Genomic DNA, 230,686 nt, shown 5'->3' with positions numbered 1-230,686 from the left:
AACAACTACGCTCCGGCGATGTAACTACCGCCACAGATTCGATCACCTGCTATGGAAGGTACTGCGAATTGCTTTCCGCAGGAAATTTTGATGAGGCGGCAACCGTGCTCAAGGAGATCGAAGACTACAACCATTACGACTGCAGGTCCACTCGTGAATTACGTAACTGGCTGCTGCTGCAAGCTTATGAAGCCGGTGTCGTACCGGTTGGTGCCCAACCAGTTCCCGAAGGAAACACTGTCAAGGACGATGACGAGCTTTCGGCAATTTTGTCAGCCTTGTCGGGTTTCACTGGCGATGTAGCCGTCGGCGACCGTACACCCGAGCAAACCGCGATCGCCTTGGTGGCTGCGGCACGCGGCTACCATCGACGCGAAGACAAGCCGTTCTGGTGGGGGCACTTCGACCGACTGAACTTCCCTGTTGGCGAATGGGCAGACAACACAGACGTCTTCGTTGCCGACGACGCATCGATCATCATCGACTGGCACACGCCTCCTCGCGCTCGCAAGCCACAACGTCGGGTGCGGCTGCGCGGCAGATTGGCACGTGGCAACCTCGGCTCGGCGGTCTTTGCACTCTATGACCCTCCCGCCCCGCTAGCTATGGACGTCCATCCCGGGCGGCGAGCCGCCGGCCGGGCCGAGGTTGTCGAGGCCGACGACCTGTCGATACCGACTGAGGTGGTCATTGTCGAACGAGTAGGAAATGACGGCAACACATTCCACCAGTTGCCGTTCGCGCTGACTCCAGGACCACCAATAGCAACAACGGCCCTGCGAGATTCGATTGAGTCAACTGCCACTACACTGGCCGCCAGTTTGCCGCAACTACCCCGCACCGCGCTGATTGACATTCTTTTGCGCCGCATTCCCCGAACCCACAGTGGCGCTACGCTACCGCGCGGCACCGATACGGTCGCTGACATTACAGCTGCGGTGCTGGACCTGGATTCGTCGTACCTGGCCGTGCACGGACCACCCGGGACCGGCAAGACGCACACTGCAGCACACGTCATCACGCAATTGGTCAGCAACCACTCCTGGCGCATTGGCGTTGTCGCGCAATCGCACGCCGCGGTTGAGAACCTCTTAGACGGCGTGATAACAGCCGGCCTCGATGCGCGACAAGTCGCAAAGAAACGGCATGATCGCAGCGCTCCGCCCTGGCAGGAGATCGACGGGAACGATTACCCCACTTTCATCGCCGACCCCATGGGATGCGTGATCGGTGGTACGGCATGGGATTTCGCCAATCGCAATCGGGTTCCTCCGGGTAGTCTCGATTTGCTGGTCATCGACGAAGCCGGCCAGTTCTGCTTGGCCAACACCATAGCCGTGGCGCCCGCGGCGGCGAATCTCATGTTGCTCGGAGACCCGCAACAGCTACCACAGGTCAGTCAAGGAACTCATCCCGAACCGGTCAATACGTCCGCGTTGGATTGGCTAGTTGAGGGTCAGCGAACCCTGCCCAATGAACGCGGCTACTTTCTGGACCGCTCCTACCGGATGCATCCGGCGATCTGTGCCGCAGTCTCGACACTGTCCTACGAAGGTAAACTGCATGCCCACACCGAGTACACGGCAGCACGGCGCCTCAACGAGTATCAACCCGGCGTGCACGTTCTGGCCGTTCACCACCAAGGCAACTCGACAGAGAGCCCCGAAGAGGCCGGTGCAATCACCGCCGAGATCGAGCGGCTGCTCGGCACGCCGTGGACCGACGAACACGGCACCCGACCGTTGGACGTCTCGGACATATTGGTGCTGGCACCATATAACGCCCAGGTGGCACTGGTTCGTCAACAATTGATGTCGGCCGGGTTCAGTGGGGTCCGGGTAGGAACAGTGGACAAATTCCAGGGCGGGCAAGCCCCAGTAGTCTTCATCTCGATGACATCCTCATCTGTTGAAGTGGTGCCACGCGGAATTTCATTCTTGCTCAACAGGAATCGGCTCAACGTTGCCGTCAGTCGGGCACAATATGCGGCAGTGATCGTGCGCTCAGAGACATTGACAGAGTATCTGCCCGCTACGCCTGTTGGCCTGATTGACTTGGGCGCGTTTTTGACGCTGACGACATTCAATGGGACCGGCCGACTGGAATCTAGACTAGATAAGCCCTAGATTTGGCGGTGTCTCATCTTCCGCGAGTCAATCAAGACGGTAACCGACCGTCCACGAAATCACTTCGGCGATACGGTGAAATTGCTGCTCGCCGTTGAGGTGAGTACCTTTGTGGACCAAGATAATCGGTTCAGTTGACGTCGGTACCGAGTCGGAATCGGCGAGCAAGCTATGCCACGATTACACGGAACGTTGTGCCATCCTTCGGGCGGTGCCCAGCTGCAGGCGTCGGAACCGCACTATTGTAGATTCAATATCACATACCGATTCAGGCTCGACATCCGGCCTCGCGTCGATGTCCGGCGCGCGATGAAAGATTAACTCGACATAGTCATCATTGTCATAACCACCGTCGCCGTTGGGGAAGGGGCCGAGTCCCCCGCCGGCTACACGGCTCATCACCGAAACCGTGCCGTCGACCATGAATAGTGCGGCAATAATTCCGAACAAAGCGATGCACGCGGGCAGCAACATAGACTCCGACATTGCAGCCGAGAACGAGTAGCGCAGCCACTCGAGCAACGTTAAAGCGTTGGAGCAGCCGAACGCGTTCCCGCCGCCCGGGATCGATTGCGCTGGGCGGCAACATCAACCGACAGATTAGCGTACCCGGGTCCATCTCAAACGAAAGCCACGTCAGCGCGATCGCCAGCATCGAAAAGCCGAAACCAAAGACAGACCGCGGCTGGTACCGGTCGACGATAATGCCGGCAACTGGCGCCAGTACACCATTGGTGATCGCCGGCAGCGCGATCAGCAGCGCCACGTGGGTCGACACTGCCCGCACACCGCCTGCGCATAGAACATCAGCTGCAGCAGCGCTATCGTCGCGAACGCCATAATCGCCACCCCGACGTTGTGCAGGCTGAAGTCCCTGTAGCCGAAAATATCTAGTGGAATCAGCGACTCGCGGGTGTTGTACTGCCTGCCAGTTGACGAATGTAGCCAGAAACCCGACGCCTGCAACGAGCGGTCGCCCAGACCCACGGCACCCAATCAACAACTTGCCCCTGCTATAGTCGAAAGACGATCAAAAACGTACCCGACTCGGATAGCCCGACGCTGATCAAGTCGAACCGGTGCCCCTGGGTGGACAGCACCAGCCCCAAACCAAACCGCCATGGCCGAGCCGATAGATACCGACGGACATTAATGAAAAAATCCACTGCCAGCCCAGCACGTCGACCAGCCAACAGTCCCAACAGACTGGCGGCGCCGATAGTCGCCGCTGCACACACGTTCCTCGCGGCACCGCGACGCTACGTTGGAAAGATCCGGGTCATCGTCGACCAAGTTTGCGGGGTAAGCCTCCCCAGCACCAACATCTTGCACGATCCGTGCAGCAACCAGCATGGCAGTGCTGCCCTGCTACCAGCAACAACACCACATATCCCAACCAATAGGCACTGGTCACCCAAACCACAGCGTCATACTCGACATGCAAGTCGGCCATGATAGGCAAATCGCGCGATAGCGACGATGTTCGAGTCGAGCACGATCATGAAGAAATCGGTCACCACCGTCCACAGCGAATACCACGGGTTTGTGGAGTCGATCCGGGCCGAGGTCATCTACCCACCTCGTTCACCTCCTGATGCCGCGACACGCAGCCATGGCATGCGTCCAGGCATGGGTGGTTGTTTAGCCCCGGTACCGGGGATGCAGCTGACCGGCATCGGCAACGTCAAGTTGGCAGATCATCAATAATCCCTCATTGTTCCGGAATATCCCTCCCCGTCTGGTCGACGACCCGCATCGTCACCAACCTAAGCAATATTAATACCCAGCCCGCATTATTGCGGCTGGGCAACCCAACAAGACGCCAGCGAACTTCGAACTTGGTGCCACGTGCGCGGCCCGGCATTATTTCGGCTCTACACGGCTACGAACCAAACTAGCGTTAGCATAAAGGCACGCCATTCACAGGAGAGGCAACATGTGCACCCGACGGAACGGCCCTCAGAATAGGTTTTGGAGTAAGTCCGAGCCGGACCAAATTCCAGCCACTACAGGCGGCCAGCCCAAAGCGTCTACCCGGGCATTGGCGCAGGTTATCGAGCGTAGTGTGTGGATACAGGGCCCGGCGGCGGAAGCTTACGTGGCCCGGCTGCGACGCACACACCCAAGTGCCAGCCCAACCGAGATCGTTGCCAAGCTGGAAAAGCACTACCTGGCCGCGTTGACCGCGAGCGGTGCGGTAGTGGGCTCGGTAGCCACGTTGCCCGGGATCGGAACGTTGGCTGCAGTGTCGGCAAACGCAGGCGAAACGGTGTTCTTCCTGGAGGCGACCGCGGTCTTCGTACTGACGATCGCATCGGTGTACGGCATCCCCGCCAACCATCGGGAACGACGCCGCGCGCTGGTGTTGGCCGTGCTAGCCGGAGACGACACCAGGCTTACCATAGGTGAACTGATCGGTCCGGGCCGCACCAACGGGGGTTGGCTGTTAGAGGGCATGGCCTCACTGCCGCTGTCGACGTGGTCCCAGTTACACACACGGATGCTCAGATATGCCGCCAAACGGTGCACAGTGCGTCGCGGAGCGCTGATGTTCGGCAAAATACTCCCGATCGGTATCGGCGCCGCGGTAGGCGGCGCTGGCAACCGCGTAGTGGGCAAGAAGATTATAAGCAATACCCGCAACGCTTTCGGCACCGCGCCGTCACGCTGGCCAGCCACTCTGATCCTGCTACCGACGGTTCATAACGCTGGTTAGACGTCAACTAGGCACGAGGCCCCCTCTGTCTGGCTAATCGCAGCCGAAACGATAGCCTCTATGTGGGGACTGAGACCGTTCAAGACCGCGACGGGTGTGACGGGGTACCCCGCCAACCAAGGTGCAGAAAGTTGCAAGTGTCGCGCAATGCGCTTGCAGGACAGAAGAATTGAGGCGAACAGCGGCCGTGGCCAACATAAGTTCACCATTCGGGCAAAACGAATGGTTGGTCGAAGAGATGTACCGCAAGTTCCGCGACGACCCCTCCTCGGTCGATCCGAGCTGGCACGAATTCCTGGTTGACTACAATCCCGAATCAACCGCCGAACCGGTACTTACGGACCCTACCTCCACTGATAAACAACCCTCAGCCACGCCACAAGCAAAGCCAGCTGCGGCAGCTGACCCGGTAGCGAGCAGGGCCAAGCCCGCGACCACCCCAACAGTAGCGAACGGCACGGCAGCCGGCTCTGCCGCAGCTCCAGCCAAAACCACCACTACCCCGCCTATCGAAGGTGACGAGTTGCAGGTGCTGCGCGGTGCCGCCGCAGTGGTCGTCAAAAATATGTCCGCGTCGCTGGACGTGCCGACGGCGACCAGTGTGCGAGCCGTTCCAGCCAAGCTGATGATCGACAACCGGACCGTCATCAACAACCAGCTCAAGCGCAACCGCGGCGGGAAGATCTCCTTCACGCATTTGCTGGGCTACGCGTTAGTGCAGGCGGTCAAGAAGTTCCCGAACATCAACCGGCACTACGCGGAGATCGACGGCAAACCCATCGCAGTGACACCGGCCCACACCAATCTCGGCCTAGCGATCGACCTGCAAGGTAAAGACGGCAAGCGGTCCTTGGTGGTGGCCGGTATCAAGCGCTGCGAAGAATTGCGATTCGCACAGTTCGTCACCGCCTACGAAGATATCGTCCGCCGGGCGCGCGACGGTAAGCTGACCGCCGAAGACTTTGCCGGCGTCACGATTTCACTTACCAACCCCGGCACTATCGGCACCGTGCATTCGGTGCCGCGGCTGATGACTGGCCAGGGCGCCATCATCGGCGTGGGCGCCATGGAATACCCCGCCGAGTTTCAAGGCGCCAGCGCGGAGCGCATCGCCGAATTGGGTATCGGCAAACTGATCACCCTAACTTCAACCTACGACCACCGCATCATCCAGGGTGCGGAATCAGGTGACTTCCTGCGCACGATCCACGAAATGGTGCTCTCGGACAGCTTCTGGGACGAAATCTTTCGCGAGCTGAGCATCCCGTATCTGCCGGTGCGCTGGCGCACCGACAACCCGGACTCGATCGTCGACAAGAACGCTCGCGTCATGGAGTTGATCGCGGCCTACCGTAACCGCGGCCATCTAATGGCCGATATCGACCCGCTGCGGTTGGACAACACCCGCTTCCGCAGTCACCCTGACCTCGATTTGCTAACCCACGGCCTGACGCTGTGGGATCTGGATCGGGTATTCAAAGTCAACGGCTTTGGCGGGTGGAAATACAAGAAACTGCGTGACGTGCTGGGCTTGCTTCGCGACGCCTACTGCCGCCACATCGGCGTGGAATACACCCACATCCTCGACCCCGAACAACAGGAATGGCTGCAACAGCGGGTCGAGACCAAGAACGTCAAACCGACTGTGGCCGAACAGAAATACATCCTGAGCAAGCTCAACGCTGCCGAAGCCTTCGAAACGTTCCTGCATACTAAGTACGTCGGGCAGAAACGTTTCTCGCTAGAAGGCGCCGAAAGCGTTATCCCGATGATGGATGCGGCGATCGACCAGTGCGCCAAGCATGGCCTGGACGAAGTGGTCATCGGGATGCCACACCGCGGCCGGCTCAACGTATTGGCCAACATCGTCGGCAAGCCGTACTCACAGATCTTCACCGAATTCGAGGGCAATCTAAACCCAACACTAGCGCACAGCTCTGGTGACGTCAAATACCACCTCGGTGCTACCGGTTTGTATCTGCAGATGTTCGGCGACAACGACATTCAAGTATCGCTGACCGCCAACCCTTCACACTTGGAAGCCGTGGACCCCGTGCTCGAAGGTCTCGTCCGGGCCAAGCAGGATCTACTCAACAAGGATACCAATGGCAACCAAGATGAAGCGTTTTCGGTGGTGCCAATGATGCTGCACGGGGACGCTGCCTTCGCCGGCCAAGGAGTCGTTGCCGAAACGCTAAACTTGGCGAACCTGCCTGGTTACCGGGTCGGCGGCACCATCCACATCATCGTCAACAACCAGATCGGCTTCACTACCGCGCCGGAGTACTCCAGATCCAGCGAGTACTGCACGGATGTCGCCAAGATGATCGGCGCGCCGATCTTCCACGTCAACGGTGATGACCCGGAAGCCTGCGTGTGGGTAGCCAAGCTGGCGGTCGACTTTCGGCAGCGTTTTAAAAAGGACGTCGTTATCGACATGCTGTGCTACCGCCGGCGCGGGCACAATGAGGGCGACGATCCGTCGATGACGAACCCGTACATGTACGACGTTGTCGACACCAAGCGCGGCGCCCGTAAGAGTTACACCGAAGCCTTGATCGGCCGTGGCGACATTTCCTTGAAGGAAGCCGAGGACGCGCTGCGCGACTACCAAGGCCAGCTGGAGCGGGTGTTCAACGAGGTACGCGACCTGGAAAAGCACGGCGTGCAGCCCAGCGAGTCAGTGGAGTCTGACCAGATGATCCCTGCGGGTTTGTCCACCGCGGTGGACAAAGCACTGCTGGCCCGCATCGGCGACGCCTTCCTGGCGGTACCAGAAGGTTTCACCGTGCACCCGCGGGTGCAGCCGGTGCTCGAGAAACGCCGGGAGATGGCTTATGAAGGCAAGATCGACTGGGCTTTCGCCGAGTTGCTAGCCTTAGGGTCGCTGGTGGCGGAAGGCAAATTGGTGCGGCTGTCCGGCCAAGACACCAAGCGTGGCACCTTCTCGCAGCGGCATTCGGTGATCATCGACCGCCACACCGGCGAGGAATTCACTCCGTTACAGCTGCTGGCCAATAACCCCGACGGCAGTCCCACCGGCGGCAAGTTTCTGGTCTACAACTCGCCACTGTCGGAGTATGCCGCTGTCGGTTTCGAGTACGGCTATACGGTAGGCAACCCGGATGCCGTGGTGCTGTGGGAGGCGCAGTTCGGCGACTTCGTCAACGGCGCACAGTCAATCATCGACGAATTCATCAACTCCGGTGAGGCCAAGTGGGGACAGTTGTCGACAGTGGTGCTGCTATTGCCGCACGGGCACGAAGGGCAGGGCCCTGACCACACCTCTGGCCGCATCGAACGCTTCCTGCAGCTGTGGGCGGAGGGCTCAATGACCTTTGCGGTGCCGTCGACTCCATCTAACTACTTCCACTTGCTGCGCCGGCACGCTCTCGACGGCATTAAACGTCCACTGATCGTGTTCACGCCCAAGTCGATGTTGCGCAACAAGGCCGCAGTCAGTGATATCAAGGACTTCACCGAGATCAAGTTCCGTTCGGTGCTGGAGGAACCCACCTACGAGGACAGCATCGACGACCGCAGCAAGGTCACCAGGGTCCTGTTGACCTGCGGCAAGCTCTACTACGAGCTGGCCGCCCGCAAGATCAAGGACAACCGCGACGACGTCGCGATCGTGCGGATCGAACAGCTGGCCCCGCTGCCGCGGCGCCGGCTCGGCGAAACGCTGGACCGCTACGAGAACGCCAAAGAGTTCTTCTGGGTGCAAGAGGAGCCAGCCAATCAAGGTGCCTGGCCGCGGTTCGGCCTGGAGCTGCCCGAGCTGCTGCCCCGACTCACCGGGATCAAGAGGATTTCGCGGCGGGCCATGTCGGCGCCGTCGTCGGGTTCGTCGAAGGTGCATGCCGTCGAGCAACAGGAGATCCTCGACACCGCGTTCGGCTAAGCTCAAACGCCAGCACCAGTGTTAACCTCGAGACAAGCAAGCCGACACGAGAGAGGCTGCTAGTGGAGGGTTTCGCCGGCAAGGTTGCCGTGGTCACCGGCGCTGGTTCGGGTATCGGACAAGCCTTGGCTATCGAACTAGCCCGTTCGGGTGCCAAGCTGGCGATTAGCGATGTCGACGGCGAAGGGCTAGCACAGACCGAGGGACAGCTGAAGGCGATCGGCGCGTCGGCCAGGACCGACCGACTCGACGTGACCGAACGCGAAGCCTTCCTGACCTATGCCGACGTGGTCCACGAGAACTTCGGTAAGGTGAACCAGATCTACAACAACGCCGGCATCGCGTTCACCGGCGACGTCGAGGTCAGCCACTTCAAGGACATAGAGCGAGTGATGGACGTCGATTATTGGGGTGTTGTAAACGGCACTAAGGCGTTCCTTCCGTACTTGATCTCCTCTGGAGATGGCCATGTCATCAACATCTCGAGTGTGTTCGGCTTGTTTTCGGTACCGGGGCAGGCAGCGTACAACTCGGCTAAATTCGCCGTACGCGGCTTCACCGAGGCGCTGCGAGAAGAGATGGCGCTGGCTGGCCGGCCGGTCAATGTGACGACCGTCTACCCAGGCGGCATCAAAACCGCAATCGCGCGCAACGCCACCGCCGCCGAGGGACTCGACGTAAGCAAGATAGCCAGTCGGTTCGACACGTGGGTGGCCCATACCAGCCCGCAGCACGCCGCCCGAATCATCCTCAAAGCAGTGCGCAAAAAGAAGGCGCGGGTACTGGTCGGCCCGGACGCCAAAGTCGCGAACGTGGTGGTGCGTTTTTCGGGGGGAGCTGGCTATCAGCGGCTATTCGCGCAAGTGGCGAGCCGGCTGATCCTCAATCAACGCTAAAACTCATGTTGCCACCGGTACCACCGATGCCGAACACCATCCCGCCGATCCGGTTACGGGTTAGCTAGCGAAACCGGCCTGGATCGCCAATTTCGGGACCCTATAATCACTGCACACAACAGCCCGACACCGTAAACTGGGTGTGGCGCCTGGCGGCCGATTTGGCCGATAAGCGAATCTAGCTAATTTTGTTCTCAGCGATGGTGCAAGCCGGCACCGGGGGGCCTCCGGCGGACCGAGAGCGGGGCAGCTTCCGGTGCAGCCGGCTAACCCGACGTTAAGTGTGGACCCTAGGACCGAGTGCCCGTACCTTATCTCCTCCAGCGATGGTCAAGTCATCAGCATTTCCAAGCGTGTTCAGATTGTTTTTCGTGTTCCGGGCAGGCTACCTACACTTACAACGCGGCGAAGTTCGTGGTGCGCAGGTTCACCGAGGCGCTTCGGCAAAAGATGATTCTGACCCGGCCATCCAGGCAATGCTCGCAAAGGCTCGCAGTTGTACAGCACACGGCGTGTCGTTGTACAGACACGCGCCCTCGCGACAACTAACGGCCCATCGGGTGTTCTGCCAACCATCCGTCGGCGATCGCCTGCGAGTCCGCGCCGCGTATTACCTGGCGGCGCATCTCGATCAGGGCCGCGGTGTCCAGCACACCAGCCACTTCGTTTATGGCCAGCATTTGCCTATCCGTCAGCACGTTGCGCCGATAAAGCGGCACCACATTCTCGGCCTGGATCAGCGTGGCTTTACCGTCGGTGAGCACAATCAGGTCGGCGGGGAGGTCGGGGTTGGCGGTGGTGGTCCAGCCCGCGGTCAGCTGGCCAGCCCTCAACGCGGCGAACATAGTTGGATAATCAGGAAATTCACGCGCGGCGGGCAGCCGGCACGAGCCCACCGCCGATGGGGTGTGGGTGCCGGCAACGATCCCGACGACCAGCTCGTTACAGTGACTGAGCACCAGGCTCAAGTCACTACCACTCCAGGCCTTCGCGGTGTCCGGAGTCACGACCAGCGTGGGCTTATCTTCGGCGGCAGTGGTGTAGTCGCCGGCGGCGATGCCCTCGGGCAGTGCAGAGACCATCGCGCGGTAGACCCGAGCAGCGGAAAGCACCGCTGCTCGGGGCTGCAAGATTTGCAACACCTTGCCGGTGAATCCAGGGACGACAGTGAATCCACCCGAATCCAGCATCGCCATTGGGTCAGCACCAGTTTCACCTCGCGCCCCAAAACCGTACGACCGCAAAGCCGCGACATAGATGGCGGCTAGCAGCGTGGACTCCGAATCAGGCTTGGACCCAACGACCAACTCCGGATGACGATCACCCCTGTCAGTCGCGCAACCGCCCGCGACAAACACTCCGACTCCGGCGAGCAGCAACGCCGCCAGCCTGCCGACCCTCATCCCGCGACGTCTGACGCTTCTGTTGCCAAGGCGCCCGCTTCGCCAACGCGGAAGTTCAATAGGCTCGGAACAATCCGGTCGAGAGTGAAGTCGTCGCTGGCAACACAGAAAATCGCCTCGACAGCGGCCACCATCATCTTTTCGGTGATCCGACTCGTTTCGGCGTCCAGCGCTCCGCAAAAGACACCAGGAAACACAAGCACGCTGTTGATCTGGCTGCAGAAGTCACTACGCCCGATAGCCACCACTGCCACGTATTTGGCAGCAACGCCGGGATGTATTTCCGGGTCCGGATCGGACAGCACGAACACGATCCCGTCAGGTGCCATCATGACAAGCAATTCTTCGAGGGACCAAGACCGCCTACACCCCAAAGAACACAGCAACGCCAGCGAGCACCTCGGCCATGTCGCCGGTGAGACCGCCGGAGTTGGTACATCGCGCCAAATCAAACTAACTTCACGCAGTTCATGTCGTCGCACCCGGTATGCAGAATGCCAAGCGAATCGCGCACAGTAGTGTCTGAAACACCGATGGTAAGAAAAAGATTCGTGGAAGTAGCCCCTGCGGTACCGGCGCCGGACACCTACCACATTCAGCGAAGACATGCCGCGGCCGAGTAATATGATAGCAACCATCGGTGCAACAAGCACGACGATCGCCGTACCATTCTGGTCGTCATACATAACCGGGCAATCCAGCATCCCGACAACCCACCGTTCGATCTCGAAGCAGCGCAGTGCGAAGAATGTCCTCGAGGTTGACGGTGTCGAACGTCGAGCACAGCCTCACCAGGGGTTTTTACGACCTCGCCGAGATCCCTGGTATCCAGCACGATCGAGATCGCGTTACGCCCGCGACATATCTTGAACAGCACGCACTTGCCCTCCATCATCAGCAACAACGCCGCGGGTCCGATATCACTCGAACCCGATTACAGCGCTTCCATCGCTTACGACGGAACCGGTTCACCCACGTATAACAGACAGCCAGGGCGCGATTCGCGGCGATCGCATGACTTACCTGCGCCACGCCTGGAGTGTAGGGGACCGAGAACGCGCGTTGAGCATCCAACGGAGTCTTCAGCGCAACGGAAAACTTCTCACCTACGTGAGCCCGAAAGATATCGTCGTCGATGACAATCTGTAGCGGCTGGTCGATTTTTAGCACAGGGTCGAGAGTACTGCAAGTCTAGGCAGACGAAACGCCGAATGTCCTGTCGAGCACAGACGATACCCTTTGGACCTGCCCTATTGTTCGATTTAGCCGGCTGAGAGGTTCGCCATGGTGTATCTGATTGCGGCACAAGACTTGTTGACGGCGGTAGCAACGGGTTTGGAGACTATCGGCACAACACTGGTCGTGAACAATGGGGCAGCCGGTGACCCCGCCCACGAAGCTGTTGGCCGCGGACGCTGATGAGGTGTTGGCGGCGATCACGTCGCTGTTTTCTTCGAACGCCCAGGCCCATCAAGTATTTAGCACACAGGCGGCAGCGTTTCAGCAGCAGTTTATGCGGAGGTTGAGCTCCGCCGGAGTGTCGTATGCTGCTACAGCAGACGCTGGACCTGGTCAATGCACCCACCCAGCTGCTGGGATTCCTGCTGATCGCCAACGGTGCCAATGGCCGTCCGGGGTAAAACGGCGGAGACGGCGTCGATGGCAGCGATGATTTATGGCAACGGCGGCGTCGATGGCAACACAGGAACTGCTTGGCATTAGCGGAAATGGTAAACACCAGCGGGGCAGGCGCTGCCTGGCCTGACGCCGGCGGTGTCAATCTAAAACCCGATTCCACCAGCCAGGCCGGCCATCAGCACCGTCGGTGCATGCAATCCCGCGGTAGCGGGGGCAATGGCGGCACCGACAGTAACGACTGTCTCACCCCGGGTGACACCGGGGAACCTGGCGGCTTCGGCTTTGCAGGTAACGGCGGCGCGGGCTGCCTTAGCGGACTCGGCTCCTTGTTTATCGGCAACGACGGCCTGAGAGACGGAACCGGGGAACGCCGAGAACCTCCGGTAGTCTCGGCCACGACGGGTGACAGACGTCTAGCGCGGAACCGCCCCTAAATCAGACCGAGCTGCTTGACCGCCATACGCTCGTCGGCCAGCTCTGCGGTCGACTTGTCGATCCGCCCGCGGGAGAAGTCATCGATCCCCAAGCCCCTGACGATCGTCCAGTCTCCATCCGTGGTGGTTACAGGGAACGAAGAGATCAGGCCCTCCGGCACACCGTACGAACCATCGGATACCACCGCCATCGAAACCCAGTTGCCCTCAGGGGTGCCCAGCAGCCAGTCCCGGGCGGCATCAATGGTCGCCGATGCTGCCGAAGCGGCTGACGAAGCGCCGCGTGCATCGATGATCGCAGCACCGCGCTTGGCGACGGTCGGGATAAAGTAGTCCTCGATCCAAGCTTGGTCCCCCACGACCTCGGCCGCGTTCTTACCGCCGATCTCAGCGTGGAAAACGTCGGGGTATTGGGTGGCCGAGTGGTTGCCCCAGATCGTCATCTTCCTGATGTCGGTGACTGCGGAGCCGGTCTTCGTGGCTAGCTGCGCAATAGCCCGGTTGTGGTCCAGACGGGTAAGTGCCGAGAACCGCTCGCGGGGGATGTCGGGCGCGTTGGTCATCGCGATCAGCGCGTTGGTGTTGGCCGGATTGCCAGTCACACCGACACGGATGTCAGCGGCGGCGACGGCGTTGAGGGCCTTGCCCTGCGCAGTGAATATCGCGCCGTTAGCCTCCAATAAATCGCCACGTTCCATGCCCGGCCCGCGCGGCCGGGCACCGACAAGCAGGGCCAGGTTGACACCGTCGAAGACCTTGTTCGGATCCGCGCCTATCTCGACGCCCGCCAACAGCAGGAACGCGCAGTCATCAAGTTCCATCACGACACCCTCGAGCGCCTTGAGCGCGGGCTCAATCTCAAGCAGACGCAACTCAATCGGGCGGTCAAGCCCCAGCAGTGAGCCGCTCGCCAAGCGGAACAGCAGGCTATAACCGATCTGACCGGCAGCGCCGGTTACGGCGACCTTGAGGGGACGTGGGCTCACTTCGATTACTCCTTATCGGAGAGAGGTTCGGCTCGAGCTATCGGTACGAGTTTCAAGCTTGGATGGAAACTAGCGCATCCTTACCGACCCGAGATTTTCGGTCCAGCAGTTCTACTTCCCTCTGGGACCCATTCCAACACTCAATCAGTCCTCCACTGTTCTGGCCAAAACGCGTACCATAAAACACCACCTAATAACACCTGTGCCGCGATGGGGGTTGAGATGTTCCCGGGGTTTGACCCGTTACCTGAAGCGCTGAGGCCGGTCACGAAGCCCCGACTGTACACGCCTCACGTACATCCCATTTTCCCCCCGCTCACCGAGCCCTTGGTCGACTGCGGCGTCTATGTCGGAGGCCATCGGCTACCCGACAAATACACAACGTACACCGCCGCGCTGAGCAGGGTGCGCGAGATCGAACTGATGGGGAACGAGGGATTCGTCTGGATCGGGTTACACGAGCCTGAAGCAAGCCACATGCATAACGTCGCCGACGTTTTCGGGCTACACCCCTTGGCAGTCGAGGACGCCGTGCACGCCCATCAGCGGCCCAAGTTGGAACGCTACGACGACACGTTGTTTCTGGTCCTCAAGACCGTCAATTATGTACCGCACGAATCGGTGGTGCTGGCCCGCCAGATCGTCGAAACCGGCGAGGTGATGATCTTCGTCGGCAAGAATTTCGTGGTCACGGTCCGCCACGGCGAGCATGGTGAGCTGTCCGAGGTGCGTAAGCGAATGGATACCGACCCCGAGCATCTGCGGCTGGGCTCGTACGCTGTGATGCATGCCATCTCGGACTACGTGGTAGACCGCTATTTAGCGGTGACCAATCTGATGGAAGGCGATATCGACGCCATCGAGGAAGTGGCGTTTGCTCCCGGCCGCAAGCTCAACGTCGAGCCGATTTACCTACTCAAGCGCGAGGTCATCGAACTTCGCCGCTGTGTTGCCCCGCTCTCCGCCGCACTCCAGCGAATGCAAACGGATAACAAAGACTTAATCTCCAAAGAATTGCGCCGCTACCTGCGTGACGTAGCTGACCACCAGACCGAGGCCGCAGATCAAATAGCCAGCTATGACGACATGCTCAATTCACTAGTACAGGCCGCATTGGCTCGTGTCGGGATGCAGCAGAACAACGATATGCGCAAGATGGCGGCCTGGGCCGGCATCGTGGCGATGCCCACTATGGTCGCCGCCATCTACGGTATGAACTTCCGTTTCATGCCCGAGCTGAACTGGACGTGGAGTTACCCGCTGGTAATGGCCGGAATGACCATTGTCTGCCTGGTTCTTTACTGGCAATTCCGAAACAGGAACTGGCTGTAGCCTGGCAACAATGCGTGCCGCAGCTGCCCGCCGTCAGTGAAATTGTGCAATACGGCGATTCGGATCCAGCACGTCGTCTGCCATCCTGCCGCATAGCTTGAGCACCAAGAGTTTCCTTGAGCCACAACCAGGATTCCTCAGTCGCTGTGACAGGAGTCACCGATAGAAAAAGTACTAGACCCCGAAGAGGCTGCATCGGCAGCTCAGGAATACTACTGCGACCTAACAACACCACGATTAAACAGCAAACGCCCCGATGGTTTTGCCCACAGCAGCGATCTGAGGTTGATCAGAGCGTCCTCGACCAGCACCACACCGTCGACCGCCAGGTGCGTACCAGTCCGGTGATCGGCCCGAGATCACGCAGGGACAGAACAACTTCAACACGTGGGCTACGCAATTGGTCAGCTGGAATCTCGGTCGGATCATTCATCGAATAACGCGAGCACCCCAATCACACTTAGTATAGCAATCCGTCTGCTCCAGAACGTAATCGCAACATCTCGATAGATTCGGTACCCAGGAACGTCACGCTCACGGAATCGGACTCAATGAGTATATCTAGGGTACCTACCTCAGTGAACATGCTGCACAGGTATGCACGTACTTGTGCCAGAGTCCTGTGTCACTACGCATCAGTCGGTGCAGAAACAGTCAGATTCACCCCAGAGTCAGCGTCGAAAACAGCTATTTTTGCTGTGCCGAAAGCCAACTCAATCGACTCTCCTATGGCCATTTTTGATTCAGCGGAAACTCTTGCCACAAACTGATTTTCACGTACTTCCAACTCGGAAGCTAACTCGTCCAACTGGGCTGAATACACATCACAACCAGTCGTAGTAAAATAGATGTATTTGTCGGCCCCCAGTGATTCGACCAAGTCAACCTTCACCTTAAAAGTTAACACCGTGCCGTGTTGATGTGCGTCGATCAACTTAGCATCGGTCAGATGCTCGGGTCGCACCCCGACAATAACCCTGTCCGGCACCGGGTGCTGTCCGATCATCGCCTGGACGTCCCGCGACAAGTTCAGTTCCCCCAAGGGCAGGGTCAGTCCGTTCGGTGTCAACTTGGCAGGGAAGAAATTCATCACCGGCGAACCGATAAACCCCGCGACGAAGAGATTGACCGGACGTTCATAAAGCTCATCGGGCGTACCGATCTGCTGTACAACACCAGAGCGCATGACCACCACGCGATCCCCTAGCGTCATGGCTTCAGTTTGATCGTGGGTGACATAAACGGTGGTGGCACCCAACCTGCGCTGCAGCCGGGCGATTTCACCACGCGTCCGCACCCGTAGTTTAGCATCCAGGTTGGACAACGGCTCGTCCATCAAGAATGCCTTGGGGTGACGAACAATTGCCCGGCCCATCGCGACCCGTTGTCGTTGCCCGCCAGACAACTGCGAGGGCTTACGGTCCAAAAGATCGGTCAAATCAAGGATTTGAGCAGTCTCGGAAACCTTCTGCGCTATCTCCGCTTTCTTCACCTTGGCCAGCATCAGCGGGAACGCGATATTCTGTCGCACGGTCATATGCGGGTAAAGCGCGTAAGACTGGAACACCATCGCGATATCACGATCCTTGGGCGCCTTCTCGTTGACCCGATCGCCGTCGATTCTTAGCTCACCCGAAGAAATATCCTCAAGTCCAGCAATCATATTCAGAGTCGTGGTCTTGCCGCAGCCTGAAGGCCCTATCAGGATGAGGAATTCCCCGTCGGCGACGGTGATGGAAAGGTCATGCACCGCCGTCGCACCGTTCGGGTAATTCTTGTTGACGTGCTCCAGCACAATCTCGGCCATCGAGCTATCCCTTCACAGCACCAGAAGTTAACCCGGCAACAATTCGTCGCTGGAAAATCCAAACAAAGACGATGATCGGCGCTGTAATCACAATTGCCCCAGCCGCAATCGAGCCGGTCGGCTCCTCGAACTGTGAACTGCCAGTAAAGTTTGTGATTGCAACCGGGGCTGTTATCGCCGCCTTAGTGGAGGTCAACGACAATGCTAGCAGCAGATCATTCCAAGCGAAGATGAACACCAGAATCGCCGCGGTGACCAAGCCCGGTGCCGCCAGCGGGACAATCACCTTACGGAAAGCCTGACCCGACGTGGCGCCATCCATCTTGGCGGCTTTCTCTAAATCCCAAGGAATTTCGGCGAAGAATGCTGACAAGGTATAGATAGCAAGCGGCAACGCGAAAGTGATGTAGGGCAAAATCAGCCCAGCCCACGTATCGAACAGACCGACCCGGCGTTCGATGTTGAACAACGGCGTCACCAACGAAATCGCTGGGAACATAGTGACCAGCAGGGTGGTACCAACAAGTAACCGCTTGCCGGGGAAAGCCAGCCGGGCAATCGCGTAGGCTGCCATCGCACCGAACATCACCGCTATCACGGTGGTAGTCAATCCGATCCCGATGGAGTTGATCAGCGCCGAGCTGAAAAGATCGCTTCGAAAGATGCCGCGATAGTTGTCGAAAGTCACTAACGACGGAATCAGCTTGCCGTCCTTGACCGTTGACGCTGGTTTGAGTGACAGGCTGAGAATCCACAGCACTGGCAATAACGCATATCCCACCACGAAGGTGTCGATGATTACCCAAATCGTGGCGCGCCGCGCACCCACCCGAACCCCTGCCGTTACTTTTACTTTTTCAATACCCATTGCTGTCACCTCCGGGCGCCACGACACCGAACACCTTGATGAAAATCACCGCGATTAGAGCTACGCAGCCGAAGATCAGCACACTGATAGCCGAGCCAAGCCCCACGTTGAATCCTTTAAACAGGTTGTCGTAGCCCAGGATCGATACCGAATCGGTGTTGTTGACGCCTCGGGTCAACACATAGATGTTGTCGAAAATGCGGAACGCGTCCAACGTCCGGAATAACAACGCCACCATGACCGCCGGCTTAATGATCGGCAAGATGATCTTGGTCAGCCGCCGCCACGCACCAGCGCCATCCATCTGCGCAGCTTTAAGCAAATCCTCAGGAACCAGTGCCAACCCGACCAGTAACAACAACGACATGAACGGGGTAGTCTTCCAGACCTCCACGATGATAACTATGCTCAAAGACGGGATCTGTTCGGTCAACGGCACACTACCTTGGGGCAGCAGGCTCGCCAAATATCCGGTGCCCGGCGTCCAGGCATAATACCAACTGTATGACGCGACCACCGTGACGATGCTGTAAGGGATGAGCACCGCGATGCGCACCAGGCTCTTGCCGAGGAGGGTGCGGTGCATCACCAGCGCCAGCATCAGGCCCAGAATGAATTCGATCGACACTGAAACCACAGTGATCGCCAAAGTCACCGCAAGTGCCGTCCACCAATACGGGTCGGTCAAGATTGTTTGGTAGTTGCCTAAACCGATAAACACAGTCTCGTTCGGGGTCGCCAAGCTGTAACGTTGCAGACTCAGCCAGACCGCGTATCCGATAGGATAGGCCGTCACCACCAGCATCAACATCGCCGCGGGCGTAACCAGAAGAAACGCCAGTCGCTGTTCTGGCTGCACACTGCTGGCGCGCACGTGCCACGACTTGCCGACCACCGCTGTCATAGCCGCTGCTCTCCCCACAAGCAGACGGTCACGGCAACAAGCCCTTCCCGTCGATAGCCTTTTGCACCTGCGCAGCGAGCCGGTCGGCCATGGGCTCCGGGTCAATGTCGGTGATGGGATTCAGCGCGGCCGACAGCCGGATCGAAACCGCCTGATAAGCCGGCGTCACCGGCCGCACCGCGGCATCGGTCAGCTGTTGTCGAATGATGGTATACATCGGGTACTTGTCCTGAAAGGCTGGGTCGGAGTACAGCGAGGCCCGTACTGCCGGGAGACCCCCTTCGATCGAGAGGTACTGCTGGCTTTGCTCACTGCGCAGACACCTTACGGCTTCAAACGCTTCGGCCTTATGACGGCTGGTGCTAGCCACCGCCAGGTTCAGCCCGCCGATCGTCACCTTGGCCGGTTCGCTACGCGACACACTGGGATACGGCGCGAAACCAAACACATTCCGGGTAGCCTGATACGCAATGCGAAATTGTTCGTCGTTGGGCACGAATGTCCCGACGTTGTTGATGCTACCGGCCAACTCGGAGATCCGATCTAGCGGCAGGAAAGCCACCCCGCCCTTCACCGCGTTCTCTAGCATCGACGCCAGCACGAACGGCCAGTTGACCTCCAGCGCAGCCTTTCCTTGCTCGACCGCTAACCGCGCGGTAGCTTCATCGGTCCGGGTAATCGACGGGTCGGCTCCGGGTACGGTAGCCACCGCCTTGATGATCCGCAACGCGCGGACGGTGGCAGCCCGGTGCTCCGGCGTGTCAGTCAAGGTGACGTGACGACCATCCTCGGACAGCACCTGACCGCCCGCACTCGCTAACAGCGTGTTGAACCACACCACGAGTCCCTCACCCTGGTTGGCCTGCACGGCAATCCAGCTGGGCTCGCCGGCCGCATGCAACCGAGCCGCCTCAGCCACCATGCCATTCCAATCACCTGGCGGTTGATCCACCAAATCTGTTCGGTACCAGAGCAATTGGGTATTAGTAGTGACAGGCGCGGCATACAATTTGCGCTTCCAAGTGGCTGTCGCGAGTGGGCCCGGGAGAGTGTCAACGATCGCGTCGGGCTCAGCCAGCCCCGCCGGGTCTTCAGATAGCGGCAGCGTCCATCCCGCCTCAGCGAACTCCGCTGTCCACACCACATCCATCGCCATCACGTCCAAGCTGCGGTCTTTACCGGTCAGTCGCCGGGCCAATTGCAGTCGCTGCTCGTCTGGCGACCTCGGCAGACTCACATGCTGAATGGCGAACCGACCGTCGAATTGCTCAGTGCAGCGCCGGGCAACCTCGGTAAATGTCGCATCCTCGCTAGCAGGTGTGTAGAAGCTAATCACTAACTGGTCACCGCCGGCCCCACAGGCCAACACCACTGACGCAAGGGTCAAAGCTGCAAGTATGATTGTACCCGCTCGGTGGACGCGCCGACTCACCACCACCTCCTCCCCTCCCGTCAAGGTGCCAGATCGCCAGGCGCGTCAGCAGATCGCGCGCCTTCTCCGCATTGTCCGGATAGCAGAGTACGTTGTAGCGGTCGGCCACTAAAAATTGTAAAGTCAAACTGAAGTTGGTGTAAAGTGAAACTGAAATTCCTTGTACCACGGGTCATTGCGTAGGGAACTGCGGAAGTCATCAACCGAAAACACACTGGCGACCAAACTAGTGGTCAACGTCACACACGGATTAGGACTAAAAAAATAGAAGCCAAAAACCAACCCGATAAACAAACCAAGCCAGGGCCCGCTCAGTACGCCGTCACCCAAGTACTTTTGCCCATGTTAACTGACATGTAACCCATTCCATCTGCACATGCGGTCGACACCAACAATGGTCACCTGCTGAACCGAGAATTACTTTTCGGATAGTTGCTAGTGAATGACCTGCTTTTCTTCGGCATAGCTTCAGCTACGGCCCGACAGGCCAGCCTTTGGGCGAAGTCGGTAACCCGGGCCTGTCAAGGCGACCCGCGCCCGTCGTCGCAGGAACCTGTCCAGACGGAAAAGGCTAGTCATCGATGCTCACATTCTCCTCTGCCCTCTCATTCCTGGACCATCGTTTCATCTGAACACTTCCACACTCTCCAGAGAAACCTGCAGACAAGACAACCTTTACTTTAATCAAACATGACATCCCTCGCTTTCAGTGCCAGGCCCCACGGCACGCAGAGCACACCCGTAGTTGTGGATCCAGTGCTGACCCGACACCACGCCGTCTCACCAACCCGTCGAATCATCCGCTACCGCCTTCGATTTGCGACCGCAGCCACCGATAGCGCATAGGCTAATGTTTAACAGCATGACAGCTCCCGGCGACGCCTTCGGCGAGAGTGCCCACGAAGATGAGGCGAACCCGCCAGCCGTTACGAGGCCCCCAAGACAGCCGGTTTGGGGTGGCCCCTGGCATCCGACCGCACCACCGCACGCAGCCGATCACACGCACGCGACATATCCGCTACCTGATGTTCCTCCAGGCTATCCGTCGGACCTTCCGACCGACTATCCAGAACCCATAGCGCCCACCCCACCGGGATACGGACAACCGCTAAGCTATGGTGGGCCGCCCTACCCACCGCCGCAATTTGGCACACCTGCAACTGGCCATGGTCCTGGGTCACTTTGGCATCCGGGTGAATATCCAGGCAACTATCCGGGGGGCTACTATCCGCCGAATTACCTGGGGGGTTACGGAGCAACACAGCCAGGAATGAACGTGATGGCGATCGCCTCGCTAATATCCTCGTTCGCCGGGTTGGTGTGCTGCATAGGCTCGATCCTGGCCATCGTGCTCGGCGCCATCGCCCTCGAGCAGACCAAGCGGACTCGCCAAGAAGGCTACGGCCTAGCCGTTGCCGGCATAGTGATCGGGATCGCGACCCTGCTGGTGAGTTTGACCGTCGCAGTATTCGCGCTGCATTCGCACTAAGCCTGTGTGGTACTACCATACCGATCCGGGCAACTGCCTATCTGGGACGCGGCTGCTTGCGCTCTACCGGCATGGGATCGGTCAATAAGGTGCATATGGCGCTGCTCTCGCGGATGTTGGTATTGGGCCCACTTGACGAATCCTGCAGGCGAATCCGTGATGTCGTGATCAGCATAAGTATCGTACACCAGCAACCACGAATCCTGGGATTGGCCGCCAATTGGGCGACCAGCCGCAGCATTTTCATCCTGATTCTGCGGGTGGCAGCGATGATTCCGACCTTCCCCCACGCTGTCGTCAATGGTGTTCGTAGCCCAACCCGCCCACAGCCACACCTTACCGGGTGTCTACCTAGGCTACGTACACCTTTAACGGCTGCTCCGCAAAGCGGCAGCCAAGCTAGTCCGTGGAATTATCAACACTCAACTACCTACACCTACGCTGACACCGGAGACTTCCTTGGTCCCGGTGACCCGGTACCTGGCCGCCTGCGCCCTGTTACACGGGCCGGTGCTAGACAACCAAAATCACCTTTCGGTAGAGGTGAGCGTGGACCGACCTGTTCGACCATCTTCTGCCTTACGATTGGCGCGTGGATGTGCCAGAGCTCTCAGAGGACGGAATCCACCGGTGCACCAGGAGGGATCCTTATGCGGAAGTCCCCCCGCTACGATGCTTACCACACGAACATCGCGCAGGTTGCCACCGAGTTGGGCCGCCGAGACCGTCCGAGCACATCACCGAGTCAATCGCGCGTTTCTTTAGCACCGGCTGCTATCTGCTGCTGCACACAATCGTGGTGTTGTTGTGGGTCGCATTGAATCTGTTCGCACTCAAGTGGCGCTGGGATCCATACCCTATTAATCGTGCTCAACCTGGCTTTTCTCCACACAAGCCGCCTACGCGGCACCGCTCATTCGGCTAGCCCAGAATCGTTAAGAGAACCGAGACCGAGTTGCACTCGAAGAAGATCGTCGTAACGCTGCGCACACCAAGTTCGACACCGAGTATTTTACCCGCTAACTGGCTACTTTGTGGCCAGCTATCGGCAAGGTCAGGACGCGCGAATACCCACATCAAGCACTAAAAGACTCGTGTATCGAGCCGATCCAGACCGGTGACGGCATCGATCGGCGCACGAAGAAATCCAGGTGAGAACCACGCCCTCATTGCGCTACTCCGGTCACAAGAATTGTGTTATGTACGGTAAATTTGTTCATGAGACTAAGTAATAGGTTAGAAGATGTGGTTGCCCACAGCGCACTGAGGATAGTTTGCGTGCGCATAAGGGAACGCTGGGGTGCAAATCCGGCCGTCGCAGCAGTGCAGTAGCAGGCGCGTCGAACAACGCGGGTGCCTACGTCCGGAGCACGATACGCCTTCGACGTCAAAGGCCACGGCATCGGCCGGGCACAGCCGATCCACAAAATCTGTTCAGACTTCCACACTGGCCACTGCCCGGTACCTATGCAGCGACGGGACCAACCTGCGCCATCTACCGCAGGTTATTCGTCGGGGTCTTATGCTACAAGCACTCAACTCGGCGACATACGCACAGAACGTGCTGGGTTGGGTCGCGACCTATGCCACCGGCGTCACCTGGTGGATCTGCTGCCAATCACCGAGCCGGTGTCGCTACTTGGCGACGCACACCTCGAACGTCCGGATGGACTCGGCCCTAGACTGCCGTTGAACGTCAACGACACAGCCGATTAACGAGGATCCGATAGCCCAGCTGCCACTGATCGACTTCAAGCCCGTTAGGCAGCCGCCAATGTGTGTTCGTGGCTGGCACCCGGCACATCGCAACCAGTAGCGCCACTGCCTTGCTGCCACACTGATCTGCATCGACCCATCGAGCTCGGCGCCCGCTCCGGCCAACTGACTACTCGGCGGGCCGAGCGAACGTCGAGCCACCTACACTCGGCTGTGATGTCTAGAACTGATCGTAACGCTGCCGACCTGAAATCGGCGGTCAGCACAGCGCTGGCAAAAGTGATCGACCCCGAACTACAGCGCCCCATCACTGAACTCGGGATGGTCAAAAACATCGACATCGAGCCGGGTGGCAACGTACAGGTAGGGATTTACCTGACCATCGCTAGCTGCCCGAAAAAATCCGAAATCAGTAAACGCGTCACCAAGGCTATTGCTGACGTTCCCGGCACCGCGGCAGTGGAGGTCAGTCTGGACGTGATGAGCGACGAGCAGCGCACCAAGTTGCGCAAAAAGTTACGCGGTGATGCCCGTGAACCGATGATCCCGTTCGCTCAACCCAACTCGCTGACCCGAGTGTATACAGTGGCATCCGGCAAGGGAGGAGTCGGAAAGTCCACCGTCACCGTCAACCTAGCCACGGCGATTGCTGCCCGCGGCCTGGCGGTCGGGGTTCTCGACGCCGACATCCACGGCCACTCCATCCCCCGGATGATGGGTAGCAACCAGCGACCTATACAGCTTGAGTCAATGATTTTACCGCCTATCGTCCACGAGGTAAAAGTCATCTCGATAGGCCAGTTCACCGAGGGCAACACGCCGGTAATATGGCGCGGGCCAATGCTGCACCGGGCATTGCAGCAGTTTCTATCCGACGTGTATTGGGGCGATCTGGACGTGCTGATGCTCGATCTGCCGCCGGGCACCGGCGACATCGCCATCTCGGTAGCTCAGTTAATCCCGAACGCCGAGATTCTCGTGGTGACCACGCCACAGCTGGCCGCAGCCGAGGTAGCCGAACGAGCCGGCAGCATCGCCCTACAGACCCGCCAACGTATTGTCGGTGTCGTGGAGAACATGTCGGGACTTATGATGCCGGACGGCTCAAGACTACAAGTATTTGGCGAAGGCGGAGGCCAACAAGTCGCCGAGCGGCTCTCACGTGCAGTCGGCACCGACGTGCCGCTGCTGGGTCAGATCCCGCTGGACCCCGCGCTGGTGGCCGCCGGTGATTCGGGTATACCAATCGTGTTGAACGCGTCCGACTCGCCGGTAGGCAAGGAACTGCTCCGCATCGCCGACGGATTGTCATCGCGGCAGCGCAGACTGGCAGGGGTGTCACTGGGGCTCGACCCGTCGCGGCGCTAACGCTAAGGAGTCGCACTGGCAAGTTCGTCGGCGGTTCACATTCGTCGAAATGTAACTGTTGACTTGTACTTTGTGTGCATGTTCTGTTGTGGGGGTGGAGTAAAGGGTGGTGGGTCAGTGTATTGGCGGGTCGGTGCGTCAGGTCGCAAAGGTCGGTATCGATGCCGTGGTGATGCGGGTATGAGAGTCGTTTCGAGGTCTTGGTCTCACGCTGGGGTTGTACAGCGATTCTGTGGTAGGGCGTTGTCTTGTGGTTGATCATGGCCGCAGTGATCACATCAGTGCTGTGGTCCTTGGATAGGTGTAGCAGCTGCACGAATCCGCTACTTGTGTTCGGCCAGGGCGCCGATTTGGGGGTCTAATTTTTGCCGATGATTACATCATCCGCCCAATGCTATGAGGTTAGAGCACCACACGGTCGTGTAGTTTTCGCGGGACGTGCACTGGTGGTGGCCATACCTAGAGAATAATGGTGGTGCCCGGTTTTAGCGTGCTGTGCCCTCAGCGTGCGGAACATCCACCCAGTGCGCACATGTTGGTTGAGCTTGGACTCGATGTTGAAGTGTTTTATAGGACACCTGCATCTTTCGGGCCGGTCGGGATAGGTTTTGGGCCAACACCCCCACAATTTGTTCGGGACTGTACTTCTTGGCCAGCACACATGTCTATCTCCGTACGCAGCTGCCCACAACGCTCACCTTGCCGGCCTTTAAAGCCACTGGGCCCACTGCTCACTGCATAGCTAAGCAATACAAGCTCAGTAACCCGATTGAGCGTCTTAGCCAGCATAGTTGGTGTCGAATCAGTGCAACCCCCAAAGCAACCCGCAAACACGCGGGCCCCACCCTTGCTGGTGATCTCACGCACGATCCCCACCCCCACCCAACCCAAACGAACGGTTAACGATCGATCACATCAACTCACAACACTGCAACACACCGCCACCCTTTACTCCACCCCCACAACAGAACATGCACACAAAGTACAATTCAACAATCTTGCAGCAAGTGAAGCTAAAATCAGGTCGCATCAGTATCGAATGGCGTCTGGTGATGGTCGCGGTCCTGTTGTTTAGCCGCAGCAGGCCGGTCGAAGTTCCCCGTAAACAGGGAGTCATCGCCGTCGAGGAGGTGCTTGGTAAGCGCTGCACGGGGTGTCATACCCCGCAACTTCTGTAGCTCCCCGAATTGGCCACGCAGATCGTCGAACTCGGGGCCAATGTCCTCGCGCAGCTGGTTGGTCACACCGCTGAGGTAATCGCGCGTCTGCCGCAGTGCGCCCAACGTCCAGCGGATGGCTCCGGGAAACCGTTCCGGGCCAAGCACCACCAGCCCGACGACCACAAGGACGAGCATTTCCCCCCAACCAATGTTGGCGAACACTAGCTACTATCGGGGTCGGATTTCACCGTCAGCGTGACGTGCCGACCGTCGCGGACCACCTCTACTGAGGCGTCCTGTCCAATGGTCAGCTGCCGCACGGCAACGATGAACTCATCGGCGTCGGCGACTTTCCGGTTGCCGACCTTGACTATGACGTCGTTTTCCAGGATTCCGCCCTTTTGCGCGGGGCTTCCTGCCTTCACATTGGCCACCTGGGCGCCGGACGCGATAGCGTTGCTCACCGACCGGGTGCTGACCCCCAACGTCGGGTGCACGATCTTGCCGTCCTTGATCAGTGTTTGCACAACCGATTTCATCTCGTCGACCGGGATCGCAAAGCTCAGCCCACTGGCGCTGTCCGACAGTGACTTGCCGGCAGTATTGATGCCGATCACCTGGGAATCCATGTCGATCAGCGGCCCACCAGAGTTGCCATGGTTGATTGATGCGTCGGTCTGGATGGCATCGATGACGGTGTCCGTGTCAGATCCCTCTCCCGATAACGGGACAGGGCGGTGCAGTGCGCTAACGATGCCGTGGGTCACCGTGCTGCGCAGCCCAAGCGGCGCACCCGCTGCGATAACCTCATCACCAACCCGCACCTTGCCGGAATCACCAAGCCGCGCCACCGTCAGGTTGTCGACGTTATCGACCTTGAGTACGGCCAGGTCGGTCTTGGGGTCGCGGCCCACCAGATTGGCGGGCACGTCCTTGCCGTCGTTGAACACCACGGTCGTCTTGAACTGGCTGGGCTTGTTGGCCGCTTCGGAAATCACGTGGTTGTTAGTGACGATGTAGCCGCGGCCATCGATGATGACACCGGAGCCCTGCATTTCCTCCTGGTCACTCTTCGACTCAATCGTCACCACGGAGTCAGCTACCGCCGCCGCCACCTTGGCGAAACGACCGGCCGGCTCTTCAGTATTGTTAGTGGTTGCCAACGTCACTTTCGACGTGGTGAACGCGTCGACGATTTCAGCCGTCTTACGACCGATCACACCGCCGATAGCACCCAGCGCCAAAGCAATAAAGACCAAGATGACCAGGGCAAGGTAGGACACTCTGCCGCCAAATAGCACGTCGCGCACACCGAGTTTGCCGCATTGACCCAACTCAGTGTGCGGCACCGGTGAAGCCACTGCAGGACTCGCCAGAGTAGCCGCAGCCGCAGGGTCTCGCCACGGATCATCGGGTTCGTCCAGCTGAGTGGCATCTTTCTCAGCAGCCAGCGCACCCGCATCGATAGGATGGCGCTGCAGCGAATCGACGCTCCCGAATGGCCGGCTGAATGCCTCGGCAAGGACGGGGTCGGCTGGTTGATCATCAGGCCTGAATTCGCTGCGGTCTCGATATTTCTGTGGGCGCACATATTCAGCTACAAAGGATCCCGAAAACCCACAGGGGCGGCCGAACGCCTCACGGGACGCGGCGTCGACAGGAGGCCTGGCGACGGGGCGCGTCGCCAGGTGATGGCCGGGATTTTGGTCGTTGTTGGTGCCTTGGTCGGAGGTCACATTATCCTCTTCTGAGCGCTCGAGACAGGGCCTGTTACGGCGCCGATATCGGATTACCGCGTTGTCGGTGTCCACCCTAGTATTCACCGTCCCCGCTTGGTCGGCACGCAGTCACACGCCAGCAGCTATCACCTGAACTCGGTAACTTAGCTGTCAAGCTATCAGCGTTTACCCTGTTCACGGGCAACGCCATCAACGAAACGGTCGGATACTGATCCTTCCGAAAAGGGCTCAGAGACCGGCGATGTGTAGTCAGGCGAACAGCGCGGAATTGCAGTCAGTAATCCGAATAACGTGCTCGGGATGCGAATCGGGTGAGAGTCACGCAGCGCTGCACGCGTTCGGCTTTGATCATCGACTTCGGCCGCGCATTGAGCGCAGAGCGAAATGTGATGCGCAGCGCGCAAGTGCGCGTTCATTCGCAACTCACCATCGACAAACGCCGCGATCGCCTCGACGGACAGATGTTCGGTGGAGCCGAACCGCCGTGGCGCGCCTACTGGCGCATCGTTCTGGGACGCAAATTGAGCAGGGAGCCAAGAGAACACGCGCCGGAACACCTGCCCGCGGTCGGCCATCACCAGCCCCTTTCACTGCCGCCCATACCTAGAATGTAGCGCGGCGTAGTGCCCAATACTCGTATAACGCCGGCAAACCTCAGTATTATTTTGGCCCGGCCAGTTCCTCCTGGACACCACAGAACGATGTCTTTGGAGAATGGGGGATACTACGCCGACTTAACGTGCGTAGCGTCGGTGGTGGCACCGTCTCTGGGATGCGCGGTTAGGAGGTAGTCGCGTAGCGCCTGCCGGCCGCGGTGTATGCGGCTACGTACGGTGCCCAGCTTCACACCCAAGGTTGCACCGATCTCCTCGTAGGACAAACCTTCGATGTCACACAGCACGACAGCGGCACGAAATTCCGGCGGCAGTGAATCTAAGGCAGCCTGTAGATCAGGTCCCAGCCTCGAATCGTGATAGATCTGCTCGGGATTGGGCTCGTCGGCAGGTACCCGGTCGTAATCATCGGGCAAGGCGTCCATGCGGATACGGGCACGCCGACGGACCATATCAAGGAACAGATTCGTCGTGATGCGATGCAGCCATCCCTCAAAGGTTCCTGGCTGGTAGTTCTGGACCGATCGGAACACTCGAATGAAGGTCTCTTGCGTCAAGTCCTCAGCGTCGTGCTGGTTGCCTGAAAGGCGATAAGCTAGCCAATATACCCGAGCCGCGTGTTGACGCACCAATTCCTCCCACGACGGCATCGTTGCCTTGTCCCCAGTCGCGTCGAATACCGCGGTGCCCTGCAACGCGTCAAATGGTTCTACCCAGTCGTCGTCTCGGCTGGGTGGGGGATGAGACATTATGGTCGGGCTCAACAAGTTGGTGATAATCAGATCCTCCGGACTTGCTCTTCCGTCGAGGGTAGGCGATTCGTCACCCGGCACAACACGCAATGGGCACTGTGTATTCCCGGTCCAGCGCCCTTCACGTTCCATACCGATACCGTCACCCATCGGCGTATACGCGATATAGGAGCAAACTGCGGTTTACCTGAGAAACCATAGCTTGAACAGCGCTGCACAGCAGAATTCGCGGTGCACACCGCGAATGTGATGTTCGTCGCTTCGAGATTTATGGAGCGTGTCGCGATGGTCACCAGGCCACGACCGCAGGTCGCTGCGCCGAGGCTAATTACGTGGCCCCTTACTCGCACCGCTGGTACCAACCGCTCGCCGTCGCCACACTAAGCGCGCCTGCCTGACCACGCTGCGAATTCGACATACGCTGCGGGCATGTACGGTACCGGTAACAATGCGGTCACCCCCGACCAAGCGGCCGCCAGTCGAGCCGATTCACTCTTCGCACACGCAGAGGGGTCGATATCAGAAGACGCCATCCTGGCCAGCGCACGCGAGCGCTCCGAAGAGATCGGCGCCAGGGCGGTAACACCCGCGGTCGGGGCACTATTGAGCCTGCTGACCAAGCTCAGCGGCGGCAAAGCCGTCGCTGAGGTCGGTACCGGTGCCGGAGTCAGCGGACTATGGTTGTTGTCTGGCATGAGCTACGACGGTGTCTTGACCACAATCGATATCGAGCCCGAGTATCTGCGGCTGGCCAAGCAGGCATTCTCCGAGGCGGGTATTGGGCCGTCGCGTACCCGGCTAATCAGCGGCCGCGGCCAAGATGTACTGACCCGGCTCGCGGACGAATCCTATGACCTGGTGTTCATCGACGCCGACCCGATCGACCAGCCGGCTTACGTCGTCGAGGGCGTGCGACTGCTGCGATCTTGCGGGATCATCGTGGTGCACCGAGCGGCGTTAGGCGGGCGGGCCGGTGATCCCGCGGCACGCGATGCCGAGGTGACCGCGGTTCGCGAGGCAGCCCGACTCATCGCCGAAAACGAGCGACTCACCCCTGCGCTGGTGCCACTCGGCGATGGGCTGCTGGCCGCAGTCCGCGAATAACCAATTTTACGGATTCCTAACGCACCACATCATTGACCGAGAACTGAACGCACGTTTAGCATCCAACACACAATGTTCAGTCGATCTGACCGCTGCCGCTCGGATCCGCGATGCAGTCATCGAGTTGTTCGGCGAACACAACTTCGAAGCCAGTTTGCGCGCCATCGCCGAAGCAGGGGGATAGGCGCGTCGCTGGTCATCCACCACTTTCGGCTTCAAGGACGGCCGTCACAAAGCGTGCGATGCCTACCTCGTTAAAGAGGTCTGCAGCGGCAAGTCGGCCAGCGATGTAGTCCGCAACCCGGCGACATGGCTTGCGCAAGTAGCCGAGGTCAAGTCTTACACACCGCTGATAACCTACTGGGTGCACAAGTATGCAATCTGGCGATGAATGAGCAACTATATTGCTGCACAAAATAATGGATGACGACAAAGTGTACCTTGACGAGGAAGTACGCATCTGAAACGCGTAAGCCAAGTCGCGATCCCCAAACCAGGGCAAAGTATCTGGCGATAACGGGTAGCAGTAGCTACCTGCTGTATCTGCATATACACGAAAATTCAACGGAACTGCGTGAGTTACTACGCGACTATGCACGCGAAATCCTACTGCCCTCCACTGGAAATCTACGCCGACCGATTGACGGGAGAATCGAATACCAGCTCTCAGAACCTATCGAAATCGTAAGCTGACCAAGAGTTCCTGTTTAATTGTGTGCATTGGATGAACTTGACCTAACGGTGCACACAGGACAGATGCACGGCTTCCTCGGACCTAATAGCACCGAGAAGTGTACCACCATCCACATCCTACTGGTTTTGGCTAATACTGACAGCGAAAACACTACTACTACTACTCGGCGGCGACACTTGGACCGACCCCGTAGAATTTCACCGGAAGATCGCTTATGTGCCAGGAATTGTCACGCTGTGGTCTTCGCTAACCGAAACCGAAACTATCGATTTGCTGGACCGCATGCGTGGCGGCATCGACGAGAGTTAGCGCGACGAGCTACTAAAGCGCTTCGACCTTGACCCACATAAGAAAGCACGCACCTACTCGAAAAACAACTGGAAAAAGACTTCACGGATTTCTTTCCTTTTCCTCACGAGCCCGACTACCACTACTACTCTTAGACGAGCCGGGCACCGGCTTCGACTCGTTGATGGATAACATGTTTGAACATTTGCGTTGCCGAAGCGTGCAACCGCGGCGTGACGATGCTGTTGTCCAGCCACATCCTGACCGAACCAGAGGCACTGTGCCGACGAGTGACCATCATCCGAGCCAGTAAGATCGTCAAGAGCGGTTCTCTGACCTCTCTGCGGCACCTGAGCCGAACCTCGATCAAAGCCGAAATTATCTGCGATCCTGGAAAATATAAACTGGATCCAGGGTGTCTAGGACGAGAGCGTCGACGGCAACACGCTGAGCGCCCAGGTCAACAGTCAAATCCTCTAGGAACTAGATCCGGATATTCGGTTACGCCGGTGTACGCAGCCTGATCCGCCAGCCACCGATTCTTAAAAAACCCTTCTTGCGCCACTACAACATTTCAGACAATTGAAGACACCGACCAGCGCGAACATAGCGGTAAGAGAGGGTCGACGTTATGAGCACCGCAACCCTGGATCGATTGCACTATCTGGCGCACGCGGCGCCCGCTAGTCGGCTCAAACTTCTCTGGCCCGCTTGGGAGGCTACCGGCTGTATCTGCGGCGTGATCGAGTCGTGTTGCCGCTTGTGGGTGTTGCTGCTGTCTCCGCCACTGGCCAGCGTGTATGTGGGAAGCATCTCGATGATCTACCTAACTGAGGCCGCCCATGCCGAATTCGCGGATTCCATCAATCATGGCCAGCCCGACCCAGCACACCCCCTACGGGCAGATCTACAACAACAGCCTTAGAGCGGCAGACATCCGGAAAGCAGGAATGTTCCACTTGCTCATCGCGGTGGCGTTCACAATGATGGGCATGGTTGCTGACGCGTTCACCACCTCGCTTACCCTGCGACTGCACCAGAAAGAATCCAGTCAGCGTACCGAGATAGCGTGGCCAGTTCTTTTTTTCTGAACCCGTTGTCTAGCAAATTATTTAAGCGATAATTTGGTTGGATCCTCGGCAGCAAAGTTGGTCGCAGAGACTAGCGTCCGTTCTCGTCTACAGTGCCACAGCGGGTAACGTCGACGGCATGGTGGCCATAATGGCCGGCACCGCGACCGTGCAGCTGACCGCTATCTGGTTGTTGACCGCAGTAAAAGTCCAATTGCTGAATTTAGCAAGGCGGTTCACTCCTGTGCCATGGGTAGTGCTGATCGCATTCTTCGCGTTTTACTTGATCGGTTCATTGGCTGGATTCTCGCAGTGGGTGTTCGATCTGGAACCATTCACATTCACACACGTTCCTTGGGTTGGCGGCGGTGACTTCACCATCGTACCTTTGCTTTGGCTGTTGGCGATCGATGCCGTGCTAATAACATTGGTAACCAAGGCTTTCCAAAGATGCGATCTATGTAATTAGGTTGGCTCAGCAGAACGAAAAACAGGTAGGTGCAAAGCATCATCAAGACTCCACTTGGACTTGGCCCGATTGAACCTTGTTACGTTGGCGACGTATGTACACCGGCCCACAAGCGGAAGGCAAAGCCGTGTAAAAGATCGTCATCACCGATGTCGGTTATGGACCTGTTCGCGATGATGATTTTGAGCGCATTAGACCGATTGGTAGGTAGGTACCTGGGTGTCCTTGCAGGGTGATGCGTTGGTAGCAGCCAGGCTCGGTATCACGGTGTTGGTAGTCATCCAGAACGGCTATGCGGCAACCACCGTCACCGTGGAAGCTGGCCAGACGATGAGCGTTGGCGGTATATACAAGTTCATCCGGCACCCGATGTATGTCGGCAACGTGATTCATGGCAAGGGGGCGTACCGCTGGCGCTCGGGTCCTACTGGGGCTGCTGGTCATCCCCGGTGTGGCGGTGCCCGTCTTCCGCATCCGCGACGAGGAGAAGGTAGCTTTACCCAAGAATTGAGCGGATACCGCCAATACACACAGCAGGTGCGCTATCGGCTGGCGCCTTACGTATGGTGCGCGGTCAACTGCCGTAAATGCTGGCCAACCAGATATGCACGAGCGTGTCGATAACTTTCTTATCGGGGATCAACGGCTTTTCGTCGGAGAATGTCGCGGCCATCACGCGTTCGGTCATTAATTGCAGCGCCACAGCCAGATCCTCGGCGGGAATGGTGTCGGGGGCTACGCCGCACTTGCGCTCAGCCTGAATCGCAGCTGTGTTGTAGTCGATCCACTGCTGCATGACTGTGGACCACAGCCGGCGTACCTCAGGGCTAGTGGCTTTGGCCGCGGCACCAGCAACAGCCACCGCTCGGTGAGTCCCGCACACCTCGAAGAACGCCGTGATTGCGGACCGCCAGACCGCGGCGGGGTCCGCGGGCAGCTGTTCAGCGAGTGCTTCAACCGCCGAGCGTGACTTCATATTCAGATCATCAAGCAGCGACAACAACACCGCGTTCTTTGACGGGAAGTAGAAATAAAAGGTTGGGCGCGAGATTCCGGCGCCTTTGGCTAGTTCATCGACGGAAAAGTCACCCAGTGGCCGCTCCGCCAGGAGCCGTTCAGCAACGGCCAGGATTGCCTGTTCTCGGTCGTCGCCGGAGAGCTGCGACGACCGACGGCCTCGCGACGCAGGCACGTAATTGCTCTGCGTAAAATTACCAACCACGATCATAGCTTACCCAAGTGTCGATAGGCTTCGACAAACATGTCGACACAGCTCAACAACTGGCCTAGCTAGCACCGAGCTAAATCCACACACCCTTGCCGACCACGACTACTCCGCCAGCACTAATCGCAAAGTGTTCCCGATCTCTCTCGGGATCCACGCCAACCATCTCGCCAGGCCCGACGACGACGTTCTTATCCAAGATCGCGTGGCGTATCACTGCGCCGCGGCCAACCCGAGCACCCGGCATGATGACACTGCCCTCCACGATCGCGCCGTTGTCGACCACGACATTCGACGACAGCACCGAATTACGTACCGAAGCCGCCGAAATGATACTCCCTGCACCCACCACCGATTCCTGAACGGAACCACCGTTGACAAACTTCGCCGGCGCCAGATTTTCCGATTCGCCACGAATCGGCCAACGCTTGTTGTAAAGATTAAACACCGGACGCAACGACACCAGATCCATGTGGGCGTCATAAAAAGCGTCCAGCGTACCAACGTCGCGCCAATAAGCGCGGTCCCAGTCGGTAGCGCCAGGCACTTCGTTTTGGGAAAAGTCATACACCGCGGCCATCCCGCCGTCCACCAGCCGCGGAAGGATGTCGCCGCCCATGTCGTGATACGAGTGATCGTCATCGGCGTCAGCGCGAATCGCGTCGACGAGCACCTTGGTGGTGAAGATGTAGTTGCCCATCGAAACAAACGTCTTATCGGGATCGTCCGGTGTCCCGGGCGGTTTGAGCGGCTTCTCAGTGAAACGGCGAATACGGCCGGAGTCGTCAGCGTCAATGCAACCAAACGCTGTAGCGTCGCTGCGCGGAACGCGAATGCCAGCCACCGTGGCACCGGCCCCGCTGCCGATGTGGAACCGGAGCATCTGCTCGGGGTCCATCCGGTACACGTGGTCAGCTCCGAAAACCACTAGATAGTCAGGGTCTTCGTCATAAATGAGGTTGAGTGATTGATAGATCGCGTCCGCCGAGCCAGTGTACCAGTGTGGGCCGAACCGCTGCTGTGCTGGCACCGGGGTAATGTACTCACCGGCAAGGCCCGACAATCGCCAATTCTGCGAAATGTGGCGGTCTAGGGAATGCGACTTGTATTGTGTGAGAACACAAATCCTCAGGTAACGGGCGTTGACTAGATTAGAAAGTACGAAATCAACCAACCGATAGGCGCCCCCGAAGGGAACAGCGGGTTTGGCCCGGTCTGCGGTCAGCGGATATAACCGTTTGCCCTCACCACCGGCCAAAACAATGCCCAGCACTTGTGGCACTTCCCTCATGGCTCCAAACCTATCGGCCGCTGCCCACCGCTGCCAGGGGGGCATCCCTCGACGGCGCCGTCCTGACGTGCCTGTCCGTCAAGGTATTTGGCTCGGTTCGACGCACTGTTCAGGTTCTCCCCGGGCTCGACTTACGCACCACTCGCAAATTCGGAGTCACCGCATTACGGTGAGCCGGTATGCGGGTGGCCATGATGACTCGGGAGTACCCGCCAGAGTCCTACGGTGGGACCGGGGGTACACGTCACCGAACTGGTCGCACAACTGCGCCAACTATGCGCGGTCGATGCGCATTGCATGGACGCACCTCGCACCGGCACCCAGGACCATCAGCCTGACCGCCGGTTCCACGATGCCAACGCGGCACTGTCTACCTACCTTGTCGTCGGATCTGATGACGGCCAGTACCGCGTCAGCGGCCACCATCGTGTATTAATATACCTGTTACACCGGTCTGGCTGGGCATCTTGCCGCGTTGCTCTACGACATCCCCCATGCGCTGACCGCACACTCACTTGAGCCGCTGCGCCCAGGGAAAGCCGAACAATCCAACAGCGGCTACCGGGTGTCGACGTGGGTCGAGCACACCGCGGTGCTGGGTGCTCATGCGATCATCGCGGTTAGCTCCGGTATGCTGCGGATCTATCCCACGCTGGATCCGAGACTGGTGCACGTCATCTGGAACGCGATGTATAGCATCCGACCCGGGTCCGGTACTGTCCGAGCTCGGTATAGACTCAAGCTGGCCCACTGTGGCGTTCGTGGGACGGATGGATCACCCGACAGAAAGGGTGTCGCTCATCTGGCGACAGCCGCGCACCGGTTTAGCCCGGACGTATAGCTGGTGCTGTACGCCGGCACTCCCGATACCCTGGAGTTAAACAATAAAGTGCGGACCGCCGTCTCCTAACTAACCCGCAATCGCACCGAGGTATTTTGCATCCGAGAAATGCTTCCCATCGGGAAGATGCGCGAAATACTTTCGACAGCAACAGTCTTCGTGTGTCCTTCGGTGCACGAGCCGTTAGGAATCGTGAACCTGGAGGCAATGGCGTGCGCTACAGCAGTAGTGGCCCCCGACGTTGGCGGTGTACCTGAAGTAATCGCCGACGGGATCACCGGATCACTGGTGCATTACAACCCCGACGACCCGACTGGTTACCAGGGCAGGTTGGCCACGGCAGTCAATGATTTGGTCGCCAACCCAGGAAAAGCCGAAGGCTAATGGTCACGCCGGACCCCGGCGCTGCATCAAGGAACTCTCCTGGGCCCACGTCGCCGAACAAACGCTAGACATCTACCGGAAAGTTGTGCACAACCAAAACTACCTGCCAGACGGCCGGTTTAGCTGGTGACGCCCTTAAGTTCGTCACTCAGAGCGGCGGCTTCGTCCGGTGTCAACTCGACAACGAGTCGTCCGCCACCCTCTAATGGTACGCGCATCACGATACCTCGCCCCTCCTTCGTCGCTTCCAGAGGACCGTCTCCGGTCCGAGGCTTCATCGCCGCCATCGTGTGCTCCCTCCAAACTCGAGCTGGCCCGCCCTCGCGGACCCATTCGGCGCCGAGCATGCCCCCTCGGGGGATTTACAGTAATACCCAACATTGAACTGCCAAATCACCCCTCTATTCTTCCCTATTCAGGTCGGTGAATGCACAAAGACCCGGTTCTCGGGCTTAACCAGGATGCTGTGCCTAGTTGCCCGGCTCGCTCCATCGCTGCTGCGCGGCTGGGTGTGCCCCCCACAACAAGGCCTCGTCGGTGGCCCGTTCGGAAAGTTGGGGTCACCGTGTTGGAGGCACCCAGCAAGTACAGATGTGATCGTCAACCATCCCCGTAGCCTGCATAAGTGCATAGGCCGTAGTAGGCCCGACGAAGCGGAACCCGCGCCGTTTCAATTCACGCGCCATCGCCTTCGCTTCCGCACTGGTCGAAGGGATTTCGGATCCGTCAGCGGGCCTGGACCGCGGCTGTGGGGCGAATGACCACAGCAACTCAGACAAGTCTGCTGCAGACCCCAGCTCAGCGGCCGCACGCGCGTTGGCGATTGTCGCCTCGATCTTGACGCGGTTGCGCACAATTCCGTCATCGAACAACAACCGTTGCACATCGGCATGGGTATAACGGGCTACCTCTTCGATATCGAACCCGGAGAAGGCGCGCCGGAAATTTTCCCGTTTGCGCAGAATGAGCAGCCACGACAGACCACTCTGAAAGGCCTCCAGGCTCATCCGCTCGAACAAGGCCACTCCGCATCGTACTGGGCTGCCCCACTCTTGGTCGTGATAGTTGCGATACAGCTGCCAGTGGAGCCCGGATCGAACGTCCGCCCAGCCACAGCGAACCAGCCCATCGTCGCTCACGTCACATCCTGGCCGTCGTCCCCGCTGGGAACATTCGAGACATCGGCATCTGCTTCGGCGTCGGCGATAGCCGCGAGCTGACCACGTAACGCCTCGAGCTCGCGGCCGAGCCGGTCCAGCACCCAATCCACCTCACTGGGCTTGTACCCGCGCAACACCTGGGTGAACTTGACAGCGTCGACATCAGCGCCGGTGACTCCATGCGCAGGCAACACCGTCGCCGTCGTCCCGCGAGGCAAAGGCGGCAGCCGCTCACCGCGACCGAAAAGTAGGCTGGCTGCGCCAAACAGTACGATCGCGACGAGGACCAACACCACCAGGTACAACAAAACCAACGCCACAGGAACGATATTGCCTTAACGCGGCCGCAACCTGCTCATCGCTGGCCGATCGGCCAGCGACACCGACCAAGTATGCCGGATGTACCCGTCACCGTCGGACTCGTCGACGAAGAATTGGGTCAGCCCAACCCCAGAGTCGAGAATACCGCAACGCGACAGCAAAGTCGCAATCACCTGACGGCTCATGGCACCCAACTCAGCCAGCGGCCGGTTACGGTGCGCTCGAACGCCCAGGTTTACCTGCGCGATCGCGTCAAGACCCAGTCGATCAAAGGTGTCCACCAGCAGGCCGATCTCCACGCCATAGCCCGGTGCAAAGGGCAACGCTGTCAGCAATTCGCGGGTAGCTGCGTACTCGCCGCTCAGGGGCTGCAGCACGTATCCCAACTGCGGCCGCAACGACGCCAACAACGGCCGGGCCACCAACTCGGTGACCCGGCCGCCACCGGTGGCACGAGCACTGCCGCCCGCATCGTTGCTGTTTAGTGGCCGCCGGTAAAAACCTTTGACCAGGTGAATGCCGTCGCCGGTGAGCAGCGGACCGACCAGCCACGGCACAAACATAGGATGCGGATTGATCAGGTCAGAATCGACGAACACCACGATGTCGCCGCTGGTCACAGCAAGCGAGCGCCACAATGCCTCACCTTTGCCGGGCCGGGTTGGGACCTCAGGCATAGCCTGTTCACAACTGACCACTCGGGCGCCGGCAGCGATGGCCCGGATCTCAGTCTCGTCCGTTGAACCAGAGTCCAGAACGATCAGTTCGTCGACCAGCCCCGCACGATCGGAGACCAGCGGTGAGATGCTGTCGATCACCGATTCGATGGTTTGTTCCTCATTGAGAGCCGGTAGCACCACCGAGATTGCCCGCCCGGCCTTGGCTGCCACCAATTCGTCGATCGTCCAGGCTGGACGGCTCCAGCTGCGATCCGCGAGCCACGCATCTCCGGACCGGGCCGCTAGCGCGCTGGCGATCAACTCCGATGCCGTCATGCGAGTCCCCTCACCGTGCGCGTTGGGGGACGCGTCCCCTGGATCGAAGCCACCATCTCCAGAACCCGCCTGGTCGCTACGACCTCGTGCACCCGAAACATGCGGACGCCAGCTGCCGCCGCCAACGCAGTGGCCGCCAACGTACCCTCTAGCCGTTCCGTCAAACCCACGCCCAGAGTCTCCCCGACGAAGTCCTTATTGCTCAACGACATGAGCACGGGCCACCCGGTCTTAACAAGTTCGTCTACATGACGCAACAGCAGCAGCCCGTGGAAAGTGTTCTTGCCGAAATCGTGGGTCGGGTCGACCAACACCGAATCGCGGGTTACCCCGGCCGCGACCGCGCGCTCGGCAGCTGCAGTGACCTGGCGAATCACATCGTCCACCACACCGCGGGTCGTCGTACCGTAACTCACCCGAAAGGGACGCGTGCGGGGCAGCGCGCCACCGGTGTGCGAACACACCAGGCCCGCGCCAAGCTCAGCGGCGACCTCATGCATGGCCGGGTCGGCTCCACCCCAGCTGTCGTTGATCAGGTCTGCGCCCGCAGTGCAAGCCAGTCTTGCTACCTCTGCTCGCCAGGTGTCTACGCTGATCAGCAGGTCTGTATAGGCGCTGCGTAGCCATTCGATGAACGGAACCAACCGGGCGATCTCGGTGTCTACGTCAACGCCCTGACCAGGCCCTGCTTTAACGCCGCCGACATCGATGACATCGGCGCCCTCCGCAACGGCCCGGTGCGCTGCAGCACGAGCAGCCTCGTCACTGAAGGTCGCGCCCCGGTCATAGAACGAATCCGGGGTACGGTTGACGATCGCCATGATCAGTTGGCGATCCGCTGCGACCGGCCGGCCGCACAGCATTGACTGCACCAGTCAATATTGCCTGGTGACGACCAGCCGCATTGTTGCGGGACCATCCTTCACGCCGAGTGTGCGACCAGTCGCACACTCGGCGTGAGCGGGGACGTCAGCCTTGCAGTCGCTTACCTGACAGACGACACTTCGGCTGGTTAGCCTATCGTAGTATGTGTAGGGAAAATAGCCGTCGGCACGGCAGACCAACACGTTCAGCGGGCCCGCTACATTTAGGGTCATAAGCTTGCTTACGCATCTCCACCTTGCAACTCTTGCACGTGGTGGTGTGCATAATCGACTCGACCACCCCGCACGAACAGCGGCAGCTAGTAGGCATACAACTGGCCGTACACCGCGCGGGCCAGAAATCGGCCGTCGAATTCGGCGCCTTCGCCCCGCTTGATCGCAGCCATCCCGGCGCAGCCGGCGGTGCATGAAACCTCAATACCAAAAATCATGCACTCCTCGACGGACTTGTCGGACGTCAGCACCACTTCGACCTGTGTGGTGGCGACTTTATTACCCTTCCAGCGGAACGCGTCACCAAGCCGGTCGACAAACGCAGCCATGTCACATACCGTGCGGCCTCATCACGTCGCCTGAATTGAACGAGCAGTGACCAACCCGGAGAGCGTCGCGCAGCGGAGCACCAGTGTCAATAGTATACTCCACACCAGCCAGCGGCTCCGGCGAGAACCCGGTAGTTCCGTACACATTGAAGATATTGATATTGAAGCGGTATTGCCTTCGCTAGAGGCAACGATACTCAACACACACACCCGCGCAATGCCGAAACGTGTGGTGAACTCGTTCCAAATCTCCGGTAGTAGCCCCTTGCTGGCGATCAAGCGCACCCGGTGCTGGCCAGTCGGTCAGCTTGGCCGGCTGGATGTCGATTGAACGCCGTGGTCCGGCTGGCAATCGTCTATTCCTAGAACCGCAACGCCAAAAACAGCTCAACCAGGGCCAACGTCAAGGTCGAATCGACCACGGAAGCCGCCGTAACCGTCAGAGCGTTATTTGTGGTATGGTTGCAAAAGGATGTACCATGTGTTAAAGTTCTTCAAGCATAAGCCCAGCTTGTCGAATGCCACCAGCCCACGTAGCCGCCAGTAGTAAGTCATCACACTCAGTTTGGGTAATTCGATGATCCCTCAGGGGAAAATGTACGAAGGCGATGTCTTTCGCCAACACTGCAGAAGCCGTGGCAGGAGCTGTCGCGACGAATCGCTCTGGATCCTAGATGGTCAGCGGCTCGCTGCCACTCGAGCCACTGCATTCGGCGACAGCGCTGACCAAACCGGTCTCCGCGATCAACACCTTGGCGTCGAGCAAGCCCAGGCTGGGCGCCAATACCTCGTCACAACTGGTTATAGTTGCGCATTGCCCGCCGCATGGTACCCACACGTAACCACAGCCAGCACCGTATTAGACGAGTTGCGCAGCATCATCGCAACGACGTCGTGAGGGCCGACACCGCATGCAACCAGCCACTACTGCGTACTGGTTGGCGGTAACGTTGCCGTCGCGGTAGCTCACTAGCTGATCGGCGAATCTGAAGAAAATCCAGTCACCGGAGCGAGCTGCCCGCTGCTGGATAGACGATGCCGATCGACTTCTTCGAGCTCGGCCAAGCCGAAAGCCCGGTCAGCACTCCTCATATGATCAACAGCATATCGGCCAAAATGCCAGCGACCCCAGATACGATATCGATCAGGTTGACTCAATTGTGCGCGCAGCACCGTGGGTCAGACCTACACTCCAAATTTCCGTTGTCAAGCAAACTCAGACGGACATACAAGCCTCAAGCGCGGCATCCACCTGGTCAACCACCACCAGCCGCTCCATCGCTACCGGCGAAACATAGCCACTATCGATCAATCCGTGCAGCCAAGCCCAAAGGCCTTCGTAGTGCCCCCAGGGGTCCAGCATTACGATGGGTTTACGGTGCATACCCAAATAGCCCGCGGTCCATGCTTCGAATAGCTCATCGAGGGTCCCCAGACCACCCGGCAACACGATGAACGCATCAGCGTGATCGTCCAAGACCTGTTTACGTTCGGCCATCGTTTCGGTGACGATCAGCTCACCGACATAGGTGTCGGCAATCTCGCGGCGTTGCAACATTTCCGGGATCACGCCGACTATCCGACCGCCGCGTGTCCACGCCGCGGACGCCACCGCACCCATCGCTGAAACGCGGCCACCGCCCCAGACCAGGGTCCAGCCGCGCTCAGCAATCGCCTCACCAAGTTCGGCGGCCAGTTCGAGCAGCTCCGGGTGCATCGGTCCAGCCGCGCAAAAGACACAAATCGCCCACGCATTGGGTTTACCGCGATCCGAACGCATAGTCGTTCAAAGGTAGACCCGACGCCATTGGGACCATTACACCAGCCACACAACCAGCCGGCCCGCACACAACTAAAATCCGGCAGTACCGATTCGATGGAACATCCCTCAACAAGCGGCCGCCTTGGGGCAGCTGTATGTTTCCCCTCTGTGAGGTTGTCGTAGTCTGGGATCAAATCGCCCCGCTCCGCCATGTCAAGCTGGCACCCACCCGACATCGTCTCCGGGTGGGTGCCGTTGTACTTGGAGCCGATGGCGTCGGCAAGCCCATCTTGGCCCGCTTGGCCGCTGAACAATTCATCGGTCGCCACCCGAGCACCGTCATCCGCTAGGTTATCGGCACCCCAACCGAGTGCGGTCCCGTTCGGCGCCTTCAACCACCCGGCTGACATCACCCATATCGGGAAACCAGCTGCGTTATGGTGAGCAGCCCGAGCATCGTTGAGGCGAAAAACGAATCGACGGCGCGCGATCTGCTGCTTGTCATCGACGATGCCCACGACCTAGACGTCCTATCGACCACACTGGTGTAACAGTTAGCGCTGACCGTCACGGCCCCGGATGATTGTGACTACCCGCGCTGACGCCGCCCCTAGGACCAGTGCAGCGCTGTGGACCGAAGGTCTGCTGAAGCGGGACGCACTCAGCGACGTGACTAAAGTCCTCCCGAGCCAGCGGAGGTCGACGAATTAATCGCCAAGTTACCTATGCCGAGGCGGACGATACTGGATTACCTCGCCGTCGAGGAGCCGCTGACGCTCGCCGACCTCACCACCCTCGCCGGCGACGGCACAGTAAGGCAGACCGAAGAATGAGGCGCAACAGAAACCCGAATACGCAACTAACCCGCGGACAACCCGATGATTTACACAGCGCATCCGCTGTTCGGTGAGCGGGAGCGTGCCGCGCTTGACGCCGACGGTGCGCGATGGCGCCGCACCGATCTGGTCGTGCTGCATTTGCGGCATTCGTCGGACAATCTTAGTGACCAGCCGCGGCTGGCGTCCCTGGTGTTGGACAGCGATGCCCCGAAGCAGTTAGATGAAGTCGCCGCCGCGAAGCAAACGCTGCGACTCAGCGACCTTCACACTGGGCTAACGACTAACCCGCTCGACGCTGCAACGCTTCCCAGACCCCCAAGCCTGGATGCACAACTGTCGCTAACCAACGCCCTGGCAAGTCCGAGGCCGGAACGCCGGTGCGTTGCCAAACAACACCGACCCCGCAACACTGTCGCCACCGGATCTGATGGCCTGAACACTGCTGTAGGACACCAGTACAATTCCCTATGCTAGGGGAGCCGGGATAGACTACCGCATTTCTGCCAACCATCCGCAATCAGGTCAAGGATGCAGGCCTACGCGCCTAACGCTATCTTATGCCATGAACGCGGGCAATGTCGAAAAGCCGCCGAAATCACCGGCAATGTGGCTGAAAACTTACCGTCGACCAATGTGATCTGGCGGGTGGCCTAGGAGGCCAGCGCGGCCACACTGTGCGCGGAGCGGCAAGGCCGTTTCTACAATGTCGAGCCAATGGCACAACGCGCATTGGCCACACGTGATCCTGCTGCCCTGACGGCTGTGTCTGCGAAGCTGGCAGCTATCGGGATAATCTCAGTGGCTGCTGTCGCAGTAGCCGAACGGCTACCAGATGCCGATCACGGACGGCCAAAGATCAGCCGCCGAGGTATCGACGCAACATATCCACAGCAGCGGTGATCTGGACGACCGGCACGCGTTCGTCGTGCCGGTGCGCCAGGTTGGGGTCACCAGGGCCGTAGTTAACCGCCGGGACACCCAGCGCGGCGAATCGTGACACATCCGTCCAACCGTATTTCGCACGGACCTGCCCGTCAGCGGCCTCGACCAAGGCCTTGGCGGCCGGCTGCGACAGGCCAGGCAGCGCACCCACCGCCGCGTCGGTCTGCTCGATCTGTACGTCGAGCCCATCGAACACGTCGTGCACATGGCGCAACGCCGCGGCCACCGAACGGTCAGGAGCAAAGCGGTAATTGACTGTCACTGAGGCCGCATCGGGAATCACATTTCCGGCCACACCGCCGTCGACGCGCACAGCAGATAGACCCTCGCGGTAGACACATCCATCGATGTCGACGGTACGCGCCCGATATGCAGCCAACCGGTCCAGCACAGCACCCAGTTTATGGATTGCGTTGTCGCCCAACCAGGAACGTGCAGAATGCGCACGGGATCCAGCCGCATTAATCACAACGCGCAGCGTCCCCTGGCAGCCGGCCTCGATATAGCCGCCGGTGGGCTCACCCAGGATGGCCACGTCAGCGGCGAGCCACTCCGGCAGCTCCCGCTCGATGCGAACCAAACCATTTGCTGCAGAATCGATTTCTTCACAGTCGTAGAACATCAACGTCAAGTCATGCACCGGCTCGGTCACGGTGGCCGCCAAGTGTAGGAAAACCGCATCACCGGATTTCATATCCACGGTGCCGCAGCCGTGTAGCACGTCCTTCTCGCAGCGGCTAGGCAGGTTTCCGGCCACCGGAACGGTGTCTAGGTGCCCGGCTAGCAGCACCCGCGCCGGCCGGTGCAACGAGGTGCGCGCCAACACAGCGTTGCCGTTACGAACAATCTCGAAGCCGGCGGTCTGGGCCCGCAGCGCAGTCTCCACCGCATCAGCGATGCGTGCTTCAGCCCGTGACTCGCTGGGGATGTCGACGAGCGCCGCGGTCAGCTCAATCGGGTCCCCGCGCAAATCCAGCACGCAGACCAGGGTACTGATGACGTCTTCCAGGCCGAGCAAGTAACCTGACCGCCGTGACAGGAACTGCAGGTGGGGTTGGCATCGGGCTGGCGACGCTGGCCGCCGACGGATCGATCCTCGACACCTGGTTTCCCGCACCGAAACTGACCGAATCGGGCACCAGCGTCACCTCGCAACTGGCGATGTCCGACGTTCCCTACGAGCTGGCCGTACTTACCGGCCGCGATGACGACCGTGGCACTGAGACCATCGCGGTCCGCACGGTCATCGGCTCATTGGACGAAGTCGCCGCCGACGCTTACGACGCCTACCTACGGTTACATATGCTGTCACACCGGCTGGTGGCACCGCACGGGCTGAACGCCGACGGCTTGTTCGGAGTATTGACCAATGTGGTTTGGACTAGTAGGGGACCCTGCGCAATCGACGGTTTCGACACCGTCCGGGCACAGCTGCGTCGCCACGGACCGGTCACCATCTATGGCGTCGACAAATTCCCCAGGATGGTCGACTATGTCGTCCCCACCGGAGTGCGCATCGCCAACGCCGACCGAGTGCGGCTAGGCGCCCACTTAGCGCCTGGCACCACCGTGATGCACGAGGGCTTTGTCAACTACAATGCCGGTACCCTGGGCGCATCGATGGTGGAGGGCCGCATCTCAGCGGGGGTGGTGGTGGGCGAAGGCTCTCACGTCGGGGGTGGAGCGTCGATCATGGGTACCCTGTCCGGCGGTGGCACACAGGTCATTTCCATAGGCAAGCGGTGTCTGCTCGGAGCCAACTCAGGTCTGGGTATCTCATTGGGCGACGACTGCATCGTTGAGGCCGGCTTATATGTCACTACCGGCACCAAGGTCAATACGCCAGAAGGCAAATCGGTTAAGGCTCGTGCGCTCTCCGGCGGTAGCAACCTGTTGTTCCGACGCAATTCGGTAACAGGGGCGGTCGAGGTGGTAGCCCGCGACGGTAGGGGGAGCACGCTCAACGAAGCCTTGCACACTAACTAACCGCCGGACCCCACCGCTGACACCGACGAGATGCACAGCCAGCACTTATCCGAAGTAACGGTAGCGAGTGGCCAACCGTCGGGGATGAATTTAGCCTAAGTGGAGCGATCCGGCGGCTGGGGAACTGGGCATCGCGAAAGCGCGCGTCGGAGTCCGCAGCGCACTGCGGACCATCTGTCCGACCGGACTGACAGACCCTCGATCCCCCATCGGCTGGACAGGCCCGCTTTTGGCCGCGCCGGCCACATCAGCCGTCTGGCCCAGTAACTGCTCCAACGCTGCGGCCTCGTCACCGACTAGTACCAGCACCGTATCTTCGACAACCTCCTCAGCCGCGGGAAAGACATCCACCAACATCGAGCCCGAACCCAAGCCGAAATACATTTTCGCCGAATTAATCTCTGCGTAGTAACGCCCCGAAATCCATCTCGTTCTCCTCTGCACTTGTTCCTACCGGACAAGCCGACAGGCATTACCGCACAAATCCCCCTAAGTACAACTTGATCGGACTACAGGCCAGGTAGCGCTCTCGCAGCTGAGAAGTCCTGATCTTCAGTACTGCCGGAAAAGCCGCCCGGTGTCGACATTGACAGCGAGCGGCTCTTAGGTAGTTTTACGTTAGGACCAAGCGGAACTGACAGAGCGGTCAGTGTCAGCCATGGAGGAGCTGGCGCGTTGCACCTTTTGGCCGTGAGAGTTGGCCTGCTCGTAAATCATCTGGAAGTTACGACCCAGGTCGGCTATGAACATTTCATGGGCAGTCGAACCTTGTCCGCCCCAAAACTCAGCGGCGTCCCGCACAGTGGCTAGAATGGCCTGGTGGGTGGTCTCCAACGCAGCCGCTTGAGCGCGGATAGCCGCTCCATGTGCGTCGATCTCCCCAAACTGGTAGTTAATGTTTCCCATTACTTTGTCTCCTCCTGCACTGAAAGTATTGATTAGCAGCGATTTTCGCAACTAGCTGCCAGAAAGGATTTTCCTCGAGTTCTCTTCTTGGTGCTCGTAGCGATCGGCGGCGGTACCCAGCTGGTCACGCACGTCCTGCAGCAGGGTCACTATGTGGCGAAACGCCTGATTTATCTGCCCCATGGTGTCGTGGGAGGTCAACTGGGCGGTCCCACTCCAGCCCGCACCAGCGATGTCCATCGAGGACATGAACATCTTGTGGGACTCGTCTCGCACGTTCTGGGCGTGCATGTCAAATTTGCGCGCCATGTCCCGCATCGCCTGTGGGTCGGTCATAAAATGTGCAGCTGTCATCCTTTATAATTTCCTTCCATTGATTTCGTTGCGTTGTGGATGAAACGTCAACCTCGCAGCTTTTATCCCGCTGCGGGGTTGCGGGGCATCACGAAAGCTCTTGGTTGCAGGCGTAGTGCAGTGTTGACGCCGCCAGTACCGCTGCCTCCGCCAGGGACCATAGGTGCCATCGGTAGCCCGCCCCCCAGCAGCGGCGCCGATTCGCTTTCGTCGCCCCCACTGCCTCCAGCACACTAGCTTGATAGCTGGTCATTGCTGCCGCGTCTTGGATCCACATCTCGGTGTATTCGGCCTCCTTCTCCGCGATCGCGGTGGAGTTTTGCCCGAAAATGTTGCTCATAATCAGCAGGCATGCTTGCGCGCGGTTCACGAACACCATCAGGGGCGGCACCGTCATTGTAAAAGCTGTTTCGTAGGCGTTCGCTGCTACCGTGAGCTGGGTTGCGGTCAGCTCGGCGCTTGCGGCGTTCTGGGTAAGCCACTTCTCATACGGCGTGACCCGCTCTGCCAGCGCCGCTGCTGACTCACCTTCAAATGTTGTTAGTAATGCTTCGACCGCTGACTGCAACCCCTGCGCTGCAGCAGTCAGCTCCTTAGCCAGAACAACCCATGCTGCGGCAGCGGTCAATATCGGGCTGGAGCCCGGGCCGAGATACATCCGGGTGGAGTTGGTCTCGGGCGACAGCGCTGCGAAATCGAACATCTCGTCGCTCCCTTATTACTCATTGGTAGCCACTCGTGTGCAGCTAGCGACGTCCGCTATAAACTATCGTGATTGGCAGTCTCGGTACCCGCATATGCTGACGAGCTCGTCAACAAGCTCTGGATTAGATCCTGATGATTGGTCGCGCCCTGAGAGGCGTGCGCCTGGTACTGTCTCCCATGGCCACTGAAAAAATGTGCTAGCAAGATTGACACATCATCGGCAGCTGGGGGAGCAATTTCAGTGGTCAGCTGGGCCGCCGCGGCGTTGCTTGCCACTGTGGCAGCACTGAGGCCCTCCAAGGTGTTAGCTGCCGCGGTCAGGGCCTGTGGCTCTGCATTCAAGAAAAGGGGCATGCGGTTCCTCCTCGAAACTCAAACAATCCGACTACTGCACGGGGAAAGCTCAAGCGACCTGCTCACCTGCGCCTCCCTTCCGACTGCTTGGTGGTACGAACTGGCCTTAATGATCTCCGTTATGCAACGTTTACAACAGGTTAAGAGTTTATAACAGGTTAAAACCACCCGAGTTGCCGCAGTTTAAGGTGCAAAGTGCACCCCATCGACCCGGACGGTGGTACAATCTTCCCAATTTTGCCCATACGAAGGTGCAGAATGCACACTAGACCGGCAATCAGTCGGACTCACACTCCGCAGACAGAACCCAGAATTAGCCATCCGTCTAGCCCGTGTTCACCTAGTGGTACTTGGCTTAAACTCAACACAATTGCTGGTGTTCCGGACCACTTGCTCCCGCTATCCACCGTCGACATCGACGCCATTGATGGCACAAAGAATTTACGCCGGACACGACAGTTACGCTGCGACGGCTCAGGGGTGAAATGTTCCCATTTGGCTCGACCCAAGGTGTCAATCTGCATACATCGGCCCTACAGTGAGCCCATGGCTAGGCAACACCCGTCGCCACGAGTGCGTGAACTGATCCGTGAAGGGGCACGGATTGCGCTCAACCCTACCCAGGAGTGGATCGACCAACTTGATCGCGCTACCTTCGCAGCCAACCCCGCCATCGCCAATGACCCGGTCCTGGCCAAGGTCGTTCGGCGCGCCAGCCGTGCCCATCTGGTGCACTGGGCTACCGCCAATTTACGTGACCCTGGCGCCCCGGTACCGGCTCATCTCGGCCCTGAGCCCCTAACCATGGCGCGGGATCTGGTGCGGCGCGGGCGTGACGTTCTTGCGCTCGACATTTATAGAGTCGGGCAGTACACAGCCTGGCGACGGTGGATGGAGATCGCGTTCACACTCACCTCCGACCCCCAAGAACTGCGCGAAATACTTAACGTATCCGCGCAATCGATCAACGAGTACGTAGCGGCCACGCTAGAGGCCATCGCCACGCACATGCAACTGGAACGCGACGAACTGACCCGCAGCACACACGCCGAACGACTGGAAGTTGTCGATCTGATTCTCGAGGGCGCACCAGTCACCCAGGAGCGTGCCGAAGCGCGCTTGGGCTATCGTCTCGGCCTAACACATACCGCCGCCGTGATCTGGAGCGACGACCTTGATGGCGACCATGGCTACCTCGACCAGGCCGCTGAAGCATTTAGCCACGTCGTCGAGTCAACCCAGCAATTGATCGTGGTAGCAAGCGCCGCCACCCGCTGGGTATGGTTGGCCGACGCACTCGCCCTAGATGTCCCTGAGGTACAAAAGGCGCTGCTCAACCTATCTAAGGCGCGTGTTGCCATCGGGACTAGCTCAGCTGGAATCGAAGGTTTCCGGCGCAGCCACTTGGAAGCTCTCACCGCACAACGCACCTTAGCCCGGCTGAAATCTCACCAACAGGTCGCGTTCTTTGCTGATGTGCAACTGGTCTCGTTGATCACCCAAAATCCAGAAGATGCAAAAGAATTTATCACCAGTACGCTCGGAGATTTCGAATCAGCCAGTCCGGCATTGCAGCAAACGTTATTGACATTCATCAATGAACAGTGCAACGCCTCCCGTGCGGCGAAACGTTTGTTTACTCACCGCAACACCTTGCTACGCAGGATTGAGTCCGCTGAAAAACTCCTACCGCGACCCCTCGACCACACTAGCGTCCACATTGCCGTGGCTCTTGAAGCTCTACAGTGGCGCGGCGACCAAACCAACACATCCGGCCCCCGTGCCGGTCGCAACGATGGCGTGCCCGCATAATCACTACTCGTCGTAGCGCCAGTCAGCCCTCGAAGAGCAACTGCTTTTTGAGGACCTTTCCCATCGCGTTGCGCGGCAGCGCGTCCACGAAGCGGACTTCACGCGGCCGCTTATGTATCGAAAGCTGTTGGGCAACATAGTTAATCAACTCATCGGCATCTAATGCCTCTGCGCCTACGACGAATGCAACGATCCGTTGACCCAAATCCTCGTCAGGCAGCCCGACAACTGCCACCTCCCGCACATCCGGATGTCCTAGCAGCGCCATCTCGATTTCTCCTGCGCCGATCCGGTATCCGCCCAATTTGATTAGGTCAACCGACTCGCGACCCACGATGCGATGCATCCCGCCACTGTCCACGACCGCAACATCACCTGTACGGTACCAACCGTCCTCGTCGAACGCCTCGGCTGTCGCTTCCGGTCGATTTAGATAGCCGCCGAACATCGTCGGACTACGAACCTGAAGCCTCCCAACGGTTTCCCCGTCGTAGGGCACTGGACCTCCGGACTCATCGACCAGCCTGGTCTGCACGCCCGCCAGCGGCAATCCCACCCAGCCCGCACGGCGCTCACCGTCCGCCAACGTCGACAGGGTGATCAGTGATTCCGTGCTGCCATACCGTTCGATGGGCCGATGACCTGTGAGGTGCGCTAGCCGATCAAATACCGGAACCGGCAATGAGGCACTCCCAGACACTAGTAGCCGCGCGGGTCTTAACGCCCGGGCAACTGCCTCGTCTGCCACCAGCCGCGACCATACCGTGGGAACGCCGAAATACAGAGATCCCCCGGCTTCAGAGCAAGCCTGAGCATAGGCGGTCGGAGTGGGTTTTCCGGTGTGTACAAAGCGATTTCCAATCCGAAGCGATCCAAGCAAACCGAGTACAAGGCCGTGCACGTGAAACAGCGGCAATCCATGTACCAAAACGTCATCGGCCGTCCACTGCCAGGCCTGGGCAAGCGCGTCCAAATCAACGGCGATCGCTCGCCGGCTCAACAGTACCCCCTTAGGGGGCCCAGTAGTACCCGAGGTGTAGATCACCATCGCGGTGGCATCAGGTGACGGCTCAGGATAGCGGTTCCAGGAGCGAGCATCTAGTTGAACCGGGATATGCGGCAACCCGTCCGGCGCCGAGTCCGCACTGGGCCCCGGACCCAGCCAGGCCTGCGCCCCAGAATCGGTGAGCATATGCCGGCGTTCGACCACACCGATATCCGCGGGCACCGGGACCACCGGCACACCGGCAATCAGGCAACCAGTAATCGCTAGCACAGTCGATGCCGTCGGCGTGGCCAGCACCGCTACCAGGCGTGCACCTCCGACACGCTCAGCCACCGACGTTGCGGCACCAACCAAGCCGCTGCGGCTCAGCACGACGCCGTCAACACATACCGCGTCAGCGATATCGGTGGCGGTAACGACGGACGGATTCAGTGATGCCAACAACACGTGAGCAAGGTTACCCGGGGTAGTTGCAAGACCGAGTCACGCTCGCTAATAGCGGTCCTAAATCGCCATCAAGGTGCACAGAATTTCCTCGCCTCGGCCAAGCCAAGCAAGCTGACTTTCTCCCGGCAAGTGAAACTTGCTTGGCATCGGACAACCGAGAAACGACGTGCTCCCCATGGGAAAACGGAATGACGTGGTCGTGGTCACCGTTCCACCAGCGGAACAGAACTTTCACCTAATTCAACCCGAATCTCAATGGCGGGCAAACGCGATGACGTAAACGAACGACATGACTAACCGCTTGTAGCTCCCGGTCAGCAAATTGTAGAGAAACATCACCTTGAACTCAGGACGAGCCAGCATATGCCAATCTGCTTGCAGCTAGAGCAGAACATACGAGTCGAGCGTGGGAAAGTTACCGACCGAGCCGCCCGGACCAGCAAACTAGCGCACACCCGCAGCGAACTACCTTCCATTTTCAGCAGCGGCGCGACAAGCAAACCACATCGGCACTGATCCCGTTTGGGCCGGTCGTCGACGAACGCAACTATCGCTGGCTGGGTATTGATACGCGTGTCGACGCGCCAATCCCAAGCCGGTTAACATCGATCAGACGGATATTGTGACCTTCCGCGTAAACCCCGTGCCTCGGCTGGAAATCTGCCGACAAGCATCCGGAATGTCGTGCAACTAGAAGACCACGCCCCTGTGGAACACCGAACTCGGCAAAGCCTACCTGGCGATAGTCGCCGACGGCGATGTTTCCCTCAAGTATGAGGCGAACTGTAGCAAGGACCATGCCGAAAGCTTTGCATGTGACAGACTACTGTACTAAAATGATACTGTGGAGTGTGTGGGACTGCATGGCCCGTGCGGCATGTTGCACAGGCTCATTGATGACCAGTTTAGTGACACACGGCTTTAACTTTTATGCTAACCCGTGTCGACGCGGCCTGTGCGGTGCTGTCAGGCCCGGTAAGGGACCCAATCCACAACGGCCAACCGAGACCACGGAGTTGTCAGCTGTTGCGGTCTGAGTAGCCGTTAGTTGTCAGTGGTGTGTTGTAGGAACAGGGGTATGAATCTCGCAGCGCGGGCTTGATGCACAGCGGTGTTGCGCGGAACTGCGTATTGTTGGCTTCGAGCCAGGCTGTTGCCGGTACCAGCGCAGCGAGTGGGCCTGCTAATTCTTGTCGATGAGCCGACTGGCAAAGGTGGCGTGTGTGGTCGCTGGGTGTATGCGCGGGTGTCTTCAGCGGATCATAAAGCTGATCTGGGTCGGCAGGTCGCCCAGGTGACCGCGTAGACCACGGTCCGGCAGAGCCCGGTCGATAAGGTCGTTACCGAGTTCTGATCCACGCTGAACAGTCACCGGCGCAAGTTTCTTGCGCTGCTGCATGATCCGACGGTGGGCTGGATCGTGTGGAGCATCGGGACCGGTTCTGCCGGTTCAGATCGGACTACGTCCAAGCAGCGCTGGCAACGCAGGACCACTAGTCTTGTTGTGGTGGATTAGTCCGAAGTTGACGACGATCGGGCGCAGGACATGACCGAGATACTGAACCAGTATGTGTGTTCGGTTGTATGACAATCGAACTGTCCAGAACCACGCTAAGCGGGCCATCGCTGCGGCGGCTGACGCCGGAGAACGCAAGGTAACATGATGGCAGAGTTCGAGATTCCTGAGGACTGGACGGTGCTGCAAGCTTGGCGATTCACCCTGGACCCGACCGACGATCAATCGCTTATGCTGGCAAGACATTTCGGTGACCGGTGTAAGGCATACACCTGGACCGTCACGGCCCTAAAAGTCGACATCGAGGCGTGGCGCCACCACGGTAGAGACCGCGACATCGACACTTCGGATACTGCGGAAGCGTTGCAACACCTTCAAGAACGAGGTGCACGTCAACATCGATACCGGCACGGCATGGTGGAGCGAGTGTTCCGAAGAGATCTACACCGGACAGCATCGACGGCACGGTCGACGCGTACTGAAACTGGCAAAACTTCCGATCCGGCAAACGTGACAGCAAAATGATCGGGCTTCCCCCGGTTCAAGAAGACAGGGACGTAACCATGACCGCGTATCAGTCACGACTTAAGCGATGCGCGTCAAACCTGGGCACCGCCACCTCGCACTTCCAGTCATCAGAACCGTCCGTACGCACTAGAACACGCACCGAGTTAAACGGTTCACTACGAAAGACCGGGCTCAGGTGCTGGCGATCACGGTGCGCCGTAATGGCATCAGGGTGGACGCGAGTGTGCAGGTCCTCGCGCAGCGCCTGCAGCAACTGAAGATGGCGCACTCAGGTTAACGGGTTGACATTGATATGATATCGGGACGGCACCTAGCCACGGTAACCAACTAGGACGGCACAATACTCGAGCAAGTGCCGAATTCACCGCCACTCAATGAGCTGCGGTCCCCCAGTCGCGTCCGGATTCGTTGTCGAAAGCCTAGATGCGGCAAGAATGCCACGGTAGAAGGGATTGCCAGGACGCCCGCGCACGTAGACGAGGCCTATCGGAAGCAGCCTTAGGCACACCGCTACGGCCTCTCGTCTATAAGACGTGCTGGTTACAGGTCAGCACTGATAATCACCGACCGAAGGTTCCCGTCGTCGAAAACCTGCCATGGCTGCGGGCATGTGCAGGACATCAACTGGAACGAAAAATGGCAATGCGACGGCGGTTAAGTCACGCACCAACGCGATAACAACACCCCCGTGAACATCGCACGCTACGAGGAAACAGCTAGCTCTGTCCGCTCAGTTTGGACCGTAGTCAAGCGTGGAGCCGACCGGTAAGACCGGGCCTGATGCTGTGAGTGGCCAAGCAGCACGGAAGAGACGCAGCCGGCAAGGCTGCCGAACAACCCCGAGACGGAGTGCAAGTAGCTTTAGCACTAAAAATCACTCACTTGCAACGGGCTCGAACTCCTCGTTGTGCCCACCACCCGCACATAACATCGACACCAATAGCGCCCCTGCTAGCTACTGCACTGCAACGTCCAGGCGTCCGATTATCGGGCAGCCGCACGCACACCTTGGCCGCATCGGTGTCGGCTACTTGCTCGATTACCGGGCTCGCTGGGTGGTGACTACTGGCGGTTGTGTTGAGGTTAATGTTAGCGCGGACTCGTTGTGGGGGTGGAGTAAAGGGTGGTGGGTCAGTGTATTGGCGGGTCGGTGCGTCAGGTCGCAAAGGTCGGTATCGATGCCGTGGTGATGCGGGTATGAGAGTCGTTTCGAGGTCTTGGTCTCACGCTGGGGTTGTACAGCGATTCTGTGGTAGGGCGTTGTCTTGTGGTTGATCATGGCCGCAGTGATCACATCAGTGCTGTGGTCCTTGGATAGGTGTAGCAGCTGCACGAATCCGCTACTTGTGTTCGGCCAGGGCGCCGATTTGGGGGTCTAATTTTTGCCGATGATTACATCATCCGCCCAATGCTATGAGGTTAGAGCACCACACGGTCGTGTAGTTTTCGCGGGACGTGCACTGGTGGTGGCCATACCTAGAGAATAATGGTGGTGCCCGGTTTTAGCGTGCTGTGCCCTCAGCGTGCGGAACATCCACCCAGTGCGCACATGTTGGTTGAGCTTGGACTCGATGTTGAAGTGTTTTATAGGACACCTGCATCTTTCGGGCCGGTCGGGATAGGTTTTGGGCCAACACCCCCACAATTTGTTCGGGACTGTACTTCTTGGCCAGCACACATGTCTATCTCCGTACGCAGCTGCCCACAACGCTCACCTTGCCGGCCTTTAAAGCCACTGGGCCCACTGCTCACTGCATAGCTAAGCAATACAAGCTCAGTAACCCGATTGAGCGTCTTAGCCAGCATAGTTGGTGTCGAATCAGTGCAACCCCCAAAGCAACCCGCAAACACGCGGGCCCCACCCTTGCTGGTGATCTCACGCACGATCCCCACCCCCACCCAACCCAAACGAACGGTTAACGATCGATCACATCAACTCACAACACTGCAACACACCGCCACCCTTTACTCCACCCCCACAACAGAACATGCACACAAAGTACAATTCAACAATCTTGCAGATCCGTCGTGACTTCATTTCCTTTGTGGACAACGTTTTGTGGGCCGTTAGGCCGTGTGGCCGGGTAGACTAGGCACGTATCAGTTATGTAACCGGGTTACGTGCGATCTACCCCGATATTTATCTGCAGGATTGCACCTCGTCATCGCTGCGAACGTGTTCGGTTGGGGCGTGGTTGTGGTTCTGGTCGACGCGACGTCCTGGCCGGTCTTGCCGCGGCGGCGCTGCACGGTTCGGATTGTAATGACGACGATGAGTCCATCGAATTGATCTGGCGTAACCACATCCCCCGATCGGCGTGATCACCCGTAATCAGCGAGTCAAGTCGGACGAGATTACCCGTATCGTCGGTCTGCTGGTGACCACTTGCGCAAAAACGGCGTTTGACTTAGCCGTACAATTGCCCACCGGCAAGGCGGTTACGCGGCTCGACACACTGATGCAGGCAACGCCGTATTCGAGCTAGGACGTGCTGCTAGCCAAGCGATACCCGGGTGCGCGAGCGCCTGCGTAGGTTACACGCGACGGTGCCACTGACCGATCCGGGCGCCGCGTCGCCCAAGGAGATGTAGCTGCGCTTACTGCTGATCGACGCCTATCTGCCCATTCCCACCACGCAAATACCTGTGCAGCCAAACTGGCGACTGATTGTCGTTGTCGACATGGTCTTGTAGAAGTACAAGGTGGTTGTCAAGTATGACGGCTATCACCATCGCACCAACTCGCCGGTCAGTACATCAGCGATCAGGACCAGCGGCGCAAGCTCGAAAAACTCGGCTGTGATCATCATCCGTATGATCATTGAGGGTAAGCCCGAGGACGTAGCGCAACACATTCATGCGTCGGAGCTGCCGCTACACTTAAACGGTTGCACCCACCACGCCAGTAATCACCGCTACGGTTTAAATCTCACGACCCAAACGCTAAACTCTAATGGCTAATGGCTTCCAGTACACGCCGGTGGCATTCTCGTTCCCAGAACGACGCATGCAACCTACCGACGGTCAGCCATGGTTTCCATGACTCGGAACCGGTCCAGTACGAACCGCACCCGCTCGGCCATATCCGGGTTTCGAGTGGCCATCATCCCGAAGGTCTCGACACCGAGGTCAACCTGGCCGATCATCGTTCCCAGGTAAGTGATCTCCCAACCATTAACGGAAAGCACCTGGCGGAAATCATCCTCGGACAACGACCACGGCATGCAAAGCTGTTGACATCGTGCGTGCTCGCACTCGAGCCTGTTACAGGGTTAGGCTCGGCTTGGTTGCCAAGCCGTAGCGCTTGTACGTAGAACTTTTGCAATTCAGCCTCTGTGCTGAAGGTGTGGTAAAAGGCTCAGTCGACGACAGTGTCAAACTGGTCATCCAATCCGTCCAGCTTCGTCACGTCAGCCACCCGGAAATCCACCGACACTCCGGCTTTGCGCGCCTTGTCCAGGGCGCAGTCGATGGCACTTGCCGACCGGTCGACGGCCGGTGACTTGAGTACCCCTAGCGGCGTAGTAAATCACATAGCGATAGGCGCCAGTGCTTGGGTCGAGCACCTCACCTTTGATCGCCCCCCACCGAGACCCGCTGCTGGACTAGCAGTTGCGGACAGCCGACATCCCGCGGCGTGGCGGTGGGTAGGCCGTGCAACAACCGGGCGTCGCGCTACATCTCCCCGAAACGGGTGGGTCCCTCGAGTCGAACTGGGTCTTCATGGAAGCGAATTCACGAGTTGTTCGACCGGTACGCGGGGCCCGGTGAAGAACGGTGTCTCTGCGCGCGTATGCCGCCGTGCTTCGGTAGCACGCAATTCACGCATCAGGTCTACGATGCGGTCCAATCCAGGAGCCTCAAAAGCCAGGAGCCATTCGTAGTCGCCGAGCGCAAACGCCGGCACCGTGTTAGCGCGAACGTCTTTGTAGCCACAAGCGGCCATACCGTGCTCAGCAAGCATATGCCGGCGTTCCTGGTCGGGTAGTAAGTACCAGTCGTAGGACCGTACAAACGGATACACGCAAATATAGGCGCCGGGCTCCTCACCGGCCAGAAACGCTGGGATATGGCTCTTATTGAACTCGGCCGGTCGATGCAGTGCCACACTGCTCCATACCGGCGAACAAGCCCGCCCGAGCTTGGTAGTGCGCCGGAAATCGGCATAAGTCGCTTGCAGCGCCTCGACACGTTCGGCGTGCGTCCAGATCATGAAATCGGCATCCGCCCGAAGTCCGGCGATATCGTAGAGGCCGCGCACCACTACACCGCGTTTCTCCTGGTGCTTGAAAAAGGTGCGGACGTCGTGAATCACTGTGTCGCGCTGAGCACCGAGAACACCAGGCCGCACCGAGAACACCGAGAACATCAGGTAACGAATCGTCGAGTTCAGGGTATTGTAGTCAAGTTTGGCCATGAAACTTATCGTGCCACTTCCGCTTGGAGGGCCTCGATCGCGCGCCCGGCAGCGCTGATACACGCAGGCACACCAATACCGTCCATATGGCTGCCAGCCACGACCAGCGTCGGCGGCAAGCCGGCGCGCACCTCGGCGACCAGATCGGCGTGACCGGGGCCATACTGCGGCATTGCGTCGATCCACCGCTGCACGCATACATCGACGGGGTCGACGGTCACATCGAATACCGCGGCCAGGTCGGACACCGCCCAAGCCAGCAGCTCATCGTCCGAGGCAGTCGAGGCCACCTGATCACCAAACTTCCCGAACGAAAGCCGCACCAACTGTGTGTCCCCTTGAAGCCCCCACTTTCGTGAGGACAACGTGACCGCTTTAGCTCGCAGCCGCTCGCCGCTAGCCACCAACACACCGGAATTCTGCGGGAATGTGGTGTCCCGGGGCACCGACAGTGCCACCACCGCCGACGAGGCACTCACGATCCGGCTTGCGGCGGCGACTGTTCGGGGGGCGATCTGCTGCAACAGGCGCACGAGCCGTGGGGCGGGAACGGCCAGGATAACCCCGTCGGCGGACCAGCAAGCACCGGTGTCGTCCACTAGCGTCCAACCGCAAGTCCCACGATCGAGCCCTACCACGGTGGCAGCTACCCACTGCAGTCGGCTGCGGCGGACGAGCTCGTCGATCAGCACCTGGTAGCCGCCGTCTAGCGCTCCAAAAACCGGCCCGGCCGCTACCGGCGGCAACCCCTGTCGAACCGCCTCCATCAAACTGGTGGCCCCGCAGTCGAGGGCAGCCGCCACACTCGGGGCGCCCGCGCGCAGCCCGATCGTCGCTGCCGAGCCAGCATAGACGCCGCCCAACAGCGGGTCCACCAACCGGGCCACGGCCTGCTCGCCGAACCGGTCGGCCACTAATTCGGCCATCGCGGGATCGCTGCCGGGTTCCCAGCTCAGCGGACGGACAGCTTCGGCGCCGATACGCGCAACTGTGGCGTCGTCGACCAAGCCGGCCACCGACGTCGCCGAGGACGGAATGCCGGCGACGGTGTCCGGTGGCAACGAATGCAGCCGTTGCTGGCTGTAGATCAATGGTCGGGCATCGGTGGTGGCGCGTTGGCGCTCTGACAAACCCAACTCGGCCAGCAACGCCGGCACCTCGGGACGGCGCAGCAAGAATGCCTCGGCGCCCAAGTCCATCGGCTGTCCGCCTACGCACTCGGTGCGCAACACCCCGCCGAGTCGGTCACCAGGATCGAACAAAGTGATAGCAACATCGTCACCCGTAGCCACCCTTAACCGATATGCCGCCGTAAGTCCCGAGATTCCGCCACCCACAACACAATACGAGCGGGATGTCATAGCGAGTGGATGAACGATACTAATTCGCTCAGCACGCCGGGATCGGTCTCCGGCAACACTCCATGGCCGAGATTGAAAACGTGGCCAGCCGCGCCGGCCACGACGGCACGGCGCCCGTCGTCGACGACAGTCCGTGCGACACGTTCGACAGCCGGCCAGCCCGCTAACAGCACCACCGGGTCGAGGTTGCCCTGCAGCGCGGTACAGGGTTCCACTCGGGCAGCAGCATCGGTCAACGAGGTTCGCCAATCCACGCCGACGACGGCCTGGTGCCCAGGCTTTTCGCCTGACCGCACAGCCGCTGACATCGCACCCAGCAGGTCGGCGGTGCCAACCCCGAAGTGCGTCATCGGCACCCCGTGTTCGGCCACCGTGGCAAAAATCCGGGCGCTATGTGGCAACACGTACTGGCGGTAATCGGACAGGGACAGCGTTCCCGCCCACGAGTCGAATACCTGGATGGCATCAACTCCGGCGTCGATTTGACCAAGCAAAAATCCAAGAGTCAGATCGGTCAGCTTATCCATCAGCGTATGCCAGCTCGCAGGTTCGGCCAGCATCATGGCCTTAGTGCGGGGATGATTACGACTAGGACCGCCTTCGACCAGGTAGGACGCCAGCGTAAACGGCGCACCGGCGAAACCGATCAGCGGAACATCACCCAGTGCTGCGACCAGCAACGAAATAGCCTGAAAAATAGGCTGAATCGCTTGTGGTTCAAGGGGTTTCATAGCGTGGATATCGGTGGCAGTCCGGACCGGGTCCCCGATCACTGGACCGACATCTGGCACAATATCCAGATCGATTCCTGCCGCGCACAGCGGCACCACGATGTCTGAGAACAAGATCGCGGCATCAACGTCGTAACGACGTAACGGCTGCAGAGTGATTTCACAGGCCACTTCGGGCTCGAAGCACGCCGCCAACATGCTGTATCGCTCGCGCAGCGCCCGGTATTCAGGCAACGAGCGGCCGGCTTGCCGCATAAACCACACCGGAACCCGGCAGGGTTTGCGTCCACTGACCGCGGCCAGATACGGCGATTCGAGAAGCTCGCGACGGGTACTCATCGATCTCAATACTGCCACGGGACCGGTCGAGCCCCTAACGATCGGTCTCGCATATCCGACGTCGCTGCGTAACATCAATGACCATGCAGGAGCGCCCAGAAATGTCGAAACCAGGCAATTACGACGAGTTTTCTATTCCTTCGCTGCACACTCAGCGACAATCCTGGCCAAGAAAGCGTGTTGAACCTGATTCTTAACGCGTCTGAGCTGAATTCTGTGGGACCGCAAATGCACCGAAACCTCACCGAAATCTGGCCGGTGATCAATCACAACCCCGCCGTGCGGCATCGTCCTGGTCCGCAGTGAAGGCACAGCGTTTTCTTCGGGCAGTAGCTTAGACCTGACCGCAGAAACCATCGACGACTACGAAGGCCAGGTTCGCATTTTGCGCGAAGACCGTGATCTGGTGCTCAATCTGGCCAACTTCGTCCAGCCGGTGGTGTCGGCCGATTCGAGGCCCAGCCGTGGGTGCAGGTCTGGTGATTGCGCTGCTTGCCAACATCTCAGGTGGCAGACTAAACCGCGAAAATCATCGATGGGCACACCGAACTCGGGTGGCGGCCCGTGACCATGCTGCAATTTGCTGTCCGCTGCTGGTCGGCATAGCTGAGATTAAAATATCAATACTACCTGCTCACCAGTGAGTCACTCTTCGAGGAGGAAGCCGAACGTATCGGCCTGGTCTCAACCTGCGTCGACGATAACTGAGATACTCCCGACCACCCGTCCATCTCGCCGAGAACCGTACGCAGGGAGGAGCAAAACACGATCCGCGTGGACCAAATACAGCCTGAATTACTGGTACCGCATATTCGATCCGGCCTTCGAAACATTGCTCGACCTAGAACGCATCAGGTTCAGCGGCTCCAACGTCGCCGAAGGGCTCGTGGTGCACCGGCGAAAGCTCCTAACGCTATTTGTTGCCAACACCAAATACCCCTGGAGGCATTTCGGTAGTGCCCGGAGAGGCTGACACCAGCTCGAACACCACGACACGGCGCGCCTGTCACGGCGTGTGGGCAGATGGGGCTACCGTCGACCTTCGTGATCCGCGCCGGCTACGATGCGGAGCTAAGCGATGAGGAGGAGTGGCGCCCGTGACCGCAGCCGAACCGACTCCCTTCCGCGAGGCAGTCGCGGCAATGAACGCTTTTACTGTACGGCCGGAAATTGAACTCGGTCCCATTCGACCGCCGCAGCGGCTCGCGCCATACAGCTACGCACTGGGAGCTCAGGTCAAGCATCCCGAACTCGACATCGTCCCCGAGCAATCTGAGGACAACGCGTTCGGCCGACTGATTCTCTTATATGATCCCGACGGTTCCGACGCTTGGGACGGCACCATCCGGTTGGTCGCCTATATCCAGTCTGACCTGGACTCGCGTGAAGCCATTGACCCGCTACTGCCTGAAGTGGCGTGGAGCTGGCTGATTGAGGCACTGGAATCACGCATAGATCATGTCACCGCGCTGGGCGGCACCGTCACCGCCACCACGTCAGTACGTTACGGCGACATCTCCGGACCACCACGCGCCCATCAGCTAGAGCTACGGGCCTCGTGGACGGCAACCACCCCCGAGGTCGGCGTCCACGTCAAAGCATTCTGCGAGGTGCTGGAACACGCCGCAGGACTGCCGCCGGCCGGAGTTATCGACCTGGGCTCGCGCTCACGCTCCTGATATGCGCGAACCGGCGGACGATCAGCCGGGCGGCACCGAACCCGACCCCACCCCGCTGCACTACCCGGCCGGCGGGATACCGAACCTATCCGTAACCCCGAGCGAGATCGCGGCGGCCGCAGAACGCCTGGACCAAGGGTACGGCCCGTTTGCGGTAGACACCGAGCGGGCGTCGGGTTTTCGCTATTCCAACAGGGCTTACCTGATTCAGATCCGACGAGCGAACGCCGGCACCGTCCTCATCGACCCGGTCAGCCACGGCAATGATCCGCTGACCGCGCTGCGACCCGTCGCCGAGGTGATCAGCAAAGACGAATGGATCCTGCATTCGGCTGATCAGGATCTGCCGTGTCTGGCCGAAGTCGGCATGCGGCCGCCAGCGTTGTATGACACCGAACTTGCCGGACGCCTGGCCGGATTTGACAGGGTGAACCTCGCAACAATGGTTCAGCGGCTGCTGGGTTTCGAGTTGGCCAAAGGCCACGGTGCTGCCGATTGGTCGAAACGCCCGCTGCCTTCGGACTGGCTCAACTATGCGGCTCTAGACGTGGAGCTGCTGATCGAACTGCGCACGGCAATCTCGAAGGTGCTGGCCGAGCAAGACAAAACTGATTGGGCAACGCAGGAATTCAACTACCTGCGGACCTATGCAACTAGGGGGGCCACCACCGAGACTATCCCACCCACCCGTCGGGACCGCTGGCGACGCACGTCAGGCATCCGTCGGGTGCGCGACCGGCGAGCCCTGGCCGCCGTTCGCGAATTGTGGGCAACGCGCGACCACATTGCCCAACGTCGCGATATCGCACCACGTCGCATCCTGCCTGATACCGCCATCATCGACGCAGCCATAGCCGACCCCAAGACGATCGACGAGCTGATCGCAATGCCGGTTTTCGGCGGGGCCAATCAGCGTCGCAGCGCTGCGATGTGGTTGGCAGCGCTGGAAACGGCACGACAGAGCCAAGACCTACCGGACGAAGCCGAGCCGTCCAACGTGCCACCACCGCCCGGGCGGTGGGCCCGGCGCAAACCAGATGCCGCTGCACGGCTGGAGGCGGCCAGAGCGGCACTGGCGACGGTGTCGCAGCGGGTTGGGGTACCGACGGAAAATCTCGTCTCGCCTGAACTGGTGCGACGACTGTGCTGGGACTGGGAGGTTCTGCCGGAAAGCTCGGTCGACCCGGTCAATGCAGTCGAGGAATATTTGCGTGTCGGCCAAGCGCGAGCGTGGCAGCGAGAACTCGTGGTGACCATTCTGGCCTCGGCGGTGAAGTCGTCGGCTGGCTAACGCTCATGTGTGAGCGTCGTACGGTGGCGTTTCCACCACCACATCGATCCTCACAGCCGCAGCACAACAAATGGGACAGGATCTCGCAAGTCCATTGCAAGTCAGACACAGCGTGCAGAGCTGCAACGTTGAACGCCTGGCTGGCGGCCAAATAGCCGGAGCATGCCGCCGTCTGCATGGTGAGAACAAACAAAATCAGCTCCGGTGAATAGGCCCACTTTATCGGCAAAAATATGAGGTTAGGCACTTCTGTGCGAATACGACGCGATCGATGGTGAGCACCCGGCATCGGTATGGCGAATAGATTGACCATGCGCATACCACACGCAGGAGCCAAGGCAAGACGCGGCGGTAGATCGCCCACCAACGTTTTGTAGTCGACCTCGCTTAACCTGCATCAGCTTGTAATCGTTCTTTCAGCCCGAATCTGCGACCGATCATCGAAGTCGCACTGCGCCAAGCACTCAGTCAAGATCTCATCTAGTGTGCATTCGCTTACCGGTCGATAAATACCCCAACCAGACCTATACAATCACTCCAGGCTATCGATAAAAAGTACTTTACTTCCCTACGGCAAGCGAACATTTCTCCAGAAGCCCGCGCCCCGAACCACAGAGACCGTGGAACTACTCACTGTCCAAACACACAGTAAAGACTCCGGGACGAATAAATGACTACCATGTTGCCAGGATCTCACGTAGAAAAACTGGATCCCGCTCGATGAATCTATTGCAATTGTATGCCAGTGCGTTAGGTGAGTAAATTTTGCTTTACGTGATCTGATGTGACCATTTAGAGCAATGTCAGATAAAGCAAGGAGATAATGGCATAGTCGCAACTAAAAATGCAGCCATAGGCCGATAGCAATCCGGTTATCCGACCATTCTCGAACTCGACATCACTAATACTCATGTCAAAATTTATTTTGACATGAGTATTAGTGATGAATACAAGGCTCGATTATGCGTTCGTCGGTCCCCATAAATAATCATAACTGGAAGGCGGCGTTACCTAGTTTAGGTACGTTGGTCGACTCGTAAAATTAAACAGCTCATTAAGAACCCGGCCTGCAATCGCTGCTGGTGCGTCCGGACACGCCGCAAAGAAAATGTTCGGCAACTCGGAAAAAACTTCTTCACCTGGGGGACTAGCGATTCAGTTGCATATAGTCTGCATATGAAATGGTGCTCAGCTCCGCAACGAGTCACTCGCAGCACATCCACAACAGGTACATATTGAGCATCAAAATTGGGATGACCCGTAGGGGACACCACTCCTTGGTAGTCCAGACCGACAATGAGCACTGTTCTGCGCAATGCGATCCAGCCCCAGTGGTTGAAGTGGTTCGAATACCTTACGCACCTTCCGCGTGAATGCCGATCAATGATGAGGTGCCCGTAAAAAAACACGGCTACACTCACGCCAACCAGATTGGCGAGCACGGTCATGCCGTTATCCGTGGTTATGAGTTGAGAGTAACTTTAGCAGGGTTTGGTAATAGAACCAATACATTTGCAAACTGTGCTCGATCGGGTTATCGTCTTGGCGGCGCAGATTCTCGACCTTACCTCTGGCTTCAGGTGCTGCTTAGCATAACGTGATCCGCACGCCGACTCAGGTAAGAATCATAGCCACAGTCATAACAGAGATCCCATCCCCGGCAATAACAACGTGAGTTTTGGCTGACTTTGACGGTTTTCATGTGCTCTCTCTTTCAGGTGACACAGTGCATGTCGCCATACGGAAAGACGAGTGGTAAATCCAGCGACAAATAAATCCGACTCAGAAACCTTCACCTATCTCCCCCAGGAACTAATGTTCAGGTCGCACTCAACATTGGTCTGGCGCCAAATTATCAGCGGATAGCACGGTCCTGCACACATCGCTAATCTCGCGCTTTCAAGGTCATCGGGAATTAGCACTCGTACCGGTATTCCAGCAACCTAACAGGAGCACGGTCTTCTGCGAAAGACCGTAACGATAATTCCGCACTGAAGGAAAGCCCACATTGCGCGGATCCAGTGGGAAATAGTGTATTCTTACGTCAATAGTTTTGATACGAAAATGAATCTGACGATCCGGATCGTCGCCAGGCCCAAGCTACATGGTTTGGCTGCTCCGCGGACCGTACTGACCTGCATCGTCACCGGAACCGCAATGGCCGAATGCAACAACCCAGCCGGTGATCCGACGGGCGACGTCTTGGTCGGTCAGCCCCAAATCGGCCAACACCTCACTCCGCGAAGCATGATCGTAGAACTCCTGCGGCAATCCAACATCGCGGCAAGGTGTGTCAATCTCCACTTGACGCAGCGCGGTAGATACGGCTGCGCCTACACCGCCATTGACCCCGTTGTCCTCCAGCGTGACGATCAGTTTGTGGGTATGCGCCAGTTCGAGAACACCGTCGCACACCGGCAACACCCAACGTGGGTCAATCACTGTTACGCCGATTCCCTGGTTGTGCAGCCGCTTGGCCACCGCCAACGCCATCGACGCAAAAACGCCGACCCCCACCAGCAGCACGTCCTGGGCCAACCCCGTAGCCGGCACCGCGAGTACGTCCACGCCCGATCGGCGCTTCAAAGCCGGAATATCTTCACACACATCTCCTTTGGGGAATCGTATCGCCGTCGGACCGTCGTCGACGTCAAGCGCCTCACCGAGTTCTTCGCGCAACCGAATGGCGTCTCGAGGCGCGGCCACTCGCATCCCCGGTACGATGCCTAGCATCGACAAATCCCACATGCCGTTATGACTGGGGCCGTCCGAACCGGTAATGCCAGCCCGGTCAATCACCATGGTAACAGGCAACTTGTGTAGCGCCACGTCCATCATGATCTGGTCGAACGCCCGGTTGAGAAATGTCGAATAGATCGCCACCACCGGGTGCATCCTGCCCATAGCCAACCCGGCCGCCGACGTCATCGCGTGTTGCTCAGCGATCCCGACATCGAACAACCGATCCGGAAAACACTGACCGAACGCTGTTAGACCGGTAGGGCCCGGCATAGCCGCGGTAATAGCCACAATGTCACGTCGCTTCATAGCATAACCGATGAGGGCATCGGAAAAGATCGCCGTCCAGTCAGGAGCAGCAATCTTGGTGGGTTGCCCGGTCGTCGGGTCCATCACGCCGCAGGTGTGCATCTGTTCGGCTTGATCGGCTTCGGCCGGGGGATAGCCCATACCCTTGCGGGTGACGACGTGCACGATCACCGGGCCACCGAAGCCGCGGGCCTTACGCAACGCGACCTCTACCGCATGTTCATCGTGACCATCAACCGGGCCAACATACTTTAGCCCGAGATCGGTGAACAGCAGCTGCGGCGATAGGGAATCCTTGATACCGGCTTTGACACTGTGCATGAAACGGTAAGCGATCTGGCCTATCAGCGGCAAAGAGTGAAGTGCATCACGCCCCTTCTCAAGTAGCCGCTCGTAGGCCGGCTGCAGCCGCAGCGTGGCGAGGTGATCGGCTACACCGCCAATCGTGGGCGCGTAACTGCGACCATTGTCATTGACTACGATGACCACCGGACGCGGTGTTGCTGCGATATTGTTAAGCGCCTCCCAGCACATACCACCGGTAAGCGCGCCGTCCCCAACCACCGCGACTACGTGTCGGTTGCGGTTTCCGGCCAGCTCGAATGCCTTAGCCAGACCGTCGGCGTACGATAACGCCGTGCTGGCGTGGCTGGACTCCACCCAGTCGTGTTCGCTCTCGGCGCGAGACGGGTACCCCGACAACCCGGCCTTTTTACGCAGACTGTCGAAGTCCTGACAGCGTCCCGTCAACATTTTGTGGACGTACGCCTGGTGACCGGTGTCGAAGATAATCGGATCATGCGGTGAGTCGAACACTCGGTGCAACGCCAGCGTGAGTTCGACAACACCCAGGTTCGGCCCCAAGTGTCCCCCGGTGGCCGCCACCTTGTGAACGAGGAGCTCACGGATCTCGGCAGCCAGATCCCGTAGCTGCTGCTGAGAAAGATGCTGCAGATCAGCGGGCCTGCGGATCTGTTCCAGCATTCCGTTATTGTACTCAGGTAACGCAAGGGTGGGGGCACCAAACGGATAACCGAGCCACCGCTTTGGTAGCGTCAGTCTGCGGTGAGTCACGAATACTGGTCGACAGCAGTGTCCTGCAATCCTGGAATACATCATATAGTTCGCCTCGATGTCGCCCACACTCCACGAACCACACAGACGTATCGTCATAGCATGCTCGCCGAGGACATCGCCGAAGACTTCCCGGCAATCAGCATCAATTCGAGCGCACTGGACGCTGCTCGTATGCTTGCGGAGCACGGCCTGCCTGGACTCTTGGTCACCGATATGTCTGACAAGCCCTACGCAGTGCTGCCCGCATCCCAGGTGGTGCGATTCATTGTGCCCCGGTATATCCAGGATGATCCCTCGCTGGCTGGCGTGCTCAACGAGTCGACGGCCGACCAGGCGGCGGAAAAGTTGAGCAGCAAGAAAGTCCGCGATGTTTTACCGGACCACCTTGTCAACGTTTCCCCAGTCAACGCCGACGATACCATCATCGAAGTGGCCGCCACCATGTCACGGCAGCGAAGTCCTCTACTCGCTGTGGTCAAAGGCGGACAACTGCTCGGTGTGATCACAGCATCGCGCCTTCTAAGAGCGGCCCTGAAACATTGATCCCGACCGATGCAGTGACAAGTCACCGGCTGACAGCAGCGCAGGAAGCTAGATGAGTGTCATTGCGATCACCGTGTTCATCGTCACCTATGCACTAATCGCCAGCGATCGGGTCAACAAGACGCTGGCGGCCCTGACGGGCGCGGCGATCGTGGTCACTTTGCCCATTATCAATTCCGAAGACGTCTTCTACTCCCATGAAACCGGAATCGATTGGGAAGTCATCTTTTTGCTGTTAAGCATGATGATCATCGTCAGTGTGCTACGCCAAACCGGTGTGTTCGAATACGTCGCAATCTGGACCGCCAAACGCTCACATGGTTCCCCGCTGCGCATCCTGCTCCTACTGGTGCTAGTGATGGCGCTCGGGTCGGCCTTACTGGACAACGTCACCACGGTGCTTTTGATTGCTCCGGTCACGCTGTTGGTGTGCGAGCGCCTGACAATCAATGCGGCACCATTTCTGATGGCCGAAGTCTTCGCCTCCAACATCGGCGGCGCAGCGACGTTGGTCGGCGACCCGCCCAACATCATCATCGCCAGTCGAGCAGGATTCTCTTTCAACGACTTCCTAATCCACCTGACACCGATCGTGATCATCGTGACAGTAGTGCTCAGTGCATTGCTGCCACGCCTTTTTCGCGGCGCATTCGCGGTCGATCCCGAGCGGGTAGCCGATATCATGTCACTGAACGAGCGTGAAGCAATCCGCGATCGCTGGCTGCTCATCAAATGCGGCGTTGTCTTGTTGCTGGTATTCGTAGCCTTCATCGCCCATCCGGTGCTGCACACCGGGCCGTCCCTGGTGGGGATGCTGGGCGCCGGCATTCTGATCGTGATCTCCAAGTTGGAGCGGTCCGATTACCTGTCCAGCGTCAAGTGGGAGACATTGCTGTTTTTCGCCGGCCTGTTCATTATGGTCGGGGCTTTGGTGAAAACCGATGTGGTCAATCAGCTGGCACGGGCAACGACCACCTTGACTGGTGGACACGAATTACTCACCGTCGTCCTGACTCTCGGCGTCTCAACTCTAGTATCCAGTATCATAGACAACATTCCTTACGTCGCCACGATGACACCCATTGTCTCGGAGCTGGTAGCATCCATGCCGGATCAAAGCCACACCGACATCCTATGGTGGGCGCTGGCGTTGGGCGCCGATTTCGGCGGCAACCTTACCGCCGTCGGCGCCAGTGCCAATGTCGTTATGCTTGAAATCGCCAAGAGCGCAGGAACTCCCATCTCGTTCTGGGAATTCACCCGCAAAGGCATTGCGGTCACTGTGATCTCGATCGCTCTCGCCGGGATCTACTTATGGTTGCGTTACCTCGTGATGAGCTGAGCTCGGTTATTCAGGTGTGCTTGGCACGAAATGATCGAAACATCAGCCAGGAGATAGCGAAGTTGTAATCAAAACCAGCAGCCAGATAAGGCCATAACATACCAGTGGCACAGGACACCCAAAACGCCTTGGCGTCCCAGTAAAGCGGAAGGACGTCGAAGGTTAGGTTCCAACCGGAGTTGATGAACCTTGGTGCCAAAGGCAGTCTGGCGATGAGCTTTGCCAAGGGCACACACCATGGCCAAGCCCTGAATTTTCTTGCTGGTCAGTGCTATGGCCAGCGATAGAGTCACCACCGTCTACAACCCGGCCAGCAGTCCGATCGGATCCAGAGCGGGAACCAGGCCGGCTCTCGGCAGGCCACTGAACGATGTCGCCGCGACTACATAGACCGTCGTCACCACAAGCACGGCGATTACCCGGTAGGCATAAACGTTGTCAACGGTACAAAGGTAAACCACAGTGCAATTAAAATTCCGGAGTCGACTTTATCCAACACCAACAACGCCGCCAGCACGCCAATGTGAATTGGTACTAGTCAATAGCAAGAATGTAGTCAGGAGCAGCAGGTAGTATGGAAAAAAGTAAAATTCGTTGCGGCGCACCAGCAGCGCTGGCCAGTACCGCAGTGTCCGTAGTACAAGATGACTGGAGCGAAGACAGTCATGACCAACAAGATATTTTGGTAAGAGAAGCGAATGTCGTTGCACCCAAAAGTGACCAATGCTGATTGCTGTCATGATCAAAATCATCTGGACTTCGCCAGCACATAGTTACCTAACAAAAACCTTGCCGTCGAACATAATCCAAAAACGGATAGCAAAGGATACAGTATAGAATACCCAACCTGACGTAGTGCCAGATTCAACTAGTCGAATACGTTGCCTAACAGCAGCATCTACTCTTGCATGGGCAGCAGATGCAGTAACAGATTTGGACACAACCACGGAAGTATTACAGGACAGCAAGATTCATCACGGCTAACGGAATTGTGGCCGACAAGAACCAATCACTGATCGAACCGAAGGACAGTGAGATGGTGAATCTCACCAACATAATCAACAATGTTCCCAACGTTACACTTACCAGTATCAGGTCCAGATGACAGCCGATCCTGTGCAGAAGGTTCGTCATCACTACCTCCACTCTCAGTGAGATACCAACCAAAAAAATAAGTTTGGTGGACAGGGATTAACCAAAACGCAGTGGCGTGGCGATGACGACACCGAGGAGGCCGTCGCCATCGACGACCTCGTTCGACTAATGGAATCCCGTAAGGGCCCCAAGCCAACCTGGTCGCGATCACCCTGCCTGACGACACGCCGTAGGGAATCCGGTGTGCAAACTGCAACTACCACGGGATGCCGCATTGGTCACCATCCTGAACGGATCGCGGGTCATCATGCCGGAGACCGACGAGCCGTTGGAAGGGAGCGACGAGTTTGGTCTTCATCGCGGTTGCCTAGGTCGAGGACGATTTGCGCAAGCTACTGCTGCCCAACAGCTCGCCGCCCGGCGGCTAACTAGTCATAGCCAGCGTCGATATCCAGCTCGCCGCCGGCGAGCGTGGCCGCAGCCGCTGTCAGTAGCGTCGCCGGTAAGACGATATGACACGCTGAGCGGCTTCGATTGGAGCATAATTATTAATTAAAGCCAGCGCGGCTATCGCAATCCGGCGGGGACCCACCCCGATCCGCGCTTCCCCCAGCCAACCAGTCTAGTCGGAATCGTAGAGATTACCGCTGGAACACGAAAGCAGGGCAGCAAATACCAACACCTAGCCAAGCATAGCGATGTCGAATACGTATATTGCGCCGGGCTCTCGCGTCAGCCATGACCACGCTTGCTGGCCCAAGCCCGAGATAGGCAAAAAGTGGGCCGGCGAATCAGAATCGACACCACGAAATTCCACCGACCACAGCAACAACATCCAGATTCCCAACAGGAAATACCCCTTGGACTCCCCCCCCTATAGTAGGCCGATCAGCGACCATACCGCAACCCCAAAAATCCGGTGTTTGCCGGCTGCATTGATTCCCAGCGAATTAGCCACCATAACAAGACCAGCCCAGCCGCACTCAACGCACTTTCGAGTGCGGGCAGCAAATCAAGACACGGATTCCATCAAAGGTAACAAAGAAATAAAAATAAAAACGAATAAAAATATATTGAGAAAGGCCACCTAGCCTAACTACGCCAGCACCCGTTCAGGTCCGGGACGGCCAGCCGACACGAGATACCCAAGAGTCCAGCAACGATGTACATAGCGGCCGTACTCTCGAATTACTGGCGGCTGTCATAGTTGAATTTCGTAATGCGGATTATAGTTCTTTCTTGTAGTCTTGCTCCCGTTGTTGAGCTTGCCCGGCCGATAATAGCACCAGCCGCGTCCACCCCAAGTCGATACCGGGTGTATCCGACGTTGCCCCAAGCGCACCAGCGTAACTCTTTAGTGTCGCTACCGTTGAACATAGTGTCGCTACCGTTGAACAATTCGGCGCGGACCCCATCGGCACATCATCTTGCCGTTGGTTTCCACGCTGCGCAGCGTACCCACCATTGCGAACTCCTGGCCATACCGAACAATCAATCACACGTGCGAGCCGGTGCCGAGTGAGTAACTCGTCAGATAAATCCTCGGAATCGCATTGCCAGGTCCTTCGCTAGCCAACGCAGATGACTTCGGTCCCGCATGGCCACTCCTGACGATACTCATCCAACTATCGACGCTTCGATCTATAGCTAACGGCCACCGTAGACCTGCTGGTTCCCCTCCGCCATAAAGACGAAAACGATGATATTTGGAGCACCCGTGAACAGCCGGGCACTATCAAGGGGTGGCTGTCGATTTACGCAATGTGACAACCGTGTTGCTGCCTGGAACCGGATCCGATGACGACTACGTTTATCGGGCATTTTCGGGCCCCCTGCACCGAGTGGGCGCAGCTGTGCTGACGCCGCCACCCCAGCCGAATCGGCTGATCGACGGCTATCTGTCCGCCTTGGACGACGCAGCACGCGCAGGTCCGATCGGCGTCGGCGGTGTCTCGATCGGTGCCGCGGTGGCCGCCGCGTGGGCACTCGCTCATCCCGAGCGCGCCGTGGCCGTCCTAGCCGCGCTGCCAGCCTGGAACGGGGCACCAGAATCAGCGCCCGCCGCTCTAGCGGCACGGTATTCGGCATCGCATCTACGTCGCGACGGCCTGGCGGCGACTACGCTACAGATGCAGGCATCAAGCCCACCTTGGTTGGCCGACGAACTGGCCCGCTCGTGGTGCGGCCAGTGGCCACTGCTGCCCGACGCGATGGAGGAAGCGGCGGCATACATCGCACCGAGCTGCGCCGAGCTAGCCCGGTTAGCCACGCCACTGGGGGTGGCCGCCGCGGTCGATGATCCGATCCACCCTCTGCAGGTCGGCGTCGATTGGGTGACCGCCGCGCCACACGCCGCATTGCAGACGGTGACACTCAACCAGATAGGCACGAACGCCGCCGCGCTGGGTACTGCCTGCCTGGCTGCTCTCGCTCTCACCTAACCCGACGGACGATACGCGCCGCGAAGCGGCGTTAAGGAGCGAGACTAGCCGCCCGTAGTGTTGTGCAACTGCTGCATCGCCGATCCCGCAGCACCGCGACGTGGGGCCAGCTCGCGTGATTGCTGTCGCGCGTCGGCGTGTTGCGCGCTTTGCTGCGCCACAGCAGCCTCCCGCAGCTGCTCGGCCATCTGCTCGGGCAGCTGCACTGGCAACGGCGTCCGCACCGGTAGGGGCGTATCGCCACGGCGAACGACAGTATCCGCCAACGCTGCACGGGCCTCCTCGCTCAACACGTCGATGGTCTCCAGCGGACCGTTAACCACGCAGCGGATCATCCAACGATAGCCGTCAACCCCGATGAAGCGGACCACGCCAGTGTTGGTGCCAACCACTTCTCGCCCCCACGGGCCGTCTTTGACGGTGACTTTGGCCGAATCGTTGCGCAGCGAGTCAGCGAGTTCGCCGGCCACCTCACGCCAGAGACCACCCGTCTTAGGGGCCGCATAGGCGGTGATGGTGAAACGACCGTTGGCTGTAACGACCCAAACCGCGTTAGGCACCCCAACATCGGTCAGCTCGACCTGCAGCTGACTACCCTCCGGCAGAGGAATCAGCACGGAGCCCAGATCAAGTCGGGCTAGCACGGCGACCGCGGGATCTTCGAAATCGTCGATGTCGAACGGGCCCTCCAGCTCATCCACCTCTTCGGAATCGGGCTCGCTAGCAGCTGGCAGCTCAGTGGCTTCTGGGTCTGCGGGTTCGGTCAACGTGCGACTCGCGCCGTCTTTGCCTGTACGTTTACCGAATGTGGCCATCACCGCCGCTCCATCCTCATCGCTTCGCTCTGCATCGTCGTCGGCGGTCACAAACTCGCATGTCCGCCGGAGGAACCGTGACCGCCATCGCCACGGGATGTCTCGGCCAGCCCAGCTTCGTCGAACGACGAGACCTCAACCAGCTCTACTAACTCGACCCGCTGCACAAGCAATTGGGCGATACGGTCGCCGCGATGAACCACGAGGGGCTCCACTGGGTCCAGGTTAATCAGCGCGACCTTAATCTCGCCGCGATAGCCCGCGTCGACGGTGCCCGGACTGTTGACGATGGAAAGCCCCACCCGCACAGCCAATCCCGAACGCGGGTGAATCAATCCGACCATTCCGAACGGGATGGCAACTGCCAAACCCGTCCGCACCAGGGCACGTTGCCCGGGTGCCAGTTTGACGTCTTCGACGCTATAGAGATCAACCCCGGCATCGCCGTCATGGGCTCGGCTAGGGAGCGGAAGCCCGGGATCGAGACGGACAACGGCCAGACTGGTCGACACGGGGCCACAGACTACCCTTGACCGTGTGTCCGGTACCCCCGTCGCACCGCACAACGTGCGATATCGCGAGCGATTATGGGTGCCATGGTGGTGGTGGCCATTGGCCTTCGCGCTAGCATCGCTCATCGCATTCGAAGTCAACTTGAGTGGTGCCACCCTACCCAGTTGGCTACCGTTCGCTGTGGCAGCCGGGACATTGTTGTGGTTGGGTCGAGTCGAGATCCAGGTCATCGCGGACGCTCCCCTTGGAGGCAGCGTCGAACTGTGGGCGGGAAACGCGCATCTGCCCATCACCGCGATCGCCCAGTCAGCCGCAATCTCACGCTCAGCCAAGTCGGCAGCACTAGGCCGCCAACTGGACCCGGCGGCCTACGTGCTGCATCGGGCGTGGGTCGGGCCGATGATTCTGGTAGTCCTCGATGACCCGGACGACCCGACGCCATACTGGCTGGTGAGTTGCCGTCACCCGGAGCGGGTACTGTCGGCATTACGAAGCTGACTGATCAGGCCGTGCAGTCGGTGCAGATCATGACACCATTCTTCTCACTGGCTAGCCGGCTGCGGTGTTGTACCAGGAAGCAGCTTGAGCAGGTGAACTCGTCAGCCTGCTTCGGTATAACGCGGACCGACAACTCTTCGCCAGAAAGGTCAGCTCCAGGCAGCTCGAAAGATTCGGCGGATTCGGATTCGTCCACGTCGACCACCGCCGACGCCGCCTCGTTCCGTCGTGCTTTCAGCTCCTCCAGCGAGTCCTCTGGGACGTTGTCAGTCTCGGTCCGCCGTGGAGCGTCATAGTCGGTAGGCATGTCCAATCCCCTCTAAAGGCCCTCATAACCTCAAGCAACGCTTTGTACCAGCGTCGAACGCATCCACCAAACGATTCGTGCCCTTAATTCCTGTCCATTAAAGTGTGATTTACGTAACATCACTATTTTGACCCCTGTGCTCAGGTTCGAACAGTGCGTTTTTCAGGTTCGAACGGTGCGTTTTAGAGTGCAACTGTGGTCACACAAATCACCGAGGGTACCGCTTTCGACAAGCACGGTCGGCCCTTTCGGCGACGCAATGCCCGCCCTGCCATTTTCGTGGTAGTGTTCTTGGTCATAGTGGCGGGCGTGTCATGGACTATTGCACTCACCCGACCAGCGAAGGTTCGTGAGCCCGAAGTGTGTAACCCGCCTACGCAATCAACCGGGTCGGTGCCGACCCAGCTAGGCAAACAAGTGCCACGGACGGAGATGACTGACGTCACACCCGCCAAACTCAGCGACACCAAGGTCCACGTGCTCAATGCCAGCGGCCGGGACGGTCAAGCCGCCGATATCGCCGGCGCACTGCGGGATCTAGGATTCGCCCAGCCAACCGCCGCCAACGACCCGATGTACGCCGACACTCTACTAAACTGCCAAGGTCAGCTCCGTTTCGGTACTGCCGGGCAAGCCACCGTAGCCGCGGTGTGGCTGGTAGCACCGTGTACCGAGTTGCTGCACGACAACCGCACCGACGACTCGGTTGACCTTGCGCTGGGCACCGACTTCACCGCGCTGGCGCACAACGACGACATCGACGCTGTGCTGGCCAGCCTGCGTCCCGGCGCCACCGAGCCGTCAGATCCTGCACTGCTGCAAAAGATCCACGCCAACAGCTGCTGATCCTTAGTCCAGGATCGGCGCCAGGCCGTTGAATCGCTGCAAGGCAGCCAACAATGCGTCGGCGATTCCAGGCGCGGCAGCTACCACCAATCCGGCACCGCCCACGGGCCCGTTCCGCTTAGGCAACTGCACACAGGCCCCCGCTTCCGCCGCGATCAACGCGCCAGCCGCGCAATCCCACACCTGCACCTCATGCTCGTAATAAGCATCCAACTGGCCCGCCGCAACCATGCAAAGGTCTAACGCGGCCGAACCGATGCGACGTACATCACGTACCACCGGCAGCATCTGGGCCAACAGCGCCGCCTGGGCGGCGCGGCGCACTACCGAATAGGCAAAGCCAGTACCTAGCAGCGCCATCGACAAGTCATCGACTGCGCTGCATCTCAGTACCTGTACACCATACTCGTCGGTGACATGCGCGCCGAGGCCGCTCGCCGCCGAGTGCACCCGACCGGCAACAACTTCAGCAACCGCGCCGGCCACTGACACGCCATCAACCTGAGCTGCGACCGACACCGCGTAAGCCGGGATGCCGTAGACAAAGTTCACCGTGCCATCGATGGGGTCAAGCACCCAGGTTACCGTGTCTGCAGGCGTGGCGGTCAGATCGGCGGGCCCACCCCCCTCCTCCCCAAGGATCGAGTCACCGGGCCGTAGTTGAGCGAGCCGATCACGCAACAAGCGTTCTGTCTCGGTGTCAACGACAGTCACCGGATCGGTCGGGGTACTCTTCGCCCGTACCGCGCCGCCGCCTGCGGCGCCCAGGTCAGTACCAAACACCTCAGCTCGGCGACATCGCACGAACGCGGCGGCCTCAGTGGCCAGTGATTCGGCTACGCAGCGCAGCTGCTCGGGATCGTTGTCAGGTACTGTCACTGGCCTATCGCATCACAGTCGCCGGCAGATGCCAGACAGTCAGCCCGCATCATCGCCAGGCTAAAGTAAGCGAACAACCAAGTCTCGCCAAGGAGATTGCTATAACGAGCACCGACGCGACCGCAGATACGCCCAGAACCTCTCCGCCTAGCGACACCGCCGGTACGACATCGCGGCACCGCGGGTTCGGCATCGATATCGGCGGCAGCAGCATCAAGGGTGGCATAGTCGACCTCGACATCGGGCAACTGATTGGTGACCGCATCAAACTGCTCACCCCTCAACCGGCTACCCCATTGGCAGTCGCCAAGACCATTGCCGAGGTCGTCAACGCATTCGGATGGACTGCTCCCCTGGGAGTGACCTATCCCGGCGTCGTCACCCAGGGCGTCGTCCGAACGGCTGCCAACGTGGACGACTCCTGGATTGGAACCAATGCCCGCGACATTATCAGCGCTGAGCTGAACAGCCAGGAAGTCACCATTCTCAACGACGCGGATGCTGCTGGGCTTGCTGAAGGGCGCTATGGAGCGGGCAAAAACAACTCTGGCTTGATTGTGCTACTCACCTTCGGCACCGGGATCGGGTCAGCAGTCATCCACAACGGGAAACTGATTCCTAACACCGAGTTCGGGCATCTCGAGGTCGACGGTAAAGAGGCCGAACAACGAGCGGCATCGTCCGTCAAAGACAAGTACAAATGGAGCTACCGAACATGGGCCAAGCAGGTAACGAGGGTGCTGGTCGCCATCGAAAACGCGATGTGTCCTGACCTGTTCATTGCCGGCGGCGGCATCAGCCGCAAGGCCGATAGATGGATACCACTGCTTGAAAACCGCACCCCGATGGTGGCCGCAGCCCTGCAGAATACGGCCGGCATAGTCGGCGCTGCCATGGCTTCTACCGCAGATGTGACGCACTGAATTTTGCCCGGTGGAACAGTCCAGGCGCGTGCCACCGTTACAATGGTTATCGGCGGTCGCCCGACCGATAGCGCGAGTACTCACGCTGATATCAACGCCGACATTCGACATAGCAGACACTTTCGGTTATGCATGCCCAAACCCACCGGAAGTGAGTCCGACCGAAGGGGTGTATGTGGTAGCGACCAAGACAAGTCCGGCAACCGGCCAGCCGGTGAAGCGCACCGCCACCAAGACGCCCGCGACCCCCGCCAAGCGATCGACGACTAAGGCCGCAAATGGCTCCGCCCCCACAAAACGAGCCACTAGTACAGCATCTCGGGCCACCAAATCCACGACACCACCTAAAGCCTCCGGGGCAAGCGACGCTGCGAAGAAGGCCCGCACCTCGGTCAAAAGCGTCGATACAAAGGCACCGTCCGCGCAGGACCACACGACTAAAGCCTCGGCAGCCAAAGACACCCTGAACGATCCCGAAGCCACTCTGAACACCCTCGACTCCGACGCCACTGCCGACGACCTCGATGCCGAACCGGACCTCGACGTTGAGCCCAGCGAGGACATCGACATCGACATCGAAGCCGCCGACCTCGGTCTCGACGACCTCGAAGACGACGACGTAGTCACCGACATCGAACCAGGTGAAACCGAGGATGGCGAAGCTACTGCAGCCACCAAGACCGACGAAGCTTCCACCGATGATGACGAAGAGATCGTTGAGCCGACCGAAAAAGACAAGGCCTCCGGCGATTTCGTCTGGGACGAAGATGAATCCGAGGCGTTGCGTCAGGCCCGTAAGGATGCCGAGCTCACCGCATCGGCAGACTCAGTTCGCGCGTACCTCAAACAGATCGGCAAGGTGGCCCTGCTCAACGCCGAGGAAGAGGTTGAGCTGGCGAAGCGGATCGAGGCTGGCCTATACGCCACGCAGCTAATGACCGAGCTGTCTGAGCGGGGCACCAAACTACCCACCGCCCAGCGCCGCGACATGATGTGGATCTGTCGCGACGGCGATCGTGCGAAAAACCATCTGTTGGAAGCCAACCTGCGGCTGGTGGTTTCGCTGGCCAAGCGCTACACCGGCCGCGGGATGGCGTTCCTCGACCTGATACAGGAAGGCAACCTGGGCCTGATCCGGGCAGTCGAGAAGTTCGACTACACCAAGGGGTACAAGTTCTCGACGTACGCGACGTGGTGGATCCGCCAGGCCATCACCCGCGCCATGGCGGACCAAGCCCGCACCATCCGCATCCCGGTCCACATGGTCGAGGTGATCAACAAGCTCGGCCGCATTCAGCGGGAACTACTACAGGATCTGGGCCGCGAGCCCACGCCTGAAGAGCTCGCAAAAGAGATGGACATCACACCTGAGAAGGTGCTCGAGATCCAGCAATACGCTCGTGAACCAATCTCATTAGATCAGACCATCGGCGATGAGGGCGACAGCCAGCTGGGCGACTTCATCGAAGATAGTGAAGCGGTGGTGGCCGTAGACGCGGTGTCGTTTACGTTGCTGCAAGACCAGTTGCAGTCGGTGTTGGAAACACTCTCAGAACGCGAGGCCGGCGTAGTACGGCTTCGCTTCGGCCTCACTGACGGCCAGCCTCGCACCCTCGACGAAATCGGCCAGGTCTACGGCGTAACCCGCGAACGCATCCGTCAGATCGAGTCTAAGACGATGTCGAAGTTACGCCACCCCAGCCGTTCCCAGGTCTTGCGTGACTACCTTGACTAGCAACACCCCGTAGAACACGTTCTTGCCATCCGCTCTTCGCCTTGTCATGAGGGGTCGATAGCCGTGACCGACAGCTCGTGGTCCACGGCTGACTCCGTACTCACGTGTCTTCGACCGACATCAATACCTACTTGCGTTGCGGCTTAAGCCTTGATATTCAAGTCACACCACTACCCCGAGATCACAGTCCTGCCCGGACAAGTCAGCCTAGCAGCATCGCGTCTTCCAAACTTCCTCTGCCAACAAATCCGTATAACCTGCTTGTTATCGAAGCTTTTTCGAGAACTGATCGTCGCAGGTTCTGCACCCCAGGCTACTGTGATCGCATGCCGATCAGCCGCAACAACGTCTCATCCGGATCGGATTTCGAATCTAGTGGTCGATTACTCACGCGCAGTGCAAGTGGGCCCTCACGTCGCTGCGTCCGAGGTTACCAGCGCCAGACCTGCCGGTGATATGGCCGACCAAATGGGAGAAGTTTTGCGCCGCATAAAAAGTGCGCTCAAACAAATGGGTTCGGCACTCACCGACGGTGTCCATACTCGTATCCATGTAACGGATATACTGCGCTAGCGCAAGGCCGGAGAAGTGCACACAACTTTTCGGCCAAATACGTCCGGAAGCTGGAATCGTTGAAGTGTCCGCGCTGATCGCACCTGACCTGTTGGTGGAGATAGAAGTTCACTACTACTACGTGCGGTTTTGAAATCCCGCGACCGGCGGGAAAGTGCCATCGGACCCCGGGAAGTTGGAGGAACTCTGATCACATCGCACACTGACAACGGACCGTACAGATGCGGGAAGAGCGTTGATTCGGGATCCGTGGCAATTCCAAACTCCCAACGCACCGGTGAGCCTAGCTCACTGGGAGCGATACACAGCAAAATCAGGTCACCGCGGCCGGATGTACAGCCAGCAAGCTGTACTTGCTCAAGCGTCGATAGATGGATGAACGCGGACTTGCTCGCCGCGGCACACAGGTCAAGGGTGAATCCCGCCGCGGCTGCGGGTACGCAACCATTCCTCTGCACCGCAGAGATGTACCAGTACGCCGGGAACCGAAACCAGGCGAGCAAATAATGCCCCGGGGAGGGTGAAATGCGTGAGAAAAGACACACCCGACAACAATTTGGGGAACAAGGTGAAAACCGCTGCCGTCTAAGGCAATGTAAGCACGTGAGAATGAAGTAGCCATGAACGCAGCCCTGACCAGAGTAGACCGCTGCTGCGCAGCAACGCGTGCGTGCGCCAAGCTCTCTTCAGGAGACGAACTGCTCTTCTGCCAGCATCACACGAACGAGCACGAGGTAAAGCTAACAGCATTAGCAGTCGTGATTGAAATCAGCTAACTCTAGAACACGCGGGAACGCGAGTCCACATGAGCGAATTTTTAACCACAGCAAATACTCATTAATTCACTCAGCAACGGCTCTTTAATGGCACTGGGCAATATTCTCAGATCCAAATCTTCGACAATATGGTGCCCCTCTGCAAGCCCTTACGCTGATTTCGAAATGGTGTCGCTGTCCAAAAATAGCAGCACAAAAACCTTCGCGCGTCAATTCGCATCATTGAACAGCCAGGGCACTCACGTAACGACACCGAAACGGCGAATCGATCACGAGTACTTGCTTTCCCCTGCCGTATCGGTTATTCATGAGACCATCGGGCGCTTAAACCCAGCGATGAACGACCAAGCAAGGAATCGACAAGCCCGAATTCCAGCTACATATCAACACCGATAGGAGTCAGGTGAGCCGTGGCATACGACGATCCGTTCATGCAGACGGAATCCACCTATTGGCCTACATTACCAGCAGGAGCACAACAATACACTTCAAGCACGAAACACCCGGTCGACGGTGATCGGGCAGAGGCAACTGTGGATATGGCCGGTATTCCCTGCCGAATCATGCCACAACGACACCGCAATGAGCAGCATTCCGTAGCTGGCTACGCAAGCAGTCACCGGTAATAGTATGAGCGGCCAGGTATACAAACCGACCCGTCAGCACATCTGGCGAATCAGCCTGAGGACTCTGTCGAAAAGTTGGGATGACTCGATCTTCTCAGAGTCAGCACAGGCAGCCTTTTGGTCAGCTTTGTCGCTGCCGCCACTGGTGCTAGGAATGCTGGGAAGCTTGGCCTATGTCGCACCGTTATTCGGCGAGGATACTTTACCCACCATCGAGCGGCGCGTGATCTCGATGGCACACAGCTTCTTCTCCCCCAGCGTCGTCAACGAGATCATCGAACCCACAATCAGCGACGTCAACAACGGTGCCCGCGGCGAAGTGGTATCACTGGGGTTTCTGATCTCACTGTGGGCAGGATCGTCGGCAATTTCGGCATTCGTCGATGCGGTCGTAAAAGCGCATGACCAGACACTGTTGCGCCATCCGGTAAAGCAGCGACTTTTCGCGCTGTTCCTCTACATCGCGATGCTGGCATTCGTGGTTGCGACCGCGCCGTTGGTAGTGGTGGGCCCACGCAAAGTGACGAAACTCATTCCCCATAGCTGGGCCAACATGTTGCACTTGGGCTATTACCCGGCGGTGATTGTGAGCCTGCTGGTCGCTGTCATGATCCTTTACCGGGTAGCGCTGCCAATACCGCTGCCTACGCACCGGCTGGTCTTTGGTGCAATTCTGGCCACAGCGGTGTTCGTGATCACCACGCTGGGCCTTCGGATTTACCTGAAGTGGATCACCGGTACTGGCTATACCTATGGCGCGTTGACGACGCCAATCGCGTTCTTACTGTTCGCGTTCTTCGGCGGTTTTGCGATCATGCTGGGCGCTGAATTCAATGCCTCTATCCAGGAGAAATTCCCCGCACCGAAAACACATACCCACCGACTGCATAACTGGCTGACATCGCGTCTGCATACCGACCCCGGGCGGAACACCGTCACCACCCAAACAACACAACATCGCAGCGGCCGAGCCGCTGAACTGATCAACCCTTCTTGAGCATGTCATAGACCCGCTTGCAGTCCGAACATACCGGAGAGCCGGGCTTAGCCGCGCGCGTCACGGGAAATACTTCACCGCACAACGCAACCACATGACTGCCCATGACCGCACTCTCAACGATCTTGTCCTTTTTGACGTAGTGGAAGTATTTGGGCGTGTCGCTGCCCGTACCGTCGTCGACGTGTTCGTCGGTATAGGTGTGTTCGATTGTCTGGGTCTGCATACCTAACATTGTGACATTGTGCCTCCCTAACATTGTGACATTGTGCCTCCGCACTCGCCCCACGCTGAAACAGAAGCCGGACACGCCGGAGTTGATCTTGTATTGGGTACAGTGGGGAAATTAAGCACGGCTCCGAATCGAGGTACAACGGACACGTTCGATGACAATAGCCGGCCGGTGCTCATCACCACCGCTGCCCCGTCGTACGAGGAAGAGCGTCGCACGCGGGTACGCAAATATATGACCTTGATGGCTTTCCGGATTCCGGCGCTTATGTTGACCACCGTCGCCTACAGCGCCTGGCACAACGGTCTGATCTCACTGCTGATCGTGGCGGCCTCGGTGCCGTTACCGTGGATGGCCGTACTAATTGCCAACGACCGACCCCTTCGCCGCACAGAAGAGCCACGACGATTTGACAGCCGCCGAAGGCGCACCCCGCTATTGCTGACGACCGAGCAGCCAGCATTCAAGTCGCTACGACGACCGCCGCCTAAACCGACGTCATTGGCCACAGACAGCCGAAGCTAGCCAGGGGTTTCAGACCGGCTAGCCTCGACCCGCACTTCTCAGGACATTCTCAGGTCGTCGGCACATTTCCGCACGTCAAAGCGTGTGAGATGACAGCAGGACGGGAACTCTCAAGGAGGACCCGTCGTTAAAACAAACTACAGAACAAGCCGATTGGGAGGGCGTCATGGCCGAAGCCACCACAAACCGGGTTGACAGCGATCTGGATGCTCAAAGCCCCGCCGCGGACCTGGTGCGTGTGTATCTGAACGGCATCGGTAAGACAGCGTTGCTCAACGCCGCCGATGAAGTCGAATTGGCCAAACGCATCGAAGCTGGGCTCTATGCGGAGCATCTGCTCCAAACTCGCAAGCGCTTCGGCGAGGGCCGCAAACGCGCATTAGCAGCTGTGGCGCGCGATGGCGCAGCAGCACGTCGCCACCTGCTGGAAGCTAATTTACGCCTTGTTGTTTCGCTGGCCAAGCGGTACACGGGTCGGGGAATGCCATTGCTGGACCTAATCCAGGAGGGCAACCTGGGGTTGATCCGCGCGATGGAGAAGTTTGACTACACAAAGGGATTCAAGTTTTCGACGTATGCTACTTGGTGGATCCGACAGGCCATCACCCGCGGTATGGCCGACCAGAGCCGCACCATCCGACTGCCGGTGCACTTAGTTGAGCAAGTCAACAAGCTGGCCCGGATCAAGCGGGAAATGCACCAAAACCTAGGACGGGAAGCTACTGACGAAGAACTCGCCGCTGAATCGGGAATTCCAATCGAGAAGATCAACGACCTGCTGGAACACAGTCGCGACCCGGTCAGTCTGGACATGCCGGTCGGCTCCGAGGAGGAGGCCCCGCTGGGCGACTTCATCGAAGACGCCGAAGCCATGTCCGCGGAGAACGCAGTCATCGCCGAACTTCTGCACACCGATATCCGCAGTGTGCTGGCCACTCTCGACGAACGTGAACACCAGGTGATCCGGCTGCGTTTCGGTCTAGACGACGGCCAGCCACGCACCCTGGATCAGATCGGCAAGCTGTTCGGTTTGTCCCGCGAGCGGGTCCGCCAAATCGAGCGAGACGTGATGTGCAAGCTCCGCAACGGTGAGCGCGCTGACCGACTACGCTCGTACGCGAGTTAACACGCTACTTAGGCCACCCAGGTCAGGGCCGCCAGCCGAAGCCAGGTAACAGACAGTTATGCCCGCCGCCCCGTGGCGGGCATACTGCTGCCGCGAAGCTCGGCAAACCATCGGCGCAGCTGGCCAAGTAGACTCGCCAGTAATGGAGGGTGCTGAATGAATGACCTGGTTGATACCACCGAGATGTACCTGCGGACCATTTACGACCTCGAGGAAGAGGGTGTCACACCGCTGCGCGCCCGTATCGCCGAGCGGCTCGAGCAGAGCGGGCCTACAGTGAGCCAAACTGTGTCCCGGATGGAACGGGACGGATTACTCCGGGTGGCTGGCAACCGTCATCTAGAGCTCACGACCAAAGGCCGCGCGATGGCCATCGCGGTGATGCGTAAGCACCGTCTCGCGGAACGACTGCTGGTCGATGTCATCGGGTTGCCGTGGGAAGAGGTTCACGCCGAAGCATGTCGGTGGGAACACGTAATGAGTGAGGATGTTGAGCGCCGGCTGATTAAAGTACTAAACAACCCGACGACATCACCGTTCGGCAACCCGATTCCAGGTCTGCTAGACCTCGGTGCTGGACCGGATGCCAGCGCCGCCAACGCCAAACTTGTCCGGTTGACTGAGTTGCCGTCCGGGTCACCGGTGGCAGTGGTCGTCCGCCAGCTCACCGAACATGTCCAGGACGATATCGATCTGATCACGCGGCTCAAAGACACCGGCGTCGTGCCCAACGCACGTGTGACGGTGGAGACAAGCCCAGCGGGCAACGTGATCATCATTATCCCCGGTCACGAAAACGTCACTCTGCCGCATGAGATGGCGCACGCGGTCAAAGTCGAGAAGGTCTGATTCATTCGTTCGGGCCGATGCGGCTCGAACGGCCGGACTGAGACCTAACCCGCCGCGCTGGCCAAATGTCCAGAGCGGCGGTAGCCAAATACCGAGTCATCAGTCAGCCGGCAGCCGGTGAACGCAAGTTTGCGGATGTCCTGTGGGCTGTTTGCAACGTGAACAGTGGACGCCGTCCGCATCAATGATCACAGGCGTTCGCGGCCTCAGGATCAGCCGCGGCGGCAACGTCAACTAGATGCCCAACCCAGTCGACCAGCTGTCCGGACAGATCGACACACATCAATTACCACCAAGACCAGTGACTTTTTCGGCACTAAGCCAAGAACGGCCTAGTAGCACGGTGATCAATGCTCCGAAACGGTTTAACTCAAAATTGGGTGGAGGCTTTGTCATAAGCATCAACGCTGACGATCGCCACCGTCAACCGATGTTCATGCGGCCTGGTGGAGCTGTCCGCTTGTGGGCGAAGTTCTGACTGTGCGTTCCTACTGTCTATATTCATAGGGTCAATGTGCGAGTACGACTATAGTGATTATTGGTTTATAGTGATTATTGGTTCGGGTCCTGGCGGACAGGAAAACCGCGGTCGCCTTCAGCCAAGCTAGGTAAATCCACCGTAAGCATCGAACGTAGCCGAATAATCGGCAGCGTGCATGTCAACCACCGGCACCATCCCGTCAAAGATATTGAGTGAAACGGTTATTTACCTCACCGGAACACATCAGGGTGAGCTATACAGAGGAAGCTACCAGTAAAATATCGGAGCACTTCAGCTGACCTGTTAGCTCGAATCAAACACGTGATAATAAAGAAAATTAACATAATACGCAGCCAATTGATTCGCAACCGGGTCAATTTGCTGCTCAGACACAGCCGCTTCCTCGATTCACACACGATTCTCGGTGAAGACCATGACCACTGCAAGAAGACCACCGTCAGCGGCTATAACGTCGTCAGCAGCTACCAGCACCAAGTTCGGTGCGGCCTGCTGGGGTCGAGTTGGACTAGAAAAGAATTCTCGACTCCGATGGGATCCTCGACCTCAAGTCACTGCCGTCCTCGATGGCCGTGGTCGGTGCCGGTGCGATCGGCACCGAGTACATTTCGATGTTTGCCGCGCTGGTCACCAAGGTGACCGTGGTGGAAAAGCGTAGCGACATGCTGGACTTCTGCGACCTCGAAGTCGTCGAAGCGCTGAAGTTCCACCTACACGACCTAGCAGTGACATTCCGCTTCGACGAGAAAGTCACCACGGTCGATGGCGGTTCGTCACCACTCTGGTCAGCAGCAAGCAGATCCCCGCCGAATCGGTGATGTACTCCGCGGGGCGGCGGGATCAGACCGATCACCTCGACCTGGAAAAGGCCGACCTGTAAGCCGTGGATCGCCGGATGGATTTTCGTCGACGAAAAATTCTCAACCAAGGTGGGCCACATCTATATTTATTTCTATGCCGTCGGCTTACCTGCACTCGCCGCGACCTCGATGGAACAAGGGCGCCTGGCTGCCTATCACGCATTTGGCGAGCTGACGGCTAGACATCACCAAACTACAGTCAGTCGATCGGCATGTATTCAATCCCGGAGGTGGCCTCATCGGCACCACCGAGGTGGAACTCACGCAAAACTCGATCCCCTACGAAGTAGGGATAGCTCGATGCCGCGGAAGCTGGCTCTCAGCCAGATCTCCGGGACTTCTACGGCATGTTCAAGTTTGCTTGTCCACCGAAGATCTCAAGCTGCTTAGCGTGCATATCTTCGTCACCAACGCCACCGAGATAATGCACATCGAGCAGGCCTTGATGGGGTGTGGAGACACCGTCGAGTACCGGGTCGACACGGTTTTCAACTGCCCAAGATTCTCCGAGACCTACAAGAACACTGCATTAGAAGTTATGAACAAGATGTGTGCGCTCAACCAGTTCCGCCGGTGATCATACTATCCTCAAACAGAATATCATCGAATTCGGACAGCACGGAATCACCGGGTCCGTCGGCTTGTGCGCACCAGCAGCTGCGCGATGTGTTCATCGAACGATGCCGAGTACGACATGTTCTGCGCGCACCCACCACCTTGGAGACCACCAAACCAATCCGATGACCGCCGATCCACTCACCCATGGAGCGCCGCTGGTGCCGCTGACTAGCCCCTCACACGCCAACAAGGGAAACCCGCTCGCGGTGATCCCGGTTCTGGCCTCACAGCCGATAGGTATGCTGCCCTGGGCAGGCGCCGTGCCTAGTGAAAGCGCGGAGCCGACATGCGATTCCACCGCACCACCACCAGCTAACTCGGGCAATCACTTAGTCGGCACGCGGATCCTTTATGGCAATCCAACGTGGATCTATGGCAATCCAACGTGGATCGAAGTAGAACTGGTCGACCTTCCACAAGTCGGTGGGCGCAGCATCATCGGTTAACCCAGGAACGAACGTTGCCTGGGAACGCCCGGACACGCAGTGCGCGGCAGTCAACACAAGGTCGCCGCCCGTCGAGTGCACCACCGAGCCTGTGCAAACCTGCATGGCGCCGCCGTCGACGAAGATTGCACCAACGCGGGTCGGGGTCCACCGGACCCGCCACCTGCTCGGGCTCGGGTCAGCTATCCTGCGGTATTAGCGCGCTACTCGGCTGCACTGGTGCGGGGGGACATGTGCGATAAGCTGGCCGTCCACATAACTTCAGCAACGTCGCTAGGCTGAACAGCAGGCAAAGTCACATCTTCCCAACCCTCATCGCTCTATATCATTCCTGACTGCGCACCGGCCGCCGGAAATCGACACTGCCCAACACACCAACAAGCTTGCCGGCAAATTGGACGCCACCCGCTAGTCTACCGGCGCCTGCCGTCTCACGATCATGCGCTTTCGAAAAATCGCTGTCAGGTAGGCTTGGTTGTTCACATTATCGGGTCGCCGTCGTTTTGAGGGACACTGGTTACGGCACCTTGGACAGACGCACGAGAGAAGGCAACACCGATGTCCCACTCCCACTATCAAGACCCAGATGACGAGCAGCACTACCAGCCAGGGCAGCCCGGCATGTACGTGCTTGAGTTCCCGGCGCCACAGTTGCTGGCGTCCGATGGCCGCGGTCCGGTGTTGATACATGCTTTGGAAGGCTTTTCCGACGCCGGTCACGCAATCCGGCTCGCCGCTACCCACCTGAAAGCTGCCTTGAACACCGAGCTGGTCGCCTCTTTCGCGATCGACGAATTGCTCGATTACCGCTCGCGGCGACCGCTGATGACGTTCAAGACCGATCACTTCACCCATTACGACGATCCGGAGCTCAGCTTGTACGCGTTGCGTGACAGCGTCGGGACACCGTTTTTACTGCTGGCCGGTATGGAACCGGATCTGAAATGGGAGCGTTTCATCACTGCAGTGCGCCTGCTGGCCGAGCGCTTGGGGGTTCGACAGACCATCAGCCTAGGCACTGTCCCGATGGCGGTTCCACACACACGGCCAATCACACTGACCGCGCACTCCAACAACGGGGAGCTGATCGCCGATTTCACACCTTGGATCACCGAAATCCAAGTCCCTGGTAGTGCGTCCAACTTGCTGGAATACCGAATGGGCCAGCATGGTCATGAGGTTGTCGGGTTCACCGTGCACGTGCCACACTATCTGACCCAGACTGACTACCCAGCGGCCGCCCAGGCACTACTCGAGCAAGTGGCCAAGACGGGTGCACTGCAGCTTCCGCTATCGGCACTAGCCGAAGCAGCGGCAGAAATCCGAGCCAAAATCGACGAGCAAGTGCAGGCAAGCACCGAAGTCGCTCAAGTGGTAGCAGCTCTTGAGCGCCAGTATGATGCGTTCATCGACGCTCAGGAGAACAGGTCACTTCTGAGACGCGACGAAGACCTGCCTAGCGGCGACGAACTTGGAGCAGAGTTTGAGCGGTTCCTCGCTCAGCAAGCAGAGAAGAAGCGCGACGACGACCTGACCTGAACGCCCTGATCAGATCAGATTGGCGACATGACCGTGCGAAAAAGCAATCTTCGCACGGTGCGAAAAGTCACTACACTGCCGTTGCGTTTCCGCATGATCCACGTTTACAAGCGAGCCTACCGCATCGCCGGTTCTAGTCCGACGATACTGCTGATCCACGGCATCAGCAACAATTCCACTCGCTGGACTACCGTGCACGCCAAGCTCGCCCAGCAGTTCACGGTCATTGCCGAAAATCTATCTGGGCCACTGCCAGTCCGATAAGCCATGCTCCGACTACTCCGTCGTGGCATACACCAACAAGAAACAAGATGAGTAGGCTGTTTAGCGTACTTAGCATCAATCGAACAACCCTAGTGGGTCTATTCACTCGGCAGCGGTGTGGCCGATGCAGTTCGCCTACCAATTACCTCAGGTGGTCAACAAGCTCATCCCGGTCTCCCCACCCACGGCGTCGACCAAAGATGTCCCCTTCGTCTTCCGGTGTGCATTGTTGCCGATGGGCAGCGAAACTCTAGCATTTCTGCGGCTACCCTGATGCTATCGGCGGTGCAGCTAGCCAGCCGGTGTTGGGCATGGCGATCAAACGACCGGCTTGGGTCGCGAGCTACCAAATGTGCTGCAGATTTTAGCTGATCTACAAGAACCGACGGCCTCATCAGCGTTCGGCCGCACCACGCAGGCAGTGGTCAATTGGCGCGGCTAGATCGTAACCATGCTTGATCGATATTATTTGACCCAGGCCATCCCAATGCAGATAATTAAGTTGGAGTGCACATGATGTGTATGGTACCAATCCGTCACGCTTGGATGACACACAGCGCGATGCCTAGTTCCCTACTGAAGATCTTTGAAGGAGCTAGCCATTGCCCGTTTAACGACAACCCGCGCCATTTCACCGACGTTGTTCAGCGCTTCCTCGACGCCACCGAGCCTGCCGAATAGAATCAGGCCGCTCTGCGTGAATTGCTCCGCACCGGCGGCGGCAAGCGAACCGTGACCAGCTCGGCCAAAACCCACGTTGCGGTGCTAAACACCATAGCTTCCGACAAACGCAGCGCTGCCTGAGCAACCCAGCCGCACGCTCGTCGTGCAGGACCGTAAAGTCGAGCCGTGGGTATCGAACATTACGGTATTGCGGGTTTTCACCGATGCAGATGTAAATTCCAGGAATCCACTCGATGTAGTTGACGTTAGGCAAGTACAAACCGGGGATCGGGAACACCTGGCACCCAATTGGGCTATAATGAAACGATATTTGTCGACCTGCCCACCGCCGACTCGACTACCGTGCACACGTCCATCCACACTGCGGAACCGAACTCCAGTTGGCCAGTCACCCAAGCAGTCGGAGCGTCGGTCATGTTAGCTGCGTGCCAACGGTATGCCAATCAACACTCTGCAGATCCCGGCTAGCATCGCGCAGGTGAAACGAAAGTACCGGTGCACCAAGCCACCGTACCAGGATCAGGGCACGTGCGGAATGAGCTCCCGAATTCACCATCCACAACTTCGACTCGCTCGGTCCCCTTGGCTCCGCCAACCCCGCCGATTTTCCCGACGACATTACACACTACCTGTGGGCCTGGGGCGATCGGTCAAGCCCGATAGCTGCGTGCGCGAATGTTTGCCGCCCACCTAGGCGTACCGGAAAACGAAAAGACGGGCTCGGTGGCGATGCAGATTATCGACTCGACTACCTCAGCCACGATCTGACTAATCACCCAGGGCAAGAGATCTCTGATCACAACCACCTTGGAGTCCCGAGGACTGAGCTCAGGTAGCAGGCCAAGTCATAAAAACGATGTGATATGCCTGGACTGATCGCGGCCGGCGCAGCGAACCCAGCCGACCAGCGAGAGTTCATTGCTTTCGGTGCAACACGGCGACGAGGTGATCCTGCAGGGGTTGCCCCACTGCGCCCATCTGCACCGAATATGCAAATTCGTCGCCATCGATGCGGAAAAAACGACCAAGCGCAGTCACCTGTTTGGCGGTCGGAACCAACCCGATCGTTGTTGTGACCAACTCAACTTCGATGAGATCGCCGGTCACCGAATATGTACCCACTTCGATTTCCGCAATATCGCTGTGATGGGCGAGAACTAGTTCGATGTGACCCGGTTGCGGCACACGAAGGTAGCCTGTCTCAGCATGCAACGGCTTCCCGTCGGTTATTGCCCTGGTCTTCTGCGTATAAGTCAGGAAGGGTCTATCCAGATGGGAAAACACAACTTCCTCGAGGTATTCGAACGGCTGGATCGTCGGGTACTTTCCCATGCCTCGACCGACCCACGAACCAAGCAGCGGTGCCAGTGCCTGAAGATCAGGGCACAGATCGGAAGGCATGCAGTCAGCCTAATGGGAACCGAGCCATCCACTGCAATCCGTCAGCGTGAAGTGGATACTCTGCGGTGTGCGCGAAGCGCCTCAATCTCGCGCTCGAAGTCGTCGGCCGACGAAAAGGATCGGTATACCGACGCGAAACGCAAATAAGCCACTTCGTCGAGTTCGCGTAACGGCCCAAGGATCGCCAGGCCAACCTCGTGACTTGGGACCTCTGGCAACCCCGCAGCACGAACGGTGTCTTCCACCTGCTGGGCCAAGAGGTTCAGCGCGTCGTCATCTACTTGGCGACCCTGACAAGCCCGACGGACGCCGCGAATGACCTTCCCCCGGCTGAAGGGCTCCGTAACACCGCTGCGCTTCACGACGGCCACCACAGCAGTTTCTACGGTGGTGAACCGCCGCCCGCACTCTGGGCACGACCGACGGCGTCGAATCGCTTGGCCTTCATCAGTTTCTCGCGAATCAATCACCCTGGAATCGGAATGCCTGCAGAACGGGCAATGCATGACCGCTCCTTTGCCGGGCTGATGTCAAGGTATCGCAGACGTTCCGAGAATACCTGTCACTGCCCCAACCAACGAATACTGCCGCCACACATGCGCGTTCATCGCCACAAACACCGGGTAGCTTTGCCTTTGGGCGGTTTCCGCAATACACCAAGAAGCCGTCAGCCAACCGGAGCGATCAGGGTCTGGCCCGCGACGAGCATCGACGAGTCCAGGACGTTAAGTTCACGAATGCGCTCGCTCACTTGGCGAACTGGTGCGTCGGGTGCTACCCGGGCAGCCACGTCCTGAAGCGACTCTCCGGCTTCAACCCGCACCACGGCTAGCCTGTTTGGCACGTGAGTGACAAAACCGGTGGCGTCGCCATCGATCACCTGGCTGACGTCGGCCATTAAACCGAGCCACAAGGTGATCATCCCGGCGAGCAAGGCCAGCCCGATCGTTTTCGCGAGTGAAACGGTACGCCCACGATGTGGGGCGACCAACATCGCGACACTAGCGCCGGAGTAGCGCATCGGCGCACTCGCTGACCGCGACGGAGCCGGCCTGCGAGATCCAGCCGACTCACCGCTGCCACAACGAGGTCCAAGAATCGGTCGGCTCATCGGGTGCCGGACATTCCCGATAAGCGGCGGTACTGCGTAGATGACTAGCATGTGCGTTCCTCCGATCAACAATTTCTCGCTCGTGCGTTCGACATTAATCGATCATATGTTCGATATACGAACATTCGATCGAAGCGTGTCGGGCGTGTATGCACGCTAGCTCAGACCACCGACATTTAGACTTTGCCCACTTGCCCCAAGCTGCGGCAGGGAATCCAATACCTATCCGCCGCAATACGGTCTTCTAGGCTGGCGGACGATCCCGCTCCCGCAACACATTTGTCGAACACATGTTTGATTCTCCACTGACATCGGACTACATTCAGTGGCATGAGCGACAGCACCGACATATCAGGCATCACCGTCGACGGCCGCTTGCATTCTATGGATTCAGGGCTCACCGAGCGGCAACGCACCATCCTGAACGTCATCCGGGCCTCGGTAACCAGCCGCGGATACCCACCCAGCATCCGGGAAATCGCCGATGCTGTCGGTCTGACGTCGACATCCTCGGTGGCTCACCAGCTGCGCACCCTTGAACGCAAGGGCTACTTGCGCCGTGACCCGAATCGCCCGCGAGCTGTCAATGTCCGCGGCGTCGAAGAGACTCAGGCAGCCGGCCCCGCTGTACTCACCGAAGTCGCTGGCTCAGACGTCTTACCGGAGCCCACCTTTGTCCCGATCCTCGGACGCATCGCGGCCGGTAGTCCGATCTTCGCCGAAGGAACTGTCGAGGACATCTTTCCGCTGCCCCGTGAACTGGTCGGCGAGGGTACGCTCTTTTTACTCAAGGTGACCGGCGACTCGATGGTCGAAGCCGCGATCTGCGACGGTGACTGGGTGGTCGTACGGCAACAAAAAGTCGCCGACAACGGCGATATCGTCGCAGCCATGATTGACGGTGAGGCCACCGTGAAGACGTTCAAACGCGCAGGCGGTCAGGTGTGGCTGATACCGCACAATCCAGCGTTCGATCCCATTCCCGGCAACGATGCAACGGTGCTTGGCAAAGTCGTGACAGTAATCCGCAAGATATAACCCCCGAAAAGTCTTGTGCGTAGTCGACCGGACCATCGTCAGTCGGCCTTAATAAAGCCGTTGACCTGGGCGATTTCTTCATTGGCTAGCCAGACTTCAGCGAGCGTGTCATGGTATAATTCGCTCGCCGGGGTATAGTACAGACCGAAGCGCGGACTAGCTTTAATAGGATAACCGTCGGGTACCTGATAAGGGTCATCCAACGGCAGGTGGATCGTCGGCCGGAGAGTCGGGCTTGGCCGGAACAGCATCCTCGGCACAGTGACGCCCGGGAAGGACGCATCCATCGCATCTGCCATATCAACGGCTGCGTGTCGACCCGTGCTTACCTCAGTGTCAGCAGCAGTTTCCAACAAACTACTGTTGTCAGTGGCGACACTACTGTTGTCAGTGGCGACGACCTCCGCAGCATCGGCATCCCAGTGTGCTGCATCCGACAAAGCAGCATATGGAAAGTCAGCATCAGACAGAGCCGGCATAGAATCCGTATCCACCGCGTCGGGATCATCCTCTTCAAGGCCTAAAGGCTCCTCGGACTCGGACGGCAATTCGCTGCCGAACGCCGGGCCAAGCCTAGCATCCTGAGCCAGGCCGGTAGCGTCCTGTGCTCCACGCAACCAACTGACCGTCGGTCCGCGTTCGACATCACGCACCGGATGCTCGGTACCAGACTCGGCGTCGTAGGTACACTGCCCATCAACTGCGGCCTTGTAGCCAAAGTCCATGCCAACGTCCATATCGTGGTCATGGGAGTCAGCAACGATATCGTGAGCGGTGCGACGCCGACGCCACCCGAGTGCTAGCAAGACGAACATCACGATCACTAACAGCACAGCAACCGCAGCCACCAACCACCACCAATGCCCGGTGGATTTCTTGGCGTGGAATAGCATCGCCAACTCACTCGGTTGGCTCTGCTCGGACACCTGCAGACCAGACAACAACGACGCTAAGTTCGCCGGATCGGCAGTGAAGGTGTTATTAGCGCGGTTCCATGAGATCTTGCCACCGATAAATCTCTGCGAGATCACATTACCATCCACCGATTGGTCTGCTACCGGCACGCCGAGTTTGCCGTTGGGACCTTTGAGTTTGTCCCACGCCGCCTTCATCGCTCCGCGCACGACAAACGCGCCGTGGTCGGGTGTCCAAAAAATCACCGGCTTATCGGCTGCGGAGAAAATGGCGATCCGGCTGGAGGTAACGATGCCCCCGTCTCCCTCGTTGGCGGCGGGGAAACCCAAGTCGCTGCCGACCGGACCGCCTAGAGACTCATACTTAGCCAGAATGTCATTCTCGACCGCATTAGCACCGGTGGCTTTGCTGAAAAATACCTTGCCACCAGCAAAGTCCTGAATAATTCCGTCAGCACCGATGGGATGCTGCCCGCCCTGCTTGGGGCCTAGCGGACCCGAAACGCCGCCGGCCGCACGCCAGGCCATGCTGATGGCCGTGGTGGGATCGGTTGCTACCAGCAATCCTGTTAGCTGCTCGGCTAGTGCCGTTGGCTCGGTGGTGAACTCGCTGCTTTTCTTGTTCCAAAAGACTGCGCCACCACTAAACTTCTGGGAGATAACCTCACCGTCGAAGCTTTCATCTGCGACCGGGACACCGAGGACGCCGGCTGAACTGCCGAGTTTGTCCCACGCCGCATTGAGCGCACCACGCACAACAAACGCGCCGTGGTCGGGCGTCCAAAAAATCACCGGGTTGTCGCTGGCAGCGAATATACTAACTCGGCTGTCGGGTCCAGCTAGACCGGGAACTTCGTCGATGATTGGGAATCCCAGATCGCTGTTGACCGGACCGCCGAGTGACTCGTATTTACCTAGTACTGGCCCATATAGCAACTTGGCGCCGGTAGCCGTAGTGAAGAATAGTTTACCGGACGCAAAGTTCTGTGCGAAACCGTCACCAAGAGGATATACCTCGCCCTTCTTGGCGCCAAGCACCGAATTGTCACCACCGGCCTTGTGCCACGCGGCCGTAATAGCATCGTCGGCGTCACCGGTGGGAGATGCAGTCACAACAGGCGCCAACAACACAGTAACCACCGCTGTGGTCGCCGTGTTGGCCAGCGCCCTCCTTACCCGCTTGCTCACTCGACCTCTCTGCTCGTTCACTAAGTGTCTTCCAGCTAAAGGACATGCCCGATCCTGTGGTCATGCCCGTACCCTGCCCAACGAGCGGGTTCACCCAGTACAGCCCGTATTATCGCGGAGCCCAGATAACTTTGCTCCAGCAAACGATACTTGCGAAGTTAAATCAAAAATATTACAATAACAGATACCGAGTCGATGTCGAAATGGTGCTGTCCCATACCGGTGTCGAAGCCGATAGCGCAGCAAGCCACACCATATTGGGATTATCGAGCTCGATTTTACCGCCCTATGGATGCCGAACAAAGAAACAACGTAGTTAAAGTGGGTATTTCCAGAGTTACCTGGGCGCTCACCAACGTTGTGGTCACCGGCTTGCTGCTCAGCCCCGTCTTCCACACAACTTTCCCCTAAATGAGAAGCATGTGCCGACACTAACGTTAGCCATGATAGTTCGATGATCGGGCTCGGGGTCGCAGTCCCCGGCTGCTGAGCGGCCGGCCTCGGCAACCCAACCATGTCACCATGCGGTATGTATTGGCCATCTCACCGACCACTCTATAATCCGACGTCGACATCATCTTCGTCGACACAGCCTCAAGCTACTGGGAGGTCGACGTGCCCGACTAAATGGCTGCGCTCGACCTAACCGAACCCACCAAATACATATCTAGGACTGCACACCTAGAATCCAGAATCGACGTCATCGCCGCCAACGAACCCTGAACCGGGCCGGTTCCAAGCTCCACTACATCAGTGCCCACGCGCCTGGTGGACACTACCGTTGCGGTCGTGGTCAACCATGGCACCCTGGACGATCCTCGAACCTTTCACCAAGGTGATCGTGACTGAGCATGAACTGCGCAGCCTCGAGGAGCCCTCCATTGTCAATGGCACTACGACGGACCCAGGCTGACGCCCACGAAGTCGGACCCAGACCTAAATAATGTTGTAGAGAAACAATCCTACTGTCCAGGCGAAGAAGCCGAGCAGTTCCTAATGGGTACCGCTGCCATCAGCAACATCCGCCTGGCGTCTGAACTGGACATGCTGCTTAAGTTAGGGGCCTTACCGCGGTGAGGAAGTGTTGGTCGAGGCCCCGAAACCAGACGGTTCGCCTTTGGCTGCCTTGTGTTTCAACCCCGCAGTAAGACAGCCTTTGATCAGGTGCAATTCGACCTCAGAAATGGTGCCTTTTAAGCCCCAGCACCAGTTGATTATTGTTGAAATCAGCCAGATGATAAACCCCGCCCACGATTAGCGTATCGGTGATCGCGCACAAGTCCAGCAGTTGATACCAGTCGGCGTTATCGAACAGAAGCAACAAAAGTTAGCATAGGCTCACTATGACTACAATACGCGCAAGTGATTCACCGCTCTTGTGATCGTGGGCAGGATCCGGAACGAGGTGAATCTACTTATTCCTTTATCAACATAGTCACGCAACGCGTGACTCGAAAAGCCGCTGCGCCAGGCGGTGCAGCTTCCTCAAATCGGTCACGACCAACACCCACACCGCGCCCTCCGCCACCAAAGACATCTGTCGTATCCGCGCGTATGGTGCCTAGTGAACCCATCCGGCAGCGACACCACTAGATAGTAACGCCCCGTTCCATCGCTTAAACAACCGATGCATCTCTGCAACAACCCGCTCTTCACGCGGCAGGGCCGCACGCAACTGTTACACTTTGTCACCATCACTACCGGCACAGGGAAGAGTCAACTACTGATCAGCCGCGGACACGCCACTATACACTATATAAGTCAACTGGGTTCACGGTCCGCTACTTCACCGTAGTCAACCTTATTGAAGCTCTCTACCGCGGGGCTGGCCAACAACATCATAGACAAAAATCATCGACACGCTGCTTCGCTCCGACGTCGTGACTCTCAATTAAATCAGCTTCGCCCTACTCGATGGCACCGGCACCCAACTACTTTTTCGCTTGTTAGCCACCGGTTACAGCCGTCACTCATAGCCGATCGCCTCACATCGGCCCTTCGGGCATATTTGGGGACGGTTCCTGCCCGAACACACCACCAGCATGCTCGACCACCTACTACACTACACCACTATAAAACTTACTTAGTCACTTCTGGTGAGTACTACCGGATACGCCACACCGACCACGAGAAGTAGAGTTGCCAAACCGAGTTAGCCAATCACCCGTGTCGAGGTAGGGACTTTTCTTGGCCACCAGTGGTGACATTTACATGGCCACTGACACCACTACCGCTCATTACCACCACAGCGAAGCATTCTACTAACTCGTCAATGCACTCTAGAATTACGTACCAGACGGTTTATAGGGGTAGGCCCCGGAGGGAATTGACAGAACGATCAGTGTCAGCCATTAAGGAGCTGGCGCGTTGCACATTTTGGCCGTGGGCATTGACCTGCTCAATAAATCATCTGGAAGCTGCGGTCCAAATCACTGACGAACTGCTCGCATGGTGCCGAACCTTATCCGTCGCGAAAGTTAGCAGTATACCACACACTTGCCAGGATGGCCTGATGCGTGGCCTCCAACAACACCGCTTGAACGCGGCTAATCGCGCCATGCACGTCGAATCCCCGAACTAGTAGTTCAAACTCGCCTTCCACGGTCGTCTGGGTGGTCGTGATAAAGTACAGATATGTTGTGGTCATTGTGGAACCGCTGGCAATGACCTGCGACAAATTCGGTGTCGGTTGGCACAGGCAGAATGAACTGGTCGACGTCCCACGACGAACTCAGTGCCGCATGCGAGTGCTCCAGCAGCACCGGCACAGTCGGCGTTTTCTCCCCCATTCCCTTGAAGACCTCAAGCCTGTATGTCGTCCTTCTATTTCGTCATCACGTCCGCGTTGCGGGCCCACATCTCTTGGTCGGCAACTTCCTCACACGCAATCTCGGCAGTGAAAAGCCCCGAGTAGGTCGGCTTTCTTACTCGCTGTGTCCCTCAGGCAGTTCGCCAGCACCACCGACACCATCAAGATCAAGTTGACCGCCTTGTCGTGGGGCCGCCACTTCAACAAGGTAATCGGCGACCCTAGTGGCAACTGCGACGTGTTCCACTAGCCAGCGCCTGTATCCGGTTTGCCAAGTCTGAAATCGGACATGCCGCATCACCGCGCAAAAACTCATTCACTATGATGACTTTGGCTTCCCATTCCTCCGTCAACTGGCATAGTCTTCCGGAAGACTATGCCATGCCGCTTGAGCGGAACGTAGCGGGCCCAAACCCGGACTACGAAATTTAACGTTAATGTCAGACCGTATTGTTTGGAAGTTAAATACCTTGTTATTTTTCTCCTAAAATCTAATAATGCATATCGCTGGCAGATCTATTCGCCGGTAGCAATCCGTGGCAGCCATAGCTAAGATGGATTGCGGTCATTGTCAGTTTCTTCAAAGCCCTCAATGATCAGATTCTTGAAAACCCTTATCAGGGTCCTCATAAGTCTTTGCGGCAGCCATCACACCCTGGCCGATCTGCCTTGCCGACATCCGCACCCCCATCTGTATTAATTTGGTACAGTTGCCCACGGGAATTAAAAATCTCGCTAACAAAGCTGGCAGGCTCTCGACGGGGAGCCTTGGTGGTCACTGTGACCTTCACGGATATCGACTGTCGAAACACAGTCAGCAAGCTCCACCATCTTGGTGCTTACGAAAGTGATAGCACCTAACTTCATCACCACATCACTTGACTCATCTGACAGACGAATACCCGTCACCAAGTTCTTTGATTCTGTGCCCACACTCAATCACTAACCCCCCCAAAAAAAGATCGGAGAGTGGGCCACCAGGTGAACACTGAAGAACTCCAAAACCTTGGCCTACACGATAACGGTGACGCCAAAGGACACAGGTGCTAACCCACGATAGCCCAGTTCGGTATATGACGTCGGCGACGATAAGTCTTCTGATCGATGGTTGTCTTGCTGTGCCGGCTGTTGGGAGGATGCGGCGGTTGCAAACTAAGAATCCACGCCTTCCAGAACCGCTGCTACATTTTGGTAGCCAAAAGGTGGGCAAGCAGTGTGTTGACGATGCAGCAGAGTTCTTATAAGTAGTTATGGGTACTTTGGCTGGGAATGTGGTCGCTGGAAAGCCAGCGATCACACCTTCGTGCCGATGACCATCGATGGGTGAGAATATACCGCATTCGCCATCGACGTCTACACCGGGTTTGATCCCCGACTGGGAATGCTTGCGGACCAAAAACACCGCGTTCGTGGAGCGTGCGCTGCACCATGCAACCACCTACCCTGCCCGGCAGGGCCACCCGTTCAACAATGCAATTAACCGATAGGATAAAATAAGCCAATTACTTTGCAACAATTTCGCCGATCCACTGATATCGGCCGGTTCGATCCCGTCGCTAGGTACCGTCGGTAACGTCTACGACAACGCGCTGCGCGAAACCACGCTAGAGCTCTACAAGACCGAGTGCATACTCCATGACAACCCATTTCGTAGCGTACCAATCCAAACCCTGGCCGACCTGGCAGATACCATCTCCGCATAGGTCAGTTGGTACCAACACAGCCCGCTTGAGCCAACGGCCGCCCATTGGATCCGAACCCGGTACTACGATCAACTCCGGGCCGGAAAACACACGTGATCACACGTAACGATAGCGTGCATCAAACCCGGTTCGCTTGAGCAAACTCGCCCAAATCGCCGAACCACACAATAACACAACCCAAGTCTGGCCATCCCACATCTATACTGGCCAACATAGAAATTATTTGGTCCATGTTCCAACTATCTAAGGAAGTCGGGACTAGCGACAAGAAGAATTGCGTAACAATTTATTTCATGATCAGTAGCAACGGAAGATTGAAACTAGCTGAAATTAAAATTGGTGTCCGCTAGACACGGAGGCTCCGGTCGATAATCTCCTTCATGATCTCGATGGTCCTTCCATACTTCGCCTGAACCAAGGTATCGAAATAGGCACGGTAAACTAGGTATTCGCTCATGTAGCCGTACCCGCCGTGCAGCTGAAGGCAACGGTCGATCAGTTGTGGCTGCTTCTCTCACTGGCACACAACTTCACCATTGTGACCTGTTCCGCGGTTAGCTCCTTCTCGAGGTGCAGATGGATGAAGATGAACTCGTCAACCATCGTGCGCATCACGATGGCCTCAGTCGCCAACCCGGCCAGTACGAATCGGCTGTTCTGGAAGCTGCCAATTATCTTACCAAAAAGCTTTGTACTCCTTGGTGTATTGCAATGTCTGTTCCAGCATCCTATTCATCGCCAAGCTGCCATGATTGCAATCGAAATCCGTTCCTGCTGCAGATTCTGCATCAGGTAGATTAGATGGACCCCACCCTCTCCTAACCAAACAGATTTTCCGTCGAAACGTGGACGTTGGTAAACGACCGCTCCGCGGTGTCCCACGCGAGCGGTCCGATTTTGTTTAAATGGCGGCCGCGGTCAAAGCGCTCCATGCTGTCAAGAAGCGAAAGAACCTGCACGCCCTTATTCGAGTTGTTTTGCACCATTACGATCACCAGATCGACTTGATTCCGTTGATGATGAACGTCTTTGCTCCATTGAGTATTTAGTGATCACCCTGTTTGACTGCGCGAATCTTGATATCCTGCAAGTAGCTGCCAGGTCCCAATTCGGTCATCGCCATCGCGCTGATCAGTTCCCTGATGCAGACCTTGGACAACCAGCACTGTTTTTCTCCTCAACAGGCAGACACAGCAGGTGCGAGGCCACGATGTCGTTGTGTAAGCCGAAAACGATGCCGCTGTAACCCCTCCCCTCGACGTTAGTTTCCTCAGTAATGATCGTGTTGTACAGAAAGTCCGGGTTACCGCCTCTATCGTACTCCTCGGACGCCGCCACCCCGAGAAAGTCCTGTTTGCCGGCCTCGAGCCACACCACCTCGATCGACGATCTTCACCTTCCTCCATTCGTCGTAGTACGGCGCAACGTAGCGATCGAGGAAGCCGCAGTAGAACTCACGAAACAATTCATAGTCAGGCTGGAAAAGTGCGCTAGTACTTAATGGCACCACTCATGACACGACCCTCCAGCGAACAGGAACTTCGCAGCCCAACGTGCATAAACCGGATGGTTGGTCAACAACTTGCCGCCCGACCCACCAACTGGCTAACCAAGCGATGCGTCGCGTACCGGCGGGGATGAAGAACCCGGTGACATCTGACCGGCAACAGCTATCGGTCGGCCGAAAACTCCTGTAAGCAGGCGGCCAACGCCACGGGAACCCGGGCCTTGATCCGGGTGCCGTTCGAATTGTGCTCTGCCTGCTGAACGCGCCCGTTAGCGTGCAGGCGAGCCACCAGATCACCACGGTCGTACGGGATCACCACGTCTACAGCGGTGTCGGTGGCCACAACGAGCTCGGCTATCCGTCGCCGCAACACGTCGATACCGTCCCCGGTGCGAGCGGAGATGAACACGGCGCCTGGCAACCCGTGACGAAGCTTGGCCAACATCAGAGCGCTTGCGGCGTCGATCTTGTTGACCACCAACAGCTCATGCGGCACCTCCACGCCACCGTCCTGGTGATCGGAAATAACCTCAAAGATCACCTGACGGACAGCATTGATCTGAGCCAACGGGTTGGCATCTGAGCCGTCGACGACATGCAATAACAGGTCGGCGTCAACGACCTCCTCCAGTGTGGAACGGAATGCTTCGACCAGCTGAGTAGGCAGATGGCGAACGAACCCCACGGTGTCGGTGAACACGAACGGCTGACCGTTATCGAATTCTGCGTGCCGGGTGGTGGGTTCTAGGGTGACGAACAACGCGTCCTGCACTAGCACCCACGCCCCGGTCAGCGCATTCAGCACACTGGACTTGCCGGCATTGGTATAGCCGACGATAGCGATCGACGGAATGTCGCTGTGCAACCGGCGGCTGCGCTGGGTGTCGCGGGCCTGCTTCATAGCGCCGATATCCCGACGCAGCTTGGCCATCCGTTCCCGGATTCTACGTCGGTCGGTCTCAATTTTGGTCTCACCGGGACCTCGCAAGCCCACTCCTCCGCCACTGCCACCGGCTCGACCACCAACCTGACGTGACATCGACTCACCCCAGCCGCGTAGCCGCGGTAGCATATAAGCCATCTGAGCCAACAACACCTGGGCTTTGCCTTCCCGGCTGGTCGCGTGCTGAGCAAAAATGTCAAGGATCAGCGCGGTGCGGTCGATGACCTTCACCTTGACCGCCTTCTCCAGCGCGGTCAACTGCGCAGGGGACAGTTCACCGTCGCAGATGACGGTGTCGGCGCCGGTGGCCAGCACCACCTCACGCAATTCAGCCGCCTTGCCAGAACCGATGTAGGTCGACGGATCGGGCCGATCGCGACGTTGGATGAGACCTTCGAGAACCTGCGAACCGGCGGTTTCGGCCAGGGTCGCAAGTTCGGCCATGCTGGCCTGATTGTCGGCCGCGCTGCCCTCGGTCCACACACCAACCAACACCACCCGTTCCAGCCGCAGTTGGCGGTACTCGACCTCGGAAACATCAGCGAGTTCGGTGGACAGCCCGGCAATCCGGCGCAGCGCCAATCGGTCATGAAGGGCAAGCTCACCGGTGCTAGGCACCGAGTCTGACGAGTCCCAGAGATCCGGAAAGTCTGCAGAGCCCCTATCGGACGAATCTGGATATTTCATAGCCAGTATCCGATGGTGGCACTTCGTAGCTGGGCGCGCATCCGAATAAATTCCCGCAACATTTAACAGCTGCGCGCCAACGAGTACCACCAGGCGTCCGCGAGCTCGCCGTGCGCCACTAACACCGATGGTCCACGCAAGTAGCTGGTCACGTCAGTGATAGTTATGACAACGTCGCCACCCGGCACCCTCACAGTAAGCGTCCCGGTGTCGGCGCCAGCACTTGCCAGCGCAGCGACCGCGGCCGCGACAGTTCCGGTACCGCATGACCGAGTTTCACCCACCCCGCGCTCGTGGACTCGCATCTGGACCATTCCGTCGACCGGTGCGGTGAGCACTTCGATATTGACCCCGTCTGGAAACTGCACACGGTCGAGGTGGACCGGCGCACCCAAGTCTAGAGCTGCGAGCTCTTCCAAACTCAGCTGCGGATCCATGCACGCCAGGTGTGGGTTACCCACGTCTACCGCTACGCCGGAAAATCGCCTCCCGCCGACAGTAACCGCAAAGGCCGGCCCCCCACTGCCCAGCAAGTTTGCCTTGCCCATGTCGACTGTGACGTCGGCGTTGAGCTCGTCGACATGGTGCACGTTAACCAGTCGCGGGCCAGCCAATGAGCCAACGACGAACTCATCGCAAGACTCCAAGCCGCTGGCGCGCAGGTAATGCGCGAACACCCGCACACCGTTGCCACACATCTGCGCCACCGACCCGTCGGCGTTGCGGTAATCCATGTACCAGTCGGAGCAGCTGACACCGTCAGGCAGGTGCTCGAGCACACCGGCCGTCACTGCTGCGCCCGCGGTAGTCACCCGGAGCACCCCGTCAGCGCCCAGTCCTTGGCGCCGGTTGCACAATGCAGCGACCTGGGCAGCGGTGAACGTCACATCAGCCTCGACATCAGGCAACACCACAAAGTCATTTTGGGTGCCGTGCCCCTTGGCGAAGATCATGTACGCCGCTCCACCTCATCGCTGCGCTCTGCATCGTCGCCGGCACGGATAAACGGATAACCTAGATCAGGATGCGTTACGCCACACCCGTAAAGCGTCGTCGACGACCCCAACGCGATCGACTGTACCCACGTCGAGCCAGTGCACTCGGTGATCTCGATGAAACCACGACCGCTGCCGTCGCGCATAGCGTCGATGACCCAAGTATGTCTGCTGACGCGCCTCATCCAAATGGTCGGCATCCCCTCCAGCGTCAAGTGCCGTGAGCACTTGAGCGTATCCCAGCGCACGTGAGGCAGTGACCCCGTCGCGCAGGCCCCAGCGTAACAGCATGCGTACCTCATCTACCAGACCTTGCCCGAACATCGAGTCAATGCGCCGCGCCAATCTCTCACTGAGAATCGTTCTGTCACAATCTAACCCGACGATCACAGTGTCCCACCGAGGAGCACCGATGCGCGGCGCGGACGCGGCGAAGGGCTTTCCAGTGAGTTCGACCACCTCAAGTGCCCGCACAGTGCGCCGGCCATCGGTAGGCAGGATTGCCGCAGCTGCTGCCAGGTCACGACGGGCCAGTTCCGCGTGCAGCCTAACCACTCCGACCTCGGCAAGTTGCTGCTCCCACCTCACGCGCACGGCCGGATCGGTCCCCGGAAACGACCAGTCGTCGAGCAGCGACTGGACATAGAGCATCGAACCACCCACCACGACCGGCACCGCTCCACGTGCCGCGATCGCCTCGATATCGGCGGCAGCAGTCCGCTGATAGCTGGCAACCGTCGCAGTCTCGGTGACGTCCAGGACGTCAAGTTGATGGTGCGGGATCCCTCGACGTGCCGCGACGGGCAACTTCGCTGTGCCAATGTCCATACCGCGATAGAGCTGCATCGCATCAGCATTGACGATCTCCACGCTAACCTGGCCGCCAAGTCGCTCGATGACGTCGAGGGCCAGTTCCGACTTGCCAACACCCGTCGGACCGACAATCGCAAGTGGCCTCATGGCTGCCAGACACCAACGAAATATCCCACACCGTAGGGTGCTCCCCGGTATAACTCCTTCGCCAATCTAGGCCCTGGCTCGACCAAACCGGCCAACACCTGGAATGCCACTCGCCCCGAGATCTGACAAGACAGCCGGGTCAAAGCCGCGACGTCGCCGCTTGCCAGGGCGTCATCGAGGACTAGCTCGGCATCGGCGGCACTAGGGTCATAGCCACCGGGGGAACTCGACGTCAAGGTGGTAGCGCCGTCAGCGACGACCAATACTCCGATCGGATCGGGTGCCTGCTCAATCTCGACGCGCAATTGCCTGCCGCAGGCCAACGCCATGTCGGGATCGTGGTCACCACAATACACCCGCACCTGCGCACTGGCGTCCAGCTGGGACTGGCCCCGCACCCAGGCGGCGATCAGTGCACACACCGGGAAGTCAACCAGCAGCTCAGCCTCGCCACCGACCTGCGGTGACAGCCGAACCCGCACGTCGGCACCAAAGCCCGCGAAAGTGCCCAGGCAGCCCCCGGGACCCACGACGTCGTCTGCGCGACCCGTTCCGACAACAATCCAACACGGGGGCAAGCAGGCGGCCACCGCCAGCACCGCGGACCTTAGGTCGGCCACTTCGGCAGCTGCCGCTCCAGTGAGCTCGGGAACAAGTACCGGGGCGGACGGAACGATCGCGATAGCGCTCAGCACACCACCAAACTAACGTCTCAGCGATGCAATGCATCGACGCCGTTGGTACTGCGGTTTCGAACGCAACAAACGAGGCAGACTGATCTGCTGTGCACCAAACGGGGTCTTAGCCCAAACCGAAACTCGAGTGCGCCACGCAGGTCGGTGACTTTAACCCTTCGTCCCCCAAGGTCACCCTCCCCCCGACGTTTTTCTGGAGAGTTTCTTCCCCATCTTACTTCGATATGGATTCGACCTAGCCATGGGCCAACGACACGGTCGCGATGATCACCAGCAAAACTCCCGCAACAAGCACAGACGTCGAGTGTCGAGCGTCTCACCGAGCACGACAATGCCCAGCATCGATCCCAACCAACGATTGAACCACGACCGCTGTCGGCAACGATGCGGTCAGCAAACCGGCCCAGAATGACGACGGTGAAAAATCATCCCTGCCAGCGACGACGGCCAGCAGCACCACCCAGGTCCACTCACAGCGAATTATCGGGCATCGGGTCAGACGGGCGCAGATCAGCAACGCAAACAGCAGTACGGTCAACTGCAGCGCCCGTCACCAGCATCACCAACCCCAGCGCTAGTGTTGCTGCCTGCAACGCTTAATTGCCGATCGCCCTGCTACCTACCGGCCTTCGCGCACTGACAAGCGGAACAGCTCAAGGTGACCAATCTGTTTGTCGGTAATCTCCTATGCGGACTGCTGACGGACCACATCACCGATGTCCGATACCAGAGCGAGCAACGCCGGTATTTCCCCTTTGCTACAGGGCTCCTTCCCCGTCCGACCCCAGAACATCGAAAAATCCGAGTAACACGACATTTTCCGACACAGTACCGTATTCAGCGAAGTCGTCGTACCAACCGTGAGACAGTCGGAATCGATTTGCTAGTCACCCAGTCAGGCCATGATGAGTCAGCGTCCGATCGGGCTCCTAGGAGACGGCGAGCTGGCCGGCGGCCCCATTCCGCTGGTTTCCGGCCTCGATTATGACGGCTTCGTCGCAGGCCAGGGTTACAGTCACGACAACCACCGCAACCGGCTAGCACGGACACCACCACCCGATGGGTGTAGCAGAGCCTCACCCAGCACAGTGCCCCCAGCACCTAAGCAATAACCCGGCCTGACCAACGTTATTGTCGGTAAGGAGGTGGTCAGCACGCACACAACGGCGACTGTTGAAATATCAGGCGATCGGCAAGACCAAGAGCCAAGTATACAACTCGGGGGTAACGCATCAGGGTCAAGCAACCCTTGCTGAACTCCGTCACCACTGCTTTGGTTCAACACCGTGAACACGACCAGCCAGGCCACTGCTGCCAGCAGAACAGCACCGCGGATACCGCACCCGAGCAGACCCGGGCTCCCACTACGCACAGTAACAACAACGCCGAAACGATCGCCATAGCAACCCCGGCCCACATCGACAAGAGAGCACATACCCGACCAATCAGCAGGATACCTGCCATGACGATTAAACCCGCTACCGACTCGACGAAACACCGCCCACAGCTACTCTTAGGCGGTCAAACGATGATGATTCAGCCACACCACCGATCGGTAGTGTGAACAGCAATACCGTGGCTTGCAACGACTGCAACTAACACCACCGAATCCAACGCCCGGGCTGCAGCCTGCAGGCTAAAACTAAAAAGGATCACTGCACTGCCCAACCACCACTAGACTAGGCGTAGCGCAGCAAGAGTATGGAGCAGCAAGAGATGGAATGAATAGCGTGAGGTGGCCGACCTCCTCGTCGGTGACCTGCTGCGCGGACTACTGGCAGGATCACATAACCCGACACCGATGACCAGCGCGACAGCCAAGGCGAGCCACGCTGCAATGTGGAAGTTGGCTATGGGCGACCTCCCACTGACATCCATCCCGAAACCGCCAGATAACGCTTCGGTTAAGCAACGGTCCAATAATGACTCCTGCGCGCTAGATAAGGGACACAACGAGACTTTCCCTTCAAATTAGATTGCTTTGCCACCGGCGTAGGGATTTACGGACCGCAAACCGCTGATTGCCGTGGCGGCGACCATTAGCGTACCCAACCCATTCCTGCTTTCCTGGCCCTTGGTAAGGCCCCCTGTAACATAAATAATCCCGGCTAGTGCAGCTGCTCGTCTCGGCCGGATGCACCACGTAACGCAAAACGGGATCCGACAGCTGCGGGTCAGTCACGTTTAGCCACTGCAGGCACCGGTTGAGGCCGCGGTGCCGGCCGCTAAAATCAATCTGAAAAAATTTGCTCGACAACACATGAATATCTTAATGGACGACATCTGGTCGCGCCAAGAAAATCGGACAGGTCAACTCCTTGGATCACCGCATTGCCGTTAACCGAGCATAGTTTTCACTTGCCATAGCTAACGAGACGGTTTCGGGTATGAAATTTTTCGTGCGCCCAGATTGATGTAAAATTACCATTATGTTACTAGACCAGAATATTGCGGTAGATAGGTCGGCCGGCAAGGGTGCTTTATTAGTGCGATTTGCCTGTTGGTTAAGTAGGCAGCAATGAACGCCACCGTGCGTGGTTCGCGAATGGGGGCCTAATCTGAGCCCTCTTACACTCAAGCGGCAACTGAGTCAAGACGGCATAGCGAGGGCCATCAACACCGTACGACAGTAGGTGGTGGAGCTATAGCTGATGTCGAAAGCGCTCTAGCTACGAACCAGTATTTCGCATGCGCATGCAACACGAAAGCCCCGCAAAACCGGTAGATTGCAGGAACCGCATGTGGTGTCCATCCATAACTACGGCACAATCAACCGGACAGCTGTACCCGGACATGCGCCTGGTCGAAAGAACTGCCAGGGTTTTATGGCGATAAGAACCGTGCCATGCCGGCGCCCCGTCCAGAGCGATCTACACAGTGTTCGGGGCGACCTAAAATATCGCGCCACTTCTTCGACGGGATCCTGCGCACCGAACATCGTGGTGGACTGTCTCGGAGAACCTAGGTCACCAACCAGTTGGCACTGCCCCAGTAACCCCACAACTAGGCGGCATGGTCTTTTGCGTAGTCTAAGACAGCAACCCGGCGCTGGTATAGATCAACGGCGGACGAACTGATGATCGGTCTTGTCCAAGAAGATCCAGCAGGACCCAACCTCGACCAACTCTACGGCTGATGGAAAAGCCTTAGCTATCCGCCACTCGAACCCTTCGCGAAGCCGCCGCCCCAGGAAGCCAGACCAACACCGAAAAATGGTGACAGCGTACAGTCCGCCAAGCTGCTTAAATAATGTTAGGAACGGTATTGGGGGTCGGGGATGACAGCTACCAAGCCACACCAAGGGTCCCCGACCGTGCAAGATGCCGCTACACGCGGCAGAAGCGCGAGACAACGATCGCGCAAAGAGTGGCAAAGGGTAGGTAACCAACACATAACGGCCGACGCATCCCGGACCAACGATTCGCCCAAGCCGATGCCACGTCCCGGTCCCCGGCCTATGCCGCGACCCACCACCCACCCGATGGCAAGGTTCCCGCCCAACGACCCACACCGATTCGGACGCGTGGATAACGACGGCACAGTGTGGCTGATCAAGCGCGGCTGGTGAACGCATAATCGGCTCCTGGCAAGCCGGTGACCGGCGAAGCCGCATTTGCCCATTTCGGCCGCCGATTCGACGATGTGAGCACCGAAATCACGCTGATGGAGGAACGGCTAGCATCGGGGACCAGCGATGCCCGCAAGATCAAGGCCAATGCAGCAGCGCTGGCCGAGACGTTGCCAACGGCATGCTTATTGGGTGACGTCGACGAGCTCGCGACCCGATTGGCGAACCTGCTGGCACGCGTCGACGTTATCGTCGTCGCAGATCACTCTCGACGCGACGAGCGTCGTGCCACGCAGACCGCGCGCAAGGAGGCACTGGCTGACGAGGCCGAAGATCTGGCCGCCATACTCAACCCACTGGAAAGTCGCCGGCAACCGGCTACGCACGATCCTCGAAGAATGGAAGACAATCAGCGGCCTGGACCGAAAGGTCAACGACGCGTTGTGGAAGCGCTATTCGGCGGCCCGAGAAACCTTCAAGCGGCGACGGGGATCACATTTCTCCGAGTTCGACTGGGAGCGTACTGGCATCAAGCAATCCAAGGAACGGCTCTGCTAACGGGCCGAAAAGCTGTCCAACTCCACCGAATGGGCCACCACAAGTTCGGAATTCCGAAAGCTGCTCGCCGAATGGAAGACTGTTGGAAAAACAACCCGGGAAATCGACGATGCCCTGTGGCGCCGCTTCAAAGCGGCCCAGGATTACTTTATTCGCGGCTCGCAATGCCGCGTCAGCGAAAAAAGACGCCGAGTTGCAGGCCAATGCCATCGCTAAAGAGACGTTGCTGGCTGAAGCAGAAAAACTCGACACTGCCAACCACGAAGCCGCGAGAACAGCGCTGCACTCGATCATCATCATCAAAAAATGGAACGCGATCGACCGGGTCCTCCCGGTAACAGTCCGCTAAGTTGGAGCAAAGGCTGCGCGCCATCGAGAAAAAAGTGCGCAACGCCGGTGAATCGGGTTGGTCCGATCTCCAGGCGCAGGACCGCGCCGAACAATTCCAAACCCGGGCCGAGCAGTTCGAACGGCAAGCCCGCAAGGCATTAGCGGCCGGCCGGATCCAAGAAGCCTAAGAGGCCAAGGCCGAACAATGGCGGCAGTGGACTGAAGTCGAAGCTGACGCGTTTACACACAGAACCTAGCTACCGACTTGAGGATCCGATCGTGTCCTGGTGTCTCGGTTGCCGGCGCTGTACAAGCCATCCAGCAGTGTCTTTGACTGCTGCTGCGCAACGACCCGGCGCCGTTGCTCCTCGGTAGCGAGTTGCACGATTGTGCTCGACCACACCACGCGGGCCCAGTGAAACGTCAACAAGATCAACGTGATCCACGCCACGATGAGCCCCACTCCAGGACCCGGCTGACCCACAGCCACGGTCTGGCGCGACCACACAGCTAGCAGCCCAACTATGCTGGCCATCGCCGCACCCGCCAGCGCAATCCAGGCTAGCACCCAACGCCGTGTCATCAACGCCAGCATCGAGAAACCGACACCGAATACCAGCGACAGCCAAGCGAATATCCGCAAAGGCAATGCCACCGCAGCCGCTCCGGCGCCGTGGCTGTCGAACAACACATCCCAGCCCCGCACCTGACCGGTGTGCGGCAAGATGAACGATCCCAGCAGCATGAACACCAGGACCGCTATTAAGACGAAAATCTTTGCTCCAGAATCAATCTCACGGACTACCCGAAGTTCCTCTGCCTCAAGTGCAGCCTGGAGGGGATTGGAATCCGGGAAGTCCACGATATTGGGTTCTTCGTTCATCGGGCACATCCAGCAGACCCAATCGAAGCCGAATGCTGACCGACACTCGGCATACCCAAAGGAATTTGGCCAAGCCCAATGCTGCGTGGGCACTGCCTGGCGGCGTGTGCATCCCCAGCACGGGTGCGGCGGTGAGTTAATATACCCGCATCGGCTATCAGATGGTGCGGCGCTGCTTCAGTGACCATCACGGTGATGATATCACCGGGCCGCACCTGCGCCTCCCAGGGCGTGTCCAAGGCGAAATGCACCAACCGGCCATCGCGTGCGCGCCCAGTCCTGCGCGCGGTGCGGGCATCTTTGCGTCCTTCGCCAGTGGTGACTAGCAGTTCGACAATCCGCCCAATCAGCACACGATTTTCCTCCATACAAATCTGCTCCTGCAACTCAACTAGCCGTTCGTAGCGTTCCTGCACAACGGCCTTCGGCAGCTGCCCACCAAGTTCAGCGGCCGGGGTTCCGGGGCGCTTAGAGTACTGGAAGGTGAACGCCGCCGTAAACCGGACCTGACGCACCACATCAAGCGTGGCCGCAAAGTCCTCTTCGGTCTCACCGGGAAATCCCACAATGAGATCTGTGGTGATGGCGGCGTGTGGCATGGCCGCCCGAACCTGGCCGATAATGCCAAGATAACGCTCGACGCGGTAAGACCGCCGCATCGCACGTAGCACCCGGTCAGACCCGGACTGCAGCGGCATGTGCAAGGAGGGACACACGTTGGGCGTCTGCGCCATTGCCTCGATGACATCGTAAGTGAATTCGGCAGGATGCGGAGAGGTGAACCGTACGCGTTCGAGTCCATCGATACTCCCGCAGGACCGCAGCAATTCGGCGAAGGAACCACGATTGCGGGCAAGCGCCGGGTCAGCGAAAGAGACCCCGTAAGCATTGACGTTCTGCCCCAACAAAGTTACTTCTAGCACGCCGTCAGCAACCAGTGCTTCCACCTCAGCCAAGATGTCAGCAGGACTGCGATCGACCTCCTTACCTCGTAGCGACGGAACAATACAGAAGGTACAGCTGTTGTTGCATCCAACTGAGATAGAAACCCAAGCAGCATAATCGGATTCGCGGGCACTCGGCAATGATGACGGAAAATGTTGGAGCGCTTCAACAATTTCCACCTGAGCGACCTTATTGTGGCGAGCCCGGTCAAGGAGCGTAGGCAGCGATCCCAGGTTGTGAGTGCCGAAAACGATATCGACCCACGGCGCCTTGCTCAGCACCGTGTGTTTGTCTTTCTGAGCCAGGCAGCCACCTACCGCAATTTGCATGTCGGGATTGTTCCGCTTGCGTGGCGCCAGGTGGCTGAGGTTACCGTAGAGCCTGTTATCAGCGTTCTCACGAACAGCGCAGGTGTTGAAAACCACCACATCGGCGTCTCCAACATCTGCTTCGTCAGCCGCCCGCTGGTAACCGGCGGCCTCAAGCAGACCCGCCAACCGCTCAGAATCATGAACGTTCATCTGACAGCCGTAGGTGCGGACCTGATAAGTGCGTGTCGATCCAGTCGCAGCATCATCCGCCATGCCTGCGTCACGCGTCACCACCGAAGTCACGGGGCAATAGTACGGCGACCGGGTCCCACCGAGTTAACCCGCAGCTTAATTAGACCCGGCGCCGCTCTCGTTCGGCTGCAAGCTCGGCGACAACCACCTCGCATATGGTGGTCTGGCTGTATCCACGGCGGGCTAGCATAGCCATCAGTCGGCGACTCACCCGTGCGTCGTCCTCGCTAAGTACCTCTCGCCGCAGTCTGGTACGCACCAGCTGCTCAGCTCGCTCCCGCTCGACGGCGGGGTCGATCCCAGCCAGCACCGTGGTAATCACCTCACTGTCGATCCCCTTGGCACGCAGGTCAGCAGCCAATGCACGCTTGCTCTTTCCCACGTTCGCCCGCCGAGACCGCACCCACTGTTCAGCAAAGTCATTGTCATCCAACAGACCAACAGCGGCCAGCCGATCCAATACCCGCTCGCTGACGTGATCGGCGTATCCGCGTTTCGCCAGCTGGCCGAATAGCTGGGCTCGCGTTCGCGATCTCGCGGTGAGCAGGCGCAGGCACAATATCCGTGCCTGCTCTTCGCGATCAGAAATCGACGGGGGTGGGCAGGATGTCGTCATCGGTCACGACCGCGCCAATGCCAAGCTTCTCCTTGATCTTCTTCTCGATCTCATTGGCCACATCGGCGTTCTCCAGCAAGAAATTGCGCGCATTCTCCTTGCCCTGGCCAAGCTGTTCGCCCTCATAAGTGAACCAGGATCCAGACTTGCGGACAAAGCCTTGTTCCACACCCATATCGATCAGTGAACCCTCCCTGCTAATGCCCTTGCCGTACAGGATGTCGAACTCGGCCTGCTTGAAAGGTGGCGACACCTTATTTTTGACGATTTTGACCCGGGTCCGGTTGCCGACCGCATCGACACCGTCCTTAAGTGTCTCAATCCGACGCACGTCCATGCGCACCGACGCATAGAATTTCAACGCCTTTCCACCCGTCGTGGTTTCGGGAGAATTGTGTACCATCACTCCGTCAACGAAGTAGTTGTGATTGCCCTCAACCTCGATATCGAACCGGTTCATTGATCGGGTAGACAGTTTGACATGAACATCGAGAACGCGGGCCGGCACCAACTGCTGCGTGGGTTCGACGAACTGCGGTGTCACGCTCCCCCGACCACGGAACTGCGGCAACAACTTGTACTCCATGGACGGCGCCACATATGGAGCGATCAATGACTGGAACTTCGCAGTGGCCGCAGTGGAAAACACCAGCACCGCCTTACCGGCCGAACCAACTTCTCGCAAACGCACATCCAAGCCGTGTGTGTCGCACAGATAGTCGCGCAAACGTACACGTGTGCCTTCGGTCATGGCATCTACACAGATCTCAATGCGCCCGCTGCCACCGGCGGTACGTTCCTGCACCCTCTTGGAACCCACTGTGAATGAACCATCGTCCATATACCAAATAGCCAGAACCAACGGCGTCAGCGCCTTGAGATACTCTTCAGATAAGAACTTCTTACCGTCTCCGAGGTAGACCGCGCGCTGTAGCTCGACGAGCTCTGGCAATGGGGTGAAGTCGATAAAACTCGCGCCCATGGAATTCTCCCGCACCGTATGCCGAATGTTGCCCATTAGCGCCTTCTTCCACTGCAGATATTCCACCTGCTTGCAGCCGTATCCCAACAACCGGAACCGGACACCGTTACGATCGCACAGATTGGGCGAGAGGTTCCCGTCACCCATCAGTGAGCCCAACACAACTTGGAACTGCTGATCGCTCAGCATATGTGGTTCGACGGCAAGCACCCGATCACCGGCAATAAGGTTACCGGCTTCTGTCCAGCCGCCAGGTGTGCGAATGAGGTGGTTGGGCGTCGCCGCAAACTGTGACTTGCCGTTACTACCGGACTTTTCGACAGTAAATTGGAGGAACTGTTCAGCTGGACCATTATTGAACCAGTTCACTACCTTGCGTGGCACAATCCGGTCCGTCACCGGGTCGTAGGACAACACCCTGACATCCATTTTGTTGTTGACGATCTTGCCGATCTTTTCAGTGGAACCGTCCGCAAGAGTCACGCGGGTCGAGTAATTCATGCACCCGAACATCACCCCAATCTTCTCACGTAGCTGGTTGATGAAGATCGCCGTGGTTCCCGAATTACTCAGCGCACCAGTCATTTTCCTCAGTGCCTGACTCATCAGCCGGGCTTGCAATCCGACATAGCTGTCCCCCATCTCACCTTCTAGTTCCGCGCGCGGCACCAGCGCAGCAACCGAGTCGATGACCACAATGTCGAGCGCGCCAGAACGGATCAGCATGTCGGCGATCTCGAGGGCTTGTTCACCGGTATCAGGTTGACTTACCAGCAAGGAATCGGTATCAACCCCGAGCTTCTTAGCATACTCCGGTTCCAGCGCGTGCTCGGCGTCGATGAACGCTGCGACACCGCCGACCGCCTGGGCATTGGCCACAGCGTGTAGTGCAACAGTAGTTTTGCCCGAGGACTCCGGACCGTAGATTTCCACAATCCGGCCACGCGGCAGACCGCCAATACCCAGAGCCACGTCCAGTGCGATGGAGCCGGTCGGAATGACCGAGATTGGCTGACACATCTCGTCACCGAGACGCATCACCGAACCTTTGCCATAGTTTTTCTCGATCTGGGCCATCGCCAGCTCGAGAGCTTTCTCACGGTCGGGGACTTGTGCCATGTTACTTCTCCTGTAGTCGGTAACCGGTACCGGTCGGTTGGACGTGACACTAGAGAGCCACCGACAAGCCGACATCGCTGAATAACCACCACAATATCCGAACATCTGTTCGATTCAAGTCTCGACACGCCGTCCCAGCAATCCGCGAAATCACCACTGATCGCGGGGCACGTCGAAGTCGACGCACAATGCCCGCCAGACATCGCGGAGCTCGACACCGTCTTCAATCGCCTGGGCGACGGTACGACCGTCGAAGCCAGTCAGCACGTGATCAACCAACACGGAGGCACCGTATGCAGCACCGAATCGCAGTACGACTCGCTCGTGGAATTCCGTCAACCGCACGCCAGCCAACTTACCCAATCAGTTACCCGGCGAGCCCCAGCGCTTCGTGGCACACCTGAACCGGATCTGCAACCCCAGCGATACTGATGGCGGCTCGTTGTGCAGCCTCGCGATAATCCGGCGACGACAGCACCTTATTAACCGCAGCTAACAGCGCCGCAGCGGTCAACGGCCGAATCAATTGCGCACTGCCCTGCCGTACCACTCGATTGGCCATCTCCCATTGATCCCCGCCACCAGGAACCACCACCAACGGCACCCCGGCCAACAGCGTTTTGGCAACCATCCCGTGACCGCCACCGCAAATAACCACGTCGGCATGCGCCAACAGCTTCGTCTGGTGTACCAACCCAGCCACCGCCCAGGACGGCACCGTCAGATCGGGACCGTTCAGCCGAGACACCACCACGCGCGACCCCGATGGCAACGTGTCACCGGGCACCAGAGCGTCCAAAGCGGTCTGCGCCATGCCCGAAATCCCAGTCAACGCCGTAGACGGTGCCACGACTATCACCGGCCCGGAGCCGGAAGGGATCTGCAACACCCGATCAGTCGGCTCAAAGTGCAACGGACCCACCACCACGGCCTCAGCCGGCCAGTCTGGACGAGAGACCTCCAGCGCGGGCAGCGTAGCGATCAGCCGTCGCAGCGGCCCGGAGTCGCAAGCCGGCAATCCAATCTGCACCCGGACCGCTGCCCGCTCTCGCAGGCCAGCACGCCAAGACCGTGCGGTAAGCGCCCGCATGGTGGCATCTCGCATCCGGCCGTGAATGCCGACACCGGACGCCAGTCCGCTGCCTATAGGCGGCAAACCCTTGGACGGCAGATACAACGGATGCGGGTTGAGTTCAATCCACGGGATCCCCAGCAGCTCAGCTGCCATACCACCGGCCGCGGTTATGACGTCAGATACTATCAGATCAGGAGCCAAGTCGCGCAGCACTGGCACATTAAGCACAGCCATCTGCGCAGCACGCCGATGGATCCTAGCCCCGGCATCGACATCGTCATCAACGGCCACGAGCCCGTCCAGCAGGGCAGTCTCGACACCGGCGGCCCGCGCGATATCGACGCACTCCACTCCGGTGAACAAAGTGGGCGTGTCCCCCGCTTCAGCGAAACGCTGACACAGAGCGATCGCGGGAAAGGAGTGCCCGGGATCTGGCCCGGCGACCACAGCAACGCGCATGTAGTGTACCATGCCATAGCACCGTTATGTCATGTTTCCCCTAAGCTGGTAGCCATAGCTGAGCTGACCGAGGCATCTGTCCAAGGTGTTGAAAACATTCGCACGGTCGAGGTTTTCTTGGCTGCCCTGCAGGACGCAGGATTACGAAACCGCATACGCGACGTTGGACGACAACCTCGTGTTTACCAGAACGTCGGACTGCCAACAATCCATGGCCGTAGCAAAACGATCACACTGTGGCGTAAGATGGCAGACTGTATCGGGTTTGAGATAAAGATCCACCGAATTGCCGCCGTGGCTATAGCCGTGCTCTGCGAACGCGCCGACGCGGTGATCGTCGGCCCACTTTGGATGCAATTCTGGGTCTGTGGCACCTTCGAAGTGCAAAATAAGCGAATCATGTTGTGGCGGAATTATTTTGATTTGTTCGATCTGTTCAAGGCAACCATGCGAAGCCTGGTCGCGCTGAGAATCCCGTCGTTAAACGCAGCGTTCTAACAATGAAAGACAAACACACCCGCACGAAACCCAACGCGCTGTAATATGTTCACTATAACTGTTATGGGAATTGCTCGACTCGATGCGAGACTGGGTAGGCAACGATTCGGCCAGGCAAGGGCGCCGTCATCTAAATGATGGTCCGCGTCGCGATTCTGGCTGTGCTGGTATTCATACCGTTCTAGTTGCCCCCAACGACACTCAACGTTTACTTAAGCATGACGTTGCCGATCCTCATCCCGTTCGTTTACTTCCCGCATGCACTCAATGCACTCAAGCAAAATATGGTGACGTCACATGCTGGGCGTGCAACAACCTGGACCCCGAATGCGTCAACCAACTTAAGCGCAAGTGCGACGCCCATATCCACCAGACATACATCGAGCGCTACGGCCCGGGCCCCAAGGACTAACCCTGTCTAACGCAGCGACATTCCGCCGAGTTCGTCGAACACCTGCGCACAAACGGCCAGAGAATCAGCAGCGGTGGCCAGCTCTTCACGGGAAAACCGCTGCGAACCCGGCGCGACCCTACCCCGGAAACCACCGACACGGTTCGTCGAAGAAATAAACCTCGCTACGATAGTGACGATTTCGTTTTACTTAAGGACACCGGCGCTCAACTATGTAGTGAACGCAATAATAATTATCAATAGTAATCATTACTTTATTGGAGACCAGAGAAAACAAGATGATTCAAAATAGCACACCACCCGCTCTATCGACACCAACTGGGCAGCAGTGACCTCCATCGCCACCAAGATTTGGTTAGCCGCGGCGGTCAAATCACGGATTTCGGCTGCAGGGAACATTTCGCCCTGCCCCATCAAACCCAACAACGAAAAGAACCCGAGTTCGGAAACGCCCAGCTCCGACATCGAAGGTGGGGCAGCCTAACCGGGTGGCAGTAATCGACGAACTCCGTTGGGCCGCCATGTCGGCAGCGGCTCCGACCGCAGCCAGCGGTAGCGAAGCAGCAGCAACGTAGCAGGAATGGCCTGCAAAACCGCGATGGAGCCGGTGATCTGCAGCAGCAACGTGAACCAACCCCAGGCCGCTAGTAACGCCGTCACCACGCCCCAAAACAGGCACCCGAAACCAAAAATCAAGCCCCACCGCAGCGCGCGGCGGCGACGGCGAAGCAGGCGGGCACGCGGATCCAACACAACGCTAATCTTTTTGGCGAGCAAGTCGGACAAATCGGTGATGGTGTCCAGTCCACGCCGCATCAACGCGCGCCACTGCCCACGTTGGCTTACATTCACGGCCACCTCAGCACCATTCTCAAACCGCCCGCGTTGCTTACTGACCGAGGGATTTCTCAACAACGTGCACGTCGCTAGCTTGGTTGGTCGCGATACTGGCCGGTGTGCCTCCGGGAAACGCAGCCGTACCGCCCGTCGACAAAGCTTGACTGAGCATCGACGCGCGGATCTGCTCTAGCCGCAAATGACCGGCCATCTGCACACCGGCCTGTTCGATCTCGATCATGCGACCCTGCACGGAACCTTGTGCCAACTCGGCCGCACCGAGCGCGTTGACGTACCGACGTTCAATCTTTTCCCGCACCTCGTCGAGCGTCGGGGTATCGCCGGGCACCGCGATCTCACTCATCGACCGCAGCGAAGCACTAACCTGCTCCTGCATCTTCGCCTGCTCGAGTTGGCTCAGCAGTTTGGTGCGCTCCGCGATTTTTTGCTGCAGCCACCATCGCGTTCTGTTCGACAGCCTTTTTGGCTTGAGCCGCCGCACGAAGCGCCTGGTCGTGCAACGTCTTGAGGTCCTCGACGCTCTGTTCGGCGGTCACCAACTGGGCCGCGAACACCTCGGCGCCGTTATTGTACTCGGCAGCCTTAGAAACGTCCCCGGTGGCAGTGGCCTGGTCCACTAACGTCAGCGCCTGGCGCAGGTTTAGCTGGAGCTTTTCGATGTCCGCCAGCTGCCTGTTGAGCCGCATCTCTAGTTGCCGCTGGTTGCCGATCACCTGCGCGGCCTGTTGGGTCAGCTCCTGGTGAGTGCGCTGTGCTTCCTCAATGGCCTGCTGAATCTGCACCTTGGGGTCTGCATTCTCGTCGAGCTTGGCATTGAACAGCGCCACGATGTACTTCCACGCTTTCACGAACGGATTGACCATGACTTAGCTCCGTCTTCGTTGCTTGTGTAGCCGGATGGACCCTGCGCTTTCTCTAACGCTCAATTTATCGGGTAAGCGCAGATCTCCACACCCTTTTGGCAACTCCTATCCGAGGGGCCCGGCACGTTGGCCGCATTTACGCCACTGCAACGACCCCACCGGGGAGAATTGACGACCTTGGTGCTGACCGGTCGATGATGAAGCCGCTTGGCACGCTATCTAGTACGGTCCAGGCTGCACGTTACGTATGCGCCACTCGTTCACCGACGTCGATAAGCAACTCTGACAGCAGCCACCTACAACGCGTCGCAAATCGTGTTGAGCAACTTGCTGGAAGGCGCCTTCCAGCCGGGCTCAACCTCCGAATAGATAACCGAGACTCACGCACGCGGAATCCAACATCTCACGCAGCGTGCGGCCCTGATCCGGCACAACACGTTGCCCATGACTTCACGCACTAAATGACACCATCGCGCTCCACCTCATCCGGTCAGTCACTAGATGAACGCAGATGGCCTGCTATGGCTCCCGTGATCAGCTGGCTGTCTGGTGCACTCCCCTGACGGCCCTGATTGTCCCAGCCACGTAGTCGACACCCGTGACCACCGTAAGCACGACCGCAACTGCCATCACCACTGCTGCACCCACGTGGAACGGCACTGACAGTTGCGTCAAAGGCAGCAGGAACAGACCGATCGCTACTGCCTGGACCACAGTCTTGAGTTTGCCACCCCAACTTGCCGGAATGACCCCGCGATGAATAACAGCCAACCGCAATAAAGTCACTCCAAGCTCGCGAGTCATGATAAGCACCGTGACCCACCATGGCAGGTCACCAAGCATCGAAAGTCCGATCAGCGCCGCCCCGATCAGGGTCTTGTCCGCGATCGGATCGACGAACGCACCGAATTCAGTCGCCATGCCGTAGCGGCGGGCCAGCAAACCGTCTAACCGATCGGTAATGCAGGCAACTGTGAAGATCACGAAAGCCGCTATCCGACCGACGATTTCGTGGCCATTCCCAGCGAACAAGGCAACCAAAAAAACGGGGACCAACATCAGCCGCAAGCCAGTCAGGATATTGGCGAGGTTGGCAATACGGACGCAATCTACCATCGGACCCGTTGGAGGCTGCCCCGACACGGCAAATAGAATAACGGTTGACCAGCTCGTGCGTCCCTGATGTCGATACTGTTAGCCGTGACCAAAAATTCACAGAATTATCTGCCGGTGGTCCGGCGCGCACGAACCTCCGATATCCCGGCGATCAAACAACTCGTCGACACCTACGCGGGAAAGATCCTGCTGGAAAAGAACCTCGTGACACTCTATGAAGCCGTGCAGGAATTCTGGGTGGCCGAACACCCCGACATACCGGGCAAAGTAGTCGGCTGCGGTGCGCTGCACGTGCTGTGGTCCGACCTCGGCGAAATCCGCACCGTCGCCGTCGACCCCGCCATGACCGGCCACGGTGTCGGCGGCACAATCGTGAACCGACTACTCGAAGTCGCTCGCAAGCTGGAATTGGAACGGTTGTTCGTGTTGACCTTCGAAACCGAATTCTTCAGCCAGCACGGGTTCACCGAGATAGAGGGCACCCCGGTAACCGCCGAGGTGTTCGAAGAGATGTGCCGGTCATACGATATCGGGGTCGCCGAGTTCTTGGACCTGAGCTATGTAAAACCGAATACCCTGGGCAACTCCCGCATGCTGCTAGTGCTGTGATCTTGTACACTAGTCTTCGTTAGACCCGTCGGCGCTAGCACCACCCCGAATCAGCGCCAACGTAGCTGCCAGCTCGTCGGCCTTCACGAGCACCTCGCGGGCCTTGGATCCTTCGCTGGGCCCCACGATGCTTCGAGTCTCCATCAAATCCATCAACCGGCCGGCCTTGGCGAACCCCACCCGCAGCTTGCGCTGCAGCATCGAAGTAGACCCGAACTGGCTAGATACCACCAACTCCACGGCTTGCAGGAACACATCCATGTCATCGCCGATGTCGGGGTCAACGTCAGTGCGTTCACCGGTGGTCTTAGCGGTGGTGACCCCTTCGGTGTATTCGGGTTCGGCCTGGTCTTTGCAAGCAGTAACGACGGCGTGGATCTCCTCGTCAGTGATGAACGCACCCTGTAACCGAACCGGCTTGCTCGCACCCATCGGAAGGAACAGGCCGTCACCCATGCCGATCAATTTTTCCGCACCCGCTTGATCCAGAATCACCCGGCTGTCGGTGAGCGACGACGTCGCAAACGCCAGCCGGGACGGCACATTGGTCTTGATGAGCCCGGTGACCACGTCGACCGACGGGCGCTGGGTAGCCAACACCAAGTGGATCCCCGCGGCGCGGGCCTTCTGAGTGATCCGCACGATGGCGTCCTCGACGTCACGCGGCGCAGTCATCATCAGGTCAGCCAGCTCGTCGACAATGGCCAGGATGTAAGGGTACGGCCGGTAGACCCGCTGGCTGCCCAGCGGAGCCGTGATCTCCCCGGACCGCACCTTCTCGTTGAACACGTCGATGTGGCGTACCCTCGACGCCTGCATGTCCTGGTAACGCTGCTCCATTTCTTCGACCAGCCACACCAGTGCGGCCGCCGCCTTCTTCGGCTGCGTAATGATCGGCGTGATCAAATGCGGAATACCTTCATACGGTGTCAGTTCCACCATCTTCGGGTCGATCAGGATCATCCTGACCTCTTCCGGGGTGGACCGGGTCAGCAGTGACACCAACATGGAGTTGACGAAGCTCGACTTACCCGATCCGGTGGAGCCCGCGACCAACAGGTGCGGCATTTTTGCCAAGTTGGCCGAGATGAAATTCCCCTCAATGTCCTTACCCAACCCGATTACCAGCGAATGATGGTCACGACGCGTCGAGGGTGCAGTGAGCACATCGGCCAGCCGCACCGCTTCGCGATCGGTGTTAGGTACCTCGATGCCGACGGCGGACTTACCCGGGATCGGGGCCAACATGCGGACACTCTCAGTGGCTACCGCATAGGCGATGTTCTTCTGCAGGGCGGTAATCTTCTCTACCTTGACACCAGGCCCTAGCTCCACCTCGTAGCGGGTGACAGTCGGTCCTCGGGTGCAGCCGGTTACGGCCGCATCAACCTTGAATTGGGTAAGAACCCCACCGATCGCACTGGCCATGTGGTTGTTGGCGGCGCTACATTTCTTGGGCGGATCGCCAGTCAACAGCAAACTCATGGACGGCAACGTATAGGAACCCTCGATGGCTCGGTCCAGCGCCTGGGTCCGGTGTTCCTCCGCGGATCGGGGGGTAAGACGGTGGACCTCGGCGGTGCCAGCCTGCACGGCAGGTTCCGGAGTGGTGGGAACGTCGTCCTGCAACGAAACCTCAGCGAGGTCAGTCACCGGCCACCCCCGCACCTTCTGTTCAGCGTCGCCCCCCCCGACCAAAGAGCCGTCGTAGCAACCGGAAAAATCTTCTGGCGGGGCGCCCGGAATGTCGTCGTATCGATACTCGGCATCGTATTGATCGTCATAGTCACGTTGGAAAAGCCCGGTATCGAACATGCCGCGCAGCACTTCGGGCACCTCGCGTACCGTGGTTCCGGTCAACAGCAGCAGGCCGAATAACGCTCCGATGAACAACAATGGCGCAGCGATCCAGGCTGTCAACCCGTCCGACAGCGGTCCTCCGATGGCAAACCCCAGGAAACCGGCGGCACCCCGCCGCACCTCGGGGGTTTCCGGCGAACCCGACCAAAGGTGCCGTAAGCCGAGAAAGGACAGAGCAATCAAGGTCGCGCCTAGGATCAACCTGGGCCGCGTGTCGAGATTGGGTTGGGTTCGCATCAACACCACTGCCACGGCAGCAATGACCAGCGGGAGCACGACGACAGCCGAACCGATGAACGTCCGCAACACGGCGTCGACCCACGCACCGATCGGCCGGGCAGCATCGAACCATGAGCTGGCGGCGACGACGACGGCAAGACCCAGCAGAGCCAACGCGATTCCGTCGCGGCGATGTCCAGGCTCGATATCGCGAGCTCGCCCGATTGAGCGTGCCGCGCCACCGGCACCCTTGGCCGCCACCAGCCAGGTCGCGCGTATGGCCTGGCCGCAGGTCAACCCGGCAGCCAGAAGCAACGACTGATTACGTCGTTCGGCGGGCCTGTTCCTCCTGGGGCGAGGCGGTACTGGTCGTCGGCTTTGGGATACACCACGCGAGGTGGCCTTTAAACTGCTCGTTCGGTTGCCGGAGCGGGCGACGGTCTTACTAGCCATGGCAACAAGCCTAATCGCAATTATATCATCTGCACTACACGCCACACTAGCAATACTCTGTTTCTTCGTTTCTTCCCATGCATCCAAATCGATTGTCAACATGCGTGGGTAAAATGACGAACGGATGACACGAATCATTCCGCCGCCCGCGGAGTGTCAAGAGACCACAAAGCGACCGTTGTCGTCGCCACCTTCACGGTCAAGCTGAATCGGTCGACCAACGCCGTCCGCTACCATACCTAACCCATGCCGTCAAAGACGTGCACGGCGCACCGGACTGCCAGCTCTATGCGCTGCACCACACTGGCCGAGGCTAGAACATATGGGCCAATGCTGACGCGCTTCAGACACATAGCAACATGCCCGGGATAACCACGTTACAGTGACCGCGGCTCGCAAACACCTGGCCTAGAGCAACAGATATCAAAATGCTGCCAGCCCGATCCCATGAGGGGATCCGAACAAAGGACAGCTATGCCAGTTAGCGACCGGCTCCTGGACAGCCCACTAACGGGCCCGCTCAACAGAAAACCGTACTCATTACCGGAGCGGCGCGTGGCCAAGACCGCGCACACGGTTCGAATCGCAGTCGACAGGGCGAACATTGCCGCCGCCGTGTGCAATCAAATCGTCAACGCACCTTACTCGTTGGGCACGGCTGAAGACCTCACGGCCACGATCAAACCCGTAAAGACACCGGCACACGCATCGTGGCCAAACAAAGCGACGTCCGCAATCGCGCGCCGCTGTCTACCGCAAGTGCAAGCAAGCCTAGATGAGTTCGGCTGGCTTTACATCCTCGTCACCAATGCCGGCATCGGCTCCCCTGCAGGCGGGTGCTGAAGGTTGGCGCAATGTCATCAACGTCAACCTCACTAGCGTCTTCTAAACTATATTTAAGTCGCGATACCGACCATGATCGAACCGGGCACACCGACGAATCGATCGTGTTGATCAGTTTGTCCGCGAGACTGGCGGGCATAGGCAGCACCGATGCCGGCACTATTGGTTACAACACTGCCAAGCACAGGATGGTCAGGTTGATGCGAATTTACGCCAATCAGCTTGCGCAGCAAACATTCAGGTTAACTCGGTGCATCATTCCGGTGTCGACACCCCAATAATCAACAATTGAGTCCACCAGGCAATGGCTTGCCACCATGGCCACCGAGTTTGGTTCATTGTCAGATATGGGTAACACGCTGCCCATACAAATCCTGCAGTCCAACAACATCGCCAACGCAGCGGCATGGCTTATGTTCGATCAAACACTCACTATGTCACCGGCGTCACCTTGTTGGTCGATACGGGCCTTGTTGCGAGTAGGGGGTAGGAAGATGGGGGTGAAACTCCTTGGTACAGAAAGCTTTTAGCCCGATGATTTATTGACAGCCGTCAAACATAATAAACCACCTGGTTGACGACAACCTCGCGGACCTGTTTGTGCCGAGGCCACTGCGATGGCTCGTCGGTGCTACCCGGTCGGACGTGTTCCGTCACCTACTGATCAGCTCATAGGAAGAGTCGGTTCCCGGGCTGTGGGCCAATCTGAATCTGGCCTGCCGTAAACGTTTCATTGGCGACAAGCTCCAACATACAGGTAAAAGATATCAACCCGGTTGTCACCCTCGGTGCCGGCCCGGACACCCGCGCTTACCAGTTGACGCGGTAGGTCCGCATCCCGGGCTTCGAGGTTGACTTGCCGGTCAACGTCGTCAGGACAGCCAAGACGGTCCACGCGTGCTGGGCACGTTACCGCTGTCGGTTCGGTTGGTCGCATTGGACTTCTAGCATGACGACCTGCTCACCCGTTAGCCGGGCACAGCTATCTCACTGAGTAACGGGCGTTTTTCATCTGTGAAGACGTGACCCAGTACCTCACCGAAAACAGTGTCCGGCGGGCCTTGAAAAGGTTACGCGTGACCACGCCGAGCAACCGATTAAAGTTGAACTACGTCCGTAGGGACTTCATCGACGGGACAAATCGGCATGGCACCCGCACACTTTACCGCACCGTCCTTCAGCGGCGGCAATTGTGGCACTTTGGCTTACAGCTTGACGAGGTCGCGGGGTTTACCGTCGATTACGGCTGGCAGTTAGGTGGAACAGACCGGATTCAATGAGTTTACCCAACGCTATGTCGAGCCCACCAGCCGCAAACTGAAAGCATCGCAGTTTAGAGTGGTTGGCCCACGAGGGCCACGACGGATCTGCAAGATTGTTGAATTGTACTTTGTGTGCATGTTCTGTTGTGGGGGTGGAGTAAAGGGTGGCGGTGTGTTGCAGTGTTGTGAGTTGATGTGATCGATCGTTAACCGTTCGTTTGGGTTGGGTGGGGGTGGGGATCGTGCGTGAGATCACCAGCAAGGGTGGGGCCCGCGTGTTTGCGGGTTGCTTTGGGGGTTGCACTGATTCGACACCAACTATGCTGGCTAAGACGCTCAATCGGGTTACTGAGCTTGTATTGCTTAGCTATGCAGTGAGCAGTGGGCCCAGTGGCTTTAAAGGCCGGCAAGGTGAGCGTTGTGGGCAGCTGCGTACGGAGATAGACATGTGTGCTGGCCAAGAAGTACAGTCCCGAACAAATTGTGGGGGTGTTGGCCCAAAACCTATCCCGACCGGCCCGAAAGATGCAGGTGTCCTATAAAACACTTCAACATCGAGTCCAAGCTCAACCAACATGTGCGCACTGGGTGGATGTTCCGCACGCTGAGGGCACAGCACGCTAAAACCGGGCACCACCATTATTCTCTAGGTATGGCCACCACCAGTGCACGTCCCGCGAAAACTACACGACCGTGTGGTGCTCTAACCTCATAGCATTGGGCGGATGATGTAATCATCGGCAAAAATTAGACCCCCAAATCGGCGCCCTGGCCGAACACAAGTAGCGGATTCGTGCAGCTGCTACACCTATCCAAGGACCACAGCACTGATGTGATCACTGCGGCCATGATCAACCACAAGACAACGCCCTACCACAGAATCGCTGTACAACCCCAGCGTGAGACCAAGACCTCGAAACGACTCTCATACCCGCATCACCACGGCATCGATACCGACCTTTGCGACCTGACGCACCGACCCGCCAATACACTGACCCACCACCCTTTACTCCACCCCCACAACGAGTCCGCGCTAACATTAACCTCAACACAACCGCCAGTAGTCACCACCCAGCGAGCCCGGTAATCGAGCAAGTAGCCGACACCGATGCGGCTCCCAGACCGACAACGTCCACTCCCGCCGCGAAATCTCCACCTCGAATCCGGCGTTAACAATCGAGCGCTCTGTGTCACGATGAACGTGACAGTGACCCAGCAACCTCGGCCAGAACACCACAGCGACAAATTGTTGCAACAAGCCCCAAGCGCTGGCCACCGGCTCTAAATATAGCAGCTGTCCCGCCCGAGGTGCTCCACCACCGACATGTCCGGAATCCGGGACAAGGCGGAGTAAGTGTCAAGATCCACCGAGGTTCAGACCTCGGACATCGAGTACGACTACGGGCACCGCCGTCACAGTAGCGTGCTCGAAACCGGTGCGCAATCGGTCACCGATTTGACTCAACGACACCAAACGCAGCAACACCTGGTAATCGGGAAAACCTCACTTCACACCAGTTAACGTACAACCGAGCAGCACCAGCAGCCGATAGGCAAGATCGTTACGAAGGGCACACCAGCGTAGGTGAACGACTTCAGGAAGTAGATCCATACTACCACCGTCGCCGACATCGACAACGCCACGGTAACCGCGGAGAACAGCACGGTGCGACCGGAAGTGACCATGATCCAGATCAATGCCTCATCGCAGTCACTGCCTTAGGCCAACGCGTCGCGATAGTGGCTGACGATCAGCAGCGTGTAGAGGCCAATGGCCAACACCGTGTCCATTGCTGTGCTCAGGTTGAGCGCGAAGATCGACACTTCGGTTGTCAATGTAACTGAAGCACAACACCGACATTGAACCGACGACAGCTAGTCCATCGAGGGGATCAGCAAAGCCGCTGCCAGGAGCCCACCGAATATCCAGACCAACACCAGGAAGCTCAGCGGAATCGGCGATCATCTCCATAACTAGCACGTCGTCCTGGTTCTGTTTGTTTACCTTCGCGTTACTGCATAGTCGGGCCACCGGCACTATAAAACTATGACGGCGTCACGGTACGTGGACGAGTTCGTCGTACGGAGAGTTCGGACGTCGTCCTGTGCGTGGTTTTCGCCGCTTTTGAGGTTGACCACGGTGAACCCCAACTCGCCGTCGATGTTGACCACATTAGTTTTTTTGCCTCTTCGAGAGCCTCGGCGCGAGGCCAAGTTCACGCCGATACGGCTCTAGTACATCAATGACGACCGTTGCAAATAGTCGACTAGGTCAGTGCCCACCCGTACGAGCTTGTTCACCGACAGCATCTGCGGGTGTAGTTACCACGGTAAGCCATATGCTGACCGCTCTGCCCAAACTTGCTCGGTCAACACCTGGATTGTGCGCACCGACTCCGCGTTCGGATCTTGGAAACCGCCAGGAGACTGGCTCTTACCCGACGAGGATACCGAAGACCACCGCAGCAATGAAGACCAAATCCAACTGCCATGATTCATCGCGGTGCTGCAATGACCAGTCGAGTGGCCCTCTAGCAGCATGTCCGGGACTTTCCACAGCCGATGCCGGTCACGCTAGACCCGACACCTACCCAGGATAACTTACTCAATGGTAAGTTACAGACACCCTAACAACACCTGTCCCAGGCACGGATCCGGATGCTGGGATGATTCACCACGCCGCCGATCTCGGCACAGGCGCTGCCAGCGGACAGACTAAGCGCCCAACGCCCGCATTAACCTACCCGCGGGTAAGAATTGCCAACATTTTCCGAATCGTGACTCAAAGATTCCTTAATGGCAACTCATAGGCTAAGGGCCATGTGGATTAACGACTCCGGTGCGGACGGCATCAAGGTTGACTTTGAGGCCCTCTACCACGGCGACATGCTGGTGGAAGGCGATACCTCAGAACAGTTCGCAGACTGGCCTCCGCTGCCTACTGCAAGCTGACCGAAGCTTATGAACATGCTCGCATGGCTACTCATGGCCAAACCCGCTACCATCCGATGGTTTCGCCGGTAAGTCCTTTTAGTTCCTGTATCCGAAGTCAGCCCTTCACAGTGCTAGGGGCTGACTTCTTTGTCTGGTCTGAAGCCCGGGATGGCTCAACGTGGTGCTATGCCGATGACGGCGCCCAGACGGATAGACCTGTCCGTTGAACATTCGGTTTTCGCCGATGTGCACGGCGAATGCCCATACGCATCCAAGTTGCTCCAAGTTGCCTAGTCGTGGCGAATGCGAATACAGCACCTCTTACCTAACGACACCTTGGCCTCCTCCGACAAGAAAGCTAGCAGCGGCTGTTAAACAGGGTCGGGTGCTATCGTGACCATCCGGATGCGGTAGCTAGCCCGATCCTGTGCGATCGGCAGAGTCCTGGCCATCACACCCCCTTTGGATGCAGAGTAGGAAACTTGGCCAATCTGGCCGTCGAACGCCGCCAACGAGGGCGTTATTAATAATTATTAATCGTTATTAATAATTATTAATAACGCCCTCGTTCCTCCCCATCTGAGCCGATGAGTTCGGTCTCGGCAATCCGATCGGCGCCTAACCTCAGCACGTTGAAGGTGCCGGCAAGGTTGATGTCGATGACTCTTGCGCAAGGGATTTCATGGGAACACACCGTCGCGGCTCAGCACCTGGACAGCGTCGCCGGTGCCAACGCAATTGATCACGATGCACAGCGGACCCACGTCTCCGTCGTGTCCAGCGCTCTGGACACGACGGAGACGTGGGTGACGTCGACCAGCGCGAAATGCACACTACCACCGAGTTCGCGAACTACCTCGTCACCTTTGATGTCCAGCACGGAGGACCTGAACTCCGGAATCCAACAGCCGCCTGGTAGCTGCCAGGCTCAGGTACTATGCACTGCTGGCGACTGCTAGGCTCGCGTCCCTATCTCCATGAGAACCCTCCCTAATCGTCCCAACTATTGAGTACCGCTTCGATGTCGGCCACCGATGCAGCCGGAGAACGGGGTCGGTCCGGCGTGGTGCGGGAAAACCGTGGTGCGGGCATCGGCTGCAGACCGCCGTCCACCTCATAGAAGGTGCACCGCTCGGTGATATGCGCTTCAGTGTGCACCTCGTCAAACGCCAGCACCGGAGTCACACAGGCGTCAGAACCAGCGAACACCCTGGCCCAATGATCGCGGTCGTGACTAGCGAACGCCGCAGTCAAACGTGCCCGCAGTTCGGGCCAGCGGGCGAGGTCGTTTTGCGGCGGCAGCTCAGCGACATCTAGACCCAGCCCGGTTAACATGGCCGCGTAAAACTGCGACCGATGGCGCCGACGGCGACATAGCCGCCATCAGCGCACTCATAAGCATCGTAGTAGGGCGCGCCACCGTCGAGCATGTTGGTGCCACCAGTGTCGGACCACATGCCCGACGCGCGCATCGCCCACATCATTTGCCCTAGCACGCTGGAGCCGTCGACCATCGCGGCGTCAACGACCTGACCTTTGCCGGAAGTCTGCCGCTCCCACAGTGCCGCCAGAATACCGACCAACAAAAACATCGAGCCGCCTCCAAAGTCACCCACCAAATTCAGTGTGGGAACCGGTCGCTCATTGACCCGGCCGATGGCGTGCAGGACACCGTTCAAAGAAATGTAATTTATGTCATGACCGGCCTGCTGACTGCGGGGGCCGGTTTGTCCCCAGCCAGTCATCCGGGCGTAGACCAGTCGGTCGTTAACCTCGGCACAGTGCTCAGGGCCTAGGCCAAGTCTTTCGGTGACGCCGGGGCGATAACCCTCGATCAACGCGTCGGCTCTGGCGACGAGTGTGAGCACCAGCTCGCGTCCCGCGTCGGATTTGAGGTCGGCGGTCACCACGCGCCGGTTGCGCAGCATTGCGTCCTTAACGACACCGCCACCGCTCTTGGTTGGTCGATCGACGCGTACCACATCAGCACCGAGGTCCCCCAAGATCATCGCAGCGTGTGGACCCGGCCCGATGCCGGCCAGCTCAACAACACGCAGCCCACTCAGAGGCCCGTTCAACGTAGCCGCCATGATCGACCGACCTTTCGTCCACCCGAACGCCGACGACCCATGCCGAAACGAACAATCCGGTCGTTGGCATCTTCGCAGCCACCGTTGACGGCTCTGCACCCGGTCTTCCTGCTGCTAAAGAATTAGATAGCGAATAACGGGAAAACCTGAGAAACCCTGATCAGACACACACGACGTGGGCCAGGATCGCTGCCAGCACCCCACCAGTCGCTCAGCGCTCCAACGCACATAACGCACATACAGTCTCGAAAACGATCGCCGCGCCGGTGAGCATCAGGTTACGGCCGGACATGATCACACCTGGGTACAGGATAGTCGAAAGCGGCACCGGCCGGTGGCGGCCCAACGGGGTGTAGAGTACGCCGCGGAAAAACATCTCCTCGGCTATAGCGTTAATCACGGTGATCAGCACGATCAGCAAAAACGATCCGTGGTCGACGAACTGCAGCACGCGGACGATCAAGCACGAAACACCCGGAGTCCGCCGTCCGACCAGTCCGCCCAGCAAGAAAATGCCACCGAGATGAAGCGAACCCAAAACGAACCGCACCGGTGATCCACACAACCGTGAGTATCAATGTCAGCCAATAGAAGCTCAATTCGCCCAGTACTCATCGCACCGGCGATCGGGCCGAAAAGAATTTGCACCCAACCCCAATGCTAATTCCCGGATGCGCAACACGTTCAGCTAAACGATCAAGACCGGACAACACGTCATTATTGGACACGAATCCACCTAGATAGATGGCCCGTGGTGTCTTCTGCAATAGAAGACGGTGCCCGCGTCAAAGCATGATCAAACTCGTCAGAAATGACCAGGATGACGAGATTGTACCAGCAGAAAAGATTTGAGAAAAACCGGTTTTCGGGTGACTGCCGGCCCCTAGCGACGGCCTGTAAGCAGCATCGTGACCAAGCGTAAACTCACATTGCCGGTGGCATCGGTCAGCAGAATCCGCACAGCACCCAACCTAATCGAAAGATCCACAGTACAGTCGAATAGAGCCAATCGTGGGAACGTGTCGGCTCAGTGCGTTGCGGTGGACGATATACAACACGCCTACCGTTTTGAACCCTTCCAACCATGCCAACGTGACTGCCTGTATAAATCAGACTACTGGGGATTCGATGCATCTAACTTTGAAAACACCGACAGCCATCGCAGATACGTCCATTGCGGGTGTTGCCGTGCAATTCCCACCCAACCGGTACACACAGGACGAAGCCATCAGTGCACCGACCGAGTTCGCCGGTCCGGAATTTCACCGCTTTGCTCTCAGCAGCGGAGCCAGTTCCTAAACACCATGCTGCCGCTGTCGCAGTACAGTCAGCTAAGCAGCCTCACCGAGGCAAACGATGTCTTTCTCAGAATCGCCTGCCATCTAGCAGAGTAGGCGCTGCTCGCGGCGCTTAACCAAACCAAGATTCGGCCGTCGTAGGTCGATATCGTCTTTTCGACAACAGTTACCGAACTTACTGTTCCGTCGTTGGAAGAGCAGCTAGCCACGCAGGTAGGACTACGCCAGGATGTAAAACATGTGCCGCTGTTCGGTTTGGTCTGTGTCGCCAACACAGCCATACTGGCGCACGTCCATGCATGACTACCTGCACGGCTTCCCCGACCAGTGAGGCCGCCTGGCTAACGGTCGAACTGGGTTCACTGACCGTTCAGCGCAACGGCCATTCTATGGCCAATATCTTCGCCGCCAGCCTTTTGATGACGGAACTGGCGTCGTCATCACTACCGGAACCGACCAGGTACAGATCGGACCAAAGCTGTTGGCTACCCACAGCCGGAACTACCCGGACACCGAAGACGTGTTGGCTGAGATATCGGCAGTAACAGGTGTCAGATCGTCCTATCCGTCGAGATCTCAACCATCGTCGAAAAATACCTGGGCAACGACGTCCGTAGTTTCCTTGCCAACTATGGGCTGACCACAGCGGACGTCTCAATGTGGCTGTTGGACGCCGCTGGCACAAAGATGATTAACGCCGTCGCAGACGTCTTGGACATGCCGGAAGATGCCCTCGACCGCACCAGGAACTCATTGCCTGACAACGGAAACCTGTCATAGGTATCGGTACTTGACATGCTCAACAGCGCCGTGGACGATCCACCAACACCGGGTCGATCAGGCCGACCGATAACCCTGGGCCCGGGCTTCTCCGCCGAACTGGTCCTGCTCTGCTGGTAACGCTATATATCACTTGATATTACTTGCTGATCCTGGCGGTAGATGTTGACCGGCTGGGCGAGCTGACCGTAGCCAAACGGAACGCGCGATCGGACTTTACCAACGGCGACAGGAAGTTTAGACGCTCGTACTGTCCGGTCATAGTCGTCCTGGCCACTAACCTACCGCTCGGTTGTGTCGGCGAATCGTGGACCCTACACCGAACGTTCGTCGGGTGGCTCGGCTGACCTATGCTGCGTCGTCGTAGGGCTAAGCCAGGTGTTGCCCTGGTGAGGGTATCACGACGCTGGGTCGGTGGTGAAAGATTCGGGCGATCGTGTTACCGAATGCCCCGTTGGTACGACTCAGTCTCTACCGATGGCTGCACAATCCGAACTATGTTGCAGTAGTGGCCGAGGGTTTGGCATTGCCGCTAGTGCACACCGTGTGACTGACGGTGCTCGGTTTCACAACGGCTAACGCGCTGTTGTTGAGCGTGCGAATCTTGATGGAAAACTCCGCATCAGGCTACACATGACCTTGACACCAACCTGTTGATCGTCTGCGGCAGCCCAGAAAGCCTAGCCACGGGCATTAAACGCTCGGCAAAACAAGGGCCTTTCGGTGATCGCAGCCGAGCCGCACGAGAATCCCATCGATAAGGCCTGCGGCGAGGAGCTGATGCCCGAAGGCCTGGTCGAACTTACAGCACTCGACGTCGACCCGGCCGGCATACCGCTGCAGAGAAGCGCCTGTATGAGCGACTACCGTCGGGTGCAGACACGGTTTCGCACCGGGCCAGAGCGTGCATCGCACCACGTTGCACGCCGTGCTGGCGGCACGCACCAAAGAACAATCGATCCGAGCGCAGGTAACCCACTGTCCAGCAAGACCAGCATGGCATAACTATCCCAGGTGTCCACCCCAAATGGTTGGTGGCTGCATTCACATTCACTGGTCGGGCATGCAGTGAAAATCAGAACGACGCCCCAAACGCCGCTGCTTTATGGCGTGCGCTGACGTTACTTTACCAGATGCTGGCGTAGTCGAAATTCATCGAAAAGCATTGATCCCGTTGGAGGTGAGGCGTACGTGACACCGGTCGAGCCGAACATCGTCGGCGTCGCAATCCTGTCGCTTAACAAACCGGAGCTTGACTCGTTCCCGTGACTAACGCGCTATCTACGCGACTTACGCCGCTGGCAAGCACTCGGATGCGGGCCGCAGCTACAGGTTGTCTCGCTCCATGTCACCGAACAGATCCTGTTGGTGGGCAACGGACCGTATACGAGGTCGTTCTGACAGGCGAGGGTGTCAACCTCGCCGTTAAGCACGCCGGCGCCGCGGTCCGCGTCATCGTCGACGAGGCACCGCCGTCGTATTAGGCTTTGTGGCACCGGGTTGCCCAAGACTACCGGTTGCTTATCCGCACACTCGTGGTGGCCATCACACCACGCATGACGTGCCTTGCCCCAGTGCCGACATGCGCGTTACTGCCCAGAGTATTTGTGCAGTTGGTGAACATCCTGGCGCATTGACGTGCCCGACTAGCTGTTGCATTCATCAGGCCAGTGATGGAACCATCGGTTTAGCGCAGCCACCTACCGACGCACCGCCAATGACAACTCCATCCCCTAATCATCTCCCGCGGGCATTTTCAAATAGGATAACAAATCGCTTTACGTGGGCGTTCAGGAGCAATAAATGCGCTCCGATGGCTTCAAGGCGACAATGTGTTTAATCTCTTCTTTAGACTGCGATAACTTACGTTAAAGCACTCCCGGGTTTGTCTCCTAACTGTGAGCAGTCACAGTCGTTACACACCTCTCGGGGTGAGATAACGCAACGACCCGTACTAGGGAAGGGTGATACAAGCTGGTTAGTGATAACCGCCACGTTGTCGTGGGAATCACGTATCGATACCAGTGTGGGATCGTCTGGCCGGATGTCTCCAAAATATTCGACCTGTGCAAGATTATATTTGGCGTGCCATTGTAGCCAGTATGCCGACGGGCACCTGGGATGCCGTGTTGGCCCGAGTGTTCCCAAGTACTGTCCGACGGAAGCGCCGGAGCCATCAACCGGACGTTGACGGCGCTCACCCTAGATCCCGTCTTCGCTCACACTTATCGGCGCGCCACAAACATCACCCGCAACCCTGAGGACTGGCCTCGCATTCCATAGAGCCCACCGCTTCGCGAAGCGTCCTAAGTTAATTGAGACTCGGGCGATAGGATTTTGAGCAGTACTAAATGGATCGCATCGGTGTAAGACAGTCTCACTCCACCGACAAAACCGCCGTGCTGAGTTGGATCGGAATCAGCGAAGACCGCTTCAATTCAACAGAACAAGCGGCAGTGTTACACGCGTTGACAAACGTTACCGCTAAACTGTCACCTTACCCATGTTCGAGTAGAAGTACACTGCGTGAATGCGGCGTGGATTTCGAACGCTTGCCTATCCAAACAGGTCACGGCGGTAATCCGCTCTTCGAATTGGCCATCCTGCAGCTGTGTCCAATTCTCAACGCGAGACAACACTGCTACCGTTCGGCCAGCGTCTTTCTTACATCAACGAGCACAAGCACGTGACACGACAATCAGCAAAACACCAACATTAACGCATGGTTCCGCCCACACGGGAACGTACTCGTCCGGAGTCGCTAGTCACCGATCCCAACTATGGTTCCAAACTCACCAACGAATCTCTTGAATTCCGTGGTATTTCGGTGGCGATCTCAACGCAGCTAATTTGGCCGGCACAGCTGGAGTGCGAACACACCACGCTTTGGGGCTGCACCAATTTCCCAAATTCGTACTAAAATCGACCTATATGCACCACACAGTTACATCTGAGGATTGATATTGGGGACCAAGGCTACTACTCCGTTCAGATTCTTATTGGTGAAGTTCGTACCGCGCAGATCTACCCCGAGAAACCTAACCCTACTACAGTACGCTAAACTCCGCCTACTCCAACCGGCTATCAAAACACCACTCAATATGATATCCGCACTTTATTCTTCAAATTTCGTTCAGAAGCTTTGACCTAATATCGCACAGTGCACAACGACAGCAGCGCCGCTAGGGCTATCCATAGGCAGTTGGCATCTATCCGCTTCCAGATGAAAAACGATTTTCTGGTTTTCGGAGAGTATATTTCGTTAAAGGTATTTTCCATCAACAGGTTTCTGCTTCCTGGAATCGATCTCCGGATGTGATCGCAAACGCTAGCAATGAGCCGATCCAATCCTTGTGCAGTAGATTTTCCTCACCACTTGTATCCTAGATCTGCCAACAATGTGCCAATCAGATGGCCAGCATTACCGATCGCGGCACTCATGCGGTCTGCATCAACGACCGCAGGACTTAGGTAAGCCACACGGGTACGAACGGTTACGAACATACTCTCACACAGGTCCATTGGGTTTCTCTTCCAGCATGCCGGCAGCGGACATCCTTGCTTTGTGCACAAACACATGGGCGGCTCGACAACCACCTCAATCGCTCTGCCCATAGACATGACCAAGGGTGACTAATAACAGTAATGTTCATCGGTATGACAATCAACAATGAACAATCAACTGTAGTAATAATCTTAGATTGAAGCGCTGCCAAATTTGAATCGGCGAAGGTATAACAACCACGACACGTGAGCCTTGTTTGTACATTATGGGTTCCTGAAACAAGGCCAAGCCCATGCAATGTCGGTGATGACGATGCCGCATGGCTCCACTCACGACACTTCCCCACAGTGCCCGCCGGCACCAGCTTCGACTGGTAGTTGCCCCGTCAAGCACCCGTTCGGTTAGGCACCCATCGAAGTTGACCAAATTTCCACCAAGTACCGATTTTGCCATTGATATTGGACACCCTTGTGGATAATAGACTTTGGACTCGAGGTCGGTAGTGGACAGACCATCGAAGCGGCAGTCCTGGCGCACTTGATAAGGGCAAAGCCGGTGTCGTAGGAGAAGTAGGCAAGGTTGGTCACGACGAACATCACCGTAAACGTCGCCAGTGCGCGGCACAGATGTTCCGATTGATAAAACTTAAAAAAATTTGTTGCTCTTGTGACGTTGCCATGGATGGATTTTTGTCCCGATAGGGAGCATGTCGTTGTTGCTTGAGTTTTTTGGGATTATCGACGATCAGGAAACATAGAAGCGAACAACAACAGTACGGTTATATCATGGACTGCTAAGGGACAGGGATCGAGGAGATCGAGTTCGCCAGGTTCTACTCCACGTTTTTTCGGTCAAGAGTAAGGGAGGAAAGCAAGCCCTGGATCGGTGGATCTCCAGGATGAGGCACTGCCGCACCCTGGTACTCGTCGAACTCGCCGACCGCATAATTCGATACCGTAAGTTCATCGATGCCACCTCGCCAAAAGACTGATCGCATTCACCAACACCAAAACTCGACTACTGCCCCGGATTACGTTCGGACTCCGTTCCCCGAAGACGCTCATTGCTCTAACCATGCCCGCCCTCGGAGGACACTGTCCAACATTACCAGAACGAACCAAACACTCACGGACTAGTCAGTTAGAGCCGTATTAACGGAATAAATAAGATCGAGCACACCGCAGCTGGTGTATATGATTCGGACATATCATAATTATGTTGTACTGCAAGGTATTCTGTTATTATCGTATGCGAAGGAAAAGCTGGAATTAGATAACCATTTGTGCGTCAGCGAACCTCACCAACGAACTAAAATAGACCGTGCAGTTTCGTAGTCCAATATCGGGCTCGTCATAATTAGAACACTAGTCGATGACTCGACCATTAGTCGAATCATCGACTTCAATAACAACAATACCTCCATTGCCGCAGCACTGGCGAGCTAATCCGTCACGTCCAAAGCGCGCAGGGTAACCTGAATGATGCAGCTGGTCTGCTGGTTCCGCACCACACGGCGCCAGTATCGAGTGATGCTAGCTCAGCATCGCGAGAGGGAACCCGGTGAGAATCCGGGACTGTCCCGCAGCGGTATGCAGGAACGACCGCCGTCTGGAAGCACTGGTCTTAGAAAAATCCGAGACTGGGAAGCGATGGCCATTAGAAGCACCTATCCAGTGCGCGCCTGCGAGTCCGAAGACCTGCCGGCTGTGTCGGGCGCGCCGCGTCCGACGGCTCATCGCCTCGTGGAATGGGCGTTTGGCCGAAACCGGTGCGGTTATGTACCTGAAGTGCTGCTGCAATCGGATCGGCTGTGCGTCCGCTGGCGGTGACCACCCCGTCGATTTAAGGATGAAGTCGATCAAATGGACGAACTCGTGACCACTCAATCATTCACCGCAACCGTAACTGGCTCTCCACGCATTGGCCCGCGCCGCGAACTTAAACGGGCGACCGAAGGCTATTGGGCCAAGCGTACCAGCCGATCAGAACTGGAGTCCGTCGCCTCAACATTGCGCCGCGACATGTGGTCGGACTTAGCCGCCGCCGGCCTGGACTCCGTACCGGTGAACACCTTCTCTTACTACGACCAGATGCTCGACACGGCATTCATGCTCGGCGCGCTGCCTGCCCGGGTAGCACAAGTGTCCGACGACCTAGATCAGTACTTCGCCCTCGCACGCGGCAACAACGACATCAAGCCGCTGGAGATGACTAAGTGGTTCGACACCAACTACCACTACCTGGTTCCTGAAATCGAGCCCGCGACCACCTTCTCACTGAACCCAGGCAAGATACTCGGTGAGCTGAAAGAAGCACTTGAGCAAAGAATTCCGTCCCGACCGGTCATTATCGGTCCGGTCACCTTCCTGTTACTGAGCAAGGGCATCAATGGCGGGGGCGCACCGATACAGCGGCTCGAGGAGCTGGTGGGAATCTACTGCACGCTGCTATCACTGCTCGCCGAGAATGGCGCACGATGGGTACAGTTCGACGAGCCGGCGCTGGTGACTGATCTATCCCCCGATGCACCGGCGTTGGCGGAAGCAGTTTACACTGCACTCGGCTCAGTTAGCAAACGACCCGCCATTTACGTGGCCACTTACTTCGGTAACCCCGGCGCTTCCTTGGCGGGGCTAGCCCGCACGCCCATCGAGGCGATCGGTGTCGACTTCGTTTGTGGTGCCGACACGTCGGTCGCGGCGGTGCCCGAGCTGGCCGGCAAGACTCTGGTGGCTGGCATCGTCGACGGACGCAACATCTGGCGCACTGACCTGGAATCGGCGTTGAGCAAGTTGGCTACTCTGCTGGGTTCAGCAGCCACCGTTGCTGTTTCGACGTCGTGCTCTACGCTGCATGTGCCGTATTCGTTGGAACCAGAAACCGACCTGGACGACAATTTGCGCAGCTGGCTGGCGTTCGGTGCGGAAAAGGTGGCCGAAGTCGTTGTGCTGGCACGCGCACTTCGCGACGGGCGCGACGCGGTCGCCGATGAGATCGCGGCGTCCAATGCCGCCGTTGCCTCGCGACGCAGCGACCCGCGGCTGCACAACGGGCAGGTACGCGCGCGTATTGACTCGATTGTCGCTTCCGGTACGCACCGCGGTGACGCAGCGCAGCGCCGCACCAGCCAGGACGCGCGCCTACACTTACCGCCGCTGCCGACCACGACGATCGGCTCCTACCCGCAGACCTCAGCGATCCGCAAAGCGCGAGCGGCACTGCAGGACGCTGAGATCGACGAGGCCGAGTACATCAGCAGGATGAAAAAAGAAGTCGCCGACGCCATCAAACTGCAGGAGCAACTCGGGCTAGATGTACTGGTCCATGGCGAGCCGGAGCGCAACGACATGGTACAGTATTTCGCTGAGCAACTGGGCGGCTTCTTCGCCACGCAGAACGGTTGGGTGCAGTCCTACGGCAGCCGTTGTGTACGTCCGCCGATCCTCTACGGTGACGTGTCCCGGCCTCACCCGATGACAATCGAGTGGATCACCTACGCGCAGTCCCTAACTGACAAGCCAGTTAAGGGCATGTTGACCGGACCGGTCACGATCTTAGCCTGGTCGTTTGTTCGTGACGACCAGCCGCTGGCCGATACCGCGAACCAAGTAGCACTGGCGATTCGCGATGAGACCGTAGATCTACAATCCGCCGGTATCGCAATCATCCAGGTTGACGAGCCCGCGCTACGTGAGCTGCTGCCGCTGCGTAGGGCTGATCAAGACGAATACTTATGTTGGGCAGTAAAGGCTTTCCGCCTAGCTACCTCGGGGGTCGCCGACTCGACGCAAATCCACACTCATCTGTGCTACTCCGAGTTCGGCGAAGTGATTGGAGCTATCGCCGACCTGGACGCCGACGTCACATCCATCGAAGCGGCGCGCTCACACATGGAAGTATTGGATGACCTGAACGCAGTCGGCTTCGCTAACAGCATAGGCCCGGGAGTCTACGACATCCACTCGCCGCGGGTACCAAGCACTGACGAGATTGCCAAGTCGCTACGCGCAGCATTAAAAGCCATACCGATGCAACGGCTTTGGGTTAACCCCGACTGCGGGCTGAAGACCCGATCAGTTGACGAGGTGAGCGCGTCGCTGCAGAACATGGTCGCAGCAGCACGCCAGGTGCGGGCAGGGGCCTAAGCCATCCCAGAATCGTCGGCTAACTCGAACATCCCTGGGCCGGCACATCGTCGGCCCAGGGATGCTGGGTCAGCATGTCGGCCACTGCACGACCACACTGTGCCTGCATTCTCCTGTCACTACGTCCACTAGCCAGTAAGCTTGGGGTCGCTTGTGGATCAGCCGCGCATAAAATATAACGCGATGCGCACCTCGCTGCAGCATAACCCGATCACCTAGAACAGCATCGTATAGCACACGACCGTCTGGAACACGATCGGCTCCGCATACCATGACATGACGCCTGGGAACCCATTGATGCCGTGGTAGTCAGCACAATCAACCAGGCAACCAAGATGTAAAGCAGGATTTTTACGACGTAGAACAAGTGCAATGCGACCGGCGTTTCCAAAACCCACTTCGGCACAGTGCCTGACCATCGGGCAGACCTTTTAGCTGCGCGCGCCTTTGCTTCACTTAGCCATGTCTACCTGCGGTAGGTTGGCTTTAAGCAATCCCACGGTGTTACACTTTAGAAGACGCACTCGGGCTGGCTTCGGCGCATCCTTTGCCAGAAAGTCTGGTGGCCAGATGCCACCGTTTCGTCCATCGTCATGGCCGGGTCGCGCCGAGACTCGCCTCGCTGCGGTAGCGGTACAGCCAGCGCTGGCCGTCTCCAGACGGCGGCGACACGGATCAACGACCACTTCATCGTCAGCACCCGGGAATTACCGTGCTGGTCAACCCGGTCCGGGCGGTTTTTTTCCTGCTGAACTTGATAAATTTCTCTGTGCAGCAAAGAAATTAAGCTATGACATCGACCTGCTGGGCGCCTATTCGAAGGAGCAATGTTATGCGGTGCACAACATCGCAGAGTGCGAGCCAAGGTATGCTCAACACCTTACCGCATTTCGGCGGCCGGGTCATAGTCGACGAGAACTTGGGCAACAATTTGCCTTATTTGTGCACTGGCCAACCGGTTTGAATCGCACCAGAAATCCGCTGGAACCAGATTCGCGGGTGTTTCGACCGGTGTAGTTTGCTGCACGGGAGCCACTCATGGCGGAGTACGACTATTGCATTTTTGCATTTTGGGAGTGGTATTCGCTGGTTTGACTGTTGCGCTGCTACTTAAGAAAGTGGGCGGCTCGGTGGCCTTTTGGAGGCACGTTACAGGGTAGGTGGCTACATTTTTCACCGAAACCCGTGACGACGAGGTCTGAATTAACCGTGACGGCACATGGATCGGGCCGAGCCAGGATCGTATTTACGCGCTGATGGAGGCGTTCGTCATGCCGAGAATACAAGCGGTACAGCAACAGCGAAGCAGTGATGATCATCGACGGCAAGAAACACCAATACGGCTGCACAATCCCGTGGACAATGAGCAAGTGGGCAGTGACCAACCTTGCCGCGGTAGAAAATCTGTGAAGTCCCGGGGGGGCTAAGGATACCGCCAAATGGTACCGCATCAACCTAGAGGAATAGCTCGATAGGAACATGTTGTCCAAGCCAGCCCGGCACGATACGGGAGATAGAGTTGGCCTGCCCGTACACATCGGAGGTGTTTTGCTGCGGATGGAGGTCGTCCGGCGGTTTCAAACTTTGTCATTTTCAATGAGGCGGCGCTCAGGGTACCCGACCCGGTGGGGCGGGGTGGGTTCTATTTATCAATGTATAGCCACCGAACTCGGCGCTGCGCTACATGTGTCGCAGGCGGTTCGGCACATCGAACAGGACCGCAACGACGTTCACGGTACACACCAATGTGTTGACAGTGCGGACACGCCGAACCATCGTGGCAATTCCGCTGGCAACCGTCACCCCGATCGACTACGAGCCGATGCTGCTGGATCGAGCTTTCTGCATCAATACGCCGTCTTTAAGATTTCGGTCTGCTATGACGAGCTTATCAAGCGTACCGATGTGTTGTGCGGCCAGTAAGCCTCGCCGGAGTAGCCGGCCACCTTAACTATCGACACGTGCACAGACACCGCCGTGCCGGGGAGTATGTGTGTCATCATGGAGGGACTGGCCACACGTCGGCTGACGAAACTCGAACGACGCCGACCGCAAAACGGTGGTCACCAGCGAACTGGTCGATCGGTTCAGCACCAAGTCGAGCCTGCACGTCGCAGTACCACCCACGAGCAAAACTGGAGTCTACCTAACGCTATATCCAGTTGCGGAATATCCAGCCACAGCCCCACCCGGGGTGCTGACCGAATTCGGCTACACGCTGCGTGAGCCGTGCGGTCACATCCAGAGGGCCAGGACAGAAAGCTCGGCCATCATATGCGGGTGTGTCGATGGGGACTGGTTCACTCCAGCGAGCGGATCGCAGCCGAAGTGTTGGCACACGATGCCGCGGCTGAGTGCTAAGGCGCTCGAGAAGTCGGTGGTGAGTTGCACTTTTGCCGGCTATGAGGTCTTTTTGACCGGCGGACGGTAGAAGATCAACAACTGGCCGAGTGCCCCGGCGAAACCCAGCAGCACAGAGATCAGCAATCCGTCGCAACTGTCGAACCAGTTCTTGCCAAAGATAAGCCAATCTAGACTGAAGCGGCCGGCGCCCAACGTAGCTACCACGACCGCGCCGGTAGCCAACACCAGGTTGTACTCCCAGCCTTCCTTGACAATGAAGAAACCGTTGGGTCGGTGCACCATCCAGGCGGCAACCATCATCAGCGAGACAAAGCCCGCAGCTGGAATCGGCGTCAACAGGCCAGCGGCCAAACCCAGTCCGGCGGATATCTCGGTAGTAGCAGCCACGGTGGCATGAAACGTCCCGGGCTTCATGCCGATACTCTCGAACCAGCGCGCCGTTCCCGGTATCCGGCCGCCGCAGAAAAACTTGTTGTAGCCATGCGCGGCGAGTGTCAGGCCCAGCACCAGCCGCAGGATCAGTAACCCGATGTCATAGGAAGTCATAGATTCAAACCTAGATGATTTAAACAAATCCTTGGCAGGTACCGTTGCCCGGGCAGTCCCATAAAGAACCGCACAGGAGAGCAACATCAACACCGCGATCATTGAAGCAGGCAACGTCAGAATTGCGTTGGGCACTCAGCCTAGCTGCACCGGAATCCCCAGCATTCATGCGACACCTACTGGGAAACGCTCATGACAAAGTGGACATCACGACATCGAGCGAACATGTCGCCGCGTTCACAGAACACGCCATAGTGTTGCTGAATGGTAATGCACACCAAACGCGGGAACTCCTGGGCGGCAAGGGCTATAACATCAACGCGATGCGCCGACACCAACTGGCAGTACCCCCAGCGTTCTGCATCACCACCGAGGTCGGCGTTCGGTATTTGGCCGCTCCCACGCCGACGATGGAAGCGATCTGGAACGACGTGCTGGACCAGATGCGATGGCTGGAAGCCGAAACCTCACGCACATTTGGGTGGGGACCGCGGCCATTGCTGGTCAGCATTCGCTCCGGAGCCGTCCAATCGATGCCCGGGATGATGGACACCATTCTAAACTTAGGCATAAATGATCCCGTCGAGCAGGCACTGGCAGCGGCCAGCCCCTCGCCGATCCCCCAAACCTTTGCCCGCGACACCCGTCTGCGGTTCATACGCACGTATCGGCGCATAGTGGATCCGTTAAATCCCCCACCCGCCAATACCTATGACCAATTACGCGCGGCCATAGAGTCAATTTTCTCCTCATGGAACTCTCCTCGCGCGGTTGCTTACCGCACCCACTACGGTCTAGACGATCAGAGTGGTACAGCTGTGATTGTGCAAGCGATGGTGTTTGGCAACCAAGGCGCCTACTCGGGAGCCGGAACGTTATTTTCCCGCAATCCGATAACCAGAGAGAGTAAACTGTTCGGCGAGTGGTTGCCTGGCGGACAAGGCGACGATGTGGTGTCAGGATTGGTTGAAGTCCAGCCGATCACGTCCCTGCGTGACGAGCAACCTACTGTCTACGACGAGCTAGTGGACACCGCTGGCCGCTTGGAGCGACTGGGATCTGACGTGCAAGAGATCGAGTTCACCACCGAGGACAGCAAGTTATGGCTGCTGCAGACCCGGGTCGCGGAACGCTCGGCGCAGGTCGCGGTGCGCCTGGCGCTGCAACTGTGGCAGGAGGGGCTCATCGACGATGCCGAGGCACTGCGCCGGGTGACCCCGGTGCATGTCGAGACCGTGTTGCTACCCGTACTGCAACCGGAAAACCATTTATCTGCAACACTTTTAGCCAAAGGCACGCCCACTTGCCCGGGTGTGATATCAGGCAAGGCGTACACCGAAGTTGATGAAGCATTAGACGCTGCCGAGTCGGCCGAACAGGTTATCCTGGTGCGCGACCACACCAGGCCCGACGACGTCCTTGGCATGTTGGCATCACAGGGGGTTGTCACCGAGGTCGGCGGTGCCGCCAGTCATGCGGCAGTGGTCAGCCGCGAACTCAGCCGAGTGGCCGTAGTGGGCTGCGGCCAGGGAACCGCCGTATCGTTGGCTGGTAAGCAGATCACCGTTGACGGCGACAAAGGCGAGGTACGCCAAGGCAATCTGACACTGTCCGCGTGGTCGGAGAACGAAACGCCGGAGCTGCGCGAGCTGGCCGACATAGCACGACGTATCAGCCCACTGCGCGTGCACATGACCGAGGACCACACGAGGCTGGATGACTCGTCCGATACTGCGGTGCGCTTAGCCATAAACACTGGGCATGCCGACGTGGTGTCAGCCACCCCGCTAATCGTCATGATGACCACTCTGCGGCTGCAAGACTCAAAGGATTCAAGCGCCAAATCGTGACTGAACTGACAGTGCTGCAAGCAGTTCGGCTGAAGGGCCGGGTAAGTTCTACCGACTTGGCCGCAACTTTGTACGACGACCTTGTCGAGGTAACCAAAACCGTAGAACAACTAACCGCAGCCGGCCTATTGGTTGGGGAAATGACATTGAGGATTAGCCCGACCGACCACGCAAAGTTGAACGCGTTGCTCGACGCGGAGTGTAAGGGTATCGATGCTACCGAACTTGCCACTTACTATCACGAATTCCATTCCGTTGAACTTGATTTCAAGGAATTGATCACAAATTGTCAGCTAAAAGACGGCATGTCAATACCCACGAGGACCCCGAATACGATGCCGCGATTTTGGCGCGCCTCGATGCAGTGCACGAGCGGGTGTTTCCGATCATCGAGGTGGCGGCGACACGGCTGTCACGGTTGAGTGTTTATCTGGTGAAACTGCATACAGCGCTGGATAAGGTCAAGGCTGGAGAGATCGCCTGGTTCACTAAGCCACTCATCGATTCCTACCACACCGTGTGGTTCGAACTACACGAAGAGCTGATCCTCGCTGTCGGCCTCACCCGGGAGGAAGCCACAAGATCCGGTGACACGGAATAGAATCTGTCACCATCTAACCAACCTTGTTTGAAGGATTAGTCCGCTGCGCCAGAACCCACTTCCACCACATGGACGTTTATCGCGAAGATATAGTCGTCACCACGAACTCTGCGCCATGCTCATCTACGTGACAGCACCAGACATCGGTGTCAAAGTGGCTGCCCCAACGCAACAGGACTGCGGAGCAAGCCCAGATGCATTACAGAGTCAGATGGCAACGACGCGGATCAGGTTTTCAAAGCCGGTAAAGTGATCAGTGTTGCGGCTATAGAGGTCTAAACGGTTAGCGTGCGTCGTCGCAGTGATCGAAAGATCGGCGAACCTGCTTCGCGGCTTTTCCTTCGCGCACCACGGCTGCGACGATTAGTCCGTAACTGCGTACCGCATACCCATCGAAAAGTATTGGCTCCAAAGTCGATTCGAACTCCTGCAATCGGACCTGCCGTTTAGCGGCTTCCATAGGTGTCATGGCTAATAACGGACCGGCGGCCAACTCAGCAGCCATAACGGCCGAAATCGCCATCTCGTAGGGCAGTCGGCTACCACCACAGGATCGTGCCAGTCGACCACGACCGACGTATCCCGAAGATCGGGTGTCATTTTAGAGATCTTGGTGTATCGACTTGGTCGAGGTCGGCACAAAACTGCTGATGGTCAATGCGCACAGGGACATTGACCATCGTCACACCTTCTTCACGGGTGAAGAAGGTGTGACGACCAACTGGCATCGGGCGAAGCTTGGCTACCGACTCGCCGTTACGGGATAACAACGAGTGTCGCACCTGCGGTGACAGCGTCGATCACCTTCATATTCTCATTACGCAAATAACTATTGCGACATTGTTCTATCCAACATTTAATTGCAGCACGTTATACCCCGCTTTGTTACAGACAAGAATTGTATATTTATTGTGTTGTGGGTAGAGTCCAACAACTGCAAATAATCATCGATATCAGCCACCGCCGACTTGGCCGCGTACACACTGATCGCGACGATGCCGTATACGCCATGGGTCAAGCTCATCGCAGACAACAATGCCGGTTAGCAGCCTCTCAGCACCACCGAAACTGGGGTCCGCTGCTCCGCAGTACACGCCAGACACCACCGGATGCCCGGACACCAATGCGATCCCGGCATCCGGGTCGAACAACAACAACATGCCCCAATGCAGCAACGCAGCCCGGTATAACGGCAAAAACGCATCCGGCTGCGCGCACAACCGGATGCTGGAAGCGGCGACGACCGTTGGCCAGATCGGTCGCTATCCGCTACACTCGGGCGCTCCGAATATAGCCCCACACGACGTCTCTTAAACGGTTATGATCATGTAGCACAAATATTTTGGATATGAGGAACCTCAGCTCCCAGAGCATCCTCCTATTCATCGAACATTTCATACATCGCCCTGGACACCGCGGCCAGCACGGCGACAGTAACCGTGGGACCAAGCAGCTGTGCACGATGCTGTGTCAGCATGCGCACGACGCGGGTATCCTCTGGGCGGGCGTTGGTCGATAGCGGCAGCCGCCCAATGGCGATAGCCAGCAACCCCGGCGCAGATATCGCGCACACCATCCGACAGTGCGTACTAACCGCATCGATCACTCACCACGACAAAAAACCTGCCGATAGCCGTGCCACCTCGGGTACCGGGGCCAACCGACAGAGAAACCAGACAGCCATCGCCGAAGTACGGGCTCCACTGGCCAGAGCATGCGCTACCTGCATGACCGCAACGACGCCCAGGCCGATGAACCTCAGAATCCTAGCACCGGTGTGAAAAAGCTCAGCCGCCAAGGCACCTGGCGAATGTCTAACTGTTCGCTAGCAAGGCTAAACACTGCGGCCAGACAACCGTGCCAAAAGCGATCAATGAGCTTATGCTCAACCAACTACGCGGGCTTGACGCCCGCCGAAATCCACCGTGGGTAAGTCAGGGCAGACCCGTCGTCGACACGCATCGCCAAATCCGGGCAGGCTCAGGCGCGGTAACTAACCTTGTCAATGACACAATTGAACCGGGTTAGTTGGACGTCGGGTGCGTAAAACCGGAACTGGTCGTTGGAGACTTTGGCCGACATCCAGTAGAACTGCCCGTCAACGACGGTCATCCGACATGCCGCCATGGCATCAGCCAGGTGAGCCGATGAACACCAGGACCACCTCACCAACCTTGTCCGATTGTTCAAGCTGCAGGAAATGCCCAGCATGCTCCACGATTGCCGCCTCACTGCCCGGCCTGCAGCATCTTCTCCATCCAGCGAGTGAAAACCGGTGCCAAGCAACTTTCGTCACAATCATGCAGGTAAACTATTCGGCAACATGGGCGACTCGGCCCACAACAACTCCGATTCGGCATACCGCATCGACGGCCGGGCGTTGTGTAACAAGACCCCGGTACGGTCCTAGCACCGCCCGCCAGCTCTCTGACGTCCTGATCGCGGCGTCCACGTGGCGAAGATCCTCACCCGCACTGCGATAGCCCTGTAACCACCGCCGCCACAGCAGCTGCAGCAACCAATAAGTGGAATTCTCAGGCAGCCAAGGTAGTTGGACACCAACTGCGCAGTAGTTTATGCGGTAGCGCCAGCACCAGCCATCCACGGTCGGCCAGCCGACCAAACGAGCGAAACGTTGCCGCACGCGACACTGAAATGATCACCGCCTTAACGAACGAACTGTCAGGTATCGCGGCCAGGCCGGTGGCAGCCATGGCACCCCAGTCGTGACCAATCACCACATCGCGTTCGGTGCCGCCCGCAACCAGTCGCACGCGCAACGCATCATCCATCAACGCACTAACGTGATAACTGCCGGCGATAGATATCGACGACGGGGCGTACCCGCGCATGAAAGGTGGCGACTACCCGCCAACCCGGCTGGACCAGCTAGGGAGCGATCTTGCGCCGACCGTAGGCAGTGTCAGGGAAGCCATACAGACACAACGCGATCGGGGAATCGGGCCGGCACCCAGATCAGGTCCTTGAGGTCCCCAGCGGGCCCTGGCACATCGATCCCGCGTGGCTCAGTCAACGCGGGATACCCAGTGCACTCGCACGATGAGCGTCACCCGTCGTCGCGCTGCAGTCCTAGCCAGAATGAGCAGCATCGCCGCCATGTTTACTCCTGTTCAGCACGTCCGGCTGGCTTACCCGATAGGACATGCACCCGAACAACGTAACGCGAGCCCATCGACCCCGACCGGTGTGATCTCGGCTAGACAATGCAAGGTTCGCCTGGCAGCGCGGCATACCCGTTAACGTCTAACCGTATGACGACCTCCGCGCGGACCCACCGCTGGGCCAAGACCGGCGCCATCCAGCGGCGAATCCTCGACGCAGCGATCGAGGTATTCGCGACTCGTAGCTTCACCACGGCAACGATGACCGACGCGATGACCGGCTCTGGCGCCATCATCGGCAGCATTTATCACCACTTCGGGGGCAAACGCAAACTGTTTCTGGCGATCTTCGAGCAAATGGGCCGACAGCGTCGACCACCGCATCGCCGCGGCGATGCAACAAGCGGGCCAATCCGTCCCAGCGGGGATCGATCGGCAGCGGGTATTCGAAGTCCACGTACGGGCCCTACCTCGAGACGATGTGGGAAAACCGGCACCCGGCCAGGGTGCTGTCGTCCGGAGACACACCTGCAGGCTTCGAGATCTCCCGTCGCGACCGCATGATGGCCGCCTTCTGCAGTTGGATACGTCCCTACGCGACCAACTGCTGAGCCGCGTACTGATGGCCACCATGGCGGAGACGTCGCTGATGGCGGCCGGATGCGACAACTCGGACGATGTGCAGGCGATCATTAACGCCACAATCGACTGGACCGACCGGCTCACCGAATGAGCTCACCCTTCGGCACACAATTGGGCAAACGCCCATTTCAGCTCGGCTACAACGATCTTGCGCATACCTAGCATCGCCTTGGTGGCCACCGTCGCTCAGGCCTGACACGGATCGCTGATCAGCTCATAGAGCCGATCCGGAACGATCTGACAATACAGGACGAAGCGGCCCTTACCAGCAGCCGCACTGCGCTTCCTCGCAGCCGTCGGTTAACCGCTCCCAGTAGTAGTAAATTTACCTCGTCTTGGTCCTCGCAGTTGATCGTGAGCGAGACTACCTCGATTAACGGGAATTTAGGACCACCGTTGGTCTTGATGAAACTAACGCCGGTCAATACGAAAGTTCCACTCACCACCCGACCAGATTCACCCAAACCCGCTTCGGTGTACTGGTTGCATCCTTCGATCTACAAGTTCAAGAAAATCGAAATGTAAAACTATACAGCCTCTTCCAAGTTGTAGTCGAGCCATAGTGAGGGCATGATCGCTGACCGGGCTGGGCACACGCGAGTCTCCATAGTGTATTGGGGTCGTCGACCTTTGGACATTGATGGACTACGGCGACAACGAAAAATCACCGCCATCGGTTCCACCAATTTCGGAGAGGCCGCTTCAGCTGTGTGCTCCAAACCACCTCAGTGCTGACCACAGCGGCCGACCAGGTGTAGACAGTATGACAATATTCAGAGTATTATTTTAGTAGATGAACTCATGATAACACCCGTAAAACTTTAGGCTAACTCTGCGACTCTCATTTCATCGAACCTGCTGACCTGTAGCACTCATGGCTGCCCAAGAGCAATTTCTGCCGGCCACGACTGCCGCGCCGGACGTCCGCGACCTCGAAAAGCGGATTGCCGATCTCGACAGCGAAGGTATCTGGTCGGAATCGGTGTTCCCGTCATTGGGCACGTGGTCCGGCTCGTTTCTAGATTCTGGAGCTGTTGCGCTAAGCGATGCGGGCATCCAACGACTGGTCCAAAAAAACAATTATCAACTAATCATCGCGGCTAATTCCCATAACACAAGTGTTAAATACTGATACCGACGATACAGTAAACGAATTTAAACTTTGCGGCGCAACGGTTTTCAAGGCAGCCTTTCTCCCCGTCACTCCGCACATCACGCAGCGCCACTACCACCGCGAGTAGTAGGAGCCGTTCTGGGCCACCGCTGAAGACATCGGCATGATGATCGCTTTCCGCATCGGCACCAAGCCAACCGATGTTTCCTCCAGCAACTCGATCGTGGTGACCTACCGCGGCCTGGGCGGTGCAGTGCTCAACTACACCGAGACGTCGTTCGGCGGCCATCGCACGGTGGTCAAGCGCGCAACCTCGGGAGCATTGGATCGGCACCCGAAGCGCGGAGGTTTGGTGTCCGAGAGCGGCGCGACGTGCGTGCCACTCACCGCCGACCGAGTGAAAGGGGATAGCGCCAACATACAATGGTGTTGCGGCCCAAGCTCAATCACTGTCCGCACGAGATCATCTACTCACCGATTTACTCTTCGTTCCAGCACGACTTGTCGGTGATCGCGGCGATGACCGCAATGGGCTTCAACAACGTGCTCTAATGCAGTGACTACTCGTACATGGAGGGGACCTGTGGCCACAACTCAGGAAATGCTGCACCAGGTTATTCGATGGTGTGGACAGGACGGCTAGGGACCGAGTTTTATACGACCGCTTCTCCGAGCTATGGCCCGATACGCCGCAGCCGCCCGCCTATGACGAGTACATAGCAGGTTAGCGCGACGGGCTCTTTGCACCTGCACCATGACCACCGCTGCTGGCTGCACCGCCGTTGCCAAGAAACCTGGCGCATACGCCGTTCCCTCCGATTAGGCCGGCGAAGTTGCATCGGTATAGCCGTTGCCTCATCTTGCCAACCAAAATAACGCCCGGCCAACCATTAGTTACCAGCAAACACCCCGACGGGACCGCTGCCAATCAGTTGGGCGCCCTAAAAGCGCCTGGTTGGGCACATTGATCGCAATCTACACATCTTACTCGAGGATTTGCAACGGCGACGCGTTGGCAACCTCGGCGGACGCATACGCGCTCGCAGCACCGGTTAAAGCCTGCACGAACTGCCGGGTAGAACGCCCCCCCCCCCCGCTTGCGTGCCGAGCTCCTGGGAAACCGGGCATATACACCGAACAGCACCACGATGGCCACCGACACTGGTCAGCCCCTGGGTGCGAGCATCGCTGGTCGTTGGACCCGGCAGCTATGGTTGTGGCCTCGGCGATGGTCAACCCAACATTGGCCGAATCGGAGGCCATCGCACTAACAAATTCCAGTACTACGGATACGAATGACACCGGCATTCCTTGGTATTGCCCCTGCCTAGGCGACAGATTAACACCACCGCCAATTCGAGGTCGAACGTTTTGATAAGAATCATTGTCGCAAAATTTAACGGCATTGCGGCCCACCTCCCGAAGCCGCGAACACACTCCCCGATTCGATGCCGGGACACAGGCCCCAAACACACCCGTAACAGGCGGTTACTCAGCTAGATAACGTCGGAAAGCCGTGAGCACCATCGCAGCCCCAGCCAGTTGGCTGCACTGGCACCGGTGGGATCCACCCTGGTTGCCAACGAATGGAACCGCGGCTCCGAGTCAGCACCAACAGGCCTAATGTTGCACGTTGGGGAGCAAAACCGGTTCTCCTGGAAGACCACCAACTAAATCCTGTCGGACCAAGGGCACCACGTCGTCGCGATCGACACGCGCTGACATTGAATGACAGCAACCGTACACCGGAAGCCGACTACGCCCCCCGAAAGTTTGACATACTACAGTCCTTCGCGCGCTCGATACTATACAGATCCTACCCAATGGGTAATACCCGGGGCCAGCGTGGGCGGACTCACCAGCATTCCGGTCGCCGAAAGTATAGGTGATCAACAGGTTGGTGTTGGTCGAAATAATGCCGCGTTACGCGAGGAATACCAGAGCCCACATCTGGGATTTCATGTCCAGCCACATCTACGGTTTTACCTTCCTTGACGAGGCAAACGCCGCCTACTGACCGCACCGCAGGAAACCACGCAATCCCGAAGGATTGCAAAATCTGCTCCTGCGCGACAGACACTATGTGCTTGTACCGGGCTTCGGTGACGATGACCAAACCCCCGGAGACAACCCGAAGTTGCGCACCGAAAAAATCGAGCAGGCAGCCGTCGACCTGCAGATCCCAGTCCTGTTGATTCGCGGCAAAACTCTCCTACGTGATCACCTCCGAGGTCGTTCAAGATTTTCTCGCTAAAGTGTACCGTGGGCGGAGTTTGTCGAATTATCCAACGCTAGGCATACTGCGACCGGTAATGATAATTACGCTTTCACCGACGTCGTCGAAAATCGCCCGTTTAACCAGGAATTAGGACGGCTTCTCGTCGTACCCGCTGAACTATTTGCGCATCACCGATAACACCTTGGCATCGAACTCAACGAACTGGGGCAAGACGCAGCTAGTATACACAGCGGTCTTCAGCACTGGCTACGGTACTCCTTCGTCGATCGCCGTAATAACCATCCACGACCTTCCCACTGTCAAACACTCGCCCGACGAACTCGCCCAGAGCGGACAATTCGTGCAGCGTTGACGCGGTCAAATCTAGGAGCCACGAACTGATCACACTGCTCCCGCATCCATACCCCAGCGACCGCTGGGATATCGATGTCGTACTGATAGAACTCAAGATTTTCCAGCGTCGCCAGTTTCGATACCTCTCTGCACGCGAATACCGATATTGGCGTTATACATAATGTTTCAGCCCCTCGGCCAGCGAGGCCATCATCCCGTACTAAATCCCGTTGTGCACCATCTTGACGAAATTGCCCGCTCCACACGGGCCACATACAAGTAGCCCTTCTCCGCTTGTGCGAGTCGCCGTGTCGTCCCTGCGGACGCGGTGCTGCTTCGACACCCGGCGCTGAGGTAACAAACAGTGGCTCCGCGTGCGCGAAAGCGTAGTCGTCACCCCTAAATTATAGGGCAGTAGCCACACTCCCGGACCCACACCCCACCGCTGGGGCCGCAGAAAAAGATTAATCCCATTCATGAACAAGATCTTTTACGTGTTCGATGTCACCGCGGTAGTAGGAATTGCCGCCGTCAATCACAATGTCATCAGCATCGAGTGTGTCAGCCAACTCCGTGATCACCGACGTGGTGAGATCCCCCTCGGGCATCATCACCCAGACTGCTCATGGTACTCAATGAGTTTGTCGCGTAGCTCGGCTAGCGACAGACACCCCGGCCGTTCCTTGCTCTCACCGGGCCAGTGCCGTGACCACATCAGTGTTGTGATCGTAAACTACACACTCATGTCCGTCCTTGACCAAGCAGCGCACGACCTTGGTGCCCATCCGGCTAAGGCCGCTCATCCCCCAACTGCATCTTCTTCGGTTTCCGTAACTATACTGCGGGCGTTCCCGCAGAGAACCAAAGTTCTTGTCAACTGCGGTGGCCGTGCAGCAGCAACTGCGCAGCCTCGGTCCCCAGTAACCGCAATGGTTCAGGTGGTTTTGCCCGGGTTGTCTGACAGCAGTGCCACGTCTCTTCGATGTCATCTTCCAGGGCGAAAAGCTGCCAATCACGGGTCAAACCAGCATAGAAAAGCCGTTCATAGAGCCGCACCGGTTCACTGAGGTCCACAGCAAATGAGGAGTCTAGGATGAACGTCATGCCACAAGTCGCCAAGTTGGGTAGATAGCTGCATGCACATACCCGGATCGGGATCGATGCTCACCACGATCTGGTTGGGTCCAGCTGATCAGTGGCTGGGCAGGAAAGCCAACCCAGGAACATGGCACAGAAAAAAACCGCACTTCGGTGATCTTCTGCAGCAAGGCCTTTCCCGTGCACAAAAAGATCAGCACTCCGACCCACCGCCAGGTGTCGATCTCAGTCAGCAGTGCGACGTAAGTCATCTTGGTTTGCGAATCTTTCTCCACCCCAGCGAAGTCGGTATAGTTACGGTACTGACCACTTACGCAACGCTGCGGGCCCAGTACCGACATCGCTCTAAACACCTAGACCTTCTTGTCGTTCAAGTCATCGGCATTCGACCCCACCGGCGGCTCCCTCACGATCAGCGCCAACACATGCAGCGGTGTTTTGTAGGACATCACGCAAAAGTGCCCACCGCGTCGTAGAACTTGCCACGGGACTGCACACCGAAAGTCCTTAGCCATGGTAGGTGGATCTCGAAAACACTATGGCGGTGCCACAGTTGCACGGAAGCCCAGTTAGCAAATAGCAGGTACTCCACCTCGACAACAGACTGTTTACATAACAATGTAGTCCAACCGCAGGATCTGCTCTCCGTCGAGCACGGCGCACAGCCGAATATTGAGTTCCCGCGCCGAATCCAGGTCGTGACCAAACGGCGTTTCCACCATAACGCGTGCCCACCGTAGAAGCCCTACGTTCGCGAGCTTCTCCACAAACGGCGTAAACAAGACCGAAGGAATTTGCAACGTAGTGCAGGGGGTAATCCGATCCGATCAGTTCGACCAGCGAGTCATCGAGTTAGCTATCGGTAACGTCACTGTGCAGATAGTCCAGCCAGCCCGCTAGTTTATCAAACACCACGCAGTCTAACGTCTCGCCGGAGTCGCTTAATGTCCTTCCGTGCACACTCGACCAACTGCTCGATTGGCACGTCAGCACTGGCAACACCCCAAAATTAGGCAATCCAGCAAGCCGCGAAACTCGAACTGATACAACGCCCGGAAATTATCTTGCGGGCCAGTGCGTCGGTAATTCCAAATATAACTAGCAGATCTGAATAACTACCACCGTCATAGGCCAAGGCCGCACCTATCGAAAGTCACCCAATCGGCTCACATGAAACTCACTACCTGCGGTGACTGAGCTGAACTCAAGACATTTCCTATAGGCCCGACACCTGGTGACCAGGATACATTAATGCGGCCTTGCCGTAGCGGACCAAACATGTGACAAAGTGTCACGGCGACCGATTAATGATAGCAACGTCCGTTACGCACTCGGTAACCAGACAAAGCGGAAGCAGCACAACTGAATTCGTGTGCTAACCGGTAGCCATACCGAACTCTTCCGGTGACTATCGCTTAGTTGCGGTCAAAAACTGCGGCTAACCTCGATTTGAATCGAAATTCCTCCGAGTGGAATGCCAGCCATTGATGCAGTCAGGAACGGATTTCGTCGGCCGTGTAGGCACGTAGTTTCCGTTGATCGAGCAGGACCAGCGCGTTGCTAGCGACAACACCGGCCAGCCCGATACACTTCCAAATCCTACGCCTGGCCAGAGGCTACCTTCGCTTATCGTACTGGTGTGGACTCGAATACACTCACCCTGGATCAAGCCGCTCAAGGAAATTCGGACCGACGACCTCTGGCTATTTCGGAACCGTTCGCGGCCCGACCCACGTGCCATCCAGAAATTTACGAATAGTCCGGTGAACCACGTAGGCATAGCGGTCGCCATTGACGACTTGCCGCGGCTGATCGACATGCCGAACTAGACGACAAACTCGTCGACATATGGATCGGAACCAACCACCGCATAGTTCAGCTTAACGATCTGCTGCAAACCATCTTACAACGAACCCAACGATGCTGGCTGCGTCAGCTGGACGCTATATGCCAGCCGTAAACAAAATAATGTACTACTACGTGTGATCGCACAGAGGAACGACACCGCGTTTCCGACCACCCGTACAGCTGACCTGCCGCTGGCTGCGCGGACGTGTACCGACTCTCAACGACTGTATTCGGGTTACTAGCGTTGCTGGACAGGAAGATTCAGAAGAAGATGCAGCGGCGCTAAGATCAACGGTGCACAATGGTTCTAGAGAAGGCATACTTCACGGAAACCGTGGCGACACCTATCAAGACATGGAATTGCTTGTCACGGACAAGAACTTGAACTGGCTCGACCCGGGCTCGTTTTGGAGCGGTGATGCACTTCCTTTGAACCGAGTTATCGGCTGGGTGACGAATAACGGTTGTCAGCAGTTAATCGACCATCATCGGCTAGTCAACCGACATCTCCCCCATCGCCTCATCATCTGGCTGATGATCTTGGACATCAACTTCAGTACCTGCAGCAGCTCCCGCATAGCTTGCGTGAAATGATCGCTGTTGACATGGGTGCACCCATATCATCGTCACGGAAAACGTCCACCAGAACGTACTCTGCCAAGTTGTCCAGGCTGCGGGACCATTCGAATCGCAGATTGCCCACTTTGGCACGAGTAGCAGCGATGAACGACACGACCAAATCCGCCAGCGGTTGCTCCACTCAGGTCTGGTTTAAAACTTAACGACGATGAAGATCATTGCCAACCCTCGTTATGCTCGCAGCTTCCATTTCTCTCGCTTAAGCGATTATTTTTGCGGGCAGAACTAGGGTACTTGGTTACCGGATAAAATCCGGTACTCGGCAATGTGCATCGAATTTTCTCCACCTTAAGCAAAATTGTCGCAACAACATACCTATCGGTTATCTACGCACGTGAAAACCGAAAATTATACGCCCTACAAATAGGATTTAAGGCACCACCAGAACTTCTGGTATCAATCTGTAAGCCTATGAACAACTCCAAGAATTGTGATCCAAGTCATAGAAATATCCGCTCGGTAGATCACGGCATCAGATCGGGAGGTAAAGCACCATCCCCCATGGTCGGGAATACCGGCAGATACATGTGATGAGGTAATTGGGGCCTAGTAGGTGTTCCCCGCCACCGATATACACGCCACCATGTTTCACAGCCGCATACAGCAGCCCCCCTCCAGACAAGATCAACGCCGTATAGCGACCATTCCAGCCAACCACCAAAGCATTGGGATAAATTCCATAGTGAAAGCCCCGTTACAATAAAGCAGCTTACGCATTCCCGTTATTGAATCTATCTACGAAATACCGAACGGTCAACCGCAAAATTCGATATCCACGAAACCAGACACTAACAGTCGATCTTTCCGCCAGCATTTCCAAACCGAAAATAATAGAGGATTTCAGAGATATTATTGATTAAGCAACTATATTGCAGCTAAAGCAGTCACAAACCCAGACACTAGCAGTAGTGTAAGCTATAGGAATAAAAATTTCCTTCAGATGTCGTAATAAATCACACAATCGAGTTTGCCATAAATATAGCATAATAATCATGCAAAGAAATAAAGGTTGAAACAAATTTCATTCCAGTGTATATAGCAAATGCTGCTAATACATTGTAGCGTGCCTCCAGCACCCCCAGCATGCAGCTAACGTGTCCGAACGACCGCCGGCACGATTGGCTTTGACCAAATTTCGAAGGACCCCAGGTGTGGTGTTGTATTGAGATCCCACAGTAAACAACGCGCCCGATCACTCCTCCTCTTCCGGCAACACGTTGCGTGCAGTCTCCTCGGCCCGATAGACAACCGCCATAGGGTCTTCACCGGTCACTTCGGCAACGTGCTTGACGAGCATCCCGCACAGGCCGTTGTAACCCGCAATTACGCCCTCACTGCCGATCCGCCTGAGATACTCGTTTATCTTGGCACCCGCGGCATCTCGGTCCGCCTTGAAAAACGTCTTCACAATGTCGATCGCCGCGAGAGTGACAAGCCGTTGTGCTTCGGTCCACCGAGGTTCTGTGCTCACATCAAGGAAGTGTTCCATGAAAGCCGACAGTTGGCTTAGTGTACAGGAAAGGCTCAGCAGCTAGCAAGCGTCGGAGACCGCTAGAATACTGGCTAAACTGCATCTTCACATGTTGAACCGAAAGTTCACCTTGATCAGTTGCCGATTTAAGCCATACCGGGCCGGATCCGAAAATCGTCCACTCTGACGACCCAGTCGCACTTGGTTTCTTTCGCCTAAAGTCATGGCGAGTCATGGCGCAAAGTTAGCCGACGGGCCTGCAAGCCAAGGACGGTAGGGGCAAGCGACAGTCACACCCGATGTTGCTTCCACCGCACGAAACCGCCCGGTCGGTTGGTTTAGGAGTGTGTATTATATACCACTTGAACTCCTGGGCTGCAGTATTTTGGATGGTTTCCCCTCTCGTGGGGCGCTGCGCACGAGTTACCTTGTTTGCCGCAATTCATCACCGGCAAGAGCGTCGGTGCGATGCGTGCACTCAGATCGCTGGGGTTATGTTATGCAGTAAATTTTATCTCGGCCAGATCGGATAGGGAAGATCCTGAATGTCTCATTCTTTTCCCCTCCACCTATTGGGATGACATTAGAACCAGAAGCCACCGAGACAGCCGGCGGCGACCTACAGAGGGGATCACCCCGCGCAGCTAGGTGCTAACAATGCCGAGGTTGCCGCCACAACGCCCGGTCTCGTACCTGTGGCCACCGGACGAGGTGTCACTGCTCAACGCTATGCGCGTTATAGCGCGTAGGGCCAGCTCTGCCAGGCAATCGCCGTTCAGGACGAATTAATCCATAAGGAGTGCACCAACGCCTTTGCCCCTGGCGCGGATGCCTAATGACGACACCAAGGCCACCATCATCGGGACAGCAGCCGCAGCGGGCGCAGCTGACTAGTATGACATACCGCAAATTCCGCTCGACGACACCATCCCGCAGCCAACAGTGGACGACAAAATAACATCCCTTATTTCCTAATGGAGGAGAAACCCAGCAACGCGCCTAACGTCTACAGCTATCAGGACATGCGCGATATGTTCGCAGCGAAATTTAAGAAATATACCGAGGACGAAAGTCTACACATAGCTGACTGCCCGGTCACCAAGTCCCTGTAACAGAGCTATATGAAAATTGTGCAGGGTTTATCAGCCGAACAGATGAATGACTTAATGATCAACGGATTCTTACTTGAGTTGAGTAATGGTCGTCGACGGCCCGGAGTCGGATTAGTTTTTATTTTTTGCCAGCCAGGATAATTCACCGCAGATTACATGGACACGACATTTGCGTCGGAGCCAGCACCCAAGAATTTCGGTGGGATAGCTTGATATTCGGCGTAACAGCGACCCGTGGGGGAAAGATAACCAAAGGATTGGCGACTAAGTTCGAAGACGGGTTGTTCTAGTGGTGGGTGGTTTTGAGGCGTTTAGGTGTGGTTGGTTGAGGTAAGTGGGCGGTGTATGTGGTTGCTGTCTTGGAGTTGCGCGATGGCGACCGGGGTCGGCTGGGGTGGTTGACGAGGGTGTTGTGGGTGCTGGTGGGGCAGGTGACACGGGCGTGGATTGTGTGGTTGGTGTCCGATGGAGTGGCTAGATACTGATATCGCGGTTCGGGTACGCCGGGGACGGGACGTGCTTCGGTGATCGATGAGGTCATGGTGCTCGTAGAGACGTTGGTCGGCGATGTTATGCGAATCGGCCGTTCAGCGTCGGAGCGGCCCGTCACCGGAGCAGTTGATGGCTGTGGGGGATTTCGTTTTCCTTGGTCGCGCGGATCTGGCATAAGTGGGGGCATCCAGTCGCATCGCGTGAAGACCTTCAAGTTCGTTACCGACCCCGACGTGGGAGACCAAACGGCGTGATGTGGTCGGGCTCGACCTGGATCCACGTGCGTCACGAAGTGCTGATGATTGGCATGGCAGTGAAGGTGAGAGATCTTCGCCGCCGGGCCTGTCGCAGCAGGAACGGTGAAGCGGGGGCACCTTGGCCTTGGGTGGCGTCGGGAAGGGGAGGAATCGTCCTAGGTCCTGCTTGGGTGTTGTGTGGCCAACACGATTTATCGGGTTGGGGTCATCGTCGGTCGATCGTGGCCGCAGGTTTGATGACCTGTTCAATCTCGTGTGTGACCCGGCGAACATTGTTGGTGGCGTTTGACTGGGTCACGGGCAACTATGGGGCGAATACTGCTGGTGTGGACGCCCGGACCGGAGCCCATGTTGAGGAAATCGTCGAGGTAGCGGGTTGTTGGACAATCTGCGGATCGAGTCGTTCAGGCTGCGTTGAAGCTGGTGTTGGAGCCTGTCGTCGAGGCCGCTTTCGAGCCGATCTCCCCTGGATTCCGCCCCCAAGCGGCGATCTCAGGGACACGATCGCCGAAATTCACCAATACAGCACTACAAGCTATCGGTGGGTGCTGTATGCAGACATTGAGGTGCGCTGTGACTCTATCTCACATTCTGCTCTGTTGGAGCGGATGCTATTGCCAGTCAAGGATAAACGCGTACTTGGTCCTGGTGAAGGCGTTTTCTAAGGCCGGTGTGCTCACCGAGTCTGGTGAGCACCAGAACACTCACACCGGAACGTCTCAGGGCAATATCTTGTCGCCGGTGCTGACCAACATCGCCTTGCCTGGGCTCGATGAGTATCGGATGCAGCCATGGAAACCGTGCGGCTCGATGTCCACTGCTTACCTGCCTAGTCGGCGCCGCGTCACAGGCCTGCTGAGTACAACGCAGTCGTCCCGCGTAGCGGACGACTGCGTTGTACTCAGCACATGGCGACCAGACACGCCAGAGGCCTGCAAAACGAAATAAACTCGATGCTTACGCCTCTAGGTCTGCAGCTGTCGACTGCAAAGACAAAGACCGCGCACTTCGGTAACTGGTATGGACTTTCGCGGCTTCCACACCGGGTGGACACCCAAGAAGGCAACGACCACGTGGGCATGTCTAGGACTTGTATCGCCGACCGGGCACGACGGTCGGTCAAAGCCAAGATCCGTGCCCTGGCAAACAGGAAATCACAGCGCAATCCGGGGGCCGTGCTGGCACAGATCAACCATCGGTGGTTTCGAGCACTGTATCGCCGGAGATGGAAAGACATTCGCCGGCAGTTCACCACCTCCGAAAAACGGTGAAAACCGATTGACGCAGAAGAGACCACCCTATTGAACCCGACCTCGATACCGGTCACCCGGTACCGCTACCAAATCACCACAATACCCAACCCTTGGACCAGTATTCCCACCGCCTAACGGTAGTGACCATGAAAAGCCCGGTGCGCAAAGACGCGCACACCAGGATCGGCGACCAGTCTGGGAAACGGACCGAAAGTAATACACCCACACCGCGCCCCAGGCCTACTCAACCCGCGGCCGCGATTATGCTCTAGCGTCGACAATGAAGCCCCAGACCCAAGCAGCTGGATCACACCCAAACCGATTCTGCCACTACCTTCAAACTCGCCACCAAAACACACCCACACATACAGGCATGCCCCAATCTGCGACAACTACGCCAACCCACAAACCCCCAGCAGCCGATCCTGGCTACAGGATAACCAGCAAGCCACACTGCACTTCACACCGACAAGCTGCTCATAGCTGACACATAACCAAAATCTTCTTCACCACCATCACCCGCCACAACACGTTCACCGATATCAACAACCTCGAAACCGCGATCCCCACCTACAACGAACACACCACACCGTTCACCTGAACCCAGACCGCAGACACCCCCTCAACAAAATCAAACGTTAAAACAATCACCAACACACAACACTAGCGAACACATCAGACCTGACTTTGGGAAAGTACGTTGGAAGATAAAGAACGTATCTTCTATTCCACGTGTATTCAGGGGAATATTTCTTTTCCGGTAGTTCGGAGGGAGAAGAACTCTTCCGGGGTCAACCACCGGTGGCCGGTTTCAAAGAACTTGCAATACCGAATTTTTTCTGTTCATACGACCATCCGAATCTAGCGCGAGGTTGGGTTGCTCTGATGCAAACGATTCCATCGACCACCGAAGATGGTTCGAAATCCAGCCAATCAGCGACCTAAAAGGACACTTTTCCGTTGCGCGTATCCTGGATATAGCCAACCTGTGGCCGACTTAGGGTCAATTCTACCGCTGCACCCCAAAAGCATCCGATATCGAGCAACTTTCTACCAGTAGGAACACACGCCAGAGAAAATGGTACCGTTTACGCAATTGCGCGGTTTCTAGGCTATCGTAAGTAACATTTAACAAAGCGTATAATTAGCTCAACCCCTCATAAAATCATAGCCTAAAAATTCTGTTTCTACAAATCTTTTCATTATATCAAGCCCCAACAGATCATTTTTTGTTCACAGTGAACACGGGCGCGAACCCTAAACCTGAGTTAGAAAATGGTCAGTGGTTTTTCGTATTTGCGGCGGGCGTACTGGTGATTCTACCGACCACAGGATCTGCACCACGATCGCCCGCAAAGCCGTCTTCACGGTACGAGGTAGGCCACCACGACGCCGGAGCAACCACAGAAAAGTGGCCTAAGTAAGGTCCGTTGCGGGAACGTCGAATTTGCCTGGCAATTTGCTTGCGAATTGCAGCCGGAAACTCAGCGACTGGATCCCTAGCGGCCTAGACTAGCGCTGCCGTGTGCGCTCCTGCACAGAGGCAGAAGAAAAACCCTAAACCTAACTGTGTACCGACTAGCGTAACCCTCGTCATCCTATAGGCGATGCTGGAGGCGCACGCCCCCCGGGCACGTACAGGCCAGCCGTTATAATGCCGTCTGCGTGCAGCACCTGGCCGTTCACCGCCATAGCCAGCCCGCCAGTGGTTAAACCGGTGTATAGCGCCTTATTCAGCGACCGGTCGAATGCACCCCGCTTCCCGCCGTCTTACGGCGCAAGGAATTCCAGCTACTTATGGAAATCGGGATTCTCGCCGAGCGCGACGTAGGTGTTGTAGCGATCGAGTGCCGCGGCTAGGCTGCCCGGCAGGATGTCGAATGCAGCAACCATTTTCGATGATGCTCTCCCAGCCGTCAATCAGCGGAACCAACGACATCGTGAGATGCCTCCAGATACGCCTTGTCGACGATCAAAACGCGGCGCTACCTGGCTGATCCATGATGAATACGACAGTCCTGAAATGGTATAAGGAGTCTTCGATGAGGAACCACTGTCCTAGTTTGTTGACGATGATCCCGGTGAACAGAATCGACAGCGGGTAGGACGAAGCCGTCATAAAACATCCCTCTATGTGCAGGGTGAACCCGCCGGCTGATACGCCCATATGGATGCCCAGTCCGTCTTCGTAGATGTTTCCGAACACAAAAAGCTTCTCGGCCAATTTTGAAGTGTATTTGGCCACCATATCCGGCTTCATCACTAAATCCCCCAGCGACGATGGGGACGGCCTTCACCTTGACCGCACCGGACTCCACGAACCGCTTCCACATAACGTCGTTCACGCGGCCCCTTTGGCCCACACCGTCCACAATAAACACGGATGACACCGGTTTTCCGTAACACATCTGTACACCCAGGCTTGCAGTCTGTTGAAGTAGCAGGTCGATCACCATTGCTGGCACCTTGTGCTTCCGCGGCACCGCCATCTCGCAGAACGGTAAGACCTTTGTAGTCTTTAGTGTACATCAATCCCTCGGCGTTGGGTTGGATCACCGCCTTCGCCGGGCAGTAACTGCGTTCGAACTGAAAACCCAGTTCTTCAAGCGAATTGAAGTGCTCCACACTGCCATCGCAATAAGCGCACATCTTAACGTGGTAACGTGGTCGAGTTGTCGTGACACCGCAACCGAGTACTTGTAACTCTCCTCGGGCGAGGCAGGATGACCCAGTCACCTGCTGGACCGCGGTTCCTCCGCCCAGGCAGAAGTGCCCACCAGCAAATGCAGTAATGGTACCAGCCCGCCACGGCAGAGCGCTCGAGCACCAGCAGCAGCGACGCTGACAGCCGCACATCCGCTACCAATACCGAACCCGATTACCACTACATCGACCTCATCTGAACAGGACGCCACGGTGTCTGCGTTGACCGTGGCTGTAAATTCGGAGTCCACCAATGCTCCTGGTTGATATAGTCGTAAAAAATAGAAATTTCGGGTGGAATATAAGCAATTTCAATGAAAGGAACTCCCGCTTAGGGCTTTAACATAGACAAACTGGATTGCGCCAGGCATCATGCCCTGCTGCACCACTTCCGCACTACATCGAAGAAGTCGAGGCTATCAACTTCGATGCAGATGTGATGCAAAACGAATCCGCTATCACGCAAAATTCATTATAGATGCTCTCGCCCCGGACTCGACCACAAAATCTATGGGTTTGCTGCGGTAACTACAGGTATCCGAAGCAAAATGCCCATCAATAATCCGCATATCCACTTGCGAACGCCTAACAGGCTGGTCAGAGCCGTTTCTGTGGCATTCCAAGTCCGAAGGGTAACCCACGCGATCGGTGTCGACGACTGAACCGGGAAGATGCACCGTTTCGCGGGATAGCCCAGCCTGCTGGCCGGCAGAAAGGGGTGGCAGACTTGAGGATAACTTCACCACTATAAGTATCAGTGGGTCGGGGAAAGTCGAATGAAAGCATTCAAATTTCGGTCCATTAGTCGCGAGTAACGCTACCGTCAATATTGCGTCAACACACCCACCAACAGCCGCACCTAGATGTCACACCCTGCCTCCATTTCGGCCAGGATGTTGGTGTCGTACTGCCCGAAGACCTCCAGGTTGGTCGCACCTACCACACCTGACCACAACAAAAAGTACTCTAACGACGACGTGATCATCGCCGGGAAAACCGAACTCTTGGCGAATCCATTCGAAGTCCGGTGACATCGTTTGCTGGACAAGGTCATTAGTCAACCTGATATTCCCGGTGGCAATACCGGCTGCTACTGCGTCGAAAAAACTCCCATCACCCGGGTGTCGACTCCGACGGTCTGCTCCGCCAGAGCGTGATATCCTGATGCCGGGCTGCCGTACAGCAAGGCCCAACGAGCGGGGTGCGTGACGGCCCATTGCCGCGCCGCCCACGCGATGGCGGTCATATCTTAAGTCCAATTAACAGTTACCGCGTCGCGAGCCTGCTCCACGGTGTCGGCCAGTTCGAAATAGGCGTCGACAAGCAGCAAGGTCAACTACTCATCACGGCTTGACACGTAGCAGTACACCGCCGAGGAAACCATGCCCAGGGCGCGAGCTACTGCACGTAGCGAGAATCCAGCTACGCCGTAATCGACCAGCTGGTGACGATTCAGTTCCACAATTTGCACTTCGACGTTCTCCCGCGAGTCCTGCCGTTTGCCCATGCAGCCAGTCTGACACAACCGAGATCACCACTCTGAATGCATTTCCGTCAATGCTGTGGCAGCGTAACCAATATCGAAAACACTCCTCTCACATTATAATAACCCGATCGATAAGTATGCACAATGTCCACGCGACATACAGAGCAGAACCGCACCACGCGGGCCGCTAACACGGTAATCCGTTTAGCTGGACGAACTGGGAATCAGCATCACCGGGACCCGAGCACTGTGGGCCGTGTGGCCGCCATACAGGTAAACAACCTACCGTGGTGATCAACCTGCCGAGCGCTGACGGCGTCGGCTATGTCGCCTCTCCGGGCGGTAACGCCTAGTGGGTGGGCAATGTCGGGGCAGCCGGCATCATCAAGATCGCTTCGTACTGACACCGGGATCAGTGAGGTACCCAATGCCACCAAACTTGGATTGTTGAAGCGCTATCCGGCTAGGTAGTATTGACAGGTCAAAGGGTATTTCACAAGATTCAAACCGGAATCAACTGACTAGCAGCTGAATGCTGCCGGACCCTTGATTCCGATGTGTGCACACCCACCCTTCCCGCCGGTAAACACCAACGGGGATTGGAGATCATTCCAAGATCCTGACGGACCTATTCTGGAGGTGGACCGTCACGACACCGCCGCGGGCAAATCCCCAGACACTGCTAAAAATCCCGACGATTCGCCCGTGGCCTCAGTGGGGGCCAGGTATACCCTTCGAATCGGCTTTCTGGCTCTGGATGCTGTGGGACAGGGTGAACCCACCCGTTGTTGGCGCTCGCCACAGTTCCACCAGTCTAACAAGTGATAGCACCAAAGGGCATATCGCTTGTCCAGGCTGAACCACCACGGTTGGGTTTTATTCCAGTCGACGCCTGCCGGACAAAATATTGCTTACTGTCACGTGATCGACAAGCACAATCGCCTCTTAGTCAACGATTAACTAATCAGTGGCCACTGTCGTGCTACTGGGCTTGTTGTCCCGGAATGTCGCAAGATGGCCGATGACATCGTGTCCCGGTCGGCGACCGCTCCCCACAACGGCAGTGCCCGGAAGTGAATGCGATTTTTTAGATTCGGATCGACATAACCCAAGGTGCAAATGCGTTTGTCCTGTCGGATTCCCATGCCCGAGAAATCAACGTGGGGTCTGCGTTGGCCAATGCCGGTGACGGATTGGGCAAGAATGCCATGACGGCACCCGGCGCAACGCATGCGCGCATAATCAGGCGGCACACCATGGATTCCAGATCCGTCGGGGCCGACGCGACTGCCGACCGCAAGTTGCAAGTTACATCGCAATCTTTCCTTAAAAAGCGCGTTTCACATCGGCCACCCTGTTTAGTCACCACCTCTGACTGGAAGTAACGCTAACGGAGACATAGCCAGCGGGGCGGAGTTCGGCCTGCGCAGCACTGCACGGCGCCCATCCTGGCGGCCCTAAGACGCAGCCCAACCGATCTCGCAAGCGCATCGCCGATCGCCAGTCACTGGCAATCGCCACGTACTCGCAGGGCTGCAAGGTCCACACGTTGAATGTGTCGACTTGTTTGACTAGGCCGTATTGCGGGTGGAACCGTCTCGGTTGAAAACTACCGAACAGCCGGTCCCAGATGATAAAAATGCTACCGCAGTTCTTGTCGAGGTAAATCCTGTCCATCCCATGGTGTACCCGATGGTGCGACGGTGCGTTGAAGATGAATTGAAAGACCCGCGGTAGTCTGTCGATCCACTCGGCATGTACCCACAACTGGTTGATCAAGTTCAAGTTACCAGCTGAATTCCCCCCAAGGGGAAGCTCCAACAGCGGCAACGGAATCCACACCAAGACCTCGCCGCTGTTGTTCCACTTCTGACGCAATGCGGTGGCGAAGTTGAAGTATTCGCTCGAGTAGTGGGCTTGATGCGTCGCCCAGATCAGCAGAACCCGACAGGCGATGCGCTAGTATGCGTAGTATAGCAGGTCGATGCCGAGGATCGGCGATAACTCAAGTGTGCCATTGGGATACCGGAAGACACCAAGGCGCCAGGTACGCATGCATCGCCGCATAACCGAGCAAGGCCAGGGCTTTCCAGCCAGCGGTAGTGGCGATCGAGACCAACCCCATCGAGATACTTGCCACCGAATCGAGGTGTTATACGCACCGGCAGGTGATCACGGCGTGTAGAACTTTTCAGGAACGGCAGCTTCGACCCATTCCAGCTTATGGGCCGCTGTCCACTCAAGAAGTAAAAGCAATAAAAAACGAAATGGCAAACAGCACCGGATCCCGCATCTGCTGAGGCAAACCGGACCAGAAATCAGCCAACACCCCCACATCAAACAGACTACGACCTCACCCCACAACAAGTAAGGCCCTAGTGATTAGGATATCGGCTTGGCCGGCACATGCACCTTTGTCGGTTGCATTGTACGTCTGATCAATGGAGGCCGACAAACCACAGGGCTGCATTACTGGATGTCGCGGTGGGATTGATGCTGGAAGCGGCAGGCAATAGCAGAAAGGTTGGGGGATGTCGAGCCAGCTACCGATGTGGTTGGTATCGGCTCCAGGTTCGCGAGGCTGTAGACGGCGCTCGATGCCGCCCGGCGACTCGACGAGCGCTGAGTTTCAGCGGGCACAGTCGACATCACAGTGTTGATTACCAAGCCTTTTCATGATACTTAGGTTCGCAACTACAAGGCCGATTTGAGCGGCTGCCGCATTACGCTAGCTGATGTACATCAGCCCGGCCGGAGTTTGGCATGTCACCGCAGAAGTCATCAAGATCGACACCAATGCCAACACAGTCATCACGTCAAGCGTAAGACCTATAGCCACAGCCGACTCGTGCTGGCCGCGGACAACCAGTTGCTCAAACCCACCATTCAGTGGTCTGCGCGAGTGCAGTTTTGACGTCGACAACTACGACGACGCCCTCGAATTGGAGTACCACTTGCACACCCTAACCCAGAACGCTACCAAGATGCTGCAGCTAGCCCCAGCCCCAGCCACGGTTATCGTGATCGGTGCTGGGCTAACCGGGATGGAAGCAGCCTGCGAACTGACAAGCAGGATTCGGACGCTGTTTGCCCTGGAAGGTATTGCAACGCGAGTGGTGCTGATTTATCACAATCGCTTGGTTGGCTCCGATGGGCGCGTTGGCACAGCTGGTGATCGAGCAAACCTTGACGAGTAACGGCACTGCGACCAGGACGGGAGTCGGCTGACGAGGCGTAACTCGCAGAGTGAGACCGGGTGGTGGTCACCGATGGCAAGCAGGCCAAGTCTAACAAGCGCACCATCTCAATACCCGTAGGACCTATCCACCACCGACCGGCCATCACTCCGCCTTGCTAGCAACGACCGCACCGAACCTGCAAGACCACCCCCTAGCTGACGCCCGACTTGTCCAGGCCTCGGTCTACCTGCGCTTGATTGCCGACGTACCGGTGAACGGCGTATATAGCTGGAGTGCAGCGAAAATTCCGCAACCAATCGCTCCAATTTTGCCGGCGTACCACCCCGTCCACAAGCAAGTGCACCGTCAAACTGATGTTGTCACCGTTGGCCTTCCCGGTTTGGATACCACGCAGGGTGATGTCGTTACTGCTAGTGGGTTGCACGGTGTGGGCGAACGTATAATTTTCCAGATTTACAACTACAGATCATCTGTACTTGATATGGCCCGCAGACCTTCATCCTCTTCGATGACGTTGTCGCGGTCGATCAGCCGGCCAAGTAGGCGACCCAGTAAAGAGATGGTAACAGTGACGATCACAATGAATAGCAGTTCCCCGGAAGCGACCAGCACACCTACTCCGCCACAAAAACCGACTTCAGCCAACACATTAAAACGCGCCTCTGGTGGAGCTGCTATCCTCAGTGGCGGCTGCATAGCGCACCAACAAGGTTGGTCACCGGCGGCCACCAATACGTTAGTGCTCAGGGTCCCCGGCCATGCGCACCCGCAATTGCCACTCAAAGCCGATAAAGGCGCCGCAACCCACCTCGACAGTCAGTCCGGAGCGCGAAATCAACGATGCCCAACGTGTCGCATGACACCGCACCCTTTCCAAATCACGGGGATGAGCACCCACCACCACCCTCGCAACGATCTTGCCGTCGGCAACCAACCAAACACAGGTGAACGGCAGGTCTACTTGCCAAATTGGTTAAATTACGGCCGAACCGTTGCTAGCGGCTAAACTGCTAGGTCAAAAACAAAGATTGACCCAGCGATGAGTTACCCATCCTCCAGCGTTGCGGAATCACGCTATGCCGTAGAGAATTGTTGGGAGCAGTAGTATTTCGTCGCAAGGGCGACTAACTTTGCTGCGTAATCCATGGTGATTTAGGGATTGTGGGTCTCGAAGTCTTGGATTATTTTCAGGATCGATTCGCCACAATCTGAGTCGGCATAGGTGGGAACGGCTAGACCGATCATGGCCGGTAGCGCCGAGCAGCACAAGTAGCAGTCTCATGACTCGTCTTTCTCCCAGTCTTAGCCAATTATCCCATCCTTCACATCGGGACAAAAGATCATGTGAACCCAAAATCGGGCAATTAAATAGATCTGAATTCGCAACAACACCATCTTCTCAGGTCTGCTAACCGAAACTGCAGGACGTATCAATTCGCTTGATCCCACTGGCCTGCATTGTTGTTGGCGCGGTCAATACACAACGACGTCACCATCTAGGATGGCGATCCGCACCGGAGATCGTTTCGGCCCGTACTGATTCTCGAAACCGCAACCACGTTAGGGCTCGGCCGCTGGGAACAGCATCATGGACGGCATCAAGATGCTATTGAGAGCAACTCGAACACTGAAATTTTTTTCCTATTAGCTAGATTAGTCTCGGATCGAACAACTTTGGTTTGGGTGGTGGTGTTGTGGTGGGGTGTGGGTGGTTGATCTGCGCTAGAAGGTTGCCGTATGTGCCGCCGACGGCCGGATCATCGATGCACTGTTCACTAACACGATACTGCTGCACCCGGCGGCATGCCTGCTTGCTGGCTGAGGGCCGGTCAACAAGCCGCCGACACCGATACCAGCGGCAGAAATGGTGCAAGGGATAACATCAGGTGCGAATAGTTATACCGTGCACGGGGACGTGCCTGTTCAGGTGCGGCCACATTGACCACGCCGACACCTCAAGGCCATGACATGCACACTAAAACGCCCCTACCCCGCGGCGCTAACAACTATCCTCACACTCACGCCTGCATCGATATCGCCTTCAGCACAGCCCAGGTGCCCAGCCCCTGGCATCATCAACATGTAGACCAAGCAGCATCCACCACCGACATGCTTACGTGCGCCGCGCTAATCGTGTCCACTGCGGCAAAGCACACGAAGCCTCATCGAAAGCAGGCAGTCAGCCACCCACCAACAAAAACCCCGCAACACAGCAAAACACGTCAACAGGATTCCGGGCTGCCCCCCACGACTACCGAACATATCGGCCAGTCATAAAACGCAAAAACAGCCATTTCACCCACCACCTATGAAACCAACCGAACAACTCACCGCCACAGACACAAGACAGCAACCTGCAGTTCAAGGGAAGCAGCGGTGGCCAAACCAGCTGAAACCGTGTCCAGCACCATTAAGTGTATATACGGTACACTCGCTTAGCGCGTTTCACACCGAGGATTCTGTTGACCATGTCGAAGGTGCTAAATCCTATGCACTCTATCTTTCGGATTCCGCAGAGACCACCCCCAAGAAGGAAGGAGTATTCATCTAGTCGGCATGGGCGCAGGAAGCCGAATGAAATTCGGCATCAGCAGCGCGTTCCTAAACACCCGGGAAATCATCGAGATCGCCAAGGCAGCCGACGACCTCGATTATGACGACGGCATCGGGATCCCTTACCACGTAGTCAACTTGGAAACCCTAAACACCCCACCGCGTATCTCTACACCTAAGTCGCCACCCGGCAGCGGTTTGTCAGCACCGGTTACATTCCCGCTGTGCGCAGTCCTTATTCAGCCACCGAAGCCATTGGTACCTGGTGTCCGGGCGAGTGGAGTTCGGAATCGGAGTCGGTTGATAATAAAGAGGGATTCGCCTTTATGAGGGGAGCTGTTCGCTGCCCGCGGCAAACGTAACGATGAATTCCTTGACTTGATGCAGACGCTGTGGCAACCGCGTTGGACGCAAGTCGATAGTGAGTCCTACCGGACACTGCGTTTGGAGATACAGTCAACCTCACCGGCCGATACCGATTCTGTATCGCGGGTTCGGCGAGACCGCATTGCGCAGTGTTGCGCGCCACAACGGCTATCTGGGTGACCGCATAAGGACCGATAGCGCTATCGCGGCAGCCGATCGGCTGCAGGAATTACGAATTGGAAAAGGTGTTTCTCTAGATGATTTCACCGTCCTGACGGGACTTACTGACGCAGGCAGCATTACCTCTTATTGGTGCGCCGAGGACGCCGACATCACCGGTATTCTTACCATGCTGCGGATGTTCTATGTCGAGTCAGCCACCACATTGGTCAACAAGAGCAAGGACCTGACATTGGACAGCTAGCTACTTACTGTCATCAGCTTCGGTGTTCTATGGAGCCATACTTCACGCATGACGTTTACGGTGGTTTTAGCAACGGCGAGGCCCGAAACTAACGGCGTGTTCGACTCTCTCCGGGAGCTTGGCTAGAGGTTGTCGAGATGGCCGAGGGACGGCAGGTCAAGATGTCGTGGGTAGATTAATCGGACATTAGCCCCGAACCTAAATCGCGGGAACCCGCTTGGTTGATCACCAAGCGGGTTCCCGCGTTCCCCTTAGACATCGTAGTACAGCGCAAACTCGTACGGATGCGGTCGAATGTTGACCGGTTCGATTTCGTTCTCGCGTTTGAAGTTGATCCACGTCTCGATCAAGTCGGGTGTGAACACGCTTCCCTCAGTGAGGTAGTCGTGGTCTTCCTCGAGACGGTCGATCACCGCAGCCAGCTGGGTGGGCGCTTGCGGAATGTCTGCGGCCTCCTCCGGAGGCAGTTCGTAGAGGTCTTTGTCAACCGGGGCTTGAGGCTCGATCTTGTTCTTGATGCCGTCCAGGCCCGCCATCAACATGGCGGAAAACGCCAGGTAGGGGTTGCCCGATGCATCGGGGCAGCGGAACTCCAGTCGCTTGGCCTTCGGGTTTTTGCCGGTGATAGGGATACGCACACATGCGGACCGGTTGCGCTGGCTGTAAACTAGTTTAATCGGGGCCTCATAGCCGGGAACCAAACGCTTGTAGGAGTTTACGGTCGGGTTGGTGAACGCCAGCAACGACGGTGCATGGTGCAGCAGGCCTCCGATGTAATGCCGTGCGGTGTCTGACAAACCGGCATAGCCGATCTCGTCGTACATCAGCGGGGTGCCGCCTTTCCACAACGATTGGTGAGTATGCATACCGGAGCCGTTGTCACCGAACAGCGGCTTGGGCATGAAGGTGACTGTCTTGCCGTTCTGCCACGCGGTGTTTTTGACAATGTATTTGTACAGTTGCATGTCATCGGCCGCATGCAGCAGCGTGTTGAACTGGTAGTTGATCTCACCCTGCCCACCGGTGCCCACCTCGTGGTGGCCCTTCTCCAAAACGAAGCCAGCGTTAGTCAGGTTGGTAAGCATCTTGTCGCGCAAGTCGACGTACTGGTCGTTGGGAGCCACTGGAAAGTACCCACCCTTGTGGCGAACCTTGTAGCCACGGTTGGGGCTGCCATCGGACTCGGTCGCCGCGCCGGTGTTCCACCACCCCGAAATGGCATCGACTTGGTAAAACGAACCGTTCGAGCGTGAGTCGAAACTCACCGAGTCGAAGATGTAAAATTCGGCCTCGGCACCGAAGTACACGGTGTCAGCGATACCAGTGCTGATCAAGTAGTTTTCAGCCTTGCGAGCGATGTTGCGCGGGTCGCGGGAGTATGGCTCGAGGGTGAACGGGTCATGGACGAAGAAGTTGACATTCAGCGTCTTGGCCGCACGGAACGGATCGATGCGTGCGGTGTCCGGGTCGGGAAACAGCAGCATGTCGGACTCGTGGATCGACTGGAACCCGCGAATCGACGAGCCGTCAAAGGCCAGCCCGTCCTCGAACACGCTCTTATCGAAGGCCGAAGCCGGAATAGTGAAATGCTGCATTATGCCGGGCAGGTCACAGAACTGAACGTCGACAAATTCGATGTTCTCGTCCTTGGCGAGTTTTAATACGTCGTCGGACGTCTTTTCCGTCACAAAATGCTCCTTAGTATTTTCCTGATCCGCGGCCTGAGGCTATGGAGCTGGTATTTATCGGTAAGCCACCCCCGCATTGTGCCGAGGTTACTTGACTATGCGCCCACAAACAGAGGCCGGTTGCACGCGGGTTTTATTGCGGGGCCATGAACTGTAAGATCGTATCTGGTTTGCCGCGGAGGCGCAGTGGTTCGTCGGGGCCCCGCCCGGAGAAGACGTCTGCGGCCACCAGGCTAATCGAGACCGGTCATTGGATCGGTCGATTAACTCGGCCTCACGCCCCGAATACCCCGACACGGCTTTCAGCTTTGCTGGAGCACAGGCCGGGATCACTGACGCCGAAGGGACACCGGTTGGCGGCGCTGCTGATGCCGAATTTCATTCGGCTTCCTGCGCCCATGCCGACTAGATGAATACTCCTTCCTTCTTGGGGGTGGTCTCTGCGGAATCCGAAAGATAGAGTGCATAGGATTTAGCACCTTCGACATGGTCAACAGAATCCTCGGTGTGAAACGCGCTAAGCGAGTGTACCGTATATACACTTAATGGTGCTGGACACGGTTTCAGCTGGTTTGGCCACCGCTGCTTCCCTTGAACTGCAGGTTGCTGTCTTGTGTCTGTGGCGGTGAGTTGTTCGGTTGGTTTCATAGGTGGTGGGTGAAATGGCTGTTTTTGCGTTTTATGACTGGCCGATATGTTCGGTAGTCGTGGGGGGCAGCCCGGAATCCTGTTGACGTGTTTTGCTGTGTTGCGGGGTTTTTGTTGGTGGGTGGCTGACTGCCTGCTTTCGATGAGGCTTCGTGTGCTTTGCCGCAGTGGACACGATTAGCGCGGCGCACGTAAGCATGTCGGTGGTGGATGCTGCTTGGTCTACATGTTGATGATGCCAGGGGCTGGGCACCTGGGCTGTGCTGAAGGCGATATCGATGCAGGCGTGAGTGTGAGGATAGTTGTTAGCGCCGCGGGGTAGGGGCGTTTTAGTGTGCATGTCATGGCCTTGAGGTGTCGGCGTGGTCAATGTGGCCGCACCTGAACAGGCACGTCCCCGTGCACGGTATAACTATTCGCACCTGATGTTATCCCTTGCACCATTTCTGCCGCTGGTATCGGTGTCGGCGGCTTGTTGACCGGCCCTCAGCCAGCAAGCAGGCATGCCGCCGGGTGCAGCAGTATCGTGTTAGTGAACAGTGCATCGATGATCCGGCCGTCGGCGGCACATACGGCAACCTTCTAGCGCAGATCAACCACCCACACCCCACCAGCCCACCACAACACCACCACCCAAGGCCTCAATCACCCCAACAATGCCCCGTCCGATGCTGACTCGCACGGTGATTGACAAGGAGACAGTGGCACTCATGCGATGCAAACGGATGTATAGGGGCAAGCGCACCGTCGGCCGACCCACACGGCAGGACCGTGACCCCCGTCGATGACGGCATAGCCACCGGCGCCAGCATGCTGACGGCCGCCCGTACCGTAACTTACGGGCCACGAGACCCGCTCGACCCCCCAAATCAATAATTGTCACGATACCGGTCGGGCCAACAGCCAGCCTGGCCGTGAGATCGCACGAAGCCTACGATGTGGTGTGCGCAACCCATTGATATCCGCGTTTGATGCGGTTGGACAGATCTACTCGACGATCAGGTTCGCGAACTCCTCACCACACCCACCACCGACAGGCCACATCACAGGGCCGCTGAAATTAGTCGCCTTGAGCAATGCGACGCCCGAGGCGGCTAATTTCCATCCAAAACGCCTACGTGGCGCGGTCGTTATCGTGGTCGTCGGCGGCTACCGCCGATTGCTCACCCGTGTCTATGGTAAGCCTACCCCAATACCCGGACAACTCACCGCTGTTGGTATCGCCTTCCTGGCTGCCCGCATCTGGGGCCTCCGTTGAGGTCCCCGCTGGCACTTCGTCCAAGTAGTCGACATAGACGGCCCCATCGTCCTGATCTGTGTCTTCCTTATCCTCGTTGTTGGCCGCATCGATGCACTGGTGTTCCCGGACTGCATCAACGATTAACAGCAGCACGCCCAGGACACTTGCACCAATACATACCCAGGCCATTAGCAAATTGCTGGTGGCAACCGCAAACACCAGAACAACGAGACCAATGAGGGCCAACACCAGTGCAATGATCAGCATTGGTGATCCTCCAGCCCACAAGTTAGAATTGCCACCTAGTGTGTCGACCGTGGAGTCCGGCACACTTCTCAGCTAGTTATTACCCCGATTGAACTGGTCGAATCCACCAGCATCCGCATTGGAATCAACCGGTGCAGCCGACCCACGCTGACCGAGTTCCTCAAGCTGAGATTCCAGATAGGTCTTGAGCCGGGTCCGATACTCGCGTTCGAAGGTACGTAGCTGCTCGAGTCGGCCTTCCAACACCGTGCGCTGCTGGCTGATGGCTCCCATAATCTCAGAATGCTTACGCTCGGCTTCGGCCTGCAGGGCGTCGGCCTTCTCCTGGGCTTGACGTGACTGGACCTCAGAGCGAGTTTGGGCGTCGGCCAACATCGCGTCGGCGCGTTGCTGGGCTTCGGCGACGGTAGCCTCCGCCGTGAGGCGAGCCTCGCCGAGAATTTGGTCGGCATTGACACGCGCATCGGCCAACATCTTGTCCGATTCGACCTTAGCCGTACTGGTGAGCTGGTCAGCGGTATCCTGCGCCAGGCTCAACACCCTAGTAGCCTTCATCGCCAATTCTTCGGCCGTCTCGGCAACAGCTGCCACTGGCGCCTGCTTGGCAGACACTAGTTCGGGTTCGAAAGTGGAGAGCGCCTGAGTGGGCTGCACGGCGATAACGGGGCCAGCACCAGTACCGCCACCCGCAGCTAGTTCATGATCCAGCTCCTCGATCCGCTGGCGTAGGTCGGAATTCTCTTCAATGAGCTGAGTCAGCTCGTTCTCAACCAGGTCGAGGAAAGCGTCGACCTCATCTTCGTTATAACCACGCTTGCCGATGGGCGGCTTACTGAACGCCACGTTGTGGACGTCGGCTGGTGTAAGCGGCATTGTTCGTCCCCTCAAGTCCCTTGTCAAATTATTTGGAAAGTGTAGAACGGCGTGGTAGCCATCGCGCAACTACCGTCCATCCTGTCACACCAGACCCGGCTGTTGCCGTTATCTAATAAATTAAGTAAAGAATTTCAAACTGTAAGGCCAATTAAATCCCAACCCTTAGATTTGAAATCACACGGAGCAAACCGTCGCCAAAACGTGGCCGAACCGTCGCCTCCTCCCGGGGCGTCGGGGCATGGCTTAAGCCGCAGCGCTTAAAGCCAATTGCATGCCTATGAACGCAACCAGCAACAGCACCATGATGGACAAGTCGAAGCGGACCGCGCCAATGGTGAGTTGCGGAATCAACCGCCGCAACAGCTTCACCGGCGGATCGGTGATCGACATGATAGTCTCCAAGATCACAACAGTGACACCGTTGGGGCGCCAGTCACGGCTAAATGAACGTATGAACTCGACGACAACCCGGGCGATCAGCAGCAGCCAAAAGACGAACAGCGCCAATCCAAGGATCTGATAAAACAACGCCAAACTAAAGCCCGACCTTACCAATGAAGATACCAACCACCGCCTACACGTACGGTTACCGCCAGAATACCGACTCGGAGGTCGGAGACGGACCCATATGTTGCGGTGGATCTGATTATAAACCGATCTATTGGTAGGCGTAAAAGCCGGTTTCGGCGATCCGGCGACGCTCCTCAGGGGATACGTCGACGTCGGCTGGCGACAGCAGGAACACCTTGGTTGCGACCTTGTCGAAGGATCCACGCAACGCAAAGGCCAAGCCCGCGGCGAAATCGACCAGGCGTTTAGCGTCAGCATTGTCCATCGACACCAAATCGATGATAACCGGGGTGCCATCTCGAAACCGCTCGCCGATAGTGCGCGCCTCACTGTAGTCCTTAGGCCGCAGCGTGGTAATCTTCGACAGCGGGCTACCTTCGTCAAACAGCATAGCCATCCGGCGCGGATCCATAGCCAAAGCTCCGCGGGTGGAATTTCGCAACCACGATCCCAAGCGCGGGCGGCTCAGGTCAGGCCGGTCAAATTCACGAGGGCGGAAGCGGTGCTCATCCCCATAGCCGCCACGGTACCCGAGCGGCAGATAGCCGGTCGGGTCTCCACGCAGGTCGCTGTAGTCGCGCCCTTCATAACGGCCGTACCCTTCCTCAAACCGAGAACGCCCGTAACCGTGAGTGGGAGAACGATCGTCGTAGTACTCGTCGTCGTAGTCTTCCATCGGAGCCATTCCGAAATAGGCCTTGACCTTGTGCAGTGTGCTCATTGCGTGACCCCCTATCTAGGCCTGAAAGCTCTGGTGTCTGTGATGAAGATGTGACTACAGTGACTACTTACGGCGACCGTAACCGGCTTGGACCCAATAGCGCGGTACCGACACGCACACACGTCGAACCATGTTTGACCGCTATCTCAAAATCGTTAGACATGCCAGCGGACAGCCCGATCGCATCCGGATGTGACCGCAGCACCCGGCGATGTTCCAATCGCAACTGCTCAAAAGCCTGGTCGGGATTCCACCCCAACGGCGGGATGCCCATCAACCCGACCAACTCCAGGCTTTTCGACTCCTCGACCTGTGCGCAGACCCGGTCAACTGCGCCGGGCGCAGTGACGTTGACACCACCGCGCGATATGTCTCCGTCGAGACTTATCTGGACATAGACCTGCAACGGCTGCTCGCGACGACCGCCGGCCAACGCCGCTGCTACCGCCCGATCGAGCGCAGCGACCAATTGCAAGCTGTCGATCGAATGAGCAGTGTGCGCCCACTGCGCCAGCGACCGCACCTTGTTGCGTTGAATTTGACCCACCATGTGCCAGTGAATACTCGATTTCTCTTCCCGAGAAACCCCTAACAGTTCAGCGAATTCAGCAGCTTTCGTTGAAGCTTCCTGTGCCCGCGATTCACCAACAGACCGACAACCCAATCGAGACAAAATCGCAACATCAGTTGCTGGAAAGAATTTACTAATAGGTAGAAGTTCGATTTCGCCGACATTGCGCCCCGCGGCTTGCGAAGCTGCCGCAAGCCGGGAACGCACCGTCGCTAGCGCATGCATTAATTCGGATTCGCGGTCGCCCTGCAGGTCAATATCCGCCGCCATGGCGGTCACTCCATCCAGACCAGCGAAGCCAGTCGCCCTGTTGACACGGTCTGGAGATGACTGAACAGCGCCCGATCAGCCACCGTGCGGCGCGGATCGTCTTCGATCGACATGACACCCAAATCGCGGAACTGGCAAGCGATTCCGGTCCGTAGATCAAGGCCGGGAGTTCCGGCTGAGATCCTGGTGGTGGTGCAGCTGTCTGGCGATGCCGCTTCGACTCCGTCGGCTATCACTACGGGCACCTCATAGTTGCGGCCACTAACAGCCGGACCGAGCAGCACTGCAATGTCTCGTCTCCAACGTACGCACCCAGGCCCAGCATCATATCCATCGCACGGGCTAGCACACCTCGCTGAACCCCGACCCTCCCCGACGTGGACCGCCGCAGTCACTCCGGGACGTGCATCGGACAGCAACACTGGCACACAGTGGATCGTGACGACCGGCAACGCCGGCTGAGATGTTCTGGTCACCAAGGCGTCGGTATTATCGACCACGGCGTCACACGGCTCATGAACCACCTTGACTCGATCACCATGAACCTGACTCATCCACACCACCCGGTCGACACCCAGTCCAATGGCGGCAACCAGCCAAGCACGGGATAAGTGACCACCGCAGTCGGGGTCGTCACCGACATGGTCGCCAAGGTCCAAGAAATCGAACGGGGATACCAAAACACCACCCGCCCGCATTGTGATCACCCAACGGATGCGAACGCTCACCTGTCCAGTATCGGCAAATCCTCCCACTTCAAAGGTCCCGGCCCCGGCGTCAGCGACGCATGAACGGCGGCACGTCTACATCGTCATCATCGCCACCGATACTCAGAGCCGCACCGTTGGTGTGTAGCGGCGCACTAGCAGCGTCGACAGGCTCGAACAAAGTCGAAGTGAGCGCGCCGGCCTTCGCCGACTCGATCCGGTGCGCGCCTCCAGTACTGCCCATCACGGGCGTGCGGCCCGGTCCGTTGGCTTCAAAGCCCGCCGCGATCACAGTGACCCGTACCTCGTCACCCAGCGAATCGTCGATGACGGTACCGAAAATGATGTTGGCGTCCGGATGAGCGGCGTCCTGCACTAACGACGCCGCCTCGTTGATCTCGAACAAGCCTAGGTCGCTGCCGCCGGCGATCGACATCAGCACCCCCTGCGCGCCTTCCATCGACGCTTCCAGCAGGGGGGAGTTGATAGCGATTTCGGCGGCCTTGAGCGACCGACCATCCCCGCGCGCTGAACCGATGCCCATCAACGCGGTGCCCGCACCCGACATGATGCCCTTGACGTCGGCGAAATCTACGTTGATCAGCCCCGGCGTGGTGATCAGATCGGTGATGCCTTGCACGCCGTTCAACAGCACCTCATCAGCGCTGCGGAAAGCATCCATCAAGGATACTGCAGTATCGCCCATCTGTAGCAATCGGTCATTGGGGATTACGATAAGGGTATCGCAGCTCTCCCGCAACGCCGCGATACCGTTCTCGGCCTGATTACTGCGCCGCTTGCCCTCGAACGAGAACGGCCGGGTGACCACACCGACAGTCAACGCGCCCAGTTTGCGAGCGATGCTCGCGATGACGGGTGCCCCTCCGGTGCCGGTTCCCCCGCCTTCACCCGCCGTGACGAACACCATGTCCGCCCCGCGCAGCAGTTCTTCGATCTCATCCTTGGCGTCTTCGGCGGCCTTGCGCCCGACCTCCGGGTCCGCACCGGCACCCAACCCCCGAGTGGAGTCCCGCCCGACATCGAGCTTGACGTCGGCATCGCTCATCAACAACGCCTGCGCATCGGTGTTAATCGCCATGAACTCCACACCCTTGAGGCCCTGCTCAATCATCCGGTTGACGGCGTTGACACCACCGCCACCGATGCCCACAACCTTGATAACAGCAAGGTAATTATGCGGGGGGGTCATCATTCGTCTTCCTCCGTGGTGGGACTAAACTTGCCCTGGCTAGTTTGGGCTCCCTGGTGGGTGTGGGTTCCTCCCGGCGGTGTGTCTACTTGGCAAACCATCAACCTCAACCATAGACTTAGAGTTATGTCAAGTAGCTCCGTGTAAGCAGCACCGTATGGCTACGACGGGTGTTAACCGAGCAGGCGCGCCGATGCGCCACGGTTTTTTTCTGCGGTCTATCATGATGCCAACGCCACGTTTGACGGGTACATACCCGGTCGCTCTATTTCACGGTCGGCAAATCAGGGCTAGACACGTCGTATGTCCGTCCGGGCTGCGTCAATAGCGCAGCCAGCTTCTCGGCTTTCTCCTCGGCGCGGTCGGTACTCCCCCAGATCACCGCCCGCCCGTCCGTCAGGATAAGGGTGATCGACGACACCGACGGAGCTGCGATCCGGGCCACCTGACTTACAACCTCAGGACGCAACGCGAGCAGTACCACCAGCGCAGCCTTGGTCGCCGGATCGATCGGTCCGGGATGACCGACATCGATATAAGGCAACGCCGGTGGTGGCGGAGCGGTCGCAAAGTCGACGCCATCGCAGTCAAAAAGGTGCGGGCCATCGGGAAAGTCCTTCACCACCACCGGCACCCGCTCAACAATGGTAATCCGCAGCGCTGAAGGGTACTGACGCTGTGCCCGCGCGCTAGCCACTCGCCGGATCGCTGCTACCTGATCAGCTACCTGGTTGGTGTTGATCTGCAGGAGCGGTGTCCCAAGCTGCACCCCGGCCGCGTCGAGGACCTCCTCGCGGGTCACCGTCTCAATCCCGGTGACCACGATGTTGCGCACTGACATCGCCGGCGTTACATAGAGGGCCAACCCAAGCCCAAAACCGGCGATACTAAACATCACCGTAGCGAACAGCGTCTTCAGGCCCCGAACAACCCCGCGCGCAACCGGTTTGGGAGAGTTGGCCTCGCTGCTCATCTGCCTATGAATACGGTGTTTGGCCTCACGGCGGGCTTCTTCGATCGCGATGGCACACGCCTGCGCGGCACGGCGCTCAGCCCGCTCACGGCGGGCCCGTCGGCGAGGCCCCTCGAACTCGTAGCGGTCATACTGCGCTGGCTCGTCTCGCGTTAGGGTCGTGACCGGTGCAATGATCGCAGCATCGACCAAGGCTCTGGAGGTCCCCGCCACCACACCCGAATCGCCCGGTTGTCCCCCGCAAACGGGCGGCACCCCCACTACAGCCCACATCGTCGCCGAATGGTTGACTGGTGCACCCTCGTCCGTCTCTGTCACTGCAACACTCCCGAACAGCCGGGAGTGTTGCAGTTGGCCCGGACCCGCAGCGCGGCAACGATCTCCGGCCCCAGCAGGCCCACGTCGCCGATACCCATCGTAACGATGACGTCGCCGGGGCCAGCCGCAGCAGCAACCTCTATGACGACCGCCGAATAGTCTGGTATATAGCGCACCGGCACGCTGACATGTTTAGCAACACTAGCTCCGCTGACGCCAGCAAGCGGTTGTTCGCGGGCACCGTTGACACCAACGATGAACACCTCATCGGCAGCACTCAGGGCACGACCAAATTCTCTGGACAAAGCCTTTGTCCGCGAATATAGGTGGGGCTGAAACACCACGATGCAGCGTCCGCCGCCGCTCTGCTCAAGCATTATACGGAACGCCGCTAGCGTCGCGCTGATCTCCGTTGGATGGTGTGCGTAGTCGTCGAACACCCGCACCAGCGAGTTTGAGGCCTGGCCGACTCCTGAAGTCCCAACCAGTTCGAAGCGGCGACGCACACCCCTGAAACCAGCCAGCCCGTCGAGCACTTCATCGGTCGACGCACCAATCTCGATCGCCGCCAGCAACGCACCTAGCGCATTGAGCGCCATGTGTCGCCCAGGTACCGGTAGCCGCATCACCCGTGAGTTTGGTTGACCAGCCAACTGGATGTGCGCGACCGCTCCGGTGCCCTGTTGCTCCCACGACAACAACCTGGCGGCCAAGGTCTCACCTATCCGGTCGTCGGAGCCGTAGCGCAACACCCGGATCCCAAGCTCGGCGGTGCGCCGGGCCAGCGCGGCCGCCCCAGGATCGTCGTTGCACACCACGAGCGCTCCCCCCAGTGCGAATCGCTCCACGAAGGAGTCGAACACCCTGATATAAGCATCGACACTACCGTAGAAATCCAAGTGATCGGAGTCGATGTTGGTGACCACCGCTACGTTGGGCGTGTATTCCAGTAACGAGCCATCGCTTTCGTCGGCCTCGGCAACGAAGCAGGCGCCGAGGCCGTGGTGGGCGTTGGTGCCCACCACGGCAAGCTCACCGCCAACCACGAAGGATGGGTCACATCCACAGTGCTGCAGGGCCACAACGAGCATCGACGTCGTCGTAGTCTTGCCGTGTGTGCCAGCAACCATCAGCGTGGTACACCCATCCATCAGCCTGGCCAACACGGCCGATCGCAATAGAACCGGAATGCCGCGCCTCCGGGCTTCGACCAGCTCGGGGTTAGTCTTGGGGATGGCAGTGCGGATGGTAATGACTGCGGTAGCGCCGCCAGGCAGCAAGTCCAGCAATGACGCATCATGTCCGATGCGGATCAGCGCGCCGCGCGCCCGCAGTGCGTGCACAACACGCGACTCCTTGGCATCTGAGCCAGACACCAGACCGCCCCGGTCTAACAGGATGCGCGCAATACCCGACATCCCGGATCCCCCAATGCCCACCATGTGCACCCGCTGCAACTCGGGCGGCAACTGGCCGGCGTTCACGGTTTCCCTCCGGCCGACCGTCCTGACGCCGTGTCACGCTCTGCACGTGCCAGATCCAGTGCCACCTTGGCGACATGATGTGCCGCATCGCGATGTCCCACTCGCGCGGCGGCCGCCGTCATTGCCGCCAGCTGCGCCGGATCGCTGAACAACCTGACAACTTGCCGCGCCACCAGACCGGGCGTCAAGTCAGCGTCGGCGACCACCAGGCCGCCGCCGGCGTTAACCACCGGCAGTGCATTGAGCCGTTGCTCACCGTTGCCAATTGGGAACGGTACATAGATGGCTGGCAAGCCGACGGCCGACACTTCGGCGACCGTCATTGCTCCGGACCGACAAATCACCAGGTCAGCGGCGGCGTACGCTAAGTCCATTCGGTCAAGGTAGGGCACCGCGACGTACGGCGGCTCACCGTACTCGGGTGTGCGCAGCTCGAGGGTGTTCTTGAGTCCGTAGGCATGCAGCACGGCCACTCCCGAGGCGGCCAGGTCCTCGGCAGCACCGGCAACCGCCCGATTCAGCGAAACTGCACCCTGAGAACCACCGAAAACCAACAACACCCGCGCGTCGTCGGTGAAGCCAAAATGCTTGCGGGCGTCAGCTCGCAATGCCGGGCGGTTCAGCGTAGTAATGGTCGCGTGGATCGGCACTCCCACCACCTCGGCACCACGTAATCCGGAACCGGGTACTGCCGAAAGCACCCGTTCGGCAGTACGCACACCGACACGATTGGCGATGCCGGCCCGGGCGTTGGCCTCGTGAACCACCACCGGGATACGACGCCGCACCCTGGGGATACCACGTGCGGCGAGGTACGCTGGCAGTGCCACGTACCCACCGAAACCCACCACCACATGGGCCTCGACGACTTCGAACACCGCGCGGGTCTCTCGGACGGCACGCCACACTCGTAATGGGAGCCGGGCCAGGTCGCCGGTAAGCTTACGCGGCAATGGCACCGGTGTGATCAACTCGAGGTGGTAGCCACGCTCGGGTACTAGCCTGGTCTCCAGCCCACGCGAAGTGCCCAACGCGGTGATCCGGACCTGTGGATCCAGCGCTCTGAGTGCATCGGCAACGGCCATTGCGGGCTCCACATGGCCGGCGGTACCGCCGCCCGCCAGCACAACCGACAAGGGGGGATTAACCGATAATGCGGCATCGGCGACCGGCGGGCTGCCCCTTCGCCCGCGGGTCGGCTCCCTAACCGAGTTGTTCACCCGTAACGCTGACCTTCGAATACACGAACGCGCGGTGTATAACGTTGACCGGCACGCAGCTGACCAGCTCTATACTGCCCTGATCGGTGCTCCAGTCGATCAGCCACTCGGGGGAATGCCGGCCGCAGCGGCCGGTCAGGCTCCCGGGGGGCTTTGCGGGCGGGCTTGCGGCCAACCGACGCCTTGCCGGGTTGCGGGCGAACCTGTTTGCGGTCGCGGAACGTCTCCACCCGGGGTGGCAGATACGGCACCGGCAGCGGCAGCCGTAGCAGCTGGTTCACCTTGTCATCACGCCCGGCCCGCAGCGCCGCCACCGCCTCTGGCTCGTGGCGAGCCGCGTTGGCCATGATGCCGATCATGAAAAGTATTGCTGCCGCCGATGTTCCACCGGCAGAGATGAAAGGCAGCTGCAAACCAGTCACCGGCAACACCCCGATCACATAGCCGATGTTGATAAACGCCTGGCCCAGCACCCACATAGTCGTGGTGGCGGTCAGCAGCCGCAGGAAAGGATCGGCCGACCGCCGCGCGATCCGCATTCCAGTGTAGGCGAACAGCCCGAAAAGTCCCAACAGTCCCAACGCACCAACCAAGCCGAGTTCCTCGCCGATGATCGCGAAAATGAAATCGTTGTGAGCGTTGGGCAGATAGTTCCACTTGGCAACACCCTGGCCAAGACCGTCGCCGAAAATGCCTCCGTGGGCCAGCGCGAATTTTGCTTGCCGAGCCTGGTAGCCGGTGTCTTGAGGATCGGCCTCGGGATTCATCCAGGACCGCACCCGTTCTGACCGATAACCCGCGGACATCGCCAGGATCGCTCCCGCAATAAAGACCGCGAGCAACGATGTGATGAAAACGCGCAGCGGCAGCCCAGCGTACCAGAGCAGGGCCAAAAGGATGATGCCCAGCGACACCGTCTGCCCGAGATCAGGCTGAGCCACGATCAGTCCCAGCGCGATGACCGCGGCCGGCACCAACGGAATAAGCATCTCGCGCAGCGACGCTCGTTCCATCCGGCGAGCAGCCAGCAGATGCGCACCCCAAATGACGAAAGCAATCTTGGCCAGCTCGGAAGGCTGCATCGAAAAGCCGGCGATCACAAACCATTTACGCGACCCGTTGGCGAGATTGCCAATTCCCGGGATGAGCACCAGCACCAGCAAAATGATGGTGATGACATAACTAAAGAATGCAATGCGCCGGATGAACCGTATCGACATCCACAATGAGGAATAACCACCGATGAGACCGATGATCGTCCACAAAACCTGTTTGCCGAAAATGATCCAAGCCGATCCGTCGTCGCCGTAGGACCGCACACCTGAGGCCGACAACACCATTATCAGACCTAATGCCGTCAGCAATCCAGCCACAGCAATTATCAGATGAAAGGAGGCCATCGGCCGGCCCAGCCAGGCATCGAACCGAGTCTGAGGGCCGCGTACTCCGGCCCTCAGAGAGCCGGCTCTTTTGGCCTCCGCTTCGGACACTTCGCCGGTCGTAGCAGTGCCGGGCTCAACCGCCTCCACGGTCGTGGCGGCCTGCACACTGTTGTTATCTCCCGTGCCCCGACCCCTATCCCGACCCAGCGCGTTACCCACGCCCACCTACCGGATCGCTGCGCGCACGGCAGTTGCGAATGTGTCACCGCGGTCGGCATAACCGCTAAATTGGTCGAACGACGCGCCGGCCGGTGCCAGCAGTACGGTGTCACCAGGTTGGGCTAAATCCCGGGCCGCCGCCACGGCCGCAACCATCACGCGAGTACCGATAGTCCCGCCAACATCACTGATGCTTATCACATCAGTACCAGAAACAACGGCAACCGCATGCATACCAGCATCCTCGCCTGCCACAACCTGGACAACGGGGACATTGGGCGCGTGTCGTGATAACGCCTCGGCAACCATCGCGCGATCTCGGCCGATCAGCACCGCGCCGACCAACTGAGGCGCCATGCGCGCAACCTCCGCATCGACAGACGCACCCTTGAGTAGGCCACCGGCCACCCACACCACACGCGGGTAGGCTAATACCGAGACAAGAGCTGCGTGCGGGTTGGTGGCCTTGGAATCATCAACGTAGCGGATCCCGTCAGCAACGGCTACCACCTCCGCCCGGTGTCGGCCCAGCCGAAACAATGCGACCGCGTCGGCGATCGCGGTCGCCCCCACACCGACACTGCGGGCCAGTGCCGCAGCGGCCAACGCGTCGAGAACTCCGACCGGGCCCGACACCGGTATCGACGTAACCGGCATTAAGGCCAGGTCTTCAGCAAACGCACGATCAACGAGATAACCGTCACGCACCCCGAGCTCGCCCACAGCTGGTTCTCCGAACCGGAAGCCGACCCGTACCGGCGCTACTGTCGTGCTCAGCAGTGCCGCGGCCCGGCTGTCGTCCAGCCCAACCACCGCCACCCGGCCGGTCAGCACCCGAGCCTTCGCCATGGTGTAATCGGCCATTGTCGAATGCCAGTCGAGGTGGTCTTCGGCAATGTTGAGCACCACGCCGGCCTCCGGCCGTAGCGAAGGAGCCCAGTGCAGCTGAAAACTGGACAGCTCGACAGCAAGAAAATCCGAGGGTTCGGCGAACTCAGTTAAGACATCCAGCACCGGGCGGCCGATGTTTCCACACAGCAGGCTACGCCGGTTATCTGCCGCCAACATCGCGTGCAGCATTGACGTCGTCGTCGTTTTACCGTTCGTACCCGTCACCACAAGCCAGCGACGTGGCGGCCCGTAGTAGCCCGCGGCATCGAGTCGCCAAGCTAACTCCACATCGCCCCAAATAGGCACCCGCGCCGCCGACGCGGCGACGAGCACGGGGGTGGTCGGCGCGAAACCTGGACTGGTGACCACCAGGACGTATTTTCTTCCCCGCTCGAACATCTGTTGTGTGGCGGTAGCTGCACTCACGGTAGCCACCCCGTTGTCGGCGTATTGCTGCAGGGCGGCTGGGTCGTCGTCACACAGCGTTGCCGCCATGCCAAAACGGGTCAGCGCCGCCAGTACCGCCCGCCCGGTCACCCCGCCACCAGCTACTAATACAGGCGCGCCCGGTACCAGTGTGTCAAGCACGTCAAGCGCCAATGGTGGCTAGCCACTCGCCATAGAACAGGACCACGCCCAGACCGCAAGCGATCGCTGTGAGCAGCCAAAAACGAATGATCACAGTGGTTTCGGCCCAACCGGCCAATTCGAAATGATGGTGGAACGGCGCCATCCGAAACACCCGACGACCAGTGGTCCGGAAAGCCAGAATCTGCAATACAACCGAGGTGATTTCGGCAACGAACAGCGAACCCAGCACGACCGCAAGAATCTCAGTGCGACTGGTGACCGACAAGCCAGCGATCACGCCACCCAACGCTAGGGACCCGGTATCTCCCATGAAAATCTTGGCCGGTGCGGCATTCCACCACAAAAAGCCAATACACGCGCCCACCGTCGCAGCTGCAATCAACGTCAGGTCCAGCGGATCGCGCACATTATAGCAACCCAGTCCCGGCGCCGTCACGCACGCATTGCGATATTGCCAAAAGGTGATCAAAACATAGGCGGCGGTGACCATCGCCATACTGCCAGCGGCCAGCCCGTCTAAGCCGTCGGTGAAGTTGACCGCATTTGACCAGGCACTGACGATGACCATGCAGAACAGCACGAATAACGCCGGCGCCAAGGTGACGGTCGCAATCTCACGCACGTAGGACAGATCCGCGCTGGCCGGTGTCAAGCCGGCGCCATTGCGGAACTGCAACACCAGCACCCCGAACAGCACCGCGGCTGTTATCTGCCCGACGGTCTTGGCTGTCTTGTTCAACCCGAGGTTGCGCGACCTGCGGATCTTGATCAAGTCATCGAGGAATCCGACGCCGCCCAGCGCAGTAGCCAGACCCAACACCAGCACACCCGACGCCGATACGCCTTCACCATCGAACGCCAAGCCTGCCAGATGAGTGCCCAGGTAGCCGGCCCAAATGCCGGCGACAATGGCAACACCACCCATAGATGGGGTTCCCCGTTTGTTGTGGTGGCTGGGTGGGCCGTCTTCACGGATTTCCTGGCCGAAGCCGTGTCTGGTGAACAACCGGATCAGCGCTGGGGTCAACAGGATAGACACAACCAGCGCGACTGTGACAGCGACAAGGATCTGTCTCATGGGCGGATGGCCCCGTCGCCCACCAGTACATCAGCCAGCGCTCCTAGGCCGACCGAATGCGACGCCTTGATCAGGACCACGTCGCCGGGTCGTACTTCAGCCCGCAACAATGTCAGGGCAGCAGCGGGGTCGGCCACATTAACCGTCTCTAAACCCCAAGAACCTTCCATAACCGCTCCGCGGTGCATGGCGTTTATCGACCTTCCCCCTCCCACGACAACGAGTCGAGACACATCTAAGCGCACCGCTAGCCGGCCGATGCGATCGTGTTCGGTTATCGAGTCCTCTCCAAGCTCGGCCATCTCACCCAACACCGCCCAGCTTCGTCGAGCACAAGAACCTGGCTGGTTCTTATCATGGGTCCCACCATGCGCGATCCAGGCCAAAGCCTGTAGCCCGGCCCGCATCGAGTCGGGGTTGGCGTTGTAGGTGTCGTCGATCACCGTCACCCCGTCAGCGCGCGTGGTCACCTGCATCCGATGCCGCGACACCGGCCCTGTCGCGGCAAGCGCGACCGCCACTTCCTCGACGCTAGCACCGCATTCCAGTCCGACCGCAGCCGCGCACAAGGCGTTGGCGACCTGATGATCGCCGTACACGCCGAGTTGGATTTCGGTGGCGCCGGCGCGTGGATCTCGAGTATGCAGCGTGAAGCGCGGCCTAGCAAGTTCGTCGAGCGACACCGGACCAGTCCAAACGTCTGGGCTGTTTGGTGACCCCGGATGGCTATAACTACCGCGACTAACCCGAATCACGCGGGCCACGGTCGCGTCAGCCATCGCCGCCACCGCCGGGTCATCGACGTTGAGTATGACCACACCGGACTGCATAATAGCTTGCGGAAGCTCGGTTTTAGTTCGCGCGATGGCTTCCCGGGAGCCAAACTCACCTAGGTGCGCAGTGCCGACGTTGAGGACAACCCCTATCTTTGGTGGGGCGATCGCCGCCAACGCGGCAATATTACCGGGACGGCGTGCCGACATCTCCAGAATCAAATAGTCCGTGCTACGGGTTGCACGCAACACTGTCCAGGGATGACCCAGTTCATTGTTGAACGACTCGGGTGGCGCCACCACCTCACCGAGCAACTCCAGCACGACGGCCACCAAATCTTTGGTGGATGTCTTCCCCGACGATCCGGTAATCCCAATGATAGTCAGCCCGCCAGCTACCAGCTCCGCGGCCACCGCCTTGGCCAACTTAGCCAAGGCGGCCAGCACCGCCGCGCCCGATCCGTCTGCATCGTGCTCAAGCACCCCAGTCAGCCCGCCGTCACCCGTGCGAGGGTCAGGAGCAACTACGATGGCGGGAACGCCGACCGGCCGGGCAGCCAACACAGCCACCGCACCGGCCGCTATCGCCGAAGCAGCATGGTCATGTCCGTCCGAGCGGGCCCCCGGCAAGGCCAGGAATAGACCGCCGGGGCCAACAGCCCGCGAATCAAATTCCACGCTGCCGGTGACGCGACGCTCGGCGGCCTCCTCGGGAGAGATATCGACCAACGCGCCACCGACGATCTCGGTAACCCGGGCAACCGTCAGGTCGATCATTGGCACGCTCGCCCAGGCGCAGGAAGCAGTCGGGCGTCACGGACCTGCAGCGCCCGAGCCAGCTCCACCCGGTCGTCGAAGGGGCAGGTCTCGGCAGCGCCCCGCTGCCCGGTTTCATGACCTTTGCCCGCCACCAACACCACGTCATCAGGACCCGCCCAAGCAACCGCGTATTGGATAGCAGCCCGCCGGTCACCAATCTCGACGACCTGCGCCGCACCGCCAGCCGCGACAGTGCCGGTCAGAATGTCACGACGAATTGCCGCCGGATCCTCGCCACGCGGGTTGTCATCGGTCACGACGACCAAATCGGCTAGCTCAGCGGCAATCTCGCCCATCGGAGCCCGCTTGCCCGGGTCACGCTCGCCCCCCGCACCGAACACCACTGCCAGCCGATGGTCCGGCTGCAGTAGGGCGGTCAACACTGAGTGTAACGCTCCTGGCTTGTGCGCATAGTCGACCAGTGCAAGAAAATCTTGGCCGCAGTCGATCCGTTCCAGTCGTCCGGGGATTCGGATGTCCCGGAACCCCAAGGAAGCCTGCTCCGGAGACACCCCAACAACGTCTAGAATCGCCAGGGCGACAAGACAATTAGCGACGTTGTAGCGGCCGGGTAACCGAATGCCGACCCGGTGCTGGACACCGGCGGGGTCTACGGCGGTGAACTCCTGGGCTCCGACACCCGGTGACCTAATGTCCGTCGCGCGCCACGATGCGGGTTGACCTAGGGCGCTGACTGTGATGGCGTCACCGGCCCGGGCGGCCGTCGCGCGCCCAGCGTCATCGTCGATGCATACCACGACGGTGCGAGCCCGCAGCAACGAGTGCGGATCGAACAGCACCGCCTTGGCTTCGAAATACTCCTCCATGTCGGGGTGAAAATCGAGGTGGTCGCGAGACAAATTGGTGAAACCGGCCACTGCGAACTGGGTGCCTTCCACCCGACCCAGACTCAACGCGTGACTAGACACCTCCATAACCACGGTTTCCACACCGCGCTCGACCATCGCCGCGAGCATCGCCTGCAGCGCAGGAGCCTCCGGCGTGGTCAGAAAGCTAGGGATGTCGGCACCGTCGATCCGAATGCCGATGGTGCCGACTAGCCCGACCACTCGCCCACCAGCCCGTAAACCAGCCTCAACCATATAGGTGGTAGTCGTCTTACCCGATGTTCCAGTAATCCCAACAACCGTCATCCGGTTGGAGGGATGTCCATATGCCGCGGCGGCAAGACCGCCGAGCACGCTGCGGGGTTCCGGATGTATGAGTATCGGCACGCTGCTGGCCTGGGCTGTCAGCTCGGCGACCCCTGCAACGTCGGTAAGCACCGCGACAGCACCTCGTTCGAGCGCAACGCCGGCATACCGAGCGCCGTGTGTGGATGCACCAGCCAATGCAGCGAACAGATCACCGGACAGCACCTCCTGGGCCCGCAGCGTCACACCGGTCACCGGAATGTCTGGGACAGTCGCCGCCTGCCCGGGGCCGTCGGCCAGCACAGCACCAACCTGAGCCACAAGCTCAGGGAGCCGCACCCCCGCAGTGGCGCTGGGGCGCAACCTAACCGGCACCGCCACCACCTCAGTCACACCTCCGTCAACCATGACTAGCCATGACACCCTACCCGGACACACCGGCTCCAGCACAGGGCGGCGAAATCGCCGCTAAAGCGAAAATTAGCGAGTAGACGTCACCGCTCACTAATGCCGATGTCGGCTACGCTCACACCGCTAGGTGGCCTGCAGCGTCAACGGTGGTCCCGGATCCGGTGACAGCGGCACGTTCTCACGCTGCATCAGCCAGCCCGCGACGTTATGGAAAAGTGGGGCCGCACTGTGACCGGGCGTACCGTCCGCGTTGCGCTCAGGGTTGTCCATCATGGTGCCGATGACGTAGCGGGGATTGTCGACGGTAGCCATTCCAGCAAAGGTAATCCAGTAGACATCGTCGAAGTAGCATCTGCAGGCGGGATTAACTTGCTGCGCAGTACCTGTCTTGCCGGCTATCTGATAGCCGGACACCCCGGCCGCGGGACCAGTACCCTGCTGGTAACCCATCGGATCTTTTTGCACCACAGCGCGCAGCATCTGCCGCACGGTCTGGGCAGTCTGCGGCGACACCACCCGAATGCCGTCCGGCCGCGGTTCTTGCGTCCGCGTACCGTCAGCTGCGTTAGTAGCCTTAATGATCCGCGGCGGTATCCGCACCCCGTCATTGGCAATGACTTGATACATTCCGGTCATCTGCAGTAGAGTCGTCGAAAGACCTTGCCCTATAGGCAAATTCGAAAAAGTGCTGCCCGACCATTGGTCGACGGACGGTACCAACCCCTCGCTTTCACCGGGCAGCCCCACGCCGGTGAGTTGACCTAACCCGAACTTGCGGACCATGTCGTAAAAGCGTTCCGGACCGACACGCTGGGCCAGCATCAACGTACCGACGTTGGAAGACTTTCCAAACACTCCAGTGGTGGTATAGGGCATCACACCGTGCTCCCACGCATCATGGACGGACACACCACCCATCTGGATCGAGCCAGGAACCTGCAGCACCTCATCGGGAGTGGACAGCCCATATTCAATGACCGCGGATGCGGTGATGACCTTATTCACCGAGCCCGGCTCAAATGGCGAGGAAACTGCCAAGTTACCCAGCTGCTTACCACCTTGGCGCCCAATGTCTTGCGACGGGTCGAAGGTGTTGTCGTTGGCCATGGCAAGTACTTCGCCAGTCTTGGCATCCAGGACGACGGCCGAAACATTATGGGCACCGGACAAGTTCTTTGCCTGCTGCACCTGCTGCTGCACGTAGAACTGGATGTCGTCGTCGATGGTGAGCTGGACGGTCGAGCCGTTAACCGCCCGGTGCCGATTGCGGTAGCTGCCCGGGATTACCACACCGTCGGACCCGCGGTCGTAGGTGACCGAACCGTCGGTTCCGGACAACACGGAGTCCAGGGAGTCCTCAAGACCCAGCAATCCATGCCCGTCCCAGTCGATGCCGCCGACGATGTTGGCCGCTAGTGATCCGCCCGGATACTGGCGCAGGTCCTGCCGTTCAGAACCAACTTCGGGATATTTGGCGGAGATCGCCTCGGCGACGGCAGGATCGACGGCGCGCGCCAAATAGACGAAACTGTCGTTGCTTTGCAGCTTCTTCAGCAACGACGGACCGTCGGGCTTGTTGCTCAACCGACCCGCGACCTCCTTGGCGATATCTTGTAGGCGCTGCTGCGGGTCAGGAGCGGATGGCGTTTTCTGTTTGGCTTCCTCCAGCTGCTGGCGAATTTTCTTCGGCTGAAACGTCAACGCGCGCGATTCGATAGTGAAGGCAAGTTGCTCGTTGTTGCGGTCGGTTATGCTGCCGCGAACCGCCTTTTCGACGTCAGTTACCCTGAGCTGTCCGGCCGCCTGAGCACGCAGACCCGCGGCATTTGAAACCTGTAGGTTGAACAGCTGCGTCGCCGCCACCAGCATCAACGCGAAGATAACCACGTTGCCACCCCGATGCCGGAAGATAAAAGATGGACCGTAAGTTCCTATTTCGACCACCTGCCGGGTGCGCCGCTTCCGAGCTGAACGACCCTCCGTCACTGCATCCGCCGCGACTGCTGAGCGAGATTTTTTGGTGTCCTTGGCTTTCCTAGCTTTCTCTGGTTGGCGAAGCCGCTTGGGTTGCCGAACGGGCGGTGTGCTGGAGCTGTTCCCCAACTGTGCCGACCGCGACGAGCATGGGCGGTGAGCGTCGCCGCGTCTCACCGCGACGTCCCTGGCGCTGTGGCCGTGACGGGGCCGAACTGCTCGCTGTTAACCGGCGTGGGCACCGGGCTCGTCGATATAACCGGACTCGTGACTGCGGGAGACACCAGCCCCGGTTGCAGCCGAACCGGCACTTCCGTTGGTGCCGGCGCGGGCACTGGGACGCGCATAGTGCTGCCTGGAATTGGCAGTCCCGGCGTCGGCATAAACCCCGGGACCTGCACCTGCGCAGCGGCCGGCCCGTTAAGCATACCAGGTAACTGCGGAAGTTCTTGGGGTAGGTGTTGGCCTCCCAAAGTTGTTGCGCCGTCGGGAACGCGCAACCACATCTGCGGTCCAGACCTCGCCGGCGGGGGTGGCCCACCGGGGCCCGGTACTACCCTAACCGGGACTTCCAGGGGAATTTCCGGCGGTTTCAACGACGGAGGACCTGCGTCAGGAAGCTTCGTGTTCAACGGCGGCGGCGGAACGCCGTCAGCCGGCTTGGGCGTACCTACGACCACCCAGTTACCGCCCGGGCCCTGGACCAAGTGGGCAGTATCCCTGGTCGGGATCATGCCCTGCTTGCGAGCGGTCTCGGCCAGTGCCGGCGCGGATTCGGCTTCCCGCACATCACGTTCAAGCGCTTCCTTCTGCTGTTGCAGCATCCGAGCCTGTTCACGGGCATCACCCAGCTGGTACGAACGCTCAGCAGAGTCAGTGGACAACCACAGCGTCAGGCCCAACCCAACGCCGAGAGAGCTGATTACCAGCACGACAAACGGAACTTTGTTCACCAATGTCCGTGGCCGCAGATCTATCAATGCCAACCGGGCGATCAAACACTCACCCAACCGAGGACGGACAACCTTGGGCGCCTTGGCTTTCCGTGCCTTTGCCCGCGCCTTAGCCTGCGTGGTGTTTCTGGGGCGAGCTGGACGTTCGACCGGTCGGGACATCGGGCTGGTTCGTGGTCCAGACTTCGGCACCCCGACCTCACGGGCGGAAGCCGAGATCTTGCCAGCGTGCGTTCGGAGGCGACGTGACCCCGCCTCATTAGCAGTGCGCTTGCCACTGCGGGCAGCACCGTCGCGTCCACCCGGACGGCCACTGTCACCACGGCGGATCGGCGTGTCGCGCTGAGCCTTCATGAGTCGCCCCTCCTGGTTGGCTGCTGCGGTTCCACTCCATGCTGGGTTCGTTGCAGAGCCCGTAATCGCACGGCGGCACTGCGGGGATTACATTCGATCTCGGCGGCATCTGCGTGTTCAGCGCCACGCGTCAACAACCGGAATCGCGGTCCATGGCCCGGAAGTTCGATCGGGAGGCCCGCCGGTGTGCGGGAGGAGACCGCGTCGGCAAACACGCGTTTGACAATCCGGTCTTCGAGCGACTGATAGGCTAGCACCACGAGGCGCCCGGCCACAGTGAGCGCATCCAGCGCAGCGGGAAGGACGTTACTCAGCGAGTTCAACTCGTCGTTGACCGCGATCCGCAACGCCTGAAACGTGCGCTTGGCCGGATGGCCTCCGATGCGCCGGGCCGGTGCTGGAATCGCCTGGTACAACAGAGCTACCAGCTCGGCGGTCGAAGTAAACGGGGTGTGGGCACGCCGGCGGACGATGTGCGCAGCGATGCGGCGCGCGAATCGCTCCTCACCATACCGGCGAAGGATATCGGCTAATGCGGCCTCGTCGTAATTATTGACGATGTCGGCCGCGCTAACCGGTGACCACGGGTCCATCCGCATGTCCAACGGCACGTCTTGAGCGTAGGAAAAACCCCGCTCGGCACAGTCCAGCTGCATGGACGAAACACCCAGATCGAACAGCACACCATCGACCGATTCCACTGCGGCATAACCAAATTTGTTCAGTGCTACAGCGAGGTTGTCATAACGCGTGTGGATTAACGTGACCCGGTCGGCAAATCGCATTAGCCGAGTCCGGGCGATATCCAGGGCGCTCGGGTCGCGGTCAAGTCCAATCAGCCGCAAACCCGGAAATTCGGTCAGGAATCGCTCTGCGTGCCCACCAACACCGAGAGTGGCATCCACCAGGATCGCATTGGACCCGTCAGCGTGATGGCGGGTCAACGCGGGGGCAAGCAGAGTGACACACCGTTGCGCAAAGACGGGCACATGCCCGAAAACACTTGAGCCGTCAACCACCTCGCCACCTCCCCGGGTCTGGCGGCACCTGTCGCTCCTCGGAACCGCCCCGAAGAACGCAAATATCCCCGCATCGTGGTCTCTGTCCGAAGGCACGACCCTGGCGTTGGGGAAGTACGCCAGGGTCGTGCCTTCGGACAGAGACCACGATGCGGGAGCATGCGCCTTAGATCTCGTGGCGATCGCAAGCGCGGCGGAGCCGGATGCAGCGAGTAACCACGCATTAGATGATGTCGCCAAGTGCTTCATCGCTGGCCGCGGAAAAGTTCTCTTCGTGGGTCTGTTGGTAGTCATGCCAAGCCTGTGCGTCCCAGATTTCAAGGTAGTCGACGGCTCCAATCACCACGCAATCCTTAGAAAGGTTGGCATAGCGACGGTGGTCGGCTGACAACGTGATCCGGCCTTGCATGTCGGGATGTTGTTCGTCGGTCCCAGCAGCGAGATTGCGCAAGAACGCCCTGGCTTCGGGGTTACTTCGCGACATCTTGCTAGCGCGGCGCGCTAGCTGTTCGAATTCCGCCCGGGGGTAGACAGCCAAGCTGTGGTCTTGGCTCTTGGTTACCATCAACCCCCCTACCAACGCATCGCGGAATTTAGCGGGCAAAGTAAGCCGCCCCTTGTCGTCGAGTTTGGGCGTGTGGGTGCCGAGAAACACCTGCTGACCTCCCGCCAAGACCGAGCCCCGCCTCGCCCAAACACTTCAGTCACCATACCCCACAATCCACCACTTTGCCCCATAAAGACCCATTCAACAGAGTGTCGCGGTCGAATTTTCGCGGTTATTCACCACTTCGAGGTCGACCCAGAGGCACCCGAGGACACCTCCCGGCCCAATCGGGACATCGGTAAAACGCATTTCAAAGCCCTAAACACGGGACAGTCACCCTGTTGTGGCCCAGTAGAGCTTGGATTGTGCCTTTCACGGCTCACTATGCTCCCGAATCGGACTAACAGTGAGCTCGGGGAACGATAACGGGGCAGCCACTGGCTGCCCGTTTATATGTGGGTAGGTCGGCTGGAGGTTCCGCTACTCATCGAAGCGGCGCCGGAACCGATCCTCCATACGACTGGTGAACGATCCCGCCGCGCCCTTCGAACGACGCTGACGCGATGTCCCAGGCGCCAAACCCGGGTGGTCCTCCCTGCCGGACAACCGTGAACCAGTAATGGCAAACAACACACCACCAAACATCACGACAAAGCCAAAGACGCTAAGAATCGGAAAGCTTCCAATCATGGTGGCCTTGAATGCAACCCCGCAAACCAGCATCCCCAGACCAATGACGAACAACGCCGCGCCTTGCGTACGCCGCCGCGCGGTCGGCACACGCAACCCCCCGCCACGTACACTCGACACGAATTTGGGGTCTTCGGCGTAGAGAGCGCTCTCTATCTGATCGAGCATTCGCTGCTCATGATCGGAGAGTGGCATTCGTCCCTCCCTGCCAGCAGGCTAACACGTAACTATCGATAAAACACAGATGTCCGTTGTGTGGGCAACTAACTTTCGATGATACGAGGTCAATCTATGCCATACCACTGGTTCGCAGGCGATTCTATCCAAGCCGCACCGCCACGACGACACGGCCCGGAATCCCCGTAGGCCATGAACTACTTACGGAAGCAAGCCGGGATCATCGATATATTGCCACACCCATTCGTTGGTCGACGGCCATGCCATCCGATAATAATGATAGACACATCTCACCCGGTCATCGCATATTGTATATTGAGGAGGACACCACGAGTTGGCGATATTCCTCATAAATTTGTCGCCAAACGAAATGGAACGGCGCCTCAACGAGGCCCTGGAAGTCTATGTCGACGCGATGCGGTACCCACGGAACACCGAAAATTTGCGTGCCGGAATATGGCTGGAGCACATCCGGCGACCGGGTTGGCAAGCGGTGGCCGCCGTCGAAGTCAGAATTGAAGTAGCAGACGTAGCCGACATGGCCGACGGCCCTGCCCATCCGGCGCCATCAGCTGACGAACTGAACAACGCGCCATTGCGTGGCGTGGCCTACGGCTACCCTGGTGCACCAGGTCAGTGGTGGCAACAACAAGTTGTCCAAGGCTTGCAACGCAGTGGCTTGTCAACACTTGAAATCGCCCGACTGATGAACAGCTATTTCGAGTTGACCGAATTGCACATTCATCCTCACACCCAAGGCCGTGGCATCGGCGAAGCATTAACCCGCCGGCTGCTCGCGCATCGCCGTGAAAACAACGTGCTGCTCTCCACACCAGAAACCAACGGTGAAACCAATCGAGCTTGGCGACTATACCGGCGGCTGGGTTTCATGGACATCATCCGCCGCCACTACTTCGCTGGCGATCCACGGGCATTCGCGATCTTAGGTCGCACCCTTCCGCTGTAACAGTTGAGAGCCCCGACTTGCTCACCGGACGGGTCGCCAAAGCGATTCAACGAGTCTGGCACGATGACCTAGTGCGCGCCAGATTTCCCCCGCTGTTCACCCGAGGATGCACCGCTCAACGGCGGCGCACACTGACCATCGCGCTGCTGCTGGTGGCAATGGTGCCGTTGGCTACCGGATGCCTGCGAGTCACGGCCTCGATCACCATCTCACCTGATAACCTAGTGTCCGGGAAGATCATCGCCGCGGCAAAACCGAAAAATAAAAATGATGCTGGCCCCCAGCTTAACGACAATTTGCCCTTCAGCCAAAAGATAGCGGTGTCAAATTACAATAGCGACGGCTATGTCGGGTCACAAGCAGTGTTCTCCGACTTGACGTTCGCCGAATTGCCGCAGCTGGCCAACATGAACTCCAGCACCACCGACGTGACCCTGTCGCTGCGCCGCAACGGCAACCTGGTGATCCTGGAAAGCCGGGCAGATCTGACCTCGGTGACCGATCCCGACGCCGACGTCGAATTAACCGTCGCCTTCCCCGGAGTCGTGACGTCCACCAACGGTGACCGCATCGAGACCAAAGTCGTAGCGTGGAAGCTTAAACCGGGCGTAGTTAGCACCATGAGCGCACGCGCCCGCTACACCGATCCCGATACCCGTTCCTTCACCGGGGCCGCAGTCTGGCTGGGTATTGCTTCGTTCTCAGCTGCTAGTGTGGTGGTGTTGTTGGCCTGGAACGAACGGAAAAGCTCCGCGCGATTACAAATACCGCGCGACAGTTCATCCAGTTAAGTTGACTCGCCCGACTGTCCCACGCAAACCGGTGGCCAGTAGGCAACCATCTCCGCGAAGGTATCGAAAGCCGCTGGGGACATGCCATACGTCGCTTCGAAATGGATGCTCAGCGGAAAGCCTAGCTCAGCGACACCGTCTATCACGCGCTGGTACAGATCGAGCATGAGCTGTCGCTTTTGAGCAGGTTCGCTGCCCGCCAACCGCTTGACGAACTCCTGCTCATCGGCCACTGCGGCATTTCCCGAGTCCTGAATCAGCCAATTGATCAAACCGACCCGGCGTTCGGCCTTCGGCACAAAGCCAAACGACAGCAAGAGTTCGGGCCGATGGTCAGTGTGCTTGGCGAACTCGGTAAGAAAACGCACAATTGCATCGGAATACAGCAACTGGGTCATGCCGTAGGTCGCGCCCTGATTGCACTTGAAATTCAGCCGATCCTGCTCGCCGTCCCTGGTGGGGATGACGATCACGCCACGGTTAGCCACCAATTCACGGTACATCGACAAGGCGTCGGTTGGTGCGACACCGGAGCCCTCACCATCATTCATCGTGCGCGGTACGCCAACAAAAACCACACCCTCCATGCCGGCAGCGGATAGATCGGCGAGCCGCCGACCCAGCGATGCCTCGTCCATGAACGCTGTGACCTGAGTGCACAGCCCATTGACCCCGGGCAACTCCGGTCTGACTATCGACCAGAAGTCGAGCACGTCCAGCTTTGGCTTCATCGGAATGGGACGATCGTCTTCCTCGACGATCATCCCCGGAATCATCACGTGCCGAATCCGGCCGCTAAGGCCGGATTCGGCGGAGTATTGGACCACCTTGCACGCATCTTCGACTGCCCGCTCCTGACCGGCGTCCAGGTTCGGTGGCACCAACTCAAGCGCGATGGTGTTGAGGGTCACACGGCTCCTCAGGTATCGAATGACTATGTTCCGGTGCGCCAACCTATCGTGCTGGACCAGACCGCGCCAGCTAACGCAGGTCCCTCCGAACAGCATAGGCGCGAGCTAGGGAATACGTCGAAGCAACGTGGGCAACCACGGCTAATTGCTACCGCCCGAGCCACACGAAAACATCCACGGCGCCAATGCGGAATACACTGGACACACCTAACGGAAAGGGGCATCGAGCTGAGCGTAGAAGCAGTTACGACCGTCGAGTTGACCAGTGCCATTCAACCTGCCAATTGCGACAGTATCTGCGTGACCGGCGCGACAAGGCCGCTTACGATATGTGGCCCTGGAAACAGCGACTGCGGCAATTTGCTCGCCGGTCTCGAACGACTTTTGTGCTAAGCAAGAGCAAACGACTGCAGCCGGCCTTCACCTACTGAGGTGAGCAGGTCGTCACGATCTGGAACCCCAATAACGCTGTGCTGCTGTTGTTTTTCGAGTTGAAATTGCTGCATGCTTTCACGCTAATGCACGACGACGTGATCGACGAGTCCTCGACCCAGCGCAGCAGGTCAGCAGCCCACGTGCGGTTCGCGGCATTTCACCGCGGTCGGAATTGGCGGGGAACGCTCGATCAGTTCGGGAAGTCGGCAGCCCCCTGATCGGCAACCCGGCACAGGCCTGGACCCATGACAACGTCTCCCAAGTCTGCAGGGCAGACTGACCGCCCGACGCACAGTCGCGGGCCCAGTACGTATGGGACCGATATCCGCACCCAGGTGCTAGGCGGGGCAATACCTCGACACCGTTTCCGAGACCAGCGTCGTAAAGTCGATCGCTTCAGCGATGTTCGTCGCCATCTACAAGACCGCTTGCTACACGGTGTCGCTACCGCTAAAACTTGGACTAGCCGGCGCCGACAGACCCGACATCGCGGGCATCTTCAGCCAGTTGAGATGGATTTGGGGGTAGCGTTCCAGCTACACGACGATGTGCTCGGCGTGTTCGGAGATCCCGAGGTGACAGAAAAACCGTCAGGCGATGACCTGAAGTCCGGCAAGTGCACCGTGTTGGTGACGGAGGCAATAGCATTGGCAGATACATCAGATCCCTTGGCAACCAACCTGTTATGGACTTCGATTGGCACCACGCTCATTGAAACACAGGTGCGCGAACAACGCGACGTCATCGACGTCTATGGGCGCGTTGACCGCCACGGAGGACCGTATCTCCGCGCCCACCCAACTAAAGCACTGACCATGCTAGCGGCCGTACCCATCACGGCGACAGCCAAGGCAGGACTGTCCGAATTGGCTAACATGGCCACGAACTGATGCGCTTGAACCGATGACCACTCCTACGCACCTACCGGAAGCAAACTCGCCGACAAAACGATATATCCATCAATATTTTTCACAGCTTCGTATGTTCGCCGCCAGCCCGGAGTCCGGACCCGCAAAGCTTGGGTTGCTAGGTTCGCTGCTGATCACCACGGGCGGGTTGGGGGCAGGAAGCATCCGCCAGCACGACCCACTGCTCGAGTTGATTTGCATGTCCTGGCTGCGCTTCGGCCACGGACTGGTGCTATCGTCGATTCTGTTGTGGACGGGAGTGAGCCTGATGCTCATTGCTTGGTTACGACTGGGTCGACGTGTTCTAGCAGGCCAAGCCACCGAGTTCATGATGCGGGCCACCATCGGCTTCTGGTTGACGCCGTTGCTGCTGTCGGTACCGGTCTTCAGCCGGGATACCTACTCTTATCTCGCTCAGGGCGCACTGTTGCGCGATGGCCTGGATCCCTACCTGGTTGGTCCAGTAGGCAACCCGAATGCTTTGCTGGACAACGTAAGTCCCATTTGGACGATCACCACCGCACCCTACGGTCCAGCATTCATTCTGGTTGCGAAGTTCGTCACGCTCGCAGTGGGCAACAACGTGGTGACCGGAACCATGCTGCTGCGCTTATGCATGCTGCCCGGATTGGCACTGTTGATCTGGGCTACCCCTCGACTGGCCCAACATTTCGGCGCCGACGGCACAACCGCGCTGTGGACCTGCGTGCTCAACCCGCTGGTGCTCATCCATCTGATGGGCGGGGTTCACAACGAGATGCTGATGGTGGGCCTGATGACCGCCGGCGTCGCGCTGACCTTCCAGGGCCGCAATGTCGCGGGTACCGCCCTCATAACGGTCGCGATCGCAGTCAAAGCGACCGCTGGAATCTCGTTGCCCTTCATGGTCTGGGTGTGGATGCGCCAGCTGCATAACCGGCGAGGATACCGACCAGTCCAGGCTTTCTTGGCGGCCACTGCGACAGCACTGTTAATCTTCGCTACCGTGTTCGCAGTGTTGTCCACTGCGGCCAGTGTAGGCCTAGGGTGGATGACCGCGCTGGCCGGATCGGTGAAAATCATAAACTGGCTGACCGTACCGACCGCAATAGCGAACTTGGTCAACGTTCTGGCTAACGGTTTCTTCGCGACCGACTTCTACGGCGTACTGCGGATGACCCGGTTCATCGGAATCGTAATCATCGCGGTATCCCTGCCGCTGTTGTGGTGGCGATACCGGCGCGACGACCGATCCGCGCTGACCGGTATCGCGTGGTCAATGCTAATTGTGGTGTTGTTTGTTCCCGCTGCTCTGCCATGGTATTACTCCTGGCCACTGGCGGTAGCGGCGCCGTTAGCCCAGTCACGGCAAGCGCTGGCGACCATCGCAGGGTTTTCGTCCTGGATCATGGTAATTTTCAAACCCGACGGATCGCACGGCATGTATTCATGGCTGCATTTTTCACTAGCCACAACCTGCGCACTGATAGCCTGGCACGCGCTCTATAAGGCGCCCGAGACAGACACCGCTTAATACGCCATAGCCTGCGCTCGGCGCACTACTTCCCGAGCCTGATGGGTATGCAACGCGTCAACAGGACGGGCGTTGCTAACTACATCCCGACTGCCGTCGCGAGTGAGGGTAAGCGACGGATCTGGAGTGAATAACCAACGCACAATTTCAGTTTCATGAAAACTGCCATCATGCAGGATCGTCAATAGACCAGGCAGGCTTTTCACCACCGCACCAGAATTGGTGAAAAAGATCTGCGGCACTACCAGGCTATCGCCACGTCGCACCGCAACCAGATAGCCTTCGCACAGCTTTCGGTGCACCCTGCTGACCGGTATGCCGAGTAGCTCGGCGACCTGAGTCAGGTCGTATGTTGGCTCGTCGGGATCCAAAACGTCGTCGCCCGCTGGAATACTGCCCACCGCGCAAGTGTAGAGGCTGATACGCACAGTGCGCCTACATTCTCACGCTCAATACCCATTACCACACCTATGATGGTCCGGTGGCAGCCACTGAATTACCTGGCGCTTCCCCAAGCCGTGCCAGTCTGCATCAGGACCCGTTGGACAGCACGTTGCTCGATGGCCGTTACCTCCTGAAAGCCAAGATCGGCAACGGTGGTACCGCAACAGTGTACCGCGGCGTCGACATCCGGCTCGATCGCCCCGTCGCGGTGAAGGTGATGGACTCTCGCTACACTGGCGACGAACAGCTCCTGACCCGCTTTCAACTCGAGGCCCGCTCCGTCGCACGGCTGAAGGACCCTGGGCTGGTCGCAGTCTACGACCAGGGCATAGATGCCCGTCACCCATTCCTGGTAATGGAACTCATCGAAGGTGGCACGCTGCGCGAGCTGCTGGCCGAACGCGGCCCGATGCCACCACACGCCGTCGTGGCTGTGCTTCGCCCGGTGCTGGGCGGCCTGGCCGCTGCCCATCGAGCAGGCCTGGTGCACCGCGACGTCAAGCCCGAAAACATCCTGATCTCCGATGACGGCGACGTCAAGATCGCCGATTTCGGGTTGGTACGTGCCGTCGCAGCCGCTGGAATCACCTCGACAAGTGTAATCCTGGGGACCGTGGCCTACCTGTCCCCCGAACAGGTCCGCGACGGCGACGCCAGTCCCCGTAGTGATGTTTACTCTGCGGGGATTATGACCTACGAGCTGTTGACCGGGCACACACCGTTTACCGGCGACTCTGCGCTGTCGATCGCCTATCAACGGCTGGAGATCGATGTTCCCCGCGCCAGCACGGTGATTACCGGTGTGCCCCAGCAATTCGACGAGCTGGTGGCACGCGCGACGGTCCGCGACCCCAGCGGTCGATATGCCGACGCGATAGAGATGGCCGCTCAAGTGGATTCCATAGCGGAGGAATTGGCGCTGCCGCCATTCCGAGTACCGGCGCCGCGCAACACCGCCCAATACCGATCGGCGGCACTGCACCGCGGTCACATGGTCGAGCGGCCCGTTGAGCAACAGGTGCAGCCGGTCGTCAACGCACCCATGCCTCACTCCACTCGCCAGTTTACACGCAGACTAAGGGACTGCTCAGCGCCAAGAAGACCAGCTCGGCCCGATATCGACTCCCCCGAGGAATACGAGTACGAACCGGTTCCAGACCGATTCGCCGGTATCGCGATCAGCGAATTCATCTGGGCACGACAGCACGCCCGCCGGATGGTGCTGATTTGGGTAGGGGTGGTGGTGGCAATCGCCGGGTTGGTCGCGACAGTGGCATGGACAATCGGAAGCCACCTGAGCGGACTGCTGTGAGCGTTAAGGCACCTAGTCGCGCAACATCTCCGCGACCAAGAACGCCAACTCCAGAGACTGCTGGGTGTTCAATCGCGGATCGCACGCTGTCTCATAGCGGCCAGCCAGATCCGTGTCGGAAATATCTTGCGCGCCACCCAAGCATTCGGTGACGTCCTCCCCGGTGATCTCGACATGGATGCCACCTGGATATGTGCCAAGCGCACGATGCACCTCGAAAAAACCCTGCACTTCATCGACAACTCGGTCAAAATGCCGGGTCTTGTACCCGGTGGACGATTCGTGCGTGTTGCCATGCATCGGGTCGCACTGCCAGATCACCTGGTGACCAGTGGCCTTCACTTTCTCGACGATCGGCGGCAACACATCGCGCACCTTGTTGTTGCCCAGCCTGCTCACCAAAGTTAAACGGCCCGGTTTGTTGTGCGGGTCGAGCCGCTCGACATATTCAACAGCCAACTCCGGGGTCATCGTCGCTCCCATCTTGACGCCGATTGGGTTGGCAATCACCTCAGCAAAGGCGACATGCGCACCATCGAGTTGCCGGGTCCGCTCGCCGATCCACACGGTGTGCGCCGACAGGTCGTAGAGTTGCAGTCCATCGTCCGGGCCTTCCGGGGCTCCGGCCAACCGCAACATGGCCCGCTCGTAATCGAGCACCAACGCCTCGTGGCTGGCGTAGATTTCAGCGGTTTGCAAATTCCGGTCCGCCACCCCGCAGGCGCTCATGAAGGCCAGTCCGCGACCGATCTCGCCGGCCAGCGCCTCATAGCGCGCACCGGCCGGCGAGGTTCGAACGAATTCCCGGTTCCAGTCGTGGACCAGATGCAGCGAAGCCAGCCCCGACGACGTCAGTGCTCGCACCAAATTCATCGCCGCGCTGGAATTGGCATAAGCCCGCACAAGACGCGACGGGTCGTGTTCGCGTGCTGCGGCATCCGGTGCAAAACCGTTGATCATGTCGCCGCGGTAAGACTTCAGACCCAGTGCGTCGACGTCGGCCGACCGCGGCTTGGCATACTGGCCTGCTATGCGAGCCACCTTCACCACTGGCAGGCTGGCGCCGTATGTCAACACCACGGCCATCTGCAATAGAGTGCGGACGTTACTCCGGATGTGGGGTTCAGTGTTGTCGACGAACGTCTCCGCACAGTCACCGCCCTGCAGCAGGAACGCCTTACCATTTGCGACCAGGGCTAGCTGTTCCTGCAACCGAATAATTTCGGACGGCACGGTCACCGGCGGTACGCTTTCCAGGACAGTGCGCATTGCAGCCGCCTGATCAGTGGGCCAACTAGGCTGCTGGGCGGCCGGCTTTGCTAATGCAGCGTCCAGCCGTGCTCGCAGGTCAGCCGGCAACGGCGGTAGCTGGTCGATCGGAATGTCGACGGTCCAGTTCATCAATCCATGGTAACCGGGTCCGACTACTGAGCAGGGCGAACGGTCACGTCGAACGCACCTTGCTCAGTGAGTCGGTAGGCTTCCTACATCGTCTGCGGACATGATAATCCGGAATCGGCGCAGCTGGTCTCGGGCGTCTACCAGCGCGTCGTGCAGGTCACGCGGTCGCGGCGGCATCCGGGGACAACCCCGGTCTTCCCACAACTGTCGGATTTCTCGAGTGAAACGAGGCAAAGCCTCCGGCAGGTCTGGCATCGGTCCCCACAGTTGACACAAGGCCACGTGGTCGTAGGCGCCCACCCAGGCCCACAATTCGATCGGTTCGGTCGGCTCCGAACCGTCAACACCGAAAAATTCCTCCAGATCCAGACGGATTTGCCTGCGCGAACGCCACAATTGCGAAGCCAGCGGCGGCAACTTGGAAAGTACATTGACGCGTACCCAATTACCAGCCCGCTCGGGATCGAATTCGTTTGACACAGCGTAATATTCGCGTCCATCCTCGGCGACCACCCCGATCGAGACCAGCTCGATCGTGCGGCCGTCCTCAATGAATTCAGTGTCGTAAAAATACCGCATCGGCAGTGAGGAGCGCGGTGCCCGCGATACGGGTCCGGTTCCAATCCCCTTTCTACAATTCGGGCGTACGGCTTTTCGCACCCAACTTGCCGACAACTCCGCCGATTCTGTCACCAACCAAGGCAGACTATGCGCCCTCGGGTGGAGACACGGGGTGCACGTCAAGATCCAGCTGGGAATCGACGATGTGCTCCTCGGGAAGCGACGAGGTGCCAGCGATCGCGCACTGCAACCACAACTTGGCACACACCACCGAGCGGCGCAGTGTACGTTCCCGCTACAGTGAGCACCGCATCTTGTCCAGCTGGGTAGTGTAGACGCCACGGGGCATGTGGGCGCGATAATCGGATAGCGCCAATGAGCAGCAGAACGGCGATGAGCACGCCGAGCAGACCGGTCCACACTTCACCTTTTAACAACACCACCACGACAAGCAGTAGTGCCAAAGTCAGTATGCTGACCACTTAGACCCGCAGCACCACTTAAGTCGTCAGCATGGCACATCGGCAGAAAAATATCAGCGGGTTCAAGCCCAAAATCAGCAGCCCCACCACCGTGGCGTAAATCTGCACGCACCGCGGACCGACGCTGCAGCGATCTCAAATAACGTTGCGAACAAGGTGAATTCGGACTAACTCCCGTCGAAATACAAGGTCACCAGTGTCAGATCGGAGATAATTACCAGCACCGAGCCGAACGGCACGCAGTGACTATTGCACCAACCCGATGTGAATATTGCGCGGTTGCCACCACCTGGGCAGCCAGCCAGCGTGTTGACAGTAGAGGATCAAGCGCACGAAAGTTTGGGTAACGAAAAACGTCAGGATGAAAACAAGCAGACAGCACCGTTATGGCAATCGGTCACAGTCGACGATGTCATCAGCGAACCAGCACAGCAGCCTAGGCACGAACCAGTGGACCACCCTAAAAAGGCAAACCAGCACTCCCCCACAGTGCTGTTAGCCACGCTGTGGCACACCGCAAGCAGGGCGACACCCATTACGCTGTTCTGCGGCATGAGTAGACAGCAAACGCCCGAAGTGGGCAATAAACACAGGCAGATAGGGCGCTGCTGCCTACTTTGGTTGCTAGCTGTGACAGCACTGGGACAAGTGGCCTGGCAATTGCTGGGGCACACTCCATACCGCATCGATATTGACATCTATCAGATGGGCGGTCAGGCTTGGCTAGACGGGCGCCCGCTGTACAGCGGTGATGTGTTATTCCACACACCCATCGGGCTGAATTTGCCGTTCACCTACCCCCCGTTGGCCGCCATCGCGTTCTGCCCGTTCGCCTGGTTACACATGCCGGCCGCCAGCGTGGCAATCACGCTGACAACGTTGATGTTGCTAATCGTCTCGACGATAATCGTACTGACCCGCCTGGACGTGTGGGCCATGTCGCGAGCGGTGCCCGGGCCGGCCTGGCTGCGCCGGTTGTGGTTGGCAGTGATCATCGTCTCTCCGGCAGCGATCTGGTTAGAGCCAATCAGTTCGAACTTCGCCTTCGGCCAGATAAACGTCGTGCTGATGACTCTAGTGATCGCTGACTGCGTGCCACGGCGCACGCCATGGCCACGCGGGCTGATGCTGGGGTTGGGCATCGCCCTGAAACTCACTCCAGCGGTATTCCTGCTCTACTTCGTGCTGCGCCGCGACAACCGCGCGGCACTGACGTCTTGGGCATCCTTCGCAGGCGCGACGCTGGTTGGTTTCGTGCTAGCGTGGCGGGATTCATGGGAATACTGGACTCACACCGTACACAACACCGAACGGATCGGTGCCGCGGCATTAAACACCGACCAGAACATCGCGGGTGCCCTCGCTAGGCTCGGGCTTGGGGAGCACGAGCGCTTCCTGCTCTGGGCGGCCGGTTGCTTGCTCGTGCTGGCCGCAACCGCATGGGCGATGTTACGGGTATTGCGAGCTGGCGAGCCAATGCTGGCGGTAATCTGCGTCGCCTTGTTTGGGTTGGTGGTTTCGCCAGTGTCGTGGTCCCACCACTGGGTATGGATGCTGCCGGCAGTGCTGGTAACAGGAATCTTGAGCTGGCGACGGCAGAACGTGGCTGTGGCGGTGATCAGCGCCGCCGGAGTGGCGCTGATGAGATGGACACCCATCGGCCTGCTTCCGCAACATCAGGAGACAACCGCGGTGTGGTGGCGCCAACTTGCCGGGATGTCCTATGTGTGGTGGGCGTTGGCAGTCATTGTTGCTACTGGGCTTACCGTGACTACCCGCGTGACGTCGCAGGATTCGGCAACACAGACGCTGCTGACGCCGGTGTCGACTGCCAGCTGATCAAGGCCTATCCCACAGCGGTATCAGGTATGCGCACGGCCTCGTTGGTCAATTTGGCACCGCTACTGCTACTGTGGCCCTTCACACTGGCGGCGTAAATGTCGACGTACTCCTGACCGGACAGCTCCATCAGCTCGTAAATCACTTCGTCGGTAATGACTCTCTCGATGACTCGGTTGCCAGCCGCCCCCTCGAAACGTGAGAAGTCCATCGGCTTGCCAAAACGGACGGTGACCCGCCCAAATCGCCACATTTTGCTTCCCGGAGGATTGACTACGTTAGTGCCGATCATGGCCACCGGTATCACCGGAACCCCGGTCTGCAAAGTCAACCGGGCCACCCCGGTCTTGCCTTTATACAGTCGGCCGTCGGGCGAACGGGTGCCCTCAGGATACATACCGATCAACTTGCCATGACCAAGCAGCCGCTCAGCGGTGTTCAACGCGGCCTCGGCTGTGTCGGCGTCAGTGCGGTCGATGGGCACTTGGCCAGTAGCGCGGTAGAACCAACTGGTGAACCAGCCTTTCAAGCCGGTGCCGGTGAAGTATTCCGATTTCGCCAAGAAGGTGATCCGGCGGCGTACCACAAGCGGCAGATAAAAACTGTCCGCCACTGCGAGATGATTACTGGCCAGGATCGCCGGACCAGAACTCGGGACATATTCCAGGCCTTCGACTTTCGGTCGACCAAGCACGGAAAGCGCGGGACCCATGAAAATGTACTTGAATAGCCAGTACCACATGGCCCTCTCTCTCCCGAACCAGACGGTGTTCTGCGCCAACTTTACCGATCCATGATGGGCAGGACCACTTCAACCACTCCGCCAATCAATCCTCGACACTAACGGGTATGGGCTGGTAGCGTCTCCGCACTGTGCCGTTAGATGTGTTGGTTTGAGCTGGTGTCTCGGTGTCCAGGCCCCCGCCGTGCGGGCTGTCCGGCGGAATTTTATTCGACTGATCGATGTCGTCGACAATGGCGCGAATCACATCCAGCAGAGCGACACTGTGGTCGGCGATGACAGTCAACAACGGATGCTGTTCACCAATGACCAACGCGGTCAGTGCGCATACTGGGCACCACGCCTGCTGGCATTTGCCAGTGCCTCTAGCACCCGCCACCAATGCCGCTGCGGACCGCACTGCAGGGCCGATCCCATCCAGGGTCATCTGGGCAAGCTTGCGCAGTTCCGGACCGATGTCGGCATAACCCCCACTCATATCGGCCACACCTCCGGATCCGGTCGAAAACGAACTGTTAACTCGCTGCCTCGCAGCTGCGCACCCAGCACCATGCACCGGCGCAGGACAGAGGCCAACCGAACTCTGCACCGGGTCCCGCCAGCACTGATGATCAGATCGTCATCGACCCGCCCCAGGGTCAACGCTGCGAAATCGAGCTGGGGTAACGCTAGTCGCAATCGGTATACAGACTCCAGCCCCGATCCCGATTCTAGGTCAACAATAGGACGTAACGGACCCATCGGAGCGGGTCCGCGCCGACGATGAGCAACATCCAACAGCTCGGCCAGCGCCTTGGGGCCGATCGGTTCCCCGGACAAATACGGAATTACTACCAGCGCTACGTCACCGATGGTAGAGTCAAGATTGTCGAGGACGGCGCGTTGCTCACAGATGCGTTCTGTATACCAGCAGAACACCGGGTGATCAAGCAGGCTTCGGTATTCATAAAACTTATTTCTTACCAGCACCTGATTGACGATCAACTCCTCGACCCGTATGCCCATCAGCGCCAACGAACCAAGCGTTCGAACCGCCTCAGCAGCGACCACCCGCTCCGGAGTCAGTACCAGGTGCGCACTGACTAGCGAACCATCAGTCAGCAATGCACCAAGCCGCTCAACGCTGGTGCTGATGCGCTCTAACAACTCAACCACCGCCGCCGATGGGGCGTCGCCGGCAGCAATGCTGAGCCTGCGATGGCGTGGCCACGCACGCTCCACATAGAGACCCACGGTGGAGGGCAGAGTTAACATACGCAACACATCTGCGGTCGAGGCGCAGTCGACCACAATGCGATCCCATCGCCCAGCTGTCGCAAACTCGCCTACCGTGTACAAACCGAGCATCTCCTGGATACCCGGCAACGCTGAAAGTTCTTCGGGGGCAATGCTGCCCAACTCGGACTCGGGAAATCTCCGGTCCAAGGCGTCGACTACATCACACCACCGGGCCTCGAGTAAGGCTAATGTATCCAGTGCTAGCGCGTCGAGAAAGCCGCCACCCGCCTCAGCGTCACAGCCAAGCACCCGAACCGGGTTGCCGTGACCGGTGGGCGCGACCACAACACCTAGCACATCACCCAGCGAATGCGCCTGGTCTGTGGAGACCACCAACACCCGCCGGCCCTCTCCCGCATCACGTACCGCTGTGGCAGCCGCCAGGGTGGACTTTCCTACCCCGCCTTTGCCAACGAAAAGACTGATCTGGGCCGAAGCCGGCACCCGGAATCTACTGGAGTCACTCAGCCCTCGACTCGTTTCTTCAGGTCCTTCAACGCCCCATCAATCAACCTGTGCTCCGCCTTACGTTTGAGCATACCGATCATTGGGATAGCAAAGTCGACCGCAAGCTCGTAGGTGACCTCGGTGGTAGACCCCTTGGGCACCAAACGATATGAGCCTTCGAGGGACTTTAGCAGCGAGCTCGATTCGAGAATCCAGCTAACCGATTGGTGGTCCGCTGTCCAGTCATAGGACATAATCAGGGTGTCTTTGAAAATCTTTGCGTCCATCAACATGCGCGCCCGCTTCGGGAAATCCTCGTCGTCAACCTCTAAAACTTCGACTTCCTTGTATTCCGAAATCCATTGCGGGTAGGATTCGATGTCAGCAATCGTCTTCATCACCTCACCTGGATTCGCATCGATGTAGAACGTTTGCGTCGTTTTATCTGCCACCTAGATAAACCCTTTCCAGTTCCCTTCCCGCAAAGCGGGTCGACCGCGGTCATCTTGAGAGAGTCTCTCGATTCCCTCGCCGGAAACGGTACTCTACTCGAACCAACATTCATCGGAGTTAAATTACCGGAGAAACCCCAATGGAGCGCGACCGTTCGAGTGTCTTTTTCACTTCAAAAGCCATTGCTTTGCCTGCCACCCTGCGGCGATGCGTCACTTTGGCCATATTCATCTTGGCCAACTGCCAGGCCGCTACCCCGGCCGGTTCAGCATGCAGGAAATAATGCAACACCACTCCGTCCAGCTCCTCCGTTAAGGGTTCCAGCCAGATCTCCATAGTGCCGGTCAGGGTGCCCGTCACCGCCCACCGGATCCCCTTTTCCGCCCGGTCCTCAACAACCTGCAGCCGCAAATCAGGCCACCACCGGTGCCAGCTCGACCGATCAGCGACCGCGGCACCTATCAGTGCACGGTCGGCAGCAACATACGTCTCGTCTGCAATCTGAATGCTGTTCGTGGAATTCATAGGCCTCAGCTTCACACACTTAACCTACCTAAGGGGTGGGGTACAGAGACGAGCCGGCGGCCAAGCTGGAGTGCTACCCTGACCAATCACCTCCGTCCGCTATGAACGCTCGGCTAGGCTGTGCGACAGCAAGCCGGCCCTGGAAACGTCTCAAGGTCAAGCGAGGTCAATGGAGTGCGTGAGTTCAGCGTCCCAACCCGATTTTCCGTCGGCGAGCACGACAACATCGCGGCCGTGGTCTTCGAGCACGAGCGCGATGACCCCAACTTGGTCATATATCAACGCCAAATCGACGGCGTCTGGACCGACGTCACATGCGCCGAAGCGGCCAGTCAAATTCGCTCCGCAGCACTTGGTTTGATCGCGCTGGGGATGCAGGCAGGCGACCGGGTATCCATCTTCTCGGCCACCTGCTTCGAGTGGGCAATCCTCGACCTGGCGATCCTATCCGTGGGCGCGGTGACCGTACCTATCTACGAAACCTCGTCAGCCAAGCAGGTACGCTGGATACTGCAGGACTCAGACGCGGTATTGGTGTTCGCAGAGACCGATGCACACGCGACAATGGTCAATCAGCTTGCCGGCGAACTGCCCGCCCTACGTCAGGTGTTACAGATCAACAGCGCAGGCGCTACGGCGCTCGACCAACTCGCTGAAGCCGGCGCATCGGTCGACGTGGCTCAGCTGGCAAACCGGCTCAAGACGTTACGCGCCCAGGACCCAGCGACACTTATCTATACCTCGGGCACCACTGGTCGCCCCAAAGGCTGTCAACTCACACACTCCAACCTGCTCTATGAAGTCCGGGGTGCCAAGGAATGCCTCCCGACGTTGCTGCAGCCCGGCCAGCGACTGCTGGTTTTCCTGCCATTGGCTCACGTACTGGCCCGAGCGCTTACCCTGTCTGCCTTCACCTACAAGATGACCGTCGGGTTCACCAGCGACATCAAGAATCTGCTGCCGATGTTAGCGGTGTTTAAGCCAACCGTGGTGGTGTCCGTGCCGCGGGTATTCGAGAAAGTGTACAATACCGCTGAGCAAAACGCAGCCAACGAGGGCAAAAGTCGAATCTTCGCGATGGCCGCACAGACGGCAGTCGAGTGGAGCGAAGCCTCCCACCGCGGCGGTCCAGGGCTTCTGCTGCGCGCCAGGCACGCGGTGTTTGACCGGCTAGTCTACCGCAAGTTGCGCGCAGCGCTTGGCGGTGATTGCCATGCGTCGGTGTCGGGCGGCGCACCCTTGGGCGCGAGACTAGGCCACTTCTATCGTGGGGTGGGCCTCACCATCCACGAGGGCTATGGACTGACCGAGACCAGTGCTGCCATCACACTTAACCAGGCCGGCAACGTTAAGGTCGGGACCGTTGGAAATCTGCTGCCGGGCAACAGTATGCGCATCGCAGACGACGGCGAGCTGTTGGTACGCGGCAATGTGGTGTTCAGCGGCTATTGGCACAACGAACAAGGGACCATCGAGGCGTTTACCGAGGGCTGGTTTAAGACAGGCGATCTCGGTGCTATCGACGAAGACGGCTTCTTGACCATCACTGGCCGTAAGAAGGAGATCATCGTCACCGCCGGCGGAAAGAATGTTGCCCCCGCATTATTAGAAGATCAGTTGCGGGCTCACCCGCTGATCAGCCAGGCGCTGGTCGTCGGGGACGCCAAGCCGTTCGTAGGTGCGCTAATCACCATCGACCCCGAGGCCTTCAATGGTTGGAAGCAGCGCAACAGCAAGGCAGCCGACGCGGCGATAGGCGACCTTACCACCGACCCCGACTTGGTGGCCGAGGTGGACGCGGCTGTCAAACAGGCCAACCTGTCGGTGTCACATGCTGAGTCGATCCGCAAATTCCGCATTTTGCCGGTTGATTTCACCGAGCAGACCGGCGAACTGACGCCGACGATGAAAGTGAAGCGCAATGTGGTCGCCCAGAAGTTCGCCTCCGACATTGAGGCGATCTACGAAAAGGACTAGCGGCTGTCGTTGCCACACAGCAGATCCGCCAACCGAGCTGCCAGCGTGTCCCAACGCCACTCGGCGGTTACCCAGTGCCGTCCGGCTGCGCCCATAGCAGCGGCCCGGTCACGATCGGTCAGTAACTCGGTGACTGCGTCAGCCACCATATTCACCGACCGGCCGTCAACTACTAGTCCAGTCTTGTTGTGCTGCACAGCTTCCGGAGCTCCGCCGGATTTTCCAGCGATTACCGGCACGCCGGTAGCCGAGGCCTCCAGGAACACGATGCCCAAACCCTCGACGTCCATGCCTCCGCCGCGGGTGCGGCATGGCATTGCAAATACATCAGCCAGCGTGTAGTGAGCGGGTACCTCGACAGCCGCCACGCCTCCGGCGAATATCACGTGGTCGGCAACCCCACACCCCTGGGCCAACTTACGCAGCGTTCCAAGATACGGGCCGCCCCCAACAATCATCAACGCGGCCCCGTCGGCCCGCTGCCGGATCGATGGTAATGCCCTGATCAACATGTCCTGGCCTTTACGCGGCACCAACCGCGCCAGGCACACAACGGTTGGCCTCTCACCCAACCGGTAACGGTTACGTAGCTCGGCTCGGCTCGCCGGATCGGGCCGGAATCGATCGGCGTCCACACCTGGCGGGAGGTATTCCAACGCAGCCCTGGGTCCGAAGGCAGCCGTTACACGCGATCGCGTGTAACGGCTGACAAAGGTCACAACGTCGGTAACGTCACCGATGCGACGCAACACCGAGCGTGCAACCGGCAGCATCGACCAGCCCACTTCGTGGCCGTGTGTGCTAGCCAACACCCGGGTCGCTCCCGCCTTTCGGGCACACGGCGCCAGCAGAGCCAGCGGCGCTGCCGAGCCGAACCACACAGTGTCGATACCATGGTCAACAATCAGCCGGCGCATCCGGGCATCGACCGCCGGGCCGGGCAGCATCAACGTGCCTGGATGGCGCACTACCTGATAGCCGCCATCATGGGCAGCGTTGTCAAAGGTATCGGCACCGGTCCATTGCGGTGCGTACACCATCACGTCATGCGACCCGATGTTGATCAGACGATCTACAAACTCCCCCAGATAGGATTGGATGCCACCACGGCGGGGCGGAAAATCATTGGTTACCAGCAGGACCCGGCTCACCTGCGCCAGGCTAGCCTGGCGCAGGTGAGCTCAGTTCGAGGCGTTTAGTAGCGGCGGGCGTCGTAGATCGGACCCGACGAATTCATCGGCACCACCCGCACCGGCACACCGTAGGTGGATGAATGGATCATCATACCGTCACCAACGTAGATGCCGGCATGCGACGCGTCCGAATAGAAGGTCAGCACATCACCGGGCTGCAGTTCCGACAGCGACACCGGCTGACCACCGCGGGCCAGAGCCTGGCTGGAGTGAGGCAGCGCAATGCCGGCCTGCTGGTAAGCCCACATCACCAGTCCGGAGCAGTCGAATCCACCGGGCGCCGCGCCACCCCAAGCATATGGACTTCCGATTTGGGTCAGTGCCGCCTGCACAACAGCCGCGCGGTCGCCACCACCTGCGAAAGGGGCTGGAGCAACCCCGAGTAATCCGCCGGGTGGTGCGGCATCAGGTGGCGGGCTAACGCCAGCTGATGCCGCACCGGGCAAAGTAGCCACCGCCGGGACTGGCCCGGGCTCTGCAAGCGTGGTACGTTGCCTAGGCGACAACGAAAGGTAGTGCGACTTGACGACCGCAATCTGGAGCTGCAACTTACTCTGCTTAGACTGCAAGCCCGCCCGTACCACGGCAGCCTGGTCGGCCGCGTGCTTAGCGTCAGCGGCGGACTTAGCGGATGTCTGCTCTGCCTTAACAGCCTGCTCCCCGGCGTCCCGGTAACCGGCCATCTGTGTAGCCATTTGAACACCCAGCACTCGCTGTAGGGCCAACTTGTTGATCAATTGTTGCGGTGAGTATGCTGTCAATAGAGCGGTCATGCCGTTTATACGACCACTCATATACGTAGCGGCAGCAAGTTTGTTGACCGCAGCCTGGAAAGTGGCCAAGCGCACCTGGGCGTCCGCCAGAGCAGCTTGGTCGTCCGTGTACTTCTTGTCTGCCGCCCGCTGAGCTGCCAACTTCTCAGTCAGATCAAGTTGCGCGCTGTGCACCGCTTCGGTGGTCTGCTCAGCTTGGCGGGACAGCTCGTTAAGTTTTGCCAGCGCGTCCTCAGCAGGGTCAGCCATCGCGGTAGCGACAAAGAAACGAGATAACACAGCGAACCCTACTAGCGTTCCGACAACAAAGTGCGCAATCAGGCGCACAACCGGATGCTTGCAGCCAAGTCTCAAAGCTTTTCCTTAAACTGCCAAAGGCACTTGGCCATTGAGCGGGCTTTAGATCTCAAACAGGTTACGAAATGATATCGACGTTGTCCAAATGTGATCGTTAAGAAAATAGAAAGATTTCAGTCACCCGCTTGAGAGCATCGCACCGGAAAACCGGCGAACCAGGGGGTTTTGACGAGCCCAGGCACTCAAGAGAACCCGAACCGGTGCTTGCCGCGAATCGGCACGCCCGTAACCGGAGCGCCAATCCGACGTCGATGAGCACTACCAAAACAGCACGTTCATCCTGCAACAGAGTCTCCGACACTCCCAATAGCACGCTGATACATAGTTGTGGCATCCCGTACCGGACCCGCATCGCGCCAGTCATCACAATCGATAATCACCGACGCATTCGGCTCGAGCACTGCGACGCCTTTGCTATACAATGTGGTGCTTTGTGCAATTAGGGTGAGTCTCTCGGGTCAAGTTGGTCAAGCTAACTAGGTCGAACTGTTCGCACGCTAGACATCGGCACCGACACCTCTGGACTGCCTTCGCATAACGATGGCCGTGACACTGTCCGGTGGGTCTGCTTAACGCCACGGCCATAAGCCTGACTGGTGCGACTCAGCCTGAGTCGCACCAGTCAGGCCGGCGTACTGGCAACAGCCGGGGCCCAGAAAAGCTGCCGTTGCTCGAGACCACTGTTGTAGTGGTGGATCCTCGAAACCACTGACGTACGTACGACCAGTACCGAGGGAACTGCCCCGATTGCGATCACCGAGATCGGCGCGATCAAAGTCCGCGGCGGCACTAGGCTGGGTTACCTCGCCACTCTAGGTCAACCCATAGCTCAACACCCGGACTCCAGATCGCGCACCTCACCGGCATCAGCATGACATCGATAGTGTGTGATGCCCCACCATCGATGTCATGCTACCGATGTTTTTGAAATTCCCCGGCGATTCGGTGCTAGTCGCCCACAACGCCTGGTTCTATATCAGATTCCTGCAGGCCGCCGCGCAGCGGTGCGATCTCAGCTGGCCACGTTGGCAACGGCTGTTTGCCCACCAGAGCCGCACAGTCCACCCAACAGAACCCTCGCGACGATGCCCGCGCGCACCACCGTCGACGTGTTACACGCATTGCACGCACGCATCGAACGAGCAGGCAACCAGGGCGTGCACGCCTTGGCCGAGCCTATGCTCGTATCTGCCCAATGTTGCGCCAACATAGTGCCGAAAACGGAATCTCGCTTACAGCCTGCCGCATCGACCAACGCATCTACCTGTTCCGCCGGACCGTTAGGCGAGGTACTCTACAATGGTACCACTGTTGACCTGCGCCGTCGTACTTCAGCAGCGCGGACCTACAGGAGAAGGAAGGAGTATATTCGCTTTGGCCAGCACGGTCGACCATGTCGAATGTGTGCACGAGCTGGAAGCCGGCGTGGGTGAACTGCGAGTGCCAGCCGCACATGCGCGTTCGTACAACCGTGAGTCGCGACCTCCGCAACAATAGATAACAATTAGGTATTGGGTGACGCTGACCGACGAGACGTTCCCCGCCCCCGACTTTCGTTGGCGCGTGCACCGCGCCAACGACCCGTTTTATTAGTCCCGTACAAACGCCGCCGCAACAGTGACCCTGCGGGGGCAGGTTTACCGGAGTGCGAACGTATGCCGTGCAGTTCTTGCTGTACAAAACGGCCTGCCCCGCTTCCTGAGACGTCACAGCCGCACAATACGTGCCAAACAAAGATCGCGGTGATCGACCAACTCGGATAACCCCAGGCTAACCGCTGTCAAGGCCCTGTGACGTGGCAAGCTCCTGAGTACCCTGGTAACATTGTCCGAGCTGATCACCGCTAGGCTGCCGGCACCGACGGTTAAAGTGGCTATCACCTAGCCGTCATCCGCCACGGCCAAACTCACCGCAGTGGACACCGCCAGACGCGCGGTGCTGCCGATGCCGGCGGTCGATGCCATCCACTCCGACACCCAGACGATCCTGCCGGCACCGACCCCCAGTAGCACGGCGCGCTGATCGAAGAGACCGCGCTAATCGTGCGCTGACTGGCCACGCCGGTGTGCGCATCGTTCGGGCCTCAGCTGGCTGGGCCCCCTGCAGACAGCGGGCACCTGGGCAGCGTGGGCGGCATCAGTGTACTCGGCACAGGCTGGCCTGCCGAGCACGCTGCCGATTCCCGGGAGTGGGATTCAGACCTGCTGACTAAACCTCACCCACCGCGCGAGGAGCTGTTCGGCGGCACCCGAATCGATGGCAGCGCTGGCGCGCGCCAACCCATCGTCCCACGCGGGCGACCATTCAGCGTGGCTGGATAACCCAGCGTAGGCGACGATCGCACCGGCGGCGTTGAGCACAACGGCGTCGCGGACTGGGCCCTTGGCCCCGGCCAGTACCGCACGCACCTTCGCCGCATTAGTTTGCGCATCCCCTCCCAACAGATCGTCAAGGTGAGCACGCGCAAACCCGAATTCGACAGGATCAAAAGTCAGCTTATCCACTGTGCCCGCCTGAACACGCCAGATCGTACTGGTAGTAGTGGTGGTCAATTCGTCGAGTCCATCATCGCCATGCACTACCAGCACACTGGAGCGTCGCGCAGCGAACACCCCCGCCATAACCTCGGCAAGATTGCCAAACGCACAGCCGATCAATCCAGCCCGCGGCCAGGCCGGATTGGTCAGCGGCCCGAGGATGTTGAACACGGTCGGCACCCCGATCTCATGGCGCACCGCGGACGCGTACCGGTACGACGGTTGGAACAGCGGCGCGAAGCAGAACCCGATCCCGATTTCGGCTAGGCTATTCGCGACTTGCTCTGGTCCAAGGTCGATACGGACCCCCAATGCTTCCAGAGTGTCAGCGCCGCCTGACAGTGAAGACGAGGCCCGGTTACCATGTTTGACCACCGGTACACCTGCGGCCGCAACCACGATCGCAGCCATAGTGGACAGGTTGACTGTGTTGGCACCATCTCCCCCGGTTCCGGCAATGTCTACGGTTTCTCCGATATCTTGGCAGATCGCCTCTGTCGGCAGCTTACGCGCGTGGCTGAGCATGACGTCAGCAAGCTCACTGACTTCGGCCGCGGTGGGGACCTTCATCTTCATCGCCACCGCGAACGCGGCGATCTGGGCTGGCCGTGCGTTCCCAGTCATGACCTGGCCCATCGCCCAAGCAGCCTGGCCCCGCGTGAGATCCTGCCCTGCTGTCAAACGCCCCAAGACCTGCGGCCACGACAACACCGATCCGGTGGCGCTGCGAGAAGAAGGTGGTTGCGATGACAAAACCACCGGCCAATGGTCCCATGCGAACCACTCGCCCCCAAACACCTCCAAAGCACGCCGCCAACGGTGCAAAAGCTACGCAGGCAACTGATTTGCCGCCCCGGGTAGAACTCGACAACTACAAAACGTCATACTTGCAGATGTGACGAGCACTGTAGGCACCTTGGGTACTGCAATTACGTCGCGGGTGCATTCGCTGAATCGGCCCAACATGGTCAGTGTCGGTACCGTAGTCTGGCTTTCCAGTGAGCTGATGTTCTTTGCTGGACTGTTCGCGATGTACTTCACTGCGCGTGCTCAGGCCGGCGGAAAGTGGCCGCCGTCGACCGAACTAAATCTCTACCAAGCCGTCCCGGTAACGCTGGTGCTCATCGCGTCATCGTTCACCTGCCAAATGGGAGTTTTCTCAGCTGAGCGCGGCGACGTCTTCGGGTTACGCCGCTGGTATGTGATCACCTTATTAATGGGCCTGTTTTTCGTTCTCGGCCAAGGCTACGAATACTACCACTTGATAACTCATGGCACCACCATCCCCAGTAGCGCGTACGGCAGCGTGTTCTATCTGGCCACCGGCTTCCACGGGCTGCACGTCACTGGTGGCCTGATCGCCTTCATTTTCCTGCTGGCCCGCACCACGATGAGCAAGTTCACACCGGCTCAGGCAACCGCCAGCATCGTCGTCTCCTACTACTGGCATTTCGTTGACATCGTGTGGATCGCTTTGTTCACCGTGATCTATTTCATCCGATGAGCCGGCAAGCCCCAAACGGAACCCAAGCAAGGCCCAAACAGGAAACGACAGGAGTGATCGGTTGAAGAAACTGGGTTTCACTCGATCCAGTAGGCGGTGCAGTCAGCCACAAGAACGAGAACAAGAGAGTGAGCGTTCGCGGCGGCGTTTACGCCGCCGCTTGTCGGAGGGCCTTTTGCTACTGGTAGCGCTGACCGTTTCTGGGGGACTAGCGGCGGTCCTGACTCCGACCCCGCAAGTGGCCGTCGCCGATGAGGACTCATCAGCTCTGCTGCGTACCGGCAAGCAGCTGTTCGACACCTCCTGCGTGTCGTGCCATGGCGCCAACCTTCAAGGAGTTCCCGACCACGGGCCGAGCCTGATTGGCGTCGGCGAAGCTGCCGTCTATTTCCAGGTATCGACTGGTCGGATGCCTGCTATGCGCGGTGAGGCCCAGGTGGCGCGTAAAGACCCCATTTTCAACGAGTCACAAATCGACGCGATCGGTGCCTACATCCAGGCCAACGGCGGTGGGCCGACCGTAGCGCGTAACCCCGACGGTAGCGTTGCGATGCAATCACTGCGCGGTACCGACCTGGGTCGCGGCGGCGACTTGTTCCGACTAAACTGCGCATCGTGCCACAATTTCACCGGAAAAGGTGGTGCGCTGTCGTCCGGTAAGTACGCCCCCGACCTCGGGCCCGCCAACGAACAGCAAATCCTCACCGCGATGCTGACCGGCCCGCAGAACATGCCCAAGTTCGCCGACCGCCAACTTTCCTTCGAAGCGAAGAAGGACATCATCGGCTACGTGCGAACCGTCATCGAAGAACGCCAGCCAGGTGGCTACAGTCTCGGTGGCTTCGGCCCTGCACCGGAGGGGATGGCGATCTGGATCATCGGGATGGTCACCGCCATCGGGCTGGCACTGTGGATTGGGGCACGAGCATGAGCCTTAACCCGAAAGACGGCGCCGGCGCTTCCCGGGAGCTCGACGAGACAACGCAGGGGACGATGTCACGCGAGGAACTGGTAGCCCTGGGCGGTCGGCTCGATGGTGTTAACACCGTCTACAAGGAGCAGCGTTGGCCGATCGAGGGCACCAAGGCGGAAAAGCGCACCGAACGAATGGTAACCTTCTGGCTATTGCTGGGTGGCGTATTGGGTCTGACGTTACTACTGATCTTCCTGTTTTGGCCGTGGGAGTACAAACCCAAAGAGGCCTCAGGCAGTTTCCTCTACACCATTGCCACCCCGCTGTATGGTCTGACCTTCGGGCTTTCCATCCTGGCGATCGCTATTGGCGCGGTGCAGTTTCAGAAGAGATTCATCCCGGAAGAGATTTCGATCCAGGAACGCCATGACGGTGCATCGCCCGAGATCGACCGCAAGACAGTCGTAGCGAACCTAACCGACGCTCTTGAGAGCTCAACGATCAGGCGCCGCAAGCTAATCGGGCTGTCGTTGGGCGTGGGCTTGGGCGCTTTTGGCCTCAGCACGTTGGTGACGTTTATTGGCGGTTTCATCAAAAACCCATGGAAGCCAGTCGTACCCACCGCGAATGGGATGAAGGCCATGCTTTGGACTTCCGGCTGGACCCCACGATACCATGGGGAGACAATCTATCTAGCGAGAGCTACCGGCTCGCACTCGGGAGCACCGTTTATCCGGATGCGTCCGGAAGACGTCGACGCAGGCGGGATGGAGACCGTCTTTCCGTGGCGCGAGTCCGACGGCGACGGCACCACCATGGAATCACACGAAAAACTGATAACGATCAAGATGGGTATCCGCAACCCGGTAATGCTCATCCGTATCCGGCCCAGTGATATGCCTCGTGTGGTCAAACGCCGAGGCCAGGAGAACTTCAACTTCGGCGAGTTCTTCGCCTTCACCAAGGTCTGCTCGCATTTGGGTTGCCCATCCTCACTATACGAACAGCAGTCCTACCGAATCCTGTGCCCTTGTCACCAATCTCAGTTCGACGCGCTGCAGTATGCCAAGCCGATATTCGGTCCGGCCGCGCGCGCGCTGGCACAACTACCCATCACCATCGACACCGACGGGTATCTGGTTGCCAACGGTGACTTTGTCGAGCCGGTCGGGCCAGCATTCTGGGAGCGCACAACATGAGTCCAAAATCCGTTCCGGATATCGGTGATGTCCTGGCCCGCCAAGCTGAAGACATCGACACACGATATCACCCGTCGGCAGCGCTGCGCCGGCAGCTCAACAAGGTCTTCCCGACGCACTGGTCGTTCTTGCTCGGCGAGATCGCGCTGTACAGCTTCATCGTGCTGCTGCTCACCGGTGTGTACCTCACGCTGTTCTTCGATCCGTCCATGACTGATGTCACCTACAACGGCGTCTACCAACCATTGCGCGGGGTCGAGATGTCGCGCGCGTACCAATCGACGCTAGACATTTCCTTCGAAGTCCGAGGCGGCCTGTTCGTCCGTCAAATCCACCACTGGGCCGCATTGATGTTCACCGCGGCAATAATGGTACACCTGGCACGTATCTTCTTCACCGGAGCGTTCCGGCGGCCGCGCGAGACCAACTGGGTTATCGGTTCACTACTGCTGATCCTGGCCATGTTTGAAGGCTACTTCGGCTACTCGATGCCCGACGACCTGCTGTCGGGCATCGGCCTGCGGGCCGCGCTGTCGTCGATCACGCTAGGTATACCAGTGATCGGGACCTGGCTTCACTGGGCTCTGTTCGGGGGCGATTTCCCCGGAACCATCTTGATTCCTCGGCTCTACGCACTGCACATCCTGCTGATCCCAGGGGTCATCCTCGCGCTTATAGGGCTGCATCTAGCGCTGGTGTGGTTCCAGAAGCACACCCAGTTCCCCGGACCGGGCCGCACCGAGTACAACGTCGTCGGTGTGCGAGTAATGCCGGTGTTTGCGTTCAAGTCGGGCGCGTTCTTCGCAGCCATTGTTGGCGTGCTGGGTCTGATGGGCGGCTTTCTGCAGATCAACCCGATCTGGAACCTAGGCCCTTACAAACCATCTCAGGTGTCAGCTGGCTCGCAGCCAGACTTCTACATGATGTGGACCGAGGGCCTGGCCCGTATCTGGCCAGCCTGGGAGTTCTATTTCTGGCACCACACCATACCCGCACCAGTTTGGGTCGCGGTGATCATGGCCCTAGTTTTCGTCCTGCTAATCACCTACCCGTTCCTGGAGAAGCGGTTTACCGGCGACTACGCCCACCACAATTTGCTGCAACGGCCGCGTGACGTTCCGGTGCGCACCTCGATCGGGGCCATGGCGATCACCTTCTACATGGTACTCACGCTCGCGGCGATGAACGACATCATCGCGTTGAAGTTCCACATCTCGCTCAACGCAACGACGTGGATCGGTCGCATTGGCATGGTGATACTTCCACTGCTCGTCTACTTCATCACCTATCGGTGGTGTATCGGGCTGCAACGCAGCGACCGGGCGGTGCTCGAACATGGCATCGAAACCGGCATCATCAAGCGGCTACCGCATGGGGCGTACATCGAGCTGCACCAGCCGCTCGGCCCGGTAGACGATCACGGCCACCCAATACCGCTCGAGTACCAGGGCACTGCTGTTCCCAAGCGGATGAACAAACTGGGCTCGGCCGGCTCACCCAGTAGCGGCAGCTTCTTGTTCGCAGATCCGGTATCCGAGGATGCGGCACTGCGCGAAGCAACGCACGTCGCCGAGCAACGTGCACTTACCGCGTTGCGCGAACACCAAGACAGCATCGCCAGTTCCCCGAATGGGGAGCGCGGCAAGCATTAAAGTTCGGCGACGACACACGCAGCGTAGTGCGAAAACCCCCAGCCGCGCAGCGGCGAAGGGACTAGCTAGCAAGGAAGTCAGGCACAGGTCAGTGAGGCGAACCTATCCGAGCGGGCCACTCATCTCATCCACATCAACCCACACGACGTAACTGCCGAACATAGATCCATTCGATAACTGGCATCACCGCCGTGACGATCCCGGCTAGGACGTAACCAACCCACGACGCGCCGTCGCGACCAACAGCCATCAGATAGGTCGACGCCGCAACCGCGACCAGTGCGGCCCCCATCGTGCCAGTCAATCCAACCGTGCCACGCAACCAGATCCGGTCCACCGCCGCGTCAAACCACTCGCCAGGTTGCGCGACCGACTGAACCCTCTCCTCGGCACATACCCGCTCGACCTCGATACGCGCTGTGGAACGCCCGGCGCTGACCAGTTGCCTGACTCCCCCGCGCTCCGGCACACCCGCCGGTCGAATCGGCGGCTCAACCCGGGCCACGCGGCGAGCCCACAACAATACCGGCACCGCCCCTGCGATGATCAACACGGAAACGACAATGATGCCGTACAACACCCAGGTGGTGTGCGGGTCACTCGCTATCTTGTGAAAGCCGCGACCCAGATCCTCCAATGCGACGGCCGCAGCTACGCTCACCCCTATCAGCACCAGCCAGACTGCCGCACATACCCCGACCAGAATGCGATCGATGACGTCCGATGCAATGGTGTCCGACCCACGTCGATACGGTGAATACCTGTTCATCATCAGCAACTCGTTTGCGGTGCGTCGTTGCTATTCGACGAAAGCACCGTTCCGTCACTTGTGGTGATCAAGCAGTTGAGTTTGCTGACCCGAAAGAGGCTAAACGCCTCAACCGAGCCGACATCGGATTGCGAGATCGGTGTAACGGTCATTGACCACGGAATATAGACGTTGTGCTGAGTCCGTCGCCGACCGGAGGCATCAACGTAGGTCACCGAAATGATGTCACCCGGCGCTTTGGTGCCCGTCACCGAATAGGTGACCTGCCGAGGACCAGTCAACGTAGTGACCGTAGTCGTAGGCGTCGTCGGCGGGGGCGGTACCACCGATGACGGTGGCACTGCGGTGCTCGTCGCCGACGGTGGTGGCAAAGGCGTCACCGTCACTGTCTGCGTCTCCGTCGCTGTCGAAGTCTCCGTGCTGGGTGGTGGTGGCTTAACGGTGGTGATTTCGTCCTGCACCGGCGGAGTGGACCGTCCAGTGGTTGGGGTAGAAAGTTTGCTGGTGTCGGTACGCGTGAACAGCAGCGACACCGAAACCACCAGTGAGATCGCGGCCAAGATGGCAGCAACGCCAACCACCCACGGCCAGCGCGGAGCAGCACCCGGCTCATCGTAGACCGACGACTCGTCGTAGTCATAGAGCCTGAGATCCGCCGGCACGTACGGGACAGCAGTGAAATGCTCGGCCTCAGGAGCCGAGTAGGCCTGTGAGTATACCTCGGTCTCGCTGGTATGGTCACTCGCTGTTACTAAATCGCTATCCGGTACGGGTACCAATTCGTCAACGGACTCTACGCCGTTATGGGGATCCAATTCACCGCTGAGCTCGTTGCCGGAATCGGATTCCTCATTTTCCCGTCCCGGGGGATTCGGCCCGCTCATGTTTGCCTACCCTGTCCAACTGCATCACCTGTGCGCGGGTCCGCGCGGCTACATCGTTGCACGCGCGCTCAAGAGATTCTCATTCTGCCTCGGCAACCCTACCGAACTGAGAAAGGCAAACAAGCTTGGCGAACTACCCACTAATCAACTGGTTCCCTAATTATGACCTTATCCGGTACCGACCAATCAGTGCTTCTCCGGGCCGACGTAGTACTCGAAGACCAGTCCGGCTGCCGAGGCAAGAACGAACACGACTCCGGCAACGATCAACCACGGCAGCCACAGCGCTATACCGACTGCCGCCACCGAGCCCGACAAGGCGACCAGAACCGGCCACCAACTGTGCGGGCTGAAGAACCCCAATTCCCCTGCACCATCACTGATCTCAGCACCTTCATAGTCTTCTGGTCGAATATCCAACCGACGAGCCACAAAACGAAAGAAGGTGGCAACGATCAACGCTAGACCTCCGGTCAGCGCTAGGGCTGTAGTGCCGACCCAATCCACACCACCGGTGGCGAACATCGAAGTCAGCACTCCATACAGCACCGCCATGATGACAAAGAACACAGCGACAAACTCGAATAGCCTCGCTTCGATATGCATTGCGTGTCCTAACCCTTAGTGGGACTACCTACTGGACCCTTAGTGGGACTACCTACTGGCTGTTGGTCAACTGTCCGCGACGGGTATCAAACGGGTGGGTAGTCACCGCCAGCGGAGGCTGAGCGATCACCTGCAATGCTTCAGCGTTGGTTTTTCCGTCGATCCGTTGTTGCAAATAGGCCTTGAAGTCGTTAGGAGCGACAACTCGAACTTCGAAGTTCATCATCGAGTGATATGTACCGCACATCTCAGCGCAGTGGCCGACGAATGCCCCGGTCTTTGTTATCTCTTCGACCTGGAAGACGTTCACGGAGTTGTTCGCCACCGGGTTGGGCATGACGTCGCGCTTGAACAAAAATTTCGGCACCCAAAACGAGTGAACCACGTCGGCGGAGTTCAATTGGAACTCGATGCGCTTGCCAGCGGGCAGCACAAGCACCGGAATTTCAGTAGTAGTGCCCAAAGTTTCAACCTTGTCGAAGTTCAGGTAGGCCCGGTCCTCGGTATTGAGCCCACGCACCGCCCCGACGAGCTCCTCACCATGGGAGTCCTTGCCCTCTGGCTTGGAGACCATGGCCTTTTTGCGGGCCGGATCGACCCCGTCGTAGGTCAAGGTGCCGTCTTTGAAATCGACCCGCTGATAGCCGAACTTCCAGTTCCACTGAAAGGCCGTAACATCAATGACAACTTCGGGATCCTTGGCGAGGTACAGCATCTTATCCTGCACTATCACAGTGAAATAGAACAGCATAGAAATGATGAGGAATGGCGTCACGGTCAGCACCAACTCCAGCGGCATGTTGTAGCCGAATTGACGCGGCAACTCGGTGTCGGTTGTTTTCTTCCGGTGGAAGATGGTCGACCAGAAAATGAGACCCCACACAATGACACCGACGACCAGGGAGGCGACCACCGCACCGATCCACAGCTGTCGGTTGAGGTGGGCCTCCGGGGTGATGCCTTCCGGCCAGCCAATGGCCAACGCGTCCGACCAGCTGCATCCGCTCAGGGTGACCACCAGCACACCCAGTGTCACGGCCAGCACCAGCGGCCGAAGACGACGAGAGAGACCCTGACCGACACGTTGCGAACAGACTAACTCGCGAGCTGTCACTTTGGCGCCTCCTGTATCACAAGCTGGGCCGATTCGAAGCTAACCCGCTTAAAGGCGGGATTCTTCGGCTAACTCGGATGTCTAATACTACGCAGCGTAGACCACGGCACTCGCCCAAGAGGCGATACGGGTCCCAACGACGATGGATGATCGGCGCCTACGAACATTGCCGAATGAGGCATACTGGATTGCCGTGTGTGGACTGCTGGCGTTTGTAGTGGCTTCGGCGCGCGCTGATAGCCGCGGCTCTGGTGGGACCAACAACATTCTTCAGGCCGATCATTCCATGGCCCGCGCGGTACATTTGATGCGTCACCGCGGGCCTGACGAGCTAAGCACCTGGTCCGACCCGGACATTGATGGGTTCTCGGGAGGGGTTGCGTTTGGGTTTAACCGGTTGTCCATCATCGACATTGCGCATTCGCATCAGCCGCTGCGGTGGGGACCACCGGAGACACCCAACCGCTACATCCTGGTATTCAACGGCGAGATCTACAACTACCTGGAGCTGCGCGACGAGCTGGTCATCCGGCACGGCGCTGCTTTCGCCACCGACGGAGACGGTGAATCTATCGTCGCCGGCTTCCATTACTGGGGCACCGAGATACTAACACGGCTGCGTGGCATGTTCGCCTTCGCGCTGTGGGACACCATCGCCCACGAATTGTTCTGTGCCCGAGACCCTTTCGGGATCAAACCACTGTTCATGGCGACCGGAACCAACGGCACCGCGGTGGCCAGCGAAAAGAAATGCCTGCTTGAACTGGCCGAAGTGATCAGATTCGACACGCAGATTGACACCCGCGCACTACAGCACTACACGGTCCTGCAGTACGTGCCCGAGCCCGAGACGCTGCATCGCGGGGTGCACCGACTCGAATCTGGCTGTTACGCACGTATCCGTCCCGAACAGCTCGATCCAGCGACCACCCGCTACTTCGTGCCGCAATTTGCCGCCACACCGATCACCAGCAGCACTGAACAGACCCGCTACGGCGAAATCACCGCAGTGCTTGCGGACTCAGTGGCCAAGCACATGCGCGCCGACGTCACCGTTGGCTCGTTTCTGTCCGGCGGTATCGACTCCACAGCCATCGCAGCACTGGCGATCCGACACAATCCGCGGCTGATTACATTTACCACCGGCTTCGAGCATGAGGGATTCTCCGAGATCGACGTGGCGGCTGCTTCGGCTGAAGCAATCGGTGCGCGCCACATCGTGAAGGTGGTTACCCCCAACGAGTTCGTCGCCGCCCTGCCGGAGATCGTCTGGTATCTCGACGAGCCAATTGCCGACCCGGCCCTGGTTCCGCTGTTTTTCGTCGCCCGCGAAGCTCGCAAGCACGTCAAGGTGGTGTTGTCCGGCGAGGGCGCCGACGAGCTGTTCGGCGGCTACAGAATCTATCGAGAGCCGCTGTCGTTGAAGCCCTTCGACTACCTACCCGGGCCACTGCGACGCTCGATGGGCAAGGTGTCCAAATCTCTGCCCGAAGGTATGCGCGGCAAGAATCTGCTACACCGCGGATCACTCACGCTCGAGGAACGCTACTACGGCAATGCCCGCAATTTCTCGGAAGCGCAGTTGCAGGCTGTGCTACCCAGGTTCCACACGGGCTGGACCCACACCGACGTCACGGCAGCGGTGTACGCCGAATCCGTCGGCTGGGACCCGGTAGCCCGCATGCAGCACATCG

Annotated in this window: 157 protein-coding genes, 55 pseudogenes and 1 riboswitch (2 of these 213 running past the window's edge); of the genes and pseudogenes, 84 read left to right on the top strand and 128 right to left on the bottom strand. The window is 58.4% G+C overall.

Annotation, left to right across the window (positions count from 1 at the left end):
• Window positions 1–2,126, top strand: partial view of a TM0106 family RecB-like putative nuclease gene (locus tag ML_RS05435; RefSeq protein ID WP_010908128.1) — the 3' portion only. The gene continues 1,333 nt to the left of window position 1, outside the view; the window shows 2,126 of its 3,459 coding nt (coding positions 1,334–3,459); the start codon falls outside the window, past its left edge; the stop codon is at window positions 2,124–2,126.
• A gap of 180 nt (window positions 2,127–2,306) precedes the next feature.
• Here the strand turns inward: ML_RS05435 and ML_RS05430 are convergent, their stop codons facing one another.
• The 3 genes from ML_RS05430 to ML_RS05420 all read right to left on the bottom strand — a co-directional run bounded on the left by ML_RS05430 (window position 2,307) and on the right by ML_RS05420 (window position 3,364).
• Window positions 2,307–2,648 (bottom strand): hypothetical protein, encoded by a 342-nt coding sequence (locus ML_RS05430; protein WP_145985179.1) that lies wholly within the window; start codon window positions 2,646–2,648, stop codon window positions 2,307–2,309.
• A 231-nt stretch (window positions 2,649–2,879) separates the two neighbouring features.
• Window positions 2,880–3,113 (bottom strand): hypothetical protein, encoded by a 234-nt coding sequence (locus tag ML_RS05425; RefSeq protein WP_049769725.1) that lies wholly within the window; start codon window positions 3,111–3,113, stop codon window positions 2,880–2,882.
• 26 nt (window positions 3,114–3,139) lie between these two features.
• Window positions 3,140–3,364, bottom strand: a complete 225-nt coding sequence (locus ML_RS05420) for a hypothetical protein (RefSeq protein WP_049769724.1) — start codon at window positions 3,362–3,364, stop codon at window positions 3,140–3,142.
• Window positions 3,365–3,605: 241 nt separating this feature from the next.
• On the opposite strand from ML_RS05420, the gene ML_RS05415 reads away from it, so the two are divergent.
• The 4 genes from ML_RS05415 (at window position 3,606) to ML_RS05400 (ending at window position 9,642) form a co-directional block, all read left to right on the top strand.
• Window positions 3,606–3,833, top strand: coding sequence for a hypothetical protein (locus ML_RS05415; RefSeq protein ID WP_049769723.1), 228 nt, complete (start codon window positions 3,606–3,608; stop codon window positions 3,831–3,833).
• 229 nt (window positions 3,834–4,062) lie between these two features.
• A complete protein-coding gene (locus tag ML_RS05410; protein ID WP_197492538.1) occupies window positions 4,063–4,842 on the top strand; it encodes a hypothetical protein in 780 nt (259 codons plus the stop codon).
• 187 nt (window positions 4,843–5,029) lie between these two features.
• Entirely contained in the window at window positions 5,030–8,746 is a 3,717-nt protein-coding gene (locus tag ML_RS05405) for a multifunctional oxoglutarate decarboxylase/oxoglutarate dehydrogenase thiamine pyrophosphate-binding subunit/dihydrolipoyllysine-residue succinyltransferase subunit (RefSeq protein WP_010908126.1), read from the top strand.
• A 62-nt stretch (window positions 8,747–8,808) separates the two neighbouring features.
• Entirely contained in the window at window positions 8,809–9,642 is an 834-nt protein-coding gene (locus ML_RS05400) for an SDR family NAD(P)-dependent oxidoreductase (RefSeq protein ID WP_010908125.1), read from the top strand.
• 545 nt (window positions 9,643–10,187) lie between these two features.
• Here ML_RS05400 and ML_RS05395 read toward each other — a convergent pair.
• Window positions 10,188–11,045: a lipoprotein gene (locus ML_RS05395; protein WP_010908124.1), complete on the bottom strand. Its 858-nt coding sequence runs from the start codon at window positions 11,043–11,045 to the stop codon at window positions 10,188–10,190.
• Window positions 11,042–12,206 (bottom strand): annotated as a pseudogene (locus ML_RS05390) (NAD(P)-dependent malic enzyme). Before ML_RS05390 ends, ML_RS05395 begins: the two are co-directional and overlap by 4 nt.
• Window positions 12,207–12,329: 123 nt before the next feature.
• Here ML_RS05390 and ML_RS17310 point away from each other — a divergent pair.
• Both ML_RS17310 and ML_RS15615 read left to right on the top strand, forming a co-directional pair.
• Complete coding sequence (locus ML_RS17310) at window positions 12,330–12,464, top strand: hypothetical protein (protein ID WP_269147095.1); 135 nt, start codon at window positions 12,330–12,332, stop codon at window positions 12,462–12,464.
• Window positions 12,415–12,543 (top strand): annotated as a pseudogene (locus tag ML_RS15615) (PE family protein); the annotation flags it as partial. The gene ML_RS17310 and the pseudogene ML_RS15615, both read left to right, overlap by 50 nt.
• A gap of 570 nt (window positions 12,544–13,113) precedes the next feature.
• On the opposite strand, the gene ML_RS05380 reads toward ML_RS15615, so the two are convergent.
• Entirely contained in the window at window positions 13,114–14,103 is a 990-nt protein-coding gene (locus tag ML_RS05380; protein ID WP_010908123.1) for a malate dehydrogenase, read from the bottom strand.
• Window positions 14,104–14,325: 222 nt separating this feature from the next.
• On the opposite strand from ML_RS05380, the gene corA reads away from it, so the two are divergent.
• On the top strand, window positions 14,326–15,435 hold the full coding sequence (gene corA / locus ML_RS05375) for a magnesium/cobalt transporter CorA (RefSeq protein WP_010908122.1): 1,110 nt from the start codon (window positions 14,326–14,328) through the stop codon (window positions 15,433–15,435).
• 33 nt (window positions 15,436–15,468) lie between these two features.
• On the opposite strand, the pseudogene ML_RS15610 reads toward corA, so the two are convergent.
• The 6 genes and pseudogenes from ML_RS15610 to ML_RS15605 all read right to left on the bottom strand — a co-directional run.
• Window positions 15,469–16,021 (bottom strand): annotated as a pseudogene (locus ML_RS15610) (suppressor of fused domain protein).
• A 42-nt stretch (window positions 16,022–16,063) separates the two neighbouring features.
• Window positions 16,064–17,242, bottom strand: coding sequence for an ABC transporter ATP-binding protein (locus tag ML_RS05370; protein WP_010908121.1), 1,179 nt, complete (start codon window positions 17,240–17,242; stop codon window positions 16,064–16,066).
• Between the two features lie 4 nt (window positions 17,243–17,246).
• A complete protein-coding gene (locus ML_RS05365) occupies window positions 17,247–18,071 on the bottom strand; it encodes a carbohydrate ABC transporter permease (protein WP_162618319.1) in 825 nt (274 codons plus the stop codon).
• A 28-nt stretch (window positions 18,072–18,099) separates the two neighbouring features.
• Window positions 18,100–19,014 carry a carbohydrate ABC transporter permease gene (locus ML_RS05360; protein ID WP_010908119.1) on the bottom strand — a complete coding sequence of 305 codons (915 nt, stop codon included), beginning with the start codon at window positions 19,012–19,014 and terminating at the stop codon, window positions 18,100–18,102.
• 28 nt (window positions 19,015–19,042) lie between these two features.
• Window positions 19,043–20,452, bottom strand: coding sequence for an extracellular solute-binding protein (locus ML_RS05355; RefSeq protein WP_162618318.1), 1,410 nt, complete (start codon window positions 20,450–20,452; stop codon window positions 19,043–19,045).
• 25 nt (window positions 20,453–20,477) lie between these two features.
• A pseudogene (locus ML_RS15605) lies at window positions 20,478–21,017 on the bottom strand (general stress protein); the annotation flags it as partial.
• Between the two features lie 291 nt (window positions 21,018–21,308).
• Between ML_RS15605 and ML_RS05345 the strand changes: the two are divergent.
• From ML_RS05345 to ML_RS05335, 4 genes and pseudogenes are all read left to right on the top strand, one after another.
• A complete protein-coding gene (locus ML_RS05345; protein ID WP_041323766.1) occupies window positions 21,309–21,935 on the top strand; it encodes a DUF4190 domain-containing protein in 627 nt (208 codons plus the stop codon).
• A gap of 71 nt (window positions 21,936–22,006) precedes the next feature.
• Window positions 22,007–22,213 (top strand): annotated as a pseudogene (locus ML_RS18780) (magnesium transporter); the annotation flags it as partial.
• A 394-nt stretch (window positions 22,214–22,607) separates the two neighbouring features.
• Window positions 22,608–23,090, top strand: a pseudogene (locus ML_RS15600) (DUF1003 domain-containing protein).
• Between the two features lie 777 nt (window positions 23,091–23,867).
• Window positions 23,868–25,019, top strand: a complete 1,152-nt coding sequence (locus tag ML_RS05335) for an Mrp/NBP35 family ATP-binding protein (RefSeq protein ID WP_010908117.1) — start codon at window positions 23,868–23,870, stop codon at window positions 25,017–25,019.
• A gap of 1,019 nt (window positions 25,020–26,038) precedes the next feature.
• On the opposite strand, the gene tatB is transcribed toward ML_RS05335, so the two are convergent.
• The 4 genes from tatB to sigE form a co-directional block, all read right to left on the bottom strand.
• Window positions 26,039–26,401, bottom strand: coding sequence for a Sec-independent protein translocase protein TatB (gene tatB / locus ML_RS05330; protein ID WP_010908116.1), 363 nt, complete (start codon window positions 26,399–26,401; stop codon window positions 26,039–26,041).
• Window positions 26,401–27,915 (bottom strand): serine protease HtrA, encoded by a 1,515-nt coding sequence (htrA, locus tag ML_RS05325; protein WP_041323763.1) that lies wholly within the window; start codon window positions 27,913–27,915, stop codon window positions 26,401–26,403. The genes tatB and htrA overlap by 1 nt, the downstream gene beginning before the upstream one ends.
• Before the next feature lie 161 nt (window positions 27,916–28,076).
• Window positions 28,077–28,493, bottom strand: a complete 417-nt coding sequence (rseA, locus tag ML_RS05320) for an anti-sigma E factor RseA (RefSeq protein WP_162618240.1) — start codon at window positions 28,491–28,493, stop codon at window positions 28,077–28,079.
• A gap of 149 nt (window positions 28,494–28,642) precedes the next feature.
• Complete coding sequence (gene sigE, locus ML_RS05315) at window positions 28,643–29,416, bottom strand: RNA polymerase sigma factor SigE (RefSeq protein ID WP_041323761.1); 774 nt, start codon at window positions 29,414–29,416, stop codon at window positions 28,643–28,645.
• A 297-nt stretch (window positions 29,417–29,713) separates the two neighbouring features.
• On the opposite strand from sigE, the gene ML_RS05310 reads away from it, so the two are divergent.
• From ML_RS05310 to ML_RS15580, 5 genes and pseudogenes are all read left to right on the top strand, one after another.
• On the top strand, window positions 29,714–30,388 hold the full coding sequence (locus ML_RS05310) for an O-methyltransferase (protein WP_010908112.1): 675 nt from the start codon (window positions 29,714–29,716) through the stop codon (window positions 30,386–30,388).
• Window positions 30,389–30,431: 43 nt separating this feature from the next.
• Window positions 30,432–31,076, top strand: a pseudogene (locus ML_RS18775) (TetR family transcriptional regulator).
• A 23-nt stretch (window positions 31,077–31,099) separates the two neighbouring features.
• Window positions 31,100–31,956, top strand: a pseudogene (locus ML_RS15590) (ATP-binding cassette domain-containing protein).
• A gap of 45 nt (window positions 31,957–32,001) precedes the next feature.
• Window positions 32,002–32,295 (top strand): hypothetical protein, encoded by a 294-nt coding sequence (locus tag ML_RS15585; protein ID WP_041322593.1) that lies wholly within the window; start codon window positions 32,002–32,004, stop codon window positions 32,293–32,295.
• Between the two features lie 296 nt (window positions 32,296–32,591).
• Window positions 32,592–32,909, top strand: a complete 318-nt coding sequence (locus ML_RS15580; protein WP_231846746.1) for a hypothetical protein — start codon at window positions 32,592–32,594, stop codon at window positions 32,907–32,909.
• A gap of 574 nt (window positions 32,910–33,483) precedes the next feature.
• Here ML_RS15580 and ML_RS05285 read toward each other — a convergent pair.
• Both ML_RS05285 and glgC read right to left on the bottom strand, forming a co-directional pair.
• Complete coding sequence (locus tag ML_RS05285; protein ID WP_010908111.1) at window positions 33,484–34,137, bottom strand: TetR/AcrR family transcriptional regulator; 654 nt, start codon at window positions 34,135–34,137, stop codon at window positions 33,484–33,486.
• Window positions 34,138–34,210: 73 nt separating this feature from the next.
• Window positions 34,211–35,425, bottom strand: a complete 1,215-nt coding sequence (gene glgC, locus ML_RS05280; RefSeq protein ID WP_010908110.1) for a glucose-1-phosphate adenylyltransferase — start codon at window positions 35,423–35,425, stop codon at window positions 34,211–34,213.
• A 179-nt stretch (window positions 35,426–35,604) separates the two neighbouring features.
• Between glgC and glgA the strand changes: the two are divergent.
• A pseudogene (gene glgA / locus ML_RS05275) lies at window positions 35,605–36,780 on the top strand (glycogen synthase).
• Here the strand turns inward: glgA and ML_RS05270 are convergent.
• The 7 genes from ML_RS05270 to ML_RS05240 all read right to left on the bottom strand — a co-directional run bounded on the left by ML_RS05270 (window position 36,770) and on the right by ML_RS05240 (window position 42,332).
• A complete protein-coding gene (locus ML_RS05270; RefSeq protein ID WP_064482999.1) occupies window positions 36,770–36,937 on the bottom strand; it encodes a DUF3117 domain-containing protein in 168 nt (55 codons plus the stop codon). The pseudogene glgA and the gene ML_RS05270 overlap by 11 nt on opposite strands.
• A gap of 273 nt (window positions 36,938–37,210) precedes the next feature.
• Complete coding sequence (locus tag ML_RS05265) at window positions 37,211–37,789, bottom strand: DNA-3-methyladenine glycosylase I (RefSeq protein ID WP_010908108.1); 579 nt, start codon at window positions 37,787–37,789, stop codon at window positions 37,211–37,213.
• Entirely contained in the window at window positions 37,786–38,130 is a 345-nt protein-coding gene (locus tag ML_RS05260) for a DivIVA domain-containing protein (protein WP_010908107.1), read from the bottom strand. The genes ML_RS05265 and ML_RS05260 overlap by 4 nt, the downstream gene beginning before the upstream one ends.
• A 15-nt stretch (window positions 38,131–38,145) precedes the next feature.
• Window positions 38,146–39,126, bottom strand: coding sequence for a glucosyl-3-phosphoglycerate synthase (locus ML_RS05255; RefSeq protein WP_010908106.1), 981 nt, complete (start codon window positions 39,124–39,126; stop codon window positions 38,146–38,148).
• Complete coding sequence (folP, locus tag ML_RS05250; RefSeq protein WP_231846787.1) at window positions 39,123–39,989, bottom strand: dihydropteroate synthase; 867 nt, start codon at window positions 39,987–39,989, stop codon at window positions 39,123–39,125. Before folP ends, ML_RS05255 begins: the two co-directional genes overlap by 4 nt.
• 320 nt (window positions 39,990–40,309) lie before the next feature.
• Window positions 40,310–40,552, bottom strand: a complete 243-nt coding sequence (locus ML_RS19830) for a hypothetical protein (protein WP_111481002.1) — start codon at window positions 40,550–40,552, stop codon at window positions 40,310–40,312.
• 1,216 nt (window positions 40,553–41,768) lie between these two features.
• On the bottom strand, window positions 41,769–42,332 hold the full coding sequence (locus ML_RS05240) for an LOG family protein (RefSeq protein ID WP_010908104.1): 564 nt from the start codon (window positions 42,330–42,332) through the stop codon (window positions 41,769–41,771).
• Between the two features lie 860 nt (window positions 42,333–43,192).
• Between ML_RS05240 and ML_RS05235 the strand changes: the two genes are divergently transcribed.
• A complete protein-coding gene (locus ML_RS05235; RefSeq protein ID WP_049769719.1) occupies window positions 43,193–43,627 on the top strand; it encodes a hypothetical protein in 435 nt (144 codons plus the stop codon).
• Window positions 43,628–44,009: 382 nt separating this feature from the next.
• Here ML_RS05235 and dapE read toward each other — a convergent pair whose 3' ends face one another.
• Window positions 44,010–45,074: a succinyl-diaminopimelate desuccinylase gene (gene dapE, locus ML_RS05230; RefSeq protein WP_010908103.1), complete on the bottom strand. Its 1,065-nt coding sequence runs from the start codon at window positions 45,072–45,074 to the stop codon at window positions 44,010–44,012.
• A gap of 53 nt (window positions 45,075–45,127) precedes the next feature.
• On the opposite strand from dapE, the gene dapD reads away from it, so the two are divergent.
• A complete protein-coding gene (gene dapD, locus ML_RS05225) occupies window positions 45,128–46,081 on the top strand; it encodes a 2,3,4,5-tetrahydropyridine-2,6-dicarboxylate N-succinyltransferase (RefSeq protein WP_010908102.1) in 954 nt (317 codons plus the stop codon).
• 90 nt (window positions 46,082–46,171) lie between these two features.
• Here the strand turns inward: dapD and ML_RS05220 are convergent, their stop codons facing one another.
• The 5 genes from ML_RS05220 to ML_RS05200 form a co-directional block, all read right to left on the bottom strand.
• Window positions 46,172–46,525, bottom strand: a complete 354-nt coding sequence (locus ML_RS05220) for a hypothetical protein (protein ID WP_010908101.1) — start codon at window positions 46,523–46,525, stop codon at window positions 46,172–46,174.
• Window positions 46,526–46,699: 174 nt separating this feature from the next.
• The gene (locus ML_RS05215) at window positions 46,700–46,987 is read right to left on the bottom strand and encodes a WXG100 family type VII secretion target (protein ID WP_010908100.1); all 288 of its coding nucleotides are present in this window, start codon (window positions 46,985–46,987) and stop codon (window positions 46,700–46,702) included.
• A gap of 51 nt (window positions 46,988–47,038) precedes the next feature.
• On the bottom strand, window positions 47,039–47,341 hold the full coding sequence (locus ML_RS05210) for a WXG100 family type VII secretion target (RefSeq protein ID WP_010908099.1): 303 nt from the start codon (window positions 47,339–47,341) through the stop codon (window positions 47,039–47,041).
• Window positions 47,342–47,429: 88 nt separating this feature from the next.
• Window positions 47,430–48,044: a PPE family protein gene (locus ML_RS05205; protein ID WP_231846745.1), complete on the bottom strand. Its 615-nt coding sequence runs from the start codon at window positions 48,042–48,044 to the stop codon at window positions 47,430–47,432.
• A gap of 56 nt (window positions 48,045–48,100) precedes the next feature.
• Window positions 48,101–48,400: a PE family protein gene (locus ML_RS05200; protein ID WP_010908098.1), complete on the bottom strand. Its 300-nt coding sequence runs from the start codon at window positions 48,398–48,400 to the stop codon at window positions 48,101–48,103.
• Between the two features lie 546 nt (window positions 48,401–48,946).
• On the opposite strand from ML_RS05200, the gene ML_RS05195 reads away from it, so the two are divergent.
• On the top strand, window positions 48,947–50,212 hold the full coding sequence (locus ML_RS05195) for an Rv1453 family transcriptional regulator (protein ID WP_010908097.1): 1,266 nt from the start codon (window positions 48,947–48,949) through the stop codon (window positions 50,210–50,212).
• A 22-nt stretch (window positions 50,213–50,234) separates the two neighbouring features.
• Here the strand turns inward: ML_RS05195 and ML_RS05190 are convergent, their stop codons facing one another.
• Window positions 50,235–51,665 carry an acyl-CoA synthetase gene (locus ML_RS05190; RefSeq protein ID WP_010908096.1) on the bottom strand — a complete coding sequence of 477 codons (1,431 nt, stop codon included), beginning with the start codon at window positions 51,663–51,665 and terminating at the stop codon, window positions 50,235–50,237.
• Window positions 51,666–52,776: 1,111 nt separating this feature from the next.
• On the opposite strand from ML_RS05190, the pseudogene ML_RS13955 reads away from it, so the two are divergent.
• The 3 pseudogenes from ML_RS13955 to ML_RS15570 all read left to right on the top strand — a co-directional run.
• Window positions 52,777–53,329: pseudogene (locus tag ML_RS13955) on the top strand (IS607 family transposase).
• Window positions 53,329–54,570: pseudogene (locus ML_RS05185) on the top strand (zinc ribbon domain-containing protein); the annotation flags it as partial. The pseudogenes ML_RS13955 and ML_RS05185, both read left to right, overlap by 1 nt.
• A 1,213-nt stretch (window positions 54,571–55,783) precedes the next feature.
• Window positions 55,784–56,559: pseudogene (locus ML_RS15570) on the top strand (hypothetical protein); the annotation flags it as partial.
• A 100-nt stretch (window positions 56,560–56,659) separates the two neighbouring features.
• On the opposite strand, the pseudogene ML_RS05180 reads toward ML_RS15570, so the two are convergent.
• The 4 genes and pseudogenes from ML_RS05180 to hemE all read right to left on the bottom strand — a co-directional run bounded on the left by ML_RS05180 (window position 56,660) and on the right by hemE (window position 60,557).
• Window positions 56,660–57,372 (bottom strand): annotated as a pseudogene (locus tag ML_RS05180) (class I SAM-dependent methyltransferase).
• Window positions 57,373–57,430: 58 nt separating this feature from the next.
• The gene (gene hemQ / locus ML_RS05175; RefSeq protein ID WP_010908095.1) at window positions 57,431–58,126 is read right to left on the bottom strand and encodes a hydrogen peroxide-dependent heme synthase; all 696 of its coding nucleotides are present in this window, start codon (window positions 58,124–58,126) and stop codon (window positions 57,431–57,433) included.
• A gap of 5 nt (window positions 58,127–58,131) precedes the next feature.
• The gene (locus ML_RS05170) at window positions 58,132–59,487 is read right to left on the bottom strand and encodes a protoporphyrinogen oxidase (RefSeq protein ID WP_010908094.1); all 1,356 of its coding nucleotides are present in this window, start codon (window positions 59,485–59,487) and stop codon (window positions 58,132–58,134) included.
• Window positions 59,484–60,557: a uroporphyrinogen decarboxylase gene (gene hemE, locus ML_RS05165; protein WP_010908093.1), complete on the bottom strand. Its 1,074-nt coding sequence runs from the start codon at window positions 60,555–60,557 to the stop codon at window positions 59,484–59,486. The genes ML_RS05170 and hemE overlap by 4 nt, the downstream gene beginning before the upstream one ends.
• 101 nt (window positions 60,558–60,658) lie before the next feature.
• On the opposite strand from hemE, the pseudogene ML_RS15565 reads away from it, so the two are divergent.
• From ML_RS15565 to ML_RS05155, 3 genes and pseudogenes are all read left to right on the top strand, one after another.
• Window positions 60,659–61,530: pseudogene (locus tag ML_RS15565) on the top strand (enoyl-CoA hydratase-related protein).
• A 71-nt stretch (window positions 61,531–61,601) separates the two neighbouring features.
• A pseudogene (locus tag ML_RS05160) lies at window positions 61,602–62,236 on the top strand (DUF3000 domain-containing protein).
• A gap of 1 nt (window position 62,237) precedes the next feature.
• Window positions 62,238–63,527, top strand: a complete 1,290-nt coding sequence (locus ML_RS05155) for a ribonuclease D (protein ID WP_010908091.1) — start codon at window positions 62,238–62,240, stop codon at window positions 63,525–63,527.
• 2,100 nt (window positions 63,528–65,627) lie between these two features.
• Here the strand turns inward: ML_RS05155 and dxs are convergent.
• Window positions 65,628–67,559, bottom strand: a complete 1,932-nt coding sequence (gene dxs / locus ML_RS05150; protein WP_010908090.1) for a 1-deoxy-D-xylulose-5-phosphate synthase — start codon at window positions 67,557–67,559, stop codon at window positions 65,628–65,630.
• 192 nt (window positions 67,560–67,751) lie between these two features.
• Between dxs and ML_RS05145 the strand changes: the two genes are divergently transcribed.
• Both ML_RS05145 and ML_RS05140 read left to right on the top strand, forming a co-directional pair.
• Window positions 67,752–68,195 carry a CBS domain-containing protein gene (locus ML_RS05145; protein WP_041322585.1) on the top strand — a complete coding sequence of 148 codons (444 nt, stop codon included), beginning with the start codon at window positions 67,752–67,754 and terminating at the stop codon, window positions 68,193–68,195.
• A 52-nt stretch (window positions 68,196–68,247) separates the two neighbouring features.
• Window positions 68,248–69,537 carry an ArsB/NhaD family transporter gene (locus ML_RS05140; RefSeq protein WP_010908088.1) on the top strand — a complete coding sequence of 430 codons (1,290 nt, stop codon included), beginning with the start codon at window positions 68,248–68,250 and terminating at the stop codon, window positions 69,535–69,537.
• A gap of 10 nt (window positions 69,538–69,547) precedes the next feature.
• Here the strand turns inward: ML_RS05140 and ML_RS05135 are convergent.
• Both ML_RS05135 and ML_RS19825 read right to left on the bottom strand, forming a co-directional pair.
• Window positions 69,548–70,261: pseudogene (locus ML_RS05135) on the bottom strand (ABC transporter permease).
• Window positions 70,262–70,491: 230 nt separating this feature from the next.
• The gene (locus ML_RS19825; protein WP_420872434.1) at window positions 70,492–70,725 is read right to left on the bottom strand and encodes a fluoroquinolone export ABC transporter permease subunit; all 234 of its coding nucleotides are present in this window, start codon (window positions 70,723–70,725) and stop codon (window positions 70,492–70,494) included.
• Window positions 70,726–70,764: 39 nt separating this feature from the next.
• Here ML_RS19825 and ML_RS05130 point away from each other — a divergent pair.
• Both ML_RS05130 and ML_RS05125 read left to right on the top strand, forming a co-directional pair.
• A pseudogene (locus ML_RS05130) lies at window positions 70,765–71,003 on the top strand (TrkA family potassium uptake protein); the annotation flags it as partial.
• 1,371 nt (window positions 71,004–72,374) lie between these two features.
• Window positions 72,375–73,073, top strand: a complete 699-nt coding sequence (locus ML_RS05125; protein WP_010908087.1) for a hypothetical protein — start codon at window positions 72,375–72,377, stop codon at window positions 73,071–73,073.
• Window positions 73,074–73,117: 44 nt separating this feature from the next.
• On the opposite strand, the gene ML_RS05120 is transcribed toward ML_RS05125, so the two are convergent.
• Both ML_RS05120 and dut read right to left on the bottom strand, forming a co-directional pair.
• Window positions 73,118–73,888 carry a DUF3710 domain-containing protein gene (locus ML_RS05120; protein ID WP_041323752.1) on the bottom strand — a complete coding sequence of 257 codons (771 nt, stop codon included), beginning with the start codon at window positions 73,886–73,888 and terminating at the stop codon, window positions 73,118–73,120.
• Between the two features lie 47 nt (window positions 73,889–73,935).
• Window positions 73,936–74,400 (bottom strand): dUTP diphosphatase, encoded by a 465-nt coding sequence (dut, locus tag ML_RS05115; protein WP_010908085.1) that lies wholly within the window; start codon window positions 74,398–74,400, stop codon window positions 73,936–73,938.
• 25 nt (window positions 74,401–74,425) lie between these two features.
• Here dut and ML_RS05110 point away from each other — a divergent pair, with 25 nt between their 5' ends.
• Window positions 74,426–74,899, top strand: coding sequence for a DUF3093 domain-containing protein (locus tag ML_RS05110; protein ID WP_010908084.1), 474 nt, complete (start codon window positions 74,426–74,428; stop codon window positions 74,897–74,899).
• A gap of 4 nt (window positions 74,900–74,903) precedes the next feature.
• On the opposite strand, the gene ML_RS05105 is transcribed toward ML_RS05110, so the two are convergent.
• Window positions 74,904–75,206, bottom strand: a complete 303-nt coding sequence (locus ML_RS05105) for a DUF4193 domain-containing protein (RefSeq protein WP_010908083.1) — start codon at window positions 75,204–75,206, stop codon at window positions 74,904–74,906.
• Window positions 75,207–75,401: 195 nt separating this feature from the next.
• On the opposite strand from ML_RS05105, the gene cei reads away from it, so the two are divergent.
• Window positions 75,402–76,052 carry an envelope integrity protein Cei gene (cei, locus tag ML_RS05100; protein ID WP_010908082.1) on the top strand — a complete coding sequence of 217 codons (651 nt, stop codon included), beginning with the start codon at window positions 75,402–75,404 and terminating at the stop codon, window positions 76,050–76,052.
• A gap of 3 nt (window positions 76,053–76,055) precedes the next feature.
• Here the strand turns inward: cei and ML_RS05095 are convergent, their stop codons facing one another.
• Window positions 76,056–76,931, bottom strand: coding sequence for an inositol monophosphatase family protein (locus ML_RS05095; protein WP_010908081.1), 876 nt, complete (start codon window positions 76,929–76,931; stop codon window positions 76,056–76,058).
• Window positions 76,928–77,215, bottom strand: coding sequence for a hypothetical protein (locus ML_RS15555; protein WP_231846832.1), 288 nt, complete (start codon window positions 77,213–77,215; stop codon window positions 76,928–76,930). The genes ML_RS05095 and ML_RS15555 overlap by 4 nt, the downstream gene beginning before the upstream one ends.
• On the opposite strand from ML_RS15555, the gene ppgK reads away from it, so the two are divergent.
• From ppgK to ML_RS15550, 3 genes and pseudogenes are all read left to right on the top strand, one after another.
• On the top strand, window positions 77,123–77,854 hold the full coding sequence (gene ppgK / locus ML_RS05090) for a polyphosphate--glucose phosphotransferase (protein ID WP_231846786.1): 732 nt from the start codon (window positions 77,123–77,125) through the stop codon (window positions 77,852–77,854). The genes ML_RS15555 and ppgK overlap by 93 nt on opposite strands.
• Before the next feature lie 175 nt (window positions 77,855–78,029).
• Window positions 78,030–79,589, top strand: coding sequence for an RNA polymerase sigma factor (locus ML_RS05085; RefSeq protein ID WP_111481136.1), 1,560 nt, complete (start codon window positions 78,030–78,032; stop codon window positions 79,587–79,589).
• 326 nt (window positions 79,590–79,915) lie between these two features.
• Window positions 79,916–80,295: pseudogene (locus ML_RS15550) on the top strand (Rid family hydrolase).
• Here the strand turns inward: ML_RS15550 and ML_RS05080 are convergent.
• Window positions 80,280–80,657, bottom strand: a pseudogene (locus tag ML_RS05080) (DUF952 domain-containing protein). The pseudogenes ML_RS15550 and ML_RS05080 overlap by 16 nt on opposite strands.
• Window positions 80,658–80,782: 125 nt before the next feature.
• Between ML_RS05080 and ML_RS19820 the strand changes: the two are divergent.
• Both ML_RS19820 and ML_RS05070 read left to right on the top strand, forming a co-directional pair.
• The gene (locus ML_RS19820) at window positions 80,783–80,938 is read left to right on the top strand and encodes a DUF7455 domain-containing protein (RefSeq protein ID WP_420872433.1); all 156 of its coding nucleotides are present in this window, start codon (window positions 80,783–80,785) and stop codon (window positions 80,936–80,938) included.
• Window positions 80,939–81,568: 630 nt separating this feature from the next.
• A complete protein-coding gene (locus ML_RS05070; protein WP_010908077.1) occupies window positions 81,569–82,561 on the top strand; it encodes a YihY/virulence factor BrkB family protein in 993 nt (330 codons plus the stop codon).
• On the opposite strand, the gene ML_RS05065 is transcribed toward ML_RS05070, so the two are convergent.
• Entirely contained in the window at window positions 82,548–82,787 is a 240-nt protein-coding gene (locus tag ML_RS05065) for a DUF3039 domain-containing protein (RefSeq protein WP_041322580.1), read from the bottom strand. The genes ML_RS05070 and ML_RS05065 overlap by 14 nt on opposite strands.
• A gap of 102 nt (window positions 82,788–82,889) precedes the next feature.
• Here ML_RS05065 and ML_RS05060 point away from each other — a divergent pair, with 102 nt between their 5' ends.
• The 4 genes and pseudogenes from ML_RS05060 (at window position 82,890) to ML_RS05045 (ending at window position 87,229) form a co-directional block, all read left to right on the top strand.
• Window positions 82,890–83,318, top strand: coding sequence for a DUF3099 domain-containing protein (locus tag ML_RS05060; protein WP_231846785.1), 429 nt, complete (start codon window positions 82,890–82,892; stop codon window positions 83,316–83,318).
• Between the two features lie 166 nt (window positions 83,319–83,484).
• Window positions 83,485–84,444: a sigma-70 family RNA polymerase sigma factor SigB gene (sigB, locus tag ML_RS05055; RefSeq protein ID WP_010908074.1), complete on the top strand. Its 960-nt coding sequence runs from the start codon at window positions 83,485–83,487 to the stop codon at window positions 84,442–84,444.
• 156 nt (window positions 84,445–84,600) lie between these two features.
• Complete coding sequence (locus ML_RS05050) at window positions 84,601–85,293, top strand: metal-dependent transcriptional regulator (RefSeq protein WP_010908073.1); 693 nt, start codon at window positions 84,601–84,603, stop codon at window positions 85,291–85,293.
• Between the two features lie 503 nt (window positions 85,294–85,796).
• A pseudogene (locus ML_RS05045) lies at window positions 85,797–87,229 on the top strand (FAD-dependent oxidoreductase).
• Here ML_RS05045 and ML_RS17880 read toward each other — a convergent pair.
• Window positions 87,210–88,005 (bottom strand): annotated as a pseudogene (locus ML_RS17880) (trypsin-like serine peptidase). The pseudogenes ML_RS05045 and ML_RS17880 sit on opposite strands and share 20 nt — an antisense overlap.
• 269 nt (window positions 88,006–88,274) lie before the next feature.
• On the opposite strand from ML_RS17880, the gene ML_RS05035 reads away from it, so the two are divergent.
• The 3 genes and pseudogenes from ML_RS05035 (at window position 88,275) to ML_RS18765 (ending at window position 91,029) form a co-directional block, all read left to right on the top strand.
• Window positions 88,275–89,255 (top strand): proteasome assembly chaperone family protein, encoded by a 981-nt coding sequence (locus tag ML_RS05035; protein ID WP_010908070.1) that lies wholly within the window; start codon window positions 88,275–88,277, stop codon window positions 89,253–89,255.
• Window positions 89,256–89,282: 27 nt separating this feature from the next.
• Window positions 89,283–90,323: pseudogene (locus ML_RS05030) on the top strand (alpha/beta fold hydrolase).
• 58 nt (window positions 90,324–90,381) lie between these two features.
• Window positions 90,382–91,029 (top strand): annotated as a pseudogene (locus ML_RS18765) (PhzF family phenazine biosynthesis protein).
• Window positions 91,030–91,118: 89 nt separating this feature from the next.
• On the opposite strand, the gene ML_RS05025 reads toward ML_RS18765, so the two are convergent.
• The 3 genes from ML_RS05025 to ML_RS05015 form a co-directional block, all read right to left on the bottom strand.
• Window positions 91,119–91,604, bottom strand: coding sequence for a peroxynitrite isomerase (locus tag ML_RS05025; protein WP_010908069.1), 486 nt, complete (start codon window positions 91,602–91,604; stop codon window positions 91,119–91,121).
• Between the two features lie 41 nt (window positions 91,605–91,645).
• Complete coding sequence (gene nrdR / locus ML_RS05020) at window positions 91,646–92,110, bottom strand: transcriptional regulator NrdR (RefSeq protein ID WP_010908068.1); 465 nt, start codon at window positions 92,108–92,110, stop codon at window positions 91,646–91,648.
• 161 nt (window positions 92,111–92,271) lie between these two features.
• Window positions 92,272–92,766, bottom strand: a complete 495-nt coding sequence (locus tag ML_RS05015) for a LysM peptidoglycan-binding domain-containing protein (RefSeq protein ID WP_010908067.1) — start codon at window positions 92,764–92,766, stop codon at window positions 92,272–92,274.
• A gap of 279 nt (window positions 92,767–93,045) precedes the next feature.
• Between ML_RS05015 and lexA the strand changes: the two genes are divergently transcribed.
• Window positions 93,046–93,753 carry a transcriptional repressor LexA gene (gene lexA, locus ML_RS05010; RefSeq protein ID WP_010908066.1) on the top strand — a complete coding sequence of 236 codons (708 nt, stop codon included), beginning with the start codon at window positions 93,046–93,048 and terminating at the stop codon, window positions 93,751–93,753.
• A gap of 38 nt (window positions 93,754–93,791) precedes the next feature.
• On the opposite strand, the gene ML_RS05005 is transcribed toward lexA, so the two are convergent.
• The 9 genes and pseudogenes from ML_RS05005 to ML_RS04965 form a co-directional block, all read right to left on the bottom strand.
• Complete coding sequence (locus ML_RS05005; RefSeq protein ID WP_231846744.1) at window positions 93,792–95,876, bottom strand: LGFP repeat-containing protein; 2,085 nt, start codon at window positions 95,874–95,876, stop codon at window positions 93,792–93,794.
• Window positions 95,877–97,032: 1,156 nt separating this feature from the next.
• Window positions 97,033–97,176 (bottom strand): hypothetical protein, encoded by a 144-nt coding sequence (locus tag ML_RS15535; RefSeq protein WP_156511867.1) that lies wholly within the window; start codon window positions 97,174–97,176, stop codon window positions 97,033–97,035.
• 980 nt (window positions 97,177–98,156) lie between these two features.
• A pseudogene (locus ML_RS04995) lies at window positions 98,157–98,457 on the bottom strand (type VII secretion protein EsxI).
• A gap of 2,256 nt (window positions 98,458–100,713) precedes the next feature.
• A pseudogene (locus ML_RS04990) lies at window positions 100,714–101,881 on the bottom strand (acyl-CoA dehydrogenase family protein).
• A 156-nt stretch (window positions 101,882–102,037) separates the two neighbouring features.
• Window positions 102,038–103,504 (bottom strand): GTPase HflX, encoded by a 1,467-nt coding sequence (gene hflX, locus ML_RS04985; RefSeq protein WP_010908063.1) that lies wholly within the window; start codon window positions 103,502–103,504, stop codon window positions 102,038–102,040.
• A gap of 62 nt (window positions 103,505–103,566) precedes the next feature.
• On the bottom strand, window positions 103,567–104,457 hold the full coding sequence (gene dapF / locus ML_RS04980) for a diaminopimelate epimerase (protein ID WP_010908062.1): 891 nt from the start codon (window positions 104,455–104,457) through the stop codon (window positions 103,567–103,569).
• Window positions 104,458–104,523: 66 nt separating this feature from the next.
• A complete protein-coding gene (gene miaA / locus ML_RS04975; RefSeq protein ID WP_010908061.1) occupies window positions 104,524–105,459 on the bottom strand; it encodes a tRNA (adenosine(37)-N6)-dimethylallyltransferase MiaA in 936 nt (311 codons plus the stop codon).
• Entirely contained in the window at window positions 105,456–106,154 is a 699-nt protein-coding gene (locus ML_RS04970; protein ID WP_010908060.1) for a class III extradiol dioxygenase subunit B-like domain-containing protein, read from the bottom strand. Before ML_RS04970 ends, miaA begins: the two co-directional genes overlap by 4 nt.
• A gap of 316 nt (window positions 106,155–106,470) precedes the next feature.
• Window positions 106,471–106,692, bottom strand: a complete 222-nt coding sequence (locus ML_RS04965; protein WP_041322574.1) for a hypothetical protein — start codon at window positions 106,690–106,692, stop codon at window positions 106,471–106,473.
• A gap of 1,197 nt (window positions 106,693–107,889) precedes the next feature.
• On the opposite strand from ML_RS04965, the gene ML_RS04960 reads away from it, so the two are divergent.
• Window positions 107,890–108,129 (top strand): hypothetical protein, encoded by a 240-nt coding sequence (locus ML_RS04960; protein WP_156517081.1) that lies wholly within the window; start codon window positions 107,890–107,892, stop codon window positions 108,127–108,129.
• A gap of 1,416 nt (window positions 108,130–109,545) precedes the next feature.
• Window positions 109,546–110,867: pseudogene (locus ML_RS04955) on the top strand (DUF349 domain-containing protein).
• Here ML_RS04955 and ML_RS04950 read toward each other — a convergent pair.
• The 6 genes from ML_RS04950 to ML_RS04925 form a co-directional block, all read right to left on the bottom strand.
• Window positions 110,864–111,493 carry an Rv2732c family membrane protein gene (locus ML_RS04950; protein ID WP_010908059.1) on the bottom strand — a complete coding sequence of 210 codons (630 nt, stop codon included), beginning with the start codon at window positions 111,491–111,493 and terminating at the stop codon, window positions 110,864–110,866. The pseudogene ML_RS04955 and the gene ML_RS04950 sit on opposite strands and share 4 nt — an antisense overlap.
• Window positions 111,490–113,022, bottom strand: a complete 1,533-nt coding sequence (gene miaB, locus ML_RS04945; protein ID WP_231846784.1) for a tRNA (N6-isopentenyl adenosine(37)-C2)-methylthiotransferase MiaB — start codon at window positions 113,020–113,022, stop codon at window positions 111,490–111,492. The genes ML_RS04950 and miaB overlap by 4 nt, the downstream gene beginning before the upstream one ends.
• A gap of 79 nt (window positions 113,023–113,101) precedes the next feature.
• Window positions 113,102–113,617 carry a recombination regulator RecX gene (gene recX / locus ML_RS04940; RefSeq protein ID WP_010908057.1) on the bottom strand — a complete coding sequence of 172 codons (516 nt, stop codon included), beginning with the start codon at window positions 113,615–113,617 and terminating at the stop codon, window positions 113,102–113,104.
• Window positions 113,583–115,718 (bottom strand): intein-containing recombinase RecA, encoded by a 2,136-nt coding sequence (gene recA / locus ML_RS04935; protein WP_010908056.1) that lies wholly within the window; start codon window positions 115,716–115,718, stop codon window positions 113,583–113,585. The genes recX and recA overlap by 35 nt, the downstream gene beginning before the upstream one ends.
• A gap of 150 nt (window positions 115,719–115,868) precedes the next feature.
• Window positions 115,869–116,063 carry a DUF3046 domain-containing protein gene (locus ML_RS04930; RefSeq protein WP_041323746.1) on the bottom strand — a complete coding sequence of 65 codons (195 nt, stop codon included), beginning with the start codon at window positions 116,061–116,063 and terminating at the stop codon, window positions 115,869–115,871.
• Window positions 116,064–116,085: 22 nt separating this feature from the next.
• Window positions 116,086–117,252, bottom strand: a complete 1,167-nt coding sequence (locus ML_RS04925) for a glycosyltransferase (protein ID WP_162618239.1) — start codon at window positions 117,250–117,252, stop codon at window positions 116,086–116,088.
• Window positions 117,253–117,255: 3 nt separating this feature from the next.
• Here ML_RS04925 and ML_RS04920 point away from each other — a divergent pair, with 3 nt between their 5' ends.
• Window positions 117,256–117,750 carry a limonene-1,2-epoxide hydrolase gene (locus ML_RS04920; protein ID WP_010908053.1) on the top strand — a complete coding sequence of 165 codons (495 nt, stop codon included), beginning with the start codon at window positions 117,256–117,258 and terminating at the stop codon, window positions 117,748–117,750.
• 418 nt (window positions 117,751–118,168) lie between these two features.
• Here the strand turns inward: ML_RS04920 and pspM are convergent.
• From pspM to pgsA, 3 genes and pseudogenes are all read right to left on the bottom strand, one after another.
• Window positions 118,169–119,020, bottom strand: a pseudogene (gene pspM, locus ML_RS04910) (phage shock envelope stress response protein PspM).
• A gap of 31 nt (window positions 119,021–119,051) precedes the next feature.
• Window positions 119,052–119,883 (bottom strand): annotated as a pseudogene (locus ML_RS04905) (PspA/IM30 family protein).
• Between the two features lie 534 nt (window positions 119,884–120,417).
• Window positions 120,418–120,999, bottom strand: a complete 582-nt coding sequence (pgsA, locus tag ML_RS04895) for a CDP-diacylglycerol--glycerol-3-phosphate 3-phosphatidyltransferase (protein ID WP_010908052.1) — start codon at window positions 120,997–120,999, stop codon at window positions 120,418–120,420.
• Window positions 121,000–121,065: 66 nt separating this feature from the next.
• On the opposite strand from pgsA, the gene ML_RS04890 reads away from it, so the two are divergent.
• The gene (locus ML_RS04890) at window positions 121,066–121,608 is read left to right on the top strand and encodes an amino-acid N-acetyltransferase (protein WP_010908051.1); all 543 of its coding nucleotides are present in this window, start codon (window positions 121,066–121,068) and stop codon (window positions 121,606–121,608) included.
• Window positions 121,609–121,617: 9 nt separating this feature from the next.
• On the opposite strand, the gene ML_RS04885 is transcribed toward ML_RS04890, so the two are convergent.
• Window positions 121,618–124,140 carry an FtsK/SpoIIIE family DNA translocase gene (locus ML_RS04885; RefSeq protein WP_414085527.1) on the bottom strand — a complete coding sequence of 841 codons (2,523 nt, stop codon included), beginning with the start codon at window positions 124,138–124,140 and terminating at the stop codon, window positions 121,618–121,620.
• Window positions 124,141–124,679: 539 nt separating this feature from the next.
• Between ML_RS04885 and ML_RS13950 the strand changes: the two are divergent.
• Together ML_RS13950 and ML_RS15510 are read left to right on the top strand one after the other, a co-directional pair.
• A pseudogene (locus tag ML_RS13950) lies at window positions 124,680–125,473 on the top strand (SDR family mycofactocin-dependent oxidoreductase).
• A gap of 44 nt (window positions 125,474–125,517) precedes the next feature.
• A pseudogene (locus tag ML_RS15510) lies at window positions 125,518–126,406 on the top strand (SAM-dependent methyltransferase).
• Between the two features lie 884 nt (window positions 126,407–127,290).
• On the opposite strand, the pseudogene ML_RS15505 reads toward ML_RS15510, so the two are convergent.
• Both ML_RS15505 and ML_RS18760 read right to left on the bottom strand, forming a co-directional pair.
• Window positions 127,291–127,545 (bottom strand): annotated as a pseudogene (locus ML_RS15505) (hypothetical protein); the annotation flags it as partial.
• 23 nt (window positions 127,546–127,568) lie between these two features.
• Window positions 127,569–128,737 (bottom strand): annotated as a pseudogene (locus ML_RS18760) (MMPL family transporter); the annotation flags it as partial.
• A gap of 328 nt (window positions 128,738–129,065) precedes the next feature.
• Here ML_RS18760 and ML_RS17300 point away from each other — a divergent pair.
• The gene (locus tag ML_RS17300; protein ID WP_111480998.1) at window positions 129,066–129,197 is read left to right on the top strand and encodes a hypothetical protein; all 132 of its coding nucleotides are present in this window, start codon (window positions 129,066–129,068) and stop codon (window positions 129,195–129,197) included.
• Window positions 129,198–129,352: 155 nt separating this feature from the next.
• Here ML_RS17300 and ML_RS04870 read toward each other — a convergent pair.
• The 3 genes and pseudogenes from ML_RS04870 to ML_RS04860 form a co-directional block, all read right to left on the bottom strand.
• Window positions 129,353–130,111: pseudogene (locus tag ML_RS04870) on the bottom strand (SDR family NAD(P)-dependent oxidoreductase).
• A 58-nt stretch (window positions 130,112–130,169) separates the two neighbouring features.
• Window positions 130,170–131,257, bottom strand: a pseudogene (locus ML_RS04865) (CaiB/BaiF CoA transferase family protein).
• A gap of 223 nt (window positions 131,258–131,480) precedes the next feature.
• On the bottom strand, window positions 131,481–131,819 hold the full coding sequence (locus ML_RS04860; protein ID WP_049769715.1) for a CPBP family glutamic-type intramembrane protease: 339 nt from the start codon (window positions 131,817–131,819) through the stop codon (window positions 131,481–131,483).
• Between the two features lie 578 nt (window positions 131,820–132,397).
• Here ML_RS04860 and ML_RS18755 point away from each other — a divergent pair.
• The 4 genes and pseudogenes from ML_RS18755 (at window position 132,398) to metE (ending at window position 140,997) form a co-directional block, all read left to right on the top strand.
• Window positions 132,398–133,467, top strand: a pseudogene (locus ML_RS18755) (type III polyketide synthase).
• Window positions 133,468–133,490: 23 nt separating this feature from the next.
• Window positions 133,491–133,984: pseudogene (locus tag ML_RS18750) on the top strand (isoprenylcysteine carboxylmethyltransferase family protein).
• A gap of 13 nt (window positions 133,985–133,997) precedes the next feature.
• Window positions 133,998–134,984: pseudogene (locus tag ML_RS04850) on the top strand (NAD(P)/FAD-dependent oxidoreductase).
• A gap of 3,374 nt (window positions 134,985–138,358) precedes the next feature.
• Window positions 138,359–138,571: riboswitch (cobalamin riboswitch) on the top strand.
• 143 nt (window positions 138,572–138,714) lie between these two features.
• On the top strand, window positions 138,715–140,997 hold the full coding sequence (metE, locus tag ML_RS04835; RefSeq protein ID WP_010908047.1) for a 5-methyltetrahydropteroyltriglutamate--homocysteine S-methyltransferase: 2,283 nt from the start codon (window positions 138,715–138,717) through the stop codon (window positions 140,995–140,997).
• Window positions 140,998–141,212: 215 nt separating this feature from the next.
• Here metE and ML_RS15495 read toward each other — a convergent pair whose 3' ends face one another.
• On the bottom strand, window positions 141,213–141,416 hold the full coding sequence (locus tag ML_RS15495) for a DUF3556 domain-containing protein (RefSeq protein ID WP_041322559.1): 204 nt from the start codon (window positions 141,414–141,416) through the stop codon (window positions 141,213–141,215).
• A gap of 1,981 nt (window positions 141,417–143,397) precedes the next feature.
• A complete protein-coding gene (locus tag ML_RS04810; RefSeq protein ID WP_010908043.1) occupies window positions 143,398–143,907 on the bottom strand; it encodes a DoxX family protein in 510 nt (169 codons plus the stop codon).
• A 167-nt stretch (window positions 143,908–144,074) separates the two neighbouring features.
• Between ML_RS04810 and ML_RS04805 the strand changes: the two genes are divergently transcribed.
• Window positions 144,075–145,757 (top strand): pyruvate, phosphate dikinase, encoded by a 1,683-nt coding sequence (locus tag ML_RS04805; protein WP_197492548.1) that lies wholly within the window; start codon window positions 144,075–144,077, stop codon window positions 145,755–145,757.
• Window positions 145,754–146,358 (top strand): annotated as a pseudogene (locus ML_RS04800) (MarR family transcriptional regulator). Before ML_RS04805 ends, ML_RS04800 begins: the two are co-directional and overlap by 4 nt.
• A gap of 283 nt (window positions 146,359–146,641) precedes the next feature.
• Here the strand turns inward: ML_RS04800 and ML_RS04795 are convergent.
• The 4 genes and pseudogenes from ML_RS04795 to ML_RS15490 all read right to left on the bottom strand — a co-directional run bounded on the left by ML_RS04795 (window position 146,642) and on the right by ML_RS15490 (window position 149,785).
• The gene (locus ML_RS04795) at window positions 146,642–146,881 is read right to left on the bottom strand and encodes a PIN domain-containing protein (RefSeq protein ID WP_010908041.1); all 240 of its coding nucleotides are present in this window, start codon (window positions 146,879–146,881) and stop codon (window positions 146,642–146,644) included.
• Between the two features lie 333 nt (window positions 146,882–147,214).
• Window positions 147,215–148,485 (bottom strand): annotated as a pseudogene (locus tag ML_RS04790) (DUF1298 domain-containing protein).
• Between the two features lie 4 nt (window positions 148,486–148,489).
• Window positions 148,490–149,392 (bottom strand): annotated as a pseudogene (locus ML_RS04785) (alpha/beta fold hydrolase).
• Between the two features lie 183 nt (window positions 149,393–149,575).
• Window positions 149,576–149,785: a hypothetical protein gene (locus ML_RS15490; RefSeq protein WP_231846830.1), complete on the bottom strand. Its 210-nt coding sequence runs from the start codon at window positions 149,783–149,785 to the stop codon at window positions 149,576–149,578.
• Between ML_RS15490 and ML_RS04775 the strand changes: the two genes are divergently transcribed.
• Together ML_RS04775 and ML_RS04770 are read left to right on the top strand one after the other, a co-directional pair.
• Window positions 149,742–150,044 (top strand): TetR/AcrR family transcriptional regulator, encoded by a 303-nt coding sequence (locus ML_RS04775; RefSeq protein ID WP_231846782.1) that lies wholly within the window; start codon window positions 149,742–149,744, stop codon window positions 150,042–150,044. The genes ML_RS15490 and ML_RS04775 overlap by 44 nt on opposite strands.
• Before the next feature lie 16 nt (window positions 150,045–150,060).
• Window positions 150,061–150,213 carry a hypothetical protein gene (locus ML_RS04770; protein ID WP_156511907.1) on the top strand — a complete coding sequence of 51 codons (153 nt, stop codon included), beginning with the start codon at window positions 150,061–150,063 and terminating at the stop codon, window positions 150,211–150,213.
• 2 nt (window positions 150,214–150,215) lie between these two features.
• Here the strand turns inward: ML_RS04770 and ML_RS04765 are convergent.
• Window positions 150,216–150,730 (bottom strand): annotated as a pseudogene (locus ML_RS04765) (VOC family protein).
• Window positions 150,731–150,996: 266 nt separating this feature from the next.
• Between ML_RS04765 and ML_RS04760 the strand changes: the two are divergent.
• The 3 genes from ML_RS04760 to ML_RS17875 all read left to right on the top strand — a co-directional run bounded on the left by ML_RS04760 (window position 150,997) and on the right by ML_RS17875 (window position 153,253).
• The gene (locus tag ML_RS04760; protein WP_010908038.1) at window positions 150,997–151,254 is read left to right on the top strand and encodes a hypothetical protein; all 258 of its coding nucleotides are present in this window, start codon (window positions 150,997–150,999) and stop codon (window positions 151,252–151,254) included.
• Window positions 151,255–151,662: 408 nt separating this feature from the next.
• Window positions 151,663–151,788 carry a hypothetical protein gene (locus ML_RS17295; protein WP_269147068.1) on the top strand — a complete coding sequence of 42 codons (126 nt, stop codon included), beginning with the start codon at window positions 151,663–151,665 and terminating at the stop codon, window positions 151,786–151,788.
• 1,333 nt (window positions 151,789–153,121) lie between these two features.
• The gene (locus ML_RS17875; RefSeq protein ID WP_330944653.1) at window positions 153,122–153,253 is read left to right on the top strand and encodes a hypothetical protein; all 132 of its coding nucleotides are present in this window, start codon (window positions 153,122–153,124) and stop codon (window positions 153,251–153,253) included.
• 378 nt (window positions 153,254–153,631) lie between these two features.
• Here the strand turns inward: ML_RS17875 and ML_RS04750 are convergent.
• Window positions 153,632–154,611 (bottom strand): annotated as a pseudogene (locus ML_RS04750) (NADP-dependent phosphogluconate dehydrogenase).
• Window positions 154,612–154,681: 70 nt separating this feature from the next.
• Window positions 154,682–156,041, bottom strand: a pseudogene (locus tag ML_RS04745) (glucose-6-phosphate dehydrogenase).
• Window positions 156,042–156,545: 504 nt separating this feature from the next.
• On the opposite strand from ML_RS04745, the pseudogene ML_RS15485 reads away from it, so the two are divergent.
• Window positions 156,546–157,215 (top strand): annotated as a pseudogene (locus tag ML_RS15485) (guanylate cyclase).
• A gap of 24 nt (window positions 157,216–157,239) precedes the next feature.
• On the opposite strand, the pseudogene ML_RS15480 reads toward ML_RS15485, so the two are convergent.
• Both ML_RS15480 and ML_RS04735 read right to left on the bottom strand, forming a co-directional pair.
• A pseudogene (locus ML_RS15480) lies at window positions 157,240–157,552 on the bottom strand (putative quinol monooxygenase).
• 1,033 nt (window positions 157,553–158,585) lie between these two features.
• Complete coding sequence (locus ML_RS04735; RefSeq protein WP_231846742.1) at window positions 158,586–158,864, bottom strand: hypothetical protein; 279 nt, start codon at window positions 158,862–158,864, stop codon at window positions 158,586–158,588.
• Window positions 158,865–160,317: 1,453 nt separating this feature from the next.
• On the opposite strand from ML_RS04735, the gene ML_RS04730 reads away from it, so the two are divergent.
• From ML_RS04730 to ML_RS15470, 3 genes and pseudogenes are all read left to right on the top strand, one after another.
• Entirely contained in the window at window positions 160,318–160,461 is a 144-nt protein-coding gene (locus ML_RS04730) for a hypothetical protein (protein ID WP_156511828.1), read from the top strand.
• Between the two features lie 654 nt (window positions 160,462–161,115).
• Window positions 161,116–161,366: pseudogene (locus ML_RS15475) on the top strand (RNA-dependent RNA polymerase family protein); the annotation flags it as partial.
• 7 nt (window positions 161,367–161,373) lie between these two features.
• Window positions 161,374–161,673 carry an RNA-dependent RNA polymerase family protein gene (locus tag ML_RS15470; protein WP_049769633.1) on the top strand — a complete coding sequence of 100 codons (300 nt, stop codon included), beginning with the start codon at window positions 161,374–161,376 and terminating at the stop codon, window positions 161,671–161,673.
• A 1,812-nt stretch (window positions 161,674–163,485) separates the two neighbouring features.
• Here ML_RS15470 and ML_RS04715 read toward each other — a convergent pair.
• The 4 pseudogenes from ML_RS04715 to ML_RS04705 form a co-directional block, all read right to left on the bottom strand.
• Window positions 163,486–164,932, bottom strand: a pseudogene (locus ML_RS04715) (FAD-binding protein).
• Window positions 164,932–165,378, bottom strand: a pseudogene (locus tag ML_RS15465) (VOC family protein); the annotation flags it as partial. The pseudogenes ML_RS15465 and ML_RS04715, both read right to left, overlap by 1 nt.
• A gap of 162 nt (window positions 165,379–165,540) precedes the next feature.
• Window positions 165,541–166,188: pseudogene (locus ML_RS04710) on the bottom strand (TetR/AcrR family transcriptional regulator).
• Between the two features lie 1,341 nt (window positions 166,189–167,529).
• Window positions 167,530–168,502, bottom strand: a pseudogene (locus tag ML_RS04705) (sterol desaturase family protein).
• Window positions 168,503–168,902: 400 nt separating this feature from the next.
• Here ML_RS04705 and ML_RS04700 point away from each other — a divergent pair.
• Window positions 168,903–169,364: an NAD(P)/FAD-dependent oxidoreductase gene (locus ML_RS04700; protein ID WP_049769713.1), complete on the top strand. Its 462-nt coding sequence runs from the start codon at window positions 168,903–168,905 to the stop codon at window positions 169,362–169,364.
• A 193-nt stretch (window positions 169,365–169,557) separates the two neighbouring features.
• On the opposite strand, the pseudogene ML_RS17870 reads toward ML_RS04700, so the two are convergent.
• A pseudogene (locus ML_RS17870) lies at window positions 169,558–170,230 on the bottom strand (MgtC/SapB family protein).
• A 1,711-nt stretch (window positions 170,231–171,941) separates the two neighbouring features.
• Between ML_RS17870 and ML_RS17865 the strand changes: the two are divergent.
• Window positions 171,942–172,710, top strand: a pseudogene (locus ML_RS17865) (LLM class flavin-dependent oxidoreductase).
• 251 nt (window positions 172,711–172,961) lie between these two features.
• On the opposite strand, the gene glnA reads toward ML_RS17865, so the two are convergent.
• Window positions 172,962–174,398 (bottom strand): type I glutamate--ammonia ligase, encoded by a 1,437-nt coding sequence (gene glnA / locus ML_RS04670; protein ID WP_010908031.1) that lies wholly within the window; start codon window positions 174,396–174,398, stop codon window positions 172,962–172,964.
• A 250-nt stretch (window positions 174,399–174,648) separates the two neighbouring features.
• Here glnA and ML_RS04665 point away from each other — a divergent pair, with 250 nt between their 5' ends.
• The gene (locus ML_RS04665) at window positions 174,649–174,807 is read left to right on the top strand and encodes a hypothetical protein (RefSeq protein ID WP_156511997.1); all 159 of its coding nucleotides are present in this window, start codon (window positions 174,649–174,651) and stop codon (window positions 174,805–174,807) included.
• Between the two features lie 1,353 nt (window positions 174,808–176,160).
• On the opposite strand, the gene ML_RS04655 is transcribed toward ML_RS04665, so the two are convergent.
• The 20 genes from ML_RS04655 to ML_RS04560 all read right to left on the bottom strand — a co-directional run bounded on the left by ML_RS04655 (window position 176,161) and on the right by ML_RS04560 (window position 198,523).
• A complete protein-coding gene (locus ML_RS04655; RefSeq protein ID WP_010908030.1) occupies window positions 176,161–176,553 on the bottom strand; it encodes a hypothetical protein in 393 nt (130 codons plus the stop codon).
• A gap of 72 nt (window positions 176,554–176,625) precedes the next feature.
• Complete coding sequence (gene wag31 / locus ML_RS04650; protein WP_010908029.1) at window positions 176,626–177,426, bottom strand: DivIVA-like cell division protein Wag31; 801 nt, start codon at window positions 177,424–177,426, stop codon at window positions 176,626–176,628.
• 246 nt (window positions 177,427–177,672) lie between these two features.
• Window positions 177,673–177,963 (bottom strand): YggT family protein, encoded by a 291-nt coding sequence (locus tag ML_RS04645; protein WP_010908028.1) that lies wholly within the window; start codon window positions 177,961–177,963, stop codon window positions 177,673–177,675.
• 124 nt (window positions 177,964–178,087) lie between these two features.
• Window positions 178,088–178,720 (bottom strand): cell division protein SepF, encoded by a 633-nt coding sequence (locus ML_RS04640; RefSeq protein WP_010908027.1) that lies wholly within the window; start codon window positions 178,718–178,720, stop codon window positions 178,088–178,090.
• Between the two features lie 67 nt (window positions 178,721–178,787).
• A complete protein-coding gene (locus ML_RS04635; protein ID WP_172591959.1) occupies window positions 178,788–179,561 on the bottom strand; it encodes a YggS family pyridoxal phosphate-dependent enzyme in 774 nt (257 codons plus the stop codon).
• Between the two features lie 5 nt (window positions 179,562–179,566).
• Entirely contained in the window at window positions 179,567–180,316 is a 750-nt protein-coding gene (locus ML_RS04630) for a purine nucleoside phosphorylase YfiH/LACC1 family protein (RefSeq protein WP_010908025.1), read from the bottom strand.
• Between the two features lie 22 nt (window positions 180,317–180,338).
• Entirely contained in the window at window positions 180,339–181,478 is a 1,140-nt protein-coding gene (gene ftsZ / locus ML_RS04625) for a cell division protein FtsZ (protein ID WP_010908024.1), read from the bottom strand.
• 265 nt (window positions 181,479–181,743) lie between these two features.
• Complete coding sequence (locus ML_RS04620) at window positions 181,744–182,769, bottom strand: cell division protein FtsQ/DivIB (protein WP_010908023.1); 1,026 nt, start codon at window positions 182,767–182,769, stop codon at window positions 181,744–181,746.
• Entirely contained in the window at window positions 182,766–184,253 is a 1,488-nt protein-coding gene (murC, locus tag ML_RS04615) for a UDP-N-acetylmuramate--L-alanine ligase (protein WP_010908022.1), read from the bottom strand. Before murC ends, ML_RS04620 begins: the two co-directional genes overlap by 4 nt.
• Complete coding sequence (gene murG, locus ML_RS04610; RefSeq protein WP_010908021.1) at window positions 184,250–185,473, bottom strand: undecaprenyldiphospho-muramoylpentapeptide beta-N-acetylglucosaminyltransferase; 1,224 nt, start codon at window positions 185,471–185,473, stop codon at window positions 184,250–184,252. The genes murC and murG overlap by 4 nt, the downstream gene beginning before the upstream one ends.
• Entirely contained in the window at window positions 185,470–187,074 is a 1,605-nt protein-coding gene (ftsW, locus tag ML_RS04605; RefSeq protein WP_010908020.1) for a putative lipid II flippase FtsW, read from the bottom strand. Before ftsW ends, murG begins: the two co-directional genes overlap by 4 nt.
• A gap of 6 nt (window positions 187,075–187,080) precedes the next feature.
• Entirely contained in the window at window positions 187,081–188,553 is a 1,473-nt protein-coding gene (gene murD, locus ML_RS04600; protein ID WP_010908019.1) for a UDP-N-acetylmuramoyl-L-alanine--D-glutamate ligase, read from the bottom strand.
• A gap of 1 nt (window position 188,554) precedes the next feature.
• Window positions 188,555–189,634 carry a phospho-N-acetylmuramoyl-pentapeptide-transferase gene (mraY, locus tag ML_RS04595; RefSeq protein WP_010908018.1) on the bottom strand — a complete coding sequence of 360 codons (1,080 nt, stop codon included), beginning with the start codon at window positions 189,632–189,634 and terminating at the stop codon, window positions 188,555–188,557.
• Window positions 189,631–191,184 carry a UDP-N-acetylmuramoyl-tripeptide--D-alanyl-D-alanine ligase gene (locus ML_RS04590; protein WP_010908017.1) on the bottom strand — a complete coding sequence of 518 codons (1,554 nt, stop codon included), beginning with the start codon at window positions 191,182–191,184 and terminating at the stop codon, window positions 189,631–189,633. Before ML_RS04590 ends, mraY begins: the two co-directional genes overlap by 4 nt.
• Complete coding sequence (locus ML_RS04585) at window positions 191,181–192,773, bottom strand: UDP-N-acetylmuramoyl-L-alanyl-D-glutamate--2,6-diaminopimelate ligase (protein ID WP_010908016.1); 1,593 nt, start codon at window positions 192,771–192,773, stop codon at window positions 191,181–191,183. The genes ML_RS04590 and ML_RS04585 overlap by 4 nt, the downstream gene beginning before the upstream one ends.
• A 141-nt stretch (window positions 192,774–192,914) precedes the next feature.
• A complete protein-coding gene (locus ML_RS04580; RefSeq protein WP_010908015.1) occupies window positions 192,915–194,942 on the bottom strand; it encodes a peptidoglycan D,D-transpeptidase FtsI family protein in 2,028 nt (675 codons plus the stop codon).
• The gene (ftsL, locus tag ML_RS04575) at window positions 194,939–196,072 is read right to left on the bottom strand and encodes a cell division protein FtsL (protein WP_010908014.1); all 1,134 of its coding nucleotides are present in this window, start codon (window positions 196,070–196,072) and stop codon (window positions 194,939–194,941) included. Before ftsL ends, ML_RS04580 begins: the two co-directional genes overlap by 4 nt.
• Complete coding sequence (rsmH, locus tag ML_RS04570; RefSeq protein WP_010908013.1) at window positions 196,069–197,187, bottom strand: 16S rRNA (cytosine(1402)-N(4))-methyltransferase RsmH; 1,119 nt, start codon at window positions 197,185–197,187, stop codon at window positions 196,069–196,071. The genes ftsL and rsmH overlap by 4 nt, the downstream gene beginning before the upstream one ends.
• 127 nt (window positions 197,188–197,314) lie before the next feature.
• A complete protein-coding gene (mraZ, locus tag ML_RS04565) occupies window positions 197,315–197,746 on the bottom strand; it encodes a division/cell wall cluster transcriptional repressor MraZ (RefSeq protein ID WP_010908012.1) in 432 nt (143 codons plus the stop codon).
• 372 nt (window positions 197,747–198,118) lie between these two features.
• Complete coding sequence (locus ML_RS04560) at window positions 198,119–198,523, bottom strand: DUF3040 domain-containing protein (protein ID WP_010908011.1); 405 nt, start codon at window positions 198,521–198,523, stop codon at window positions 198,119–198,121.
• A gap of 316 nt (window positions 198,524–198,839) precedes the next feature.
• On the opposite strand from ML_RS04560, the gene ML_RS04555 reads away from it, so the two are divergent.
• Window positions 198,840–199,472, top strand: a complete 633-nt coding sequence (locus tag ML_RS04555) for a GNAT family N-acetyltransferase (RefSeq protein WP_010908010.1) — start codon at window positions 198,840–198,842, stop codon at window positions 199,470–199,472.
• Window positions 199,473–199,630: 158 nt separating this feature from the next.
• The gene (locus ML_RS04550; RefSeq protein WP_165443169.1) at window positions 199,631–200,263 is read left to right on the top strand and encodes an LppM family (lipo)protein; all 633 of its coding nucleotides are present in this window, start codon (window positions 199,631–199,633) and stop codon (window positions 200,261–200,263) included.
• Here ML_RS04550 and ML_RS04545 read toward each other — a convergent pair.
• Complete coding sequence (locus ML_RS04545) at window positions 200,260–201,174, bottom strand: mycobacterial-type methylenetetrahydrofolate reductase (protein ID WP_010908008.1); 915 nt, start codon at window positions 201,172–201,174, stop codon at window positions 200,260–200,262. The genes ML_RS04550 and ML_RS04545 overlap by 4 nt on opposite strands.
• Window positions 201,175–201,458: 284 nt before the next feature.
• Here ML_RS04545 and ML_RS04540 point away from each other — a divergent pair.
• Together ML_RS04540 and ML_RS04535 are read left to right on the top strand one after the other, a co-directional pair.
• Window positions 201,459–202,499: pseudogene (locus ML_RS04540) on the top strand (polyprenyl synthetase family protein).
• A 91-nt stretch (window positions 202,500–202,590) separates the two neighbouring features.
• Complete coding sequence (locus ML_RS04535) at window positions 202,591–204,030, top strand: alpha-(1->6)-mannopyranosyltransferase A (RefSeq protein WP_414085526.1); 1,440 nt, start codon at window positions 202,591–202,593, stop codon at window positions 204,028–204,030.
• On the opposite strand, the gene ML_RS04530 is transcribed toward ML_RS04535, so the two are convergent.
• Window positions 204,027–204,431, bottom strand: a complete 405-nt coding sequence (locus ML_RS04530) for an Rv2175c family DNA-binding protein (RefSeq protein WP_010908006.1) — start codon at window positions 204,429–204,431, stop codon at window positions 204,027–204,029. The genes ML_RS04535 and ML_RS04530 overlap by 4 nt on opposite strands.
• Before the next feature lie 125 nt (window positions 204,432–204,556).
• On the opposite strand from ML_RS04530, the gene ML_RS04525 reads away from it, so the two are divergent.
• Window positions 204,557–205,786: a protein kinase domain-containing protein gene (locus ML_RS04525; RefSeq protein ID WP_172591956.1), complete on the top strand. Its 1,230-nt coding sequence runs from the start codon at window positions 204,557–204,559 to the stop codon at window positions 205,784–205,786.
• 12 nt (window positions 205,787–205,798) lie between these two features.
• Here the strand turns inward: ML_RS04525 and ML_RS04520 are convergent, their stop codons facing one another.
• The 3 genes and pseudogenes from ML_RS04520 to ML_RS04510 all read right to left on the bottom strand — a co-directional run bounded on the left by ML_RS04520 (window position 205,799) and on the right by ML_RS04510 (window position 208,605).
• A complete protein-coding gene (locus tag ML_RS04520) occupies window positions 205,799–207,187 on the bottom strand; it encodes a class II 3-deoxy-7-phosphoheptulonate synthase (RefSeq protein WP_010908004.1) in 1,389 nt (462 codons plus the stop codon).
• 63 nt (window positions 207,188–207,250) lie between these two features.
• The gene (locus tag ML_RS04515) at window positions 207,251–207,766 is read right to left on the bottom strand and encodes a polyadenylate-specific 3'-exoribonuclease AS (RefSeq protein ID WP_010908003.1); all 516 of its coding nucleotides are present in this window, start codon (window positions 207,764–207,766) and stop codon (window positions 207,251–207,253) included.
• Window positions 207,767–207,893: 127 nt separating this feature from the next.
• Window positions 207,894–208,605, bottom strand: a pseudogene (locus ML_RS04510) (hypothetical protein).
• Window positions 208,606–208,782: 177 nt separating this feature from the next.
• On the opposite strand from ML_RS04510, the gene ML_RS04505 reads away from it, so the two are divergent.
• Window positions 208,783–210,069 (top strand): glycosyltransferase 87 family protein, encoded by a 1,287-nt coding sequence (locus ML_RS04505; protein ID WP_010908002.1) that lies wholly within the window; start codon window positions 208,783–208,785, stop codon window positions 210,067–210,069.
• 7 nt (window positions 210,070–210,076) lie between these two features.
• Here ML_RS04505 and ML_RS04500 read toward each other — a convergent pair whose 3' ends face one another.
• The 5 genes from ML_RS04500 to ML_RS04480 form a co-directional block, all read right to left on the bottom strand.
• Entirely contained in the window at window positions 210,077–210,811 is a 735-nt protein-coding gene (locus ML_RS04500) for a lysophospholipid acyltransferase family protein (RefSeq protein WP_010908001.1), read from the bottom strand.
• 85 nt (window positions 210,812–210,896) lie between these two features.
• Complete coding sequence (locus ML_RS04495) at window positions 210,897–211,289, bottom strand: hypothetical protein (protein ID WP_010908000.1); 393 nt, start codon at window positions 211,287–211,289, stop codon at window positions 210,897–210,899.
• Window positions 211,286–212,533 (bottom strand): ArsA family ATPase, encoded by a 1,248-nt coding sequence (locus tag ML_RS04490; protein ID WP_010907999.1) that lies wholly within the window; start codon window positions 212,531–212,533, stop codon window positions 211,286–211,288. Before ML_RS04490 ends, ML_RS04495 begins: the two co-directional genes overlap by 4 nt.
• Before the next feature lie 20 nt (window positions 212,534–212,553).
• Window positions 212,554–212,988: an SRPBCC family protein gene (locus tag ML_RS04485; RefSeq protein WP_010907998.1), complete on the bottom strand. Its 435-nt coding sequence runs from the start codon at window positions 212,986–212,988 to the stop codon at window positions 212,554–212,556.
• Between the two features lie 118 nt (window positions 212,989–213,106).
• Entirely contained in the window at window positions 213,107–213,514 is a 408-nt protein-coding gene (locus ML_RS04480) for a hypothetical protein (protein WP_010907997.1), read from the bottom strand.
• Between the two features lie 174 nt (window positions 213,515–213,688).
• Here ML_RS04480 and ML_RS04475 point away from each other — a divergent pair, with 174 nt between their 5' ends.
• A complete protein-coding gene (locus ML_RS04475) occupies window positions 213,689–215,491 on the top strand; it encodes an AMP-dependent synthetase/ligase (RefSeq protein ID WP_010907996.1) in 1,803 nt (600 codons plus the stop codon).
• On the opposite strand, the gene pimB is transcribed toward ML_RS04475, so the two are convergent.
• Together pimB and ripC are read right to left on the bottom strand one after the other, a co-directional pair.
• Window positions 215,488–216,642: a GDP-mannose-dependent alpha-(1-6)-phosphatidylinositol monomannoside mannosyltransferase gene (pimB, locus tag ML_RS04470; RefSeq protein ID WP_010907995.1), complete on the bottom strand. Its 1,155-nt coding sequence runs from the start codon at window positions 216,640–216,642 to the stop codon at window positions 215,488–215,490. The two genes, ML_RS04475 and pimB, sit on opposite strands and share 4 nt — an antisense overlap.
• 44 nt (window positions 216,643–216,686) lie before the next feature.
• The gene (ripC, locus tag ML_RS04465) at window positions 216,687–217,811 is read right to left on the bottom strand and encodes a peptidoglycan hydrolase RipC (RefSeq protein WP_010907994.1); all 1,125 of its coding nucleotides are present in this window, start codon (window positions 217,809–217,811) and stop codon (window positions 216,687–216,689) included.
• Between the two features lie 1,314 nt (window positions 217,812–219,125).
• On the opposite strand from ripC, the gene ML_RS15450 reads away from it, so the two are divergent.
• A complete protein-coding gene (locus tag ML_RS15450) occupies window positions 219,126–219,311 on the top strand; it encodes a hypothetical protein (RefSeq protein ID WP_231846739.1) in 186 nt (61 codons plus the stop codon).
• Window positions 219,312–220,009: 698 nt separating this feature from the next.
• Here ML_RS15450 and trpD read toward each other — a convergent pair.
• The gene (trpD, locus tag ML_RS04460) at window positions 220,010–221,110 is read right to left on the bottom strand and encodes an anthranilate phosphoribosyltransferase (RefSeq protein ID WP_010907993.1); all 1,101 of its coding nucleotides are present in this window, start codon (window positions 221,108–221,110) and stop codon (window positions 220,010–220,012) included.
• A 136-nt stretch (window positions 221,111–221,246) separates the two neighbouring features.
• Here trpD and ctaE point away from each other — a divergent pair, with 136 nt between their 5' ends.
• The 4 genes from ctaE (at window position 221,247) to qcrB (ending at window position 225,619) form a co-directional block, all read left to right on the top strand.
• A complete protein-coding gene (gene ctaE, locus ML_RS04455) occupies window positions 221,247–221,855 on the top strand; it encodes an aa3-type cytochrome oxidase subunit III (protein WP_010907992.1) in 609 nt (202 codons plus the stop codon).
• Window positions 221,856–221,916: 61 nt separating this feature from the next.
• Window positions 221,917–222,786 carry a cytochrome bc1 complex diheme cytochrome c subunit gene (gene qcrC / locus ML_RS04450; RefSeq protein ID WP_010907991.1) on the top strand — a complete coding sequence of 290 codons (870 nt, stop codon included), beginning with the start codon at window positions 221,917–221,919 and terminating at the stop codon, window positions 222,784–222,786.
• Window positions 222,783–223,967, top strand: coding sequence for a cytochrome bc1 complex Rieske iron-sulfur subunit (gene qcrA / locus ML_RS04445; protein WP_010907990.1), 1,185 nt, complete (start codon window positions 222,783–222,785; stop codon window positions 223,965–223,967). The genes qcrC and qcrA overlap by 4 nt, the downstream gene beginning before the upstream one ends.
• Window positions 223,964–225,619, top strand: a complete 1,656-nt coding sequence (gene qcrB / locus ML_RS04440) for a cytochrome bc1 complex cytochrome b subunit (protein ID WP_010907989.1) — start codon at window positions 223,964–223,966, stop codon at window positions 225,617–225,619. The genes qcrA and qcrB overlap by 4 nt, the downstream gene beginning before the upstream one ends.
• A 133-nt stretch (window positions 225,620–225,752) precedes the next feature.
• Here qcrB and ML_RS04435 read toward each other — a convergent pair whose 3' ends face one another.
• The 4 genes and pseudogenes from ML_RS04435 to ctaC all read right to left on the bottom strand — a co-directional run bounded on the left by ML_RS04435 (window position 225,753) and on the right by ctaC (window position 228,992).
• The gene (locus tag ML_RS04435; RefSeq protein WP_010907988.1) at window positions 225,753–226,391 is read right to left on the bottom strand and encodes a DUF2561 family protein; all 639 of its coding nucleotides are present in this window, start codon (window positions 226,389–226,391) and stop codon (window positions 225,753–225,755) included.
• Window positions 226,391–227,272, bottom strand: a complete 882-nt coding sequence (locus tag ML_RS04430; RefSeq protein ID WP_010907987.1) for an MmpS family transport accessory protein — start codon at window positions 227,270–227,272, stop codon at window positions 226,391–226,393. Before ML_RS04430 ends, ML_RS04435 begins: the two co-directional genes overlap by 1 nt.
• Before the next feature lie 186 nt (window positions 227,273–227,458).
• The gene (locus ML_RS04425) at window positions 227,459–227,878 is read right to left on the bottom strand and encodes a cytochrome c oxidase subunit 4 (protein ID WP_010907986.1); all 420 of its coding nucleotides are present in this window, start codon (window positions 227,876–227,878) and stop codon (window positions 227,459–227,461) included.
• Between the two features lie 8 nt (window positions 227,879–227,886).
• A pseudogene (gene ctaC / locus ML_RS04420) lies at window positions 227,887–228,992 on the bottom strand (aa3-type cytochrome oxidase subunit II).
• Between the two features lie 193 nt (window positions 228,993–229,185).
• Here ctaC and asnB point away from each other — a divergent pair.
• Window positions 229,186–230,686 carry the 5' portion of an asparagine synthase (glutamine-hydrolyzing) gene (asnB, locus tag ML_RS04415; RefSeq protein WP_041323738.1) on the top strand. 482 nt of this gene lie beyond the right edge of the window, so 1,501 of the gene's 1,983 nt are visible here — the first part of the coding sequence; its start codon is at window positions 229,186–229,188; its stop codon lies beyond the right edge, outside the window.

The sequence above is a fragment of the Mycobacterium leprae TN genome (assembly GCF_000195855.1).
GTDB classification, from domain to species: Bacteria; Actinomycetota; Actinomycetes; order Mycobacteriales; family Mycobacteriaceae; genus Mycobacterium; species Mycobacterium leprae.
This window is presented reverse-complemented; position numbering and strand designations above follow the sequence as displayed.

What these genes read in the sequence shown, in the direction of transcription:
- ML_RS05415 (WP_049769723.1), top strand. Translation starts at nt 3,606, where the DNA reads ATGTTCGAGTCGAGCACGATCATGAAGAAATCGGTCACCACCGTCCAC.
- ML_RS05410 (WP_197492538.1), top strand. Translation starts at nt 4,063, where the DNA reads ATGTGCACCCGACGGAACGGCCCTCAGAATAGGTTTTGGAGTAAGTCC.
- ML_RS05395 (WP_010908124.1), bottom strand. Translation starts at nt 11,045, where the DNA reads ATGAGGGTCGGCAGGCTGGCGGCGTTGCTGCTCGCCGGAGTCGGAGTG.
- ML_RS17310 (WP_269147095.1), top strand. Translation starts at nt 12,330, where the DNA reads ATGGTGTATCTGATTGCGGCACAAGACTTGTTGACGGCGGTAGCAACG.
- corA (WP_010908122.1), top strand. Translation starts at nt 14,326, where the DNA reads ATGTTCCCGGGGTTTGACCCGTTACCTGAAGCGCTGAGGCCGGTCACG.
- ML_RS05370 (WP_010908121.1), bottom strand. Translation starts at nt 17,242, where the DNA reads ATGGCCGAGATTGTGCTGGAGCACGTCAACAAGAATTACCCGAACGGT.
- ML_RS05360 (WP_010908119.1), bottom strand. Translation starts at nt 19,014, where the DNA reads ATGACAGCGGTGGTCGGCAAGTCGTGGCACGTGCGCGCCAGCAGTGTG.
- ML_RS05345 (WP_041323766.1), top strand. Translation starts at nt 21,309, where the DNA reads ATGACAGCTCCCGGCGACGCCTTCGGCGAGAGTGCCCACGAAGATGAG.
- ML_RS05335 (WP_010908117.1), top strand. Translation starts at nt 23,868, where the DNA reads ATGTCTAGAACTGATCGTAACGCTGCCGACCTGAAATCGGCGGTCAGC.
- rseA (WP_162618240.1), bottom strand. Translation starts at nt 28,493, where the DNA reads ATGGCCGACCGCGGGCAGGTGTTCCGGCGCGTGTTCTCTTGGCTCCCT.
- sigE (WP_041323761.1), bottom strand. Translation starts at nt 29,416, where the DNA reads ATGGAACGTGAAGGGCGCTGGACCGGGAATACACAGTGCCCATTGCGT.
- ML_RS05310 (WP_010908112.1), top strand. Translation starts at nt 29,714, where the DNA reads ATGTACGGTACCGGTAACAATGCGGTCACCCCCGACCAAGCGGCCGCC.
- ML_RS15585 (WP_041322593.1), top strand. Translation starts at nt 32,002, where the DNA reads ATGAGCACCGCAACCCTGGATCGATTGCACTATCTGGCGCACGCGGCG.
- ML_RS15580 (WP_231846746.1), top strand. Translation starts at nt 32,592, where the DNA reads ATGGCCGGCACCGCGACCGTGCAGCTGACCGCTATCTGGTTGTTGACC.
- ML_RS05285 (WP_010908111.1), bottom strand. Translation starts at nt 34,137, where the DNA reads ATGATCGTGGTTGGTAATTTTACGCAGAGCAATTACGTGCCTGCGTCG.
- glgC (WP_010908110.1), bottom strand. Translation starts at nt 35,425, where the DNA reads ATGAGGGAAGTGCCACAAGTGCTGGGCATTGTTTTGGCCGGTGGTGAG.
- ML_RS05270 (WP_064482999.1), bottom strand. Translation starts at nt 36,937, where the DNA reads ATGGCGGCGATGAAGCCTCGGACCGGAGACGGTCCTCTGGAAGCGACG.
- ML_RS05255 (WP_010908106.1), bottom strand. Translation starts at nt 39,126, where the DNA reads ATGACGGCATCGGAGTTGATCGCCAGCGCGCTAGCGGCCCGGTCCGGA.
- folP (WP_231846787.1), bottom strand. Translation starts at nt 39,989, where the DNA reads ATGCTGTGCGGCCGGCCGGTCGCAGCGGATCGCCAACTGATCATGGCG.
- ML_RS19830 (WP_111481002.1), bottom strand. Translation starts at nt 40,552, where the DNA reads ATGGCTGCGTTTGTCGACCGGCTTGGTGACGCGTTCCGCTGGAAGGGT.
- ML_RS05240 (WP_010908104.1), bottom strand. Translation starts at nt 42,332, where the DNA reads ATGCGTTCGGATCGCGGTAAACCCAATGCGTGGGCGATTTGTGTCTTT.
- ML_RS05235 (WP_049769719.1), top strand. Translation starts at nt 43,193, where the DNA reads ATGATTTACACAGCGCATCCGCTGTTCGGTGAGCGGGAGCGTGCCGCG.
- ML_RS05215 (WP_010908100.1), bottom strand. Translation starts at nt 46,987, where the DNA reads ATGGGAAACATTAACTACCAGTTTGGGGAGATCGACGCACATGGAGCG.
- ML_RS05210 (WP_010908099.1), bottom strand. Translation starts at nt 47,341, where the DNA reads ATGACAGCTGCACATTTTATGACCGACCCACAGGCGATGCGGGACATG.
- ML_RS05205 (WP_231846745.1), bottom strand. Translation starts at nt 48,044, where the DNA reads ATGTTCGATTTCGCAGCGCTGTCGCCCGAGACCAACTCCACCCGGATG.
- ML_RS05200 (WP_010908098.1), bottom strand. Translation starts at nt 48,400, where the DNA reads ATGCCCCTTTTCTTGAATGCAGAGCCACAGGCCCTGACCGCGGCAGCT.
- ML_RS05195 (WP_010908097.1), top strand. Translation starts at nt 48,947, where the DNA reads ATGGCTAGGCAACACCCGTCGCCACGAGTGCGTGAACTGATCCGTGAA.
- hemQ (WP_010908095.1), bottom strand. Translation starts at nt 58,126, where the DNA reads ATGGCCAAACTTGACTACAATACCCTGAACTCGACGATTCGTTACCTG.
- ML_RS05170 (WP_010908094.1), bottom strand. Translation starts at nt 59,487, where the DNA reads ATGACATCCCGCTCGTATTGTGTTGTGGGTGGCGGAATCTCGGGACTT.
- hemE (WP_010908093.1), bottom strand. Translation starts at nt 60,557, where the DNA reads ATGAGTACCCGTCGCGAGCTTCTCGAATCGCCGTATCTGGCCGCGGTC.
- ML_RS05155 (WP_010908091.1), top strand. Translation starts at nt 62,238, where the DNA reads ATGCGCGAACCGGCGGACGATCAGCCGGGCGGCACCGAACCCGACCCC.
- dxs (WP_010908090.1), bottom strand. Translation starts at nt 67,559, where the DNA reads ATGCTGGAACAGATCCGCAGGCCCGCTGATCTGCAGCATCTTTCTCAG.
- ML_RS05145 (WP_041322585.1), top strand. Translation starts at nt 67,752, where the DNA reads ATGCTCGCCGAGGACATCGCCGAAGACTTCCCGGCAATCAGCATCAAT.
- ML_RS05140 (WP_010908088.1), top strand. Translation starts at nt 68,248, where the DNA reads ATGAGTGTCATTGCGATCACCGTGTTCATCGTCACCTATGCACTAATC.
- ML_RS05120 (WP_041323752.1), bottom strand. Translation starts at nt 73,888, where the DNA reads ATGGCCACATTCGGTAAACGTACAGGCAAAGACGGCGCGAGTCGCACG.
- ML_RS05105 (WP_010908083.1), bottom strand. Translation starts at nt 75,206, where the DNA reads ATGCCTACCGACTATGACGCTCCACGGCGGACCGAGACTGACAACGTC.
- ML_RS19820 (WP_420872433.1), top strand. Translation starts at nt 80,783, where the DNA reads ATGAACGCAGCCCTGACCAGAGTAGACCGCTGCTGCGCAGCAACGCGT.
- ML_RS05070 (WP_010908077.1), top strand. Translation starts at nt 81,569, where the DNA reads ATGAGCGGCCAGGTATACAAACCGACCCGTCAGCACATCTGGCGAATC.
- ML_RS05065 (WP_041322580.1), bottom strand. Translation starts at nt 82,787, where the DNA reads ATGCAGACCCAGACAATCGAACACACCTATACCGACGAACACGTCGAC.
- sigB (WP_010908074.1), top strand. Translation starts at nt 83,485, where the DNA reads ATGGCCGAAGCCACCACAAACCGGGTTGACAGCGATCTGGATGCTCAA.
- ML_RS05050 (WP_010908073.1), top strand. Translation starts at nt 84,601, where the DNA reads ATGAATGACCTGGTTGATACCACCGAGATGTACCTGCGGACCATTTAC.
- ML_RS05035 (WP_010908070.1), top strand. Translation starts at nt 88,275, where the DNA reads ATGTCCCACTCCCACTATCAAGACCCAGATGACGAGCAGCACTACCAG.
- ML_RS05025 (WP_010908069.1), bottom strand. Translation starts at nt 91,604, where the DNA reads ATGCCTTCCGATCTGTGCCCTGATCTTCAGGCACTGGCACCGCTGCTT.
- nrdR (WP_010908068.1), bottom strand. Translation starts at nt 92,110, where the DNA reads ATGCATTGCCCGTTCTGCAGGCATTCCGATTCCAGGGTGATTGATTCG.
- ML_RS05015 (WP_010908067.1), bottom strand. Translation starts at nt 92,766, where the DNA reads ATGCTAGTCATCTACGCAGTACCGCCGCTTATCGGGAATGTCCGGCAC.
- lexA (WP_010908066.1), top strand. Translation starts at nt 93,046, where the DNA reads ATGAGCGACAGCACCGACATATCAGGCATCACCGTCGACGGCCGCTTG.
- hflX (WP_010908063.1), bottom strand. Translation starts at nt 103,504, where the DNA reads ATGAAATATCCAGATTCGTCCGATAGGGGCTCTGCAGACTTTCCGGAT.
- dapF (WP_010908062.1), bottom strand. Translation starts at nt 104,457, where the DNA reads ATGATCTTCGCCAAGGGGCACGGCACCCAAAATGACTTTGTGGTGTTG.
- miaA (WP_010908061.1), bottom strand. Translation starts at nt 105,459, where the DNA reads ATGAGGCCACTTGCGATTGTCGGTCCGACGGGTGTTGGCAAGTCGGAA.
- ML_RS04950 (WP_010908059.1), bottom strand. Translation starts at nt 111,493, where the DNA reads ATGAACGAAGAACCCAATATCGTGGACTTCCCGGATTCCAATCCCCTC.
- miaB (WP_231846784.1), bottom strand. Translation starts at nt 113,022, where the DNA reads ATGGCGGATGATGCTGCGACTGGATCGACACGCACTTATCAGGTCCGC.
- recX (WP_010908057.1), bottom strand. Translation starts at nt 113,617, where the DNA reads ATGACGACATCCTGCCCACCCCCGTCGATTTCTGATCGCGAAGAGCAG.
- recA (WP_010908056.1), bottom strand. Translation starts at nt 115,718, where the DNA reads ATGGCACAAGTCCCCGACCGTGAGAAAGCTCTCGAGCTGGCGATGGCC.
- ML_RS04925 (WP_162618239.1), bottom strand. Translation starts at nt 117,252, where the DNA reads ATGCGCGTTGCTGTGGTCGCCGGGCCAGATCCCGGGCACTCCTTTCCC.
- pgsA (WP_010908052.1), bottom strand. Translation starts at nt 120,999, where the DNA reads ATGGTAGATTGCGTCCGTATTGCCAACCTCGCCAATATCCTGACTGGC.
- ML_RS04890 (WP_010908051.1), top strand. Translation starts at nt 121,066, where the DNA reads ATGTCGATACTGTTAGCCGTGACCAAAAATTCACAGAATTATCTGCCG.
- ML_RS04885 (WP_414085527.1), bottom strand. Translation starts at nt 124,140, where the DNA reads ATGGCTAGTAAGACCGTCGCCCGCTCCGGCAACCGAACGAGCAGTTTA.
- ML_RS17300 (WP_111480998.1), top strand. Translation starts at nt 129,066, where the DNA reads ATGTGGATTAACGACTCCGGTGCGGACGGCATCAAGGTTGACTTTGAG.
- metE (WP_010908047.1), top strand. Translation starts at nt 138,715, where the DNA reads ATGGACGAACTCGTGACCACTCAATCATTCACCGCAACCGTAACTGGC.
- ML_RS15495 (WP_041322559.1), bottom strand. Translation starts at nt 141,416, where the DNA reads ATGGTCAGGCACTGTGCCGAAGTGGGTTTTGGAAACGCCGGTCGCATT.
- ML_RS04810 (WP_010908043.1), bottom strand. Translation starts at nt 143,907, where the DNA reads ATGACTTCCTATGACATCGGGTTACTGATCCTGCGGCTGGTGCTGGGC.
- ML_RS04805 (WP_197492548.1), top strand. Translation starts at nt 144,075, where the DNA reads ATGCGACACCTACTGGGAAACGCTCATGACAAAGTGGACATCACGACA.
- ML_RS04795 (WP_010908041.1), bottom strand. Translation starts at nt 146,881, where the DNA reads ATGGCGATTTCGGCCGTTATGGCTGCTGAGTTGGCCGCCGGTCCGTTA.
- ML_RS04775 (WP_231846782.1), top strand. Translation starts at nt 149,742, where the DNA reads ATGACCGACGCGATGACCGGCTCTGGCGCCATCATCGGCAGCATTTAT.
- ML_RS15490 (WP_231846830.1), bottom strand. Translation starts at nt 149,785, where the DNA reads ATGCTGCCGATGATGGCGCCAGAGCCGGTCATCGCGTCGGTCATCGTT.
- ML_RS04760 (WP_010908038.1), top strand. Translation starts at nt 150,997, where the DNA reads ATGGCTGCCCAAGAGCAATTTCTGCCGGCCACGACTGCCGCGCCGGAC.
- ML_RS04700 (WP_049769713.1), top strand. Translation starts at nt 168,903, where the DNA reads ATGTACATCAGCCCGGCCGGAGTTTGGCATGTCACCGCAGAAGTCATC.
- ML_RS04655 (WP_010908030.1), bottom strand. Translation starts at nt 176,553, where the DNA reads ATGCTGATCATTGCACTGGTGTTGGCCCTCATTGGTCTCGTTGTTCTG.
- wag31 (WP_010908029.1), bottom strand. Translation starts at nt 177,426, where the DNA reads ATGCCGCTTACACCAGCCGACGTCCACAACGTGGCGTTCAGTAAGCCG.
- ML_RS04640 (WP_010908027.1), bottom strand. Translation starts at nt 178,720, where the DNA reads ATGAGCACACTGCACAAGGTCAAGGCCTATTTCGGAATGGCTCCGATG.
- ML_RS04635 (WP_172591959.1), bottom strand. Translation starts at nt 179,561, where the DNA reads ATGGCGGCGGATATTGACCTGCAGGGCGACCGCGAATCCGAATTAATG.
- ftsZ (WP_010908024.1), bottom strand. Translation starts at nt 181,478, where the DNA reads ATGACCCCCCCGCATAATTACCTTGCTGTTATCAAGGTTGTGGGCATC.
- mraY (WP_010908018.1), bottom strand. Translation starts at nt 189,634, where the DNA reads ATGAGACAGATCCTTGTCGCTGTCACAGTCGCGCTGGTTGTGTCTATC.
- ML_RS04590 (WP_010908017.1), bottom strand. Translation starts at nt 191,184, where the DNA reads ATGATCGACCTGACGGTTGCCCGGGTTACCGAGATCGTCGGTGGCGCG.
- ftsL (WP_010908014.1), bottom strand. Translation starts at nt 196,072, where the DNA reads ATGAAGGCTCAGCGCGACACGCCGATCCGCCGTGGTGACAGTGGCCGT.
- ML_RS04560 (WP_010908011.1), bottom strand. Translation starts at nt 198,523, where the DNA reads ATGCCACTCTCCGATCATGAGCAGCGAATGCTCGATCAGATAGAGAGC.
- ML_RS04550 (WP_165443169.1), top strand. Translation starts at nt 199,631, where the DNA reads ATGGTGCCGTTGGCTACCGGATGCCTGCGAGTCACGGCCTCGATCACC.
- ML_RS04535 (WP_414085526.1), top strand. Translation starts at nt 202,591, where the DNA reads ATGTTCGCCGCCAGCCCGGAGTCCGGACCCGCAAAGCTTGGGTTGCTA.
- ML_RS04520 (WP_010908004.1), bottom strand. Translation starts at nt 207,187, where the DNA reads ATGAACTGGACCGTCGACATTCCGATCGACCAGCTACCGCCGTTGCCG.
- ML_RS04515 (WP_010908003.1), bottom strand. Translation starts at nt 207,766, where the DNA reads ATGCGGTATTTTTACGACACTGAATTCATTGAGGACGGCCGCACGATC.
- ML_RS04505 (WP_010908002.1), top strand. Translation starts at nt 208,783, where the DNA reads ATGAGTAGACAGCAAACGCCCGAAGTGGGCAATAAACACAGGCAGATA.
- ML_RS04500 (WP_010908001.1), bottom strand. Translation starts at nt 210,811, where the DNA reads ATGTGGTACTGGCTATTCAAGTACATTTTCATGGGTCCCGCGCTTTCC.
- ML_RS04495 (WP_010908000.1), bottom strand. Translation starts at nt 211,289, where the DNA reads ATGAGTGGGGGTTATGCCGACATCGGTCCGGAACTGCGCAAGCTTGCC.
- ML_RS04480 (WP_010907997.1), bottom strand. Translation starts at nt 213,514, where the DNA reads ATGAATTCCACGAACAGCATTCAGATTGCAGACGAGACGTATGTTGCT.
- qcrA (WP_010907990.1), top strand. Translation starts at nt 222,783, where the DNA reads ATGAGCCTTAACCCGAAAGACGGCGCCGGCGCTTCCCGGGAGCTCGAC.
- qcrB (WP_010907989.1), top strand. Translation starts at nt 223,964, where the DNA reads ATGAGTCCAAAATCCGTTCCGGATATCGGTGATGTCCTGGCCCGCCAA.
- ML_RS04435 (WP_010907988.1), bottom strand. Translation starts at nt 226,391, where the DNA reads ATGATGAACAGGTATTCACCGTATCGACGTGGGTCGGACACCATTGCA.
- ML_RS04430 (WP_010907987.1), bottom strand. Translation starts at nt 227,272, where the DNA reads ATGAGCGGGCCGAATCCCCCGGGACGGGAAAATGAGGAATCCGATTCC.
- ML_RS04425 (WP_010907986.1), bottom strand. Translation starts at nt 227,878, where the DNA reads ATGCATATCGAAGCGAGGCTATTCGAGTTTGTCGCTGTGTTCTTTGTC.